Source organism: Sorangium sp. So ce834 (assembly GCF_051521425.1).
Taxonomy (GTDB): domain Bacteria; phylum Myxococcota_A; class Polyangia; order Polyangiales; family Polyangiaceae; genus Sorangium; species Sorangium cellulosum_D.
The window spans coordinates 10,934,492-11,165,177 of the sequence record NZ_CP150351.1 but is presented as its reverse complement, the minus strand read 5'-3'; the positions used below and the strand labels follow the sequence as shown (position 1 = coordinate 11,165,177).

At 71.7% G+C, this 230,686-nt stretch carries 156 protein-coding genes and 2 pseudogenes (2 of these 158 cut by a window edge); 72 read left to right on the top strand and 86 right to left on the bottom strand.

Annotated features, from left to right (window positions below; translation table 11 throughout):
- The 3 genes from WMF20_RS41020 to WMF20_RS41010 form a co-directional block, all read right to left on the bottom strand.
- A protein-coding gene (locus WMF20_RS41020; protein WP_437607142.1) for an alginate export family protein crosses the window boundary here: on the bottom strand, positions 1 to 1,218 show its 5' portion. The gene continues 252 nt to the left of window position 1, outside the view; the window shows 1,218 of its 1,470 coding nt (coding positions 1-1,218); the start codon lies at positions 1,216 to 1,218; its stop codon lies off the left edge, out of view.
- Between the two features lie 209 nt (positions 1,219 to 1,427).
- Positions 1,428 to 2,273, bottom strand: coding sequence for a hypothetical protein (locus WMF20_RS41015; protein ID WP_437607141.1), 846 nt, complete (start codon positions 2,271 to 2,273; stop codon positions 1,428 to 1,430).
- Positions 2,270 to 5,215, bottom strand: coding sequence for a GYF domain-containing protein (locus WMF20_RS41010; RefSeq protein ID WP_437607140.1), 2,946 nt, complete (start codon positions 5,213 to 5,215; stop codon positions 2,270 to 2,272). The genes WMF20_RS41015 and WMF20_RS41010 overlap by 4 nt, the downstream gene beginning before the upstream one ends.
- Positions 5,216 to 5,367: 152 nt before the next feature.
- On the opposite strand from WMF20_RS41010, the gene WMF20_RS41005 reads away from it, so the two are divergent.
- The 3 genes from WMF20_RS41005 to WMF20_RS40995 all read left to right on the top strand — a co-directional run bounded on the left by WMF20_RS41005 (position 5,368) and on the right by WMF20_RS40995 (position 9,173).
- On the top strand, positions 5,368 to 6,105 hold the full coding sequence (locus tag WMF20_RS41005; RefSeq protein ID WP_437607139.1) for a ComF family protein: 738 nt from the start codon (positions 5,368 to 5,370) through the stop codon (positions 6,103 to 6,105).
- Between the two features lie 1,097 nt (positions 6,106 to 7,202).
- Positions 7,203 to 8,228, top strand: a complete 1,026-nt coding sequence (locus WMF20_RS41000; RefSeq protein ID WP_129579348.1) for a polysaccharide deacetylase family protein — start codon at positions 7,203 to 7,205, stop codon at positions 8,226 to 8,228.
- Between the two features lie 210 nt (positions 8,229 to 8,438).
- Positions 8,439 to 9,173, top strand: a complete 735-nt coding sequence (locus WMF20_RS40995; protein ID WP_437607138.1) for a hypothetical protein — start codon at positions 8,439 to 8,441, stop codon at positions 9,171 to 9,173.
- A 43-nt stretch (positions 9,174 to 9,216) separates the two neighbouring features.
- Here WMF20_RS40995 and WMF20_RS40990 read toward each other — a convergent pair whose 3' ends face one another.
- A complete protein-coding gene (locus WMF20_RS40990; protein ID WP_129579347.1) occupies positions 9,217 to 10,281 on the bottom strand; it encodes an endonuclease/exonuclease/phosphatase family protein in 1,065 nt (354 codons plus the stop codon).
- Positions 10,282 to 10,295: 14 nt separating this feature from the next.
- On the opposite strand from WMF20_RS40990, the gene WMF20_RS40985 reads away from it, so the two are divergent.
- A complete protein-coding gene (locus WMF20_RS40985) occupies positions 10,296 to 10,757 on the top strand; it encodes a hypothetical protein (protein WP_437607137.1) in 462 nt (153 codons plus the stop codon).
- A gap of 73 nt (positions 10,758 to 10,830) precedes the next feature.
- Here WMF20_RS40985 and WMF20_RS40980 read toward each other — a convergent pair whose 3' ends face one another.
- Positions 10,831 to 12,246, bottom strand: a complete 1,416-nt coding sequence (locus WMF20_RS40980) for a hypothetical protein (RefSeq protein ID WP_437607136.1) — start codon at positions 12,244 to 12,246, stop codon at positions 10,831 to 10,833.
- A 179-nt stretch (positions 12,247 to 12,425) separates the two neighbouring features.
- Between WMF20_RS40980 and WMF20_RS40975 the strand changes: the two genes are divergently transcribed.
- Entirely contained in the window at positions 12,426 to 13,229 is an 804-nt protein-coding gene (locus WMF20_RS40975) for a hypothetical protein (RefSeq protein ID WP_272826765.1), read from the top strand.
- Positions 13,230 to 13,290: 61 nt separating this feature from the next.
- On the opposite strand, the gene WMF20_RS40970 is transcribed toward WMF20_RS40975, so the two are convergent.
- Together WMF20_RS40970 and WMF20_RS40965 are read right to left on the bottom strand one after the other, a co-directional pair.
- Entirely contained in the window at positions 13,291 to 14,703 is a 1,413-nt protein-coding gene (locus WMF20_RS40970) for a DUF4331 domain-containing protein (protein ID WP_437607135.1), read from the bottom strand.
- 32 nt (positions 14,704 to 14,735) lie between these two features.
- Complete coding sequence (locus WMF20_RS40965) at positions 14,736 to 15,815, bottom strand: hypothetical protein (protein WP_437607134.1); 1,080 nt, start codon at positions 15,813 to 15,815, stop codon at positions 14,736 to 14,738.
- A gap of 276 nt (positions 15,816 to 16,091) precedes the next feature.
- On the opposite strand from WMF20_RS40965, the gene kbl reads away from it, so the two are divergent.
- Positions 16,092 to 17,282 (top strand): glycine C-acetyltransferase, encoded by a 1,191-nt coding sequence (gene kbl, locus WMF20_RS40960; RefSeq protein WP_437607133.1) that lies wholly within the window; start codon positions 16,092 to 16,094, stop codon positions 17,280 to 17,282.
- A 5-nt stretch (positions 17,283 to 17,287) separates the two neighbouring features.
- Here the strand turns inward: kbl and WMF20_RS40955 are convergent, their stop codons facing one another.
- The 4 genes from WMF20_RS40955 to WMF20_RS40940 all read right to left on the bottom strand — a co-directional run bounded on the left by WMF20_RS40955 (position 17,288) and on the right by WMF20_RS40940 (position 22,138).
- On the bottom strand, positions 17,288 to 18,457 hold the full coding sequence (locus WMF20_RS40955) for a zinc-binding dehydrogenase (protein ID WP_437607132.1): 1,170 nt from the start codon (positions 18,455 to 18,457) through the stop codon (positions 17,288 to 17,290).
- Positions 18,458 to 18,594: 137 nt separating this feature from the next.
- Positions 18,595 to 19,260 (bottom strand): hypothetical protein, encoded by a 666-nt coding sequence (locus WMF20_RS40950; RefSeq protein WP_437607131.1) that lies wholly within the window; start codon positions 19,258 to 19,260, stop codon positions 18,595 to 18,597.
- 114 nt (positions 19,261 to 19,374) lie between these two features.
- Positions 19,375 to 20,829, bottom strand: coding sequence for a signal peptidase I (gene lepB / locus WMF20_RS40945; protein WP_437607130.1), 1,455 nt, complete (start codon positions 20,827 to 20,829; stop codon positions 19,375 to 19,377).
- 235 nt (positions 20,830 to 21,064) lie between these two features.
- The gene (locus WMF20_RS40940; RefSeq protein ID WP_165374448.1) at positions 21,065 to 22,138 is read right to left on the bottom strand and encodes a hypothetical protein; all 1,074 of its coding nucleotides are present in this window, start codon (positions 22,136 to 22,138) and stop codon (positions 21,065 to 21,067) included.
- Positions 22,139 to 22,256: 118 nt separating this feature from the next.
- Between WMF20_RS40940 and WMF20_RS40935 the strand changes: the two genes are divergently transcribed.
- The 4 genes from WMF20_RS40935 to WMF20_RS40920 all read left to right on the top strand — a co-directional run bounded on the left by WMF20_RS40935 (position 22,257) and on the right by WMF20_RS40920 (position 28,866).
- The gene (locus WMF20_RS40935; protein ID WP_437607129.1) at positions 22,257 to 23,255 is read left to right on the top strand and encodes an NAD(P)H-dependent glycerol-3-phosphate dehydrogenase; all 999 of its coding nucleotides are present in this window, start codon (positions 22,257 to 22,259) and stop codon (positions 23,253 to 23,255) included.
- A 93-nt stretch (positions 23,256 to 23,348) separates the two neighbouring features.
- Entirely contained in the window at positions 23,349 to 24,413 is a 1,065-nt protein-coding gene (locus WMF20_RS40930) for a hypothetical protein (RefSeq protein ID WP_437607128.1), read from the top strand.
- Between the two features lie 50 nt (positions 24,414 to 24,463).
- Complete coding sequence (locus WMF20_RS40925; RefSeq protein WP_437607127.1) at positions 24,464 to 26,407, top strand: sigma 54-interacting transcriptional regulator; 1,944 nt, start codon at positions 24,464 to 24,466, stop codon at positions 26,405 to 26,407.
- Complete coding sequence (locus tag WMF20_RS40920; protein WP_437607126.1) at positions 26,407 to 28,866, top strand: endonuclease MutS2; 2,460 nt, start codon at positions 26,407 to 26,409, stop codon at positions 28,864 to 28,866. Before WMF20_RS40925 ends, WMF20_RS40920 begins: the two co-directional genes overlap by 1 nt.
- Before the next feature lie 70 nt (positions 28,867 to 28,936).
- Here the strand turns inward: WMF20_RS40920 and nusB are convergent, their stop codons facing one another.
- The 8 genes from nusB to WMF20_RS40880 all read right to left on the bottom strand — a co-directional run bounded on the left by nusB (position 28,937) and on the right by WMF20_RS40880 (position 38,536).
- Positions 28,937 to 29,359 carry a transcription antitermination factor NusB gene (gene nusB, locus WMF20_RS40915; protein WP_020740334.1) on the bottom strand — a complete coding sequence of 141 codons (423 nt, stop codon included), beginning with the start codon at positions 29,357 to 29,359 and terminating at the stop codon, positions 28,937 to 28,939.
- 16 nt (positions 29,360 to 29,375) lie between these two features.
- Complete coding sequence (gene ribH / locus WMF20_RS40910; protein ID WP_129579335.1) at positions 29,376 to 29,885, bottom strand: 6,7-dimethyl-8-ribityllumazine synthase; 510 nt, start codon at positions 29,883 to 29,885, stop codon at positions 29,376 to 29,378.
- 109 nt (positions 29,886 to 29,994) lie between these two features.
- On the bottom strand, positions 29,995 to 31,182 hold the full coding sequence (ribB, locus tag WMF20_RS40905) for a 3,4-dihydroxy-2-butanone-4-phosphate synthase (RefSeq protein WP_437607125.1): 1,188 nt from the start codon (positions 31,180 to 31,182) through the stop codon (positions 29,995 to 29,997).
- Between the two features lie 37 nt (positions 31,183 to 31,219).
- On the bottom strand, positions 31,220 to 31,963 hold the full coding sequence (locus WMF20_RS40900; RefSeq protein ID WP_437607124.1) for a riboflavin synthase: 744 nt from the start codon (positions 31,961 to 31,963) through the stop codon (positions 31,220 to 31,222).
- 17 nt (positions 31,964 to 31,980) lie between these two features.
- Complete coding sequence (locus tag WMF20_RS40895) at positions 31,981 to 32,343, bottom strand: PilZ domain-containing protein (RefSeq protein ID WP_437315359.1); 363 nt, start codon at positions 32,341 to 32,343, stop codon at positions 31,981 to 31,983.
- A gap of 6 nt (positions 32,344 to 32,349) precedes the next feature.
- The gene (locus WMF20_RS40890; RefSeq protein WP_437607123.1) at positions 32,350 to 35,085 is read right to left on the bottom strand and encodes an Rne/Rng family ribonuclease; all 2,736 of its coding nucleotides are present in this window, start codon (positions 35,083 to 35,085) and stop codon (positions 32,350 to 32,352) included.
- A 1,015-nt stretch (positions 35,086 to 36,100) separates the two neighbouring features.
- Positions 36,101 to 36,649, bottom strand: coding sequence for a hypothetical protein (locus WMF20_RS40885; protein ID WP_437607122.1), 549 nt, complete (start codon positions 36,647 to 36,649; stop codon positions 36,101 to 36,103).
- A gap of 321 nt (positions 36,650 to 36,970) precedes the next feature.
- Positions 36,971 to 38,536, bottom strand: coding sequence for an acyl-CoA carboxylase subunit beta (locus WMF20_RS40880; RefSeq protein ID WP_437607121.1), 1,566 nt, complete (start codon positions 38,534 to 38,536; stop codon positions 36,971 to 36,973).
- A gap of 694 nt (positions 38,537 to 39,230) precedes the next feature.
- Between WMF20_RS40880 and WMF20_RS40875 the strand changes: the two genes are divergently transcribed.
- Positions 39,231 to 42,023, top strand: coding sequence for a protein kinase domain-containing protein (locus tag WMF20_RS40875; RefSeq protein WP_437607120.1), 2,793 nt, complete (start codon positions 39,231 to 39,233; stop codon positions 42,021 to 42,023).
- 9 nt (positions 42,024 to 42,032) lie between these two features.
- Here WMF20_RS40875 and WMF20_RS40870 read toward each other — a convergent pair whose 3' ends face one another.
- The 3 genes from WMF20_RS40870 to pyrH form a co-directional block, all read right to left on the bottom strand.
- A complete protein-coding gene (locus WMF20_RS40870) occupies positions 42,033 to 43,268 on the bottom strand; it encodes a KamA family radical SAM protein (RefSeq protein ID WP_437607119.1) in 1,236 nt (411 codons plus the stop codon).
- Complete coding sequence (locus WMF20_RS40865; protein WP_437607118.1) at positions 43,255 to 44,316, bottom strand: peptidylprolyl isomerase; 1,062 nt, start codon at positions 44,314 to 44,316, stop codon at positions 43,255 to 43,257. Before WMF20_RS40865 ends, WMF20_RS40870 begins: the two co-directional genes overlap by 14 nt.
- A 136-nt stretch (positions 44,317 to 44,452) precedes the next feature.
- Positions 44,453 to 45,214, bottom strand: a complete 762-nt coding sequence (gene pyrH / locus WMF20_RS40860) for a UMP kinase (RefSeq protein WP_237244569.1) — start codon at positions 45,212 to 45,214, stop codon at positions 44,453 to 44,455.
- Between the two features lie 167 nt (positions 45,215 to 45,381).
- Between pyrH and rpoZ the strand changes: the two genes are divergently transcribed.
- Together rpoZ and WMF20_RS40850 are read left to right on the top strand one after the other, a co-directional pair.
- On the top strand, positions 45,382 to 45,624 hold the full coding sequence (gene rpoZ, locus WMF20_RS40855) for a DNA-directed RNA polymerase subunit omega (RefSeq protein WP_044966694.1): 243 nt from the start codon (positions 45,382 to 45,384) through the stop codon (positions 45,622 to 45,624).
- A 141-nt stretch (positions 45,625 to 45,765) separates the two neighbouring features.
- On the top strand, positions 45,766 to 46,599 hold the full coding sequence (locus tag WMF20_RS40850) for a class I SAM-dependent methyltransferase (protein WP_437607117.1): 834 nt from the start codon (positions 45,766 to 45,768) through the stop codon (positions 46,597 to 46,599).
- Positions 46,600 to 46,787: 188 nt separating this feature from the next.
- Here the strand turns inward: WMF20_RS40850 and WMF20_RS40845 are convergent, their stop codons facing one another.
- The gene (locus WMF20_RS40845) at positions 46,788 to 47,525 is read right to left on the bottom strand and encodes a metallophosphoesterase family protein (protein ID WP_020740319.1); all 738 of its coding nucleotides are present in this window, start codon (positions 47,523 to 47,525) and stop codon (positions 46,788 to 46,790) included.
- A 376-nt stretch (positions 47,526 to 47,901) separates the two neighbouring features.
- Between WMF20_RS40845 and WMF20_RS40840 the strand changes: the two genes are divergently transcribed.
- Positions 47,902 to 48,585 (top strand): hypothetical protein, encoded by a 684-nt coding sequence (locus WMF20_RS40840; protein WP_237244568.1) that lies wholly within the window; start codon positions 47,902 to 47,904, stop codon positions 48,583 to 48,585.
- 96 nt (positions 48,586 to 48,681) lie between these two features.
- The gene (gene tssM, locus WMF20_RS40835) at positions 48,682 to 51,621 is read left to right on the top strand and encodes a type VI secretion system membrane subunit TssM (protein WP_437607116.1); all 2,940 of its coding nucleotides are present in this window, start codon (positions 48,682 to 48,684) and stop codon (positions 51,619 to 51,621) included.
- A 10-nt stretch (positions 51,622 to 51,631) separates the two neighbouring features.
- On the opposite strand, the gene rimI is transcribed toward tssM, so the two are convergent.
- The 6 genes from rimI to WMF20_RS40805 all read right to left on the bottom strand — a co-directional run bounded on the left by rimI (position 51,632) and on the right by WMF20_RS40805 (position 56,810).
- Entirely contained in the window at positions 51,632 to 52,156 is a 525-nt protein-coding gene (gene rimI / locus WMF20_RS40830) for a ribosomal protein S18-alanine N-acetyltransferase (protein WP_437607115.1), read from the bottom strand.
- Positions 52,153 to 53,346, bottom strand: a complete 1,194-nt coding sequence (locus WMF20_RS40825) for a vWA domain-containing protein (RefSeq protein WP_437607114.1) — start codon at positions 53,344 to 53,346, stop codon at positions 52,153 to 52,155. The genes rimI and WMF20_RS40825 overlap by 4 nt, the downstream gene beginning before the upstream one ends.
- A 64-nt stretch (positions 53,347 to 53,410) precedes the next feature.
- Entirely contained in the window at positions 53,411 to 54,691 is a 1,281-nt protein-coding gene (gene alr, locus WMF20_RS40820) for an alanine racemase (RefSeq protein WP_437607113.1), read from the bottom strand.
- A gap of 98 nt (positions 54,692 to 54,789) precedes the next feature.
- Positions 54,790 to 55,335 (bottom strand): hypothetical protein, encoded by a 546-nt coding sequence (locus tag WMF20_RS40815; protein ID WP_437607112.1) that lies wholly within the window; start codon positions 55,333 to 55,335, stop codon positions 54,790 to 54,792.
- A gap of 390 nt (positions 55,336 to 55,725) precedes the next feature.
- Complete coding sequence (locus tag WMF20_RS40810; RefSeq protein WP_020740311.1) at positions 55,726 to 56,316, bottom strand: GTP-binding protein; 591 nt, start codon at positions 56,314 to 56,316, stop codon at positions 55,726 to 55,728.
- Positions 56,317 to 56,327: 11 nt separating this feature from the next.
- Complete coding sequence (locus WMF20_RS40805) at positions 56,328 to 56,810, bottom strand: roadblock/LC7 domain-containing protein (RefSeq protein WP_012239856.1); 483 nt, start codon at positions 56,808 to 56,810, stop codon at positions 56,328 to 56,330.
- Positions 56,811 to 57,540: 730 nt separating this feature from the next.
- Here WMF20_RS40805 and WMF20_RS40800 point away from each other — a divergent pair.
- The 4 genes from WMF20_RS40800 (at position 57,541) to WMF20_RS40785 (ending at position 65,077) form a co-directional block, all read left to right on the top strand.
- Positions 57,541 to 61,389, top strand: coding sequence for a DUF3857 domain-containing protein (locus tag WMF20_RS40800; RefSeq protein ID WP_437607111.1), 3,849 nt, complete (start codon positions 57,541 to 57,543; stop codon positions 61,387 to 61,389).
- Between the two features lie 195 nt (positions 61,390 to 61,584).
- Positions 61,585 to 61,782 carry a 50S ribosomal protein L35 gene (gene rpmI, locus WMF20_RS40795; protein WP_020740309.1) on the top strand — a complete coding sequence of 66 codons (198 nt, stop codon included), beginning with the start codon at positions 61,585 to 61,587 and terminating at the stop codon, positions 61,780 to 61,782.
- 26 nt (positions 61,783 to 61,808) lie between these two features.
- Positions 61,809 to 62,168, top strand: coding sequence for a 50S ribosomal protein L20 (rplT, locus tag WMF20_RS40790; RefSeq protein ID WP_020740308.1), 360 nt, complete (start codon positions 61,809 to 61,811; stop codon positions 62,166 to 62,168).
- Between the two features lie 1,424 nt (positions 62,169 to 63,592).
- Positions 63,593 to 65,077: a sigma-70 family RNA polymerase sigma factor gene (locus WMF20_RS40785; RefSeq protein ID WP_437607110.1), complete on the top strand. Its 1,485-nt coding sequence runs from the start codon at positions 63,593 to 63,595 to the stop codon at positions 65,075 to 65,077.
- A 162-nt stretch (positions 65,078 to 65,239) separates the two neighbouring features.
- Here WMF20_RS40785 and dacB read toward each other — a convergent pair whose 3' ends face one another.
- On the bottom strand, positions 65,240 to 66,814 hold the full coding sequence (dacB, locus tag WMF20_RS40780) for a D-alanyl-D-alanine carboxypeptidase/D-alanyl-D-alanine endopeptidase (protein WP_437607109.1): 1,575 nt from the start codon (positions 66,812 to 66,814) through the stop codon (positions 65,240 to 65,242).
- Positions 66,815 to 66,972: 158 nt separating this feature from the next.
- On the opposite strand from dacB, the gene WMF20_RS40775 reads away from it, so the two are divergent.
- Both WMF20_RS40775 and WMF20_RS40770 read left to right on the top strand, forming a co-directional pair.
- Positions 66,973 to 67,488: a hypothetical protein gene (locus tag WMF20_RS40775; RefSeq protein WP_129579322.1), complete on the top strand. Its 516-nt coding sequence runs from the start codon at positions 66,973 to 66,975 to the stop codon at positions 67,486 to 67,488.
- Positions 67,485 to 67,958, top strand: coding sequence for a hypothetical protein (locus WMF20_RS40770; protein ID WP_437607108.1), 474 nt, complete (start codon positions 67,485 to 67,487; stop codon positions 67,956 to 67,958). Before WMF20_RS40775 ends, WMF20_RS40770 begins: the two co-directional genes overlap by 4 nt.
- A gap of 38 nt (positions 67,959 to 67,996) precedes the next feature.
- Here the strand turns inward: WMF20_RS40770 and WMF20_RS40765 are convergent, their stop codons facing one another.
- On the bottom strand, positions 67,997 to 68,896 hold the full coding sequence (locus tag WMF20_RS40765) for a fumarylacetoacetate hydrolase family protein (protein WP_437607107.1): 900 nt from the start codon (positions 68,894 to 68,896) through the stop codon (positions 67,997 to 67,999).
- Positions 68,897 to 69,341: 445 nt separating this feature from the next.
- On the opposite strand from WMF20_RS40765, the gene WMF20_RS40760 reads away from it, so the two are divergent.
- Positions 69,342 to 71,027 (top strand): CTP synthase, encoded by a 1,686-nt coding sequence (locus WMF20_RS40760; RefSeq protein ID WP_437607106.1) that lies wholly within the window; start codon positions 69,342 to 69,344, stop codon positions 71,025 to 71,027.
- 164 nt (positions 71,028 to 71,191) lie between these two features.
- Here the strand turns inward: WMF20_RS40760 and WMF20_RS40755 are convergent, their stop codons facing one another.
- Both WMF20_RS40755 and WMF20_RS40750 read right to left on the bottom strand, forming a co-directional pair.
- On the bottom strand, positions 71,192 to 72,076 hold the full coding sequence (locus tag WMF20_RS40755; RefSeq protein WP_129579319.1) for an acyl-CoA desaturase: 885 nt from the start codon (positions 72,074 to 72,076) through the stop codon (positions 71,192 to 71,194).
- A gap of 208 nt (positions 72,077 to 72,284) precedes the next feature.
- Complete coding sequence (locus WMF20_RS40750; protein WP_437607105.1) at positions 72,285 to 73,277, bottom strand: diacylglycerol/lipid kinase family protein; 993 nt, start codon at positions 73,275 to 73,277, stop codon at positions 72,285 to 72,287.
- Positions 73,278 to 73,372: 95 nt separating this feature from the next.
- Between WMF20_RS40750 and WMF20_RS40745 the strand changes: the two genes are divergently transcribed.
- Positions 73,373 to 74,695 carry a hypothetical protein gene (locus WMF20_RS40745; protein ID WP_437607104.1) on the top strand — a complete coding sequence of 441 codons (1,323 nt, stop codon included), beginning with the start codon at positions 73,373 to 73,375 and terminating at the stop codon, positions 74,693 to 74,695.
- Positions 74,696 to 74,731: 36 nt separating this feature from the next.
- Here WMF20_RS40745 and WMF20_RS40740 read toward each other — a convergent pair whose 3' ends face one another.
- From WMF20_RS40740 to WMF20_RS40730, 3 genes are all read right to left on the bottom strand, one after another.
- Positions 74,732 to 76,603: a hypothetical protein gene (locus WMF20_RS40740; RefSeq protein ID WP_437607103.1), complete on the bottom strand. Its 1,872-nt coding sequence runs from the start codon at positions 76,601 to 76,603 to the stop codon at positions 74,732 to 74,734.
- Positions 76,604 to 76,671: 68 nt separating this feature from the next.
- Entirely contained in the window at positions 76,672 to 77,199 is a 528-nt protein-coding gene (locus tag WMF20_RS40735) for a peroxiredoxin family protein (protein ID WP_020740296.1), read from the bottom strand.
- Positions 77,200 to 77,344: 145 nt separating this feature from the next.
- Positions 77,345 to 77,872: a TlpA family protein disulfide reductase gene (locus WMF20_RS40730; RefSeq protein WP_129579315.1), complete on the bottom strand. Its 528-nt coding sequence runs from the start codon at positions 77,870 to 77,872 to the stop codon at positions 77,345 to 77,347.
- Between the two features lie 350 nt (positions 77,873 to 78,222).
- Here WMF20_RS40730 and WMF20_RS40725 point away from each other — a divergent pair, with 350 nt between their 5' ends.
- The 3 genes from WMF20_RS40725 to WMF20_RS40715 all read left to right on the top strand — a co-directional run bounded on the left by WMF20_RS40725 (position 78,223) and on the right by WMF20_RS40715 (position 82,982).
- Entirely contained in the window at positions 78,223 to 79,530 is a 1,308-nt protein-coding gene (locus WMF20_RS40725; protein ID WP_437607102.1) for a hypothetical protein, read from the top strand.
- A gap of 144 nt (positions 79,531 to 79,674) precedes the next feature.
- Positions 79,675 to 80,775 (top strand): Mrp/NBP35 family ATP-binding protein, encoded by a 1,101-nt coding sequence (locus tag WMF20_RS40720; RefSeq protein ID WP_129579314.1) that lies wholly within the window; start codon positions 79,675 to 79,677, stop codon positions 80,773 to 80,775.
- A gap of 128 nt (positions 80,776 to 80,903) precedes the next feature.
- A complete protein-coding gene (locus tag WMF20_RS40715) occupies positions 80,904 to 82,982 on the top strand; it encodes a S1 RNA-binding domain-containing protein (RefSeq protein WP_437607101.1) in 2,079 nt (692 codons plus the stop codon).
- A 78-nt stretch (positions 82,983 to 83,060) separates the two neighbouring features.
- Here WMF20_RS40715 and WMF20_RS40710 read toward each other — a convergent pair whose 3' ends face one another.
- Genes WMF20_RS40710 through WMF20_RS40695 form a run of 4 tightly spaced genes read right to left on the bottom strand, consistent with a single transcriptional unit; the run spans position 83,061 to position 87,765 of the window.
- Complete coding sequence (locus tag WMF20_RS40710) at positions 83,061 to 84,293, bottom strand: ABC transporter permease (RefSeq protein ID WP_437607100.1); 1,233 nt, start codon at positions 84,291 to 84,293, stop codon at positions 83,061 to 83,063.
- On the bottom strand, positions 84,290 to 85,510 hold the full coding sequence (locus WMF20_RS40705) for an ABC transporter permease (RefSeq protein WP_437607099.1): 1,221 nt from the start codon (positions 85,508 to 85,510) through the stop codon (positions 84,290 to 84,292). Before WMF20_RS40705 ends, WMF20_RS40710 begins: the two co-directional genes overlap by 4 nt.
- Complete coding sequence (locus WMF20_RS40700; RefSeq protein ID WP_061628280.1) at positions 85,507 to 86,304, bottom strand: ABC transporter ATP-binding protein; 798 nt, start codon at positions 86,302 to 86,304, stop codon at positions 85,507 to 85,509. Before WMF20_RS40700 ends, WMF20_RS40705 begins: the two co-directional genes overlap by 4 nt.
- 6 nt (positions 86,305 to 86,310) lie before the next feature.
- Positions 86,311 to 87,765, bottom strand: a complete 1,455-nt coding sequence (locus WMF20_RS40695) for an efflux RND transporter periplasmic adaptor subunit (RefSeq protein WP_437607098.1) — start codon at positions 87,763 to 87,765, stop codon at positions 86,311 to 86,313.
- Between the two features lie 60 nt (positions 87,766 to 87,825).
- On the opposite strand from WMF20_RS40695, the gene WMF20_RS40690 reads away from it, so the two are divergent.
- From WMF20_RS40690 to WMF20_RS40660, 7 genes are all read left to right on the top strand, one after another.
- Complete coding sequence (locus tag WMF20_RS40690; protein WP_437607097.1) at positions 87,826 to 88,467, top strand: FKBP-type peptidyl-prolyl cis-trans isomerase; 642 nt, start codon at positions 87,826 to 87,828, stop codon at positions 88,465 to 88,467.
- A gap of 40 nt (positions 88,468 to 88,507) precedes the next feature.
- Positions 88,508 to 88,738 carry a hypothetical protein gene (locus tag WMF20_RS40685; protein ID WP_129579310.1) on the top strand — a complete coding sequence of 77 codons (231 nt, stop codon included), beginning with the start codon at positions 88,508 to 88,510 and terminating at the stop codon, positions 88,736 to 88,738.
- Positions 88,735 to 89,037 (top strand): DUF1844 domain-containing protein, encoded by a 303-nt coding sequence (locus WMF20_RS40680; protein WP_061628276.1) that lies wholly within the window; start codon positions 88,735 to 88,737, stop codon positions 89,035 to 89,037. The genes WMF20_RS40685 and WMF20_RS40680 overlap by 4 nt, the downstream gene beginning before the upstream one ends.
- A 185-nt stretch (positions 89,038 to 89,222) precedes the next feature.
- A complete protein-coding gene (locus tag WMF20_RS40675; RefSeq protein ID WP_129581902.1) occupies positions 89,223 to 90,185 on the top strand; it encodes a trypsin-like peptidase domain-containing protein in 963 nt (320 codons plus the stop codon).
- A 113-nt stretch (positions 90,186 to 90,298) separates the two neighbouring features.
- On the top strand, positions 90,299 to 91,105 hold the full coding sequence (locus WMF20_RS40670; protein WP_437607096.1) for a sigma-70 family RNA polymerase sigma factor: 807 nt from the start codon (positions 90,299 to 90,301) through the stop codon (positions 91,103 to 91,105).
- Positions 91,102 to 91,806 carry an anti-sigma factor family protein gene (locus tag WMF20_RS40665; protein WP_437607095.1) on the top strand — a complete coding sequence of 235 codons (705 nt, stop codon included), beginning with the start codon at positions 91,102 to 91,104 and terminating at the stop codon, positions 91,804 to 91,806. The genes WMF20_RS40670 and WMF20_RS40665 overlap by 4 nt, the downstream gene beginning before the upstream one ends.
- Positions 91,806 to 92,324 (top strand): hypothetical protein, encoded by a 519-nt coding sequence (locus WMF20_RS40660; RefSeq protein ID WP_237244559.1) that lies wholly within the window; start codon positions 91,806 to 91,808, stop codon positions 92,322 to 92,324. The genes WMF20_RS40665 and WMF20_RS40660 overlap by 1 nt, the downstream gene beginning before the upstream one ends.
- Before the next feature lie 22 nt (positions 92,325 to 92,346).
- Here the strand turns inward: WMF20_RS40660 and WMF20_RS40655 are convergent, their stop codons facing one another.
- The 7 genes from WMF20_RS40655 to WMF20_RS40625 form a co-directional block, all read right to left on the bottom strand.
- On the bottom strand, positions 92,347 to 93,507 hold the full coding sequence (locus WMF20_RS40655) for a sensor histidine kinase (protein WP_437607094.1): 1,161 nt from the start codon (positions 93,505 to 93,507) through the stop codon (positions 92,347 to 92,349).
- 35 nt (positions 93,508 to 93,542) lie between these two features.
- The gene (locus tag WMF20_RS40650; protein ID WP_237244557.1) at positions 93,543 to 95,570 is read right to left on the bottom strand and encodes a PAS domain S-box protein; all 2,028 of its coding nucleotides are present in this window, start codon (positions 95,568 to 95,570) and stop codon (positions 93,543 to 93,545) included.
- 134 nt (positions 95,571 to 95,704) lie between these two features.
- Positions 95,705 to 96,727 carry a Holliday junction branch migration DNA helicase RuvB gene (ruvB, locus tag WMF20_RS40645; RefSeq protein WP_437607093.1) on the bottom strand — a complete coding sequence of 341 codons (1,023 nt, stop codon included), beginning with the start codon at positions 96,725 to 96,727 and terminating at the stop codon, positions 95,705 to 95,707.
- 92 nt (positions 96,728 to 96,819) lie between these two features.
- Positions 96,820 to 98,739: a sensor histidine kinase gene (locus WMF20_RS40640; protein ID WP_129579306.1), complete on the bottom strand. Its 1,920-nt coding sequence runs from the start codon at positions 98,737 to 98,739 to the stop codon at positions 96,820 to 96,822.
- Positions 98,736 to 100,298 (bottom strand): sensor histidine kinase, encoded by a 1,563-nt coding sequence (locus tag WMF20_RS40635; RefSeq protein ID WP_237244556.1) that lies wholly within the window; start codon positions 100,296 to 100,298, stop codon positions 98,736 to 98,738. Before WMF20_RS40635 ends, WMF20_RS40640 begins: the two co-directional genes overlap by 4 nt.
- Before the next feature lie 80 nt (positions 100,299 to 100,378).
- Complete coding sequence (locus tag WMF20_RS40630; protein WP_129579305.1) at positions 100,379 to 100,954, bottom strand: GNAT family N-acetyltransferase; 576 nt, start codon at positions 100,952 to 100,954, stop codon at positions 100,379 to 100,381.
- Positions 100,955 to 100,958: 4 nt separating this feature from the next.
- On the bottom strand, positions 100,959 to 103,691 hold the full coding sequence (locus WMF20_RS40625) for a serine/threonine-protein kinase (protein WP_437607092.1): 2,733 nt from the start codon (positions 103,689 to 103,691) through the stop codon (positions 100,959 to 100,961).
- A gap of 664 nt (positions 103,692 to 104,355) precedes the next feature.
- Here WMF20_RS40625 and WMF20_RS40620 point away from each other — a divergent pair.
- The 3 genes from WMF20_RS40620 (at position 104,356) to WMF20_RS40610 (ending at position 107,674) form a co-directional block, all read left to right on the top strand.
- Positions 104,356 to 104,694 (top strand): P-II family nitrogen regulator, encoded by a 339-nt coding sequence (locus WMF20_RS40620; protein ID WP_129579303.1) that lies wholly within the window; start codon positions 104,356 to 104,358, stop codon positions 104,692 to 104,694.
- Positions 104,695 to 104,835: 141 nt separating this feature from the next.
- Positions 104,836 to 106,248: a type I glutamate--ammonia ligase gene (gene glnA, locus WMF20_RS40615; protein ID WP_437607091.1), complete on the top strand. Its 1,413-nt coding sequence runs from the start codon at positions 104,836 to 104,838 to the stop codon at positions 106,246 to 106,248.
- Between the two features lie 346 nt (positions 106,249 to 106,594).
- Positions 106,595 to 107,674: a serine/threonine-protein kinase gene (locus tag WMF20_RS40610; protein WP_437607090.1), complete on the top strand. Its 1,080-nt coding sequence runs from the start codon at positions 106,595 to 106,597 to the stop codon at positions 107,672 to 107,674.
- 132 nt (positions 107,675 to 107,806) lie between these two features.
- Here the strand turns inward: WMF20_RS40610 and WMF20_RS40605 are convergent, their stop codons facing one another.
- Both WMF20_RS40605 and WMF20_RS40600 read right to left on the bottom strand, forming a co-directional pair.
- On the bottom strand, positions 107,807 to 109,579 hold the full coding sequence (locus tag WMF20_RS40605) for a permease (protein WP_437607089.1): 1,773 nt from the start codon (positions 109,577 to 109,579) through the stop codon (positions 107,807 to 107,809).
- A 327-nt stretch (positions 109,580 to 109,906) separates the two neighbouring features.
- Positions 109,907 to 110,359 (bottom strand): Fur family transcriptional regulator, encoded by a 453-nt coding sequence (locus WMF20_RS40600; RefSeq protein ID WP_020740272.1) that lies wholly within the window; start codon positions 110,357 to 110,359, stop codon positions 109,907 to 109,909.
- 760 nt (positions 110,360 to 111,119) lie between these two features.
- Here WMF20_RS40600 and WMF20_RS40595 point away from each other — a divergent pair.
- Positions 111,120 to 112,037: a zinc metalloprotease gene (locus WMF20_RS40595; protein ID WP_437607088.1), complete on the top strand. Its 918-nt coding sequence runs from the start codon at positions 111,120 to 111,122 to the stop codon at positions 112,035 to 112,037.
- Between the two features lie 86 nt (positions 112,038 to 112,123).
- Here WMF20_RS40595 and WMF20_RS40590 read toward each other — a convergent pair whose 3' ends face one another.
- The 6 genes from WMF20_RS40590 to WMF20_RS40565 form a co-directional block, all read right to left on the bottom strand.
- The gene (locus WMF20_RS40590) at positions 112,124 to 112,885 is read right to left on the bottom strand and encodes a hypothetical protein (RefSeq protein ID WP_437607087.1); all 762 of its coding nucleotides are present in this window, start codon (positions 112,883 to 112,885) and stop codon (positions 112,124 to 112,126) included.
- 399 nt (positions 112,886 to 113,284) lie between these two features.
- Positions 113,285 to 114,121 (bottom strand): type II CAAX prenyl endopeptidase Rce1 family protein, encoded by an 837-nt coding sequence (locus WMF20_RS40585; protein WP_437607086.1) that lies wholly within the window; start codon positions 114,119 to 114,121, stop codon positions 113,285 to 113,287.
- Complete coding sequence (locus WMF20_RS40580) at positions 114,103 to 115,263, bottom strand: peptidase MA family metallohydrolase (RefSeq protein ID WP_437607085.1); 1,161 nt, start codon at positions 115,261 to 115,263, stop codon at positions 114,103 to 114,105. Before WMF20_RS40580 ends, WMF20_RS40585 begins: the two co-directional genes overlap by 19 nt.
- Entirely contained in the window at positions 115,260 to 116,189 is a 930-nt protein-coding gene (locus tag WMF20_RS40575) for a hypothetical protein (RefSeq protein WP_437607084.1), read from the bottom strand. The genes WMF20_RS40580 and WMF20_RS40575 overlap by 4 nt, the downstream gene beginning before the upstream one ends.
- 58 nt (positions 116,190 to 116,247) lie before the next feature.
- Positions 116,248 to 117,240, bottom strand: a complete 993-nt coding sequence (locus WMF20_RS40570; protein ID WP_129579297.1) for an NAD-dependent epimerase/dehydratase family protein — start codon at positions 117,238 to 117,240, stop codon at positions 116,248 to 116,250.
- Positions 117,241 to 117,268: 28 nt separating this feature from the next.
- Positions 117,269 to 118,405: a hypothetical protein gene (locus tag WMF20_RS40565; protein WP_129579296.1), complete on the bottom strand. Its 1,137-nt coding sequence runs from the start codon at positions 118,403 to 118,405 to the stop codon at positions 117,269 to 117,271.
- 153 nt (positions 118,406 to 118,558) lie between these two features.
- Between WMF20_RS40565 and WMF20_RS40560 the strand changes: the two genes are divergently transcribed.
- Complete coding sequence (locus WMF20_RS40560; protein ID WP_129579295.1) at positions 118,559 to 120,802, top strand: cyclic nucleotide-binding domain-containing protein; 2,244 nt, start codon at positions 118,559 to 118,561, stop codon at positions 120,800 to 120,802.
- A gap of 12 nt (positions 120,803 to 120,814) precedes the next feature.
- Here WMF20_RS40560 and WMF20_RS40555 read toward each other — a convergent pair whose 3' ends face one another.
- Together WMF20_RS40555 and WMF20_RS40550 are read right to left on the bottom strand one after the other, a co-directional pair.
- Complete coding sequence (locus tag WMF20_RS40555; RefSeq protein ID WP_437607083.1) at positions 120,815 to 122,416, bottom strand: serine/threonine-protein kinase; 1,602 nt, start codon at positions 122,414 to 122,416, stop codon at positions 120,815 to 120,817.
- 85 nt (positions 122,417 to 122,501) lie between these two features.
- Positions 122,502 to 123,536, bottom strand: coding sequence for a serine/threonine-protein kinase (locus tag WMF20_RS40550; protein WP_437607082.1), 1,035 nt, complete (start codon positions 123,534 to 123,536; stop codon positions 122,502 to 122,504).
- A gap of 353 nt (positions 123,537 to 123,889) precedes the next feature.
- Here WMF20_RS40550 and WMF20_RS40545 point away from each other — a divergent pair, with 353 nt between their 5' ends.
- Positions 123,890 to 124,600, top strand: a complete 711-nt coding sequence (locus WMF20_RS40545; RefSeq protein WP_129579292.1) for a helix-turn-helix domain-containing protein — start codon at positions 123,890 to 123,892, stop codon at positions 124,598 to 124,600.
- A 94-nt stretch (positions 124,601 to 124,694) separates the two neighbouring features.
- Here WMF20_RS40545 and WMF20_RS40540 read toward each other — a convergent pair whose 3' ends face one another.
- Complete coding sequence (locus tag WMF20_RS40540) at positions 124,695 to 125,195, bottom strand: hypothetical protein (protein WP_437607081.1); 501 nt, start codon at positions 125,193 to 125,195, stop codon at positions 124,695 to 124,697.
- 478 nt (positions 125,196 to 125,673) lie between these two features.
- Here WMF20_RS40540 and WMF20_RS40535 point away from each other — a divergent pair, with 478 nt between their 5' ends.
- Positions 125,674 to 127,194 (top strand): hypothetical protein, encoded by a 1,521-nt coding sequence (locus tag WMF20_RS40535; protein WP_437607080.1) that lies wholly within the window; start codon positions 125,674 to 125,676, stop codon positions 127,192 to 127,194.
- A 23-nt stretch (positions 127,195 to 127,217) separates the two neighbouring features.
- Here the strand turns inward: WMF20_RS40535 and WMF20_RS40530 are convergent, their stop codons facing one another.
- A complete protein-coding gene (locus tag WMF20_RS40530) occupies positions 127,218 to 128,975 on the bottom strand; it encodes a PE-PGRS family protein (protein WP_437607079.1) in 1,758 nt (585 codons plus the stop codon).
- Between the two features lie 286 nt (positions 128,976 to 129,261).
- On the opposite strand from WMF20_RS40530, the gene WMF20_RS40525 reads away from it, so the two are divergent.
- The 4 genes from WMF20_RS40525 to WMF20_RS40510 all read left to right on the top strand — a co-directional run bounded on the left by WMF20_RS40525 (position 129,262) and on the right by WMF20_RS40510 (position 138,117).
- On the top strand, positions 129,262 to 130,389 hold the full coding sequence (locus tag WMF20_RS40525) for a vWA domain-containing protein (protein ID WP_437607078.1): 1,128 nt from the start codon (positions 129,262 to 129,264) through the stop codon (positions 130,387 to 130,389).
- A gap of 447 nt (positions 130,390 to 130,836) precedes the next feature.
- On the top strand, positions 130,837 to 133,161 hold the full coding sequence (locus WMF20_RS40520; protein WP_437607077.1) for a hypothetical protein: 2,325 nt from the start codon (positions 130,837 to 130,839) through the stop codon (positions 133,159 to 133,161).
- An 88-nt stretch (positions 133,162 to 133,249) separates the two neighbouring features.
- Entirely contained in the window at positions 133,250 to 137,284 is a 4,035-nt protein-coding gene (locus WMF20_RS40515; RefSeq protein ID WP_437607076.1) for a hypothetical protein, read from the top strand.
- A gap of 92 nt (positions 137,285 to 137,376) precedes the next feature.
- Positions 137,377 to 138,117 carry a Crp/Fnr family transcriptional regulator gene (locus WMF20_RS40510; RefSeq protein ID WP_129579285.1) on the top strand — a complete coding sequence of 247 codons (741 nt, stop codon included), beginning with the start codon at positions 137,377 to 137,379 and terminating at the stop codon, positions 138,115 to 138,117.
- A 31-nt stretch (positions 138,118 to 138,148) separates the two neighbouring features.
- Here the strand turns inward: WMF20_RS40510 and WMF20_RS40505 are convergent, their stop codons facing one another.
- Positions 138,149 to 138,325, bottom strand: a complete 177-nt coding sequence (locus WMF20_RS40505; protein ID WP_437607075.1) for a hypothetical protein — start codon at positions 138,323 to 138,325, stop codon at positions 138,149 to 138,151.
- Between WMF20_RS40505 and WMF20_RS40500 the strand changes: the two genes are divergently transcribed.
- The 4 genes from WMF20_RS40500 (at position 138,324) to WMF20_RS40485 (ending at position 140,342) form a co-directional block, all read left to right on the top strand.
- Positions 138,324 to 138,632 (top strand): hypothetical protein, encoded by a 309-nt coding sequence (locus tag WMF20_RS40500; protein ID WP_129579284.1) that lies wholly within the window; start codon positions 138,324 to 138,326, stop codon positions 138,630 to 138,632. The genes WMF20_RS40505 and WMF20_RS40500 overlap by 2 nt on opposite strands.
- Before the next feature lie 138 nt (positions 138,633 to 138,770).
- Entirely contained in the window at positions 138,771 to 139,151 is a 381-nt protein-coding gene (locus WMF20_RS40495) for a dihydroneopterin aldolase (protein WP_437607074.1), read from the top strand.
- Between the two features lie 43 nt (positions 139,152 to 139,194).
- Positions 139,195 to 139,914, top strand: a complete 720-nt coding sequence (locus WMF20_RS40490; RefSeq protein ID WP_437607073.1) for a molybdopterin-dependent oxidoreductase — start codon at positions 139,195 to 139,197, stop codon at positions 139,912 to 139,914.
- A gap of 38 nt (positions 139,915 to 139,952) precedes the next feature.
- A complete protein-coding gene (locus WMF20_RS40485; RefSeq protein ID WP_129579281.1) occupies positions 139,953 to 140,342 on the top strand; it encodes a YidH family protein in 390 nt (129 codons plus the stop codon).
- Between the two features lie 588 nt (positions 140,343 to 140,930).
- On the opposite strand, the gene WMF20_RS40480 is transcribed toward WMF20_RS40485, so the two are convergent.
- The 6 genes from WMF20_RS40480 to WMF20_RS40455 form a co-directional block, all read right to left on the bottom strand.
- Positions 140,931 to 141,710, bottom strand: a complete 780-nt coding sequence (locus tag WMF20_RS40480; RefSeq protein WP_437607072.1) for a hypothetical protein — start codon at positions 141,708 to 141,710, stop codon at positions 140,931 to 140,933.
- Between the two features lie 781 nt (positions 141,711 to 142,491).
- Positions 142,492 to 146,337, bottom strand: coding sequence for an AAA family ATPase (locus tag WMF20_RS40475; protein WP_437607071.1), 3,846 nt, complete (start codon positions 146,335 to 146,337; stop codon positions 142,492 to 142,494).
- A gap of 168 nt (positions 146,338 to 146,505) precedes the next feature.
- Positions 146,506 to 147,537, bottom strand: coding sequence for an MvdD family ATP-grasp ribosomal peptide maturase (locus tag WMF20_RS40470; protein ID WP_129579279.1), 1,032 nt, complete (start codon positions 147,535 to 147,537; stop codon positions 146,506 to 146,508).
- The gene (locus WMF20_RS40465; protein ID WP_437607070.1) at positions 147,534 to 148,532 is read right to left on the bottom strand and encodes an MvdC family ATP-grasp ribosomal peptide maturase; all 999 of its coding nucleotides are present in this window, start codon (positions 148,530 to 148,532) and stop codon (positions 147,534 to 147,536) included. Before WMF20_RS40465 ends, WMF20_RS40470 begins: the two co-directional genes overlap by 4 nt.
- A 34-nt stretch (positions 148,533 to 148,566) precedes the next feature.
- Positions 148,567 to 148,794, bottom strand: a complete 228-nt coding sequence (locus WMF20_RS40460; RefSeq protein ID WP_129579277.1) for a microviridin/marinostatin family tricyclic proteinase inhibitor — start codon at positions 148,792 to 148,794, stop codon at positions 148,567 to 148,569.
- 282 nt (positions 148,795 to 149,076) lie between these two features.
- On the bottom strand, positions 149,077 to 149,289 hold the full coding sequence (locus WMF20_RS40455; RefSeq protein ID WP_129579276.1) for a microviridin/marinostatin family tricyclic proteinase inhibitor: 213 nt from the start codon (positions 149,287 to 149,289) through the stop codon (positions 149,077 to 149,079).
- Between the two features lie 168 nt (positions 149,290 to 149,457).
- On the opposite strand from WMF20_RS40455, the gene WMF20_RS40450 reads away from it, so the two are divergent.
- The 5 genes from WMF20_RS40450 (at position 149,458) to WMF20_RS40430 (ending at position 160,084) form a co-directional block, all read left to right on the top strand.
- Positions 149,458 to 150,624 (top strand): HlyD family secretion protein, encoded by a 1,167-nt coding sequence (locus WMF20_RS40450; RefSeq protein ID WP_437607069.1) that lies wholly within the window; start codon positions 149,458 to 149,460, stop codon positions 150,622 to 150,624.
- Entirely contained in the window at positions 150,621 to 153,509 is a 2,889-nt protein-coding gene (locus tag WMF20_RS40445; RefSeq protein ID WP_437607068.1) for an ATP-binding cassette domain-containing protein, read from the top strand. The genes WMF20_RS40450 and WMF20_RS40445 overlap by 4 nt, the downstream gene beginning before the upstream one ends.
- Entirely contained in the window at positions 153,506 to 155,761 is a 2,256-nt protein-coding gene (locus tag WMF20_RS40440; RefSeq protein ID WP_437607067.1) for an ATP-binding cassette domain-containing protein, read from the top strand. Before WMF20_RS40445 ends, WMF20_RS40440 begins: the two co-directional genes overlap by 4 nt.
- A 311-nt stretch (positions 155,762 to 156,072) precedes the next feature.
- A complete protein-coding gene (treZ, locus tag WMF20_RS40435; RefSeq protein WP_437607066.1) occupies positions 156,073 to 158,022 on the top strand; it encodes a malto-oligosyltrehalose trehalohydrolase in 1,950 nt (649 codons plus the stop codon).
- The gene (locus WMF20_RS40430; protein WP_437607065.1) at positions 158,012 to 160,084 is read left to right on the top strand and encodes an amylo-alpha-1,6-glucosidase; all 2,073 of its coding nucleotides are present in this window, start codon (positions 158,012 to 158,014) and stop codon (positions 160,082 to 160,084) included. The genes treZ and WMF20_RS40430 overlap by 11 nt, the downstream gene beginning before the upstream one ends.
- A gap of 61 nt (positions 160,085 to 160,145) precedes the next feature.
- Here WMF20_RS40430 and WMF20_RS40425 read toward each other — a convergent pair whose 3' ends face one another.
- Together WMF20_RS40425 and WMF20_RS40420 are read right to left on the bottom strand one after the other, a co-directional pair.
- The gene (locus tag WMF20_RS40425) at positions 160,146 to 161,378 is read right to left on the bottom strand and encodes a cytochrome P450 family protein (protein WP_437607064.1); all 1,233 of its coding nucleotides are present in this window, start codon (positions 161,376 to 161,378) and stop codon (positions 160,146 to 160,148) included.
- Positions 161,379 to 161,597: 219 nt separating this feature from the next.
- Positions 161,598 to 162,857, bottom strand: a complete 1,260-nt coding sequence (locus WMF20_RS40420; RefSeq protein WP_437607063.1) for a metallophosphoesterase family protein — start codon at positions 162,855 to 162,857, stop codon at positions 161,598 to 161,600.
- A gap of 202 nt (positions 162,858 to 163,059) precedes the next feature.
- Between WMF20_RS40420 and WMF20_RS40415 the strand changes: the two genes are divergently transcribed.
- Entirely contained in the window at positions 163,060 to 164,349 is a 1,290-nt protein-coding gene (locus WMF20_RS40415) for an NTP/NDP exchange transporter (protein ID WP_437607062.1), read from the top strand.
- Positions 164,350 to 165,459: 1,110 nt separating this feature from the next.
- On the opposite strand, the gene WMF20_RS40410 is transcribed toward WMF20_RS40415, so the two are convergent.
- Positions 165,460 to 166,794, bottom strand: coding sequence for a sigma 54-interacting transcriptional regulator (locus tag WMF20_RS40410; protein ID WP_437607061.1), 1,335 nt, complete (start codon positions 166,792 to 166,794; stop codon positions 165,460 to 165,462).
- Positions 166,795 to 167,074: 280 nt separating this feature from the next.
- Between WMF20_RS40410 and WMF20_RS40405 the strand changes: the two genes are divergently transcribed.
- Positions 167,075 to 170,029, top strand: coding sequence for a kelch repeat-containing protein (locus WMF20_RS40405; protein WP_437607060.1), 2,955 nt, complete (start codon positions 167,075 to 167,077; stop codon positions 170,027 to 170,029).
- A gap of 1,933 nt (positions 170,030 to 171,962) precedes the next feature.
- Here the strand turns inward: WMF20_RS40405 and tnpC are convergent.
- From tnpC to tnpA, 3 genes are read right to left on the bottom strand one after another with little or no spacing between them, the layout of a single operon-like run.
- Positions 171,963 to 173,630, bottom strand: a complete 1,668-nt coding sequence (gene tnpC / locus WMF20_RS40400) for an IS66 family transposase (RefSeq protein WP_437606308.1) — start codon at positions 173,628 to 173,630, stop codon at positions 171,963 to 171,965.
- Complete coding sequence (tnpB, locus tag WMF20_RS40395) at positions 173,572 to 174,048, bottom strand: IS66 family insertion sequence element accessory protein TnpB (protein ID WP_437605159.1); 477 nt, start codon at positions 174,046 to 174,048, stop codon at positions 173,572 to 173,574. The genes tnpC and tnpB overlap by 59 nt, the downstream gene beginning before the upstream one ends.
- Positions 174,042 to 174,377, bottom strand: coding sequence for an IS66 family insertion sequence element accessory protein TnpA (gene tnpA, locus WMF20_RS40390; RefSeq protein ID WP_437606002.1), 336 nt, complete (start codon positions 174,375 to 174,377; stop codon positions 174,042 to 174,044). The genes tnpB and tnpA overlap by 7 nt, the downstream gene beginning before the upstream one ends.
- Before the next feature lie 846 nt (positions 174,378 to 175,223).
- Here tnpA and WMF20_RS40385 point away from each other — a divergent pair.
- A complete protein-coding gene (locus WMF20_RS40385) occupies positions 175,224 to 175,592 on the top strand; it encodes a hypothetical protein (protein ID WP_437607059.1) in 369 nt (122 codons plus the stop codon).
- A 139-nt stretch (positions 175,593 to 175,731) separates the two neighbouring features.
- On the opposite strand, the gene WMF20_RS40380 is transcribed toward WMF20_RS40385, so the two are convergent.
- The 4 genes from WMF20_RS40380 to WMF20_RS40365 all read right to left on the bottom strand — a co-directional run bounded on the left by WMF20_RS40380 (position 175,732) and on the right by WMF20_RS40365 (position 179,872).
- Positions 175,732 to 176,445 (bottom strand): hypothetical protein, encoded by a 714-nt coding sequence (locus tag WMF20_RS40380; RefSeq protein ID WP_437607058.1) that lies wholly within the window; start codon positions 176,443 to 176,445, stop codon positions 175,732 to 175,734.
- A 956-nt stretch (positions 176,446 to 177,401) separates the two neighbouring features.
- Complete coding sequence (locus WMF20_RS40375; RefSeq protein WP_437607057.1) at positions 177,402 to 177,527, bottom strand: hypothetical protein; 126 nt, start codon at positions 177,525 to 177,527, stop codon at positions 177,402 to 177,404.
- A 198-nt stretch (positions 177,528 to 177,725) separates the two neighbouring features.
- Positions 177,726 to 178,643: a helix-turn-helix transcriptional regulator gene (locus WMF20_RS40370; RefSeq protein ID WP_437607056.1), complete on the bottom strand. Its 918-nt coding sequence runs from the start codon at positions 178,641 to 178,643 to the stop codon at positions 177,726 to 177,728.
- A gap of 119 nt (positions 178,644 to 178,762) precedes the next feature.
- Positions 178,763 to 179,872: a sigma-70 family RNA polymerase sigma factor gene (locus WMF20_RS40365; protein WP_437607055.1), complete on the bottom strand. Its 1,110-nt coding sequence runs from the start codon at positions 179,870 to 179,872 to the stop codon at positions 178,763 to 178,765.
- A 349-nt stretch (positions 179,873 to 180,221) separates the two neighbouring features.
- Between WMF20_RS40365 and WMF20_RS40360 the strand changes: the two genes are divergently transcribed.
- Genes WMF20_RS40360 through WMF20_RS40350 form a run of 3 tightly spaced genes read left to right on the top strand, consistent with a single transcriptional unit; the run spans position 180,222 to position 184,479 of the window.
- Positions 180,222 to 181,244, top strand: a complete 1,023-nt coding sequence (locus WMF20_RS40360; RefSeq protein ID WP_437607054.1) for a PEGA domain-containing protein — start codon at positions 180,222 to 180,224, stop codon at positions 181,242 to 181,244.
- A gap of 15 nt (positions 181,245 to 181,259) precedes the next feature.
- Positions 181,260 to 182,891, top strand: a complete 1,632-nt coding sequence (locus WMF20_RS40355; RefSeq protein ID WP_437607053.1) for a DUF1565 domain-containing protein — start codon at positions 181,260 to 181,262, stop codon at positions 182,889 to 182,891.
- Positions 182,892 to 182,928: 37 nt separating this feature from the next.
- Complete coding sequence (locus tag WMF20_RS40350; protein WP_437607052.1) at positions 182,929 to 184,479, top strand: hypothetical protein; 1,551 nt, start codon at positions 182,929 to 182,931, stop codon at positions 184,477 to 184,479.
- A gap of 187 nt (positions 184,480 to 184,666) precedes the next feature.
- Here WMF20_RS40350 and WMF20_RS40345 read toward each other — a convergent pair.
- Positions 184,667 to 185,544 (bottom strand): annotated as a pseudogene (locus WMF20_RS40345) (aldo/keto reductase family oxidoreductase).
- A 95-nt stretch (positions 185,545 to 185,639) separates the two neighbouring features.
- Between WMF20_RS40345 and WMF20_RS40340 the strand changes: the two are divergent.
- A pseudogene (locus WMF20_RS40340) lies at positions 185,640 to 185,858 on the top strand (LysR family transcriptional regulator); the annotation flags it as partial.
- A 203-nt stretch (positions 185,859 to 186,061) separates the two neighbouring features.
- On the opposite strand, the gene WMF20_RS40335 reads toward WMF20_RS40340, so the two are convergent.
- On the bottom strand, positions 186,062 to 203,869 hold the full coding sequence (locus WMF20_RS40335; RefSeq protein ID WP_437607051.1) for a hypothetical protein: 17,808 nt from the start codon (positions 203,867 to 203,869) through the stop codon (positions 186,062 to 186,064).
- Positions 203,870 to 205,544: 1,675 nt separating this feature from the next.
- On the opposite strand from WMF20_RS40335, the gene WMF20_RS40330 reads away from it, so the two are divergent.
- The 3 genes from WMF20_RS40330 (at position 205,545) to WMF20_RS40320 (ending at position 207,562) form a co-directional block, all read left to right on the top strand.
- Entirely contained in the window at positions 205,545 to 205,739 is a 195-nt protein-coding gene (locus WMF20_RS40330; protein WP_437607050.1) for a hypothetical protein, read from the top strand.
- Between the two features lie 12 nt (positions 205,740 to 205,751).
- Positions 205,752 to 206,030 carry a hypothetical protein gene (locus tag WMF20_RS40325; protein ID WP_437607049.1) on the top strand — a complete coding sequence of 93 codons (279 nt, stop codon included), beginning with the start codon at positions 205,752 to 205,754 and terminating at the stop codon, positions 206,028 to 206,030.
- 410 nt (positions 206,031 to 206,440) lie between these two features.
- Complete coding sequence (locus WMF20_RS40320; protein WP_437607048.1) at positions 206,441 to 207,562, top strand: DUF4419 domain-containing protein; 1,122 nt, start codon at positions 206,441 to 206,443, stop codon at positions 207,560 to 207,562.
- Positions 207,563 to 207,628: 66 nt separating this feature from the next.
- Here WMF20_RS40320 and WMF20_RS40315 read toward each other — a convergent pair whose 3' ends face one another.
- Positions 207,629 to 209,956 (bottom strand): AAA family ATPase, encoded by a 2,328-nt coding sequence (locus tag WMF20_RS40315; RefSeq protein ID WP_437607047.1) that lies wholly within the window; start codon positions 209,954 to 209,956, stop codon positions 207,629 to 207,631.
- Between the two features lie 393 nt (positions 209,957 to 210,349).
- Between WMF20_RS40315 and WMF20_RS40310 the strand changes: the two genes are divergently transcribed.
- Positions 210,350 to 212,044 carry an MYXO-CTERM sorting domain-containing protein gene (locus WMF20_RS40310; protein WP_437607046.1) on the top strand — a complete coding sequence of 565 codons (1,695 nt, stop codon included), beginning with the start codon at positions 210,350 to 210,352 and terminating at the stop codon, positions 212,042 to 212,044.
- 21 nt (positions 212,045 to 212,065) lie between these two features.
- Here WMF20_RS40310 and WMF20_RS40305 read toward each other — a convergent pair whose 3' ends face one another.
- A complete protein-coding gene (locus WMF20_RS40305) occupies positions 212,066 to 212,626 on the bottom strand; it encodes a hypothetical protein (RefSeq protein ID WP_437607045.1) in 561 nt (186 codons plus the stop codon).
- A gap of 272 nt (positions 212,627 to 212,898) precedes the next feature.
- Here WMF20_RS40305 and WMF20_RS40300 point away from each other — a divergent pair, with 272 nt between their 5' ends.
- Positions 212,899 to 215,379, top strand: coding sequence for a PAS domain-containing protein (locus WMF20_RS40300; protein ID WP_437607044.1), 2,481 nt, complete (start codon positions 212,899 to 212,901; stop codon positions 215,377 to 215,379).
- 55 nt (positions 215,380 to 215,434) lie between these two features.
- Here WMF20_RS40300 and WMF20_RS40295 read toward each other — a convergent pair whose 3' ends face one another.
- Complete coding sequence (locus WMF20_RS40295) at positions 215,435 to 216,580, bottom strand: BON domain-containing protein (protein ID WP_437607043.1); 1,146 nt, start codon at positions 216,578 to 216,580, stop codon at positions 215,435 to 215,437.
- Between the two features lie 304 nt (positions 216,581 to 216,884).
- Here WMF20_RS40295 and WMF20_RS40290 point away from each other — a divergent pair, with 304 nt between their 5' ends.
- Entirely contained in the window at positions 216,885 to 217,013 is a 129-nt protein-coding gene (locus WMF20_RS40290) for a hypothetical protein (protein ID WP_437607042.1), read from the top strand.
- Between the two features lie 187 nt (positions 217,014 to 217,200).
- Here WMF20_RS40290 and argF read toward each other — a convergent pair whose 3' ends face one another.
- The 3 genes from argF to WMF20_RS40275 all read right to left on the bottom strand — a co-directional run bounded on the left by argF (position 217,201) and on the right by WMF20_RS40275 (position 220,596).
- A complete protein-coding gene (argF, locus tag WMF20_RS40285; RefSeq protein WP_437607041.1) occupies positions 217,201 to 218,136 on the bottom strand; it encodes an ornithine carbamoyltransferase in 936 nt (311 codons plus the stop codon).
- Positions 218,137 to 218,300: 164 nt separating this feature from the next.
- Positions 218,301 to 219,320, bottom strand: coding sequence for an RNA 3'-terminal phosphate cyclase (gene rtcA, locus WMF20_RS40280; RefSeq protein WP_437607040.1), 1,020 nt, complete (start codon positions 219,318 to 219,320; stop codon positions 218,301 to 218,303).
- 49 nt (positions 219,321 to 219,369) lie between these two features.
- A complete protein-coding gene (locus WMF20_RS40275; RefSeq protein ID WP_437607039.1) occupies positions 219,370 to 220,596 on the bottom strand; it encodes an RtcB family protein in 1,227 nt (408 codons plus the stop codon).
- A 223-nt stretch (positions 220,597 to 220,819) separates the two neighbouring features.
- Here WMF20_RS40275 and rtcR point away from each other — a divergent pair, with 223 nt between their 5' ends.
- The 6 genes from rtcR (at position 220,820) to WMF20_RS40245 (ending at position 229,108) form a co-directional block, all read left to right on the top strand.
- Positions 220,820 to 222,448 carry an RNA repair transcriptional activator RtcR gene (gene rtcR / locus WMF20_RS40270; RefSeq protein ID WP_437607038.1) on the top strand — a complete coding sequence of 543 codons (1,629 nt, stop codon included), beginning with the start codon at positions 220,820 to 220,822 and terminating at the stop codon, positions 222,446 to 222,448.
- 49 nt (positions 222,449 to 222,497) lie between these two features.
- Entirely contained in the window at positions 222,498 to 223,565 is a 1,068-nt protein-coding gene (locus WMF20_RS40265) for a ChaN family lipoprotein (protein ID WP_437607037.1), read from the top strand.
- Positions 223,566 to 223,888: 323 nt separating this feature from the next.
- Positions 223,889 to 224,758: a hypothetical protein gene (locus WMF20_RS40260; protein ID WP_437607036.1), complete on the top strand. Its 870-nt coding sequence runs from the start codon at positions 223,889 to 223,891 to the stop codon at positions 224,756 to 224,758.
- A 380-nt stretch (positions 224,759 to 225,138) separates the two neighbouring features.
- Positions 225,139 to 226,419: a GDSL-type esterase/lipase family protein gene (locus WMF20_RS40255; RefSeq protein WP_437607035.1), complete on the top strand. Its 1,281-nt coding sequence runs from the start codon at positions 225,139 to 225,141 to the stop codon at positions 226,417 to 226,419.
- Positions 226,420 to 226,554: 135 nt separating this feature from the next.
- Positions 226,555 to 227,148: a TIGR00725 family protein gene (locus WMF20_RS40250; RefSeq protein WP_129579249.1), complete on the top strand. Its 594-nt coding sequence runs from the start codon at positions 226,555 to 226,557 to the stop codon at positions 227,146 to 227,148.
- A gap of 223 nt (positions 227,149 to 227,371) precedes the next feature.
- Positions 227,372 to 229,108 (top strand): serine/threonine protein kinase, encoded by a 1,737-nt coding sequence (locus WMF20_RS40245; protein WP_437607034.1) that lies wholly within the window; start codon positions 227,372 to 227,374, stop codon positions 229,106 to 229,108.
- Positions 229,109 to 229,162: 54 nt separating this feature from the next.
- Here WMF20_RS40245 and WMF20_RS40240 read toward each other — a convergent pair whose 3' ends face one another.
- Positions 229,163 to 229,942, bottom strand: coding sequence for a nucleotidyltransferase domain-containing protein (locus WMF20_RS40240; RefSeq protein WP_437607033.1), 780 nt, complete (start codon positions 229,940 to 229,942; stop codon positions 229,163 to 229,165).
- A protein-coding gene (locus WMF20_RS40235; RefSeq protein WP_437607032.1) for a DNA polymerase beta superfamily protein crosses the window boundary here: on the bottom strand, positions 229,939 to 230,686 show its 3' portion. It continues 554 nt past the right edge of the window; the window shows 748 of its 1,302 coding nt (coding positions 555-1,302); its start codon lies beyond the right edge, outside the window — the gene reads right to left on this strand; the stop codon is at positions 229,939 to 229,941. Before WMF20_RS40235 ends, WMF20_RS40240 begins: the two co-directional genes overlap by 4 nt.

The window sequence follows — 230,686 nt, the reverse complement described above, 5'->3', positions numbered from 1 at the left end:
CCTGCCCCCGGGCGAGGCGAGGCCGACGAACGTGTACCCGGCGGCGACGGTCATCGCGTCGAGGGGGGAGGCGCGGACGCCTCCGCCCGCCTCGATCACGTTGGACCACGCGTAGAGCCCCATCGGGCCGTGGTTGTCCTGCGCGTCGGGCAGGATCGGATCGAAGCGACGCTGCGTCTCGCCCTCTTCGAGCGCGCCGTCGTCGCCCGTCGCGTACGCGCCGCGGGCGCTGAAGGTGAGGCGGGCGGGGAGGGACGTCTCGAGCGCCGCCCGCGCGGCGGCCGCGAACGCGCCGAGCGGGCGATCGGCCGTGAAGGTGGCGACCCGACCGAGCTCGTAGGCCCCCTCGATCGCGTAGCGGAAACCGCGGCGGTCGCCGGAGATGCGCGCGTCGAGGACCACGGTGTCTCCGGGCGTGAGCCAGGTCGGCCGCGGCTCGCGGGCGATGCGCGCGAGCGCCGTGGCCTCGAGGTGGAGCAGGGGAGCGACGCGCCAGAGCGCGTTCAGGCCGTAGAGCTGCGTCCCCGTGCCGGCGGAGATGGGCTTGCGCGTCCCCGCCACCTCGGGCGGCGCGCCGCCCGGCGCCGCGAGGAGCACGGCCATCGCCTCGAGGTCGACGTTGCCGAGCTGCACCCCCGCGCGCACCCCGTCGAGCGAGCGCGCGGTGAGCGTCTCGTCGTCCGCCCCGATCAGGCGGCCGTCCCCCCACTCGATCCGCTGCCGGCCCAGCCGGACGAAGGCGCGGCGCCCCGAGCGCGTGTGCACGTCGACGTAGGCCTCGTAGGGCGCCGTCTCCGGGAGGGACGGCTCGCCCGCTCCGACGAAGATCGCGTCGTCGCTCCCCCAGAGCCGCGCGTCCTGCAGCGTGAGGACGCCCGTGACGGGCCCGCGATCGACGGCCAGGCCGAGGCGCGCGCGCTGGGCGAAGAACCACTGGGTCTTGACGACGTTGCCCGTGTCGAGGAGCGGTGGCAGCGCGCCCCCGAAGCCCTCGGCGAGCACCGCGTTCGAGCTGTAGACGTCGCCGCCCGTGTCCACGGGGTACCGGCGAAACTCGCCCCGGATCCGGAGCTCCGCCGACGGGCGGAAGACGAACCCGCCGAGGTGCACGCCCTCCGACTGCGGCAGCGCCTGGGCCGCCGCGGTCCGGGGCGCGAGCGCAAGCGCGAGGAGCGCCGATCCCAGAGCGATGGAGGCGAACGGCAGGGATCGGATCATCAGCGAGGAGGGCCGGAGCGCGGGGTCGTCGAACGGCGGATGCGCGGCCTGGCGCGCGGCGTTCTCGCGGGCCGCGCTCCTGGATCGCTCGCGGAGGATAGGCGTCCCGGCGCTCGTCGGACAAGTGGGGAAGCTGCCGAATGGGGCGCAGTGCCGCCCCTGTCCGGCGGCGCTGCCGCCGGGCAAGGCGAGCCGCCGCGCCGGCGGCGTCAGGGATCGAAATCGTCCTCGCCGCGTGGAGGCGGCGGCGGTTTCGGCGGCCTCGGCGCGGCTCCTGCGCCGCTCCCGCGCCGCGGCGGCGCCTTGGCGCTTCCGGCAGGCTGCCTCGGCGTGGGGCGCCTCGCCGCGCCTCGCCCCGCCGGCGCGACGCCCGCGTCGACGGCGAGCACCAGATCGAGCGCGAGCTTCGATGCCCTGCCGGCGTGCCGCTCGGCGGCCGCCCCCGCCTCGGCGAGCACGCGCTCGGCCGCCTCGAGCTCGCGCCTCGCCTCGCGGCGCTGCGGGTCGCCCGCCATGGTCTCGGCCCACGCGGCCGAAAGCGACGCCCGCTGCTTCTCGAGCTCCGCCGCGCGCTTCGACAGCTCGCCGAGCTGCTTCGCCGCCGCGAGGGAGCTCTTCAAGGACGCCTCGAGCGCCTCGACGGCGTCCCTGTCGTCCGCGTCGAGCGAGCGCCCGCCTCGGGCGCTGACGAGCCGCGCTTCCGGCACGAGCTCGACGTGGAGCGAGGCGCCCGACGCGCGGAGCTCCGCCGCGCGCGCGCGCGCCGCGTCGAGCGCCGCGTCGGCGGCCGACCTCGGATCGAGCCCGGCCGCGCGCGCGAGCTCGGCCCGCGCCGCGTCCGCGAGCGCCTCGGCCTTCAGCGACTCCTCGCGGAGCGCCCGCGCGGCCTCGAAGAACTCGTCGTAGGGCTGCTTGCCCGTGCGCAGGGCCCGGCCCTGCTCGAGCTGCGATGCCTGCGCGGCGCACGCGGCGAGCAGCGGCGCGTGCGCCGCGGCGAGCAGCAGCGCGAGCGCCGCCGCCCGGAGGCGGCGCGCGCCGTCCGGGGCCCTCGTCATCCACATTGGAGGATGACCCCCCAGAGCTCGTAGCTCGCGGCGGGCTTCGAGAGGAACACGACGCCCACGTAGCCCGATCGCGGCGCCACGCCGAGCACGCCCTGCCCGAAGTTCCCGGCCGGGGGTGAGAGCGCGATCGGATCGCCGATCGGGGAGAAATCGGGGGCCAGGGTCTGCGCGCGCATGGCGCGGCTCCCCGGAGGGCCTTCGGTCCACACGAGGAGCCAGCGTCCGTCGCCGAGCCCCGCGATGTCCGGCGCGAACGCGTCGCCGCCGGGGCCGCCGGAGGGGAGCGGGATCACCTGGGTCGACCCGGGGATGTCGCCCGGCGCGGCTTGCCCGGCGCGGATCTCCCATCGCCCGTCCGCGGGCCGGTCGGCGAAGACGACGGCGAGCGCGCGCTCGTTCCAGCCGAGCGAAGGCTTGCCGAGCGCGCCCCCGGAGCCGTTCACGCGGGTGAGCTCGCCGGCGGGCCTGCGCTCGGCGTCGAGCCAGCCGGCCCACACGGCCTTCTCGCGGCGGAACGCGACGGCGTACCCGCGGGACCCGGCCGCGAGGGCGCGCGGCGACTCGAGCGGCTCGTCGCCTTGCACCGGCCAGAGCCGCGCGGGCGCGGCGCCGGGGTCGTCGGCGGCGACCACGGCGCCGTCCGCCAGGCCGATGACGAACGGCCGGGGCCCCGGGACGCTGACCGGGGAGCGGATGGCGTGCTGCGCCGACGTGAGGACGGTGAAGGTGTCTTCGACCGGCGAGATGCTCACGATGTCGGCGGCCTCTCGGTTCGAGAACCTCTCGCTCCGCTCGCCGGTCGCGGGATCGATCTCGAGGCCGACGGCCTCCATGGCGCTCTTGGCGTAGCCCACCAGGAGCTTGCCGCCCTTCGTCGCCGTGACCTCGAAGGGGATGCTCTTCGCGACGAGCGGCGCCCATGGCTGCGGCTGGCGCGCCACCCAGCAGGGCTTCAGCGGCGCGGGGATCGTGGAGCGAGCGACGCCCTGCGCGGCGCCGAGCGCGGGGCGCGCCGTCGCGACCAGCGGCTGCCGCGCGGCTGCGACGGAGTGGCGGCCCGCGAAGAAGGCGGCGACGCTCATGAGCACGGCGGCCCCGCAGATGCCGATGAGCGACGAGATCGGCACGGGCACCGCCGTGGAGAGCGGATGGCCGTCGCCCCGCGCCGGCGCGCCCGCGAGGGGCGGTTGAGCGCGCCGCGCCGCGAGCGCGCGCGGATCGAGCGCGGGCGGGCCGTTGCTCGATCCCGGGGCGGAGCCGCGATCGGAGCGCGGGCCCGGCGCCGGCGGAGCCTCGGCGGACGTCGGGCGCAGCCCGGGCAGCAAGCCTGGCCACGAGCGCATGGCCGGGCGCCCCTGCGACGCGCCTGCGCCGACGCCGGCCGAAGGGATCGTCGCGTACTCGCGGCGCCCCATCGTCGCGTCGCCGACCAGGGGGGAGCGCTTCGTCTCGCCGGGCGTGGGCGCAGCGGAGTGCTCCTTGGCCTCGCGGTGCGGCGCCGTCGTGGTGGAGGGCTCGGGAACCTCGCTGACGGCGCTGAGCTCCGATGGAACCCGGCCATCGCCGGCCGGCGTGCTCTCGGCGCCGCGGAGCGGGGGACCGTCGCCGGACGGCGCGGGGCTGGCGAGGCGAGGTCCGATGGACGCGATCGCCGCCGCGGCGGCGGCGCTCGAGACGGGCGTCGCTTCGGCCGAGGGGATCGGGGCAGCCGGGGGCGAAGGGAGCGCTGCGGCCGGCTGCGAGGGCGACGGCGGCGCCGCCACGGGCGTCGCGCGGGGAGCCTCCGCGGGCGGGCGCGGCGGCGGCGCGGGGAGCGCTCCGAGGCGGACGAGGGCCTTCGCGCCTGCCGCGGTGTGATCCGGTGCATCGAGCGCCCGCGCGCCCGCGGGCCGCTTCGCGGCGAGCGCGGGGAACCGGACCGGCACCGGCGGCGGCGGCACGGAGCGTCCCTTGGTCGGCCGCTTCGTGCCGCGGCTGGGGCTCGCCTGCACGGGCGGCGTTGCCGGGAGGGGCTTGCCGGCGCCCTGATCCGGATCGGCGGCTGCGCCGCTGCGCCCGTCGTCCTGCGGCGCAGCGCCGGCCGGCGCCCCGTCGCGGCCTGAAGGGAGGGGCGGCGGCCGGGGCGGCCTCGCCGCGCGCGCGGTCGGGCCGCCCGCGGCCTTCGGCGTTGCGCCCGGCCTGCTGGGCGCGGCCGAGCCCGCCGCGCGCCTCGGCGCTGCGGGCTCGCCGCCTTCGGTCATCCCGCCGGCGCCGTCTGCGTCGCCGGCCGGACGCTGACCGGCCGACGTGTCCTCGGGTTCCTCGGACGCCGAGGGGAGCCTCGGCGCGCGCGGGATCGCGGGCGCTCCCTCGTCGCCTGCCGAGGAACCGTCGTAGCGGGGCAGCTGCGTGATCGCGCGGGCGACGCTGGCGTCGAACGCTCCGCCCGCCGAAGGCACGACGATCGGCGCGCTCTGTCCGCTGGCCGGCGCGCTCGCCGGGGCCTCGACCCCCGAGAGCGTCGCCATGGGCTCGCGCTTCCGGGGCGGCGGGGGTGGCGGCTGCGGTCGCGCGGTGGCCCGGCCCGGGGACGCCGTGGGTCGCCGCTCGTTCGCGGACCTGTCCGGGGGCGCTGGGCGCTGACCCGGGCGGGCGGGCGCCGGGCCCAGCTCCTCGACGAGCTCGAGCTCCAGCGTCGCGCCGCTGTCGCGCGCCGACGCCCGGGCATCGGCGGCGGGCTTGTCGGGCGGAGCGGCGCCCGCCTCCGGCTTGCGCCGGAGCTGCGCGGCGTCGGCGAGCTCCGGCTGCTTGGAAGCCGGGGCCCACGCTTCCATGCCCTGGCGCCACACGAGCGTGGAGCCCGGGATGACCCCGGCAGCCAGCGCGCTGCGCAGCTCGGCGGTGCTCACGAGCCGCTGGACGCCGCGCTCATCCGTCCATCGCCACGCGCTCAACGGCGGGCCCTCCTCCCCGTGCGAGAGCGCCGGAATTTCAGGACGCGATCCACGACGCGGGGATCGTACCGCGCGTCGTTTGCAAAGAGATCCTCTTTCGTCCGATCGCGCAACCGCGCGCCCGCTCCTGACGATGAACGCGCTGGCAGCCCATGAGCCCTTCCCGCGCCCTCGTCGCCGCAATCCGCTTCCTGGCCGCCGTCGCTGCGCGTGCGCTCAGCCCACCGGCCTGCGCCGCCTGTGACGCCGCCATCGCAGCTGGCGCGGTATTTTGCTCCGACTGCGCGCGGACCACCGTGCCGTACGCGGAGCGCCCGCCGCGGAGGGCGGTGGGGGCCAGCGCGGCGGGCGTCGATCTCGTCGCGTTCGCGCCGTTCGGCGGGGCGGTCGCGGAGGGGATCCGGCGCTTCAAGTACGGGGATCGGCCGGACCTCGCGCGCCCGCTAGGCCGGTTGCTGCTCGGCGCGGCGCGCGACGCCGAGGTGAGCGCCGACCTCGTGGTCCCGGTGCCGCTGCATCCGCGCCGTCTCGCCGAGCGGGGGTACAACCAGGCGGCCTTGCTGGCCGCGCACGTCGCCGACGGACTTCCGGCGTCGATGGCCCCGCGGGCGCTTTGCCGCGTCCGTCCCACGGCGCAGCAGGCGCAGCTCCCGCGGGATCTCCGCCTGCAGAACGTGGTGGGGGCGTTCCGGGTCCGCGCTCCGGAGCGCGTGCACGGCCGGCGGGTCGCGCTGGTCGATGACGTGGCCACGACCGGCGCCACGCTCGCGGCGTGCCGGGACGCGCTCCTCGGCGCGGGGGCTGCTTCGGTCACCTATCTCGTTCTCGCGACGACCGAGAGCGGCGGGGACGAGCTCAGAAGGCCGCCTCTGTCAGCGCACCGCACTTGATGCGGACCGTCCTGCCCTCGGCGAGCCATCGCGTACCGTTGCGCGTCGGCTCGCCGAGCCGCACGAAAAAGCGTCCGCAGCGCACCTCGATGGGCTGATTGCTGGGACCCACCGCCACGCCCGTGACGTACACGGTCGCGTTCTGGGAGGAGTTGAGCTTGAGGAAGCCGTAGCCGCGGCGCGGGCTCCGCGGAGCGCTCTCTTCGGCCTGGGAGGCCGGCGGGGGTGGAGGCGCGGGCGCTGCCTCGGGGCTGGGCTGGGGTGGGGGCGCGGCGGGAGGCGGCGGGGGTGGAGGCGCGGGCGCTGCCTCGGGGCTGGGCTGGGGTGGAGGCGCGGGGGGCGTGGCGGGAGGCGGCGGGGGTGCGGCCTGCGCAGCGGCGTCGGTCGCGCTCGTCGGGGGCTGGGCGGTCAGCTGCACGGGGGCGGCTGCTTGCTTTGAGGCTGCGGTGTTCGAGGCTGCGGTGACGACGCTGGCGGGATCGCTGGCCGCCATGTTCGCCGGGAGAGCCTCCCGGCTGCGCTCTGCGAGCCAGGGCAGGCTCGTCTCGACGGCGTAGACGCCCAGCGCAAACACGATCGCTGCCGTCGTGAGGGCAACGCCGATGGTGCCGAGGGGCGAGAGCGGCTTCGACGGATGGCCGTCAGCCGACCCAGGTTGGGGCCCGTCCCCAGCCGACCCAGGTTGGGGCCCGTCCCCAGCCGACCCAGGTTGGGGCGAGAGCGGCTTCGACGGATGGCCGTCAGCCGACCCAGGTTGGGGCCCGCCCCCAGCCGACCCAGGTTGGGGCGCCCCCTCGGTCGACCCAGGTTGGGGCCCGTCCCCAGCCGACCCAGGTTGATGCGCCCTCTCGCCAGCCGACCCAGGTTGGGGCGCATTCTCGGCCGACCGAGGTTGAGGCGCGTCCGTCGAGAACATCGCCGCCAGTCTAGCGGGATCGTCCGCCGCCGAACCGGACTCTCCCGCTCGGCGGCCCACCGTCCGGCGCGCAGGTGCGCTCCCTCGGAACAGCTCCGGAGAGCGAGCACGGACGCTGTTTGTGTGCTGGAATACATTCGTGTACGTCGTCGCACATCCACTGACGTGGGTTCGCAGGGGGATGCCACACGGCCGTCGCGCGCTGGCCGCCGGCGCGCTCGACACCCTCGGGCTCCTGGATCGCTTCCTGTGGCTGCGCGCGAAGCTCCGGCTGCCCGTGCTCTCCGTGTTCACCTACCACCGCATCGCCGAGCTCTCCGACGTCGACGAGCTCGATCCCGGCGTCGCCGAGGTGAGCGCGCGCGAGTTCGAGGAGCAGCTCGCGGTCATCAAGGCGCACTGCACGGTGGTGTCGCTCCGGGACGTGCGGCGCTTCGCCAAGGGCCGGAAGCTCCCGCCGAACCCCGTCATGGTCGCGTTCGACGACGGCTACCGCGACAACCACGACGTCGCCTTGCCCCTCCTCCAGCGCGCCGGCGTCACGGCCACGTTCTTCGTCGCCACCGAGTACCCCGGCAAGGGGCGCCTCTTCTGGTGGGACCGCGTCGCGCTCCTCATGCACCGGTGCCGGCGAGCGCGCGTCGAGCTCGCCTACCCAGCGACGCTCGTGCTCGAGCCGCAGCGCGATCCGGTCGCCGCGGCGACGCTCGTCTGCCAGACCATCAAGCGCACGTCCGGCGTCGACATCGGCCGCCTCTGGGACGAGGTCGAGCGCGCCACGGGCGTATCGATCGACCTCTGCGAGGAGCGCGCGATCGCGGCCAGGACGATCATGGACTGGCACCAGATCGCGGCGCTGCGGCGGGCGGGCATGGACGTGCAGTCGCACTCGCACAGCCACCGGGTCCTCCAGACGCTGTCGCCCGAGGAGGCCACGCGCGATCTCGCGCGCTCCCGCCGCGTCCTCTCCGACGCCTTGAACGAGGCCGTGCACGCGGTCGCGTACCCCGTCGGCTACAGCCTGTGCGGCGCGTTCCATCGCGCCGTGAGGGAGGCCGGGTTCGAGATCGGCTTCACCAACAACTCCGGCCTTTGCACGCTCTCGTCCTTCGATCCCCTGAACTTCCCGCGCATCGCCATGGACCGCGGGCAGATCGGCGCGCTCTTCAAGCTCAAGCTGCTCATCGGCCAGCGGCCCGGCCGCTGATCGGGCAAAGCCCCCGCGCCGCTCCGCCGCCGCGCTCTCCGGCCCGCCGCGCTCGCCCCCCGAGCGTCCCCGCTCGCTCGCGGCCGCCTCCGCCGGCGCGGCCGTGGCCTGCGCTGTGCACGTGCACCGTCGCTGGGCCGGTTCTGCACGCGCATGGCCTCGATGGCCAGGAAAGCTGCTTCGCAGCCTGTCCGACGAAGGGAGGCTCTCGTGAAACGCACAATCCGTGGTCGCAGCTCCCGCGCCGCCTTGTCCATGCTCGGCGCGGCCTCGCTGATCTCTGCAGCCCTGGCCTCGGGATGCGGCGGCTCACCGCCGCAGGCGGCTCCCGCCAAGTCGCCCGCGCGGCCCGCGCCCGAGGCGCGCGACGGGCGGGGGGAGCAGCGGAGGGGGACCGTCGAGCAACGCGCGCAAGGCGAGCAACGCGAGCAGCGCGAGGCGCAGCGCGCGTGGTGCGTGTACCTCGAGGCGCTCTACGAGCGGGCCACCGAGCAATCGAAGGGCTGGCCCAAGTTCGAGCAATGCACCCGGATGACCACGATGGCCTCGCCGAGGATGCTCCGCGCCACCTCGGAGTGCTCGCTGGCAGCGCTGAGGCGGTTCGAGGGCGATCCCTTCACCGCCGCCTACGCGGAGGAGGTGAGCCGCTGCGGCTCCGAGGCGATGACGGCCACCACGCTTCCGCGGTCGGATCTCGCGCCGTTCATGGCCGTCCTCTGCGGTCGAATCGCCGGGTGCGGAGACCTCGACTACGACACCTGCCGGCAGAGCCTCGAGGAGGGGCTCGGCCCGCAGCTCGAGCGGGCGATCGGCGCGATGAACAGCCGCGGCCGGCAGGAAGTCCGCGCCTGCTTCGGCAAGCTCGCGTGCGGCGGCGATCTCGGCCCGCAGATCTCCGCGTGCCTCGAGCCCATCATGGACGACCTGCTCTGGCTGCCGGGGTGAGCGCCCGGACGCGCCACGGCGGCAGCGCTGCGCGGCGCGGCGGTCAGCCGGAGGTGCCCGGCAGGCGGCAGCGCGCGATCAGCGGGACGTGATCGGAGAGGCCGGCGAAGGCGCCCTTGTGCCCGAACGGGTGCGTGCCCGCGAAGTCGAGCCACTCGAGGCGCTCGGACGAGTACACGTGATCGAGGTGCATGCGCAGGTTCATGAAGCCGGCCGTCGGGAAGGCGCGCGCCTCGGTCTCGGAGAGGCAGCGGACCTTGGCGAACGCGTCCACGAAGCCGATCTCCTCGCGCAGGAAGCGATCGACCGACGAGCCCGGCAGCGAGTTGAAGTCGCCGACCACGACGAAGTTGTCGCTCCGGCGCTCGCGGCGGACGAAGTCGGCGAGCACGCGCGCCTCCTCGAGCTGGTTCGGCCCGAACCCCATCCGCGCCTCGCCGGTCCAGAACTCCCTCGAGAACACGCTCGGCAGGCTGAGGTGGGTGTTGAACACATCGAACGTCTGGCCGCTCTCGTGCTCGAACGACACATGCGCGCAGATGCGCGTCTGCTTCAGGCGCTTGACCCTCCGCCGGTGGGTGATGTCGTGCGGGCGCTCTGCGTTGTGGTGTCCGATGCGGAACGTGTCGCGCGCGATCACCGCGAGCCCGGTCGTGTAGATGTTCGTCCGCGAGGTGAGCCTGTAGGCGTGCGCGGGGAAGTAGTAGGCGACGTAGCGCTCGGGCCGCTCTGCGTGCACCAGCGCCGCGTGCAGCTCGGTCATCAGGCGATCGAGCTGCGTCTCCTCCGGGTGCCAGCGCGGGTTCATCGTCGAGGAGCGCAGCGACTGCGTCTCCACTTCCTGGAGGCACACGAGATCGGGCAGCGGGGAGAGCCGCGCCAGCGTCGTCGCGATCCGGGTGATCGCGGCGCTGGTCGAGGCGATGCCCCGCGTGCCGTGCCCGAAGTAGCGGACGTTATACGTGATGATCCTGAGCGGCGTGGCGCCGTCGGCCGCCGCCGCGACGCCGCGGCGCGCGCCGCGCGCCTCGCCCGCGGAGCGGCCGTCAGGCGCCGAGTCCTCGGGGATTGTGCCGTTCGAACCAGGTGGGAGGCGCCGCTCGGTCATGTATCCTCTCGCCCATGGGCAAGAACATCATCGTTTCCGAGGATACCATTCGTGACCTGCTGGAAGCGCATGCCTCCCTCTCCGCCTGGTACTATGAGCTCTGGTCGGCGCTGCGGGTCGCGAAAGCGTCTGCGAGCGCCCCCGATGATGCGGCCCGTGCGGCGTTTGTCGAGCGGATGGCCACGAGCTTCCCGGAGGTCGCGTCGATCGCCCGTTCCATCCGGGTGCCGAGGATGTTCGTCCCACCTCCGCCCGCCGTGAGCATACCCCCGGTCGCGACCGCGGAGGGCGAGGCCGCGGAGGAGGCCCCGACAGCGGTCGAGCCCGCTCCCGCCCGGCTCCGCGAGCTCCACGGCCAACCACCCAAGAGCCAGCCGGGCTCTGGCTCCGCCGATGAGCCCGCTCGTGCGCCGTCGCAGCCCGCGATCGCTCCTCCACCGCTGGTGATCCCATCGACGGTGAAATACGACACCTGAGGTCGCTGGCGGCGAGATCGGACTCGGCCTGATGCGCGCCCAGCGCGCCGTCTGACGCGCGCTGGGCGCGCCGTCAGCGGGCTCGGCCGCCGCGGGAAGTCCGCCGCGCAAGGAGCTGCTCGGCCTCCGCGGCTCCCGTCAAATCGAACCTCGGGTTCAGATCGAGCGCAGCGCGCACGAGCCGCTCGCCGTGCTCCAGGTCTCCCAGCGCGATCCGGATCGCCCCCGCATGATAGAGCAGGCGCGCGTCCCTGGTGCCGAGGGCCAGCGCCCTGTCGCTCGCGGCGCGCGCTTCGGACAGCCTGCCGGCGCGGTACAGCGCCCAGGCGAGGGTGTCCTCGGTGTAGATGTCCCCGCGGGCGGCGCGCTCCGCGGCGGCGAGCCGCACGGCCTCGTCGCGCTCCAGGCCCTTGGTCGCGTAGTACAGCGCGAGCGTCCGGCGATCGGAGAGGCGCCCGGCGGCGACCGCGCTGTCGTAGGCCCGCGCCGCGCCGGCGCGGTCGCCAGCGGCCGCCCTCGCGTCGCCGAGCAGCCACGCGATCTCCGCCTCCGGGCTCTGCCGGTGGGCCCGCTCGAGCAGCTCGACGGCGCGGCTCCACGCGCCGCGGGCCAGCGCGACGCGCGCTCTGCCGGCGAGCGCCGGCGGATACTCGCCCTGCGCGGCCAGCGCCCGCTCGAAGCCCCGGTCCGCGGCCTCGTGGTCGCCCTCGTGCCAGAACATCGCGGCCGCCTGCGTCAGCGCCCACGCGAGCGCCTCGGGCTCGCGCGGATCGCCCGCGTCGATCGCGAGGCGCATGATCCGCTTCGCGGTCGCCGCGTCGCCCTGGAGCCAGCGGAGGTGCGCGGCCCGCGCGTAGGACGGCAGGCCCGGCCGCAGATCGACCATCCGCTGCGCCGCCGCGACCGCCGCCTCGAAGCGACCGAGCCCGAGCTCCGCGTCGCTGAGCGTCCCGAGCGCGAGCGTATCGCCCCCGTCCCGCGAGAGGGCCCGCTCGGCGGCGTCGCGCGCCTCGACGAACCTGCGGTCGTGGAGCAGCGCGAGGCCGAGCAGGGCGAGCGACGCGCGATCGCCCTCCGCCTGCGCGATCGCGATCTCCGCGCACGCGTGAGCGCGGCGGTAGAGCGACGGATCGCCCGAGGCGCGCGCCTTCTCGATCCACGCGAAGCCGAGCGCGCTCCAGAGATCCGCGCCGCCCGGCGCCTTCGCGAGCCGCCGCGCCAGCGCCTCGATCTCGCGATCCGCGGCGCTCGCGCCCGCCGGCGCCGCGAGCGCGAGCCTGCGCGCCGCGTCGAGGCTCGAGGGCGCCGGCGCCTCGTCAGGGCGCGCGATCAACGCTGGCGCGGCCGGCAAATCTGGCGCGGCCGGCAACGCTGGCGCTGCCGACGACGCCGGCGCGGCCGGGACGGCGTCGGCGCGCGAGCGCCCGGAGCAGCCGAGGCTCCCGCTCAGGACAACGCGGGCGAAGAGGCGAGCCGTTCGTCTCAGCATCGGAGCGCCGACCTCCTTTCGCGCAGGAGCTCCGCCCGGGGCGAGCCGCGCTTCTCACCGAGGCGTCGCGACCTCGATCCGATCGCGAAAGAGCTTGCCTCGCCGATCGGCGCCGGCAAGCTCGCCGCTCCAGCGCATCGCTCGATCGGCCAGCAGCGCGCAGCGCGGAGGAGATCGCATTGCCTGTCTCGACGGATCGCGACCGCCTGCGGCGGCTCTGCGCCGCGGCGCTGATCCTGCAACTCGGCGCCGCCTGCGCGCGCGCGCAGCGCAGCTCGCCGGACGCGGACGCGGGCGCGGCATCCCCGCCGGACACAGGCGAGACCCGGGCGCCCCCGCCGGACGCGGGCGCGACAGCAGCGTCCTCGCCGGACACGGGCTCCTCGCCGAGCGGTTCCTCGCCGAGCGGCTCCTCACCGACGCCGCCCGCCGACACCCCGGTCGGCGACGAGATCGCCCCCGTCTACCCGAAGGCCGAGGGCGCGCCGGATCCGCTCGCGGCGCGGCTGTGCGAGGCGCTGCACGCGCTCCCCGCGCGGCGCAAGGCGGCGTGCTGCGGCGGCGGTCCGGGCTTCCATGCCGGCGCGGAGTGCGCGCGCGCGCTGAGCTTCGCGCTCCGCGCGAAGGCCGTGACCCTGTCGACCGATGCGGTCGGCCGCTGCGTCGAGGCGATGGCGCGATCGCTCGAGGGGTGCGACTGGGTCGCTCCGGTCGCCGCCCCGGTTCCATCGGCGTGCGAGGGGATCGTCCGGGGCGCGCTCGGCGAGGGGGCGCGGTGCCGGTCGTCGCTCGAGTGCGCGGACGGGCTGCGTTGCGACGGCGTCGGACCCACCGACGCGGGCATCTGCCGCGCCCCGCGCGCCGCGGGCCCGTGCGGCCTCTCCGTCGACGCGCTGGCCGCGGTCACCCGCCAGACGCGCTACGCCGAGGCGCACCCCGAGTGCCGCGGCCGCTGCGCCGGGCGCGCGTGCGCGGCGCCGTGACACACGCGGCGCCGTGACGCGCGCGGCGCCGTGACGGGCGCGCGGCGCCGCGACGGCCGGCTCAGGGCCGGAAATGCCCCTGGGTCGCGCCTTCCCAGGCGGTCGCGAGGTACGGGAACGCCGGCAGGAACCGCGCGTCGTTCGCCGCGACCCCGTCGCCCGCCGTCGTCCCGGGCGCGCCGGTCAGGAGCAGCGTGAGCACGGCGTCGGTGACGTCGGTCTGCTCATGATCCGCGCCGGGCACCAGCGCGCGGCCGTTCGGAAAGGCCGACGGCATGCCCAGATCGATCCGGAGCACGTCGCCGACCGTCTCCAGGTTGTGCCCCCCGAGGCGCGCAGGCTTCAGGTTGAACAGATCGATGAGGTCGGTCCGGTTCTGCTTCAGCGCCTCGGGATCGAACCCCGCGAGCGGCTGGCCGGCCCGGTAAAGGCCGGCGAACTCGGCGTCGCGCACCAGGATCGGGTTCAGGAAGTACGCCCCGAAGTTGGCGAGGTCGTCGCGCGGGTGCGCGCGGTTGTACTTGTCCTTGTCCTGCAGGCCGATGATCCAGGTGTTGACGAGCGGCAGGCCGACCCGCGACACCTGCACCCACGGCCCCAGGCCATCCTCCTTGCCGTTCGCGCGCAGGATCCGCACCTTGCGGCGGCTCGCGGAGGCCCAGACGCCGAGCGTCTGCCGGTCGCTCGGCCCCGGCGTCGGCGCCGACCCGCCGTTGACCACCGCGAGCGGGATCTCGAGCGCGAGCGCGTGGACGTTGAAGCCGGCGAGGTTGTCGCGCCCGGCGCACGACGGGTTCGGCGCCGCGAGGAGCGGGCACAGCCCCGCGAGGTCGAACGCGCGGCCGAGGTCGGCGTAGAAGCCGTCGTCGCGCGGCCCGGCCCAGGCGCGCCCCTCGCCGCCGGCCATCTGCTTGAGGAACTTCGAGGACGTCGCGAAGGCAGGGTAGCCGCCGCCGGTGATCTGGTAGGCGAGCTGGTTCGTCCGCCTCCCGATGTTCGGCGGCGCGACCGGCGCGTCGGCCAGGATGACCTTCGACGCTCCGCCCTCGATCTTCGTGATGGTGTACGTCTGCTCCGCGCCGGCGAGCTGCGCGAAGAACTCGTTGCCGCCGCTCGGCGCCGGCGTGAGCCCCGCCGGATCGGCCGCCCGGTACGGCGTGGTCGAGAACCGGAACTGGTAGGTCAGCGCGTCCTCGAGGCTCGACGGCCCGCGGGCGATGTGCACCTCGTAGAGCACGTCGTCCGAGAAGCCGTGGAAATTCGGCCCGCCGGCGGGCTCCTCGAGCGGGATGTAGCTCGCGAGGATCACGAGGTTCGCGCCCTCGACCCACGCGTAGAGATCGGTGTTGTCGGCGGCCGGATCCCCGGCGATCGCCGGCGCCTCGCGGTGGCTCGACGCGGCGGCGAGGCCGGGTGCGCTGAGCGCGGCGCACGCCGCGATGGCGGCGGCGACGCGCGACGGTCGGTGGATCATGCGTGCGGGTCCTCCCATCGCTCCTCTGCAGCTCACGGCCCGAGCAGGAACACCGAGCCCTGCTCCTGGGCCCTGTGATCGACGAACGCGAAGACGTCGGCGCCCTTCGCCCGGTGCAGCCCGCCGGGCTCGTCGTGGCCCGGGGCGCCGGTGGGCGTCGCCGAGCGCGCCCCGGACGCCACCTCGATCCGCACGACCTCGTCGGCGCCTCGGGCCACGTCGCGCGCGAGCACGAGCAGCGCCGCGTCGTCGCGCGTCAGCGCGAGCCCGCACGGATAGCCGACGTGGAGCCCGGTCGCGAACGCGCTCACGAAGCCGTCCTCGATCCGGAAGATCGTCGCCGTCCGGTCGGGGCTCGCGAGGGTGTCGCACACGAACACGGCGCCCCCGCCGGCGACGGCGACCCCGCTCGGATCGACCAGCGGGCTCCCCGTGGCGATCGCGGAGGCCTCGCCGCCGCGCGCCGGCAGGGCGAACACGCCGGGCTGGCCGCCCTCGCGATCGCGCCCCGAGAACACGATCCGCTCCTCGCCGTCCGCGCCCCGGACGATCTCGAGGCCGCGCGCGCGCATCCCCTCGCCGCCGCGGACCGGCGCGACGGCGCCGCCGGGCATGTCGATCGCGAAGAGCGCGCCCGCGTCGAGCGCGCCCGCGTCGTCGAGCGCCGCGCTGCCCGCGCCCGGATCGGCCACGAAGAGCCGGCCGCCGTCCGCGCTCGCCGCGATCCCGAGCGGCGCGACGAAGGGCGGTCCGACCGCGATCTCGGTGGAGCCCGCGCCGCCGCGCGCGCTGGTCCTGAAGACGCCGGCCCTGCCGTCCGCGTCGATCCCGGTGAAGTACACGTACGCCGCGCCCGCGTCCGGCGTCGCGTCGAACGCGATCGCCGGGGCGAGCGTCGAGATCGCGTAGGGAGCATCGCCGCCTGCGCCCCCCCCGCCGCCCGCACCGCTCGTCGTGGTCGCGCCCACCGTGCCCGCGGCGGAGCCCGCGATGGTCCGTCCCGGCGCGTCCTCTGCGCGGCTGCAACCCGGGTTGCCCGCGGCGGCCGACAGCGACGCGACGGCGCACAGCACGCCGGCGCTCCGCCGGAAGTCCCCCCTGGCTTCCGTCATGCCTGCTCCTCCCGGCGGCGCTCGTGCGCCCGGCGCGTCGGCGCACGCACGCGCGCGCCGCGCGGCGATCGCGCGGCGCCGAACGCGGCCGTTCTGCCACGGCGCTCCGGGATCGAGTAGGCCTCTGCCGCGCCGCGCGCGACAAAGGCGCGCGCACCCTGCCTCTCGTGTCCGGGTCCGCCCGCCGGCGCTCAGGCCGGCGAGCAGCGCCGCGCGGCAGGACCGTACGGCGTTCCCCCGTCGACCCGCTGAGAGCCCCGTTTTATAAAGACATCCATGTTCGATGTCGCTCGGTCATTGTACGCACGGGCGTTGGAGGACATCCGTGCGGCGGGTCTCTACAAGGAAGAGCGGATCCTCGCGACGCCGCAGGGGCCGGCGATCCGGACCGAGGGGGGCGCCTCGGTCCTCAATTTCTGCGCGAACAACTACCTTGGCCTGTCGTCGCACCCGGCCGTGATCGGCGCGGCGAAGCAGGCGCTCGACTCGCACGGCTTCGGCCTCTCCAGCGTCCGCTTCATCTGCGGCACGCAGGACCTGCACCGCCGGCTGGAGTCAAGGATTGCCCGCTTCTTCGGCACCGAGGACGCGATCCTCTACTCGTCCTGCTTCGACGCGAACGGCGGCCTGTTCGAGACGCTCCTCGGCGAGGAGGACGCCGTCATCTCGGACGCGCTGAACCACGCCTCGATCATCGACGGCATCCGCCTCTGCAAGGCCGAGCGGCACCGCTACCCGAACGGGGACATGGCCGCCCTCGAGGACATCCTCCGCAAGACGAAGGGCAAGCGGCTCCGGCTCATCGCCACCGACGGCGTGTTCTCGATGGATGGATACCTGGCCAAGCTCGATACCATCTGCGATCTCGCCGACAAGTACCGCGCGATGGTGATGGTCGACGACTCGCACGCGACCGGGTTCATCGGGCAGACGGGGCGCGGGACCGCGGAGCTCTGCGGGGTCATGCACCGGGTCGACGTGATCACCTCCACCCTGGGCAAGGCGCTCGGCGGGGCGAGCGGCGGCTTCACCACCGGCCGGCAGGAGATCGTCGACCTGCTCCGGCAGCGCTCGCGGCCGTACCTGTTCTCCAACACGCTCGCGCCCGCGATCGCCGGCGCCTCGATCGCCGTGTTCGACCTCATCGACGCCGAGCCCTCGCTGCGCCAGCAGGTGATGGAGAATGCGCGCCGCTTCCGGCAGGGGATCACGCAGGCCGGGTTTACCGTCAAGCCGGGCATCCACCCGATCGTGCCCATCATGCTGGGCGAGGCGCGGCTCGCGAACGAGATGGCGAAGGCGCTCCTCGCCGAGGGCATCTACGTCATCGGCTTCTCCTACCCCGTCGTGCCGAAGGGCGAGGCCCGCATCCGGGTGCAGCTCTCCGCCGCGCACGAGCCCGCGCACATCGATCGGGCGATCGAGGCCTTCCGCGAGGTCGGCCGGCAGCTCGGCGTCGTCGGCTGACCGGCTCAGTACCGGAGGATCACCTTGGGGTGGTTCGAGATCGCCTCCTGGAAGGCCGCCGGGTCGTAGTCGTTGAAATCGAACACCGTCTCCTGGCCCCGGTTCAGGATGACCTCCCAGATGAGGTCGTGGATGTTCGGATCGCGCGACTCGAGCAGGTGGCGCGTGATGTGCCACGTCTCGAACATGCGGCGGCCGATCACGCTGTGGAGGCTGATGCCGTCGACGATGAGGCGATCGAAGTTCTCGATCACCGCGTCGCCGCTCTTCAGGCCGAAGAGGATCACGTCGCCCCCGCGCCTCGCCGCGTGGATCGCGTTGTTCACGCTGCTGTTCACGCCGCTCATCTCGAGCACGACGTCGACGCCGACCCCGTCCGTCAGCTTGCGCACCCGCTCCGTCAGCTCGGGATCGCTCGCGTGGGGACGCTCGGGGCTCGCCCGGTGCGGTCGCAGGACCACGTCGGCGCCCAGGCGGCGGGCCATCTCGGCGTTCCGCTCGAGCGGCTCGACGCCGATGATGTAGATGGCCCCCATCGCGCGCGCGATCGCGACCGCGAACAGGCCGATGGTGCCGCAGCCGAAGATGGCCACGCGCTTGCCGCGGAGGTTCACCTTGGTGCACGCGTGCACGGCGTTGCCGAACGGCTCCTGCACCGCGGCGACCTCCGGCCGGATCCTCGCGATGTCCGTGCGCCACAGGTTCTTCGCCGGCAGCTTGACGAGCTCGGCGAAGCAGCCATCCTCGCTGATCCCGATGATCTTGTCGTCGGCGCACACGTGGGTGTCGCCGATGCGGCACTGGTAGCAGGCGCCGCAGGCGATGTGGCTCTCGGTCGACACGATGTCGCCGACCTCCAGCCCGAAGGTCCGCCGCGCGTCGGTCCCGAGGTCGACGACCCGGCCGAGCAGCTCGTGGCCGATCGTGCGCGTCGCCTTCCGGTCGCGATCGAGCGATTTGAAGATCATGTCCTTGAAGGCGCCGCGGAACCAGATGCCGCGATCCGAGCCGCAGAAGCCCGTCATGATCGGCTTCACCAGGACGCTCGCGCGATCGTGGTAGTCCTTCGCCTCGTTGATCGCCGGGCGCTCGACCTCGTCCTTCGACAGCCCGACGGTGGACTCCCACGGCTGCTTCTCGCGGTTGTACGTCAGCGCCCACATCGTGTCGCTCATGCACCAGGCTCCTGTCTGGAGGTTCGAGGCGCACGCAGCTGGCGCTCGGGCGCCTCGGGCCTGTGTAGCGTGGCGCGCGAACGAGCGAGCGCCCATCAGAAAATTGCGCTCGGGCTGCTCACCCCGTCGGCACAATCCTACGGCTTCTTCAGGATGATCTTGCGCCGCGCGCCGCCGTCCGCCGCGCCCGCGTCGGGGGTGGTGCCGGAGCCGGTCGCCCCCGCGTCGCCGACGGCGGTCGTCCCTGCGTCGGGGGTGGTGCCGGAGCCGGTCGCCCCCGCGTCGGGGGTGGTACCGGAGCCGGTCGTCCCCGCGTCGGTGCCCGTGCCCCCGGCGGTCGGCGCGCCCGCGTCGGCCGTCTTGGGCGCAGCGGACGCGGACGCCGCCGCCGGGCGGGGCTCGGCGTCGGTCACGGCCGTCGCGCGGCTGTCGTTCACCTTGAGCTCGATCCACCCCAGCGTGGGCTGGCCCCCGCTCTGGAAGGCCACGAGCATCCAGTCCTGGTAGCTCGCCTTGAGGTCGACGACCGCGCCGCCGTCGAGCCGCGCGAGCTCCTTCGACGTGGCGTCCGCCGACTGGTACACGGCGAACTGCTGCGCCAGGCGCCGGCGCCCGGGCTGGGGCTCCATGGTCGGGTACGTGGCCACGTACCCGACGAGGTCCGTCGCCGCGGGCGCCACCGGGGGCGCCGAGGCCGCCGAGGTCGCTGCGCTCGTCGTCGAGGCCTCCTCCCTGCTGCACCCGGCTCCAGCGAGCAAGCTGCCCGCGAGCACCAGGCTCCACATCTCGACCGCACGTGCCATCGTCTCCTCCGTCGCCTCGGGCCGGGGGACGCGCTGCGTCGGCCCGAGGGCCGGGGCAACGTACACGACCGCCGCAGGGAGCGCAGCTCCCCACGCTCGCTCGTTTTGGCGGCCTCAGCGCTTGGATTGCCCGCGCGCGGGCGCGGGCGGCGGGGTCGTCTCGGAGACGGGCGGCCGCTCGCGCAGGCACTTGTCGAGGCCGTCCTGCAGCGTCGCCTCGTGCGCGCCGGGGAGCTTCGGGCGGCCCATCACGTTCACGAAGAGGCGATCCTGCGCGATGCCGCCGCCCGGCCCGAAGCTCATCCACACGAACATCGCGCGCCCCTTGATGTTCTCGAAGGGCACGCCCGCGCCGAGCCCGCCGCGCCAGCTGCGCGAGTCGTGGCTGTTGTTGCGGTTGTCGCCCATCACCCACGCCTCGTCGGCGGCCACCTTGAAGGGGCCCTGGAGCATGCCGCAGATGCCGCCCCGGCACGTGGAGCCCGGCGTGCAGTCGTCGTTCGCGACGCACATCGTCTCGTCGGGGTTCGTGTCGTAGAGCGTGAAGTACGACTTCTCCCCGAGGAACTCGACGAACAGCTCCGCCTGCCGGCCCTCGTAGCGGTAGGGGCCGACGTGGCAGTGGGGGACGAGCCAGCCGTTGAGGATGGGGCGGCCGTTGATGGCCTCCAGCGTGTCGCCCGGGATGGCGATCGTCCGCTTGATGAAGTCCTGCTCCTTGTTCTCCGGGAACTTGAACACCATCACGTCGCCCCGCGACGGCGGCAGGCGAGGGAAGAGGCGCTGGTCGGTCCAGGGGATGAGCGGGCCGTAGGTGAACTTGTTGACGAAGATGTGGTCGCCGACCATGAGGGTCGGGATCATCGAGCCGCTCGGGATCTTGAACGCCTCGACGACGAAGGCGCGCAGGATGAGCGCCACGGCGACGGCGATGCCGATCGACTCGGCGTACTCGCGCATCTCGCCCTTGCGCCAGCGGCCGAGGTGCTCGCCGACCGTGCGATCGGCGCGGCTGAGGGCGGCGTCGAACTCGTCGGCGTCGAACGTCTCGGCGCTCATCGCGCGCTCGAGGGCGGCGATCGCCTGCATCACCTGCTCGCGCTCGCCGCTCGTCAGCTCGCGCTCGACGTCGCGCTTCCGGCTGCGCAGGATCCGGTGCGCCTCCTCGAGGAGCGCCGCGGCGTCCTCGAAGCGGGCGCGCACCTTCGGCGGGATGTCCCGGCGGCCGCCGACGCCGATCGCCGACGCGAACGGCAGCTCGTAGCGGAACCGCCAGAGGATCATCGCGAAGATCGTGAAGAGCACGATACCCGCCGGGATCTGCTGCTCGGCGACGAAGACGCGGAGCGGCTGGGTGCTCCCGCTCTCGGACGACGGGGTGAGCAGCCAGACGTTCACGACCGCGAGCGCGAACGGCACGAGGCAGATCCACACGAGGTGGAACAGGAAGCGCAGCACCCGGCCGTCCCGGCCGCCCGGCGGAGGGGAGCCGCCGGCCCCACGCGCATCAGCGCCTCCGGTCGCCTTGGCCGCGCTGACGCGGGGCTCCGAGCTCGAGCTGCCCCTCATCGGGGATCGGAACTCCGAGCTTGCGGGCCGATTGGCCGCGACCGACGGGACGCTCTGGGGTTGTTCATCGGGGCGCGGCGGCAAGAGAGAGCTTATGTATACGCCGACCCTCGCCGCGGCAAGTGCGCAGGCGCGGCGGGCGGCGAGCGGTCCGTCGTCGCCGGCCGCGTTGCCGTCCGAGCCGCCGGCGCTGGCGTCCGCGCCGTCGGCGCTCCCGTCCGCGTCGCCGCCGCCGTCACGGCGCGTCCCCCGTCTCGACGGCGTAGCTCACCAGGGCGGCCCGGTCGTCGCGGGCGTACGTCGTCGGCTGCGTCCGCCCAGCGGTGTTCGTGTTGTCGATGACCAGGTAATACTGCCCCTGGGGCAGCGGCACCGTCCGCCGCCAGGGGGCGCCGGAGTACACCGGCTCGTCGAGCAGGGGCGCCGCGGAGAGCGGCGGCGGCGCGGCCTGCGTCAGGTACGCCTGGAGCCACTGTTCGCCGGCGGTCCGGGGCACGAGGATCACGTCCACGCCCGGCGCGCCGTCGACGGCGACCGTGAGCGTCATGGCCTCGCCGCTGTCCGTGATCTCCAGCGGGCCGATGTAATCGCGCTGGCCCTGGTGCACCTCGGTGCGCTCGTTCGCCAGGAGCAGCCGGCCGTTGTCGCGCCGCGCGTAGGGGGCCTGGGGCCGCTGCCCCTTCTCGATGATGCCGAGGCCGAACTGCACCGCGCCGTCGTCGTCGCGGATGACCGTGAACCCCCGGGCGATCTCGGTCTTCACGAGCTGGGCGCCGAGCGCGTTGGCGTACGCGCTGCCCTGGGCCAACGACACGCCGCCGAGCGAGATCGCGGCGGGCTGCTCGATGAGCTTGGTCGTGAAGCTCGCCGCCGTGGTCGACCGCTGACGGAAGTACACGTACATCGTGTCGCCATCCATCAGGAAGTCGTGATCGTACTCGACGGCCGCGCTCGCATCGAAGCTCATGCGCTTGGTCAGGTTCGTCCAGACCACGCCGCTGCCGCCGAACTGGAGGAAGAGGTTGCCGTTCGCGAGCTCCTGGGCGACGCAGGTGCCCGGGTAGAACCGGCCGGTCACCGGATCCTCGTCGCGGAGGCGCAGCGGCACGCTCCGCTTCCGCATCTCGCTGCAGAGCTGGCTCGTCGCGAAGGACAGGATCGCCCTGCGGAGCGACAGGTTCCCCGGATCGTTGACGACGCCCGGCATGACGCCGAGCGCGCCCTGGCCGCACGCGCCGCCCACCGTCCCGAGCACGGAGAGGCAGAGCGCGAGGCCGAGCGCGCGCAGCGCGGCGGTGCGGAAGAGCATGGGCGCAGCATAGTCGAAACGCCGGCGGATCGAGCGGCGCGCCGCGTGCGTCCGCTCAGCCGGGGGCGCGGGGCACGCCGCTTTCGGCCCGGCGCGCCGGTGGTGGTAGGGTCGCTCCATGGCGAACGTCGCAGTCATCGGGGCCGGCGCCTGGGGGACGGCGCTGGCGAAGTTGCTGGCGGACAAGGGCAACCCCACCGCGCTCTGGGCGCACCAGGGGGAGCTGGCCGAGCGCATCGAGCGCGAGCGCCAGAACCACCGCTACCTGCCCGGCGTGGAGCTGCCCGGGAGCCTGCGCGCGACGGGCGATCTCGATGGCGCGCTCCGCGGCGCGGAGCTCGTCGTCGTGGTCGTGCCGTCGCACGCGCTGCGGGAGGTGGTCCGCGAGGCCAGGCGCCACATCCCGGAGGGCGCGCTCGTCTGCAGCGCGACGAAGGGTATCGAGAACGACTCGCTGATGCTGATGAGCGAGGTGCTCGTCGACGAGCTCGGGCGCGAGGCCGAGCCGCGGCTGTCGTACCTGTCGGGCCCGAGCTTCGCGCGGGAGGTGGCGGCCGGCCAGCCCACCACCGTGGTGGTCGCGGGCAGGGGCCCGCGGGAGACGCACGCGGTGCAGCGCATGCTCGCGACGGATCGGTTCCGGGTCTACTCGTCCGATGACGTCGTGGGCGTCGAGGTCGGCGGCGCCCTCAAGAACGTCGTCGCCATCGCGGCCGGCATCTGCGACGGCCTCGGCCTCGGCCACAACGCGCGCGCCGGGCTCATCACGCGCGGCCTCGCGGAGATCGGCCGCATGGCGGCGGCGAAGGGGGCGAACCCGCTCACGCTGGCGGGGCTCTCCGGGATGGGCGACCTGGTGCTCACGTGCACGGGCGAGCTGTCGCGCAACCGCACCGTCGGGCTCGAGATGGGCAGGGGACGGAAGCTCGAGGAGATCCTCGAGGGCCTCGGGCACGTCGCCGAGGGGGTGAAGACGGCGAAGAGCGCGTACGACCTCGCGGACAAGCTGGGCGTGAGCGCGCCGATCACGGTCGAGGTGTACCGCATGCTCTACGAGGGAAAGCCGCCGCCGCAGGCCGTCGTCGACCTCATGACCCGCGCGCTGACGAAGGAGTGAGGAAGAGCGAGGCGCGGGGGCGGCTCGGGGGAAGGAGCTTTCTCGCGCCGCGCGCGCGCCTCGCCGTGCGCGAGCGTGTAAAGTGGCGGCGCGATGCACACGCGACCTCTCGTGAGTCTCCTCTCCGCGATCCTCATGTCGAGCGTCAGCTGGACGGCCTCTGCCCAGTACGGCGCGCCGCCCTACGGTCAGCAGGGCGGCGCGTACGGGGGCCAGTACGGCGCGCCGTATGGAGGTCAATACGGCGCGCCGTACGGCGGCTACGCCTATACGCCGCCGAAGAGCCAGCCCAAGTCGACGCCGCTCGAGGTCGGCTATCTCTACGCCACGTCCGTGGCCTACGGCGTGGGGACCGGCATCTGGTTCGACGCGCTCGTCGGCATCGACGATCCCGGGGTGCAGTTCATCGCGCCCGCGCTCCTCGGCGTCGCGGCGCCCGTCGGGGTCTACTTCCTCGACTCGCCGCCGATGCCGCGCGGCATGCCGTCCGCGATCGCCACCGGCATGGTGATCGGCGCGGGCGAGGGGCTCGGCGTCGCCTCCTACCAGTACGTCAGCGCGCGCAAGGGCGAGGAGTGGGGCTTCCTCGGGCTCGCCACCTCCGAGGTGATCGGCTCCACCGTCGGCGGCGCGCTGGGCTGGGGCTTTTACCATCTGCTCCGGCCCAAGCCGCAGACCAACATGCTCATCGCCTCGGGCGCGGTGTGGGGCTCCCTCGTCGGCAGCGCGTTCGGGGCCGCCGCCAGCAACGGCGGCTGGAGCGAGGCGAACGACAGCATCTCGCTCGGGGGGCTGATCGGGTTCAACGTCGCGACCGCGGGCGCCGTCGGCCTGTCGATCGCCTGGACGCCCTCGTGGAACCAGCTCGCGTGGATGTGGGGCGGCCTCGGCATCGGCACGGTGGTGTCGCTGCCCATCTACTTCGCGTACATCGGCAGCGATCACGACCCGCGCCGCGGCCTCATCGCCCAGGGCGCGGCGGGCACCCTCGGCATCGTGGCGGGCGCCTTGTTCCTCGGGAAGCCGGACCCGCGCGGCGAGGTCGCCCTGGACGAGCCGGAGGAGCGCGGCGATCCCCCGTTCGCGCGCGTGCTCGGCGGCGGCGTGGTGCCTTACCAGGGCGGCATGGGCGCCGTCGTCATCGGAGAGCTCTGGTAAGCCGCGGTGCGCAGGCCAACACGGCTGCATGGGGCCGCGGCGCGCCTGCTATGCTGCTGGCGATGCCGACCCTGAAGTATTTCGCCTCCGAGGGCGCGCCACGCCTGTACAGCGTCCACAAGCCGGTCACGACGATCGGCAAGGCGCTCGGAAACGACGTCGCGGTCGCGGGGGCCGGGGTGCTGGAGCATCACGCGCAGATCGTGTTCGACGGGCGCGACTTCGTGCTCGAGGAGTGCGAGCGCGACGGCGAGATCGCGATCAACGGCAAGAAGAAGCGGCGCGCGCGGCTGGTGCACGGCGACCGGCTCCAGCTCGGCTCGGTCGAGATCGGGTTCTCGATGTTCGCCGAGGCGCCGACGGTCCAGGAGCGGCTCCCCGCGTGCGACGGCGAGGCGGAGCGGCCCGCGCCCGCGCAGGGCTCGTCGGAGCTCGCGGGCGTCCGCAAGCTGTTCGCGTTCAGCGAGAAGCTCATCAACCGGCGCAGCGTCGACGAGCTCCTCGAGGCGATGCTCGACGACGTCATCGAGCTGACCCACGCCGACAAGGGCTTCCTGCTGCTCCTCGAGGGCGCGGAGGCGGCGGCCGACACGGCGGTCCGCGGCGGCGCCCCGGCCGCGGCCGCGGCCGGCGACCGCAAGCTCGCGGTGCGCGCGTCGCGCAACATCCGCAAGGAGGCCATCACCGACGCCGCCGGGGGGATCTCGGACAGCATCGTGCGGCAGGTCATCTCCTCGGGCCGCCCCGTGATCGTCTCCGACGCGCTCGCCGACACGCAGTTCGGCCGGAGCGACAGCGTCATCGCGATGAAGCTCTCGAGCGTGATGTGCGCGCCGCTCCTGTCGCAGGGCCAGATCATCGGCGCGCTCTACGTCGGCAACGACAAGATCAAGCACCTCTTCGATCGCGCCCAGCTCGACCTGCTCAGCATCTTCGCGTCCCAGGCCTCGCTCATCCTCCAGAACGCGATGCTCCTGAACGCCCTCCGGGCCGACAAGGCCAAGCTCGTCGCCGAGCTGCACGACAAGAAGTTCGGCGAGATCATCGGCGCCTGCCCGTCGATGCTCGAGGTGTTCCGCAAGCTCCAGAAGGTCGCGGCGACCGACATCAGCGTGCTCATCACGGGGGAGACGGGGACCGGGAAGGAGCTCATCGCGAGGGAGCTGCACCGGCGCAGCCCGCGCGAGGGCGGCCCCTTCGTCACCATCAACTGCGGCGCGATCCCCGAGAACCTCATCGAGAGCGAGCTCTTCGGCCACGTGAAGGGCGCCTTCACCGGCGCCATCGCCAGCCGCCCGGGCAAGTTCCAGGTCGCCGACAAGGGCACGCTGTTCCTCGACGAGATCGGCGAGCTCCCGCTGAACCTCCAGGTGAAGCTCCTCCGCGCCCTCCAGGAGCGGGTGGTCTTCCGCGTCGGCGACTCGAAGCCCGAGAAGGTCGACATCCGCATCGTCGCCGCCACGAACCGCAACCTCGAGGACGAGATCCGCGCCGGCAACTTCCGGGAGGATCTCTACTACCGGCTCAACGTCGTGAACCTGTGGCTCCCGCCGCTGCGCGAGCGGGGCGACGACGTGCTGATCATCGCCAAGGTCTTGCTCTCGAAGTACGCGGACGAGCTCGGCAGCCCCGTGCGCGGCTTCAGCCCGGCCGCCCTCGCCGCGATCAAGAAGTACTCCTGGCCGGGCAACATCCGGCAGCTCGAGAACCGCATCAAGAAGGCGCTGGTCCTCTGCGATCAGGCGCTCCTCGCCGTGGAGGACCTCGATCTCGGCCCCGGCGCCGAGACGGCGATCATGCCGCTCGAGAAGGCCAAGGAGGAGTTCCAACGGCGGTACGTGCTGGAGGCGCTCGAGCGCAACAACGGCAACCGCACGCAGACCGCCCGCGACCTCGGCGTCGACCCGCGCACCATCTTCCGCTACCTCGAGAAGGAGCAGAACCCGATGCCGAGCGGGGCCGGCGGCGTGGCCCGCGATCCGACCGAAGCGTGATGGAATACAACCCCGAAGGGCCCTTCGCAGATCCCTGTCCGACCAAGACCCGCGCCGATCTGGAGTGGGACCGCATCCTCGAGGCGCTCGCGGAGCGCTGCGCGTCGCGCGCCGGCAAGCGGCTCGCGCGGGCCCTGCCGTTCGCGTCGACGCGCGCCGAGGCGATGACGATGCTCGCGGAGGTGCGCGAGGCGGTCGAGCTCGCCCGGACCGGGGAGCCGGTGCCGGCGCGCGACGTCGCGGAGCTCGAGGACGCGCTCGACCGGGCGCGCATCGGCGCGTCGCTCGCCAACGAGGAGCTCCGCGCCGTGCTCGGCCTGCTCGAGGCCGCCCGGACCGCGCGGCAGTACCTGCAGGGCCGGCGCCAGATCGCGCCCGCGCTCTACGCGGCGTGCGCGACGAACCCGGAGCTCGACGCCGTGGCGCGCGAGCTCGCGTCGGCCTTCGATCCGGACGGCACGCTCTCGGATCGCGCCTCGCCCCGCCTGGAGGCGCTGCGCGCGGAGCGGCGCGCGGTGCGCGATCGGCTCGTCCGCCGCCTCGAGGACCTGATCAACAAGCACGAGGACATCCTCCAGGACCGCTACTGGACCGAGCGCGACGGGCGCTACGTGCTCCCGGTGCGGTCCGACGCGCACGAGCGCTTCCCCGGCATCGTCCACGCGACCAGCGCGAGCGGCGCCACCGTGTTCGTCGAGCCCCGGGTGCTCGTCGAGACCGGCAACCGGATGAAGATGGTCGACGCCGAGGTCGCGCGCGAGGAGCAGGCGATCTACGCGGCGCTCACCGCCCGCGTGGCCGAGGACATCGAGAGCGTCGCGGCCGCCGCCCGCGCGCTGGCCCACGCCGACGTGCGCGCCGCCGCCGCGCGGCTCGCGAAGGACCTCGACCTCACCTTCCCGGAGGTCCCCGAGGGCGCCTTCGCCGTGGATCGCGGCGCCTCCGAGGCCGCGGCGCGCCCGACCTCCATCGAGCTCGTCGGCGGCCGCCATCCGCTCCTCGCGCTCGACGGCGTGAAGGTGGTCCCGAGCGATCTCTCGATGAGCGCGGGCCGCGCGATGATCGTCTCCGGGCCGAACGCCGGCGGCAAGACGGTGGCCCTGAAGACGCTCGGCCTCGCGGCCCTGATGATCCGCGCGGGCCTGCCGGTCGCGGCGCGGGAGGGCTCGCGGGTCGCGCTCTTCGACGTCGTGCTGACCGACGTCGGCGACGACCAGAACCTCCACAAGAACCTGTCGACCTTCAGCGCCCACGTGAAGAACCTGGGGCGCATCCTCGGCGAGACGCGCCCCGGCGCGCTCGTCCTGCTCGACGAGCTCGCCGGCGGCACCGATCCGCGCGAGGGCGAGGCGCTCGCCGCGTCCGTGCTCGACTCGCTCTGCGCGCGCGGCGGCACCGTCGTCTGCACCACGCACTACGAGGGCCTCAAGGCGCTCGCGCTCGGCGATCAGCGCTTCGAGAACGCCTCGGTCGGCTTCGATCTCGCCACCATGAGCCCGACCTTCCGGCTCGTCGTCGGCGTGCCCGGCGCCTCGAGCGCGCTCGCCGTCGCGCGTCGGTTCGGCATCCCGGGCACCGTGCTCGAGCGGGCCGAGCGCTTCCTCACGAAGGAGGCGGTCACCTTCGAGCAGATGGTCGAGAAGCTCTCCGCCGAGCGCCGCGCGCTCGAGCTCGCGCGCGAGGACGCCGAGCGCGAGGCGGCCGCCTCGCGGGCGAAGCGGCGCGAGCTGGAGAGCGAGATCGAGCGGCTCCGGGACAAGGAGCGCGGCGTGCTCACGCGGGAGGGGGAGGCGCTGCTCGCCAGCCTGCGGCGCGCGCGCGAGGACCTCAAGGCGGCGCAGTCGCGGCTGCGCGGCAAGCCCACCGAGGAGGACCTGCGGGCGGCCGCGCGCGCCATGGATGCGGTGGGGCAGAAGACGTCGATCGGCGGCGAGCTCGAGCTCCGCCCGAAGGACGAGCCGCCGGCGCGGCCGGCGGTCGATCCGGCGGCCATCCGCGTCGGCGCGCGCGTCTACGTGCCCCGCCTGCGGGCCGAGGCCGAGGTGGTCGAGGTCCTCTCGGGCGGCCAGCTGCGGGTCGCCGCCGGCGCGCTCAAGCTCACGACCTCGATCGCCGAGCTGCGCGGCGCCGGCGCGCCGCCGGCGGCCCCGGCGCCGCCGCAGCGCCGCGTCGACCTGGACGCGGCGGCGGACCCCGACGTGCCGATCCAGACGGCGGACAACACCGTGGATCTCCGCGGCCTGCGCGCGCACGAGGCGGTCGCGATGGCCGAGCAGTTCCTCGACCGCTCGCTCGGCGCGGGCCGCCGGGTCACGTTCTTCGTCCACGGGCACGGCACGGGCGCCCTGCGCGACGCCGTCCGCGAGGCGCTGCGCGGGAGCCCCTACGTGGCGCGCATCCGCCCGGGCGGCCCCAGCGAGGGCGGCGACGGCGTGACGGTCGCGTGGCTGAAGTGGTGAGCGGCCGTCGCCGCGGCGCTCAGCGGGCCGCGGCGCTCAGCTGGCCGCGGCGCTCAGCTGGCCGCGGCGCTCAGCGATCCCGGTCGATGCGGCCGAGGTTCTCGGCGACCCGGTCGAGCACGCCGTTCACGAAGGCGCCGCTCTCCTCGCTGCCGTAGCGCTTCGCGAGCTCGACCGCCTCGTCGAGGATGACCGCGCGCGGCACCTCCGGGTGCTTCATGAGCTCCCACGCGCCGAGCCGGAGCACGTTGCGGTCGACCCGCGCCATCCGCTCGAGGCGCCAGTTCGTGCTCGCCTTGCGGATCGCCTCGTCCACGGCCGCGAGGTCCTTGGCGACGCCGTGCACCACCTCGTCCGCGTAGGCGCGCCCCTCTGGATCCCCCGGCGTCTCACGCCAGAAGGTCGCGACCACGCGGGACGCCGGGTTCCCGCCGGCCTCCAACGCGAACAGCATCTGCAAGGCCGCCTCGCGGCCTGTCGAACGCGCACCCATCGCTCAGAACCTTCGTCTACAGGCCGGCGGCGTCCAGCGACGCGCCGAGCGAGAGCATCTCGATCGCGCTGACCGCGGCCTCCCACCCCTTATTGCCATGCTTCGTGCCGGCGCGCTCGATCGCCTGCTCGATCGAGTCGGTCGTGAGGACCCCGAACGTGACCGGCACCCCGGTCTGGAGCGACACCGTCGCGATCCCCTTCGTGACCTCGGCCGCCACGTAGTCGAAATGCGGCGTCGAGCCCCGGATGACGGCGCCCAGGGTGATGATCGCGTCGACGCTCTTCTTGTGCGCGAGCCGCCCCACGATGGTGGGCATCTCCCACGCGCCCGGGACGCGCACGATGGAGGTCCGCTCGAGCGCGCCGCCGTGCCGCGCGATGGCGTCGAGCGCGCCCTCGACCAGGCGGTCGACGATGAAGTGGTTGAAGCGGCTCGCCACCACCGCGAAGCGCGCCCCCGGCGGGACCACCAGGTTGCCTTCGATCACCCTCGCCTGTGCCTGCCCGACCGCTTGATCTGCCATCCGCCGTTCCTCTCTCTCGCCGCGCTGGGTGCGCGGCCTTCGCGCTCGCGATCCTCGTCCGAGCGCCCTTGCTCTCCGCGCGACCCGGCGCGCCAGCGCACCTCGCGCGTCAGGCCTCGCCCTTCATCGACACGAGCGGCACCCGCTCGGTCACGGTGAGCCCGAACCCGGTGATCCCGACGATCTTCGGCTGGCTGTTCGTGAGGAGCCGGATCTGGTGCACCCCGAGGTCCGCCAGGACCTGCGCGCCGAGGCCGAACTCCCGCAGCGTCGACGGCTGCTGCGTCCGCACGACGGGGGCGCTCTCGTCGGGGCCGGGGCCCTTCAGCTGGTCCAGCTCGCGGCCCAGGTCCCCGCGCGACGGGATGTAGACGACCACCCCGACGCCGGCGCCCTCGATCGCGAGCAGCGCCTCGCGCAGGTTCGAGCCGCCGTCGAAGGGCGTCGAGCTGAAGAGGTCCGCGATGGTCGAGCCGGAATGCACGCGGCAGAGGATGGGCTCCTGCGTCGCGACCACGCCCTTCGTGAGGGCGAGGAACTGCCGCTGCTCGTTGATCACCTCGTAGACGTACGCGGTCCACTCGGTGCCCGTGAGGTCGAGCCGCAGCGTCCGGTCGCTCACGCGGCGGACCAGGCGCTCCGTCTGGAGCCGGTACTGGATGAGGTCCGCGACCGTCACGATCAGGAGGCCGTGCTTCGCGGCGAACACCTCGAGGTCCGGCATGCGGGCCATGCTGCCGTCGTCGTTCATGATCTCGCAGATCACGCCCGCCGGCCGCAGCCCGGCGAGCCGCGCGAGATCCACGGACCCCTCGGTCTGGCCCGTCCGCACGAGCACGCCCCCGCGGCGCGCCTTCAGCGGGAACACGTGCCCCGGCGTGACGAGATCCTCGGGCCTCGCGTCGCGCGCGCTCGCGACCCGGATCGTGTGCGCCCGATCGGCGGCGCTGATCCCGGTCGTCACCCCGGTGCGCGCCTCGATGCTCACGGTGAAGGCGGTGCCGAGCGGCGGCCCGTTGCGCCCGGGCGCCGACATCATCGGCAGCTCGAGGCGCGCGACCTGCTCCTCGTCGAGGGCGAGGCAGATGAGGCCGCGCCCGTGCATCGCCATGAAGTTGATCGCCTCGGGGGTCACCGCCTCCGCCGCCATGCAGAGGTCGCCCTCGTTCTCGCGGTCCTCGTCGTCGACCAGGATCACCATCTTGCCGGAGCGGATGTGGTCCAGCGCGGTGTTCACGCGGTCGAGGACCGCCTTGTCGATGGTCAGCCGGTGAGGCATCGGACCCCCGGAGGTCATGTCGTGGCCGAGCTTGCCGCTCGAGGCTGACAGGGCCTCACCAGAATCCCCCCGCGCGCAGCTTTGCGAGGAGTCGTTCGTCGTGATCCGCATTCTCTCCCGTATTTCCACGCTCTTCGCCGCGCTCGGCAGAGGCATCGCTGTCGCGCGCGTCCCTGCTCGAGAGGCTCTGCAAGCCGGCGATCGACGCGACCTGGAGCGTCCGCGCCACGTAGCGCGCGAGCACGTCAACTTCAAGGTTGACGGCCGCGCCGGGGCGGAGCTCGCCGAGGAGAGTCCGGCCGATGGTGTGCGGCACCAGCATCACATCGAACCACGTCTCCGCGGAGCCCGGCGCGGACACGGCGTTGAGCGTGAGGCTCGCGCCGTCGACGGCGATCGAGCCCTTGGGAGCGAGGAACGGCGCGAGATCGGTCGGCGCGCTCACCCGCATGCGGAGCGCGTCGCCGGCGCGCGATTGCTCGACGACGCGGCCGAGCCCGTCGACGTGGCCCAGCACCACGTGCCCGCCCATGCGGGCGCCGAGCGGCGTCGCCCGCTCGAGGTGGACGCGCGCGCCGACCGAGAGCGCGCCGAGCGTGGTGCGGGCGAGGGTCTCGGAGGACATGTCGCACTCGAACCCGCCGGGCGCGATGCGATCGACGGTGAGGCAGGCGCCGTTCACGCTCACCGACTCGCCGAGCGTCAGCGGCCCGAGGCTCGCCTCGATGAGGGCGCGGGCCACGGCGCCGCCGCTCCGGCGGCGGAGGACCCCGATCGTCTCGACAAGCCCGGTGAACATCGCCGCAGCCCCTCTGCCTATTCCTTCGAGGCGCGGTGCCCCTGGCTCGTCAGGAGCTTGTCGATGAGCCCCTGCGAGTAGCTCGACAGCTCGGTGAAGACGACCCCCATCCCCTGCGGATCGTCGTGCACGCGCACGACCTCGCCGACGCCCTCGATCGTCTCGATGTCGTCCATGATCACGGTGAACCGCAGGTTCACCTTCGTCCCGACGGCGAGCGGCGTCTTCGACCGCACGAACACGCCGGTGCGCGAGATGTTCGTCACGTACTCGTTGATGAACGCGTCATAGGACTCGAACTCCTTGTTGATGGTGACGCGCTCTTCCTTGCGTCCCGTCTTCGCGTCGATGCTCTCCGGAGAACCCTGATCGTCCGCCATGGCGCCTTACCTGCCTTGCAGATCGAACTGCTCGAGGTGGTACTCCTTTCGGGGCACGAGATCGATCCGGCGCTGGAACAGCCGCTCCGCCTCCTGCACGGCGATGCGCTCGTCGTTCTTCAGGAGGTCGATCACGGCCGGATGCGCGTTCACCACGACCGAGTAGCCGGGCAGGTTCATCCGCTCGCGCCGGATCTGCCGCAGGATCTCGTACGCGACGGTCTGCTTCGATTGCAGCTGGCCCGTCCCGTCGCAGTAGAAGCACGGCTCGAGGATCGTGCGCCCGAGGCTCTCGCGCGTCCGCTTCCGGGTCATCTCGATGAGGCCGAGATCGGAGATCCGGTTCAGCGTGGTCTTCGCCTTGTCCTTGGCGAGCAGCTCCTCGAGGCGGCGGCGCACCTTCTCGCGGTTCTGGGCGCGCTCCATGTCGATGAGGTCGAGGATGATCAGCCCGCCGATGTTGCGGAACCTGAGCTGATAGGCGATCTCCTCGACCGCCTCCAGGTTCGTGGTCAGGATCGTCTCCTCGAGGTCCTTCGACCCCTTGCCGACGAACCGCCCGGTGTTCACGTCGATCGCGGTGAGCGCCTCGGCCTGATCGATGATCAGGTGCCCGCCCGACGGGAGCGGGACCTTCCGCGACAGCGCGCGCTGGATCTCGTCCTCGATGCCGTACGCGTCGAAGATCGGCTCGGCCCCCTCGTAGAGCTCCACCGCGTCGGCGCGCTCGGGCATGAACATCTCGACGAAGCGCCGCAGCCGGATGTACTCCTCGCGGTCGTCGATCACGATCTTCTCGATGTCGTCGGTGAAGAGGTCGCGGGCGGTCTTCAGCACGAGGTCGAGCTCGGTGTAGAGCACCGCGGGCGCCCTCACGCCGCTCTCGCGCTTCTTCGCCACCTCGCCCCAGAGGCGCACGAGGTAGCCGACGTCGGCCTTGAGCTGCTTCTTCGTGAGGCCCTCGGCGAGCGTGCGCACGATGAGCCCACCCTGCGGCGGCTTCATCGCCTCGATGGCGTCGCGTAACCGGGAGCGTTCTTTCTCCGAGCCGATGCGCTTGGAGATCCCGATGTGATCGACCGTCGGCAGGTACACGACGTAGCGGCCGGGGAGGGAGATGTGGCTCGTGACCCTGGCGCCCTTCGTCCCGATGGGCTCCTTCGAGACCTGGACGATGACCTCCTGCCCTTCGCGGACGACCTCGCGGATGGGGGTCGATTTCGAGATGCGCGGCGGCTCGTTCTGCCAGCTGCGCGCGCTCTGCTGGCCGCGCGCGGCGCTCTTGCCCTTGCCGTCCCGCGCCTGCTCGCGCCCGCGCTCTCGCGTCCGCTGCTCGCCGCGCCCGCGCTGCTCGCGATCGCGTCCGTCGCGTCCGCCCTGCTGTCCACGTCCGCCCCGGTCGCGGGTTTCGCGTCCCTCGCGGGTTTCACGTCCCTCGCGGGTTTCACGTCCCTCGCGGGTTTCGCGTCCCTCGCGGGTTTCGCGTCCCTCGCGGGTTTCGCGTCCCTCGCGGGTTTCACGTCCCTCGCGGGTTTCGCGTCCCTCGCGGGGCGCCTCGCGCGCTTCCGTGGCGACGGCCCCCTCGGGCGCGGCGCTGATCCCCTCGATGTTGGCGCGCCGGTCGCGCGTTCGTCCCGAGCGGCGCACGCGCGCCTCGCGCCGCCCGCGCGCGCGCCCGTTGCGCGCCCGCGCTGCCGGCGGCACCTCGTCGCCCGGCGCTTCGGGCGCTGCTTTCGCGACGGCGCCCTCGGCGGCTGGCGACGCGCCCGCCTCCTGCCCGGACGGCCACTCGCCGGAGGCGCGCGCAGCGGGCTCCGCGGACGCGGTCTCTGCGGCGGCTTCCGTCTCCCCGCGATCCGCGGCGTCGCTCCTCGCCTCTTGGCGCTCCTCGGCCGCGCTCCACACGTCGGCGGCGTCCTCCGGCGGCGGCGAGGCCGGCTCGACGTCGTAGGCGGGCGTGTCGAGCTCGTCGTCGTCCTCGGCCTCGGCTTCCTCCGGCCCGGCGTCGTCGGGCCCTGACTCCTCCGGACCGGCCTCGTCGACGTCGCTGCCGCTGCCTGCCGCGACCAGCTCCTCGTCGTCGTCGTCGTCCGCGCCGTCGTGCTCGTGTCCGCCGTCGAGCCCCGGCACCGGCTCGTCGTCGGCCTCGTCGAGGGTCACCATCGAGCCCACGCCGGCGAACGCCTGGCCGGAGGGGCTTCCGAGCACGTCGAGCGCCGTGGGCAACTCGATCGGCACGTCGCTCGTTTCGTCGAGCGGGCTGTCCGCCTCGAGCGGGCTCTCGGCCTCGAACCCTTCATCGGCCCCGAAATCCGCCCCTTCGTGGGGCTCGTGGTGTTCGGCTGCCGCGTCGGGGCCTTCGGGCGCGGCCTCCTCTGCGCCGGATAGCTCGTGAACCTCGCTTTCTTCAGGCCCGGGCGCCTCGCTGGCGCGCGCGGCGCGGCCTCGGGAGGAGGCGCGCTCCTCTTCGGCAGGACGGCGGTGCCCAGCCAGGTATGCCTCGAAGTCGTCGGGCCGGATGAGGTCCTCGACGTGCAGGAAGGCGGCTCGCTCGAGCCCCACGTCGATGAACGCGGCCTGCATCCCGGGCAATACGCGGCTGACCTTGCCGAGGTAGATGTTTCCGAGCGTCCCCTTGGAGCTCTCCCGCTCGAGATGCAGCTCAGCGATGATCCCATTTTCGATCAGCGCGACGCGTGTCTCGCGGATGTCCACATTGATGACGAGAAGGTTCTTTCCCATGTCGGATGCCGCACATCGGCGGCGCCGCCAAGCGTTACCACGGGTTGCCCGAGCCATGAAGGCGCAACCCGGCGCGCGCTGCGCGATTGAGGGCGTCGGGGGGTCGCAGGTCGCCGAGGTGGTCCGGCCGCCAGCACGTGAGCTACCTCGCGTATCCGCGGCGACGCCCCGAGGCGCGGCGGTTGCTGCTGCCGGCCCCGGGGCGCGGCGGCGCCTGGGGCCGGACCAGCCCTGGCCGGGGGGCGCCGGACCGCGTAGCGGCGCCGGCTGAGGCGCCGGCGGCGGTGGGACGGGGCCCCAACCTGGGACGGGGCCCCGACGGGGCCCCAACCTGGGACGGGCGCCCCCGGGCGCCCCAACCTGGGACGGGCGCCCCCGGGCGCCCCAACCTGGGACGGCGGTGCCCCAACCCCGGACGGTGCCCCAACCCCGGACGGGCGCCCCCGGGCGCCCCAACCCGGGACGGGGCCCCAACCTGGGACGGCGATGCCCCAACCTGGGACGGTGCCCCAACCCCGGACGGGCGCCCCAACCCCGGACGGGCGCCCCAACCCGGGACGGCGGTGCCCCAACCCGGGACGGGCGCCCCGCAACCTGGGACGGCGAGGCCCCAACCTGGGACGGCGAGGCCCCAACCCGGGACGGGCGCCCCAACCCCGGACGGCGGCGCCCCAACCCCGGACGGGCGCCCCCGCCCCAACCCCGGACGGGTATTCCCAGCCGCGAGCGGCCGGCTCTTGCGCGGCCTCCGACCGCCCCCGTCCTCTCGTCCCCCCCGGGCATCCTGCCGCCGTCGCCTGCCGTGCTGCCTCGCGCACCGCCCCCCGCGCCGCATGGTCCCGGCCGGCCCAGGCGAGCCCGCGCCGAGCGCGCCTGTCTCGCGAATGCAGCCACAGCAGATTCCACGCAGGCTGCAGAGCCCGGGCGACGCCCGCCGTGCCGGCGGCCATACAAAAGCCGAAGGGGGCGGCCATCGGACGCCCCCTTCGGAGATGACCTGCTGCTGGTCAGCGCCTCACATCGCGCACAGCGGCTCTTCGGATGCACCGCAGCTATCGGCGCACTCCTGGCAGATCGTGCATTGGATCAGGGCGTCGAAGGCCTCCACGCCGTTCGCGTGATCCGTCCGGCACCCCTCGATGCACGTCTCCGGCTCTGCCTCGTCGCTGCACTTATCGACACACTGCGCGAGCTTCAAACAACCGCCTTGTTCTCTGTCGCTCACGCAGCTGTCGAGGGCCTCTTTGCACGGCCCATCCGTGGCGCACTTGTAGCAGCCCGAATTGTCGCTGCGGCCGCACTCGTCCGTCGTGTCATCACACGTCGGGATCCCTGTCGAGGAAGAGCTCGCGGCGCCCGCGCCTCCATCGCCGCCCGAACCGCCGCCGCCGGCCTCGCCGCCGTTGCCGCCGTTGCCGCCGTTGCCGCCGCTGGTGCCGGAGCCGCCGCTCCCGTTGCTGCTGCTGGTGGTGGTGCCGGTGTTCGGCGGGTCGGTGTTGTCGTCACCGCACGCCACGAGGGCGCAACCGGAAATCAAAAACGCAGCGAATACCCAAGATTTCATGCTCAATACCTCCACAGAACCCAGCCGACCCCTCATTCGTATACTCGGCGACCCCCCAACGCTCGGTATGCCCGCCAAACCACCCGTCCTCCTGCAACCGGCCCCCGGGTGCGCTTGTGCAGATCGTTGGTCAGAGAGAAGCATCGCGCGTGGAGAGCAAAGAAAAACAGCCACGCAAGTTGTTTTTACACGCTTGGGATCGGCCGCGCAACGGCGTCGCTCGATCCGGCTCCCTCCTTCCAAGGCGTTCTAAGCGGTTTTGCAGGCCGATCTCTCGCTGAGCCGGGCTCTCGTGGGGCTCCCCGTGGCCCCAAAATTCTACTAAAGCGGGATGTTTCCGTGTTTCTTCGCTGGGTTCTTGTCCCGCTTGTCGCGCAGGAGGTCGAGGGCCCGCGCCAGCCGAATGCGGAGCATGCGAGGGTAGATCACCTCGTCTATGAAGCCGAGCTCGGCCGCCTTGTACGGGCTCGCGACGTTCGTCTTGTAGTCCTCGACGAAGCGTGCGCGGGCGGCGGCCGGGTCCGCCGCCTGCTGGATCTCCCTGCCGTAGACGATGTTCACCGCGCCCTCGGGGCCCATGAGCGCGATCTCGGCCGTCGGGAAGGCGAGGTTGTAATCGGCCCGGATGTGCTTGGACGCCATCACGTCGTAGGCGCCGCCGTAGGCCTTGCGCGCGATCACCGTGATCTTGGGCACCGTGGCCTCGGCGAACGCATAGAGCAGCTTCGCTCCATGCGCGATGATCCCCCCATATTCCTGGTCGAGCCCCGGGAGGAAGCCGGGGACGTCCACGAGCGTGACGAGCGGGACATTGAAGCAGTCGCAGAACCGGACGAAGCGCGCCGCCTTGATGCTGGCCTTGATGTCCAGGCAGCCGGCGAGCACCTGGGGCTGGTTCGCGACCACCCCGACGGGCGCGCCCCCGATCCGGGCGAGCCCGACCACGATGTTCTGCGCATAGCGCGCGTGGATCTCGAGGAAGCGGCCGTCGTCGACCACGGCGCGCACGAGCCGCTTGACGTCGTACGGCCCGGGCGGCTCGATCGGGATCATCGTGTCGAGCTCCGGCACCTCTCGGTCGACGGGATCGACCGCGGCGCGTCGCGGCGGAGCCTCGGTGTTGTTCGAGGGCAGGAACGAGAGCAGCTCGCGGACCTGCGCGAGCGCCGCCCGGTCGTCGGGAGCGGTGAGGTGGCATAGGCCGCTCCTGGCGGCGTGGGCGGCGGCGCCGCCGAGGTCTTCCGCGGTGACGTCCTCGTTGGTCACCGCCTTGATGATCTCGGGGCCGTTGACGAACATGGTGCTCGTCCGCTCGGTCATCAGGATGAGGTCGGTGATGGCGGGCGAGTAGACGGCGCCGCCGGCGCACGGCCCGAGGATCGCGCTGATCTGGGGGACGACCCCGCTCGCGAGCGTGTTGCGGAGGAAGATGTCGGCGTACCCGGCGAGCGACTCGAGCCCCTCCTGAACCCGCGCGCCGCCCGAGTCGTTCAGCGCGATGACGGGGGCGCCCACCTTCATCGCGAGGTCCATCACCTTGCAGATCTTCGAGGCGTACGCGCCGGAGAGCGAGCCGTCGAACACGGTGAAGTCCTGCGCGAACACCACGACCTTGCGCCCGTCGACGAGGCCCCAGCCGGTCACGACGCCGTCGCCGAGGACCTTCCGCTCGTCCATGCCGAAGTCGGCGCACCGGTGGACCACGAACCGGTCGATCTCGACGAACGATCCCGGATCGAGGAGCAGGTCGATGCGTTCCCGCGCGGAGAGCTTGCCGGCCTCGTGCTGCTCGGCGACGCGATCGCTCCCGCCCCCCTCGAGCGCGCGGCGGTTCATCTCGTCGAGACGAGCGAGCGCCGGACGCCCCAGGGCCGCCGAATCAGCCATGCCGCGCCCTACCACGGCTCCCCCCGGGGATCGAAACACCGTCGCGCGACAGCGGGCCAGCGCGGCGGCGGGCGGGCATGAGGGCGGAGCGGCGGAACGGCGCGACCGCGGCGGCGGACGGCGCCGCGGGGGACGGGCCCACCCGCTGGTACGACAACGACGACAATGGGCGAGGTCGTCGGAAATGTGCCCGATGTGCGGGAGGCGCGAGCCGGCGGCAAGCACGCGAGGGGCGGCGAGGGGCGGGGCACGAGGCGCGAACCGCGGAGACGCGCGGGACATGCGACGAAAAATGACCGGGCCCGGACGCCATCCGCCCTACTCTCTTGCACAGGCGAGGGGACACCACGTAACCTGGGCAGCGCCCATTTATCGCTGGTAAATGCAGGAATTTCCGACACATAGAGTCTGTGAGGACCGGGGCGCGCGGGCGGCCTTCGCCGCTCCGGCCCTGCCGCGTCGCGACTTCCAACGGGGCAGCTCAGGCCGGCGTGGCAGCAGAGCGGTCGCCTGCCACGGCGGCTGACGTGCGCCGCCTCGTGGGACGCGCACCGAGCGGCGGCACCGGCAGCCCTGCATCCGCCGCGGGAGCGCTGCGCCCTCGCAGCGCGCGCCGCCTTGCGCTCAGCGGTCCCAGCGTGGCCTTCCGCCTCGCGTCGCGCGGTGAGATCGTTTCGGACGAGAGGTCGCTCGAGTGAAGCTCGCTCAGACTCGCGAGGCTCGTGCCCTGGCCGTCGCCGCCGTGGCGCGAGGGCTCATCGAGCCCAACGCCCTTTGGGACATGGCCTGCCGATGGACCCTCGGCGGCGCGTCGACGCCCCAGGAGCTCTTCGAGGGGATCCTCACGCCGGAGCAGCTGGCAACGCTGCCGGAGCTGCTCGCGCAGGAGGGGCGCAGCCCGTCGGCCGCGCGCGCCCTCGCGCCGCAGCAGGAGGGGCGCAGCCCGTCGGCCGCGCGCGCCCTCGCGCCGCAGTTCGAGGATCCGGACGCGCTGCGCTTCGACACGCAGCGGGAGATCGATCTGCCCGGAGAGGAGGTGGTGGCCGATTTCCCGACGCTCGCGACCTCCGCCACGCGCGCCGTGAACGCCGGCGGCAGCCGCTACGAGGTCGGCGAGGCGCTCGGGGCCGGGGGCGCCGGGAAGGTGGTGAAGGCGCGCGACCGGGAGATCGGGCGCGTGGTGGCGCTGAAGACGCTGAAGCCCGGGGCCGAGGCGGACTCCGCGGTGGGCAACCGCTTCCTGACCGAGGCGCGCATCACGGCCCAGCTCGAGCACCCGAACATCATCCCGGTCTACGACCTGGGCACGCTGCCGAACGGCCAGCCCTACTACTCGATGCGGGTCGTCAAGCGGCAGAGCCTGCAAAACGTGCTGACGAACCCCGAGCTCCGCAAGCAGTGGCCGCTCGTCCGGCTCATCGGCGCGTTCGTGCAGATCTCGCGGGCGCTCGCCTACGCGCACCGGCGAGGCGTCGCGCACCGCGACATCAAGCCGGAGAACGTGCTGCTCGGCGACTACGGCGAGGTGTACCTCGGCGACTGGGGCAACGCGAAGCTGCTCTCGAGGGCGGAGGTGAGCGAGCCGATCAGCATCGACCCGGGCGGGCAGGACTTCGGCCGGAAGCGGCACGAGGCGGTCGCGAGCGCGCTCTCGGGCACGCCCGGGTACATCGCGCCGGAGCAGATCCGCGGGGATCAGAAGCGGATCGATCACCGCGCGGACATCTTCGCGCTCGGCGTGGTGCTCTACGAGATCCTCACCGGCGAGCACCCGTTCGACGCGCCGACCGTGCTCGCCGTGATCCTCGCGACGCAGACGCGCGACCCCAAGCCGCCGCGCTCGATCTCGCCGAGCTGCCCGCTCTTGCTCGAGGACCTCTGCCTGGCGATGCTCGCGAAGGATCCCGATCAGCGGCCGCCGACCGCCGACCGCGTCGCGGCGGAGGCCGAGGCGTTCCTCGAGGGCGCCAAGGAGCGGATGCGCCGCCGCGAGGAGGCGATCAAGCTCTGCGAGCTCGCCAAGGCCCCGCTCGAGCGCGACCGGCGGCTCGACGGCGAGCGCGAGCGGCTCGTCGAGGAGGCGCGGCGGCTGCTCAAGGACGTGAAGGAGTACGAGCCGATCGAGCGCAAGCGGGCCGGCTGGCAGCTCGAGGACAGGGCGGCCGGGGTCGAGCGCGAGCAGGCGCGCGCCGCGGCCGAGGCGATCGATCTCTACACGAAGGCGCTGGCGTACGATCCGGACCTGGTCGAGGCGCGCGCCGGGCTCGCGGACCTCTACTGGTCGCGCGCGGTGCGGGCGGACCAGGAGCACCAGCACGCGGCGCGCATCTACCACGAGGCGCTCGTCGCGGAGTTCGACGTGGGCCGCTACGCCGCGCTGCTCACCGCCGACGCGGTCCTCTCGGTCGACTCGTCGCCGCCGGGCGCCAGCGTCCTCGCGTACCGGTACGTCGAGAAGGACCGCATCCTCGTGGCGAGCGACGAGCGCGCCCTCGGCCGCACCCCGCTCCGCGAGGTGCACCTCAAGCCGGGCAGCTACCTCTTCGTCCTGAAGCGCGCCGGCTACCGGGACGTGCGCTACCCGCTGCTGCTCAAGCGGGGCACCCATCACCGCGTCGAGGTGAACCTCTACACCGACGCGGAGATCGGCGAGGGGTTCGTCTACATCCCCGGCGGGACGTTCATCGCCGGCGGCGACGCGCAGGCCTATGATCCGCTCCGCCGCGCCGAGCTCCACGTCCCCGACGTCGCGATCGCCAAGTTCCCCGTCACCTTCCGCGAGTACTGCGAGTTCTTGAACGAGCTCGAGACGCGCGATCTCGATCTCGCGCTCAAGCGCGCGCCGCACGGGACGCGCGGCTCCGAGGGCTACGTCGCGCGGCCGGCCAGCGGCGGCGGGTGGGAGCCGCTGCCCACCGTCGTCGAGGGCGACGCGCAGAAGCGGTTCCCGGCCGAGGAGGGGCACCTCTGGAACCTGCCCGTCATCCTCATCGACTGGTTCGACGCCGTGGCCTACTGCCGCTTCCGGAGCGAGCGCGACGGGATCGAGGTCCGGCTCCCCACCGAGCTCGAGTGGGAGAAGGCGGCGCGCGGGACCGACGGCCGGTTCTACCCGTGGGGGGATCATTTCGATCCCACGTTCTGCCTGATGCGCTCGTCGCGGCCTTTCCTCGCGCAGCCGGAGCCGGTCGGGACGTTCCCCATCGACACCTCGCCCTACGGCGTGCGCGACATGGCGGGCGGCGTGCGCGAGTGGGTCGCCGACGTGAACGGCGAGAAATCGTGGACGGAGACGTCGCGCGAGATCGAGTCGACCGCCGACGCCGGCAGCGACGCGCCCCCGTGGCGCATCGCCCGCTCGGGGAGCTGGGCCGCGGACTCGCAGCAGTGCAGGAGCGCGTCGCGCACCCGCTTCTTCGGGGTCACGCGGGCCCTGAACCTGTCGTTCCGGATCGCGAAGCCGCTCTCGCGCGGCCCGGGCCGCTGAGCGGGCCGCTCAGCCGCCGGGCTGCGGCGGGGGGTCGACGTACTCGACCTCGACGCCGCGGTGGGTGCGGAGCACGGTGCGCCCGGGCCGGCGATCGACGACGTAGTCGGGGCCGACGGGCACCTTGCCCATCCCGCCCGGGGTGTCGACGATCAGCTTCGGCAGCGCGATGCCGGTGAGCCGTCCCTGGAGCTGCTCCATGAGGGAGATGCCGGCCGCGAGCGGCGTGCGCAGGTGCGCCGTGCCGCGCACGGGGTCCATCTGGAGCAGGTAGTACGGGCGCACGCGCCAGCGCACGAGCCCCCGGAAGAGCGCGGCCAGCGTCGTCGCGTCGTCGTTGATGCCGCGCAGCAGCACGGTCTGGTTCATCACGGGGAAGCCGTTGTCCACCAGCCGCTTGCAGGCGCGCTCGGCGGCGGGCGTGAGCTCCTTCGGGTGGTTGAAGTGCGTCATCACCCAGAGCGGATGGTGCGGCCTGAGCGCGCGCACGAGCTCCGCGGTGATGCGCTGCGGCAGCGTGACCGGCACGCGCGTGGCGATGCGGATCGTCTCGACGCTCGGGATCTGCCGCAGCCGGGCGATCAGCCGCACGATGCGGTCCGTCGAGACGGCCAGCGGATCGCCGCCGCTCACGATGACGTCGCGCACCTCCGGGTGCGCGTCGAGGTAGGCCATGGCCGGCGCGAGGCGCTCGAGCGCCACCGCGCCGCCGCCGTCGCCGACCATGCGCGAGCGGGTGCAGAACCGGCAGTACACCGCGCAGCGATCGGTCGCGAGCAGCAGCGCGCGATCCGGGTACCGCTGCACGAGGTGGGGCGCGACCTCGTGCGCGACCTCGCCGAGCGGATCGACCAGATCCCCGGGCACCTCGGCGGCCTCGTCGGCGAGCGGCACGCACTGACGGCGGATCGGGCACGCGGGGTCGCTCTTGTCGCAGAGGCTCAGGTAATACGGGGTGACGCGGATGGGCAGCCCGGCGTTCTCGGCGCGCCGCGCGCCCGCGAGCTCGTCCGGCGTGAGCGACAGCGCCCCGTGCAGCTCGTCGGCGCTCGAGAGCGCGTGGCGCAGCTGCCATGTCCAGTCGCTCTGCCGCGCCCTCGCGCGGGCCGGTCGCGCGCCCTGCTGATCGCCCGCGGCGGGCGCCGCGGGGCGCTCCGGCGGCGCGACGGCGCGGGCGTCAGCGCCGTCGTCGCTGGGCCGCCGGGTCAGCTGCGCCGGGGCGACGAGCGCGCTACTTGCCCGCATCGCTCGACGGGGGCGCGGCGCCGCCGGCCTGCTCCGGCTGCGGCGCGCTGGGCTTCGCGAGATCGGGCTGCGGCGCGCTCCCGGGCTGCGTGAGCTGTTGCGGCAGCTTCACCGAGGAGAGCGCCGCGTCGTTGATCTCGACGGGGAACTTCTTCCGCAGCTCGTCCTCGAGGGCGCGCTCCTGCTCCTGCATCTTCTGCTGGAGGAGCGCGACGCGGATCGAGCGCTCGGCCTCCGCGAGCGCGCGCCGGTGCCCGCCCGTGAGCCCGCTCAGGCGGACGACGTAGAACCGGCCGTCGGCCTCGACGAGCTCGTCGCTGATGCCCCCCACGCTGGCGATCCGGAAGACGGCCGCGCGGACCGGCTCCGGGACCTGCGGGTGAGCGCCGCGCGGATCGCCGGGCGGGCTGACGATGCCGAGCTCGCCCGCGAGATCGAGCGGCGGCGCCTTGCTCCTGTCCTTCGGCGCGCTGAGCGAGTGCTTGAGGAAGAGCTCTCCCCACGCGCTGCTGCTCCCGGCCTTCTGCGCCTCCTTGAGGACCTTCTCCCCGAGCGCCCTGTCGCCGACCACGATGGCGGAGACGCGCCTTCGCTCGGGCTCGCTGAACTTGTCGGCGTTCGCCTCGTAGTACGCGCGCACCTCGGACGCCGGGATGTCGGCCGGCGCGGGCAGGCCCTTGCGCGCCTGGGCGATCATCGCCTCGCGGAGGATCTGCCGGATCGCGTCCTCGACCGCGGCCTCCTTGTCGAGGCCGCGGCGCTTCGCTTCCAGCGCGAGCAGCTCCGCGTCGATGATCTCGCTGAGCAGCTCGCGGCGCCGCTCCTTCGTCTGGTAGCGGAGCCGATCGAACTGGTCCATTCGCTCGAGCGTCCTGCCGAAGTCGCCGAGGGTGATCACCCGATCGCCGATCTTCGCGAGCACGCGCGCCGACTGCTCGGCGCTGAGCCCGAGGACCGGCTCCCCCGCGTCCGCCGGGACCTGGAGGGCGGGCTCATCGCAGCTCGCGACGAGCGCGGCGAGCGAGATGGCGAGCAGGGGTCGGCGCACCGGAGCTCGGATCATTGCTGGCTCGGGGTCTAGCACGGTTTCCTCGCGGCTCGAGGGCGCGCCGGCCTGGCTCGCGCCGGCGGGCGCCTCGGTTCGTCGCCCGCGGCGAGGCGCTGCGGGCCGATCGAGCGCGCGCTCAGTCGACGATCGTGCCGATCTCCTCGCCCCTGCACACGCGGAGGATGTTGCCGCGGGTCATGAGCTTGAACACCCGGATGGGCATCTTGTTCTCGCGGCAGAGGGTGACCGCGGTCGAGTCCATGACCCCGATCCTATCGGCGAGGAAGCGGTCGTAGCTCAGGTGCGCGAACATCTGCGCGCCCTCGTGGCGCACGGGATCGCGGTCGTAGATGCCCTCGACCTTGGTCGCCTTGAACAGCGCCTGCGCCTGGATCTCCATCGCCCGCAGCGCCGCCGCCGTGTCGGTCGAGAAGAACGGGTTGCCCGTGCCCGCGGCGAAGATGACGATGCTGCCCTTCTCCAGGTGACGCATCGCCCTGCGGCGGATGTACGGCTCGGCGACCTGCCGGATCTCGATCGCGGTCATGACGCGCGTCGGCACGCCCGTCTTCTCGAGCGCGTCCTGCAGGGCGAGCGCGTTGATGACGGTGGCGAGCATGCCCATGTAGTCGCTCTGGGAGCGGTCCATGCCCGCGCTCGCGCCCTTCAGCCCGCGGAAGATGTTGCCTCCGCCCACGACGATCCCGATCTGCACCCCCATCCGCTGGAGCTCGGCGATCTCGCCGGCCACGTGGTGGAGCGTCTCGGGGCGTATGCCGAACCCCCCTTCTTGGCCGCAGAGCGCCTCGCCGCTCAGCTTGAGGACGATGCGACGGTATTTCAGCCCTGGGGCCGGACGGGGGGGAGGGGGAAGGAGGGAATCCTGCTCAGCGGCCACGGGGGCACCTCGTAGCCGGGACCTGCGTCGAGGGCAACGAGCAACGTGCGCCGCCGACGGGCGAGCGGAGCGATGCGGCAGCGCGCCGCGGCGCCGCAGAGCCGCGGAGCCGCCGAGCGGCATGTACCTTGCGCTGGCCGGAGCAGGGCGCTACTCTCGGCCCCCCTATGGCGCGTGTGACTGTGGAAGACTGCCTCGAGCGCGAGGAAAACCGTTTCGCTCTCGTCGTGCTTGCGGCCAACCGGACGCGGCAGCTCATGAAGGGCTCGGACGCCCTCGTGAAGACGAAGAACAAGCCTGCCGTGACCAGCCTTCGGGAGATCGCGGCGGGCAAGGTGCACTTCCACCGGAGCTCCCACGAGGTCGTGTCCGAGTGGCTCCAGCAGATGAACGCTGGCGGCCAGCGCTGAGGGCGCATCGGGCGAGCGTGCTCTCATGACGCACGCCTCCGTCGGCCCGGCTTCTCGGGGCGCTCCCGCCCGAGTGCCAGCGCTGCGCTCGATCCGTTGCTTCCCATGAAAGGTGCGGCCACGCCCAGGTCGAAGCGGCCTTTGCGCTCCGGCCAGCGTCGCGATCCGGAGCTCGAGGCCGGGACGTCGGCCCACTACGAGGACCCGGCGTACTACGCGAAGACGTACGCGCGCCGGCAGGACGACGTCCGCTACTACGTCGATCTCGCCGTGGCGTCCGGTGGGCCGGTGCTCGAGTACGGCTGCGGCAACGGGCGGATCACGCTGCCCGTCGCGAGGGCGGGGGTCCGGATCACGGGCGTGGATCTGTCGGCGCCGATGCTCGGCGATCTGCGCGCACAGCTCGGGCGGGAGCCGCGCGGCGTCTCGTCTCGCGTGAGCGTCCGGCGAGGGGACATGCGGGCGCTGCGGCTCGGGCGCCGCTTTCCGCTCGTGATCTGCCCCTTCAACGCGTTCCTGCACCTGTACACGCGCCCGGACGTCGAGCGCTTCCTCGCGCGGGCGCGCGAGCACCTGACGCCGCGGGGCGAGCTCGTCTTCGATGTGTCCATGCCCGAGCCGGCCGAGCTCGCGCGCGATCCGGATCGCGCCTACGCCACGCCGCGCTTCCGGTATCCCGACAAGGACGGCCCTGGCACGGTCGTCCGGTACACGGAGCGGTTCGACTACGACAAGGTCCGGCAGCTCCTGTTCGTGTCCATGGAGTTTTCGCCCGTCGACGGCGGCGAGCGCTGGATGACGCCGCTCGCCCATCGTCAGTTCTACCCGCAGGAGCTCGAGGCCTTGCTCCACTACAACGGCTTCGAGATCACGGCGCTCCGCAGCGACTTCTCCGCAGCGCCGCCCGACAACCAGACGAGCATGCTGCTCTATCACTGCCGGCCCCGGCGCTCTGTTCGCCCCGGCCGCGCTTGAGCGCCGAGCGGCCGCGACGCGGACGGGCGTCCGAGGGAAGACCAGGACCGCAGGTCAGCGCCAGAGCCATGCGCGATCCCGCCTCGCGGCGGCGGGTCGCCGTCGCACGAGCACGCGCCGGACGTGGCAGCCGCGCGCGTCTACCAGATCGAGGGCCGCGCGCGTCGCGCGCGGATCGCGCGTCGCTCTCAGACGCCGATGTAGAGCCGGTGGGCGAAGTTGCGCTCGAGCTTGGCGCGCAGCACCTTCTCCGCCGCCGTCTCGATGTCGTACTCGACGCGCTTGAACTCGAAGCGCTTCGTCTCGCTGTCGTAGATCGTGTAGCTCGCGCGGTTGTCGTAGTCCCGCGGCTGTCCGACCGACCCGACGCTCACGATGTACTTGCGCCCCTGCTCGAGCTGGAAGTCCACCGCCGGGAGCTCCTCGACGCTGTTCGGCGTGAGCGCGAACACCTTGCAGAGGTGGGAGTGGCCGATCAGCGTGATGTGACCGAGCTCGTTCCACATGGGGAGGCACTCGCGCGCCTGCTCGGGGGCGAAGATGTACTCGAACTCCTCGAGCCGGACGGGCGACCCGTGGCAGAGGTCGACGTTGATGTCCGTCAACTTCTCCTGGTACGTCAGGCTCCGGAGCCACGCGGCGTTCTCGGAGGAGAGCATCGCTGCGTGCGTGTCGAGCGCCTGCCGGGCAGCCTCGTAGTAGTACGAGTAGTCCATCCGACCTGCGACGGCCGCATCGTGGTTGCCGAGGATCGTCTTCTTGGCCACCTTCCGGACGAGGTCGGCGCACTCATTCGGCGAGCCGCCGTAACCGACCGTGTCCCCGAGGCAGTAATAGACGTCGATGCGTTCGTGGCGGTAGGACTCGAGCACAGCGCTGAGCGCCTCGTAGTTGGCGTGCGTATCGCTGAAGATCCCGAGTCTCATTTCGACGCGAGGGCGGAGCTTAGCACGATGGCCTCGACTTCCGTTAGGAATTCAAACCCGAATCCACGGCCGGGCTGGTCAGGGCGGGGCTCAGGGCGACCGGCTTTCCGGAGCAGCTTCGGCGGCCCATGCTTCCGCTGCGCCGGCACCCCCTTCGAGCTGGAGTGAGGGCCGGCGGCGTTCCCGTTCCATCCCAACGATCCGAACGATCCGACCCGACGACCCCGGCCGGACGACCCCGACAATCCTGAAGAAGTCACAGGAGCTGTCTGGATCGTTGCGACCACCGAGCCTGCGGAGGCGCTTGCTGAGTCGCTCCCAGCACGACCACGTTGACGAGCGGCCACCCGCACCGGAGAAGGATAGCGTGGAGCCCATGGATACCAAACAGAACGGTGCAGGGTCCTCTCCGATTTCTCCGGAGCGGCCGGCCGAGCCCGCTCCGTCCGCTGCAGCTGTCGCGCCGCCGCCGCCCGCCGTGGAGGATCTCGCCGAGGGGTGCGTGCGGTTCGTGGAGCGCGCTCTGGGTGTACGGCTTGACTATCGGCCGGAGACCCTGCCCGTGCTCGACCACTACCTGGAGCAGGCGCGTGGGGCGACGTCGGAGAGGGTCGAGGCGTTGCCGGTGGTCGCTCACATGGCGGGCGTGTACTTCGGCGAGGTCATCCGGCGCCGGCACGCGTCGTGGTGGCGCATGGACGGCGAGGACCCGACCTACTGGCAGCTGGAGTTCGAGTCCGTCTACCTCGCGTTCAGCCCGGTGCTCTTCATCCGGGAGGCGCTCACGCGCGGCCGCGCCGGCGAGGCCGCGCGCGACCTGGCCGAGGACTCGCTGAGCGGCGATCCGGCGGCGCTCGAGCTGGAGGAGGAGGACCGCGAGGCGGTCGCCGCCAGGCTCGCGGAGCTGCCGCAGGTCTCCGAGGACGAGTACTACGCCCCGTCGACGCGGCTCGAGGTGATCGACATCGCCATGGACGCGATCCGCTCGCGCCGGCTCGCGGCCGGCGAGGAGACGGACGCCGCGCTCGAGCCGGGCGACTACGAGCGCGGCGACGGCTGATCCCGGTGTCGCCGCGCGCGAGCGGCGCTCCCGCGCGCGGCGGCGTCACGAGGCGCGCCGCCGATCGCCGCGCGGCGCGTGGGACGTGCTCAGGAGGTGGCGACCGGTGATATCGTCGCCGTCGTGTTGTGGGTCCTCTTCGGGCTGTTGCTCCTCATCTCGTGGGCGGCGTACTTCACCTTCGGGCTGTCCACCGCGGTCCCGATCGCGACGAGCGTCGTCATCGCGCTCTCCGCGGTCGCGCTCTTCGTGTTCCGCCGCGTCAAGGCGGGCCGCGCCGCGTCTGCCCTGGAGCGGGCGATCGTCCAGCAGGGGGCGCAGCAGGCGCTCAACGCGCGGCCCGAGCGGCGCGCCGAGATCCAGGAGCTCCAGCGGCAGGTCCAGGGCGGCATCAGCGCGCTGAAGACCTCGAAGCTCGGCAAGGGCAAGAAGCACGGCAGCGCCGCGCTCTACTCGCTGCCCTGGTACGTCATCATCGGCCCGCCGGGGGCGGGGAAGACGACGGCGCTGAAGCACTCCGGCCTGGTCTTCCCCTACGCGCACCCGAGCAACGGCGGCGGCGTACGCGGCGTCGGCGGGACGCGGAACTGCGACTGGTGGTTCACCAACGAGGCGATCCTCCTCGACACCGCGGGGCGCTACACGACCGAGCAGGACGACCACGACGAGTGGATCGCGTTCCTGCAGATGCTCCTCAAGCACCGCGCCCGCCGTCCGCTCAACGGCATCCTCGTCGCCGTGAGCGTGACGGACGTCATCGACGCGAGCGAGCAGCACATCGAGCAGATGGGGAAGAAGCTCCGGGCGCGCATCGACGAGGTCATGACGCAGCTCCACATGGTGCTGCCCGTCTACCTCCTGTTCACCAAGTGCGATCTCATCGCGGGCTTCTCGGAGTTCTTCGGCGACATGCGCAAGAGCGACCGCGCCCAGGCGTGGGGGGCGACGTTCAAGCTGAGCGCGGACAAGGCCGACCCGGGGAGGCTCTTCGACGCCGAGTTCGACGCCCTGGCGAAGCAGATCCACGGCCGCGCGCTGAAGCGGCTCGTCATGGAGCGCAGCCGGGAGGTGCGCGAGCGCGTCTACCAGTTCCCGCTCGAGTTCTCGGGCATCCGCCGGAACCTCTCCGATCTGGTCTCGACCGTCTTCATGGTCAACGCGTTCCAGGGCACGCCCATCTTCCGCGGCTTCTACTTCACGAGCGGCACGCAAGAGGGCAGGCCGCTCGACCGTGTGCTCCAGCGCATGGGCCAGGCCATGGGCATCCGCACGCACGAGGCGGCGGCTCAGCAGAACGTGGAGTCGAAGAGCTACTTCCTCCACGACGTGTTCATGAACGTCGTCTTCCCGGACGGCGACATCGCCGCGAGGAGCGCGAGCGAGATCCGGCGCCAGCGCATCGTGCGCGGCGCGATCAGCGCGGCGGCCGCGACCCTCGGGGTCATCCTCGCGATCCCGAGCGTGGTGTCGTTTGGCAACAACCGCGAGTTCCTGCGCGCGGTCGAGGCCGACGCGCGCGCCGTGAGCGCGCTCCGGTGGGAGGACACGCGGCCGCTCTCGGACAAGCTCGCCGCGCTCAGGCCCGCGCTGGATCGGCTGCAAGAGATCGACAGGGCGCGCGACGAGGGGCCGCCGGACGGGATGGGCTGGACGATGTTCCAGGGCGAGACGGTCTACCCCCCGCTCTTGCACGTCTACGTCGCGAGCCTCCAGAACGGCTTCGTGATCCCGTGCAAGCAGCGGCTCGAGGACCGCCTCAAGCTCGCGAAGGGAGACCACTACCTGCGCGAGCGGAACGACCTCAAGCTGTACCTGATGCTGAGCGACGTCGAGCACCTCGACGTCAACTGGGCCAAGGACAGGCTCACCTCGCTCTGGGCCGAGGTGCTCCGGTCGACGTCGAACCTCAACGAGAGCGACCTGAAGAAGCAGATCGAGCCGCACGTCAGGTACTACCTGTCGCTCATCAAGCAGAAGAGGGTCACGCCTGTCGCGCCCAAGGCGGAGCTGGTCGCCAGCGTGCGCGCGACGCTGCAGGCCGTGCCGGTGCGGAAGCGCTACTACGACTTCTTCGTCAACTCGATCATCGAGGAGAAGTACGACGAGACGGGCGACAACAGCCGCGCGAACCGCAAGTACCCGCCGCTCACGCTGGCCGACATGTTCGCCGACCGCGCCGACGTGCTGAAGGTCATCAGCAGCAAGCAATTCGCCAAGGAGAAGCGCTGGAAAGAGGTCGACGGTCCGTACACCGAGAGGGGGCACTTCGAGGTGCTCGACAAGATCAGCCAAGGCGCCGATCTCTTGAGGGCAGAGGAGTGGGTCGTGCCGCTCGCGCCCGGAGAGAGCGCCGCGATCGACAAGGACCTGGACGGCCTCGCGGCCGACTACGACGCCCGGTACATCGCGCAGTGGACCGACTGGATGGCGGACCTGACCGTGCGGATGCCGGCCAACCTCAAGGAGGCGAAGGAGCTCTACATGGAGCTCGCCAAGCCGGACTACCCGTACCTCCGCATCCTCCGCGCGCTCGAGGACAACACGCAGTGGAAGCGGGATCGCAGCGCGATCGAGGACTCGGGCTTGCTCAAGCTAGGGAAGCAGCGCGTCGAGAGGAAGATCGAGCAGAAGACGAGGTTCAAGGTCCCCATCGACGTAAAGCTCATCCGGAACCGCCCGAGCCCGGTCCCGGACGAGTTCAAGCGGACCGTCGAGTTCGGCGTTCCCACTGCGCCGAGCGGCTCCGCGCCCATCACGGACACGCCGCTGGCGCGGTACATCTCGCTGCTCAGCTCCCTCCGCGACGAGATCCAGCGGCTCGAGGACGTGAACCCCAACGTCGACGCGCGCCTCATGGCCGAGCGGCTGGTCGAGGCGATACGGCAGGCGGACGCCCTCCTCCAGCCCTTCGACGAGCGGGCCAAGACGCTGCTCCGGCCGCTCTTGCTGACCCCGCTTCAGGTGGTGGCCGCGCGGCTGCCGCCGCTCTCGGCTACCTCCCGCTTTCCCACGGCGCCTTCGGCCGCGCCGCGCTGAGCGGCGCCGCTCAGACCTCGATGCGGATCTCGTCGCGGCCTGGCTCCACCGCGCCGGTCGCGGGGTCGAACGTGAGGACCATCTCGACCGCGTCCTCGCCGTTGTCGCTGTAGTACCGGGGGCGCACGCCCATCGCCGTGAAGCCGAGCTTCCGGTAGAGCCGGATCGCCGCCCGATTGGACCGGCGCACCTCGAGCAGGACCAGCCGCACGCGCTGCTCCTGCGCGTACTCGAGCGAGCGGCGCATCAGCGCCGTCGCGAGCCCGCGCCGCCGCGCGGTCGGGCAGGTGGCGACGTTGAGCACGTGCAGCTCGTCGGCCACGTGCCACGCGATCAGGAAGGCGAGCGCGCGCCGCTCCTCGCGCGCGATCCAGCACCGCGTCCAAGGGCGGCGCAGCTCCTCTCGCGCGGAGAACTGCGGCACGTCGAAGGCCGCGGACGCGACCGCGTCGATCTCGTCGAGCGCGGCGTCGTCGGCGGACTCGGCCGTCAGCTGGCTCAGCGAGGGCGCGCTCTTCGCCGCGTCGCGCCTCACCTCGCCACCTCCGTGGGGCAGCCGGAGACGATCTGCACCTGCCCGACCCGCCCGCTCTTGAGCTTCTGGCACGCGTCCCCGAGGAGCTCGACGACCGCGGGGGACTTCCAGCGCCAGCCGTCCTCCGGGTCGTACGGGACCAGCTCTTCGTCCAGGTAGACGTTGGTCTGCCCGTCCTCGGGCGGCGGGTCGACGAGGTCGAACTCGCAGGAGACGACGATGCTGGCGATCTTCGAGAGGACGTTGCCGAGAGTGTCGAGGTCGTCCACCTTGAAATAGAAGGGGCTCACGAACTGCGCCGTGCCGCCCGCGAGCGCCATCTGGTCGAGGACGTCGCCGTAGAACTCGCTCCCCGGGATGCCGACGACGTAGACCTCGATCCCGCTCGCCGCGAGCCGCTCGATCGCGGCGACCGTATCGTCGCGGTCGAGGCACCCTCCTGGCCCCGAGAGGCCTGACGGCGTGCAGCAGTTCTCCTGCGGGCATTGTTGCTCGATGTTGGCGATGCACTCCTCGGCGCCGCACGTCGCGGCGCTGTTGCAGTTCGGGCCGCCGTCGGTCGCGAGCACGACGATCGTCTTGCCCGGGAGCTCCACGAGGCTCGGCGTGAGCGCCGCGAGCGTCGCCGCGGTAGGCGTACCGCCGAGCGGATCGACGCGCGTCGCCGAGCGGAACCTCGACGTCGTGGCGCCTTCCTGCGAGGCGGCGAAGGGATCCCCCGGCGTGACGGGGAACACCTCGCCGCCGGGCCTGCACGGCGCATCGGCGGTCGCGTCCAGCGGGAACACGGCGGCGCCGACGTTGATCAGCGGGCCCAGGTTGCGCACGAGGTCGACCGCCGATTCGCGCACCCTGTCGTAGCGGGTCGCGCGCGACGAGGCAGGGCTGAGCATGCTGCCCGACGCGTCGAGGACGAAGTAGAGGTTCGGCGCCTCGGCGATCGTCACCTCGTGGATCTGGTTGCCGCAGAGCCCACCCGCGTCCACGGGCGGCGGCCCGCTCGAGCCCCCGGGTCCGGGGTCGAACTCGTCCTCCGGCTCCTGCGCGCCCTGGCCGCCGCCGTTGCGTGGACGCTGCTCCTGGCCTTCATCTTCGCAGGCGGACAGCGCTGCGCCGCCGAGCGCGAACACGGCCGCGAGGCCGCAGAGCATGCCGTGGACGCCGGCGCGCTGCTTCACGGCCGTCTTCATGGAGAGCAGCGTACCACGCCCGTTCGCACCGGCAGCGCCGGCGCGGGCGGCGCCGCGCGCGAGCTCAGGGCTCTCGGTAGAACCTGGGCACGCGGCGAGAGATGCTCGTCAGCACCTCCCAGGCGATCGTCCCCGTCAGACCGGCGATCTCTTCCGCGCTGATCGTGGCGCGCCCGAGCGGGCCGTCCTGTGTCCCGAGGAACACCACCTCGTCGCCCACCCGGGCTCCCGGCACGTCCGTCACGTCGAGCATCGTGAGATCCATCGACACGGCGCCCGCGATCGGCGCGCGCTGACCGCGCACGAGGGCCGCCCCGCGGTTCGACAGCTGGCGGCTCAGACCGTCGGCGTACCCCATCGGCACGGTCGCCACGACGCTCTCCCGCGGCGCCTGCCAGGTGTGGCCGTAGCCGATCCTGTCGCCCTTCGCGATCGTGCGGAGCGCGACGATCTCGCTGCGCACCCGGATCACCGGCTTGAGATCGGGCGCGAGCCCCGGGCACGGCGAGATGCCGAACAGCGCGACCCCGGGTCGAACGACGTCGAGCCACGCGGCGGGGAGGCGCAGCATGGCCGCGCTGTTCGACGCGTGCCGGACCCGCGGCGCGAGGCCGAAGCTCTTCGCCCGCTGCTCGATCTCCTCGAAGCGCCTCATCTGCTCGATCGTCACACCCAGGTCGTCGGCGTCCGCGCAGGCGAGGTGGGTCATGAGCCCGTCGAGCCTCACCTCCGGGTGCTTGGCGAGCATCGCGAACACCGCCTCGATCTCCGAGCTCGCGGCGCCGAGCCGACCCATGCCGGTGTCCACCTTCAGGTGCACGCCGACGCGGCCGCGTTGCTCGAGCCGCACCACGTTCGCGAGGCGCTCGATCTGCCCGGCGTCGTAGACGACGGGCACGAGATCGCGCGCCATGATCTCCTCGAACCCCTCGCGGCGGGGGCCGTAGTAGCCGCCCATGACGAGGATGGGCAGCCGGATGCCGGCGTCCCGCAGCTCGATGGCCTCCTCCAGGAGCGCGACGCACAGACCGGGGATCCCGGTGCGCTCGAGCGTCCTCGCGACGGCCGGCGCGCCGTGCCCGTAGGCGTCGGCCTTCAGCACGCCCCAGATCTGCGGCCGCTTCGCGCCGGTCAGCGCGCGCTCCAGGACCCGGAGATTGTGCCGCAGGTGGGCGAGGTTCACCTCCGCGCGGGTCGGCCGCACCGCGTCCGCTGGCGCCGCCCGGCGCGGCCGCAGGACCCGCACCGGGCCGGGGCTCGATCCGAGCCCTTCGGCGGGCGACGCCGTGCCGTTGCGATCGGGAGTCGTGCTGCTGAGCTCTGTGGGCGCGTGCGAAGCGGACATCGTGTACGCGGATAGCCCTACGCTCGATCGAGGGTCAAGATTCCAGGCCATCTTGGTGCGACAAGGTGAGGCATGTTCGCAGAGCGCAGCGCCGCCGGTCAGAAGCAGCCGCGCATGCACCGCGTGTACTTGCCGGAGCACCCCTTCTCGCAGCCGGCGGTCCTGCAGTCCTGCAGGCACCCCTTCCAGCTCGCCTCGCACGCCGCGCTGCACTCCGCCCCCGGCGGCGCTGCGTCTTTGGCGGAGCTCGGCGCCGCGTCGGAGGCGCCGGCGTCCGCCTCCTCCGCGGGCGCGGCCACGTCGGTGGTCAGGAGCCTGGGCGGCGGGGCGAGCGCGCTCGTCGGCTCCGGCACGGCGGGAGCCCGGCTGCTGGGCGGGCTCCACTCGCCTTCGTCGAAGTCGCTGGCGTGGCTCAGCTGCCTCGCGCGGCGCGCGGCGTACTCGACGCGATCGCGCGTCTGCCCGAACGTATAGAACTGGAGCCACTCGTCCCAGCACGCGCGCCGCAGCGTCGGCTTGACGTCGGCCAGCGAGTCGAGCGCCATGCAGTGCTCGAAGCGTACGTCCCCCTCGTAGACCGCGTTGATGCTCGCGCCGCACGCGGTCACCGAGGCGGCGAGGCAGAGGAGGGTCCTGAACCGCACGAGCTACGAACACCGATAGCAGAAAAGCTCGGCCCCGGTGTGACCCCTGGCTCGCCGCCTCTGGTACCGCGCGGGTCGTCGGGCCGAGGTGCTCTCCGGTTGAACTTTGCCCTGCGATGCCGTACCTTGCCGCCCCTTCGCACCGGCGGCGGCGGCACGACGCCTCCGCGCCGGGCGCCTCAACGGAGCCTGTCCATGTTCCTCATGCTGTCGAAAGGTCCTCGGAAGACCACGCGCTCCAAGTCGAAGCGCTACCGGTCCAAGCTGAAGGCGAAGAACCGCAACCGGCGGAACCGCATCTACCAGCGCGCCTGATGGTTGCAGCGAGCGCGAGCGGGCCTTCACGCCTCGCTCGCCGCGCTGTGCTTCGCTCGTGGGGCTGCCCCTTGCTTAGGGGCCGCCCTTTTTCAGCTCGGTCAGCACCAGCTTCGCGACCGCCTTGAGCGTGTCGAACACCCCGACGCCGGTCCGCGCGACGCCCTCGAAGTCGGGGACGTTGGTCGGGTTGAGCAGCGCCCGGAGCTCCTCGACGGTGCCGATCTCCGGCAGGTCCCGCTTGTTGTACTGGATGACGTACGGGATCTTGTCGAGCGAGTAGCCCTGCTCGGCCAGGTTCGTGCGGAGGTTCTCCACCGACTCCTGGTTCGCCTCGATGCGACCGAGCTGCGAGTCCGCCACGAAGACCACGCCGTCGACGCCCTTCAGGATGAGCTTGCGGCTCGCGTCGTAGAAGACCTGCCCCGGCACCGTGTACAGGTGGAACCGCGTCTTGAAGCCGCGGATCTCGCCCAGCGCGAGCGGGAGGAAGTCGAAGAAGAGTGTCCGGTCGGTCTCGGTGGCGAGGGAGATCATCTTCCCCTTCGCGTCCGGGTTGGTGCGCTCATAGATGTACTGCAGGTTCGTCGTCTTGCCGCAGAGACCCGGGCCGTAATAGACGATCTTGCAGTTGATCTCGCGCGCCATGTAATTGATGAAGCTCATCGACCGCGCTCCTAGTCGTTGAAGAGGTTGTCGATGTCCTCGTCGGTGATCTCGGCGAACGGCGAGTCGGCGCCCGGCTCCTGCACCTTCTTGAGCAGCGCTTCGAAGATGTGGTTGAGCTCCTCGCTCGCCTTTCGCACCCGGAGCCTCACCAACCCGAGGCTCGACTTTGAGTCGAAGATCACCACGAGGATGACGCGGTTCCCGACCAGCTGGATGTGGATGTTCGCCTTCTCACCCTCGTGGAACTGAGTGGCGAACTCGTTCTCCTTGAGGAGCTTCGCCATGCCGCCCGTGGCGGCGATGTTCCCCGCCGTCAGCGAGGCGAGCGACGTGGTGTCGAGGTTGTCGACGTCCCCGCTCGCGGCGATCAGTTGCCCGTTCTTGTCAACGATGAAGACGACCTTCGCATTGGCGTCCTTGACGAGGCGATCCACCACGCTCTGGATCTGATTGAATTCCTCCTCGTACATCACCATCTGAGGGTTGACCATCGTTCCTCCGCCAGCGCTCTCGCGATGGGGCCCTGGGCATTGCGGGCTCTGTAGCCCTTGTCATCACCGGGCGCCGCACGTGCGGTCCCCGACCATCGTCATCCAACCGGCTTCCCGCTGTGCGGGTCTGCCTTACCACCGGTACCACGTTCGCGGCGCCACGCTCGCTGCCTGGGGCTTGCATGATCGGTTCGCGGCGCGCAGTGCCGCTGCTCCTCGACCGTGCGCCCGTACATCTTGGGACGTTTCTATCCGAAGCAGGTGCGGCGGAGCAAGGCGGCCCTTTCTGGAAGTTGGAGGATCGCGCAGCGGGGCCCCTCCGAGCGCTGCTCGAGGTCGACGGACCTCGCTCCCACCCCTGCCCCCGTCGGCCCCGGTTCCGGTGCTTTCCAGGCGCCGCTCCGCGGCTGCAGGCCGGGCGATCTTCTCGTCTAAATATATGAATTAAAAGACTTTTTTGAGGATCGAGGGGCGCGGCGGGCCGACGGCCGGACCGCCGCTGCGCCCTGGTCCGGGCCTGCTGGCCGCGGGCGCGCCGACCAGCGCTCCTGTGTGCTGGGCAGAAGGTCCGGAAAATTCCTGGGATCAGCGCGGGCGGCGCGGCGGGCTCATGAACGCGCTCCTCGACGTGCGAGATCCCGGGATCGCGGCCTGCCGGCGCGCTTTGCTGGTCGTGAGCGTCAGCGCTTGACCTGGGCCGCTTCGTCGCCTGTGCGGGCGAGGCTTGCGCTTGACCGATGGCTTCGGCCACGGGATAGCGCCGTGGATGCGTGACGTGCTCAACCGGACCGAGCCCCGTGGAGTCGAGCTCGACGCGGGGACGACGAGGAAGCGCTTCTCCTGCGCGCTCGCCGCGGGGGCGGCGGCCCTGGCGTGCGCCGCGTCGATCGGCTCGGATGCTCGCGCGGAGCTCGGCGCGGTCCACCCCGAGGTGCTCGCCGCGCACGCGGCCGTCCGCGCCGCGAGGGGTCCGGAGGTCTACGGCGCGCTGCGCGAGCTCTGGCGCACGTGGGACCGCGCCGATCCGACGCAGGTCGAGGAGGCGATCGCGTCGATCGCGGAGAGCGGCGCGACCAGCGCGCCTGCCCGCGTCTACGCGGAGCTCCTCTCGGCGTACGCGCGCAGGCGGCGGGGCGATCTCGACGGCGCGGTCACGAAGGTCCAACGGCTCGGGTTCATCGGTCGCTGGGCGACGATCGGCCCGTTCGACAACGAGAACAAGGGGGGCTTCGATCGCGCGTTCGGGCCCGAGGAAGAGCTCGATCAGCCGATCGTGGCGGGCAGGACCTACGACGGCAAGGCGCGGGCGGTCCGCTGGCGCGTGCCGCCCGAGGCGCCGCAATACGGGTGGTTCGATTTCGGCGATTTCATCCGGCCGGTGGAGGGCGTCTGCGGCTACGCGACGACGTTCGTGCGCGCGAAGCCAGGGACGCGCGCGCCTCGGCCGATCTCGGTCTGGGTCGGCGCGGACGGCGCCTTCAAGCTGTTCTGGAACGGCGAGAAGGTCCTCGCCGATCCGGGGTACCGCGAGCTCGACATCGATCGGTTCGCCGCGCTGGTGTCGTTGAAGCCGGGCTACAACCGCCTGACGATCAAGGTCTGCGGAGGTGCGTCGGCGCCCAAGTTCGCGCTCCGCATCGGCGACGAGAAGGGGGCTCCGGATCTCGATCTGGAGGTGACCTCCGACGTCGGGACGCAGGTGACGGCGCCTCAGGGGCAAGCGGGCGGCGCCAGGCGGCCGGGCGACGCGCGGGCGCAGGCTGGAGCGCCGGCCTCGGGCGCGACGCTCGCCGCGCGTGCGCTCGCCGTCGAGGGGCCCATGCAGGCGTTCGAGCGCGCAGCGGGCGCCGCCCGGCCGTCGCCTGCGCTGCTGGAGGCGTTCGCGCGCTACCTGATGCTCACCGGAGGCGACGCCGAGGGCGAGCACAGGGCGCGCGATCTCGCGCGCCGCTCCGCCGAGGCCGAGCCGAGCGTGCGCCGCTACCTGCTCGCGGGCCAGCTCTCGGAGGACAGGAACCAGCAGCGCGCGTGGATCGAGCGCGCCGCTCTGCTCGCGGGCCGCGGGCGCGAGGACGTCGACGTCCTGCTCGCCCAGGCGCGGCTCGCGCAGACGAGCCCGAACTGGCGGGAAGCGGCCCCCATCTACGAGCGCATCCTGGCCGCAGACCCCGACCACGTCATCGCTACCCTCGGGCTCGTCGACCTCTACGTGGAGGCGGGGCTGAAGCGCACCGCCCTCGCCACGCTGGAGCGAGCGCTGTCGCGCCAGCCGAGCAGCGTCTCGTTGCTCCGCGCGTCGGCGGCGCAGCTCCGCGCCCTCGGCCGCGACACGGAGGCCGCCGAGATGGAGGCGCGCTACGCGGCGCTGCGCTTCGACGACTCGAGCTTCTTGCACCAGCAGGTCGAGCTCGCGGTGGCGCGGCGCGATCCTGCCGGCGCAGAGCGCTGGATCGAGCGCTTCCTCCGCAGCGAGCCCGACTCGGTCTGGGCCCGGTCGGTCGCGGCGCGCACGTACCGGGCGCTCGGTCAGGGCGATCGCGCCCTCGCCGCCCATCAGCGCGCGCTCGCCATGGCGCCGGAGGACATCGGCACGCTGCGCGCGCTCTCGGATCTCTACGGCGAGGAGGGCAACCGGGAAGCGCAGCTCGAGATGCTGCAGCAGATCCTGGCGATCAGCCCTCAGGCGAAGGACGTGCGCGAGTACATCGAGCACATCGAGCCGCCGAAGCCGCGCGCCGACGAGGCCTACGCCTGGGCGCCGGACCGCTTCCTCCCGATGCGGCGCAGCGCTGACCGACAGTATCCCAAGCGCACGCTCCGCAGCCTGACGGTCACCACCGTCTTCCCGAACGGCCTCGCCAGCCGCTTCCGTCAGGTGGTCTTCCAGCCGCTCACGGACGAGGCCGCGGCGAGCGCCCGGCAGTACGCGTTCGAGTACCAGGCCGATCGCCAGACCGTGAGCCTCCGGGCCGCGAAGGTCTACCGGGCCGACGGCAAGGTCGACGGGGCGATCGAGAGCGGCGAGGCGGGCGCGAACAACCCGGCGCTCGCGATGTACACCTCGGGGCGCACGTTCTACGTCAGCTTCCCGCGGCTCAACGCCGGCGACGTCGTCGAGCTGCGCTACCGCATCGACGACGTCAGCCCTCGCAACGAGATCGCCGATCACTTCGGCGAGATCGAGTACCTCCAGAGCGACGAGCCGATCGCCAGCAGCGAGTACGTGCTGATCACGCCGAAGGCGAAGCCGTTCCACGTCTTCGCGTCCCCGCTGCCAGGCCTCGTGCGTGAGACCAAGGAAGACGCCGAACGGCGCATCTTCCGCTTCTCCGCCGCCTCGGTCCCTGCGGTCGCCCCCGAGCCGGCGATGCCCGCGTGGTCCGAGATCCTCGCGCATGTCCACGTCTCGACGTTCAGGAGCTGGGACGAGGTCGGCTCCTGGTACTGGGGCCTCGCGCGGGAGCAGTTCGATGTGGACGACGAGGTGCGCAAGCGGGTGCGCGAGATCACGAAGGGCCTCAGCGACGATCTGAGCAAGGTCCGCGCGATCTACAAGTACGCGACCGAGACGCGCTACGTGGCGCTCGAGTTCGGCATCGAAGGCATCCGCCCGAGGAGGTGCGCCCAGACGCTCGCTCGCGGCTGGGGTGACTGCAAGGACAAGGCGACGCTGATCGTGACGATGCTCCGCGAGGTCGGCATCCCGGCGACGATCGTGCTCGTACGCACCCGCATGCGAGGCGGCATCGAGCCGGAGCCCGCGAGCCTCGCGCCGTTCGACCACGCGATCGCGTACGTGCCCTCGCTCGACCTCTACCTCGACGGAACGGCGGAGCACTCCGGCTCGACCGAGCTGCCGATCATGGATCGCGGCGCGATCGCGCTTCAGATCAACGAGGGCAAGCCGAAGCTCGTTCGCCTCCCGGAGCCCCCGCCGGAAGCTTCCGTCGTGCAGCGGAACGTCGACATCGCGCTCGGGGCTGACGGGTCAGCCCAGCTCGGGGTCGACGTCCAGGTGGCCGGCGCGTTCGCGCCGGAGTGGAGGACCCGCTACATGGCCGAGGGGACGCGCCGCGATCGAGCAGGTCGGGACCTCGCCGTGGACTTCGGGACGGTCGAGCTGGCTCCCGGCAAGGCGGGCGTCGAGGTGAACGACCTCGAGGACATCGAGCAACCGGTGAGGCTGCGGGCGAGGGGAAAGGCCGTCGCGCTCGCTCGCCGGGAGGGCGACAGCCTGTCGATTCCCGCCGTCCCCGCCCAGCGCCTCGCCACGGAGTTCGCCTCCCTGTCGGTACGCACCCGCGACGTGATCATCCCTGCGCTCACCACGCGCCGGGATGAGTGGTCGATCCGCCTCCCTGCGGGGTGGCGCGTCACCAGGGCGCCGCTGCCCCAGGACGTGGACACCCCCTTCGGCAAGTTCTCCATCTCGGTCGAGCAGTCCGCGGGGAAGGTCGTCGTTCGCAGCCAGATCTCCCTCACCAAGTCCCGGATCAAGCCTTCCGAGTACATGGAGTTCAGGATGTTCTGCGAGACCGCCGACCGTGCGTTCGGCCAGCGGGTCGTGCTCGGCAAGTGAGCGACCGCCCGGACCCCATGCCCGAGCCCTGGCAGTTCGTCGACGGCCGGCTCCGGCCCCCGCCTTGGCCTTGACAATCTTGCGGCGGGTCGCCATAAAGCGCCCCCTCTACGCATCCCTGCGGCACAGAACAGCCGCTCCGGTGGTTCGGAGCGGTGGCCGCTGGGAGCGATAGGCACTCGGATCGAGGGCGTCATGCCGAAGATGAAGACGAACCGCGCCGCGGCCAAGCGGTTCAAGGTGACCGGCTCCGGCCGGATTCGCCGCAGCAAGAGCGGCCTCAACCACTGCATGCAGGAGAAGAGCAAGAAGCGCCTGCGTCGTCTCCGCAAGAACGACATGGTCGATTCGGCGATGGAGAAGCGCGTCAAGCTGCTTCTTCCCTACGGCTGACCCTGGATCAGTGAGGTAGAGCTCCGATGCCGCGTGTAAAAAGAGGGTTCAAGGCCCGTCGCCGTCGCAACCGCGTCCTCAATCAGACCGAGGGCTACTTCCTCGGCCGGAAGAACCGCTTCCGCCAGGCGGTCGAGGTCCTGCGTCACGCCTGGGAGTACGGCTACATCAGCCGCAAGCTCAAGAAGCGGGATTTTCGTCGTCTCTGGATTACTCGGATCAACGCCGCCGCGCGCCTGAATGGCACGACCTACTCCCGCCTCGTCAGCGGGCTCAAGAAGGCGGGCATCGCGCTCGATCGGAAGATCCTGTCGGAGATCGCGATCCACGATCCCGCGTCGTTCGGTGCCGTGGCGAAGCTCGCCGCGCCCTCGTCGGCCAGGTGACGGTTCCGGGCGGTCTGCACGCTCATCCGGCCGCACCTGCCTGAGTCGGTAGAGCCTGCCAGAGCGCCCCATCTGGCGCCGTGAATCTCAAAAGTGTGACATTTTTCACATCGAGCTGCCTGGTGGAGCAGGCTGCCCTGGCCACCGCCCCTGTGGGCTGGAGGTCCAGATCCGCCTTCATGGTGAAGGCAAGCCGCTGCCCGTCCGTGGTACGAACAGCTCTGCCGTTCTTGGCCGGTGAGGCCCATCGGCACCGAACGGATGCGCAGTGTGCACATCCTGCACGCCGGCTACGCATCTTTGATGGCACTCTATGACCCTGCTGCCAGGGTCATCCGAGACCCAGCTCGCAGATCTTCGACGGCTCCAGCGCTGGACGCCCGTTCTCGCGACGGGCGCTTCGCACCTTTGAGGCCGGAGGAGCCTAAGGCTGTTCCCGGCCCTTCTCCCTGGGGTCATACGTAGCTGCGAATTCCGCTGCGCCTGATCTGCCGCCTGGAAATACTAACTTTCCAGGCGATCTGTCGGGAAAAATAACCTTCTCCGCCTTCGGCTGTCGGGTGAGGGCTCGACATTGGCATCGGGAGGCCCAGGTTCAGGAAACATCGAAGCTCACTGACAGGACGGCCTCAACGGTCGGGGTCCGGCCCTCTAAGGGCCGGAAAGGATAGCATATTCCCTTGCCCGTGCCGCGAGGTCGACCCTGCCACGCCCATGCGAGGCCGGCGAGCTCGATGTGTCCCCAAGGAGACAGGTTGCCGATGTTGTTGCGTCCCCGAAAGCGTACCCAGCCATGCAGTTCGGCTCGGTCGCAGCGAAATGTTTCGCTCGACACGACACGGACGGCACCTTCCACTCTACATACCGCACCCAGGGCGAGCTCTCAAACGGGAGAACACGGAACGCACGCTAAAAAAGGCACTGTTCTTGCTTCTGGAGTTGGGCTGCCATCGGGAGCCGGCTCGAGAGCATCACTCTGCAAGAGCAGGTCTGCCTCAGGCGAGAAGAGTTCGACCGGAATCAAAAGAAAGCACCAGCGGTTGCCGGTTTCAACAGGGGCTCCTTCGGTCAGCTCCTGCTCCCTGTTTGGCACGAAATCGTCTCGCTCGCCGTCGAAAGGTGGCGAGGCATTTCAATCTCGCAAGGTCAGCCGTTTAGAAGTGAACGCCGACACAAAGACCAAGATGAGCACGTCGACCGCCCGCCGTCCAGAAACTGCGCGGAGAAACGCCAAGTCCTCTGCTGTAGGTACCTCTGCGCGGCTCGCGGCATCCAAGAGCTCGCAGGGAGCCGAGACCGCATCGGCTCCCCGGCGGGCGGCATCGCAGACCACCGATCCGGGGGTCTCCGATGTCGAAGAATTCGGGGACAGCCAGTCGCCGCGCTCGCACTTTCAAGGAGCTACCACCGTGGAGGGAGCCGCCATGAGGTCGACCAAGAGCAACGCCACTGTAGTGAAGGGCGACCCGCTCGCTCAGGGTGGGACGGCCACGCCGGAAATCGCGGCCCTCAGCCTTCTGGAAGACGACCAGACGGAGGAGACCGTCGTGCGACCCCGCCCGGCGGAGATCCTCGACGAGGATCGGTCGGCTGACTTCATGGATCTGGACCTCGGACCGCTCGATCGGCTGCCGCAGCCCGAGCGGGCGAGGAACCAGGATCGGGAGCTGAAGGATGTCGAGGACGGCGGGGGCGACTCGATGCTCGCCCGCTACTTCCGCGACATGGCGCTGCACCCCGTGATGGGGCCGGACGAGGAGCTCGACACCGCGCGCGCGGTCGAGCGCACCGAGGTGGACCACTGGGTGGCCCTCCTCTCGTACCTGCCAGCGGCCGAGCACATCCTCACCGCGCTCGAGGAGGACGTCGCCAAGGCTGGCGAGGACGAGGTGAAGGCTCCGCAGATCGCGGAGATGCAGAAGCTCGTCCGCCTGGCGAAGAAGCAGAAGGGGAAGCTCCTGCCCGAGCAGGAGAAGCCGTGGACCCAGCTGTCCGAGGAGCTCGCTGCGGCCGTCCGGCTGCCGGACTCGGATCGCCTCTGGATGGCGCGTGCCTTCACCATCGCGCGCGATCTCGTGCGCGAGCCGGACTTCGAGGACGACGTGAGCGACCCCGAGGAGACGCGTCCCACGCGGCCGAGGCTCCCGATGTCCAGCTCCTACCGCCGGTACCTCGATCGGGTCGAGCGGACGTTCCAGGCGCAGCACGACGCGAAGAACCGCTTCGTGAAGGCCAACCTGCGGCTCGTCGTGTCGATCGCGCGCCGCTACAACCGCGGGCGTCTGCCGCTCATCGACCTGATCCAGGAGGGCAACATCGGGCTGATGAAGGCGGTCGAGCGCTTCGACCACAGCCGCGGCTACCGCTTCTCGACCTACGCGTCCTGGTGGATCAGGCATGCGATCAGCCGCGCGCTGGCCGACAAGGGCCGCGCGGTCCGCATCCCGGTCCACATGCTCGACACGTACAACCGCGTGGCGCGGGCGACGCAGGCGATCATCGCGCGCACGGGGCACGAGCCGACGATCGAGGAGCTCGAGAAGGAGACGGGGGTCCCGCGCGAGAAGCTCGACAAGGTGAAGGACTTCTACGCGGAGACGCCGTTCTCTCTCGACCGCCCGGTCGGCGACGAGGACGGGCGGAAGTTCATCGACTTCCTCCAGGAGGAGAACGCGCTGTCGCCGTTCGATCACCTGGCGAACAGGAAGTGGAGCGACGAGGTCCGACGGCTCCTGACCACCCTCACGCCGATCGAGTCGCGGATCATCCGCTGGCGCTTCGGTCTCGACGATGAGGATGAGCTCACGCTCAAGGAGATCGGCGACAAGTACAACCTGTCGCGCGAGCGCATCCGCCAGCTCCAGGAGCAGGCGCTCGGTAAGATCCGGAAGCAGATGCGCGACTACTGAGCGACGAGCTCAGCAGGTGAGACGATGCGGCCGCGCAGCGCAATGCTGCGCGGCCGCGCTGCTTGAGCCGCCGGATCCCGACCGTCCGTGCGGCGCGTCGAGGCGAGCGGGGCTCGGGAGCTCGCCTCGGCAGCGACGTGACGGCAGCGGCGGGCCGCGACCTCACGGCGCGCGTGCATCCCGCCAGAGCTCGTCGGCGAGCGCTCCGACGAAGTCATCGATGGCCCTCCGCACCGGATCGATCTTCCCCGGGACTTCCGCGACCAGAACGGCGAAGGCGATCGGGGATCGGCCGGGCGGCGGGAGGATGTAGCCGGAGAGGGCCACGACCGAGGCGAGCGTCCCCGTCTTGGCCCGGATGGCGCGCTCCTTCGACCACCCGCGGAAGCGGCCGCGCAAGGTCCCGTCCACGCCGCCGATCGCGAGCTGCGCGGTGAAGTCCGCGCCGAGCGCCGGATCGAGGAAAGCGGCGCGGAGCAGCCGGACGATGGCCTCTGGCGACGCGCGGGCCGCGTCGAACAAGCCGGAGCCGTTCCGCAGGACGACGCCCTCTGTGAAGGCGTCGAGCTCGCCGAGCGTCTCGCCGACCAGCGTCGCCGCAGCCTCGGCCGTGCCGGGGCGCCCGCGCTTCTCGGCGGCGAGCGTCTTGAAGATCGTCTCTGCGTAGAAGTTGTCGCTGTCCTTCCCGAGGGCAGCGAGGAGCTCGCCGAGAGGCGCCGAGCGGTGAGCCACGAGGAGCCGCTTCTGACGCTCGCCGCCGAGCCGCACCTCTCCGGAGACCTCGACGCCCACTTCCTGCAGCATCTCCTTGAGCGTGTACGCCACGAGGAGGCGCGGATCATCGACGCGCCTCGCCACGCTCACCGCGCGGCCGCCCTCCGGGACGTGCCCGCTGAGGTGCGCGACGAGGCGCTGTCCGCTCGGCTCGAGCCGGACGCCGATCCGCTCTGGTGTGTCGCGCTTCGCGGTGGTCACGGCGCCACGGAGCACCACGAAGCCCGGGGGATCGATCGCCACGGAAGCGGGCTGGCCTGCCTTGGATGGCCGCACCGTGAAGAGCAGGGCGTTCGCGTTCAGCGACGCCGCCGCGACGGGGGCGCGGAAAGCCGCCCACTCGTCCGGCTGCTGCTCGAACGCTGGAGGCACGAAGCGCGCGTCGAAGTAGCCCTGATCGATCGCGATCGCCGCGACCTTGCGGACGCCGGCCGCGCGCAGATCGCGCGCCATCTCCCAGAGATCGCGCGTCCTGAGCGACGGATCTCCCGAACCCCGGAGCACGAGCTCGGCGACGCTTCCGTTCGACGCGTCCCCGTAAAGGCCGGTCAGGTAGCGGTAGCCCGGGCCGAGCAGGCGCAGCGCAGCGGCCGCGGTGAAGAGCTTCGCGTTGGACGCAGGGTTGTACAGGCCGCGCTCGTCGACGGCGGCGAGGGTCGCTCCGCTCGCGACGTCGAGCGCGAGCACGCCGACCCGCCCCCCCGCGCGGCGCACGTCGGCGGCGAGCTTCTCGACCTGCTCCCGAGCACGGCCAGGGTCGAATTTTCGAGGCCCAAGCGCGCCGAGCGTCGAGCGGGGGGCGCTCGGGTCCTCGGGTACGTCGAGCGTGGGCTTCGCGGTGCGGGTCGAGCGCTCCGCGGGAGCCGCGCCGCCGTCGAGCGGCTGCGAGCCGCCGGGGCGGGCGAGGATCGACGAGAGCACGAGCGCGACCACGGAGAGGGCGCGGTGGGGGTGTCGAGGCATGACGGCTCTCCGGCTCTACAATGTCTCCGCCGCGGGCGCCTCCTCCGGTCGACCGCTCGGCGCGGGGGGGCGATGCTTCTCGGAGTTGTCCTCGCAAAGGAGAGCTTGCTAGGGTGCGCGCAGGCACTCCTTCACGCTCTGTTCGAAGGGAGGACACCGTGTCCCAGCAGCATTCGACCCGCGCGCTCTTGCCGCTCATCATCGTCGCGGCGGCGGCATGCTCCGGCGCCAAGCCCAAGCAGGCAGGGGAAGACTACAACTTCGACCAGGCATATACCGGCGAGGCCGCACCGGCCGAGACGGGCAGCTCCGACGCCGCCGAGGCGAGCGCGCCCTCGGACAGCGGCGGCGGGCTCAACGCCGACCAGAAGAAGCAGATGGAGATCGCGCTGCGGCGCGGCGGCGACAAGGCGGCGAACTGCGCCGAGGTCGTGCCCAACGCGCCGACCGGCGAGGGCGAGGTCAAGGTCGTGTTCGACGGCCAGAAGGGGCGCGTGACCGACGTGCTGGTCGGACCGCCGTTCGCAGGGACGCCCGCCGAAGCGTGCGTCAAGCGCGCCTTCGTCGGAGAGATCGTGCTGCCGTTCGAAGGCGAGCCGCTCGAGGTCCCCTACACGGTGAAGCTGCCGTCGAAGAAGTCCGGCTCCGCGTCCTCCGGCACGAAGGCCCCATGAAGAGCGTCGCCCTCGCCATCGCCGCTGCGCTCGCGCTCTCCGCGGCTTCCGCCGGCGCGGAGGAGCCAGCGGCGCCTCCGCGGTACCCGCCGTCGTCGGCGCGCGCGAAGGTCATCGTCGGCGGGGTGGCCGTGACGGCGCTCTCCTATGGTGCGGCGTTCCTGGCCGCGACCTCGTGGCCGGAGGTGCCCGGGTCGAGCGAGCTGAAGATCCCCGTCGCGGGCCCCTGGATGGCGCTCGCCAAGAACGGCTGCGCCCCGGATGATCCGGACTGCGGGGCGAAGCTGTATCTGCGCGGGGCGCTCACCGTCGTCGGCGGGCTCGCGCAGCTCGCTGGCCTCGGCCTCGTCGCCGAGGGCATCTTCATGACCACGGAGGCGCGCTCTGTGCAGCCCGCAGCGGTCACGGTGCGGCCGGCCCCGGTGATCACCGCGACCGGCATGGGCGTCGGCGTCGTCGGCACGTTCTGATCCACGGAGGACCACGCCTCGGCGATGCGCCGGCGCGCTCACCCGCGGCGCCACGGCAACGGGGCAGGGCCGCGGACCGGCTTCCCGCTCAGTCGTCCGATGCGCTCGATCATCAGCTCCACGCTGGCTCCGTAAGGCACGGGCTGGCCGGCGCTCCCGCCGAAGACCCGTCCTGCTCCGACCACGTCGCCCGCGCGCAGCTCGACGTGGTTGCTGATGTACGCGACGGATTCGACCAGCGAGAAGGCCCACTCGCCGATGCGAGAGCAGGGGCGCGACTCGGCGCCGACGCGGACCTTGGTCCGCAGGACCTCGACCGGGCCGAGCTCGTCGGGCGTGACCAGCACCGGACCGAGCTGCGTCGCGAAGTCCCTCGCTTCCGACGGCGGAAGCCCGCACGCCAGCGAGCGCGCTTCCAGGCCGCGCGCGGTCCAGTCGTTCAGCACGGTGTACCCCGCGATCGCGCGCTCCACATCGTCCGGCGTGGCGCGCCGCAGATCCTCGCCGAGGAGCGCCGCCAGGTTCAGCTCGTAGTCGGGCTCGTCCTCGAGCGCGGGGAAGGGGATCGCTGCCTCATGCCCGAGCAGCGCGCGGCTGTTGCCGAACCGGTACCAGGGGCGCTCCGCGCCGTGCGCATAAGGGCCGAGCTGGATGTACGCCGCGCGATCCGTGGCGCAGGGCGGCAGCCAGAGGACGGTGGACGGGTGCAGCTCCGTCGAGGAGGGGCGATCTCCGCTGAGGAGCCGATCGTCCAGCGCGTGGAGGCCGGCGCAGCGGAGCGCCACCACGCGCGTGTGAAAGTCGGACACGCCGCGGATCTCCGCGAGCTTCGTCCCGAAGTGGCGCTCGAGCTCCGCGACGTCGTAGAGCGCGCCGTCCCGTTCCAGCGCGACGATCGGGGTGGACGTCGCGAGCTGGAGCACGTGGGCGATTCTCATGGCGTGGCCAGGTCGCGGAGAGCCGGCGGAGCGTATCATCCCGGTCCGCCGAAGCCCCGGGCCGACGGAGCCCCCGCGCCCGCGGCCGCGGTCGGGCCGATCCGGAGGGGTCCGGCCCCTTCTTGGGAGATCGGATTGCCCTTTGCATTGACGAGCTGAGAGAGCGGCCTAGAATGCCGGCGGATTCAGAGCGGCATCACGTCGCGCAGGCTTGCCTCGAGCTCATCCGGTTGCAGACGGGCTCGCACGGCAGGTCAGGTTCTGTTGCCGGCGCGGGCTCCCCCTTCGCGGGGATTCCTCCGGCTTCGGTCCTGTTGACGGGGCCGTGCGGCTTGTAAGCCGGGCAAGGTATTTGCCGTGGACAGCCGAACCTCGCGGCGCTCACCTTTGAGCGCCGCCGAGGAACTGGTTACAGGCGCGCACACGGCGCAGCGGAGCGATGGTCATGAGCAAGCGGACCAAATTCGTCTTCGTCACAGGCGGAGTCGTATCGTCGATCGGCAAGGGACTGGCCGCGGCCTCGATCGGGGCGCTGATGGAGTCCCGTGGGTTGAAGGTCACCCACCTCAAGCTGGACCCGTACATCAATGTCGATCCCGGCACGATGTCGCCCTACCAGCACGGCGAGGTCTTCGTCACGGACGACGGCGCCGAGACCGACCTGGATCTGGGGCACTACGAGCGCTTCACGCTCGCCCGGATGACGAGGCAGAACAACTTCACCACGGGCCGCGTCTACGAGGCGGTCATCTCGAAAGAGCGCCGCGGCGAGTATCTCGGGGCGACGGTGCAGGTGATCCCGCACGTCACGGACGAGATCAAGCTCCGCATCCGCTCCGCGGCGGATGGGGCCGACGTGGCGATCGTGGAGGTCGGCGGAACCGTGGGCGACATCGAGTCGCTCCCGTTCATCGAGGCGATCCGCCAGCTCAAGGTGGAGTCGGGCGCGCAGAACGCCATCTCGGTGCACGTCACGCTCGTGCCGTTCATCGCGACGGCGGGCGAGCTGAAGACGAAGCCCACCCAGCACTCGGTCAAGGAGATGCGCGAGATCGGCATCCAGCCGGACATCCTGCTCTGCCGCTGCGATCGGCCGCTCCCGCGCAGCATGAAGGAGAAGATCTCCCTCTTCTCGAACGTCGCCGTCGATTGCGTGATCGCGGCCGTCGACGTCGACTGCATCTACGAGCTCCCGCTGGTCCTCCACGCCGAGGGGATCGACGAGAAGATCACGGAGCTGCTCAACATCTGGGCGAGGCAGCCAGACCTGTCGTCCTGGCAACGCATCGTCGAGCGGTTCAAGAAGCCGTCTCGCGGCATCGTGAAGATCGGCGTCGTCGGCAAGTACGTGCACCTGCGCGACTCCTACAAGTCGCTCCACGAGGCGCTCGTCCACGGCGGGCTCCACAACGACGTGCGGGTCGAGCTCGAGTACATCGACTCCGAGCAGATCGAGGCGCGCGGCGCGCCCGAGCTGCTGTCGAACCTCGACGCGATCCTCGTGCCCGGCGGCTTCGGGGATCGTGGGACCGAGGGGAAGATCGAGGCCATCCGGTACGCGCGCGAGGAGAAGATCCCGTTCTTCGGGATCTGTCTCGGCATGCAGCTCGCGGTCGTCGAGTTCGCGCGGCACGTCTGCGGCATGGCGGGAGCGAACTCCGTGGAGTTCGATCGGAACGCTCCCTACCCGGTGATCGATCTGATGCCCGACCAGAAGGGGGTCGTCGAGAAGGGCGGGACGATGCGCCTCGGCGCGTACCCGTGCGTGCTGGACAAGGGCTCGGTCGCCGCGGAGGCGTACGGGCAGACGAGCATCAGCGAGCGGCACCGCCACCGGTACGAGGTGGCCAACAAGTACCGCGAGGCGATGGTACAGAAGGGGCTCGTGCTCTCCGGAACGTCGCCCGATCAGCGGCTCGTCGAAATGATCGAGCTGCGCGAACACCCGTACTTCGTGGGCTGTCAGTTCCACCCCGAGTTCAAGAGCCGCCCCCACAGCGCGCACCCGCTCTTCGCTCGGTTCGTCCGCGCCGGTCTGGAGCGCCAGCGCGAGCGCAGCAAGGCCGAGAAGCCGAAGCCCGGTGATTCCGCCACCGCTCACAGCCAGCAAGCTGCCTCGTCGGTGAATTAGTCAGCGTCCCACGCCGGAGATCCGCGGCGGATCTCCGGTCGCCGCATCTCCGCAGATGCGCGGGGATGGCGCTGGTGATCGAGCGGGCTGTCGCGAGCGCTCCCGGCGAAGGCTGACCAAGAGCCTCCGACCGGGAGAGGTTCGATGCCGAGCGGTGTGGGCGGTCAGACGTCGCCGAGGCTCGGCCGGCCCAGCGGCGGGGCGTCGAGCGGCTCGACCGGCGCGGCCTGAGGGGCGAGGAGCGGCGAGCGCTCGCCGACCTCCTTGATCAGGTTCCGCTGCAGCACGTGCGCCGGCGCCGTCCTGAGGTCCCAGATCAGGCCGAGCTTCTCCATCCCGCGCAGGATGTAGAAGCTGACGTCGATCTCCCACCAGAAGAAGCCCTGGTTCGCGCTGCTCATGTAGTGGTGGTGGTTGTTGTGCCAGCCCTCGCCGAGCGTGATCAGCGCGAGCCAGAAGTTGTTGCGGCTCGTGTCGGTCGTCGCGTAGCGCCGCGAGCCGAACACGTGCGCGAGCGAGTTGATCGTGAACGTGCCGTGCATGAGGGCGCACGTCGACACGACGTAGCCCCACAGGAAAGCATCGTAACCGCCCAGCGCGAAGAGCAGCGCGATCATGCCGAGCGGCCCGACCACGTGGTAGCGATCCAGCCAGCGGAGCTCAGGGAAGCCCGCGAAGTCAGGGATCCGCTTCAGGTCCAGCTCCTCGTGCTCGCGGCCGAGCCACCAGCCGATGTGCGCGTACCAGAACCCCCGACGGAGCGGGCTGTGAACGTCGCGCTCCGTGTCCGAGTACTTGTGATGGACGCGGTGCGTGCCCCCCCACCACAGCGGGCCCTTCTGCGTCGCCGTGGTCCCGAGCAGCGCGAGGAGGAACTGGAGGCCACGGCTCGTCCTGTAGCTCCGGTGCGAGAAGTACCGGTGGTAGACCGCCGTGATCGCGAACATCCGGACGAAGTACGTCGCCGCAGCGAGCGCCGCGAGCTTCCACGTGGCGCCTCGGACGATGGCGACCACGGTGCCCACGTGGATCGCGACGATCCCCAGCACGTTGAAGACCTGACCTAAGCCCGGGCCAGGCTTCGGTACGACGACTCGTGTGGGGCTCGATGCAGGGGCTTGCGTGATGGTTTCCAAGGTGCATGGAGCATCGAGCACGCCCGTCACTGGGGTTCACGACGCCGGTCATGATTCCGTCACGCAACGCTCCGCCCGGCACCCGGTGGATCGAGCGCACATCGCCGGCGAGCGCGCGGGCTCAGGGATGCAGGGTCAGGACGTCGATGGCCGGACCGGCGGAGATCCGGATCTCGCTCGCCCGGAGGGGATCTCCGTCGAGGATATAGGGGCCGTCGCCGGGGGCTGGCGCGCCGGGCACAGCGTCGAACCGGACCGTGAAATCGCGGACGAGATCGTCGAAGTGATCCCGACCGCCGATCCGCCGCCCCGCGAGGACGAGCGGGGCGCGCGGGCCCAGCTCCCGGGGGGGAAGCGCGCTGGCGACGAGGTGCGGGCGCTCGAGATCCTCACCGGCCCGGTAGGTGACCCGCATGTGGATGCCGAGATCGCGCACCACGGACGAGCAGACGAGCGACCAGGCGCGCGGGGCGAGCCGCCGCCCCTCCACCTCGATCGTGCAGGGCAGCGGTTCGAGCACGCGCCGCGCGTAAGAGCCGCCGTAGAACGACTCGATGAAGACCCGCGACACGATGCGCGCGGCGGCGCCGTATCCGTCTCCTCCGCGCTCGTAGTAGACATCGAAGAAGCTGGCCACGAGCCCGGTGCCGAAGATGAAGCCGATGCGCTCCTCGACGCCACCGCCGCGCGCCGTCGCTCGCGCGCGCAAGGTGGGCCGACGGACAATCCCAGGGAGGGTGGCGCCACCGCGAAGGCTGCGAGCTTCGTGGATGATCCGCTCGAGGAGCACGGCCGGATCGCCCGTCATGCCCCAGTTGCGCGCGACGGTCGCCACGGTCCCGCCGGGCAGCAGGACGAGGGGCGGCAAGGAGCGCTCGCCGAAGGCGCGGGCGAGCGCCGTGACGCCCGCCATGAAGCTGCCGTCTCCGCCGGAGAGCGCGACCAGATCCGTGCCACGCCGCGCGATCCGGTCGCAGACCTCCGCGAGCTCCGCGACGTTCGAGGTCGGATGGAGCTCCGCAGCGCCAGCGCAGGCGGCCGACATGCGGTCGATGAGCGAAGGCTTCGCCCGGTACCGGCGCGCTGTGGTGTTGACGATGACGTCGATACGCATGGTGCCGGGGCGTGTGCGCCGTATAGAACGGATTCCCCAGGTGGTCGAGCCGAAGGGGCTTCGAGCGCGAACTTCGGCGCGGTAAGAGTCGCCTCATGCACCGCGCGCTCCCCGGGTCGATCCTCGCCGGCCTCCTGTCGCTCGCCGCGGTCGTCGGCTGCGCGAGCTCGGCCTCGATGCGCGCGGCCGAGGCGGGCAGGTTCGACGAGCTGCGCCGCGCGCTCCACGACGAGCTGCGCCGCGGTGCGCTCGACAGCGACGACGCGCGCGCGATCGCCCGAGCGGTCGCGGAGGGGGAGATCGCGCGCGCGACGCCGCCGTCCGGGGTCGATCTCCTGCGCGAGCTCCGGACCTGCGCGCGTCCGCTGGAGGACGCGCTCGCCGAGCGCGCCGCGGGCTCGGACGCGGTCGCGACAGCCGCAGCGATGATCCTCCTCGAGGCAGGGCTCACCGAGCCAGAGCGCGCGAAGCTGTACGCAAACGACGCGGGGGCGGGGAGGTCCCCTGACAAGAACGCGGCGCTCCGCGCGCTGGAGGCGCGGGCCCTCGTCGCAGCCGAGGACGGCGCGGCGCGGCGCGCGCGGATGCTCGACGGAGATCAGGACGTGCGCGTCTCGGCGCTCCGCGCCGCGATCGCGGCGGCGGACCCGAGCGACCGAGGCGCGCTGCTCGAAGCGGCGCGCCTCGACCCGTACCCGCTCGCGCGGACGCTCGCGATCCGCGCCGCCGGCGCGCTCGGCGGTCGAGAGGTCGTGCTGGCGTTGCGCGATCTCTGGACCCTCTCGGATGAACCCGGGCGTGAAGCGATCGCCGAGGCGTGGGCCGCGCCGCGCGCGATCGACGCCGGCGGGCGCGCGCAGCTCCTCTGGGCGATCTCCACCCAGCGCGGCGCGCCCGCGATCGCCGCCGCGCGCGGGCTGGTGCGCGCCGGCGGCGACGGCGCCGGGGAAGCCGTCGCCGTCCTTGTCAGCGCGATCCGCACCAGCCAGACGAGGGACCGCGTCTACGCCATCCTCTCCGCGCCGCTCGAGGATCCCACGGTGCGATCCGCGCTCCTCGAGGCGCGGGAGGATCCGGATGACGCCGTCGCCTTCGCCGTCCATGCCCGCCATGTCGCTGCCCCGCCGCTCCTCATCGCCGCGCGCGAGCGCGCCGCCGCGAGCGCGTGGCTGACGAAGCTCGCCACGGGCACGTCGACCCGCGCGGTGCTCGCGCGGGGCGTCCTCGCCCGCGCGGGCGTCAGGTCCGTCGTGCCGCTCCTGGAGCGCGATCTCCAGTCCCGGGAGATCCCGGTCCGCGAGGCGGCCGGCGTCGGCCTGGTCGATCTCGGCGAGATCCCGCGCGCTGCCCCGCTGGTCGCCGACGCCGATCCCCGGGTCAGGAGCGCGGTGGCCTGCGCGATCCTCAGCGCGTCCTGACCGCCGCCGGTGGCCGCGCGCGGCGCGCTCGTCCGCTCAGAACCTCGAGACGAGCTCGAGCCGCGCGCCCTCGAACGGCGGGAAGGTCCGGCACACGCCGGAGACGCAGCGCAGTCCCCCGCGCCGCTGGCCGACGAAGAGCTGCGCCGTGTCGACGATCTGATCGAGCGCCGTCCTCCTCGAGCCGGATTTCCATTGCAGCCCCCCGCTGAAGAAGTGGCAGAGCTCGCCGTCCTTGCCGGGCGCGCAACCAGGTTGAGACGTGTACTCGTAGCCGAAAATTGCTGCCAGGTGGGGCGACCACTGGAGCGCGAGGTAGTTGTCCCCTTCGACCCAGGACGACTCGAAATTCTCTGGCCTGTAGCGGCGGCGGCTGTTGCCCTGCACCTGGACAGAGAACGCGCCGGCGAGGTGCTTCACGATGTCGTAGCGGACGTAGCCCTCGCTGTAGAAGGTGCGTTCCGGCTCGGCCTCGTCGGAGTGTCGAGCACCGGCCCACGCGCGCACGTGCGAGCGGCTGCGGTCGAAGTGGAGCTCGGTGCCCGCCGCGACGTCCCACGTGTCGGTGCGGTTCGCGTCGTCCTCGATGCAGCCCTCGCTCGCCTTCTCCGTGAAGCTCACGTAACGACCGACCCAGGCGTACACGGCCAGGCTCCGATCGAAGCGGTAGTCGACCCGCCCGCGCCCGCCCGTCACGCAGACGTTCGGCGAGCCGATCGGCTCGACGTAGACGGGCTCCGCCGTGGGAGGTTGGTTGTACGCGAGGCCCTTGTACTCGGGCGCGCTGAAGCCGGGGTTCAGCGGGTCGACATCGATGTTGGCCAAGAGCGACGCGAAGCGGCGATAGTGCTTCCCCTCGAGCGACACGGCGACCGGCCCGCTGCGGGCGTTCGCCGCCGCGTAGATCGCGTAGCCTGGCCGGACGCGCTGGCCCTCTTCCGTTCGGCCCGGCTGGCCGGCCACCTCGACGTACACGTCCCCGTGCTCCGCGATGGAGGGGACGCCGATCGAGCCGCTGAACGTGCCTAGTTCGCCGCGGAGGAGCGCTCCGTTCGCGGCGAGGTGCACGCCCTTCACGGCCGCCTCCAGGCTTCCGCCGAGCACGGTGTCCTCGACGTAGCTCGGCTGCGCCTCCGCGACGTTCCTGACCGGGCGCGGATTCCCTTGCGGGTCCACGGTCGACTCGTGCGTGATCAGGTCGCCCGCGCTGTCCGCGTCGGGGAACCCGAAGAAGAGCGGTGACCCGGAACCGTGCAGCCGCCTGCCGCTCGCGCTGTCGATGCGCAGCGGGTTCAGCTGCCCGGCGAAGGCCGTGGCCTTGAGCCGGAGCAGCGTGAAATCGTGCTCGAGCGCGAGCCTGCCGCCTCGGACCGTCGTGTCGATGGCCAGCTCGTCCATCTTGCGCACGCTGAAGACCAGGCCGCGCCCGAGCTGGGCGTAGAAATCACCCGCCGTCGCCTCGATGCCTGGCTGCGTGTAGGTCACCCAGAGCTTCGCCGGATAGACCGTGTTCCGGTACCGCGAGTGGAGCTCCCGCCTGGCGTCGTTGAGCTCGAACAAGACCTCATCGTGCAGGATCTTCTGCTGCAGGTCGAAGCTGGTCGCCGACGGCGTGCCGACATAGAAGGCGGCGTCGATCCGGGCGCCGAGCTGAAGACGCCACCAGCTGATCTGCGCGTCCAGCCGGTCGAGGATCTCGCCGTAGTGGTCGTCGAGGTAGCGCGACGCGTAGCGAGGATCGTCGTTTCGGTTGTCGAAGTGGTACACCGCGGCCGCGGTGTTCACGACGTCGACGGCCATCGGCTGGCCGCCGACGTCCTGGAAATCGACCGCCGCCGCGGAGCCGGCGGCGAGGAGGAGGGACGCTGCGGGCAGACCGGCGACGGCGGCGTGGAGCAGGGAACGCACCTCGGTTTCCTACCACGGACCTACCGCCCGTGGAGCCCAGCGCGGCGCCGGGCGCGAGCCCTCCGCGCCTACGGCTGGCCGAGCGCCTTCTCGACGTGCTCGGCGAGCAGCGCCTCGTCGCCGGGCTGGTACCCGCCGCGCTTGTGAAGAATCGAGCCGTCTCGGCCGATGAGCACGGAGAACGGGAGCTCGCGCTTCGGGTTGTACTTGGCGGCCACGGTCGTCTCCTCGTCGAGGAGCACGGGGAAAATCATCTCTCTGTCGTGCGCCGTGCTGCTCACCTGCGCGCGGGACTCCGGTCCATCGAGGGATACGGCGAGCACGACGAACCCCTTGTCCTTGTGCTTCTTGTAGAGCTCGACGATGTGGGGCATCTCCGCCAAGCACGGATCGCAGGTGGTCGACCAGAAGTCGATCAATACGACGCTCTTGCCGGCGTAGTCCGAGAGCCTGACGGTCTTGCCGTCCAGGGCGGGGAGCGAGAAGTCCGGCGCAGGGCTCGCCGCCGGGCCGCCAGAGGCGGCGCCGCACGAAGTGGTCGCGAGGCCGAGGACAGTGAACGCCAGCGAGAGCGCGCAGCGGGTAATTCGGTTCATCGAGGGCTTCCGTCGCGGAGGGCCGGCCTGAGCGGCCGACCGGCTTGAGGTCTCAACGTTGCGGACGCCGCGAGAGGCGCCCTGACAGGTTCTCCCGCGGGCGCGCCGAACGGTGGCTCGGCGGCGCGCCCGCGCGGCGGTTCGTTCAGAGCTCGCCGTTCATGATCTTCTCGAACTTCCGCCAGAAACTGCTGTCCTCCGCGGGCACGCCGGAGACGACCTCGATGATGGTCATGTCCTTCGTCCTGACCAGCATGTTCGCCGGGAACGCATCGGCCTGGAAGAGCGCGCCGAGCTTGTACGAAGGGTCGATCGCCGACGGGTACTGCACGTCGTACGTGGTCGTCCAGCGGTACAGGTCGCGCGGCACCGCGGGCTCACCCGGGTTCCTCCCGTCGGCGAGCTGGACCAGGAACTCGCCGCCGAGCGGTTGATACTTCTCGTAAAGCCTGGGCAGGACGGACTCCGCCTCGATCTTGCAGGGGCCGCACCACACGGACGAGACGTCGATCAGCAGCACCTTCGGCTTCGGCTCGCCGGCGCCGTAGGGCGAGCCCTCGGGAAAGACATCCTCCCCGGTCGGGTTGTAGAAGTCGGCGAGCTGAATGGGCTGCATCGTGTCTTTGTGTTCGGCGGCGTTGGCGTACCCGACGAACTGATAATTCGCGATCACCCGGCCGGGGCTGATCCCATACGGCCCAGCCGGATATTGAGCAGCGTTGGCCGCAGGCTGACCCGTCCCTTCGGGAAAAGGAGGAGCCGGGATGGGATCCTCTTCTCCCCCGCAGCCGACGAGCCCCAGGGCTGCGACGACGCCAAGGCCCATCCAAACGAGAACTGCGTCCATTCGCATGATGCCACCGCCTGAAGTATGGTGTAGGAGTGCTCATTCTTCTGGGCGGCACGGGGGGCGTCAAGGGCAACCTTGTCGCCGCCGCTTCGCTCGGGGGCTCGTTTCCGCAATCTCCGGCCAGGCCCGCCGTGCCTGCCCCGATCCGCGGGTGTTTCCCGCGCTGAGGTCCTATGCAGCAGGTTGTCGCCTCTCACAGCGCCCGTCGGCCCCGTCTCCGTCGTATCCACGCCTTCCTGACGCTGGGCTTCCTGGCGAGCGGGGCGGCCCTCGCGATCGGCGCCTGCTCGTCGTCGGACGCGCCGCGGGACGAATGCTTCGGAGGCGTCGTCGTCAACGGCGTCTGTGAGGGCAAGTGCAGGCCGGAGCTCTGCCTGGCGGGCAACACCTGCGTCGGAAACCGCTGCGTGCTCGAGTGCGGCAGCCACCTCGAGTGCACCCCGGGTCTCCAGGACTGTGTGCCCGCCGTGGAAGACGACACAGAAGCCAAGATTTCCGTTTGTAGGCCGAACGGGAAAATGGTGGGTTTTGGGGCACCGTGTCCGTTCGGTTTCGAATGCGGGCACTTCGGGCGCTGCCCCGACGACACGCCGTGCAACCCGATGCAGTGCAACGGTAATCCCGGCGAGTGCCAGCGCGACGCCGTGGCGTGCGGCGACAACCCCGCCTGCACCGCCGGCAAGTGCGGCGACGGTAGCTACTGTTTCATCCCGACCTGCGCTCCCGACCAGTGCACCCCGCTCGGCCTGGAGTGCCTCGGCAAGGGAGAGGGCGACGCCGAGGCGTACTGCACGCAGCCGCATTGCGAGAGCGACGCCGACTGCCCCGGCGGCTTCGAGTGCGCCGTGACCCGCGACGCTCACGCGATCTGCGGCACCGACAAGGGGAATAGCAGCTTCTGCGGCGAGACCGACGAGGAGTGCATCGACCCCTCCACGTTCGGCGAAGGCAACACCTATGAGGAGGGCTCGCTCTGCCTGCTGCGCAAGACCTGCGTCAAGCGCACGCAGTGCGCGCCGTGCAGCTCCGATCTCGACTGCTCGCTCGTCCTGGGGCAGCGCTGCGTCACGATCGGCGGCGAGAGCCGGTGCGCCAGGTCGTGCAGCGAGGACTCCGACTGCGACCTCGACTACAGGTGCGACGGCGACGTGTGCAAGCCGCGGTTCGACCGCTGCGTCGGCGATCCCGGCGGCTTCTGCCATCCGTGCCGCAACGACACCGACTGCGGCGACGCGGACTCCACGATGGAGTGCGCCACCACGCTGCGCGGCCAGCGCGTTTGCCTCGACGCGGCGCTCCCCATCCGGTGCACCCAGGAGAACGCGGACGAGGTCTGCCCGAAGTCGCCCAGCGGGCTCCCCGGCGCGTGCGTGTGCGTCGAAACGAACGCGAGCAGGGAGTGCGTGGACTCGCGGTGCTACCTGCCGTCGCGCCAGCTCGACCCGAGCGACCCGCAGTCCGTGGTCACGTCCTGCTGGTGACGGGGCCGGCCGGACGCGGGGTGGCCGGTGCGCCGCCCGCGGCGAGGCGAAGGCGAGGCGAAGGCGAGGCGAAATCGAGCGGCCGCGAGCGTGGCGCGCTCGCCGGTTGACGGGAATCCGGAGCGGTCCTAACTCCTTCGCCCCATGCCCATCACGAAGGATGCCGCGCTCGCCGCGCTGGCAAAGGTCATCGCGCCGGATCTCCAGCGCCCGCTCACAGACCTCGGGCGCGTCCGGGAGCTCTCGATCGAGGGCGAGGCCGTCTCGCTCACCGTCGAGCTGACCAGCTACTTCAAGCAGCGGCTCGCCGCGGACATCGAGGCGGCGCTGAAGGGCGCCGGCGCGAAGGACGTCCGGATCGCGTGGGACGTCGCCGTCCCGAAGCGCACCATCCTCCCGGACGACCCGTCGCCGGGCGTGCGCAACATCGTCCTCGTGATGAGCGGCAAGGGCGGCGTCGGCAAGAGCACGGTCGCCGCCAACCTGACGCTGGCGCTGAGCCGCGAGGGGGCCAAGGTCGGCCTGCTCGACGCGGACATGTACGGGCCGAGCGTCCCGACCATGCTCGGGGTGATGGGCCGCCCGACCTCCGCCGACGGCCAGAAATTCCTGCCGCTCGAGCGCTTCGGCGTGAAGCTCATGTCGATCGGCTTCCTGCTGGAGGATCCGAGGTCAGCCGTCGTCTGGCGCGGCCCGATGCTCCAGAACGCGCTGCTCCAGTTCATGCGCGATGTGGAGTGGGGTGAGCTCGACTACCTGGTGCTGGATCTGCCGCCCGGGACCGGTGACATCGCGCTGACGATCTCCCAGAAAATGAGGACCACGGGCGCGATCGTCGTGACGACGCCGCAGGAGGTGGCCCTCCAGGATGTGTACAAATCGGTCTCCATGGCCCAGAAGGTCGGGATCGCCCTGCTCGGCGTGGTCGAGAACGAGAGCTACTTCGTGTGCGACGGGTGCAGCAAGCGGCACGAGCTCTTCGGGGCCGGCGGCGGGCAGAAGATCGCCGAGTTCGCCGAGGCGCCGCTGCTCGGCCAGATCCCGATGGACCCCGCCATCCGGGAGTGGGGCGACGCCGGCACGCCGGTCGTTCAGGCTGCCCCGGCCAGCCCGATCGCGCGCGCGTTCCTGGATGTGGCGGAGCGGCTGGCAGGCCAGATCAGCGCCCACAACCTCGCGAGCGGGGGCGGCCTGCGCATCGACCGGAGCGGGGGGACGAACAAGCACCTGCCCATCATGCGGTAGGCTCTCGCGTAAACGTCCCGGGTACGTTATGGTTCCGGCCCCTTCCCCCCAATTGAACCGAGGGGGCCGCTGGAGAGAACGCGAGCACGTTTCGCCCCCATCGGCATGCGTTGTCGCGCGAGGCGCGGATGAATACCCACGAAAATACCACCACGCCGGCGGACGCGCCGGCAGCTCCGGCCGACCAGGGCGGCGCGCTCGAGGCGTCGAACGCGGCGTCCGAGCAAGCAGCCCAGGCTCATGAAGCGGGGTCCACCGCCCCGCACGAGGCGAGCGGCGCGTCCGGCGGAGAAACCCCGCCGCAGGCGAGCTCGACCCAGCCCGAGGCAGAACCGGCCGCAGCGGCACCCGCCGCCCCGGTGAGCGCTGCCGACGACGACGACTGGGAAGAGCAGCCCGGCGACGACATCGGCAACCGCGTCCCCGGCCTGCCGCGGGATGACATCGGCAACCGCAAGCCGGGGGCCCCCCAGGGCCAGGGCAGGCGGGGCGCTCCGGCGGGCGGGAAGCCCGCGCAGGGCGCGAAGCCAGCCCAAGGCGGGAAGCCCGCGCAAGGCGCGAGGCCCGCGCCGGCGGGAGAAGCGGGCGCGGCCGCAGAGGCGGAAGGGGGCGCTGGAAAGAAGCGCCGCCGTCGCCGCCGCCGCAAGGGCGCGGAGGAGGCCGGTCAGCCGGGCGCCGAGGCGGCCGACGCCGCGGCCGAGGCCAGCGACGCCGAGGCGCCCGATGCTGGCGACGAGGAAGGCGAGGAGGAGCAGGCGGCCGACGAGGCGGGGGGACAGCCCCAGCCCGGAGGCGAGAAGCGCAAGCGACGCAAGGGGCAGGGAGCGCCGCCGCCGCGCGAGCGCCCGGCCTTCAGCATCGGCGAAGAGGTGTTCGGCAAGGTCAGCAAGATCACTGACCACGCCATCTGGATCGACATCGCCGGGAAGGCCACGGGGCTCTTCGACCGCCGCGAGATCCTCGATGAAGAGCCGCCCGTCGAGGGCGATCAGTTCATCGCGACGGTGGCGAGCACCGGCGTGCGCGGGGGCATGCTCCTCCTGTCGAGGGCGCCGGTGCAGCTCGATCAGGCGCGTGCGCGCGCCGAGGCCGCGCTCCAGAGCGGCGAGCCGATCGAAGGGTTCGTGACCGGGGCGGTGAAGGGCGGGCTCGAGGTCGACCTCGGCGGCCTCCGCGCCTTCGCGCCGGCGTCGCACGTCGATCTGCGCCACGGCGCCGACCTCAACTACCTCGTGGGGCAGCGGCTCGATTTCATCGTGACGCAGTTCGCGAAGAAGGGGCGCGACATCGTCGTGTCCCGCCGCAAGATGCTCGAGGAGGAGACCCGGAAGGCGCGCACCGAGGCGCTCACGTCGATCGAGCCCGGCTCGCTGCACAAGGGCGTGGTGCGCAAGGTCGTCGCGTGGGGCGTGTTCGTCGCGCTCCCCGACGCCGGCGGCGTCGAGGGGCTGGTCCACATGAGCGAGGCGAGCCACGACCGTGGCGCCAAGCTGGCCGACCTGTTCAAGCCGGGCGCGGAGATCGACGTGAAGGTCCTGCGCGTCGACGACAAGGGCAAGCTCTGGCTGAGCCGCAAGGCCGCCACGGTCGATCCTTGGGACGCGGTGAAGGACAAGTACGCGGTGGGCTCGCGCCACAAGGGCAAGATCGCCCGCCTGCAGCCGTTCGGTGCGTTCGTCGAGCTCGAGCCCGGCATCGATGGGCTCATCCACACGGCCGACCTCTCGATGAAGCCGATCCAGCACCCGAGCGAGGTGGTGAAGGTCGACGACGAGGTCGACGTGGTCGTCGCGAGCTGCGACCCGGCGGGCCGGCGGATCGGGCTCCACCCCGCCCCGCCCGAGGGCGAGGAGAGCGAGCCGCGACAGCGCGTGCAGCAGGGCAGGGCGGTGAAGGTGGCCGTCACGCAGGTGACCGAAGGGGGGCTCGTCGTCCGGGTGCTCGGCACGACGGGGCGAGCGGCCCGCGGCTTCATCCCGGCCGGCCACACCGGCACGCAGCGCGGCACCGACCTGCGCAAGGAGTTCCCCATCGGGACCCAGTTCGACGCGAAGGTCATCGAGGTGGATCCGCGCCGGGGAGAGGCCAAGCTGTCGATCCGCGCCCTCAAGGAAGACGCCGAGAAGCAGGCGTACCAGCAGTACCGCGCGGGCGTCGCGCGCGAGGCCAAGTTCGGCACCTTCGCCGACCTCATGAAGAAGAGCTGATCCCGGGAGGCGCGCGCCGCCTTCGCGGCCGCGCCCCCGCCTCCCTCCGGCCGCCGAGGCGGTCCGCAGGGGTTCGCGCTACTCGCGCCCGAGCGCGTTCACGGGATCCATGCGCGCGGCCCGTCGTGCCGGGAAGAACCCAAAGACGATCCCGATCGCCGTGCTGACCCCGAGCGCGACGCCGAGCGCCGTCGGCTCGAGCCTCATCGGCCAGCCGAGGGCGGTCGAGAACCCGAGGATGACGCCGTACCCGAGCGCGCTGCCGACGATGCCGCCCAGCGTGGCGAGCACGAGCGCCTCGAGCAGGAACTGAAGCAGGATGTCGATCTCCCGGGCGCCGATGGCCATCCGGATGCCGATCTCGCGGGTGCGCTCGGTGACCGACACCAGCATGATGTTCATGACGCCGATGCCGCCGACGACGAGCGACACCGCCGCGATGCTGACGAGCAGCGCCGAGAGCGCCGCGAAGATCGCGTCCTGCATGGCCTGGAACTCCGCCTGGCTCCGGACGGCGAAGTCGTCCTCCTCGCCCTCGTCGATGCGGTGCCGCTGGCGGAGGATCGCCTCGGCCTGCTGCTTGGCGCGCTCGGACGTCTCCGCGGACGTCGAGCTCAGGAGGATCGCGTGCACTTCCCCGGGCCGCGTGGCGACGACGTGCGATCGCATCGTGGTGATGGGCATCAGCACGATGTCGTCCTGGCTCTGCCCGAAGGGCGACGCCCCCTTCTCCTCCAGGACCCCGAGCACGCGGTAGGTCTGTCGGCCGATCCGCACCATCCGGCCGATCGGATCGAGCGACCCGAACAGGTCGCGCGCGGTCTGGGCGCCGATGACGACGACCTTCTCGGAGAGGTTCTCCGAGGCGGGGCTCCACGGCTCTCCCCGCGCCACCTTCCAGCTCCGGATCTCGAAGTAGTTGAGGCGGGTGCCGACGAGCGTCGGGCTCGAGTTCTGGCCCTCGTAGATGACCTGGGCGCTCGACCTGAGGAACGGCGCCGCGATCCGGATGCTCGTCGACTCGCGCACGAGCGCCTGGCTGTCGAGCTCCGAGAGCCGGGCGCCCGTGGTGCTGCGGACGCCCGAGGCGCGCGCGGAGCGCGCGAAGACGATGAGCGAGTTGGAGCCGAGGTTCGAGATCTGCGCGTTCACGTTGGCGCGCGCGCCGCTCGCCAGCGCGGTGACCGTGACCACGGCCGCGACGCCGATCGTGATCCCCAGGATCGTGAGCCCCGCGCGGAGCTTGTTCCGGCGGACGGCGCGCAGCGCGATCACGATCGCCGACAGGACGCGGGTGAGCGTCGACCTCATTCGTGCCTCAGGGCGGTGATCGGGTCCTGGCGCGCGGCGCGGCGCGCCGGGAAGAACCCGAAGACGACCCCGATCGTCGCACTCGTCCCCACCGCGACGACGACCGCGCTGGCCGGCAACGTCATGCTCCAGCCGAGCGCCGCGGCGAAGAGCTGGATGACGACGAGCCCCGCGCCGAGCCCCATCACGCCGCCGATGAGCGACAGCGTGATGGCCTCGACCAGGAACTGGACCAGGATGTCGCCCTCGGAGGCGCCGATCGCCATGCGGATGCCGATCTCGCGCGTCCGCTCGGTGACGCTGACCAGCATGATGTTCATGACGCCGATCCCGCCGACGAGGAGCGACACCGCGGCGATCGACGACAGGAGCATCGTCAGGGTGTCCAGGATCCGCTCCTGCGACGCCCGGAACTCCGCCTGCGTGCGGATCACGAAATCCGGCTCGCCCTCGGGGTCGATCTCGTGGCGCTGCCGGAGGATCCTGTCGATCTGCTCGACCGCGCGATCGACGGTCCGCTCGCTGGTCGCGGCCGCGACGAGCATCTGCACCCTGCCCGGCGCGCTCGGCACGACGCGCGACCGGAAGCTGCCGATCGGCATGAGCAGCCGGTCGTCCTGGTCCTCGCCGAACGGCGATTGCCCCTTCTTCTCGAGCACCCCGATGACCCGGAACGGGTGCTTGCCGATCCGGATGTACTGCCCCACGGCCTCGCCGGAGCCGAACAGGTTCTCCCGGACGGTCTCGCCGATCACGCAGACCTTCGTCTTGAGCTGCTCGTCCGACTCGGTCCAGCCGTCGCCCTTGGCGACGCGGTAGGAGAGGATCGTGAGGTAGCTCCGCGTCACGCCCATGACCTGGGTCGCGACGTTGGCCTCTCCGGCCACGATCTGCGTCGACGTGGAGCTGAACGGGCTCAGCGCGGTGACGCTGGTCGACTCCTTCAGGATCGCGAGCCCGTCGGCCTCCGACATCCGCACGACCTCGCGGCGCTTCAGCCCGGAGGCCTGCGTCGACTGCGGGAAGATGTAGATCGAGCTCGCGCCCAGGCCCGAGATCTCGCCCAGGACGCGGTTGCGTACGCCCGTCCCGAGCGCCACCACGATCACCACGGCCGCGACCCCGATCAGGATGCCGAGCACCGTGAGGGCGGCGCGGAGCTTCGAGCGGACGATGGCGCGCAGGGCGATGCGGATGGCGGCAAGGTAGCCCCTCACGGCGCCTGCTCGTCGAGCTCCGCCCCGGAGGGCGGCAGCGCGGCCAGGGCCACCGCCGCGTCGACGGGGCGCTCGTTCCTGAGATCGCTGCGGACCTCGCCGTCGCGCATCGTGATCACGCGGCTCGCGCAGGCGGCGATGTCCGGCTCGTGGGTCACGAGGACGATGGTGATCCCTTCCAGGTTGAGCCGCTGCAGGAGCCCGAGCACCTCGTAGCTCGTGCGGGTGTCGAGGTTGCCCGTGGGCTCGTCGGCGAGGAGCAGCGGCGGGGAGGTGACGAGCGCTCGCGCGATGGCGACGCGCTGCTGCTGGCCGCCCGAGAGCTGGTTCGGGGTGTGGTGCAGGCGCTCGGCCAGCCCCACCGCGCTGAGCGCCTCGAGCGCGCGCCCGCGCCGCTCCGCCGCGCCGACGCCCCGGTAGACGAGCGGCAGCTCCACGTTCTCGAGCGCCGTGGTGCGCGGCAGCAGGTTGAAGCCCTGGAAGACGAACCCGATGAGGCGATTCCTCACGATCGCGCGCGCGTCGTTGCTGCGCCGGGTCACGTCGAGCCCGTCCAGCCGGTACGTGCCTCGGGTCGGCCGATCGAGGCACCCGATGATGTTCATCAGGGTGCTCTTGCCCGAGCCGCTCTGCCCGACGATGGCGACGAAGTCGCCGTGCTGGATGGTCAGATCCACGTGGCGGAGCGCCCTCACGACGACCGCCTCGGTCGTGTAGTCCTTGCCGACGCTCGAGAGCTCGATGAGCGGCTCGTCTCGGAGCACCGCGGCGACGGCCTGGCTCTGGGGCAGCATCGCGCCTCAGAACAGCCGGGGGCCGCGCCCCCTGCCGCCCGTGGATGGACCGTCGTTCTCGTCGATGACGAGCTTGACCGGCCCGAGATCGGTGAGCAGCGCGGTGAAGATGCCGTCGGTGATCCCGACGTCGACGACGCGCGGCTCGATCTTCTCCGCGCCCGGCGTGGCGTCGGTCAGCACGTAGACGCGGCCCTTCTTCGGCGGGAGCGGCTCGAGGGGCGGCGCCTTGATCTCCTTGCCGTCCTTGTCCCGCTCCGGGGCCGGCTTGAACCGCAGCGCCGCGTTCGGCAGCCGCCGCACCCCCTTGGCCTCGGAGGACCGGATGCTGACCGTGGCCGTCATGCCCGGCCGCAGCTTGACGTCCGGGTTGTCGACCTCGACGACCGCCGCGTACGTCACAACGCCGGACTGGTTGAGCGGGCTGTAACGCACCTGGCTCACCGTCCCCCGGAACGTCTCGCCCGGAAAGGCGTCGACGCTGACGTCCGCCTCGATGCCCTCGCGGAGCCGCCCCACGTCCGCCTCGTCGATGTCGGCGAGCACGCGCATCTTGCGCAGATCCTGGGCGATCACGAAGAGCGTGGGCGCCTGGAAGCTCGCCGCCACGGTCTGCCCGGGATCGATCGCGCGGCTGATGACGACCCCGTCGATGGGCGAAAAGATGCGCGTGTACTGGAGGTTCGTCGTGGAGGAGCGGAGCACCGCCCTGAGCTGCGCCACCTGCGCCTTCGCGGCCGCGAGGTCGGCGAGCGCCACGTCGTAGGCGCCCTGCGCCGTGTCGAGATCGGCCTGTGAGCCCACCCCCTCCGCGACCATCTTCTTCGCGCGTTCGAGCCGCTGCTTGGCGGTCCCCAGCGAGGCCTCGGAGCGCACGACGCTCGCGTTGGCCGCCTCGAGCTGCGCCTGGTTGGAGTCGATCTGCGCCCCGAAGAGCGTCGGATCGATCTCGGCCAGCACGTCGCCGGCCTTCACGATGCTGTTGAAGTCCACGTAAACCTTGGTGATTCGCCCCGAGACCTGCGCGCCGACCTGCACCTCGGTGAGCGGTTTGACCTGCCCCGTCGACTGCACCACCTCGATCACGTCGCCCGTCGTGATGTCGCCCGTGACGTAGCGGGGCGGCGGCGGTGGGCTCGTCCGGATCCTCCACACGACGATCCCTGCGACGAGCGCGGCGACGATCGCCAAGACGCCGAGCCGCCCGAGCCAGCGCCTCGTCCCCACCCGCGCGAGCTCCTGCTCCAGGCTCTCCCGCCCGCGGCCGGGAGGCGGTCCACCCGCGCGTGGGCCCTGGGCCGACGCGCCGCCGCGCGGGGGAGGCGCTGCCGAGGCCGGTCGGGTCCCGCCCGGCTGCGCCTCCTCGGGGCGGACGCGCTCCGCTTCCGGGGTGGCCTGCGTCGCAGGGGCCGACGCGTCGAGAGGGTCGCGACCGGTCGCCCGAGCCATGGAATCGGCCATCGGACGTCCTCATAGCATGCCGCTGCGCGGGCGCGGCTCGCTTGAAACCGCGGAAGCGCCATGGCAGACCAACCGCCGCCTATGGAGTCGCTGCCCATCGCAACGGACACGGTCGTCACGCTGTCCTACGTCCTGTTCAACGAAAACGGTGAGGCGGTGGACCAGGCGTCGACCGCGGAGCCGCTCATCTACGTGCACGGCTATGCCCAGATCGTGCCTGGCCTGGAGCGCGCCCTGGAGGGCCTGCGCGCCGGCGAGCAGCGCGAGATCACCGTCGAGCCGGCAGAGGCGTTCGGCGAGCGCGAGGACTCCGGCGTCTTCGAGGTCGACAAGGCCGATTTCCCCGACGCGGGCGAGGTCGAGGTCGGCGACGAGTTCGTCGCCCAGGGGCCGGACGGAGAGCCGGTCGCGCTCCGGGTTGTCGACATCCTCCCCGACGGTTTCCGGGTCGACACGAACCACCCGCTGGCAGGCCAGAAGGTGCGCTTCCAGGTCCAGGTGAGCGATGTGCGCGCCGCCAGCGAGGAGGAGATCGCGCAGGCTCAAGCCGAGCTGGAGGAGCGCATCGAGGAGTCCGAGAGCGGGTGCTGCGGCCACGATCACGACCATGACCACGATCACGGCCATGACCACGAGCACGGCCATGACCACGAGCACGGCCATGGAGAGGTGCTCGTGACGCTCTCGAAGAAGTCGTCCTAAGCCCGCCGCGAACGGGCGGGTTGTCCGAGGAGATCACATCATGACCGTAGGTGAGAAGGGCAAGCTGACGGAGCTGCAGCTCGACCGCCGGGTGCGCGAGCGCCTCCTGGCGAGCGGTACGCTCAGCGCTGCGACCATCGAGACGCACCTCGCGAGCTTGCCGGACGTGGAAGAGCAGGCCGAGACGATCGCGGTCGATCAGCCGGCGCTCGGCGGAGCAGCGCACGCGCCGCGGGTCGAGCCTGAGCTCGACGACGAAGGGTCCGAGTGAGCGACGCGAAGGAACAGGAGGATCTCCCTCCGGCCGGGGGCCCCCCGGAGCTGCCGACGCTCGACTTCTCGACGTTCGTGCTGTCGATCATCGGCTCCGCGTACGTGCACCTGGGCGACGCGCCCAGCCCTGACGGCAGGGAAGAGCAGAACTTGGTCCTCGCGCATCAGGACATCGATCTGCTCTCCCTGCTCCAGGAGAAGACCAAGGGGAACCTCACGGGTGACGAGGAACGCCTGCTCGAGCAGGCGCTCTACGATCTGCGGATGCGCTACCTCGAGGTCTCGAAACGCTCGTGACCGCCGGCGTCAGGGCTCTTTCGTGGGTCCTCCTCGCCTGGCTGGTCGCCGCGTGCAGCAAGGCCTCTCCCGGCCACTCTTCCGGCGCGAGCAGCTCCGCCGTCCCTCCGGGCGCCGTGCCGGTGGTCAGCCTCCCCCCGTCTCCTCCTACGCCGTCGCCTCCTCCGATCGTCCGCTCCGAGGGCATGCCCGGCTCCTTCGCGCCGCTCGCGCGCAGGGCCGACCCAGCCGTCGCCACGGTCAAGGCCCGCGTCGAGCGGCAGCAGCACCCGGGCGGCCGCCGCCGCACGGTCGCCGAGGGGCTCGGGACGGCCTTCGTCTACGACCCCGAGGGCTTCCTGCTGACGAACAACCACGTCATCGAGGGCGCGACGGACATCCTCGTGAGCTTCGTCGACGGACGCGACATCAAGGCGACCGTCGTCGGCCGCGACAAGCACACGGACGTCGCCGTGCTGAAGGTCGAGGAGAAGGGGCTCCCGTCGCTGCCGCTGGGCGACTCGGACACCATCGAGGTCGGCGACTGGGTGGTCGCGATCGGCAACCCTTTCGGCCTCTCCCACACGGTCTCGGCGGGCATCCTCTCGGCCAAGGGCCGCACCCGGGACGACGTGAAGGGGCTCGACCCGAGCGGCTATTTCAACTTCCTCCAGACGGACGCGAGCATCAACCCGGGCAACTCCGGCGGCCCGCTCCTGAACCTCAAGGGCGAGGTGGTCGGCATCAACGCGGCCGTGCGCGCCAACGCGAACAACATCGGGTTCGCGATCCCGATCAACATGGTGCGGCAGCTCCTGCCGATGCTGCTGCGCGACGGGAAGATCCGCCGGAGCCAGGTCGGGGTGATCGTCGATGTCCTCAACTCGATCGAGGCGGGGCGGCTCAAGCGGCCGGATCGGAAGGGGGCGTGGGTGAAGACCGTGGTGGCTGGGGGGCCCGCGGACCGGGCCGGCATCGCGCCGGACGACGTGATCATCGGCTTCGAGGGAAAGCCGATTTCCGACCCGAACGAGCTCAGGTGGATGGCCAGCATCGCCGGCGTGAACAAGGTCGTTACGCTCCGCGTCGCGCGGCTCGAGCGGGTCTTCGATGTGCGCCTCACGCTTGGCGAGCTCCCCGAGCTCAACGAGGAGACCGATGAGCCGTGAGCCGGGCGACCCCGACCTTGTGCCCGGCACGCCCGCCGGCCGCCGCGCGCCCGGCCGGGGCATCCGCCGCGCGACGTTCCTCGTCCCCCAGCCCCCTCAGGTAAGCTGATCCCGTGGCCTCTCTACCTTCCTCCCCGGACGAGCTCGAGCCGGTCGCTCCTCCCGGCCATCCCGGCGACGCGCCGCGCGACATCGAGGGCGACGTCCTGCCCGCAGGGGGCGACCACCGCGGAGCGCAGCAGCTCCACGCGCGCCTGAATAGCGCTTCCGCCCGTGCGTCCAATCGCGAGGCGCGACGGCGGGAAGCGGAGGAAGATCGTGAGCTCATCGAGCGGGCGCAGAAGGGGGACCAGGCGGCGTTCCGCTCGCTCGTGGAGCGGCACCAGCGCCGGGCGTTCGCGATCGCGATGGGGCTCGTCCGCGACGAGAACGACGCGCGCGAGCTCGTGCAGGACGCGTTTCTCCGCGTCTACAAGGGGCTCGGCTCCTTTCAGGGCGGCTCCTCGTTTTTTACCTGGCTTTACCGGATCGTCACCAACCTGGCGATCGACCTCATGCGCAAGCCGGGGCGCCGCGACGTCGAGCTCCAGGAAAACCAGGCAGCTGAAGAGCAGTCCGACTTTCCGCTCGTCGCCCGGATCGACGGCGCGGACCCCCTCAACGTCGTCCGCCGCCGGGAGATCGCCGGGCGCATCCAGGCCGCGCTCGATGCGCTGCCGCCTTACCACCGAGGCGTGATCCTGATGCGGGAGGTCGAGGGCATGTCCTACGAGGAGATGGCGCAGGCGATGGGGGTCTCGAAGGGGACGATCATGAGCCGCCTGTTCCACGCCCGTCAGAAGCTTCAGCGCGCCCTCGCTGACTGCTACGCGGAGGAAGAGGGCAAGGGAGCCGCAGAGGACCCGGAGGAGATCGCGTGAGCACCGCCAACAGCAGCAAGGCGAATCACGGGGATGCGAGCGCCCCGCCGACGGATCTGGAGCTGATGCTCTATGTCGACGGTGAGCTCGATGAGGCGCGCCACCGGCAGGTGGAGGAGTATGTACTCCACGATCCGCGCTGCCGAGCGAAGGTCGCAGGGCTCGTCACCGCAGCCGACATGATTCGGGACAGCGCGCTCGCCTCCAGCGCGGCCGACGGCATCGCCGACGGGGTCATGGCGAAGATCCTCGAAGGGCAGGGGGCGGCCGCGAAGGCCAACGGAGGCGCTGTCGTGCAGCCGCTCGCGGCGCCGCCGCCGGCCGCTCCGCCGCGCGCGCGGGCGCGGCTTCAGGGATCGCCGGCCAACGACAACGCGCGCGGGATCTTCGCGCTGACGGCGCTCGCCGTGGCCGCGGCCGCCGCGATGATGGTCTGGGGCCGGACCGACGTGGAGGCGCCCAGCGCGGCGCTGACCGCGACGGCGCCCTCCGCGGAGCTCGCCCCGCCGCCCGCCGCACCGACGCACGAGCCCGTCGCCGCGCCCACCGCCGAGGGCGAGATCGAGCCGGGCGTCGAGATCGCCGCGGTCGACTTCGGGGCGCGCATGGGATCGATCTTCTACGTTCCGCGGGAGGCCGCGGCCTCAGGCCCGACGACCACGGTGGTTTGGCTCTCCGATGAGGGTCCGGGAGGACAGTGATGAGATTTCTTGCGAGTGCGATCACCGCGATCATGGTCCTGGCGCTCGGCGTGAGCCCTTCCCCCGCCGTCGCGCAAGGCAAGGCGCCGACCCCCGCCCCGGCGGCGCCGTCCGACGCCGCGATCACGACCGAGGTCGTGGTCCTCCACGCGACGAACGACGGGTCGGGCATCGATCCGAAGATCGGCAAGATGCCCGAGCTCGGGAAGCCGCCGTTCTCGGCGTACAACAGCTACAAGCTCCTCGATCGGCTGAAGATCAGCCTGCAGAAGGGCAAGCCGACCACCACGAAGCTGCCGAACGGCAGCGTCCTCATGGTGTCGCTGAAGGACGTGGTGGCCGCGAAGAAGCAGGACGAGCCGAAGCGCTTCGTCGTCAGCGCGAGCATCCAGAAGCCAGGCGGCAACACGTTCCTGCCGCTGCTCGAGGTGAACGCAAAGGCGGGCGAGAATTTCTTCGTGGCGGGTCAGCAGCACCAGGGCGGCGTGCTCGTGCTCGGCATCAAGGTCGCGCCCTGAGCCGAGGGCGCTCGGCTCCCGCTCAGCGGCGGCCCGAGGACGGCAGCGCGACGGGCAGGTCGAGGTAGAAGGCCGTCCCGCGCGGGGCACACGCCTCCGCGCGGATGCTGCCGCCGTGCGAGGCGACGATGTTCCTGACGATGCTCAGGCCGAGCCCGGTGCCGCTCCCGTCGGTCTTGGTCGTGAAGAAGGGGTCGAAGATCCTCGGCAGGTGCTCGACGTCGATCCCGTGCCCCTCGTCCTGGATGGTCACCGTGATGTAGCCGTCCTCCGGCGACATCGCGGTGGTGATGCCGAGACAGCCGCCGTGCTCGTGCATCGCGTGCGCGGCGTTCGTGAACAGGTTGACGAACACCTGCGTCAGCGGGTCGATGACGCCCCGCACGGGAGGTATCTCGCCGAAGCATCGCTCGACGGTGACGCCGGTCTGGTCGAGCAGGTGCTCGCAGAAGACCAGCGCGCGCTCGATGATGTCGTGGAGGGAGACGGCGCCCGGCTTCTCCGTGGACGGCCGCGCGTAGGTGATGAGGTCGCGCGAGAAGCGGAGGATGCGGTCCGCCGCCTCGTTGATCCGCGCGAGCCGCTCGATGTCCGAGGGATCGAAGCCGCTGCGCTCGCCCTTGCGGCGCAGGTACTCGGAGTAGGCGAGGATCGAGGTGAGCGGGTTGTTGAGCTCGTGCACCACGCCGGCGGCCATCTTCCCGAGGGAGGCCAGCTTCTCGGCCTGGATGACCTGGGCGCGCAGCGACTCGTGCGCGCGCGCCTCGCGGAGCGAGGCGCCCAGGGTGAGCACGAGCCGGTCGACCAGCGCCTGGATCGGCGCGCTGTCGAGGTGCCCGGCGTCGTCGGCCGCGATGTGCATCGTTGAGCGCCCTTCGGGCTCGATGGCCGCGACGCGCTCGAAGGCGAACTCCGGGAGGAGCCGCGCCGGATCGCGGCCGTCGTCGCGGCGCGGGCGCGGCGATACCCGGACGACCACCTGCGCGCACGTCGCGCCCGGGATGTACACGCCGAGACCGCAGTCGGGGAGCATCTTCGCGGCTGCGCCGAGCAGCGCCGAGGCGCGCTGCTCGGCGGAAGCGGACGGATCCAGCTCGCTCGACGCGATCAGCAGGTTGTCGATCCACTCGAGCGGGAGGTCCCGGGTGAGGGGCTTTCGAAGCGTGACGGGAGCGTCGGACAACGGCCGCTTCCCCAGGCGCTCCGCGCTCCTCCCGCTCACCCGATCACCCTGTTCGGGTCGTCGCCGCTCGATCTGTCGAGATCGATGATCTTCGCGGCGCCGACGTAGGATTTCGTCTCATAGCGGGTGATCTTGCCGATCTTGCGGACGATCTCCGCCATCCGCTCGGCCTCGCTGCGGATCGTGGCCGCCGCCCCCTTGATGGGGGACGCGTCGTCGATCCGGCGGCAGATCAGCTCGGCGTAGCCGAGCACGCTGGTGAGGGGCTGGTTCAGCTCGTGCGCGGCCGCGCCCGCGAGCTCCGCGATGATGGCCTGCTTCTCGCGAGCGCGGAGCTCCTCCTGCGCCTCGGTGAGGCGGGCCTCCATCCGCATCCGCTCGCGCAGGTCGGTGAAGATGCCGACGGAGCCGACCGGGACGCCGTTCTCGAAGATCAACGCCGCGGAGAGGTGCACCGGGATGCGCGACCCGTCCTTGGCGAGGACCTCGGTCCGGTAGCCCTCGAGCCGGCCGGGGCCGCCGTGCTCCTTCGCGTGGATGAGCCTCATGATCTGCTCGGCGTTGTGGTCGGGGTAGAGCGCGCGGACGTTCATCGCGCCGACGACCTCCTTCGCGTCATAGCCGTAGATCCGCTCGGCGGCGCGGTTGAAGAGCAGGACGACGCCCTCCATGTTGGCCGACACGATCGCGTCGACGGAGCTCTCGATGACCCGCTCCAAGAACTCCTTTGTCTTGGTGAGCTCCGCCTCGGTGGCGCGCTCCGTGGTGACGTCGCGGAAGCTGACCAGGACGGCGCCGCTCTCCTCCCGGAGGACGCTGCTGAAGCTGAAGCTCAGGATGAGCTTCTCGTGCTCGGGCTCGCCCCGCCTCACGGTGAAGTCCACCATGTGCGGGAACGACCCCTTGGCGAAGCCGGCCCGGATCTCCTCGAGGAGCGGGTGCTCGCGAGGGTCGACGAGGTCGGCCAGGTTCGCCTTCTCGAGGTCCTCCGCCGTGCGCCCGGTGATCGCCTGGGCGCGCGGGTTGGAGAAGAGGATGTGGCCGTCGGGATCGACGACGATGATGCCGTCCGCCGTCGAGTGGAAGAAGTCGGCGTAGCGCTGGAGCGCCTTGAGCCGGCGCTCCGCCTCGAACCGGGCGAAGGTGCTCTGCTGCGTCTGATCGCGGAGCGACTGCAGGATGCGCGCGTTGCGCAGGGCGATCGCCGTGGCGCTCGCGACCGTGCGCGCGAGCGAGAGCTCGTGCGCGTGGGGGGCCACCGGCTGCCGCCCGCGCAGGAAGAGCACGCCGAGCGGCTTGTCCTCGAACAGGATCGGCAGGAGGGCGAGCGAGCGGAACGCGTTCTCCGGGAGCTCGGCGCGCACGATGTCGAACAGCGGGTGCGCCTTGGCGTCGTCGATCACGAGCACGTCGCCCGTGCGCATGACGCGCTGGATCTCCGGGTACTTCCCGAGATCGATCGGCAGATCGCGGAGCTCCTTGTCGTCGCTCGCGGCGACCACGTAGCCGACGTCGCCCGAGTCGCGCACGAGCACGATGCTGCAGCGGTCGACGCGCGCCACCTCGGCGATGCGGCGCACGACCGTGAAGAGGATGTTCCGGAAGTCGAGCGTCGAGGAGAGCGCCTGCGTCAGCTCGAGGACGACCTTCGCGTCGTGCTCCTTGCGCGCGAGCGCGTCGACGTAGTCGCGGATCCGGAGCTGCCCGCGGATGCGGGCGATGAGCTCGGCCGGGCGAAACGGCTTGCGGATGAAGTCGTCCGCGCCGAGCTCGAAGGCGCGGGCGACCTCCTCGTCCGCGTCGAGCGCCGTCAGCACGACGACCGGGACGTCCTGCGTGCGGCGATCGTCCCGTACGGCGCTGAGGACCACGTAGCCGTCCGGAGGCGGCATCACCAGATCGAGCAGCACGAGCGCGGGCACGCTCGCCTTGAGCCAGGCGAGCGCCTCCGCGCCCGAGGTGACGGCGACGGTCTCGATGCCCGCGTCGGCCAGCGCGTGCAGCAGCATCTGCCGGCTGACGGCGTCGTCATCCACGACGAGCACAGGATCACGGCGAGACACACCGCAAGCTTATCGATTCCACGCTGGAGCGATGAGAGAATTCCGGATCACGGCGCAACGCCGGCGCGCTCACCAAGCGCGGCGGACGACGCGTGGCGGCGCGGCGCATCGGGGCGCCGCGCGCGCGGCGCGGGTCACGAGAAGAGATCCCCCTGCTTCGACGCGGGAGCCGCGACGCCCAGGTGCTCGTACGCGCGGCGGGTCGCGATCCTGCCCCGGGGCGTGCGGCCGAGGAAGCCCTGCTGCAGCAGGAACGGTTCGTACACGTCCTCGATGGTGTCGCGCGGCTCACTGAGCGCCGCGGCCAGGGTGTCGACGCCCACCGGGCCGCCGTCGTAGTGATCCATGATGACGCGCAGCAGCCTGCGGTCCATCTCGTCGAGGCCGGCCGCGTCGATCTCGAGCCGCTCCGCCGTCTTGCGCGCGATCGCCATGGTGATCGCGCCGTCGCCGAGCACCTCGGCGAAGTCGCGCACCCGGCGCAGGAGGCGGTTGGCGACGCGAGGGGTGCCCCGCGAACGCGCGGCGATCTCGCGCGCTCCCCCGGCGTCGATCGGCACGTCGAGCAGGCCGGCGCTGCGCTGCACGATGCGCTCGAGCTCCTCGACGGGGTAGAAATCGAGGCGGACGACGTGGCCGAACCGCGACAGCAGCGGCGCGGTGAGCAGCCCGGTGCGGGTGGTGGCGCCGACGAGCGTGAACGGCTTCAGCGCGAGCTGGATCGTCGTCGCGTAGGGGCCGTCGCCGGTCATGATGTCGATCTTGAACGACTCGATCGCGGGGTAGAGGCTCTCCTCGACCGCCGGCGTGAGCCGGTGGATCTCGTCGATGAAGAGCACGTCGTTGCGCTCCAGCTTGGTGAGCAGCCCGGCCAGCGCGCCCTTGTGCTCGATCGCCGGCCCGCTCGTGACGTGGAGGGTGACGCCCATCTCGCGGGCGAGGATGTGGGCGAGCGTCGTCTTGCCGAGCCCGGGCGGACCGCAGAAGAGCATGTGGTCCAGCGGCTCGTGCCGGCGGCGCGCGGCCTCGACGAAGACCTTCAGGTTCTCCGTGTGCTTGGCCTGGCCGACGTACTCGGCGAGCGAGGCAGGCCGGAAGAGGCGGTCGAAGCGATCGTCGTCGCCTGTCTCGGCAGGAGAGAGCGCCCGTTCAGGCATGCCCCGGGAGTACCGCGGGCGGAGGGCGAAGGGAAGCGATCCCGCGCGCGGAAGGAGCGTGGATCGCGCGCCGCCGGCGGCCGCGGGCGAGGTCAGCCGAGCGCGGGGACCGATGACAGGCGAGGGCGGCGCGGCGGCGGGACGCGCGGCAGACGCGCGCGGCAGAGCGGGCGGCCGTCCGGGGCGCCGTCCACCTCGAGCGAGCCGCCGTGGAGCTCGATCACCGAGCGCGCATGGCTGAGGCCGAGGGTCAGGCCGCGCCCGCGCGCCGTGGTCTGCCGGCTGAACAGCGCCTCCAGCTCGTCGGGCGGCACGTCGCGGCTGCCGTACTCGATGTCGATGCGGACCTCGCTGTTGAACTCGCCGGCCATCGTCGCGGTGAGGCGCACGAGGCGCGCGGACGGGTCGGCCGCGCCGGTCCTGAGCGCGTGCGCCACGATGACGGCGATCGCGCGCGTCGCGTACGCCTGATCGACCGGGATCAGCGGCAGCGTGTCGCCGACCTCCACGACGACCTCCCCGTCGGCGTCGCTCGCGAGCTCGCGCGCCTTGCGGATCGCGCCCGCGATGAGCGCGCCGACGGACGTCGGCTGAGGCTCGAGCGTGAGCTGGCCGGCCTCGACGCGCGCGGCGTCGAGGATCGACTCGATGAGGCCGAGGAGCTCGCGGCCGCGCGTCGAGATGAGCTCCAGGCTCTCGCGCTGGGCGGCGGTCAGGTCCTCCTGGCCCACGAGCTCGGCGAAGCCGAGGATCGCGTTCAGCGGGCTCTTGAGGTCGTGGCTCACGCTCGCGAACAGGAGGCCGCGCATGCGCTGCGCCGCCTCGCGGGCCTCGAGCGCGCGCTCCTGCGCCGCGGCGAAGACGCGGAAGCGCTCGGCGAGATCCTCGATCGCGTGCCCGAGCCGGGCGACGACGGCGAACCGGGCGGGGCGGGCGATCTGCGTGGCGCCGCGGAGCACGCTGTCCGTGCCGAGCAGGCGCACCTGCTTCGTGGCGTGCACGAGATCGGCGGCGAGGACGCGGCCGAACAGGTTGCCGAGCACGCCGGCGACCAGCACCGCGAGCAGCGCGACGAGCGCGCCCCAGATCGCGGCGGAGGGCTCGAGGTCGGCCGAGAACCGGATGTTGGCGCAGCCGCCGTCGAGCGGCGTGATCACGGCGATCTGACCGTCGGCCTCGCGGCCGAAGGAGGGCTCCGCGCTCACGCAGTCGTGCTGCACGCGCGCGAGGAACCCGTACTCCGCCGCGGCGGCCACGACGTCGTTGCGATCGGCCTCCGCGATGGCCCCGAGCGACGGATCGAGCGCCGTCCGCGCGATGAGCCCCGCGGTCGTGCGCCGGCTCCGCTCGATGAACGTCTGGAGGTGCGCGTTCGCGATCAGCACCGCCCCGACGCCGACGAGCAGCACCGGCGCGGCGACGGCGAGGAGCAGCTTGTAGGTGACCCGCCGGCGCGGCGTCTGGTAAAATTCGGCCGTCTCGAGCAAGGCGCCGATCGCCTCGACCGGGCTGATCTCGAAGAGGCTGAACGTCGTGGCGCGCGTCAACACGTAGTGCGGGATCGCGGACGCGCAGAGGATCGTGATCGCGAGGATGAGCAGGCTGACCGCCCGGCCGTCGTCGAGCTTCTCCGGCCTGATCCCCGGGATCATCGTGAGGCTCGAGATCGTCGAGCTCGCCAGCACGAACCGCAGCGCCAAGGACGGCGGCAGCTCGGCGAACCGCTCGAGCTCCTCGTGATCGATGTCGCGCGAGCCGATCATGAGCGACCGCAGCAGGTTCCGGTGCGTGCGCAGCCGGAGCAGCGTCAGCAGCGTGGTCGCGACGATCGCGGCGAGCGCGATCTTGGCGCCGACCGAGAGCACGCTCGCGGCGACGTCCTGCTCCAGGATGAGCAGCTTCGGCGCGAGCGCCGCGATCGCCCCGAACGCGGCGACGCCGACGAGCGCCTGGCGGACGAGCACGCGCCGCGCGAAGTGGATCGCGTCGTCCCTCATGCGCTCTTCGTTCATGCGATCCTCCCTCCTGGCCGGCCGCTGCCCGGCTCGCTCACGGGCGTCACCGCCGCGTCCGGCGCGGGCGGCTGGACCTGCGCGGGCTGGGGGGGCGGGGCGACCCAGAGCGGCAGGGTGATCGTGAAGGTCGAGCCCCGCCCGAGCTCGCTCTCCAGCTGGATCGTCCCGCCGTGCATCATCACGAGGCGCCGCGCGATCGAGAGCCCGAGCCCCGTCCCGGCCCGGCGAGAGCGCACGTCGCCGGTCTGCCGGTACTCCTCGAAGACCGCCGACGTCTCCTCCGGCGGGATGCCGGGGCCGGTGTCCTGGACGGCGATGGTCGCGTAGCGGCCGCGCGCCGCGATGTGGACCGCCACCGAGCCGCGCGCCGTGAACTTGACGGCGTTCGAGACGAGGTTCGTCAGGATCTGCCGCACCCTCCGCGGATCGGCGTGCGCGAGGAGGCCGTGGTCCCCGGTGACGCGCAGCTGGATGGGCTTGTCGCGCGCCGCGGCGGACGCCTCCCGCATGACCTGATCGACGAGCACGCGGAGGTTGACGGCGCGGCGGGAGAGCTGGAGCTTGCCCGTCTCGAGCGCCGACAGATCGAGGATGTCGTCGATGAGCGTGCGCAGGTGCTCGCCGCTCTGCCGGATGACGGACAGCGCCTCGCGCGCGTCCTGGCTGAGCGGCCCGTCGACCTCGCTCTCGAGCACGTGCGCGAACCCGAGGATGGCGTTGAGCGGCGTGCGCAGCTCGTGGCTGAGCCCCGCGAGGAACGCCGAGCGCTCGCGGTCCATCGCGGACGCCTGCTGGAGATCCGCCCGGTAGGAGCGCTCCGCCGCCGCGAAGCGGGTGATCAGCAGGTTGAAGGCCGCCGTCAGGAGGCCCACCTGGTCGAGCGACCTGATCGGCACCGGCTCGGTCTGGATGAGGTCGGTGCTCGACGCGCTCCGGCCGTGGCCGTGCGCCATCGCGGTGATGCGCTCGCGCAGGTAGTCGACGTCATCGCGCGCCGCCTTGGTGAACGAGAGCGCGACCGCGACCGCCACGCCGAGCAGCAGCGTCGTGAGCGCCGCGACCGCGTTGCCGAGGGCGAGCGAGTCGGGCGGCGGGCTCGGCGCCGAGACGAAGGTGATCACCGAGAGGTGGGACAGCGGCGGGCGGAGCGGGCGCGCCGCGAACCGGACGCGGCCGAGCGAGGTCGTCTCCTCGCCCTTGCCCCGCGTGAGCATCTGGAAGATGTCGGCCTTGGCCGGCGCGCCGAAGCTCTCGTTCACCAGCACATGGCCGTTCTGCTCGACGAGCAGGATCTCCGACCCGGTCCGCCGCGCCGCCTGCCCGAGGACCTCGGTCCGCTCGGCGTCGGCGGTCCCATGGAGCCGCGCCGCGAGCGTCGCGGCCAGCACCTCCGCGCGCAGGCTCGCGGCCTGATCGCTCATCCTGGCGAGCTGGCGGATGCCGATCAGCGCGATCGCCACCGCCGTGGCGATCCCCACGACGATCACGATCGCGGGCGCGAGCGGCACGAGCGGCATCGTGCCGCGAGGCCAGCGGAGGAGGCGACGGCGAGCCACGGCGAGGGCAGGATGCTAGCGCGCTTCGGGGGGCGGACGGGCCGCCTCGGGCGCCCCGAGCGCGATGGGGCTGACCCGCCTCACCTGGGGTCGGTCGCCAGGAGCGCGAAGACGGAGTGGTCGAGCCAGCGGCCGTCGCACCACTCGGCCTGCCGGGCGATGCCCTCGAAGCGAAAGCCGAGCCGACCGATGACCGCGAGGGAGGCGTGGTTGTCCGTGGCGGCCGCGACCCGCACCCGGTGCGCGCCCATGTGGCCGAACGCGAACGCGAGCGCGGCCTTCGCCGCCTCGGTCATCAGGCCGCGCCCGGTCGCTTCCTTGCGCAGCCAGTACCCGAGCTCGCAGGAGCGGTGCAGGTGCACGCACGACTCGAGCCCGACCACCCCGGCGAGCGTGCGGTGCGCGCGCTCGCGGATGACGAAGCGCAGCGCCCTGCCGTGATCCCAGTCGGCGGCGCACGCCTCGGCGAAGCGCACGCTCGCGGCCGGATCCGTGTGGAACTGCACCCACGGCAGCCAGCGCTGGAGCGTCGCGCGCGAGCCGCTGACCGCGAGCCAGAGCTCCGGTCCGTCCGACGGATCGATCGGCACGAGGAGCAGCCGCTCGGTCTCGATGGGACGGGCGCGGACCTCGCTTCGAGGTGGGAGGATGAGCATGGGGTCACCGGCACTGGATGCGAGCGGCGTAGGGCTCGAGATGACCCGCCTCGTAGTCGAGCCAGGCGACATACCACTCTCCGGGCTTCGCGCCGGGGCTGATCGATGGCGCCGGCTGATCGCCGCTGACGCGGGCGAACTTCGTGGGCGCGCCGATGCCGTCGCGGTTGATCGATGCGGTCAGCATGCGGCCCTGCTCGAACCAGACGAGCTGGGCCTGACCGCTCGGCGCGATCGCGACCGACGGGCGCGCGCCGGTCTTCGAGAACCTCTTGCGCCAGAGCGGCTGCCCCTTGGCCGGATCGATGTACGCAGCCGACGCGCCCCCGATCGGCGCCTCGCCGTGCCAGACGACGAAGCAGCCGGCCGCGCCGCAGGCGAGCGAAGGGCTGTCGCTGCGGGCCCGGTCGCTGTTCACGAGCGACAGCTCGCCGAGCGCGCGATCGGCCCGCTTGCCGGGCGCGGCCGGCGGGAGCCCCTTGTCGGCGCTCGCGAGCGGCAGGCGCATGTACTGGATGACCCGCATCGGATCGCGATCGAAGCGGAAGGCGAGGTGCATCACGTCGCTCGTCACCGCGATCGAGGGCAAGCGGACGCGCGGCTTCGACGGGCCCGTCGGCGTCACGTCCGTGAGCCGGATGATCTCGCCGACCGGATCGAGGTTCGGCGAGAGGCGGCGCATGAAGAGGTCCTCGGAGGAGGCGTTGTCCCCGTCGTCCGACCACGCGATCACGAAGCCCTCGGAGGCGCGCGCGAGCGAGGGCCAGGAGTTCCCCCCGCGAGGGAAGCGGGCGACCATCATCGCGGGGCCGTCGATCCGGCCGCTGGCGTCGAGCCAGCGCACGTACACGCCGGCCTCCGGCCCCTTGCCGTCCCAGTACGTGAGCACCAGCCGATCGCCGGCGGTGGTCAGCTCGGGGCGCCCGATGGCTCGGCCCTCGGGCGTCACGTCGAGCGCGGGGGACGACGGGCGCATCGCGCTGTCGAGCGCCGCCGTGTACGCGTGCTCGGTGCCCTCGTGCGAGTCCGTCCAGGTGATCACCGCGCCGCGCGGCCCGAGCGCGAGCGAGGGCCGGCTGGCGCCGATGGCGCGGCCGCCCTCGCGCACGAGATCGTGCGTGCGCGGCCGGGCGAGCCCGGTGAGCTGGCAGGGCGCCTTGCCGCTCGCGTCCTTCAGGGCGACCTGCACGTGCTCGATCAACGTCCGAGGCACGGGGTGGTTGCCCTTCTCCTGAGCGTCCCTCAGCAACCGGAGCGCGGCCTTGAGATCGCCGGCGGCGATCGACTCCTGCGCCTGCGCGACGAGCGGCGGCCACTGCAGGCCCGGCGGCTCGGGCTGGGCGTCGGCGCGCGCCGGCACGGCGGCGGCCGCCGACGCGGAGGACGAAGGCGCGCTGACGACCGGCGGCGGCGCGGCGCTCGACGAGACGGGCGGCAGCGCCGTCGGCTTGAGGAACTGGCGGTAGCCCGCGTACGCGGCGCCCGCGGCGAGCACGAGCACGCCGAAGACGACGAGCGCGCGACCGGCGCCGCCGCGCCTCGGCGGCGAGCGCTGCGCGAGCGGATCGGACACCGAGGCCTCGCCCGAGCCCCCGGAGAACGTGATCTGCTGCCCCGCGCCCTGGCTCACGCGCCCGGCCGGCGTGCCGCCCGGTGAGCTCGAGAAGTCCAGCCCGGCGAACGGATCCATCCCGCGCTCCGCCGGGCCCGAGGGGACGGTGCGCCGCGCTTCGTTGGGGGTCACACGGACGACCCCCGGCGGATCGAACGTCACGTCGGCCGGCGGGTCGCCGCCGGTCGGCAGGAGCCCCGCCTGCGACGGCTCCGCGCCGCGGGGGGGCGTCGGCTGCGCGACGCCGAGCGCGATCGAGAGCTCGTCGGCGAACTCCTTCGCGGTCTGGAAGCGGCGATCGATCGAGCGGTCGAGCGCCTTCTCGAACCACGCGGTGAAGCTCGGCGGCAGATCCGGGCGGAGCGCCGAGGGCTGCGGCAGCGGCGCGTTCGCGATCTGCGCGAACGTCATCGCGACGCCCTGCTCGGTCTGCCAGACGGTGCGGCCGGTGAGGCACTCGTAGGTGATGCAGCCGAGCGCCCAGAGGTCGGCGCGATGATCGACCGCTCCCTGTCCGCGCACCTGCTCCGGGCTCATGTACGCCGGCGTTCCGAAGACCGCGCCCTCGCGGGTGAGGCGCGCCTGCGCGTCGCCGCCGTCGACGGGCGCGTAGAACTTCGCGAGCCCGAAATCGAGGATCTTCGCGCAGAGCCGGCCCTCCTCGTCCTTCGTGAGGAAGATGTTCTCCGGCTTGAGGTCGCGGTGGACGATCGAGGCGGCGTGCGCCTTGGTGAGCCCTCGACACACCTGGGAGACCACCGTGACGGTGGTCTCCGGATCGAGGTACCTGACCACGGTCATGCGCTCGTAGAGCGACTCGCCTTCCAGGAGCTCGAGCACGAGGAAGGGCCGCCCGTCGTCGAGCTTGCCGGAGTCGTAGACGTCGCAGATGAACGGGCTGCGGATCGACGCGGCGGCCCGGGCCTCGCGGAGGAAGCGCTCGACCACAACGGCGGAGGTCGTCAGCTCCTGTGCGAGCACCTTGATCGCGACGCGCTTGCCGATGTCGATGTGCTCGGCCTCGTACACGGCAGCCATGCCGCCGCGCCCGATCTCGCGTGTGATGCGGTATTTTCCGGCGAGGACCGTGCCTACCGGGATCTTCGCTTTGTTCGGCAAAGCCATCAGGCAGGGCTATCCCGCGACTGGATTCGCCAGCGGAGACTATTCGAGCCGCGTCGCAAGAACAAGGCGAGCGCGGGGGGACTCGTCCGGGAGGGGGGAGCCACCCCTCGGGGGCGCCGTGGAGGCGGGCTCTGCCATCCCCGGACGGCGCCGGGGGGGGTGGGTCCACGCCGGCCTGGGCAAGGAGGAGGGGGCGGACCCCCCACCTCCGGCACCTCGGCGAGGGGAGCGGGCGCGCTCCCGCCCCGGGGCCCTCCTCGGGCGCCCCGGGGCGGGTCCCGGGAGCGCTGAAAAAAGTAAGCGGGCTTTGATTTCCGGAGGCCGGAACCACTTTTCTCACGCACGCGCAGTGCGCGAAACATTCCGGAAACATGAGCTTGAGTACACCAGCCTGGACCTCGGGTTGCTGCGCCAGCGCCCGGGGTGAAGGGTCGCCGATCCAGCTCTGCTGGATGGGCCCCTGAGTCGTTGACAAGCGTCGGGGCAATGCTCGGCAGGCCGGGCGGACCCCGTCACGGATCGGAGGCCGGGCGGCGCCCGGCACATCGACGGGAGGCCGCCGGCGGAGGCGTCCCCCCTTTACCGGCTCTGCTCCGGCGGGGCTTTTCGGGTGAGCGTCCGGGATTTTACCCCGGCGGGCGCCCGGTCACCACAGGCGTGCGCAATGAAAAAGGTCGAGGCGATCATCAAGCCGTTCAAGCTCGACGAGGTCAAGGACGCCCTCGCCGAGGTCGGGATTCAGGGCATGACGGTGACCGAGGTAAAGGGCTTCGGTCGGACCGGCGGCAAGAAGGAGGTCTATCGAGGGTCGGCGTATGTCGTCGACTTCGTCCCGAAGGTGAAGGTCGACATCGTCGTGCCGGACAGCCTGGTCGGCGACGTGATCGACGCCATCGAGAAGAGCGCCAAGACGGGTCGGATCGGCGACGGCAAGATCTTCGTCGTCCCCGTCGAGGAGGCCGTGCGGATCCGCACGGGGGAGCGCGGCGAGGACGCCATCTAGGCGAGCCGCGGGCAGAGCGTCACAGGGCATTCGCGGCGGGTCGCAGGCTCGACAACCCAGGCAGCTAGCAGCCAGCAGGAGCCCGCGCGCCGTAGAATCACATCCAGCGAGAGCAGCGAGTCAGCGAGGAAAGAGAAGATCATGAAGGCCAAAGATGTCGTCGCGTTTGCGAAGGAAAACGACGTAAAATTTGTCGATCTCAAGTTCATCGATCTGCCCGGCATCTGGCAGCACACGACCGTCCCGGTGTCCCGTCTGAACGAGGACATCTTCGAGGAGGGGCTCGGCTTCGACGGCTCCTCGGTGCGCGGGTGGCAGCCGATCAACGCGAGCGACATGCTGATGACGCCCGATCCGGCGACGGCGAAGCTCGACCCCTTCCACGCCCAGAAGACGCTCAGCCTGATCTGCAAGATCAGCGACCCCGTCACCGGCCAGCCCTACGGCCGCGACCCCCGTTACATCGCCCAGAAGGCGGAGAACCACCTCCGCCAGAGCGGCATCGCTGACACGACCTACTTCGGGCCCGAGGCCGAGTTCTTCATCTTCGACTCGATCCGCTACGAGAGCTCGCCGCGCGGCGCCTTCTACGAGATCGACAGCGAGGAGGCGGTCTGGAACACCGGCAAGGCCGGCGTGAACCTCGGCCACAAGATCCGGTCGAAGGAGGGCTACTTCCCCGTTCCGCCGACCGACACGCTCGCGGATCTGCGCGCCGACATGATGACCACGCTGATCGAGACCGGCATCGCGGTCGAGGTCGGCCACCACGAGGTGGCGTCGGCCGGGCAGTGCGAGATCGGCATCAAGTTCTCGACGCTGACCTCGATGGCCGACAACCTCATGTGGTTCAAGTACGTCATCAAGAACGTCGGCCGCAAGCACGGCAAGTCGGTGACGTTCATGCCGAAGCCGCTCTTCGGCGACAACGGCAGCGGCATGCACTGCCACCAGTCGCTCTGGAAGGAGGGCAAGCCGCTCTTCGCCGGCGACGGCTACGCCGGGCTGTCCGACACGGGCCTCTGGTACATCGGCGGCATCCTGAAGCACGCGAAGTCGATCGCCGCGCTCACCAACCCGACGACGAACAGCTACCGCCGGCTCGTCCCGGGCTACGAGGCGCCCGTGAACCTCGCGTACTCGAGCCGCAACCGCTCGGCCTCGATCCGCATCCCGCTGCCGCCCGGCAACAGCCCGAAGGGCCGCCGCATCGAGGTCCGCTTCCCGGACGCGAGCTGCAATCCGTACCTCGCCTTCGCGGCGATGATGATGGCCGGCCTCGACGGCATCCAGAACCGGATCGACCCGGGCGACCCGCTCGACAAGGACATCTACGCGCTCTCGCCCGAGGAGCTCAAGGAAGTGCCGCACATGCCGGGCTCGCTCGACGAGGCGCTCAGCGCCCTCGAGCGCGACCACGAGTTCCTCCTCCGCGGCGACGTCTTCACCCGCGACATCATCAAGACCTGGATCGACTACAAGCGCGAGCGCGAGGTCGACGCGATCCGGCTCCGCCCGGTCCCGCACGAGTTCTTCCTCTACTACGACGTCTGATCGCCCCCGCCCGAGGGGCAGCGCAGGGTCCGGCGCACGGAAGACCGCGCTGTGACCCTCGCTGCCCGCGCTCTTCATCGCTCGCCGCCCCGTTCGTCGAGCGCCGGTGACGCCGAGGAGAGGCGCCGCGGCGCCTCGAAGTACTGTTCCGTCCATCGCTGCGGCCCCTCGGGGCGCGAAGCCGGCTGCCGTCTCCGCGCCTCGCGAACTTTTGCTTCCTGCTGGACCGAGCGGCCCGCGGTACCGCTCGCCCATGCGCCGGGTTATCCTCCGACCCGTCTCTGATGTAGGTCGGGGGTAAGGCATCCCCCTCCCGGAGCTTCCCCGGAGACACCTCGGCGCAGCAGTGAACCCCGGCGATCTCATCCAGTCTCGCTACCGGCTCGTGAAGCTCCTGGGCCGAGGCGCCAGCGGGTCGGTGTGGGCCGCGAAGAACGAGCTCATCGATCGTGACGTGGCGCTCAAGGTGATGCGCCCCGAGGTGGCCGAGGACGCCGTCGCGCTCCAGCGCTTCTTCAACGAGGCGAAGGCGAGCGGGCGCGTGCGGAGCCCCAGCATCGTCGAGATCCTCGACCTCGGTCAGGCCGAGGACGGCTCGCCGTTCCTCGTGTTCGAGCTGCTCATCGGCGAGGGGCTCGACGAGTGGCTGCGCCGCGAGCACACGATCGAGCCGGAGACGCTCGTCGAGATCTTCATCGGCCTCGCGCGGGCGCTCGACATGGCGCACCAGCAGGGGATCATCCACCGCGATCTCAAGCCCGCGAACATCTACGTGCACAGGAACCACCTGGGCGAGCTCGTGGGGAAGATCCTCGACTTCGGGATCAGCAAGGTGCTGGAGAGAGAGCACAACTTCGCGCTGACCCACACGGGCTGCGTCGTCGGCTCGCCGGCCTACATGTCGCCGGAGCAGGCCGCGGGGCGCGAGGACCTCGACGGCCGCGCCGACATCTGGTCGCTGGGCGTCGTCATGTACGAGGCGCTGACCGGGACGCTCCCGCACCAGGCGCCGAATTACAACGCGCTCATGGTCCGCATCCTGAGCAAGGACTGCGATCCGATCGCCTCGCGCAGGCCTGGGCTCCCGCCGCGCCTCTGCCGCATCGTCGACGCCTGCCTCCGGCGCGAGCGCGACGATCGGAGCGCCTCGGCGGGCGTGCTCGCGAAGGAGCTCGAGGCCGTGCTCCGCGAGCTGCGCGCCGCGCGCTTCCGGGGGCAGCGGGGGCGGCGCGCCTCGGACGTCGTGCTGGGCGACACCCTCGCGCCGGAGAGCGCCGCGATGCGCGGCGGCGGCGCGGCCGGGACGCTGGGGCGGCTCGTGCAGCACGGCAGGCGCCTTCCGCCGGCCATGCTCGTCGCGGCGGGGCTCGTCGTCGTGTTCTGGGCGATGGTGCTCGTGCTCCTCGGCAGGTACTGGACCCGCTGAGCGGCGCCCCTCGGCCGCGGTCCCCTGCCACCGCGAGCGGCGCTCCCGCGCCGGCCAGCGGCGGGCTGCGCGCGGGCCGGCCGCGGGCTGCGCGCGGCGTTTCGTGGAACGAAGGGTCGCGCGCGCTCGGCGTCAGATGCGCGGCGCGCTGGTGCTCGCGGCGGGCGCGTGCGCGCGGCGGTCGCCCGGCGCGCCGTGCGCGTCGCAGCGATGCGCGTGCGCGTGCGCGTCGGGCGCGTGCGGCTCCGCCGGCCCGGGCGCAGGCGCGTCGCCCTCGCCGAGCATGCCGGCGAACCACGCGCGAGGCCCGAGCCGCGCGAAGCTCGAGAGCAGGAGCGCGCCGAGCGCCGCCGCGCACATCCACGCGATCGGGGCGTGCTCGCGGGCGGCGAGGCCGTGGAGCTCAGGGACCGCGGCGGCGGGGACGAGCGCGTTCGCGACGAGGCCGATCGCGACGGCGAGGGCGACGCTGGAGAGCGCGAAGGCGGCGGCGGCGCGCGCGCCGAGCGACCGCTTCAGCGCGGCGAGCGCCGCGGCGCTGGTCGAGGGCCCCGCCACGAGGAGCGCGACCGCCGCGCCGACCGAGAGCCCCTTGTGGACCATCACGGCGGCGAGCGGCGCCGCGCCATGCGCGCACACGTAGACGGGCGCCGCGACGAGGGCGCTCACCACGACGCCGGCCGGCGCGCCGAGCGCGCGCGCGGCGGCCGGATCGAGCGTCGCCTCGAGGACGGCGGCGAGCACGAGGCCGACGAGGTACCACGCGGCCACGCGGTCGAGCGCCGGACCGGCGGCCTCGGCGGCGGCGGAGCGGAGTCGCGCGCCCAGCGACGCGGCAGCGCCCGCGACGCCGGCCGGCGCGCTGCTGCGCGGCGCCGCGCCGGGAGCCCCGGACGCCCTGGCGACGAGGAGCGCGAGCAGCACGGCGAGGAGGGCGCTGCCCGCGACGCGCGCCGCGGTGAGCGGCAGGCCGAGCAGCCGCAGCGACAGCAGCGCGCCGCCCACGTCGAGCGCCGGCGCGAACGCGGCGAGGGAGACCATCGCGGCGACCGGAGCGCCGCCGCGCGGCCGTCTGGTCGCGCGACGCGGGAGGAACGCGCGCAGGAGCCCCGCCGCGGCGAGCCCTGCGAGCATCGCGGGCGCCGTCGCGACGAACAGCGAGCCCAGCGACTCGGCGATCGACAGCTCGGACCCGTGGGAGTGCCCGAAGACGCTCTCCTCGCCGGGGAGCGCGAGCGCGGCGCAGAGCCCCGAGACGAAGGCGACGGCGCTCGCGGCACGCGCCGTCTGGCTCCGGGGCGGCGCCTCGTGCGTGTGGACGACGAGCCGCAGGAGGACGCCGAGGCCGAGCGCGATGAACACCTCGAGCGACGCGTGCGGGAGACTGTCCATGAGGCGCTGCCCGAGGAGGGCGCCGAGGAGCGTGAGCACCCCGAGCAGACCGAGGCGCAGGGCGAGCTGCCGCCACCCCCAGGCTGGCAGGAAGCGCGCCGCGAGCGACAGCCCCTCGGGGAGCCGATGCACGAGCACGGCGCTCGCGATGAGCAGCCCGTCTGCGCCGCCGTCGACCGCGGCCGCGGCCAGCGCGAGCCCGGCGCCGTCGAGCAGCCCGTGGACGGCGAGCGCCGAGAACGCGATCTCCCGGCCCAGGACCTCGCCGGTGTCGCGCCGCCGGTGCTCCGTGAGCGAGAGCGCGACGTACCCGAGCGCCGTCCAGAGGACCGCCTGCGGCCCGATCTCCTCGACCGCGTGCGGGAGGTGGCGCGCGAGGACCAGGGTGGGGACGAGCCCGAGCGTCAGCCCGTCGAGCGCCGACATCGGCAGCGCCCTTCGCCGGCCGAGCGCCACGAGGAGCGGCCCCGTGGCGAGGCCGACGATCGACAGGGCGACGGCGAGCGCGAGCATGGACGCGGGGGCTATGCCCGAGCCACGGACCCCAATCAACATCAAATTGATGTTGCAATCGAGCTGCAATGAGCCGTCGCGTCCCCGCAGGCGGCGCGTTTCGCGCGCCTCGGGCTCGCCACGCTGCTCCGGCAGGCCTGAGCTCAGGGCTGGCGCGCGGCGCCGCAGGCTCCGGCTAGGACCGGCGCGCGGCTCAGCCCGGCGCGCGGCTAGGACCGGCGCGCGGCTAGGAGCGGCGCGCGGCTCAGCCCGGCGCGCGGCTAGGACCGGCGCGCGGCTCAGCCCGGCGCGCGGCTCAGGGCTGCCGCGCGACCCCGCGCGCCCGGCTCAGGGCTGCACGCACCGGTCGCAGCGGCCCTTGATCTGGATCTGGAGACCCTTGCGGCGCAGCGCACGGGGCGCGCCGCGCGCCGCCTTGATCTCGATGCTCTCGTCGGGGAGGCAGAGCACATCTCCGCACGTATCGCACATGAAGTGCGGGTGCTCGTCCTTCGCGTGCTCACCGCTGCCCTCCCGCAGCTCGAACCGCCACAGGTGGTCGCCCATGTCGGTGCGGCGCACGAGCCCCGCATTCGTGAGATCGATCAGGTTCCGGTAGATGGTGGCGCGATCCCACCCCTTGGGGGCGAGCTCGGCCGCGAGCTCGGCGTGGCTGACGGGCGTGCGCGAGCGGCCCAGGCTCTGCAGCACGGCGATGCGCGGCGAGGTGGCTCGTAGGCCGGTCGCCCGGATCTGCTCGCGGAGCTGCTCCGCGGACTGACCTGCTTTTGTACGCGCCATGCGAGACATCTACCGTCGCCAGGACAGTACTGCAATCGGGATGCACGGAGCTCGCCGGACGCGCGCCCCCGGCAGCCGCGGGGGCGAGCGAGATCGCCCGATCACCGCGCGGCTCGCCCGCCGCGCCCGCGCTGGGCGAGGCCGCCGCCGAGGGACCTCCAGGCCGGCGAGCGCGCCGTCTCCCGCCGCGGCCGCGGGCGCGCGTGCGCCACGCAGCCCGGAGCGAGCCGGCACAGCGAGCGCGGCCGTGGGTCCGAGGTCGAGAAGATGGCAGATGGCGAGTTGGACAACCTCGTGGGGTCTCGATTCGAGCGTGGCTCAAACTGCACAGGCCAGGCGGATGAGCCGCGGCGCGGTGTCCTCAGAAGGCTTTTCGAAACCTGGGTGAGCTCCCCGAGCCTGCTGCTGAATACGCAGAGGACATGGAACGGGCGGAACCGCCATCGTCCCGGTCGTTGCGTCTGGTCTCGACTCGAGGGCCACTCCTGGAAAGCGCCGGTCTCGCCGCGTGCTCCATAATGGAGCGATCGCTCCATGTTGGAGCATCCGAGGTGTCGCTCCGCGCGCGTCGTTGCGCCGCGTCATCGGGGCGCGCGCTCGAGGGACCCGCTGGCGTTCGTCGAGATGACGCAAGATGACCAAGACGTGGAATCTCACCATGTCGTCGTGCGTGAAATCAGCCCTTTTGGAATTGAACTGATTGTCATCGCGGATATATATTCCTGCTTCCTTTGCGGGGCCTGAACCAAGGAGAATGTCCATGCGAGCTCGGACGTGTGCGGAAGTACTTGCCTTAGTCTTGATCGCTGGCTTGAGCGCCGCCGCGTGCAACGGCGAACCCTCGGCCCCGGCGGAGCAGGAAGCGCCGGCCGTCGTCGACGCCGAGCCCGAGCAGGTGGAGGCCGCGCCGGCTCCCCTCCGGCGCAGCTGCGCGACCGTCGAGCTGAGTGAGGCTGAGAGGGATGCGGTCGACCAGTTCGTCCGCAGCCGGGTGGCGGCCGGATTCACCGCGGATGCGCAGGTCGAGATCCCCGTGCACTTCCACGTCATCAACAAGGGAACGGGTATACGGAACGGCGACGTGCCCCAGTCCATGATCGACGCCCAGATCGCGGTGCTCAACGACGCTTACGCGACCACGCGCTTCAGCTTCGTTCTGGCCTCGGTCGACCGGACCACGAACGCGACCTGGTACACCATGTCGCTCGGCTCCGTGGCCGAACGGCAGGCCAAGACGGCGCTCCGCAAGGGGGGGCCCGACCACCTCAACCTCTACACCGCCAACCTGGGCGGCGGTCTACTCGGCTGGGCGACGTTCCCCAAGGACTACGCGGCGAAGCCGAGCGACGACGGCGTCGTCATCCTGTACTCCTCGTTGCCGGGCGGCAGCGCGGCGCCGTACAACCTGGGAGATACCGGGACGCATGAGGTCGGTCACTGGCTCGGCCTCTACCACACCTTCCAGGGCGGCTGCAGCGCCAAGGGCGGTGACGGGATCGACGACACCGAACCTGAGCGCAGCGCCGCGTATGGCTGCCCGATGAACCGCGACACCTGCAGGGGCGGCGGGCTCGACCCGATCACGAACTTCATGGATTACACCGACGATGCGTGCATGGACTCGTTCACCGCGGGCCAGACTGCTCGCATGTCGGCGCTCTGGGACGCGTATCGTTGAACAGGAGATGATGTGGGAGCGCAGCCGGCGAGCGGCGGAGGGCTCCGCAGCTCGCCGGCTGGCGAGGCGCGATCGTCAGAGGACGATCACGCCGACTTGATCGGCGTCCGGCCCTCGAAGCGCTGGCTCTCGGGGAGGATGCGGGGCGCGGGCTTGGGCTGCGCCGCGCTCGCGCCGTCGTCGCCCTGCGCGAGGCGCTGCTGGCGGCGGGTGCCGGCCTGGACACCGAAGTAGACGCCGAGGAACGTCACGAGACCCCAGCCGAGCAGGCCGGCGGCGATGAGGCCGGTCTGGCGCGAGGCGTCGCTCCCGAGCTGGCTCATCTCCTCCATCGGCGCCGACAGCTTGCTCACCTCCTGCATCGGCTCGCGCAGCGTCGCGACCTGCTCCATCGGCTGCCTCAGCCCGGCGACGTCGCGCATCGGAGCGTTCAGGGCGGCGACGTCGCGCATCGGCGCGTTCAGGGCGGCGACGTCCTCGAGCGGGGCGCGGATGCCCGCGAGGCTCTCGTTCATCGCCGCGATCGTCGCCTTCATCTCGCTCAGCCGGTCCATCGACTGCTCGAGGCTCGCGGTCGCCTGCAGGCTCTGCTGCATCGCGTCCATCGACCCCTTGAGCTCGGCCAGCCGCTCCATCGCCTCCTGCATCTCGGCGACCTTCTCCATCGGCTGGCGCAGCTCGGCCAGCCGATCGAGGCTCTGCTGCGAGTCCCGCAGCGTCCGATTCGAATCCTCGATCGTCGACCGCGTGCGCCTCATCTCCTCGGTGGTCGCCTGGATGGAGCGCGTGTTCGTGTCGACCATCGTCGCCATGCCGCAGCCCGTCGACGCGAGAACGAGCAGCGTCACCGGCGCAATCTGACGGATTCCCTTCCAATGCATATCCGATCGTTGATGCCGCGAAGGCGTCGCGTCAACGTGCATTTGACGCGGTGCGCTGAAATATGACATAGCCGTGTCCGGGTGGTGAGGCGCTGTGCGATGGTGCGCAGGGCGTTACACGGGTTTCGCAGCGGCGCGGCCCGTCCTCGCACGGTGCTGTGAACTGTCGGTGTCGGTTCGGCGGACGTTGGCGCGCCGAGCGCCGGAAGTTGGATGAGGGAGATGAGGGAGAGGTCGAGCGCGCGGCCGCGGTGCGCGCGGCGCCGCGAGCGCCGCTGTCCGGGGCTTCAACGCGGGCGAGGGGCGTCTCATGCCGGCGCGGCGAGCGTCAGGGAGGGCCCGGCGGCGGCCGCGGGGCGGGGGCGCTCACGGCGCCGGGCGGCGAGGGCGGGGTGCGCCGGCGCGCAGGACGAACGCGGCCAGGACCGCGAGCGCGGCCGCGGCGAGCCAGGCAGGCCGGCCGAAGGCCCGCGCCCCCGCCGCGAGGGCGCCGTCGACCCACGTGACGTCGAGCAGGGAGCCGCGCAGGCCCGCGCCCGCGAGCGCGGTGAAGCTCGCGTGGGCGGCGACCGGCGCGAACGCGCCGCGGCAGCGCAGGAAGAGCGCCGCGGCGAGCGCGCCGAGCGCCGCGGCGAGGGCGAAGCTCGACGCGGTCGCGCCCGGCGCGAGCCCGAGGGCGGCGCCGTGCGCGAGGGCGGAGAAGGCGATCGCGTAGCGGCTCGAGATGCCGGCGCGCGCCGCGGTGGCGAACGGAATGCCGGTGAGCAGGAGCTCGTCGCGGGCGGCGAGGGCGACCGCGCGCGCCACGGCGAAGCCGAAGCTCGCCGAGGGCGCGCCAGCGTCGACGGTCGCCCAGCCGAGGAGCGCGGAGACGCCGAGCGTCAGCAGCACGGCGAGGGCGCCCAGCGCCGCGCCGAGCCCGACGCGGCGGGCGAGGCGCGCGCGGCGGCCCGGGCCCTCCGGCTCCAGCGGGTCGATCCACTGCACGCCCGCCCGCGACGCGACAAGGTCCGCGACGACGGCGCCGGCGAGCGCCGCGGCGAGCGGGCTGGACGACAGGAGCGCGGAGACGATCTGCAAGGCGGCGGCGAGGCCGACGAGCCAGGCCGCGCCGAGCGCGAGCTCGACCAGGCGGCGCCGCGGCTGGGCGCGGCCGGGCCCGGGGCGGCCTTCTTCCGCGGCGTTCAGTGGAGCGTGTGCCACTGGCCGTTGTGCTCCACCTTCGGGACGTCCGTGTCGCCGTCCCCGTCGCTGCGATGCCGGGCGCCCAGGGTGGCCACGAGCTGGGCCGTGGACGGGCGCGAGGACCGGTGGCGAATCTCCACTGCCTCGCGCGCCGCGCGGAGCCGCCGGCGCGGCGCCGGCGGCGGCAGCGACCTGCGGGCGCGGAGCCGCTGCACGGCCAGCTTGCCCGCCACGACCAGCGCGACCAGCAGCAGCGAGCCGGCCAGCACCGGGACGAAGCCGTAGCGGCGCGCGACGTCGGCGCGCCACGCGAGCTCGAGCTCGCGGCCGGTGGAGGCGTACGCGGCCTCGAGCGCGGCCTCGAGCGGGATCCCGGCGCGCACATCCTCGAGGGCGCGCGTGAAGCGCTGCCGGCGCTCGACCTCGACGAGGTAGCGGACGACGTCGGCCGCCTGCGCGTGAGCCAGGGAGCCGGCCGTGTCCTCGGCGTCCGAGAGGCTCGCCTCGAGCTCGTCGAGCGGGAGGAGGCGCCCCCGGAGCGCGGCGATGGAGAGCCGCTGCGCGCGGCGGGCGACGCCGTCGCCGGCGGCGTGGGCGGCGAACCCCTCGTGGAACCAGCGCGGGATCGGGGCGCCGCCCGTCGTCTCGTCGAGGGCCAGGTGCGCGAGCGCGTGGCGGAAGGCGCTCTCGAGATCGGGCGCGTCGACGCCGAGCCGCGGGGCGTCGCTCAGGACGGCGAGCCGCAGCGCGCCGAAGGAGACGGCGGTCGCCGGGCCCGCGACGCTGCCGGGGACGAGCCGGTCGAGCTCGGCCGGGGAGGCGGCGATCCGGACCTTCACCGGGGCGACGAGCGCCTCGCGGCCGAGCAGGGCGCCGAGCTCGGCGCGGACGGCGTCGGCTCGGGAGAACAAGGGGCGGACGCGATCGCGGGTCGACGGGTGGTAGGCGAGCTCGATCCAGCCGAGATCCTGGGTGAGGTACTCCGGCGGGGGCGGCGGGACGGAGGGAGCGGCAGCGCCGCTCTCCGCCGCAGCGGGCGCGTCGTAGACGCGGGGCGCGGCGCTGGCGGCGCGCGAGGGCGCGGCGGCGAGCGCGAGGCAAAGGAGCGCGGTGAGCCGCAGCCCCAACGCCACCGAGCTGCGCCGGCCGGAGCGCGTCATGGAGCGATCCGACCCCGGAGGTGCACGGTGTCGCCGTCGCCGTCGCTCGTCTGGGCGAGCACGAGCACCACGATGCCGGTCGCGACCACGCCCGCGAGCGGACCCCAGAACCAGGGCGAGCTCCACATCGAGCGCTGCGCCGGCGCGCCCTGGTCGCCCGCCGGCGCCTTCGACGCCGTCAGGTCGACGCCCGCGCGAGGGCCCACGGGGCCGCGCTGCGGCGCTGCGTGGGCGGACGCGGGCGGCGCTGCGGCGCGATCGGTCGCGCCTGCCGCGCGGGCGTCGCCGGCGAGCAGCGCGCGGACGGCCGCGCCCGCGCCGGGCCAGTCGAACGTCGCAGCGGCGGGGGCGGCCGCGCCGCCCGCAGCGCGCTGGACCGTCGCGCCGAGCTCGAGCGGCGCGTAGCTCGCGCCCGCGACCCGGAGCACGCGGGCCACGGGGTGGCCGTGCGCCGTGGTCACCGCCACGACGAGCGCCGCGCCCGCGCCCGCGCCGAGCGACGCGAGCAGGCTGCGCGCGACCGGCTCGGACTCGGCGCGACCGGCGGAGCGGCGCACCTCGGCGAGCTCCTTCACGGCGGCCGGCGCGTCGGGTCGCGGCGGATCGCCGGTGAGCACCTGCGCGGCCGCCTCGTCGATGGGCGGGCGCAGCGCGGGGTCGCGGTAGAGCGCGCGCGCGAGCGCTCGAGCGGCCTCGGCGCTCGCATCGTCCACCGCCACGACGACGGCGCCGCGCAGGGCCGACCGGGGCGCCGCGGCGCTCGTCGCGGCGCCCGATGCGGCCTCCGCCGCCGCGGCGCCGCCGTCGCGCGGCGCGTGCGGCGCGGCGGCGCCGCCGCCAGGCGGATCGTCGGCCAGCGCCGGCGCGGCCGCCAGGCCGAGCGCCATCGCGACGAGGCCCGGGGCAGCCGGCGGACAGCGGGACATGCGTTTACCGTACGGAGGCCGCGGGCGAGCGTCAAACGGCGCGCGGCGCGGCGTCACGTCACAGCCAGCCGTGCTCGCGGTACCAGGCGACCGCCCTGCGCGTCCCCTCGGCCCATCCCACCTGCGGCTCCCAGCCGAGCTCGCGGCGGGCGTCGCCCGAGTCGCAGACCCAGTGCGACGCGGCGAGCTCGTTCAGCTTGTCGCGCGTCAGCATCACGGGCTTGCCGGTGAGGCGGCCGATCCCCTCGCTCGCGAGCGCCGCGCCCCGCATGAGCGGGAACGGCACGCCGAAGCGGACGAGCGCCCGCGCGCCGAGCGCCGCCTCGACGTGCGCCAGCATGTCGCGCCACACGTACACGCTGCCGTCGTCGATGAAGTAGGCCCGGCCGCTCGGCACGTCGGCCTCGAGCGCGCGGATGCACGCGGCGGCAGCGTCCGAGGCGTAGATGACGCTGAGCGTGTTCGTGCCGTCGCCGAGCATCGGGAGGAAGCGGCGCGCGACGCTCTGGAAGAACGCGAACGACTCCTGATCGCGCGGGCCGTAGATCATCGGGGGGCGCAGGACGACGACGGGCAACGCGTCCTTCTCCGCGAGGACCAGCCGCTCGGCCTCGAGCTTCGAGCGCCCATAGCGCGTCACCGGGGACGGGCGCGCGTCGGCGAGGACGGGGCGCCCGTCGAGGCTCGGGCCGATGGCGGCGAGGCTCGAGACGAACACGAACCGCTTCATGGACGGCGCGGCCTTCGCGGCGTCGAGCATGTTCCGCGTGCCGCCGACGTTGACCCGGAAGAACTCCGCCTCGTCGCGCGCCTTGACCAGCCCGGCCGAGTGCACGATCGCGTCGACGCCCGGCGCGCCCATGACCGCGCGGCGGACGCTCTCCGCGTCCTCGATGGCGCCGTACGCGAGCTCGACGCCGCGCAGCGACGACAGGAATTTCGTGCTCGACGAGCGCCGCACGAGGGCCACCACGCTGTGCCCCTTCTGCACGAGCTGCTCGGCGACGTGCGAGCCGAGGAACCCGCTCGCGCCCGTGACCAGCACCCTCATCGATCCGCTCCTCCCGCGCCCCTGTCGATCAGAGCGCCCGCTCGTAGACCCGGTACTTCTTGTAGAGCCGGCCGCCCATCAGCCGGATGCCCGCGTTGATGGCGGCGTTGTCCTCCAGCGTCCACCCGAGCTCCCCGCCCGTCATGCCGAGCAGTTGCGCCGCGCGGTTCATCTCGACGTAGAGGAAGGCGCTGAGCCCGGCGTAGCGCCGCACGTGGCGCCACTTCTTGCGGATGCCGAGCACGACGAGGCGCCCTCTCTTGGGGCCGCGCACGCGCAGCCGCCATAGCAGCTTGAAGATCCCGGTCGGGAGGAGCTTGCCGTGGAAGTCCTTGATCAGGTCGTTGAGGTCGGGCAGCCCGAGCGACACGGCGGCCGGCTCGCCGTCGATGAACGTGAGCCTCGTGAGCTCGGGCAGCAGGATGAGCCGCACGTCGTCCGCCCACTTGACGAGCTCCTTCTCGGTCATCGGGACGAAGCCCCAGTTGTCGCTCCAGGCGTCGTTGAAGACATCCATGAGGATGCGGATGTCGCGGAGCAGGTTCTTCGGATCGCCGCAGCGCGTGTGCACCTCGGGCATCTCCAGGATCTCGGCGTGGGCCTTCTGCGCCCGGGCGGGGATGTCGCCGACCTCGTAGCGCCACGCGTAGAGGTCCTTCACCTTCTCGAGCCCCGCGGCCTCGATGAGCCGGCCCTGGTGCGGCCGGTGGTAGGGCATCATCAGCACCGCCGGGTGCTCGAAGCCCTCGATGAGGCAGCCGATCTCCTCGTTGATCGAGAGCGAGTAGGGCCCCCGCATGCGCTTCATCCCGCGCGCGCGCAGCCAGCCCGCGGCCTCGGCGAGCAGCGCCTGCGCCGTCTCGGCGTCGTCGATGGAATCGAAGAAGCCGAACATGCCCGTCTCGTCGCGGTGGACCCGGAGGTGCTCGTGGTCGACCTGCGCGGTGATCCGCCCCGCCGGCCGTCCGTCCTTGTACGCCACCCAGGCCGTGCCCTCGGCGTGCTCGAAGAACGGGTTCTTCTTCTTGTCGAGCCGATCGGAGATGTCCAAGTCGAGCGGCCGGATATAGTTGGGCTCACCCTCGTAGACCGTGTCGACCACGTTGATGAAGTCCTTGAGGACCTTCTTGTCGCCCTTCCGAAGCTCGCGGATCTCGATGGCCATACGGCGCAAGCCCGTACCTTCCGGGGCGCGGCGCCGCAAGGGGATCGCGCGGGCGCAGGCCGGCGCTGATCGCAGCGCGCGGCGCGCGCGGAGCCGGTAAGCTCTCGCGGAGGGCGGCTGTCCGGCCTCCCCGGCAACTCAGGTGGACGCACCATGATGACCCCGAAGGAGTTCCAGAGGCAGTTCAAGCGGCTGCTGATGAGCCGCGTTGAAGGCATGGATTGGGAGGACAAGCTCGCCCGGGTCCGCCAGTACCTGCGGCAGCTCGAGGCGCGCCAGAGCCCGGAGGAAGAGTCGGCCGAGCTCTCGCCGTCGCTGGAGCTCATCCCGTTCGAGCCGGGCAAGCGGCCGGTCGACGAGGCGCTCTACCCGGGGCACGGGTGCAGCGAGCGCGTCGGCTGCATCAACACCTCGGGCGACCCGTCGGAGCTCGGCGATGAGGTGTGGCTGCTCTACCGGCTGCGCGACCTCTACGCGTTCGTCGCGCCCTTCGAGCGATCGTTCGAGGTGACCCTGTCGGCGTGGTTCCTCCCGGCGAGCCCCGGCGAAGGCGAGCCGTGCCCGGTGCCCGGCATCTTCGACCTGCCGCTCAGCCCGCAGATGGTCTCGACGTCGTCCTACCCGGTCCCGATGCTCGAGCCCGCGCCGTGGAACTCGTTCCACCAGACGGTCTACGTCGCCACCATCGCCCCGGCGCGGCAGCTCGTGCCGCACCCCCCGGGCGAGGACACCGGCGGCGGCTATCACTGGATCGACCTGCCCGAGTCGTTCCGGCGGCGCATCACCGACGGCGCCGATCCGTTCACCTTCGCGAGCCTGTTCCGGCAGCAGCTCCGGGTCGAGATCAAGCTCAGCGAGGCGGGCAGGACGGTCTCCTCCGAGTCGACGGACATCGAGATCTTCGACACCGGCCGCTTCGGCTCGCTCTACGCGCGCCTGCTCGACCGGCTCGTCAAGGCGGACACCGAGCTCCAGCAGCAGGCGCTCGGGATCGACGAGCTCCACGTCGGCTACCACCCGTGGTTCCCCGTGCTCACCATCGGCATGGACAAGGCCCTCCTGTACCTCCGGGCCATCCATCAGGACCTCGAGCAGCACCGGCGCAACCTCCCGGACCCCCGGTGGCTCCTCCGCGTGGGGCTCTACCTCGAGCTGCTCACGTGCCTCGGCATCTTCGAGGCGGTGAAGGATCAGTACCCGGACATGCTCTCTCCGGGGGAGCGCGAGGCCTTCGAGCGCGGCGAGGCGTTCGCGCCCATCCGCGCCGCGGTCGACGTCGGGGCGTGGAAGCAGGTCTGGGAGCTGCGGCACATCGCGCCGCGCGCCGCCGGCTTCTTCGCGGCGGGTCCGGTGAGCCTGACGAACCTGATGCGCAAGCAGAAGGCCACGCTCGCCTTCCTGCACGCCCACCACGCCGACCTGCAGAAGGCGATCGAGCTCGCCGGCCCCAACCTGTGGAACGCGCAGGAGACGTGGCACCGGGTGTTCCGCGACGCGGAGCGGGCGGTGCTCAAGAACAGCGTGCTCGCGTTCCCGGAGCTCGCGCACCTCGACCCGCGGTGGCGCGACTTCGCGCTCTGGCACCAGCGCGGCGACGTGCGGCTGTTCGGGCTCAGCCTCATGCCCGAGGCGCTGACCGCGCTCTTCGGCGATCAGGACGGCATCTTCCCCGCCGCGTGCCGGCAGTACCGCAGGTCGATGAACGACGTGGCCCGCTGGGCCGCCGAGCGGCACCTCATGGACTACACGGGCGACGAGTGCATCCCGCGGAACGCGAGCCTGCTCGAGGCGTACATGGAGAAGAACCCGTCGCTGCTCGCCGCGCTGCAGCGGCGCGACGGCTACGGGGCCGCGGCGTCGATCGAGCTCGACGAGCCGAGCAAGGCGCCGCGGGAGGCGAGCGCCGAGGACATCATGACGCTGCTCCGGAGGACGCCGGTCTTCAAGCCGCTGCTCGATCGCGAGCTCCGCAAGCTCGCCACGAAGGTGCGCCGGGTCGAGTACGGCCCGCTCGACCGGATCGTGCTGCAGGGGCAGCGGGACTCGTCGATGTTCGTGGTCGCGTCCGGCGCGGTCGAGGTCCTGGTGCGGCACCCGGACGGGCAGGACTCGACGGTGGCGGCGCTCGAGAAGGGCGCCGTCTTCGGGGAGTTCGCGCTGCTCACGGGCGAGGAGCGCACCGCGACGGTGCGCGCCGTCGACGAGGTGGTGCTCTATCAGATCACGAAGGAGGCGCTGCAGCCGATCATCGAGGCGCGCCCGCAGCTCGTGATCGAGCTCAGCCTGCTCATGGCCTCGCGCCAGGCCCACCTGCGCGACGCGGCCGAGCGCTACAACGAGGCCGAGGAGAAGGTGCGGAGCCTCGCCGGGCGCATCCGGCGGTTCGTCCTCGGCTGAGCGCGGGGCCGCTCAGCCCTTCAGGAGCCACGCGAGGGCGTCGGCCTCCGCGGTGAAGAACGAGTACTCGGGCAGCCCCATGGCGGCCGACAGGCGGGAGATCTGCATCTTCGAGAGCGCGCTGTTCACGAGGTTCGCCGCCTTGCGCATGCCGTGCTCGACCGCGTACGCCATGGTCTGCTCGACATAGGGGCTCACGTCGGGCTTCTGCGGCGGGAAGTCCGCGATGTCGGCGAGCACGTACCAGGGCTTCCCGAGCTTGAGCAGCGTCGCGGCCTTCTGGCGGAAGTCGTCGAGGTACGCCTTGCCCTCCTCGACGTCCCAGAACCCCCACACCTTCACGTGGAGGACCCCCGTCGTCGTGTCGGCCCGGACGTGGAACCGCCGCTGCCCGGCGCGCTCGCGCCGCGACGTGGGATCGGACTTCCTCGACGGCTCGCCGGTGGAGGAGCTCGTCCGGCCCGGCGCCTCCGACGGCCGGGACCGGGGCTCCGGGGCCCTCGACGCGGGCGGCGGCGAGGGGGGCGAGAGCGGGGTGCGGCGCGACGGCGGCGTCTTGGACAGCTCGGGCACGGTGACGGTCGGCACGTCGGCGAAGCCCGCCGACTTGCCGGGCCGCGAGGGCTGCGTCGGGTCGGTGGGGCTCGGGTTCACGCTCGGGCTCGGGCGCGGCGACGGCGGATCGGGCAGGAGCACGACGCGCGACGCCCGCGGGAGCGGCACCTCGAGCGCGGCGGCGAGCGCGCCCACCGCGGTGGACGCGCGGTCGAAGCGGTCCTCGGGCTTGAGCGCCGTGGCCTTGAAGAACCAGCCGTCGAACGCGCTCGGCAGCGTGATGGAGCGCCGGCGCGCCGCGCGAACGCTGGGCGACTCCATCGCCCCGCGCAGCAGCTCGGCCGCGAGCAGGTACGGCGACGGGATCGCCTCGGCCTCCTGGGACCAGTACGACTCGCCGACGAGGAGCGCGTACGCGACGTGCCCGAGCGCGTACATGTCGGCGCGCGGGCCGACGTTGCGCTCGGCCCGGATCTGCTCGGGCGCCATGTACACGGGCGTGCCGAGCATCTGCCGGGTCAGCGTGGAGGCGTGGTGCTGCTCGATGACCTTGGCGATCCCGAAGTCGAGGATCTTCACGCACGGCGAGCCGTCGTCGCGGACCGTGACGAACAGGTTGTCCGGCTTGAGGTCGCGGTGGACGATGTTCGCCGCGTGCGTCTTGTCGAGCGCGAGCGCGGCCTGGAACAGGTAGATCGCGACGTCCTCGGGGGGGAGGGAGCCGCGCTTCTTGAGGAGGCTGCCGAGCTCCTCGCCGCGGAGCAGCTCCATGACGATGAACGGCGTGCCTGTCTCGTCGTCGACGCCGGCGTCCGAGGTCCGGACGATGTGGTCGCTCTCGATGATGCCGGTGATGCGGGCCTCGAGGGCGAAGCGGGCGCGCAGCTCCTCGCTGTCGAGGAGGCTGGGCAGCATCACCTTGAGCGCGCGGCGCGCCGCGGTGACGTCGTCCATCACCTCGTAGACGGCGCCCATGCCGCCCGCCTTGATGACGCGCAGCACCTGATAGCGATCGCGAAACCGCGTATTCGGCTGCAGCAGACCGGGCGAGGAGCTCATCCTGCGGCCCTCGATTGAGACATGGTCCGGAACACGCTACCAGCGCGGCTTCCTGCGTCGCAAGGCGCACGGGTAGGGAACGTGCTCACCGCGGGATCGCGCCGCCGTCCGTCTCGGCCTCGGCCCGAGCGGCGCGGTCGAGGAGCGGCTCCAGCGCGCTCCAGAGGGCGCGGACGTCCTGGAAGCGCTCCTCCGGGACGACGGCGAGCGCCCGGGCCACCCAGGCGTCCACCTCGGGCGGCAGATCCGGCCGGAAGGCGTGCAGGCTCGGGCGTGGGCCGCGCGCGGCCGCGAGCAGGATGTCGACCCGGCTCGCCCCGGCGAACGGGACGCGGCCCGCGAGCGCGCGGAAGAGCACCGCGCCGAGCGAGTAGATGTCGATCCGGTGGTCGATCTCCTGGGGCCGGCCCTTCCAGACCTCGGGCGCGATGTAGCTGGGCGAGCCCGGGATCGCCCCCTCGCGGGTGAGGGGGTCGGCCTGCATCACCTTGACAAGCCCGAAATCAAGCAAACGCACGCATCCCCGGGTCGCTGCCCCACGATCGGCCGGCGCGCCGTCGCCCGCAGCACGGGTCGGGTCGCCGGCCGGGGGGCTGTCGTGAATCGCGTGTCCTGGATTACTTTCATGGCGAGGCGAGGGTGAAGAGGGCGGGCCGCTTGCGTCGCTGTCGAGGACGAAGATGTTCGCGGGCTTCAGGTCGCGGTGGACGATGCCGCGGGCGTGCGCGGCGTCGAGCGTGTCGATGATCGGACGGAAGAGCTCGCGGAGCCGGGCGAGGGGGAGCCGCTGCTTCTGCGCCTCGAGCCGGCGCAGCGTCGTCTCGAGGTCGCTGCCCTTCAGGAACTCCATCACGATGTAGAGCGTGCCGTCGGGGGCCTCGCTGAAGGCGAAGACCTGCGTCGCGCTGGTGTCGGAGAGCGTGCCCATGGCGCTGGCCTCGCGCCGCATGCGGGCTTTCAGGGAGGGATCGCTGGAGAACTCGGGCTTCAGGTACTTGACCGCCACGTGCGTGCCGGTCTCTTGGTCCAGGGCGCGGTAGACGACGCCATGGCCTCCCTGGCCGACCACCTCGAGCAGCCTGTACCGGCCGTCGATCACGTCGTCGATGTCGTGGTCCATCGGCAAGTCCTCGCTGTTCCGAGCGCGCTGCGCCAGCATGCCCGCGGAACGAGCTCAGGTTGTAGCCGCTCCGGCGCCCTGGCGGTAGGGACGGTTGGACGGCGGCCCGGGCCGGCGGCCCGGGCCGGCGGCCGGGCGCGGGGCGGGAGGGCGCGCGGGGGAGGGAGGGCGAGCCAGCTGGGGAGGCGAGCGCACCCGAGAGGAAATGCGACAGGGACATTGCGTGCGGCCTCAGGCATCATCCTAGGAGTCACGGAAATCACCTGATGACGCTTACAGTCGTTGCGCCGAAGTGACGAACTTGGCTGTGTTGCTGGCTTTGTGTTTCCGTGTAGAGTGGCGCCCATATCGATATGAGATCCGTCCGACAGAACAGCGATCTTCCCCCGGTGAGCGGCGCGCTGCCGGTCGCGCTCGACGTGCAGCAGGCCAAGCCTGGCGCGCGCGATCCGGAGCTGGACGAGTCGTGGACGTATGAGGTCGCCCACCCCGACTCGCCGGCCGATCTCACGGCTGTGGTCGGGGAGAACCTCCGGCGGCTCCGCACGCGGCGCGGGCTCTCTCTGGAGCGGCTCTCCAGGGTCTCGGGCGTCAGCCGTGCCATGCTGGGACAGGTCGAGCTCGGCCGCAGCGCGCCCACGATCAACGTCGTGTGGAAGATCGCCCGTGCGCTCGGCGTGCCGTTCTCGGCGCTCGTCAGCAATCGCTCGTCCAGCGGGCCGATGCTGCTGCGCGGGGATCGCGCGAAGCGGCTGACGTCTCACGACGGAAAGTTCACGTCGCGCGCGCTCTTCCCATTCGATGCGCCGAGAACGGTCGAGTTCTACGAGCTGCACCTGGCCCCGCTGGGCATCGAGAACGCCGATCCCCACCCGCCCGGCACGATGGAAAACATCGTGGTGAGCCAGGGGACGGTCGAGATCAGCGTCGACGGACAGCGGTTCCTGCTCGCGACCGGCGATGCGCTCGTGTTCCAGGCGGACGTCCCGCACGTCTACCGCAACCCGGCGAACGTCGACTCGCTGATGTACCTGGTGATGACCTACTCGCTGTCGGCGCCCTGAGGGCGGGCCTCCCCGGGGGGATGGAGGGGAGAATAAAAACGCCGGCGGTCGCCGGCGTTCTTTTGATTCAAGAAAGAAAGGCCTGGTGGCGGTGCTACTTGGTCATGGCGGACATTCCCATCATCATGGGCATCCCGCCGCACATCATCATCATGGGCATCCCGGCCGACATCATCCTCGTCATGGCCTCGCAGCGCTCCTTGAGCATGTCCATGGACATGCCCTCGGCCGGCATCAACTTGCAGGTCATCCCGTCCTTCGTCATCTCACAGGACATCTTGCACATCATCGGCGTGCCCATGCCCATCATGTTGGGCATCATGCCCATTCCCATCATGCTGGGCATCATCGGCATGCCCATGCCCATCATGCTGGGCATCATGCCCATGCCCATCATGCTGGGCATCATGCCCATGCCCATCATGTTGGACATCATCGGCATGCCCATCATGGGCATCATCGGCATGCCCATCATGCTGGGCATCATGCCCATACCCATGCCGGGCATCATTGATGCGCCAGCGGTCATCTCCGGCGTCGACATCATCGGGGTCATCGTCTGCGGCATCATGGGCATCTGCATCGCGGTGGTCATGGGGGGGGCCTTCCTGTCTTCGGCGCTGGTCGCAGCCGGGGAGCCGTTCTAGCCGGCCTTCGTGCGCGAGCAACGCGTTCACATGGGCCGCCCGTCACTTTGCTCCAGTCTAGCGGAGGCGCCTCCACGGCCTTGGAGGCGCGGGCGTCCCGAACGGACGAGCGTCCGCTATGACGACGGGCTGCTCCTCCTGGGCTGCGCTCTCGAGGTGCGTCCTGGCAAGACAGGGATCGTACGGCGGACACGACGGCTCGACAGGGGTCGAGCGGGACCATGTGGGCGCGAGCTGGGCCGGGTCGGCCTGCTCCGGCGCCGGTGTCCCCCCACCTCCGCTTCGCCCGTCGCTGCGGCGGACACGGCGGCGACATGACGGCATCCACTGCGCGCACCGGGTGAGCGACGGCGCGAGTCAGCGGGGCTCGTGTGCGGCTTGCTTCACCCTTGACGGGCGTTGGAACTTGGGGCCTCATGCGTCATCATGCGCGACGCTTCGCCTCCCCTCGTCCGCGCCCTCGGCGTGCTCGGTCTGGGGGGCCTCCTAGGCACCGCTTCGTGTGCTCAGGTCCTGGGCCTCGACGAGTTCGAGGACTGCGACGAAGATTCCTGCTCAGGAGTGCTCTGGGCGAAGGGCTTCGGTAGCCATGAGTTCGTCGTTCCAGAGAGCGCTCGGCTCGACTCGAAGGGGAACATCCTCTTCTCAGGATTCTTTCGAGGTACCACGGATTTCGGCGGCCCGCCGCTGATGTCGTCTCATAACTCTTTCTTTCTCGCCAAGCTGAAGCCGGACGGTACCCATGCCTTCAGTCGAGGGCTGTCGGTGACTACCTCCGATGGCGCCATTATGTCGCGCATTTCGGTGCTGCCTGATGATAGCATCGTCTTGTCGGGCTCATATGAGGGGGGCATCGACTTCGGCTCCGGTGATACGCTTGCGGCGCCGACGCCGGATCAGGATGGTTGCTTCGTGGCCAGATTCTCGTCCGACAGCGAGCTGATCTGGCGGCACAACTTGTTCACGGGGCCGGGGGGCCTCTTCGCCGTGGATTCATCGGCTACGCCCGACGGTGACGTGATCTTGGTCGGCTATTTCGGACGAGAGGTGAGCCTCGGTTCGTCGACCCTGACGACCGCATCGACGGACGCCTTCATTGTGAAGCTGGACGGCGAGACGGGTAACGTGCGATGGAGCCTTCAGCTGGGAGATCCGAATGCCACGACGACGACCATCAAGGCAACCGCGGTGGCCGTGGATCCCGACGGGAATATCGTCGTGGGGGGCCGCTTCACGGGATTCACCGAGGTCAGCTTCGACGAGATCTCGGCCCTGAGCCCGTCGGGGATTGGCTCCTTCCTCCTCAAGCTCACGCCCACCGGGAAGAGGGATTGGTCCGTTGTCATCCAAGGAGAGGGCGATGCCTGGGTGTCTGACATCGATGTCGATCCGCGAGGGGATCTCGTTGCGGCTGCGGCGTTCACAGGAGCGATCGATGTAGCCACGCAAGGAGTTCGAGGCGCCCTGCAGACCAGCGGACTGGCAGATTCGGACCTCCTGCTCGTGAAGCTGTCTTCCGCGGGAACCCACCTATGGTCGTTGAAATTCGGAGATGCTTTGCCCCAGTTCGATGTCGATGCGACCTTCCCTTTCGTGTCACCTTTCGGGATTCACGTCGCCGCCGACACCGCCGGAGACATCGTGCTTGGCGCTGGGCTTGCAGGCGCTATCGACTTTGGGGGCGGGCTGCTCGGCGGGAGGCAGGATCGGGACTGGACGATCGCAAAGCTGAGCGCTGGCGGGGAGCACATCTGGAGTAGGCGTTTCGGCGATGCTGCGACAGGCCAAGGGATCGCCGGCATCGATACCCATCCGGCGACGAATGCGCTTGTAGCCGTTGGCATCAACGACGGGACGATGGACTTTGGGAACGGGATCAAGATCGCGGCTGCCGGCGGGCTCAGCTCCGTTGTGGCGAAGGTCGACCTTCGGCGAGTCGGGAGATAGGTCCCCGAAAGGCGCGGCACTGATCAGTTGATCTGCAGATTCGGCTCCGCCGTGCCGTTCTGGCCTGCGCCCGCGGCGCCGCCGCTCGGGTTTGTGCCGCCAGCGCCGCCGAACCCGGCGGTGCCGGTCGTGCAGCTGTTGTCGTCGAATGTGGCGATGACGCTCCCGGATCGCGCCAGGCAGGCGCTCGGACCGCCCCCGCCGCCCGCGCCCGGGCCGCCGTCGCCGCCGTTGCCCCCTCGGCCGCCGGTGCCGCCGTTGGCGGCGTCATCAGGACCGGCGCCGCCATTACCGCCGTTCCCCCCGAGCTGTCGCGCTCCGCCGTTGCCGCCGCGGCCCCCATTACCGCCCTTTCCGCTCGTGATCTTGTTGTCGGTGACGACCACCCGTCCGGCCGCCGCGAAGACGCCAAAGCTCCCGCCGCCACCTCGGCCGGCCTGGCCGGCGCGGCCGCCGAGCCCGCCGCATCCGCCGCTGCCGCCGCCACCACCGCGATCGTTATAGCCGATCAAGCACGTGCCGCCGCCGCCGCCGCCGGCGCCGCCGCCGCCGCCGCCGTTCGTTCCCGGTAACCCATTGGTGCCGCTCGCAGGCTGGTAGACGCCCGATGCGATGCTGCCGAGCGTCGCGCCCCCCGTCCCCGGCGTCCCCTGCGCCCCGGCCATGCCCGGCGCGCCATTCTGTCCTGAATATTTGGGATCCCCGCAGTCGTGCGAGGGGCCGCCCGCACCGCCGGCCGCGCCCTGGCTGCCCGGATGGCCCGCCGCTCCGGTCGCAGAGCCATGTCCGCCATACCCGCCTCTCCCGCCAGGCTCGTCGCACACGGGCGCTGGGCCGGCATTCCCAAGGCCGCTGCAGTCGTTGCAGCCCACCTCTCCCGCGTTTCCCCCCGGCGCCGTCCCCGCCGTGTGCGCCGCCCCGTTCGTTCCCGCGGCGCCGTCCTGCCCGTCCTGCACGCGGATGATGTTGTACCGCACGAAGAGCTGCGCGAGCCCGCCGCCCAGGCGCACTCCATAGGTGCTCGCGCCGGGCGACGTCGCCTTCAACGTCTCGATCGTGATGCCCTCGATGTGCGTCGGCTGCGCGATCGACGGCGCGTGGAACACCGTGCCTGGCGCGCGCACCGTCGTCGTCACCGCGGAGGTCCTGCGGAACTTGAAGTCAGGGTCGTTGTGGTCGAACCCGCCATAGATGCTGATGCCGGACACGACCGTGACGGCCTCCTCGTACAGCTCGCCGGAGAGACAGACCGCCGGCACCGCGCTCTCCCGCGCCACCTGGATCGCCGTGGCGATCGTCTGCACCGGGGCCGTGCGCGTCCCGCTGTTGGCGTCGTCCCCGATGCTGGCCGAGACGTAGACGCACCGCTCCACCAGCCCGTCGCCGCCATCGCAGTTGGCGTCCACGAAATCACCGTCGATCGGATCCTCGGTCGTCGAGGTCGGCGTACACGCGTATTCACAGCCGCACTCGCCGGTGAGCGGGTTGCCGTCGATATCGTGCGTGCCCGGGAGGCACCCCATCGCGCAAGGGTCGGTGACCTCGCCCCCGCCGCCCCCGTCTCCGCTGCCCGCCTCCCCGCCCGCGCCACCTTCGCCCCCGCCCGCGCCGCCGTCACCGCCCGAGCCGCTCGTGACAGCCGCGCTGCTGCTCGATGACGTCGTCGTTGCGCTGCTCGCGGTCGGCGCTCCGCCCGATCCGGAACCGCCGCCGGTGCCCGAGACCGGCCCGATGGGACCGTCGATCGAGCTGCTCTCGGCGCAGCCGAGCGCGGAGAGCATCGCAAGCACAGAAGCCGTTCCGAGGAGGGAGCGCACGCGCATGCTTAATTCTGCACCTTCGCGCGCTTTTCGGAAAGACTTTGTCACGCTGGCGGTAATCACCCCACGCGCCCCATGACCCCATCGCGCCGTGCCGCACGCACCGACACCGCCGTGCCGCGCTGCGCCGCCGCGAGCCAGCTCACGATCCCGCGATTCGCCCCTCGCGCCCGCCACCGACTCCGGTAGTCTGGGTCTGCGCTCCTGCGCCGCCTCCGCGCCGTCCCTGCCGTACGCCAGCACGCCCATGCGCCTCGAACCGCTCCACCGACTCTCGCTCGCCTCCCTGCTCGGGCTCGCTGCAGCCGCCGGGCTCCACGGCGCCTGCGCCCCGGATTCGGGGATCGGCGCGGCGTCGTCCTCGTCGGAAGGGGCCGGCTCGGGCGGAGACCTCGATCCGGATGGAGGGCTGTTGAGCGACGCGCCCATCGATACCCGCCCCGACCCGGACGCCGCCTGCGGGCTCGTCACCGAGGAGGCGATCGCCGTCCCCCTCAATCTCTACATCATGATGGACAAATCCTCCTCCATGGAGGGAGGCAAGTGGGATAGCGCGAAGGTCGGCCTGACCGCGTTCGTCAACAACGCGCGGTTCGCCGGCGTGCGCGTGGCGCTGCGCTTCTTCCCGCGCGCCGCGGACGCCGTGCCGGCGTGTGACCAAAACGCCTACAAAACGCCGCTCGTCCCGTTCGGTCCGCTCCCGGACAATGCGGGCGCGATCGTGGACGCCATCGAGGACGAGTCGCCGGACGGACTGAGCACGCCCATCTACCCGGCGCTGGGCGGCGCGCTGCTCCAGGGCATCGAGATGGCGCAGAACCACCCCGGAGAGGCCTCCGCGGTGCTGCTCGTCACCGACGGGAAGCCGCAGGGGCCCGCGGCCCAGTGCGGCGGCGCGAACCCGGAGGACCCGGCCGCCATCGCGGCCCTCGCGGCGGCGGGCGCGCGCTATCGACCGCCGGTGCGCACCTTCGTGATCGGGCTGCCGGGCGTCGACCAGAGCATCGCCAACCAGATCGCGGCTGCAGGCGGCACCGACGCCGCGGTCCTCGTCGGGTCGACGAACATCGCCGTCGAGTTCCAGAGCGCGCTCGCGAAGGTGACGGGGCAGGCGCTCCCGTGCGAGTACGAGGTCCCGTCCGAGGTGGCTGGCGGGCAGATCGCATTCAACGACGTCAACGTCCTGTTCGGGCTCGACGGCGCGCCGCAGGAGATCCTGCCGCAGAGCCCCGGCTGCGACGGTCCAGGCTGGCGCTACGACAACCCGAGCTCGCCCACGGCGCTCGTGCTGTGCCCCGATACCTGCGGCGCCGCGAGGAACGCGTCCGTCGCGAAGATCCAGATCCTCCTCGGCTGCGAGACCGTGCTCCGCTGATCGCCTGGCCGCCTGACCGCCATCGGTCGAGCCCGCTCGGCGTCGGAGCGATGCTGGTCACGAGATGCTCGTGATGCTGGTCACCAGATGCTCGTCACGTGATCGAGATGAGGAACGTTGAGCCGCCGAGGCGACGAGGCGCCAAGAAGTCGACTTCCCGGGTCCTTTCGGTGCATGGGCAATGTCGAGCCCGGTCGTTTGCAAGCGGACATCGCAGCGCCGCCCACGACGCGCGCGTGTCATGACGCGCGCGTGTCATGGAGATTACAACGGGAGCGACGAACGAGGTTGGGGAACACGGGGTCGGGGAAGACGCAGAGCGTCATGGGCGACGGCCGCCGAGCTTCGAGGCGGGGGGGGCGCGGGGCCGGGCGCCAGGCGCCTCCTTGCAACTCTGCACGGCGCTTTGTGGACTCCCGGCCCCCAGCGCCGTAAGAGGACGGGACCATGACGACGGAGTCCCCCCTCGCCGCCGCCGGCTCGCCGCGGCACGCCGCCCCCGCTGCGCTCCACCCCGCGCTGGTGCTGAGCGCATACCTCGAGCCGCTCGTGCGCGGCCGGCGGGTCGCGGTCCTGGGTGACGCCACCATCGGCCTCGCCGACCGGCTGCTCCAGCGCGGCGCGCGCCTCGTCCACGCCTACGATCCGGACGCCGCGCGCGTCGCGGAGAAGCTCGCGCGATCGGCGCCCGGCCGGCAGCCGCACCCGAGCTTCGCCGTATTCGACGGCGATCTCGGCGTGCGCGACGGCGCCTTCGACACCCTCGTCATCCCCGACCTCTCGATCTTCGCCGACCCGGCCGAGACCCTCCGGCGCGCCCGCCGCCTCACCGCCGCGAGCGGTACCGCCGTGATCGCGTCGCCGAACCCGGACGTCGCCCGCGGCCTGCTCCCCGCGGGCGCGCGGCGCGGCGCGGCGCCCGGCTACTACGCGCTCTACGACCTCGTGGCGCTCCAGTTCAAGCAGGTGCGGATGGTCGGCCAGGCGCCGTTCGTCGGCTACACGGTCGCGGAGTTCGCGCCGAAGGGCGAGCCCGAGGTGAGCGTGGACACGTCGATCCTCGACGGCTCGGAGGAGCCGGAGTGGTTCATCGCCGTGGCCGGCGAGCGCCTGCCGCGGCTCGACGCGTTCGCCGTCATCGAGCTGCCGTTCGCCGACTTCCCGGTCGCGGCCGCGGGCCCCTCGGCCGAGGCGCTCACCGAGGCCGAGGGCCGCGCGGAGCGGCTCGGGGGCGAGCTCGCCGCGCTGCGCACCCGGCACCAGCGCGACCGCGAGGACGCGGGGGCCCGCGCCGAGAGCGCGATCGCCACGGCCGCGCGCCTCGCCGAGGCGGAGGCCGAGATCGAGGCGCGGGGGGCGCGCCTTCGGGACGTCGAGGCGAGGGCGGGCGACGCCCACGTCCGGGCCGAGCGCCTGGCGCACCAGATCCGCGACATGGAGGAGGAGCTCCGCAGCCAGCGCGACCGCGCGACCCGGCTCGCCAAGCAGCTCGACGACGAGAAGCGGGTGCGGACCAAGGTCGAGCTGGAGCTCGGCATGATCCGCAACAAGCCGGAGATCGCCGGCGCCCGCGACCGCCTCGACGCCGCGACGGCCGAGCTCGAGGGCGCGCGCGCCAGGATCGCCGAGCTCGAGGCGAGGCCCGCCGTCGCGGCGCCGGACCCGGCGCTCGCGGCGCGCGTGGAGGAGCTCGAGGCGGCCGCGGCGGGGGCGCGGCGGGAGCTCTCGAAGATCACGGCGGACCGGGACGCCGCGCGCAGGCGCGCGCAGGAGAGCGAGCGCGCGCTGGAGGAGGCGCGGCGCGCGGCGGCGAAGCACGAGGAGCTCGAGGCCGCCCGGGCCGAGCTCGCGCGCGAGCGCGACCGGCTCAAGGAGCGCGTGGATCGGCTCGAGCGGGAGAACCGCGCGCTGGAGGAGCAGCGGAGCGCCCTCGACGCCCGCCGGCAGCTGCTGGAGGCGCGGATCGTCGAGCTCGAGCAGCGCGTCGTCACCCTGGAGCAGCGGGCCGCGGAGCTGGAGAAGCGCGACGCCGGCGAGGCGGCCGCCGCCGAGATCGCGAGCCTCGAGGCGGCGCTCCGCGACCGGGGCCACGTCATCGCGTCGCTCAAGGCGCAGCTGCTCGAGAGCGAGCGCGTGGGTAAGGAGCTCGTCGACGAGCTCGGGACGGTCTTCACGTCGGGCACGGCCGAGCCCGGCGGGCCGGGCCAGACCACGGGCGGCGGGCCGGGCGGGGCGCCCCCGGGGAACGGCGGGCAGGGCGACGCCGTGGAGGCGCTGCGGCAGCAGCTCGACGCGCTGGCGCGGAGCGCCGCCGCGAGCGAGGCCGACCTGCGCGCCGCGAGCTGGAAGATCGCGCAGCTCGAGCGCGAGCTGTCCGAGTCGCGCGATACGGCCGGCGCGCCCCAGGCGCTCCACGAGGAGCTCGAGCAGGCGCTCGTCGCCGCGCAGGCGGAGATCGCGTCGCTGCGCCGGGCGGCGGAGCGCGAGGAGGCCGCCGCGGCGCGCCAGGATGTGGGTGTGGGCGCGGCGGGCGAGGCGCGCCAGGATGCGAGCGCGGCGCCCGAGGACGCCGGCGAGGCGCGCCACGATGGGAGCGCGGCGCGCGAAGAGGCGGGCGCGGCGCACGACGACGTGGCCGGGGCGCGCCAGGATGCGAGCGCGGCGCGCGACGACGTGGCCGGGGCGCGCGAGGAGCTGGGCGTGCCGCCCGAGGTGATCGAGCAGGCGGTGCTCCTTCAGCAAGTTGCCAGCGCTGTCGAAGCGGGGGTGTGAGCGCGGACGCAGCGGGCCGCGGCCCGCCCGACCCGCGTGACGCGGGGCACCTGTGCGCACGCAGTCGGTCGCGCTAAGGACCGAGCTGATGCGCGCACCTCGCCCCCTCTCCTCGCTCCTCCGGCTCGCCGGCGCCGCCACCCTGGCCCTCGCGCTCGGCGCCTGCAGCGCGGCCACCGCGCCCCGCGCGCCGGACCCCATCGCCTCGCTCCGCGACGCGGGCGCGCGCTCGACCGACGGCGAGGTCGTCGGCCGCTGGCTGCTCGGGGAGCTCCTCGTCCCGGGCGGCACGCCCGCGGGCGTCGCGGCGGCGCGCAAGCGCCTCGACGGGATCGGGGCGAAGTCCATGCTCGCGTCGCTCGGGCGCGCGATCGACGACGAGGCGCACGGCCGCAACGCGCGCGCAGCGGCGGCCTACCTCGAGGCGCTCGACGCGGCGAGGGTGAGCGCGCACCCCGACGCCCCCCTCGTGGGCTGGTTCGCCGCCAACCACCTCCTCGGGCTGCGCTCCAGCGTCGTCGGCCTCTGGAAGAAGTCGCGCGAGGTCGTCCTGCGCGCGATCGACCGCCCCGGCAACCTCGGCTGGCGCGCGCGGGGCGAGCTCGTCGAGTGGTGGAGCATCGAGGGGCTGCCCGAGGAGGCGGCCGCCGCGGCGCGCTCGGACGGCGCCGGCGGCCCCGGGGCCGCGCCCGCCGCGCCGCTCATCGATGTCGCCGCGCGCCGCTACGGGTGCATCGAGAGCGCCCGCTTCGCCGGCCCGTTCGGCCACCTCGCCGAGAGCGACCACCGCGTGCGCTACGAGGCGGAGCGCGCCGGCCCCTGGCCGCCCGTGTTCCCGCGCGATCCCCGCCGCGCCGACCCGCCGCGCGTGCTCGGCGCCGAGCGCCGCGGCTGCCAGCTCTCCGCGGTCGCGCCCGACGCGCGCGGCCAGGGCAGGGCCAGGGGCATCTTCTACGTCGAGACCTTCGTCGACCTGCCCGCCGAGCGCGAGATGATCATCGCGGTCCAGGGCGCCTTCGCCATCCTCGTGGACGACGTCGAGGTGCTGACGCGCGACATGAAGCAGTGGGGGATCTGGCCCAGGTTCGGCGCGCGCCTGCGCCTCGGCCCGGGCCGCCACCGCATCCTCGCCCGCGTCGGGAGCGGCGAGACCTCCATCCGGCTGCTCGCGCCGGACGGCACGCCCCTCGGCGTGGCCACGTCCGCCGATCCGACGCCCCCGTACTCGCTCTTCCCGCCCGAGGTCCTCCCGGATCCCAACCCCATCGAGCCGTTCCTCGACGCGCTCGGGGTGCCGCCGCAGCCCGCGCCGAAGGTGGCGCGCGCGCTCGGGCTCCGCGGCGCGCCGCGCCCCGAGCGCGACGTGAACGACCCGATCTCCCGCTACCTCGCCGCGACGATCGCGCACCTCGAGGGCCAGGACGACGTGAGCGCGGTGCTGATCGAGCCGCTCGTGGCCGATCCGGCGCGCGCCACCGGCCCCGCGCTCGCGGCGCAGGCCGTCTTCCTCGAGAAGGACCCGATCTTCCCGCCGTCCGACGGGCGCGACCTCGTGAAGGACGTACGCGCCCGCGCCGCGGCGAAGGACCCGGAGCTCTGGTACCCCCGCTTCTGGCTCGCGCTCGAGGAGGCCGACAAGGTGGGCCTGTCCGAGGTGACCCGCACGGTCGAGGCGCTGGCCGACCGGTTCCGCGAGGTGCCCGACCTCCTGAAGACGCTCGCCGCGATGTACTCGCGGCTCGGCTGGCGCGTCGAGCAGGTCCGCACCGTGAAGGAGGCCGCCGCGCGCTTCCCGGACGACGTCGAGGTGCTGGGCGCGCTCCTCCGCATCCACGACGCCGACGGGCACGTCGCGCAGGCGGACGAGCTCGCCGCCCGCATCCGGGGGCTCGACCCCGACGCGGAGATCGAGCTGGAGCGGGCGATCGATCGGCGCGACTACGCGGCGGCCATCCAGGAGCTCCAGCGCCTCGGCGCCGTCCGCCGGGACCGCAAGGACATCGCGCTGCGCATCGCCGACCTCCTGACCCGCGCCGGCAAGCGCGCCGAGTCGTTCGAGCAGCTCGAGCGCGCGCTCGCGAGGTCGCCGGACGACGCGGACGCGCGCCTCGCGCTCGCCGACGCGCGCTTCGCCCGGGGGGAGCGCGACGCGCTCCAGAAGGCGCTCATCGAGGCGATCCGGACGGGCTCCGACACCTCGAGCCTGCGCGACGCGATCGAGCTGCTCGACGGCACGACGGAGCTCAGCCCCTACCGGCTCGACGGGAGGCGGGTGATCGCCGAGCACGAGGCCTCGGGCGAGGTCATGCCGGGCACGGCGGCGCGCGTGCTCGACTACGCGGCCCTGTGGATCCACGAGGACGGCTCGGCGCGGATGCTCCAGCACGAGATCATCCGGATCCAGTCGCGCGAGGCGATCCAGGAGCACGCCGAGCAGCGCGTGCCCGACGGGCTCGTGCTCAAGCTGCGCACGGTCAAGCGCGACGGGTCGATCCACGAGCCGGAGTTCATCCAGGACAAGCCGACCGTGACGATGCCGCACCTCGAGGTCGGTGATTACATCGAGGTGGAGAACCTGTTCGTCCTGCGCGGCGACGGCCAGGGCGGCCTCACGTTCCAGGGCCCGCGCTGGTTCTTCCGCGAGGAGAAGGTCCCCTACTGGCGGAGCGAGTTCATCATCGTGTCGCCGAAGAGCCGGCCCCTCGACGTGGAGGTCTCCGGCCCGGTGCCCGCCCCGGAGATCGTCGAGTCCGGCGCGCTCGTCACCCGCCGCTACCGCGTCGACAAGAGCCCCGCGCTCCCCGAGGAGCCGGCGAGCGCGCCGATGGCGGAGTTCCTGCCGAACGTCCGCGTCGGCTGGGGCATCACCGTGGCGGACACGATCGCGCGCATGGTCGACGCGGCCGCCGACGAGACGCCGCGCGACCCGCGGCTCGTGCGCATCGCGCGGTCGATCGCGCGGACGCCGATCGCGCCGGGCGCCTCGGGCGCGGCCGCCGGCGGCGGCGCGGCGGGGAAGGCCGCCGCCCGCGGCGGCGCGGCGGGCGGCGAGGCCGGCGCGGCGGCGCCGTCGAAGGACGAGCAGGCGCGCCGGATCTACCGGTGGGTGCTCGCCAACGTGGAGGCGGGGCGCGAGAACGACGGCCGCCGCGTGGTCATCGGCAAGAGCGGCAACCGGACCGAGGCGTTCCTCTACCTGTGCCGCCTGGTCGGGATCGACGCCGGCTACGGCGTCGTGAGCGACCGGCTCGCGCCGCCGCCGCGCGGCCCCATGAGCGAGGCCGAGACGTGGAGCGCGCTCGCGGTGCGCGTCGACACCGGCGAGAAGCCCGGCGCGAGCGCGGCCCGCTGGATGTTCGTGCGCGACAAGTTCGCGCCGTACGGCTACCTGCCGAGCTCCCTCCGCGGGCAGCCGGCGATCGTGCTGCGGCCCGGGGCGCCGCGCGAGGTGACGCCCTCGTCCGGCGCGCACGACGGCGTGGTCACCGAGGGCGTCGCCGAGGTGGCCCGGGACGGCTCGGCGTCGCTGTCGATCGAGCAGCGCTACGAGGGCAAACTCGCGATCGCGCTGCGCTCGGCGCTGGAGTCGCTCCCCGACGCGCAGCTCAGGGACGCGGTCGAGTCGCGGCTCCTGCCGCAGATGGTGCCGGGGGCGCGGCTCCAGGAGATCCAGGTGAAGGAGCTGACCGAGATCGACCGGCCGCTCACCTTGAAGATGAAGATCTCGGCCGCGAGCTTCGCGCGCGCGCAGGGCCCGGAGCTCGTGCTCTCGCCGCCCTTCGGCGTGCGCGTGGCCAGCCTCGCCAGCCTGCCGGTCCGGGAGACGCCGCTCTACCTGTCCGAGCAGATCGCGACCCGATCGGAGGTGCGGCTCCGCGTCAAGCTGCCCCAGGGCGCGCGCGTGGCCACGCGGCTCGCTCCGTTTGCGGCGGACGACGACGGGCGCACCGTGCGGGTGAACGATCGCCTCGACGGCGGCGCGCTGCTCCTCGATCGCTTCCTGGAGCTGCCCGCGGGCCGCGTGCAACCGGACGCCTACCCGCGCTTTCAGCAGTTCGCCCGCGCGGCGGACGGCGCGCTCGACCGGGACATCGTCGTGCTGCTCGACCGCGACGGACGCTGATCCCGGCGCCCGCGCGCCCACCTCGATCGCCCCGGTCCCGGGGATTCCTGTGTGCCAACGTACGCAGTATGGATTACGCTTTTGCTCTACCCGTGAGCGATCTGGATTCCCAGTACGCGCCGGATACCGGGCGCCAGCCGACCGATCCCGTGAAGGCGCGGGTGGCGCGCGCCTTCCGGCTCTCCTCGCTCTTCGCGCACGTCGACCGCGCGGTGCGCGACGCGGTCACCGACGCCGCCGTGCTCGAGGTGGTGGCGTCCGACGCGGCGATCTTCGAGCAGGGCGCCCCTGCGGACACGCTCGTGGTGCTCGGCCGGGGCCGGGCGCGCGTCGAGCGCATCAACGAGGCGGGCGCCGCGTTCCCGCTCAGCTACCGCGGCACGGGCGACGTGCTCGGCGAGTCGTGCCTCGGCGGGCTGGAGACGCGGACGGAGCGCGCCGTCGCGATGGACGAGGCCGAGGTGGTCCGCGTGCCGCTCGCGCTCATCCGCGAGCTCTGCGCCCAGCACCCGGGGTTCGGGGGGGCGGTGTTCGCGCTCCTTGTCGCGCGGCAGCGCGAGACCGAGGACCGGATCGAGTCGATGCTGTTCAAGAACGTGGGCGGGAGGCTGGCCGAGTTCCTCCTGCACGCGGCGGAGCGCTGGGGCGTGCCGACGCCGCGGGGGATGCTGATCTCGGCGCCGATCACGCACGCGGAGATCGCGCAGGTGATCGGCTCGACGCGGGAGACGGTGACGCTGACGCTGGGCGCGCTGCGGAAGGAGGGGGTGCTCGACGTGGCCGGGCGGCGGCTCATCGTGAAGGATCGCGAGGCGCTCGCCCGGAAGCGGTAGGGGACGCGGCTCGCGCCGGCGCGCGGCGCCGCTATGCGCGGATGGCGTCGGAGGTGGCGCGAGCGGCGAGATGTTCGGCCATGTCGCGCTGGACATGCGCGCTGGCGCGCGGCTGCTCGCGCCCTCGCGCGCGCCGTTCCCTGTTGACGTGGCGCACGAAGCGCCGATACGCCTTCGCGAGTCGACCTCGCAGGAAAGGATTGCTCATGCCGAAGCTCAGCTCCGGAACAGCCATCGCCGTCGCGTTTCTCTTCGGTTGCTCCGCGTCGTACGTGGCGCCGCGCTTCCTGGTGCCGCCGGTGCACGCGGGGAGCGATCCGCCCCGGTGGGAGGTGCGGTGCGTGGACGCCGAGACGGCGCAGGTCAGCGACGCCCAGGTCCTCGAGGTGACGAGCGCGTCCGGGTGGAACCCGGTCCTCAAGCGGTTCGGGCAGGAGGGCTGGGAGCCGGTGCAGTTCCTGCGCAGCGAGCTCGCCGCGAAGATCGACGCCGTGTGCTTCAAGCGGCCTCTCTGACCGGGCCCGGGGCGCGCGCGCGGCCGCCGCGCGCGCCTACGTCGAGCGGCGCGCCGGGAGGGCCGCCGCGAGCGGGCGAGCCCGCGGCCGCGCAACCTTCGGCGGAAGCCGGCCGGAAGGCGTGCTAGGGGGGCGCGGATGGAGTCTGCGATCCAGACGTACCGGATCCGCCTCGACGGCATCCGCTTTCGCGCCAAGCACGGCGTGTCCCGCGCCGAGCGCGACTTGCCCCAGGATTTCGTGGTGTGCCTGGAGGTGGAGCTCCCGGTCGCCTTGTTGCCCCGCGCCGACGCGCGAGCGCGGGTGTTCGATTACGACAAGCTGGCGAACCTGGTCGTCGAGGCGGGCACGAGCGCCTCGTACAAGCTGCTCGAGACGCTCGCCCAGCGGATCATCGAGCGCGTGCTCGACGACACGCCGGCCCTCGGGGTCACCGTTCAGGTGAAGAAGTTCGGCCCCCCGACGTCGGTGTCGGTGGACGCCGCCTCGGTGGAGCTCTCGGGGCGCAAGGGCGGCTGAGCGCGGGCTTGCGGGCGCGTCGGGCGGTCGCCATGGTCAAGCCATGGAGGACGACGCTGGGCGGCGGACGAGGTCGTTGATCGAGCGCAAGCAGGCGTTCGCCGAGCGGCAGGCGGCGCGCGGCAAGGGCGTCTTCGCCGGGGTGGCGCCGATGGGCAGCGGGCCGCCGAACCGGCACGGGATGCCGAGGCTGCCGGTGGGGCAGCGCGAGGTGAAGAAATGGCCGGTGCTCGATCTCGGCGACACGCCGGACATCCCGACCGAGCGCTGGCAGCTCCGGGTCGACGGGCTGTGCGAGGCGCCGCGGACCTACTCCTGGGACGAGTTCATGGAGCTGCCGCAGACGCTCGACGTCTCGGACTTTCACTGCGTGACCACCTGGAGCCGCATGGACAACCGCTGGGTCGGCGTCCGGTTCGCCGATCTCGCCGAGCGCGCGCGCCCGCTCCCGGAGGCGCGCTTCGTGCTGATCGAGGCGAGCGATATCGCGCCCGGCACGCAGACCCCTTACACGACGAACCTCGCGCTCGAGGAGGCGATGCTGCCGGACGCCCTGCTCGTGCACACCTGGGAGGGCAAGCCGCTGCCGCGCGAGCACGGCGGCCCGGTGCGGATGATCACGCCTCAGCTCTACGCCTGGAAGGGCGCGAAGTGGATCAAGCGGATCACGTTCAGCGCGGTGGATCGGCCTGGGTTCTGGGAGGTCCGCGGCTATTCGAACACGGCGTATCCGTGGTTCGACGACCGGTACAGCCGGGAGTGAGCGGCTGTCGCGCGGTGCGGTGAGGAGGGCGGTCGGCCATGCCCGGTGAGGAGAGCGCGAAGCGGACGGAGGCCTATGCGCGGGAGCACCTGGCCAATGAGCGCACGCACCTCGCCTATGTGCGCACGGCGATCGCGCTGCTCAGCTTCGGCATCACGCTCAACAGGTTCAGCCTGTACTTCCTGGAGGCGGCGCCTGGGGCCGCGCAGGTGGGATCGCGGTCGATGCTGCGGGAGGTCGTCGGCCTCGGCGCTGGGATGGTCCTGCTCGGGATGGCGCTGATGGCGTGGGCCGCGGTGCGGTACCTGCGGGCGTACAGCGATATCGAGCGCGGGGCTTACCGGCCCGACAGGACGGCGATCCTGATCTTCACGGCCGCGATCTTCCTGATCGGCGCGGCGAGCATCGCCTGGCTGTTCACGTCGTGACGCAGGAGGGGCGGAGCCTCTCCGCGCGATCTGAACAAGGGCGCACGCTCGGGGGTATGGCGCGCGGGAGATGGCCTGTCGGCGGCGTCCAGGGCTTCCACCGACAGGCTCGTGCTGGTGCGGGGACCCATCGCCCGGACGTGGGGTTCCGGAGTGCTCCTTCAGGTCCGTCGCTCGCCGAGGAAATCCGCACCTGTGCGAAGCAACATCCGTTATCGTATGACCTCGCCCGCCGGCCCGCAGGGCCTGCCCGCAGCCCCCCGTGTTGCCCGCCGGCCCTCGCGCCGCGCCCCTGAGCCCCGCGCCTCCTCGCCCCGGGCCGCGGCCGGCTCTCGTCGCCGGCGGCCTCGGCTGGCCGCCACCCTGGCGGCGATCGGCGGCGTGATGCTCGTTGGTGCAGAGAAGAAGGACGATGCGGGCACTCCGCCGCGCTCGCCGCAGGGCCGAACCTCCGCTTCCGGCTGAGGCGGCCGCAGTGCCAAGGAGTCGGCCGCGGCCCATGAGCTCCACGTCATCCGACGCGCGATGTACGAGCCTCCCGAAGGTCGCGCTCGGCGCGGCGTGGGCGGTCTCTCTCCGGCGACCATTTCATTCGCTCATCAGGTCATCTGGATCTGGAACGTCGATCCTGCTTGCCACGTCTTTCGGAAGGCTCCCGTAGACGGCCTCCGAGAGAGGAGAGTTCAGAATCTCGTCGAGCGCGCCCTTCCGCTTTGCAGCGAGGAGCTTGTCGTATGAGTAGTCGGCCATTAGACCTTCGGACAGCTCCCGGTTCCATGCCCAGAGAAAGCGTGAGCCCACCATGCGCACGAATCCGATCTCGAGGAGTGTCGCGATGTGGCTGCGTCCGCTGAGTTTCCCTTTCGCACCGCGCCGCTCGTCTGCCATGGGCCAGGGATCGACGAGCATCAGAACTGGCGCATCCATCATGGCCAAGGATGCGGCAGCGGCTTGCATGAGCTGCGTCGAGTCAACGCCTCTTACTGCCTCGACATGGCGCAAGATCGTGATGCGCTGCGCAGTCGTGAGGGACGGAGCAGAGTCGAAAACCTGTTCGCACGAACGCACTTCGCGAATGAGAGCCTCGACGTACCGCACGACGTCGCCATCGAGGGCATCTGCTTCGTCCCAAATCTGCAAATCGCTCTCGACCGCCCAATCCTGAGTAATCCTGTATCCGTCCGCCTCGCCGAGGGTCTTGAGTCGATCGCCATCTTCCTCGTCGGTCGCCAGTTTGTAGTGGAACGTCGCAATGTGCGGCCAATCTTCATCGTACCTCCAGGCCTCACCTTGACTCAGAAATTGAAGCCCGGACTCGAGAACGACTGTTTCTACATCTCGCAGCATCGGATCCCTCTTCTTCCACAAGCGCCGCCCTGCTCAGAGCTCCCTAGTCGAGAGCGCCCGATCGAGCCAGGTCGGGATGGCGTCCAGCCGAAGCATTCCCGCAAGTTCCGTTAAGCTGTGGTGCCATTCGGCTCGGTCGTCGTCACGATCGAGGTCGAGATCATCAATCCCATCTCTGTTCCCTTGCGCCCCTTGCGCCCTTGCGGTCTCTCTTTTTGCTGCATGCCGTGCCCTTCCGGCTTGCTCCTCGACGGCTCCGGCGGGGGCCGCAACCTGGCTAACTTTCAACCTGTCCGTTGTTCTAGCCGAAACCCGAATGCCTGTAATCGGTCGAGTTCGTGACCGACGCGGTCAAGGAACGTCCGCTTCTTGGCGACCAGATGGCACCAACTGCGGCGGCCCGGATTGACGCGGCGGTGCGCGTCGAGGGGACCGATCCGCAGGAACTCGCCCTGGCCTCCGCGAAGGCCGAGGTCACCACCCGCGCCCGAGGAGATCGTGCGGACCGCGCGAGATCCTCGCGGTGCACGGCATGCCCGGCACCGACGAGGAGTAGGATCGATGGGACGGAGGGAGCGACGAGGAGTCGGCGCCCGCGCTCGTCGTCGAGGTGCACTCCCCGCGCGGGCCCGACCGACTGAGGGCCCAGCACGACAAGTTCGAGGAGTGCGAGCGCTTCGGTGTGCGTCGGCACTGGATGGTATGCTCCGAGATGGAGATGATCGACCATTTCCTCCTGGGACCGGACGACCGCCGGGCGCCTCTAAGCAACGACGGCTGGCGCACCGATCCGAGTGGCCCCTCACCGCAGCCGGTGCTCGCGCAGCGCCTCGGCCGGCACCGCCTCGCGCGCGAGCTCGCAGAGACGCGCGTGGTGCGTGAAGAACAGCACCTGCGTCGTCGCCGTCAGCTCGCCGAGCACCGCGAGGGCCGCCCGGGCGCGGTCGTCGTCGAAATGGATCAGGAGGTCGTCCAGGATGAGCGGCATCGGCTCGCCCGTCCGGGCGTGGTGCTCCAGGCTCGCGAGGCGCAGCGCGAGGTAGAGCTGGTCGCGCGTGCCGTCGCTCAGGCCGGTCACGTCCACCTCGCGCTGCACCGGCGCCTTCGCGGGCTCCGCCGCCGCGTCCGCCGCCGCCGGTGCCGGCGGGGCCGCGCGGACGCAGCGGAGGATCGCCTGCTCGCTCTCGTCGTAACCCACCCGCAGGCCGGCGAAGGCGCCCAGCGTCAGGCGATGGAAGAGCGCGCTCGCGCGCGCCAGGATCGGCCCCTGGTTGCGCTCGCGGTAGCGCTCGATCTCCCGCTCGAGCAGCACCGCCGCGAGGCGCGCCCGCACGTAGCGGCGCACCTCGCCGCGCAGGTGCGAGAGGCAGATCTGCGCCTCCACCGCGGCCTCCGCTGCGCCCACCGTCGCCCGGAGCTGCTCGCGCTCCTGCTCCAGGCTCCCGAGCGCCCGATCGATCCGGCGCCGCTCGTCCTCCAGCGCCGCGAGCCGCTGCTCCGCGCGGTCGAGCTCGAGCGCGAGCGCGTCCCGCTCCGCCCCCGCGGTCTCCTGCTCCAGCGCCGCGACGCCCGCGCCCTCGCCCGCCTCGAGGAGCTTGCCCTCGTTCTCGACGAGCTCGCGGTCGAGCCGGCGCGCCTCGCGCGAGCGCTCCTCCGCCAGCGACAGCGCCGCGAGGTCGGCGGCGACGTCGCCCCTGCGCGCCACGCCCGCCGCCTCGAACAGCTTCGCGAGGCGCGCCTCGGCGGCCGCGCGCCGCGCCTCCTGCTGGTCCCGCTCGCGGCGCTTCTCGGCCAGGCGCTCCTCGATTTCGCCGCGCTCGCGGAGGTCGGCGCGCGCCTTGTGGTGGCGCTTGATCAGCTGATCGGCGGCCTGATCCGCGGGCAGCTCGGCCAGGTCCGGCGCGTGCCGGGCCGCGAGCGCGGCGACGTCGGCCGCGAACGCCCGGGCGTCGCGCTCCATCCCGAGCACCCGGCGGCGCTCGTGGGCCGCGCTGTCCACCTTGCGGAACAGCGCGCCGAGCTCGTCGAGGATCGCCGTGGCCTCGTCCGCGGACGCGTCGCCGGGCAGCCCGAGCGCCCGCACCCGCTCCGCCCAGTCGGCCCGCCACGCCTCGAGCGCGCGCGCGTGCTCCGCCCGCTCCCGCTCGAGGTCCTCGAGCTCGCGCTCGAGCTCCTTGCGCTCCCGCGCGAGCTCGCGGCGCTCGCGGGCCGCGCCCTCGATGGCCGCCAGCTCCTGCTCCGCCGCCTCGACGAGCGCCGGGAGGCGCGCGGCCGCGCCCTCCAGCGGCCCGGCGGGGCCGGCGCCCGCGCCGCCAGCGTCCCCGCGCGCGCCGCCCGACGCGGCGCGCGCGCCCTGGATCGTTGCGTGGAGCTCGGCCGCGTGGGCCTGCATCCGCGCCCGCAGCGCCTCGGCCTCCGCCTCCGCCGCGCGCAGCCGGTCGATCGTGGCGGTCAGGCCCGCGTAGCGGCCGAGCCAGCCGCGCATCTCCTCGGGCGAGCGCGGCGCGACGCCCGCCGGCCGCCACAGCTCGACCCACGCGGCCTCGGCCTCCTCCGCGCGGCGCGCCAGCGCGGCGCGCTCCGCGGCGAGCTGCGCCTGATCCGCCTCGGCCCGCGCCTTGTCCGCGAGCAGCCGCGCCAGGCGGGCGACCCGGTCGGCCTCGCGGCGCAGCCGATCGGCCAGGGCGTCCGCGACGCGGACCAGCTCGGCATACTCGTCGGCCTTGCCGCGCGCGGCCGCGTCGCCCGACGCGCCGAGCGCCGGCCTGCGCCCCGCGCCGGGCGAGGCGGCCACGTCCGCGCCGAGGTCGAACAGCGTGGCGGTGTGGATCGCCGCCGCCGCGCGGGCGCTCCCCTTGGCCTGGAGGGCGCGCAGCAGCGCCTTGAAGGCGGCATCGCGGCGCTCGCGCGCCTCGGAGAGGTCGGCCTCCGTGGGCACCGCGCCGGCGCGCTGGAGGGCGTCGATCTCGCGCGCGCTCTCGCGCAGGCGCGCCTCGACCTCGGCCGCGCGCTCGGCGAGCCGCTCTCGCTCGCGCGCGATGGCGCCCCACTGCGCCGCCGCCTGGTCGACCGTCTCGGGGAGCGGGACGGGCAGGGCGCTCGCCTCGGCGGCGGAGAGCGGGCGCTTCGCCGCCGAGGCGGGGGCGTCGCCGATCGCGCCGTCATCGTTGAGGTGCGCCCGCTGCGCAGGCGCGCCGTCATCGTTGAGGCGCGCCTGCTGCGCAGGCGCGCCGAGGCCGAGCCGGTGGCGCTGCGCGTCGGCCTCGCGGGCGAGCTGCGCCGCCGCGGCGGCGGCCTCGCGGAGGCGGTGCTCGAGGTCGCCCTGCTTCTGCGCGCGCGAGAGCGCGCCCCGGAGCGGGGCGGGGTCCTCGCTCGGCGGCAGCTCGGCGAGCCGGCGCGCGCACGCGTCGCGCCGCGCGCGGTTCGCCGCGAGCAGCCGCTCCACCTCGCGCGGCTTGGCCTCCACCGCGCCGCGCTCGCGGGCGAGCTTCTTGATGCGCGCCTCGGTGGCGACGTCGACGCGCATCGCCTCGAGCCGCTCGGGCTCGGCGCCGCCGACGAGCGAGGCGTCCCGCCCGAGCCTGCGGAGGATCGCGCGCGTCTCCTCCTCGACGCCGTGGAGCTCCGCCCGGACCCGCGGCAGGTCGACGGCGGCCTTGCGGTGGCTCCCGAGCCGGGTCACGAGGCCGTCGATCGCGCCCGGATCGAGCTCGGCGAGCGACGCGGGGACGTGCAGCGCGGCGTGGCGGGCCTCGAGCTCCTCGATGTCGGCGCGGAGCCGCGCCGCCTGCTCGGCCGCGTCGGCGGCGCGCTCCTGCGCATCCTCGCGATCCCGCTGCGCGCCCTCGGGCAGGAGGACGACGTCGCCGAGGGCGGCGCGCCGGCCGAGGATCGCGCGCCGCGCCTCGAGCAGCGGGAGCACCCGGAGCGCGCGCCGGAGCCGCTTGTCGGTCGCCCGGAGCGCGCGGAGCTCCGCGTCGACGCGCTCCTGCTCGGCCTTGGCCTCGTCGATCTCCTGCCGCTTGCGCGTCCAGTCCGCGGGCGGCCGCGCGGCGGCCTTGGCGCGGCTCCTGGACTCCTCGAACGCCTTGATCGCCTCGTTGAGCGGGCGGGTCCTCGCCTGGGGCGTGAAGATCTCGTCCGCCTCCTGGCGCAGCGTGGCGAGCAGCTGCTGCAGCCCCGGCCCGCCGAGCCCCGCGCCGAACAGGCTCTGGCCGACGTCGCCCTTGCCCTGGAGCAGCGCCTCGGCGCCCTGCCGGAGCGTGTCGTGATCCAGCCCGAAGGAGGTGCGGAAGAGCTCCTCCGTCACGCCGCCGAGCAGCGGCGCGAGCGCCCCGTCGTCGAGGGGGTTGTCGTCCGGGTCGCGGAGCGTCTTCACGCGCCCCTTGCGGCGGACGAACGCGAGCGCCGCGTCCCCCCTGCCCGCGAGCCGCCCGCCGACGCGGAGATCGGTGTTGTGGTGCAGGTGGGCGTCGGGCGTGATGTGCGGGATGCCGTAGAGCAGGCCGCGGATCGCCCGGAGCGCGGTGCTCTTGCCGGCCTCGTTGGGGCCGTAGATGACGTGCAGGCCCGGCGACGGCGAGGAGAGGTCGAGCCGGAGATCCGTGAAGGGGCCGAACGCGAGGAGGTGGAGCTCTAGGATCTTCACGAGGTCGCCGGCCAGGGGGCGGTGCCCTCCCCTGAACGGATAGCAAGTGCGAAACCTCCGCGCGATGTCAAGGCGCTCCTCGCGGCGCGGCCGTCGGAGCCGCCGGAGAGGGCAGGCGGATTCTGCTGGAGAGGACAGGCGGTCGGCGCTTTACGCTGTACGTCCGGCTCAGCGGGGCTGCGTCACGGGGGCGTGCAGGAAGGCGCTCCACGAGCCGCGGCGCGGCGCCTTGCCGAGCAGCACCTCGGCGAGCGCCTCGCTGATCGGGAGGCCGGGGCTCCGCTCCAGCCAGAAGAACTCGCCGACGGGGTTGACCTCGAGGAAGACGTGCCGTCCGTCCGGCGTGCGGAGGATGTCGAGGGCGCCGTAGTTGAGGCCGAGCTGATCCATCAGCCGGAGCACCCCGGTCTCGACGTCGGGCGGGAGCGCGTCCTTGCGCCACGCGTCGATGAGCTCGAGCCCCTGCCGCCGCCAGTCGACCTCGGCGCCGGGCGCCGCCTCCGGATCGATCGAGGCCGCGAACACGCGCTCGCCCACGACCGTCACCCGCAGCTCGCGCGCCTTCGGGATCCTCTCCTGGAACGTCATCGGGCAGAGCGAGAGCCCCCGCATGTCCGCGAGATCCTCGTCCCGGAGGGCGTTCGTGAAGACCACGTGCTCCTCGCCGCCGCGGTAGACGGCGAACGACGAGAGCATCTTGGCGACCACCCCGCCCGGGCAGGTCGCGGCGAAGGCCCGCGCCGCCTCGGCGTCGTTGGTGGTGAGCGTGCGCGGCGTGTCGAGGCCGACCTCGCGGGCGATGTCGAGCTGCACCTGCTTGTTCGACGCGAAGCGCACCGCCGGCAGGGGGTCGACCTGCGGCACGCGGAGCGCCGACAGCAGGCCCTCCACGGTCTGCTTGGCCTCCTGGACCGACGCGCTCCGGAGCTGCGGGTCCATCGACGCGGGCAGCCCGCGGCCGAAGGCGACCCGGCGGTACCAGACGGCGGTCACGTCGCCGAGATCGAGCTCGCCGCCGCCGGCGCCCGTGCGCAGCGTGGAGCGGCCCGCCCCGGGCCCCGCGGCGAGCGCGAGCCGCGCCCCCTGCGGGAAAGCGTCGGTGTCGAAGCGGAAGGCCCGGCCCCCCAGCCGCTCGATCGCGGCGGCGACGCGGGCGATGCACTCGTTGTCTTCGCTGTGCGTGATGATGAGGACGGTCACGGGTTCTCCGTCGGAGCGAGCAGCGCCTCCGCCAGCGCGTCGGCGATCGGCAGGCCGAGGTCCCGCTCCAGCATGCCCCACTCGCCGGCGGGGTTGATCTCGAGAAAGACGTGCTCCCCCTCGGGCGTCCGGATGATGTCGACGGCCCCGAAGGCGAGCCCGAGGGCGCCGAGGAGCGCGCCGAGCCGCGCCTCGACGTCGCGCGGGAGCGCGTCCTGCTCCCACGCGATCCCGGCGGCGCTGACGTCCGGGTGGCGCCAGTCGACGGCGATCGACTCGTAGCGGGAGGCGTCGAGCGCGCCGGGGAAGCACCGGCCGCCGACGCAGGCGACGCGCAGCTCGCGCGCCTTGGGGATGCGCTCCTGGAAGACCATCGGGCTCTGGCGCAGGCCGGAGAGGGCGTCGAGGTCGGCCGCCGTGACGGCGTGCGTGAAGACGAACGGCCCGCCGCCCGAGAGGCTCGTCGAGAAGGGCGTGAGCATCTTGGCGACCACGTTCCCGCCGAGGCGCGCGAAGAAGGCGCGGGCCTCGGCCGCGTCGTTCGTCACCAGCGTCTCGGGGATGCGCAGGCCGACCGACGCGGCCGCCGCGAGCTGGCGCAGCTTGTCCTGGGCGCGCTCCTCGGCCGCCGGCTCGTTGATCCACCGCCGCGCGGGGAGCCCGCGCAGCCAGCCGGCCAGCGCCGCCATCGACTCGCGCACGCAGGCGGCGCGGTACGCCTCGGGGACGCCCTCGCCGAGGTTCGGCGCCCAGACGCGCCGGAGCCAGACCGCGGCGATCTCGTCCCCGCCGAGCGCGGCCCCGGCGCCCTCCAGGCGGCGGCGCACGCCGCCGGCCCCGAGCGCCGTCGAGAGGGCGATGTCGCGAGGGAACCGGTCGACGTTCAGGCGAACGGGGCGGGCGCCGCGCCGTCGCAGCGCCTCCGCCACGCGCTCGACCCCGAAGTCGTCCTGTGAATGCGAGACCAGGAGGACGCGCTCGCCCGCGGTCGTCACGTCGGGTTGCCTCTCTCTCGCGGGCCCGGGCGGCTCATACGCCGGAGTCGTCGCCGTCCGACGGGTACTTCAGCGTGGTGTAGATGGGCGGCCCGCAGTCTTCATCGCTGTCCGAGGGGTACTTCTTCGTCGCGGCGCCCCCGCCGGCTTTGACGCCGGTCCGGACGCGCTTCTGATCCTCCAGGAAACGGGCGAAGAAGGGCACCGCCTCGGCGGCCTCCTGCTCCTGCTGCTCGGGCTCACGGAGATCGACATCAGCCATGGGATACCTCCAGATCGGGACGGCGGCGCCGTCGAGGATAAGAGAGCCAATTAAACGAGCAACCAGGCGGGTAGGCAAGCCCGCGGGCACCCTGATAACGATGGCTGCGACCGATTCCGCTGCTGCGGTCGTCTTTCAGTCGCGGGGTGCTCGGCTGTGTTGAATATTGTTAAAGTTCGTTGCGCTGGGGTGCGTGTCGTCGAGCCTGGTCGCGTGTCGTCGAGCCTGGTTACGCGGCGCCTCGATCGCGTGATCTGCGGCGCGCGGCACGCGGCGCGCGGATCACTTCACGCCCAGATCTTCGTCGTTGTCGGAGGGGAACTTGAGGGTGACGGCCTCGCCGCCGCCAATATCCTCACCGTCCGAGGGGAACTTCAGCGTCGTAACACACCCGCCGGCTTTGACGCCGGTCCGGACGCGCTTCTGATCTTCCAGGAAGCGAGCGAAGAAGGGCACCTGCTCGGTCTGCTCGGGATCACGATCGATATCAGCCATGGGAAACCTCCAGAGTGGATGTACTGCCACGCGGCGGAGCCGCCGTGGACAGGATGGAGTCGACCGGCCCGCTGCGCACGTTAAGTTTTGCGATGCTCATCGCCTCGCCCGGGCGATGAGCGTGACTTCCTGACCCTGCTTCGCTCGTGTACCTTTGCAGAGCCACCCATGCCCGCCGGGTTCTCACGCTCGATTCACGCGATCGCCACCGACGGCCACCGCGGCTCGATCGCCGGCGTCGCGATCGGCGCGGTCCTGCTCTCCGCCTGGCTCGCGTGGTTCTTCCTCGCGCGCGTCGGGCGGTACGAGACAAGCGTGAGCGCCCGCCTCGAGGTGGGCCAGGCGGCGCACCGCGTCGAGGCGCCGCTCGGCGGGAAGGTGGCCGCGGTCCACCTCGCCCTCGGGGCCGAGGTCGCCGCGGGAGACGTCCTCATCGAGCTCGACGTGGAGCCGCTCCGCCGCGAGATCGACGACAAGCAGGCCCGGCTCGCGGCGATCGCGGGGCAGATGGGGCCGCTCCGGGCCGAGATCGCGGCGCGGGGGCGGGCGCTGCGCGACGGGGAGGAGGCGGCGCGCGCGCACGTCGACGAGGCGAAGGCGCGGCTGCGGGAGGCCGAGGCAGGCGCGCGGTTCCAGGAGATCGAGGCGGAGCGGGCCGTGCGCCTGCGCCAGGACGGGCTCGTGTCCGAGGCCGAGGCGGCGCGGCTCGCGGCCGACGCGCAGTCGAGGCGCTCGGCGACCGAGGCGCTCGACCGCGCCGCCGCGCGCGCCTACGTCGAGCGGCGCGCCGGGCAGAGCGAGCAGCAGGCCGAGCTCGCGCGGCTCGACCGCGAGGCCGCCACCCTCGAGGGGGAGCGGCTCGTGCTGGGGGCGGCGATCAAGGGGCTGCTCGCCGAGATCGACCGGCGCAAGATCCGCTCGCCGATCGACGGGCGGGTCGGCGAGATCGCGGTGCTGCGGGCCGGGTCCTTCGTGCGCGAAGGGGACGTCGTGGCCGCCGTCGTGCCGCCCGGCGAGCTCCGGGTGATCGCGGAGTTCCCGCCCGCCTCCGTCGGGCGGATCCGCGCGGGGCAGGAGGGGCGCCTGCGCCTCGACGCGTTCCCGTGGACCGAGTACGGCACCCTGTCCACCACCGTCGACCGCGTCGCCAGCGAGGCGCAGGAGGGCCGCATCCGCGTGGAGCTCGGCGTGCGGCCCGATCCGGCGTCGCCGATCCCGATGCAGCACGGGCTCCCCGGGAGCGTCGTCATCGAGACCGAGCGCGTCTCGCCGGCCTCGCTCGTGCTGCGCGCCGCGGGGCAGATCGTGAGGGTCCGCGGCGGAGCGGGCGGGTGAAGGAGGGGACGACGAGCGCCGATCCCCGATCCGCGCCGGAGCGATCAGCGAACCCCCGTCGCCGCGCCTCGAGCCCGGAGCGGCGGCTCCTCGCGCCGGAGGTCGTGCAGACCTCGGCGATGGATTGCGGGCCGGCCACGCTCAAGTGCGTGCTCGAGGGCTTCGGCATCGGCGTGAGCTACGGCCGCCTGCGCGAGGCCTGCCAGACCGACGTCGACGGCACCTCCATCGACACCCTGGAGGATCTCGCGGGGCAGCTCGGGCTCGTGGCCCAGCAGATCCTCGTCCCGGCCGAGCACGTGCTGCTCGACGAGGCGCAGGCGCTGCCCGCCCTGGCGATCGTTCGGCAGTCGGCCGGGCCGCTCCACGTGGTCGTGCTCTGGCGACGGCACGGCGGCCTCGTGCAGGTGATGGACCCGGCCACGGGGCGTCGCTGGCTCACGCGACGGCAGCTCGAGGGCGAGCTCTACCAGCACGAGCTGCCCCTGTCCGCGGCGGACTTCCGCGACTGGGCGGCGAGCGACGGCTTCACGCGGCCGCTCGGGCGCCGGCTCGCCTGGCTCGGCGCGGGGGCGCAGCCGCTCGAGGCGGCGCTCTCGGAGCCGGGGTGGCGCGCGATCGCGGCGCTCGACGCCGGCGCGCGCCTGGTCACGTCGCTCGTGCGCTCCGGCGGCCTGGGCCGCGGTCGCGAGGCCGCGCGCGTGCTGGGCGCGCTGCTCGAGCAGGGGCCCGAGGCCGCGCGGGAGCAGATGATCCCGCCCACCTTCTGGACGGCGCACCCCATGCCGGCCGGCCCGCGCGGCGAGGATCGGGTCGTCGCGCGGGGCGCGGTGCTCGTGCGGATCCGCGGGCGGCGCCCGACGAGCCACGCCCGCGCCGCCGCTGCGCGCGGCGGCGCGCCGCGGGCCGCCGCGGCCGCGCCGTCGCCCCCCGGCGAGGCGAGCCCGAGCGTCGAGGCGCGCCTCCCCCCCGACGTCGCCGCCGCCCTCGCGGAGCGCCCGACAAGGCCCGCGCGCGAGCTGCTCCGGATGATCCGCGAGGACGGGCTGCTGGCCCCCGCCGTGCTCGCCGGCGCGCTCGCGCTCAGCGTCGCGACGGTGGTGCTGGAGAGCCTCCTCTTCCGCGGGCTGCTCCAGATCTCGAACGATCTCGCGCTGTTCGAGCAGCGCCTCGCCGCCATCGGCGCCCTCGCCATGTTCCTCGCGGTGGAGCTCGCCATCGATCTCTCGCTGACCACCGGGGTGATCCGGCTCGGGCGGCACCTCGAGGTGCGGCTGCGGATGGCGTTCCTCGCGAAGATCCCGCGCATCGGCGATCGCTACTTCCACAGCCGCCCGGCCTCCGACATGGCGCAGCGCGGCCACAGCCTGCACGTGCTCCGCGCCCTGCCGGCGTTCGGCGGGCAGATCGCGCGCTCTGCGCTCGATCTCGCGGTCACCACGGCCGCGATCGTCTGGATCGATCCCGCGAGCGCGCGCCTCGCCGTGCCGTGCGCCGCGCTCGCGCTGGCGCTGCCGTTCGCGGGCAACCGCGTCCTCGTCGAGCGGGACCTGCGCGTCCGCACCCACGCCGGCGCGCTCACGAGCTTCTACCTCGACGCGCTCCTCGGCCTCGTGCCGATCCGGGCGCACGCGGCGGAGCGGGCCGTGCGGCGGCAGCACGCGGGCCTGCTCGGGGAGTGGGCGCTCGCCGGCCGCGCGCTGCTCCGCGCGGCCCTCGCCGTCGACGGGGCGCAGGCGCTGCTCGGCTTCGCGCTCGCCGCGTGGATCCTCGGCGACTTCCTCGCCCGCGGGGGCGCGCTCTCGCGGGCGCTCCTGCTCTTCTACTGGGCGCTCGCGCTGCCGGCGATCGGGCAGGCGCTCGCGGGCGCGCTGCTCCAGTACCCGGCGCAGCGCAACACGGCGCTGCGCCTGCTCGAGCCGCTCGGCGCGCCGGAGGAGCCGCGCGCCCGCGGCGCGTCCGCCGCGGCGCCGCCGGCGCGCGGCTCCTCCGGCGCCGAGGGCGCGGGCTGCGCGATCGCCTTCGAGCGGGTGCGCATCCAGGCCGCCGGCCACGTGATCCTCGACGGGGTCGATCTCCGGATCGCGGCGGGCAGCCACGTGGCGATCGTGGGGGCCTCGGGCGCGGGCAAGTCGAGCCTCGTCGGGGTGCTGCTCGGGTGGCACCGGGCGAGCGAGGGCAGGGTGCTCGTCGACGGCCGCCCGCTCGACGGCGAGCGGCTCCACGCCCTGCGCGAGGAGACCGCGTGGGTCGACCCGGCGGTGCAGATCTGGAACCGCTCGTTCCTCGACAACCTCCGCTATGGCGCGCCCGACGACGCGGCCGACTTCGGCGCCGTCGTCGAGGAGGCCGAGCTGCGCGAGGTGCTGGAGCGGCTGCCCGAAGGGCAGAAGACCCTGCTCGGCGAGGGCGGAGGGCTCGTCTCCGGCGGCGAGGGGCAGCGCGTGCGCTTCGGCCGGGCGATGCTGCGGAGCGAGGCGCGGCTCGCGATCCTCGACGAGCCGTTCCGCGGCCTCGACCGGGAGCGCCGCCGCGCCCTGCTCGCCCGGGCGCGGCGGCGCTTTCGTCGCGCGACGCTCCTCTGCGTCACCCACGACGTCGGCGAGACGCGCGCGTTCGAGCGCGTGCTCGTCGTGGACGGCGGGCGCGTGGTCGAGGACGGGGCGCCCGCCGAGCTCGCGGCGCGCCCCGGCTCGCGCTACCGCGCGCTGCTGGACGCCGAGGCGGCCGTGCAGCGAGGGCTCTGGTCGAGCGGCGGGTGGCGCCGGCTGAAGGTCGTGCGCGGGCGCATCGCCGGAGCGGCGGCGGAGGGCGCGGCGGCGCCGGCGGAGGGCGCGGCGGCGCCGGCGGAGGGCGCGGCAGCGCCGGAGGGCGAGCGGAGGTGACGGCGGAGGCGCAACCCGGGTGGGGAGCCCCGCCGGACGGAGCGCAGGCGCGACGCGGCTGGGGCGCTCGGCCGGGCGAGGCGGCCGACGCGCTCGGCGCCCTCGAGTGGCCGGCGGAGCGCCTCGGCGACGCGCTCGAGGCGCTCGCGCTGCAAGGCGGCCTCCGCCCGCGCGCGGTCGCGGCGCCCATCCCCACCGCAGGGCACCTCCGCAGCGCGGACGCGCTCGGCGCGTGGATCGATCAGGCCGCGGGCTACCTCGGCGTCGAGGCGGAGCCGATCGCGGCGCGCTACGACGAGGTCGGCGACGCGCTCCTGCGCGTCGCGCCCGCGCTCGTGTGGCTGCGCGGCGGCGAGGCGCAGCGCTTCCTCGCCGTCGTGGGGCGCAGCGGGCAGGCCCTCTCGGTGCTCCGCGCCGACCGCTCCACCGCGCGCGTGCCGGTCGAGGCGATCCTCCGCCGCGTCGCCCGCCCGCTCGAGGCGCAGGTGCTCCCGGAGGTCGATCGCGTCCTCGAGCGCGCGGGCGTGCGGCCGCGGCGGCGCGCCCGCGCGCGGCAGGCCCTGCTCCGCGAGCGGCTCGGGCCCGTGGTCCTCGACGGCATCTGGAGCCTGCGCCCGCCGCCCGGCGCCTCGTTCGGGCGGCAGCTCGCGGCCGCGCGGATCCCGCGCCGCCTCCTCGGCCTGCTGGCCGCCCACGCGTCGGCCTACACGCTCTGGATCCTGGTGTGGACGACCGTGGGGCGCAGCATCCTCGACGACCACCTCGACGAGGGGTGGCTCTACGCCGGGGCGCTGCTGCTCGCGACGGTGGTCCCGCTGCGCCAGCTCATGGCGTGGCTGTCCGGCGTGGTCGCGATCGACGCCAGCGCGCTGATCAAGCAGCGCCTGCTCGCGGGAGCGCTCGCGCTCGACGCCGAGGAGGTGCGCAGCGAGGGCGCGGGCCGCTTCCTCGGGCGCGTGATCGAGTCCGAGGCGATCGAGGCGCTCGCGATGGGCGGCGGCGTCGGGGCCGTCGCGTCGGCGTTCGAGCTCGCGGCGGCGGCGGTCGTGCTCGCCCAGGGCGCGGCGGGCGCGCTCCACGCGCTCCTGCTCGTCGCCTGGGCGGCGCTGGTCGTCGCGCTCTGCGCGCGGTTCTACCGGCGCCGCGCGCGCTGGACCGCCGCGCGGCTCGCGATGACCCACGACCTCATCGAGCGCCTGGTCGGCCACCGGACCCGCCTCGCCCAGGAGCGGAGCGGCCGCTGGCACCACGGCGAGGACGAGGCGCTCTCCCAGTACCTCGCGCGCTCGCTCGAGCTCGACCGGAGCCAGATCGAGATCGGCGCGCTGATGCCGCGCGGCTGGCTCATCGCGGGGATCGCCGGCCTCCTGCCGCCGTTCCTCGCGGGCTCCGGCTCGACCGCGGCGTACGCGGTTGCGCTCGGCGGCGTCCTGCTCGCGAGCCGCGCGCTCCAGGGCCTGTCGGCCGGCCTGTCGAGCCTCGCCAGCGCGGCGATCGCGTGGGAGCAGGTCTCCACGCTCTTCATGGCGGCCGCCCGCGGCGGGGCGCCGCCGCCGCCGCTGCCGCCCGACGCGGGGCGCACGCCGCCCGGCGCGCAGGAGGGCGCGGGCAGCGCGGGGGACGCCGAGCGCCGCGCGCCCGCGCCGGTCCTGGAGGCGCACGAGCTGTCGTTCCGGCACAAGGGCAGGCCTCGCCCCGCGGTGGTCGACGCCTCGCTGCGGATCGCCGCGGGCGACCGCATCCTGCTCGAGGGGCCCTCGGGGGGAGGGAAGTCGACGCTGAGCGCGCTGCTCTCGGGGCTGCGCGCGCCCGACGCCGGGCTGCTCCTCTTGAACGGGCTCGACCGCCACATGCTGGGCCCCGCCGCGTGGCGCCGCCGCGTGGCCGCCGCGCCGCAGTTCCACGAGAACTACGTCCTCGGCGGGACGTTCGCGTACAACCTGCTGATGGGCAGGCGCTGGCCGCCGAGGCCCGACGATCTCGCCGAGGCCGAGGAGGTCTGCCGCGAGCTCGGCCTCGGCGAGCTGCTCGGCCGGATGCCCGCCGGGCTGGAGCAGGTGGTGGGCGAGACGGGCTGGCAGCTCTCGCACGGCGAGCGGAGCCGGCTCTACATCGCGCGCGCGCTGCTCCAGGGCGCCGAGGTGGTCGTGCTCGACGAGAGCTTCGCGGCGCTCGACCCCGAGACGCTGGAGCAGGCGCTGCGCTGCGTGCTCCGGCGCGCGCGCACGCTCGTGGTCATCGCTCACCCGTGACCGCGGAGGCGTCGCGGGCGAAGTCCGCTCCTGTCGGCGCTCGCTCGATGAGGCGAATCGAAAATGCCCTCCTCATCGGAGCCCGCCAGCATGGGTGAGGCACGCGCGCGCTCCAGGACCGCTCGATCATGCAATGCAGGCCAGTTCGTCTGTGCCGTCTCTCATCGTCGGTCGATCCCCGATTCCTTTCAGGTGACTCCGTAAGGCGCTATCGCTCGTCAGGTGAGCCAGGTAAACAGGACCGCTGCAAAGGGGACCGTCGAGCCTATCGGTGCTGGACGTCACGTGTGTTGCGCTTAGAATGTAACTCAATGCCGGAGAAGACGGAAAGACGGTTGCCTGTCGGCGCAGAGGTGCTCGCCGGGCCCGGAAAAGGAGCGCACTTCCGCGTCTGGGCGCCCGCCCGGCGCCGGGTCGAGGTCGTCCTGGAGGCCGGGCCGGGGAGCGGCGAGACCGCCCTGCTGCGGCCCGAGGAGGGCGGTTACTTCGCGGCGCTCGTCCCGGCCGCGGCGGGCGGCACCCGCTACCGGTTCCGGCTCGACGACGACGAGAAGCTCTATCCCGATCCGGCTTCGCGCTCGCAGCCGGAGGGGCCGCACGGGCCCTCCGAGGTGATCGACCCCGCCGCGTTCGCGTGGAGCGACGCGGGCTTCCGGGGCGCCCCGCTCAAGGGGCAAGTCGTCTACGAGATGCACGTCGGCACCTTCACCCGGGAGGGCACCTGGGAGTCCGCCGCGCGCGAGCTGCCCGAGCTCGCCCGGATCGGCATCTCCTTGATCGAGCTGCTCCCGGTGAACGAGGTCCCCGGCCGGTTCAACTGGGGGTACGACGGCGTGGACCTCTTCGCGCCGACGCGCCTCTACGGCAGCCCCGACGATTTCCGCCGCTTCGTCGACGCGGCGCACCGCGTCGGGATCGGGGTGATCCTCGATGTCGTCTACAACCACCTCGGCCCGGACGGCAACTACCTCGGCCAGTTCTCCAAGGACTACTTCACCGATCGCCACAAGACCGACTGGGGTGCGGCCATCAACTTCGACGGCCCGCGATCCGAGGCGGTGAGGGAGTTCTTCCTCGCGAACGCCGGCTACTGGATCGACGAGTACCACCTCGACGGCCTGCGGCTCGACGCGACCCAGAACATCTACGACGGCTCGAAGGACCACATCCTCGCCGCGATCGCGCGCCGCGTCCGGGAGGCCGCGAAGGGCAAGGAGACGTTCATCGTGGCCGAGAACGAGTCCCAGGAAGAGTGGCTGATCCGCGCGCCGGAGCGGGGCGGCTACGGGCTCGACGCCATCTGGAACGACGATTTCCACCACAGCGCCAAGGTGGCGCTCACCGGCCACAGCGAGGCGTACTACACGGATCACGAGGGCTCCCCTCAGGAGCTCATCTCCGCCGTCAAGCGGGGGTTCCTCTTCCAGGGGCAGCGCTACAAGTGGCAGAAGCAGCGGCGAGGGACCCCTGCGCTCGACGTGGATCCGGCCCGCTTCGTCCTCTTCCTGGAGAACCACGATCAGGTCGCCAACACGGCGAAGGGCGAGCGGCTCTATCACCTCACCTGCCCGGGGAAGTTCCGGGCGATGTCGGCGCTCCTCCTGCTCGCCCCGGGGACGCCCATGCTCTTTCAAGGGCAGGAGTTCGGGTCGTCGGCGCCGTTCCTCTTCTTCGCGGACCACAACCGCGATCTGGCGCCGCTCGTGCGCAAGGGCAGGGCGGAGTTCCTGGCGCAGTTCCCCTCCTGCGCCGCGCCCGAGGTCGTCTCGCGGCTCGACGCCCCCGACGACCCGCGGACCTTCGAGCGCTGCAAGCTCGACTTCTCCGAGCGCCAGCGCAACGCCGGCATCTACGCCCTCCATGAGGACCTGATCGCGCTCCGCCGGCGCGACCCCGTGATCCGGGCCCAGCGCCCGCGCGGCGTCGACGGGGCCGTCCTCTCGGGCCACGCGTTCCTCCTCCGCTACTTCGGCGACGACGGCGACGACCGTCTGCTCCTCGTCAACCTCGGGCGGGACATCCATCGAGGGTCCTTGCCGGAGCCGCTCTTCGCCCCGCCGCCGGGGCGCCGCTGGGAGACGTTGTGGTCCAGCGAATCCCCTCGTTACGGGGGACAAGGCAGTCCACCTGTCATCACCGAGGATGGCGTCCACATCCTGGGCGACGCGGCGATCCTCCTGCACCCCGTGGTCGGGACGCCGGTGCCCGAGAAGACGAGCGCCAACCCTCGCCCAGAGGAGCCCAAAAAGCATGTACGCTGACGAGATCTGCCGGATGATGGTCTGGTCCCGGGGCACCGGCCCCGCCTCGCACGACGACGCCGAGCACGGGGCGGACCCGCTCACGCGGGAATGGCTCGTCACGAACGGCCTCGGCGGCTACGCGTCAGGCACCATCTCCGGCGCGGTGACCCGTCGCTTCCACGGACTCTTGATCTCCGCGCTGCCGGCCCCCCTCGGCCGCACCATGATGCTCAGCGACCTGTCGACCCGGGTCATCACCTCGGACGGCAAGGTGGTTCAGGTGGGCGGCCAGGAGCCGTGGCTCGACGACAGCGCCGCGCAGGTCATCGACCTCGCCGAGTTCCGCCTGGAGGCCGGGCTCCCGGTGTGGCGCTACGAGGGCGCCGGGATGGCGTTCGAGCGGCGCCTCCTCCTGCCCCACGGGCAGAACACGGTCCACGTCACGTACACGCTCCTCGAGGGCGAAGGGCCGGTCCAGATCGAGCTCCAGCCGTGGGTGAACTTCCGCCCGCACGAGGGCGCGCTCGACCGGCCGGTCGCGGGCCCTTACGCGCTCACCGTGATCGAGGATCGCTACGAGCTCGCCTCGCCGAGCGACCTGCCGCCGCTCCGGCTCAAGGTCCAGGGCGCCCGGGCCGAGTTCAGGATCGACAGCGCCCGCCTGCGCAACGTGCGCTACCGGATCGAGCAGAGCCGCGGGTACGACGCGGTCGGCGAGTTCTACAGCCCCGGCCGCTTCGGCCTCGAGCTCCCCGTCTCCGGCAGCGTGACCCTCGTCGCGTCGACCGAGCCCTGGGAGACGATCAACGCGCTCTCCACGGAGGAGGTGCAGCGCGCCGAGCGCAAGCGCCGCACCCGGCTCCTGCTCGCCGCGGCGCCCGAGGTCCGCTCCGGGCCGCCGGCGGAGCTCATCCTCGGGGCGGATCAGTTCCTCATCACCCCCGCGGGCCGCGTCGAGGACGCCGCCCGCGCGCGGGCCGCCGGGGACGAGGTGCGCACCGTCATCGCGGGCTATCACTGGTTCACCGACTGGGGGCGGGACACCATGATCAGCCTCGAGGGGCTGACGCTCGTCACCGGGCGTCACACCGAGGCGGGCTACATCCTGCGAACGTTCGCCCATTACGTGAAGGACGGGCTCATCCCCAACATGTTCCCGGAGGGCAAGAATGACGGGCTCTACCACACCGCCGACGCCACCCTCTGGTTCTTCCACGCGCTCGATCGCTACCTGGCCTACACCGGCGATCGCGAGACGCTCCGGCTCGTGCTCCCGACGTTGATCGATATCGTCGAGCACCACACCCGCGGGACGCGCTTCGGGATCGGCGTCGACCCGAAGGACGGCCTCGTCCGTCAAGGGGAAGAGGGCTATCAGCTGACCTGGATGGACGCCAAGGTCGGCGATTACGTGGTCACCCCCCGCCGCGGGAAGGCGGTGGAGATCAACGCGCTCTGGTACAACGCCCTGCGCCTCATCGAGCGCTGGGTGCGCGAGTCCGAGGGCGACGGTGCGGCGCGGCGCTACGGCGGGGCCGCCGAGCAGGTCAAGGCCTCGTTCAACCGGCGCTTCTGGTCCGACGAGCTGGGCTATCTCTACGACGTGCTCGACGGCGAGCAGGGGGACGACGACGCCTTCCGGCCCAACCAGATCTTCGCGATCTCGCTGCCGCACCCGGTCCTCGACGCCTCCCGCTGGAAGGGGATCGTCGATCAGGTGAAGGCGCGGCTCTGGACGCCCGTGGGCCTCAGGTCGCTCGCCCCGGGGCACCCCGATTACAAGCCGAAGTACTTCGGCGATCTCCGCGCGCGGGACATGGCCTATCACCAGGGCACCGTGTGGGGGTGGCTCATGGGCCCCTTCATCGATGCCTGGCTGAAAGTGTATCCCGCCGATCTCGCCGGGGCGCGGAGCCTGCTCGAGGGCTTCACCCCGCACCTCGACGAGGCCTGCGCCGGTTCGATCAGCGAGATCTTCGACGCCGAGCCGCCGTTCACGCCCCGCGGGTGCGTCGCCCAGGCGTGGAGCGTGGCCGAGGTGCTCCGGGCCTACGCCCGGACGGCCCGCTCGGCGGGCTGAGCGCCGGCCCCCCGGGGCCGAGAGGTCCCGGGGCGGTGGAGCGCTGTTCGTTCGCCGCCCCTCAGAACATCACGGGCACCGCCGCCGGGCCGCGGATCAGGGACCACTCGCTCCATTCGATCTCGTCCGGCGAGGTGTCGAGCTCGAGCCTCGGGAGCCTCCGGAAGAGCGTCGAGAGGGCGATAGCGGCCTCGATCCGCGCGAGCGTCGCGCCCAGGCAGAAGTGGATCCCGCTCCCGAAGGCGAGGTGCCGGTTCGGCGAGCGGCCGATGTCGAAGCGATCCGGCTCCGGAAAGTGCGCCGGATCCCGGTTCGCGGCCAGGAGCCCCGCCACGACCCCTTCTCCCGCTGGCACGCGCACGCCGAGCAGCTCGATGTCCTCGAGCGGCCAGCGGACCGTCGAGAGCTCGGCCGGGCCCTCGCAGCGCAGCGTCTCCTCGACCGCGGAGCCGATGAGCCCGGGATCCTGCTCGAGCCGCCGTCGCTCCTCGGGGTGCGAGAACAGGAGGAGCGCGCCGCTGGCGATGAGGTGCACCGTGGTCTCGTGGCCGGCGACGAGCAGCAGGAACACCGTGCTCGAGACCTCTTCTGGGCTGAGCTTGTGCTCCTGCTCCTCGGCGAGCAGGAGCTCGCTGATCAGGTCGTCGCCCGGAGCCTTGCGGCGCTCCGCGAAGAGCGCCTGGAGGTACGCCGCCAGCTCCTCCGTCGTGCGCTGCGCGCGCTCCAGGAGCACGCGATCGATCGAGGGGGCGAGGAGGATCTTGGTCCACCGGCGGAACTGGTCGCGATCCTCGAGGGGGAGGCCGAGGAGCTCGGCGATGACCGCGATGGGGAGCAGAAACGCGAAATCGGCCACGAGCTCCATGCGACGCCGGTCTACCGCCGCGTCGATGAGCTCGCCCGTGATCGCCTGGATGCGCGGGCGGAGACCCTCCATCGCCCTCGCCGAGAAGGCCCGCTGGAGGAGACCCCTGAGCCGTGTGTGATCCGGCGGATCGGCGTCGAGCATGTGCCGATCCAGCATGATCGAGCGCTGGCCGAGCGGGCGGTAACGATCGCGCACCTCGACGGGGAGCTTGCGGAAATCCCGGATCAAGCGAGGATCCTTGAGGAGCTCCACGCAGTCGTCGTAGCGCGTGGCCGTCCAGATAGGCACGTCGAGGCGAGGGTGGATGAGGCGATGCATGCGCCCCGCGGCCCGCATGCGCGCGTAGATGGAGTGCGGCTCGGCGCGGCCCCTCGGACGGAACAGCTCCGAAAAAGCGCTCTGGTCGATCGTGACTCCCCCGTCCATGACTCCCCCGTCCCGTCGCGTCCGGCTGTCCGAGGCGATGCTCGCGTGCGCGGGGCGCGTCAGGAGGAGTGCATGGTGGAGATCGGTGTGCCGTCAAGCCGCGCGGGCCGTGGTCACGCCCGGCCGGGCGGCGAGCGAGAAGAAACGCGATAAGTTGCGTAAATTATTGAACTATTCTGCCTTCGCGGCCGGCTCCGACCCAGGCCGCCGCGCCGGCGCTCACGGCGCGTCGCCGGCGCCGAGCAGCCGCGAGATCAGCGTGTGCTCCACGTCGTCGAGCGCCTCGCGCAGGTACGCCGGGTCGTCGAGGCGGATGGCGTCGTCGCCCTCGCGCGCCTCGGCGGGGAGCTTGTTCTTGAGGCTCGCGAACTCGCGCAGCAGCGAGGAGAGGCCCGCCTCGTCGTCGCGCAGCCCGCGCAGCGACCGCGTGAGCTGGCCGATGGCGTCGTCCCGCTCCTCGAGCGCGCCCACCTCGAGCGGGGCCAGCGTCCGGGAGAGCACGCGCTCGATCCAGAGCCCGCCGCCGAGGTCGTTGGCGATCGCGCGGATCTGCCCCGTCCAGCGCTCGAAGTCGGCGCGGAGCGCGGCGTGGGCCGGCGTCGCGCCGCACAGGATCACCCGCGCGGCCAGCGTGCGCCCGTCCGCCTCGGCGAGGCGCTGCTCGAGCTGCTCGCGCGTCAGATCCACGATGTCGTCGGCGCTCGCGGCCGGGGAGAGATCGACCTTGCAGGCGCACCAGCGGACCACGTCGAGGGGGCGGTGCTCGACCGAGGCGATGCGGCCCTCGTCCACCGTGACGAGGAGGGCGCCCTTCTCGCCGGTCTCGCGGGCGTGGCGGCCCTGGAGGTTGCCGGAAAAGGCGATGTACGGATCCTCCGAGAGCACCTCCCGCGTGTGCACGTGGCCGAGCGCCCAGTAGTCGTATCGCTTGCCGACGAGGGTGTTCAGGCTGCAAGGAGCGTAGTTGTCGTGGCCCTCGCGGCCGCCCAGGCAGGTGTGGAGCAGCCCGATGTTGAACAGGCCCGCCAGCGCGTCCGGGTAGCCGGCGGCGAGATCGTCGGTGACCGCCTTTGTCGCGAAGCTCTGCCCGTGGACCGCGACCCCGAGCCGCTCGAACACGACCGTCTCGGGGCTCTTCGGGTCGAGCCGGCGGGCGTTCTCGGGGAGCTCCAGGTGACGGGTGATGTGGCTCTCGGCGTCGTGGTTGCCGCTCAGGAGCACCACGTCCACCCGGGCGGCGCGCAGCCGGGAGAGCTGCGCGGCGAAGAACAGGCCCGTGCTGTAGTCCTTCCAGTCGCCGTCGTAGATGTCGCCGGCGAGGAGCAGGAGGTCGACCTCCTCGGTGAGGCAGAGGCTCACGAGGTTCTCGAGCGCGCGGCGGGTGGCCCCGCGGATCTGCTCGACCGGGGCGCCGGGGTAACGGTCGAGGCCGCGGAGGGGGCTGTCGATGTGGAGGTCGGCGGCGTGGACGAACTTCATGGGCTGCGCGGCCCGAGCTTAGCCGCTCCGCGCCGGGAGCGCTGCTCATCCGATGAGGTTCGCGCCCGCGGGCGGCCGGCGCCGGCGGGCGCCTTGACGCGCGGGGCGGGCTGTCGTGCAGTGGTCGTCCGATGCCGCGCCCGCCGCCACGCCTCACGCCGACCGCGGAGCGACGCCTCGCCGGGGGGAGGGCGTCGAACCGTTGAGCACGGCGGCCGCGCTGCTCCGGCGGGTCTGCGACGTGAAGGAAGGCGAGGTCTCCGCGCTGCTCTGGAGCTTCGCGTACTTCTTCTGCGTCCTCTGCAGCTATTATATCCTGCGGCCCGTCCGCGAGGAGATGGGCATCTCGGGCGGCATGGACAAGCTGCCCTGGCTGTTCACGGCGGTGTTCGCGACGATGCTCGCGGCCGTGCCGGCCTTCTCCGCGCTCGTGGCGCGGCTGCCGCGGCGGCGGTTCATCCCGATCGTCTATCGCTTCTTCGCGTCGAACCTCCTCGTCTTCTTCGGGCTGCTCGCGCTCGGCGCGCCGCGCGTCCCGGTGGGGAAGGTGTTCTATGTCTGGCTGAGCGTCTTCAACCTGTTCGTCGTGTCGGTGTTCTGGGGGTTCATGGCGGACGTCTGGCGCAGCGAGCAAGGCAAGCGCCTCTTCGGCGTCATCGCCGCCGGCGGCAGCGCCGGCGCGCTGGTCGGCTCGCTCGTCACGGCCGCGCAGGCGCGGCAGATCGGGACCGCGAACCTCCTCCTCCTGTCGGCGGCGCTGCTCGAGCTCGCCGTGCTCTGCGTGACGCGGCTGAACCGCCTCGCCGGCCGGCTCGCCGGCGCCGCGGCGCCGCCCGAGGCGAGCGCCGCGGAGGAGCGCATCGGCGGGGGCGCGCTCCGCGGGGTGACGCTCGTCCTCGGGTCGCCGTACCTCCTCGGGATCTGCGCGCAGACGCTCTTTTTATCGATCACCGCGACGGTGCTCTACTTCGAGCAGGCGCGGATCGTCGCCGCGGAATCGATGGATCCCGCGCGGCGGACCGCGATGTTCGCCTCCATCGATCTCACCGTGAACGTGATCACCATCGTCGTGCAGGTGCTCGTGACCGGCAGGCTCATGACGCGGGTGGGCCTCGGGGTCGCGCTCGCGGTGGTGCCGGTGGTCACGGGCGTCGGGTTCCTCGCGCTGGCGGCGCGGCCGACCCTCTCGATGATCGCCGGCTTCCAGGGGCTCCGGCGGGCGATCCACTACGCGGTGGACCGGCCGGCGCGGGAGATCCTGTTCACGGTGGTCGCGCGAGAGGAGAAGTACAAGGCGAAGAGCTTCATCGACACCGTGGCGTTCCGGGGCGGGGACGCCGCGAGCGCGTGGGCGCTGTCGGGGCTGTCGGCGCTCGGGGTGAAGGCGGCGGGGCTGTCGCTCCTGATGGTGCCGGTCGCGGGGGGGTGGGTCCTGCTGAGCCGCTACCTGGCGAGGCGGCAGGCGGAGCGCGCGCGAGGGGAGGGGGGCTGAGGGGGCGCTGGGTCCGTGCGTCGGAAATCCCGCCAGGACTCTTCTGCGGCACCGAACCGTCGCGATCCGTCACATTCGTCGGTGTTTTTGAGAGACGGGAACCCGGATCGCGCCGGTTGGAAGGGCATGGACCCAACCCGGGCCCAACCGGCGACGCTTGAGCTTGGCGAGCTCGCGCCAGCCGACCCGTCGCCTCGGGCCGCCGTGGTCGCCTCGCTCGCCAGCACCCTGAGCCGGGCCGTCGCCCTCGGCGATGAGGGCGCGGCTCGTGTCGTCCACGAGGCGCTCGGTCGGATTCTCGGCCTCACGCCGGGACCGGAGGGCTTCACAGGCAGGCGCCGGTAGCAAGACTCACGGCCGCCGGAAGGTGGCACTCACGGCCCCTCACCGCATGGCCACGCAGCAGGCGCCATCCCGCCCACGGGCCCGTCACCGCGCGCGAGCATAGGCGACGAGTTTGCCGTAGCGAACGGTCGCGATCCGTCAGATGCTCCGGAGGCTGGGGAGAGTGTGACGACGGATCGCACGCCCTCGGGAGGCATGGGCCCAACCCGGGCCAAACGGTCAAGCCCCGGACCTGGAGAGCTCGCGATGGTCTATCCGTCGTCGCGGGCGGCCGTCATCGCCTCGCCCGGTGGCACTCTGAGCCGCGCCGTCGCCCTCGGGGATGAGGTGGGACCCGCGTCGTTCACGAGGCGATTGGTCGGCTGCTCGGGCTGCCGTAGGCCACGGATGGGCGCGCAGGGTAGCGCTGGTACTCGAGCCCGCACCGTCGCGACGTCCAATTCAGGGCTCCGCCGCGGGCGGCGACGCCTCGCCGCCGTGCTCAAGTGCTGGAGTCGCTCGCGCAAGACTCCATGGCGATCCGTGGAGGTCACGCCTCTCGATCTAGACCACCCACCACCACCACCCGGCCCGCCAGGTCGTGGCGAACAGTCCGCCGTCGTAGGCGAGCTCCAGCACGAGCCCCTAGGCCACGGGCAGGGAGAGGGGCTCGTCCTTCTCCGCGATGATCAACCAGCTATCCAAGATTTAAGGGGCCTCCCTCACCAACCACCCTGATGCCCTGCACAAAGCGTAGGCCGTCTCGGCCCACGAGACCGGATTCGACTACCTGCGGCCCCGCAATCCGTGGCGTCTCATCGCCTTCTGGATAAAGCGCCGCCCGACACCGGCGAGCTCCGCGGCGCGCGAGACATTGCCGCCCACCTCCTCCAATGCCAGCTCGAGGTAGGCTTTCTCGTAGGCATCTGCCACGTGCTCTCGGCCGACGAGGAGCGGAAGGCCGAGGGTCACGCCACTCACCGTCGGTCCAGGCGCCGGCGCTTCACCTTCGCCCGAATGCTCTTCGCCGCCTAGGAAAAGGGCGTTGTCGACCTGATGCTTTAGCTCCCGAACATTGCCTGGCCACGCCCGATTGACGAGGTCTTGTATAACCGATTCGGACAGCGGCGTGGCGGGACGCGCGGCGCGCGTGTGCTCCCGCTCGAAGTGCCGGACCAGCAGCGGGATGTCATCGGGCCGCTCTCGGAGCGGCGGGATCCGAACGTTGACGACGGCGAGCCGGTAATAGAGGTCGTCACGGAAACGGCCTCGGTCGACCTCGTGCGCAAGGGCGCGCTGGGTGGCGGCGATGATGCGGACGTTGACAGGCCGCGGGGGCCTGTCATCGCCGACGCGGCGAATGCATCGGGTCTCGATCGCACGGAGGAGCTTGGGCTGCACGTCGACGGGGAGCTCGCCGATCTCGTCGAGGAACAACGTCCCGCCATCGGCTTGCTCGAACCGCCCAACGCGGAGGGCGGCGCCATTGTAAGCGCCGCGGACTTGGCCGAAGAGCTCGCCCTCGATGGCGCCTTCCGGGACGGCGGAGCAGTCAAACACGACGAAGGGACGATCGGCTCGCGGACTCGCGCGGTGGACGGCCTCGGCGGCAAGCTCCTTGCCCGTTCCGGTTTCTCCCTCGATGAGGAGGGTGGCGTCTGTCGGAGCGACGCGCTCGAGCAGTGCAAACAGCCGCCGCATCGCCACGCTCCGGCCGAGGAGCCGGCCGAAGCGGTCGCGGGCGGAGAGCGGTAGCTCAACCACGTCGCTCAGCATCCTCATGCGGAGGGTGGTTCCGCCGATCACGATCGCGGAGTCCGGACGCGCGTAGGCGTCATGAATCATCGTTCCGTCGATAGCGGTACCGTTGCGACTAACACGGTCGGTGACACGGAGGAGATGGTTATGGATACGGATGGTCAGGTGAAAGCGGCTTACCGTCGGGTCCTTCACGACCAGGTCGCAATCCGCGCCGCTGCCAATGCGCGCCTCAGGGCCCGAGAGCTCAACGATAGTGCCAGCATCGGGGCCCTGGACCACCTCGATTCGGATCTTGTTCGAGCGCAGCTTGATGGTGCGTGGTGCGCGGTCGATCGGCAATGTTCCTTCGTCGTCGTTCACATCCCGGAGTGTAGCCGATCGCGGGGAGCTGTGCCGCCGCGCGGCACGGGAGCACTGCTGCCAAGGAGCGTCCGGACGGCAGGACACGGTACGCTGCGGCGGTCATCGAATGATCTCGGGAGCAGACAACCGGAATTGAAGAGCACCCTTTCGCGAGCGGAACGGAAACTCATCACCACGAACGGCTTCGCTGCCTATGCCCTCGCCTGAGCAGAAACACGACAGAACACTTCCCGCGCCTGCGTCCGCGACAGTCTGCCCGGTCGCCGTCGGCGACGTCATGGACAAGCGTTACCGGGTCGAGCGACTGATCGGAGAAGGAACCTACGCATGGGTCTTCTCTGCACACGATACGACGGCGGATCCGCTGCGCCGAGTTGCCGTCAAGGTATTGCGCCCGGAGCACGCGGATGCGCCCGAGACTATCCAGCGCTTCCATGATCGAGAGCTCACTCTCCTGCGACGGGTCGAGCAGGTCGGCCCTAGCCCTAACGTCGTGCAGTTGCTCGAGCACGAGCTCTGTATGCATCGGGGACTCCTCTTCATTGTCCTTGAGCACATCGATGGTCCGTCGCTGCGCGAGCGGCTCAGCGAGAAGAAGCCCTTCGGGTCCGACGAGGCCGCGAAGATCGGTCGCGGCATCGCGCTCGGGCTGGCCGCGCTGCACGCCGCCGGTGTCGTTCACCGTGACCTCAAGCCGGGCAACATTATCCTGCGAAACGGTAACGTCCCGGTCATTATCGATCTCGGGATTGCCGCGTGTCCTGAGGCCGCGTCGGACCTCACCGCCACTGGAAAGACGCCGATGACGCCGCGGTATGCAGCTCCAGAGCAGCAGGCCGGCAAGCAAGTCGACGCTTCCTGCGACATCTACGCACTGGGCGTCATCCTCGAAGAGATGGCGGTGGCTGGTAAGCTCCTCGCGATTGCCCGGCGTTGCATGGCGTGGGAGCCGTCGCGGAGGCCCGGCGCCATGGAGGTTGCTGACCATCTTCATCGCTGCCTGGAGCGGGAGCCGTCGCGGAGGCCTGGCGCCATGGAGGTCCCTGCCCTGCGCGACGGGCTCCTGCGCGCACTTCAAGGCTGGCGTAACCTGGCCTCCGCTGCGGGCCGAGCGCTCGCCGCCGTTGGCGCAGCGGCGTCAAGCCCCATCTCGGATCATTCGCTCTCGATCGCCGAGACCCCGCGCTGGACACCCGCGGCATCCATGCAGTGGGGTCGCGAGGGGCACACCTCCACGCGGCTGACGAACGGAGAGGTCTTGGTGGTGGGCGGATACGATGCGAGCGCTCGAGCGTTCGTCGACTGCGCCGAGCGCTACGATCCGGTGCACGATCGATGGATCAAGGCCGGCGCGTTCGGGCCGCGGACATTGCATGCAGCGACCCTCCTCCCGGGCGGAGATGTGCTGGTGGTTGGCGGTGTCAGTCGCGGAGACTGGCTTGCCGTTGCGGCACGGTACATTCCGGAGGCCGATACATGGAGGAGCGCTGCGCCGATGAGCGCCGCACGTGCAGCGTTGACCGCGACGTGGCTTCCTGGCGTCAACCGTGTGCTCGTCGCCGGAGGACACGACGCGCGCGGTGTTCACTCGACGAGCGAGGTCTACGACCCGGCGACCGATCGCTGGACCTCCTCGGCGCGGATGAGCATCGCCCGCGCCGCGCACGCTGCGCTATGGATCCCGGGCGTGGATCGGGCGCTGGTCCTCGGCGGGATCGACGCGCGCGGATTCTCCGCGCCGAGCGTCGAACTCTACGATCCAGTGGCGAACGAGTGGGCCCACGCAGCGCCGATGTCCACCGGCCGCGATCGCTTCACGGCCACACTTCTGGCCGACGGGCGAGTGCTGGTGGCCGGCGGGATGAGCAACGGGGCGCCGCTGGCGAGCGTCGAGGTCTACGACCCGGCGGCGGAGCGGTGGACGGAGGCTGCGCCGATGCACACGGCGAGAGCCCATCACGCCGCGATGCTGCTCCTCGACGGGCGGCTTCTCGTGATGGGCGGCGCCGCGTCCGCGGACGCGGAGATCTACGACCCGGCTCAGGATCGCTGGACGGCCGTCGGCGCGCCGGCACGGCGCCGAGCGGGCCCCAGCATGACGCTGCTGGTCGACGGCCGGGCCCTCGTGGCCGGCGGCAGCGGGGCCGAAGCCTCCGCATGCGATCTGTTCGACCCTGGGTCGAGCGGGATGCAACTGCGCGCGGCCGTCGGTCCGAGGTGGACGCCTGCTGCGCCCATGTACGCCGGCCGGGCCGCTCACGCGATGACGCTGCTGTCGGACGGCCGCGTGCTCGTCGTGGGAGCTCCGCGCGACACCTCCATCAACGTTGCGGAGATCTATGAGCCAAGGGCCAACTCTTGGGCGGCTCCGGTCCTGATGACGGCGGCGCCTCCGGGCCGCGCTATGGCCAGCGTCACGCTGCTGCCGGGCACCGGTGAGGCGCTGATCGCCGGCGGCGGTCACCCGGACGGCGTCCATCGCTCGACCGAGCGCTATGACCCGGCGCGGAACGCCTTCGCGCCCGCGGCGCCGATGCGCAGCTACCGAAAGGCCCATACGGCGACTCTCCTACCGGGCGGCGAGGTGCTCGCCGTTGGCGGTTACGGCGCGGGGCTGCACGCGGACACCGAACGCTACGACCCGGTAAGAGACGTGTGGAGGGCCGCAGCGCAGATGCAGACACCGCGTCAGTTCCACGTCGCGGCCCTGCTGCCGGACGGGCGCGTGCTCGTCGCCGGCGGGATGAACGGCGCTCATACGCTGGAGCGCTCCTGCGAGTTCTACGACTCGACGGCCGATACCTGGACACCGGGTGCGCCGCTCACCTTCCCCCGCCGCGGGGGCGTAGCGATGTCGCTGCGCGACGGCCGGATCATGGTCGCGGGGGGCTATGGCGAGGCGACCGGCGAAATCGGCGCCGAGATCTACGATCCGAAGGTCGGGCGGTGGCAAACCGCGGCACCTATGCGCGCGCCGCGCTGCGGTTCCGCGGCGCTCGCGCTCACAGATGGCAAGGTGGTCGTCGCCGGCGGGCGTCGCGGCGCGTCCACCTGCCTGGACAGCGTGGAAATTTACGACCCGGACAGAGACGCCTGGATCGACGTCGCGCCGATGCGAACCAAGCGGTGCGAGGCCGCCGCGGTCCTGCTCACAGATGGTCGGATCCTCGTCACCGGCGGCTTTGACGAGGGCCGGGCGTTGTCGAGCGCCGAAATTTACGTGGTGGAGTGAGCCGCGGCTGACGGGCGCGAAATCGAAGGGAACCACGGCGCGGTGCCAGAGAGAGCCTCGCGCGGACCGGTGGAGCTTCGTGCCGACGCGCGCGTGCACGACCGTGCGTTCGTCGTTCGTCGCTAGCAGCCCGCGGTGCTGCAGTTATTGATCTTGCAGCCAGGGGGAGCTTTGACGCGGCGTCTCCTCGCGCTCTCCGACATGTCTTCTTGCAGCCGCCGAGGCCCGTGATTTCGCCGTATCCGCCCATCGTGCTCGGAGACGACTTTCTGCCCATTTTGACCACCGTGCAGTCGGCCCAAAGCTGCTTGCCGAGATTTCCAGTTTCGACCCCAATCTCTTCGCAGAACTCATCTTCCGTTCAAGCGCTGCTCTCCGAAGCAATGTCGCTCGTGTTCAGCACGCCGGTGCCTCCGGTCGTGTCCACCTCAGCCGCAGCTGCCGTGTCCGTACCGGGAGCATCGGCTCCGCAACCAATAGGCACAAGAGCGAAAATGAGACATCAAAGTGCTGATATAAACGCTTTACGATAAACCTCCTCGACGCTGGAGTGGAGCACCGTACGTGCCCCTCGCTAGTGACGAGATCCGTTGCGCCGCAGGCCCGCGCGCTGCCCCCCCGGGCATCACAGTGCGTCCATGAGGATCCAGCGTCCCGCGTGCGCGTGTGACACCGCGTCCATCAAGCCGCAGCCGCGCCAGGCAGGCCGTGGTCGCCGAGTTGAGAGGGTAAGCGCGCACTAGGATAGCGCCACACTGTGTGGACGCGACCGGGATGCCCGCGCTCTTCACGATCTCAACGTTCGCTCTTGAGCAGCGCTCCGCTGCAGCCTCGCAGCTGCGATCTGCGTAGCAGATGACGCGTCCCCGGAGCTCCGCCAGCGTCTCGATGAACGCAGTCTGGTGCGCTCGAACTCAGTTCTGCGTCCGACCAAACGCAGTGAGCGCTCCGTCCAAGCCCTTGTGTCGTGCCGTGGCACTTCGAGTGACGGCATACTGGCACAAGGTCTGCCTTATAGGCCGCCAGTTGGCCAAGACATGCCACTCATTCTCAAAGAGCGAGGCCAGGCGGTGACCGGCTGGACTCGCGGCAATTACGGGGAGTAACCATGAGTATTGAACGAACTGTCGGAGTTGCGATGTTTGCTGCTTGGGCGCTGGTGGCGGGGGCCGCAATCGGCGCAGAAGAAGTAGGGGAGCTAGAGCCAGGCGCCTCCCAGGAAATGCTGTATGTGGGCATCGATGCAGAGAGAATTCGCTATTCCTGCTCCTGCAGCGATCACGCTGGGACCTGGACGGGGACTTATGCATCTCAGGCCGAGGCGGATGCGAGCCTCAAGGTATACTGTCGCGATGAAAACAGAGACGGCGTTTACGGCAGCTGCAAGCCTTTAGGTGGTGGGCCGACCTAACACAGCGTTCCCCAAGAGCGAATTAGCGATGGCGAACCGGTGCGGTCTGGTGCGTGCGGATCGTGGACGATTTTGTATGCGTGTCTTGTGTCGTCCCTCTGGCCCCGGATCTCACAAATCGCTGCCAAAACCACATCTGCCAGTTTGGGGCCTCATGGGGCCAGCTCGGGACGCCGGGATCGGGATTGAGACGGGCTCCTTCCGATGACGGCGCGGGTCGCCGTCGTCGGCTCGCGGTCGTGCGGCAGCGTCGCTGCTCGAGCCGCCAGCGGAGCGCCCGTAACCGCCCGACAGGCGCCATCTTGTGCCGTCGCGCTCCCGCGAGCACGCTCCGCCGTTTCGCCGCTGCGAGCCGTGCGCGCGCGTTCGCAGGCGGCGAGGCCCGCGCGGAGCGGCGCCCGGCGCAGCCGCGGCCGTCCGCGGCCATACGCGACCGCGCCGCCGCAGCGCACCAGGCGGCGGCTCTCGCGCTCCCCGCGATCTGTTCGATCAGCCGCCGCCCCCCCCGGGGGGGGCCTCGGCTCACGCGTCGGTCGCCGGCGACTTGCCCCAGGCGTCGGGCAGCAGCTCGTCCAGGCGCGACAGCGGCCAGCCGGCTTGCAGCTTGCCGATGACGTCCGTGGCCCACGCCAGCGGGTCGATGCCGTTCAGCTGGCAGGAGCCGAAGACGGTATACGCACGGGCGAGGCGCTCTGCTCCCTTGTCCGAGCCGGCAAACAGGTAGTTCTTCCGGCCGATCGAGATACGCCGCAGGCTTCGCTCGGCCTCACCGTTGTCGATCTCGAATCGACCGTCGGTGAAGCAGCGCCGCCACGCCGCCTCTTGACCGAGCGCGTAGCGGGTCGCTTCGTAGAGCGGTGTCTTCGGTACGAGCCGCGGGTGCAGCTCGCGAATCCACCGATACAGCTCATCGACCGCACCGAGCGACTGCTCGTCGCGTCGCTCTTTGCGCGCATCGGGCCCCAGTCCTTCGGCCTTGCAGGCGGCCTCCACCCGGTAGATCGTCTTGAAGTACGACAGCGCGATGGCGGCGCGCGCATCGCCGCTCTTCGCCGCCTTCTCGAACTTGGCGCGGATGTGCATGCCGCAGCTGAGACGGCGCTCGTCAGGCACCACGGGGGCGCCGTCCTCGTCCTCCATCGCGTCATAGCCGGCGTAGCCGTCGCCCTGCATGTACCCGCAGAAGCCGGCGAGCATCACGGCCGGCCGCTTCGAGCTCCAGTCCGGGGCATAACGAAACGCAACCAGCTTGGTGCCATCATCGACCTGGGCCGCGAACGACCAGACATGCCCGCGCTTGACCCCGTTGGGATGATCGCGATCGAGCACGCGCAGGCCCGTGTCGTCCACATGCAGGTAGAACGCCTCGACCACCCGCTCGAAGATGCGGTCGGCGACCGGGGTGAGCACGTCGACCCCGAACGCCGCCCAGTCGCCGAGGGTCGAGGGCGACAGCGACACGCCGCTGCGCTCGTACTGCTGCGTTTGCCGGTAGAGCGGCGTCGAATCGTGGTACTTGTGCACGAGGATGTGCGCGAGCAGGCCCGGTCCCGGTCGGCCCCGATCCATGACCTTCTCGCTCGCCGCGGTGACGACGCCCTCCTCGGGGCAGGCGGGGCAGGCCAGCTTCTCGCGCTTCTCCTCGATGATCCGGAACTGGGCCGGCACGAACTCGAGGACCTCGCTGGTGCGATAGCCGATGCACTGTTTCGTCTCCCCGCACTGCTCGCAGGCGCGCTCGGCCTCAGGGACCTGGATGACGCGCTCCTCGCGCGGCAGGTCCTTGGGCAGCGGCGCGCGGCCACCGCGGCCGCGCGGAGGCTTCGGAGGATCAGGCGGCTGCGGTACGGGGCCGTCGCCCGGCTCTGTCGCTGCCGCCTCGTTCGAGGGAGCGGGCGCGGGCTCGCCGCCCTTCTGCTCCGCGTCGCCGAGCGCCGCGAGCATGAGCGACAGCTGCTCGGAGCTGACCTTCTGGCTCTTGCGGCCGTACAGCTCACGAAGCGCGTTGGCCAGCCGGACGCTCAGCGCGGTGTTGGTGTCTCGCTGCCCGACGAGCAGCTGGACGACCAGCTCGATGAGGTCCGCGATGCGCCCCTCGGCTGCCAGCTGCTCGAGCTTGCGCCGGACATCCTCAATGTCGACGGGTAGCTTGGCGGGCGGTGCGGGCGGCTCGGTCATCGGGCGCGCCATGTATCCACGGCGCGCCGGACAAACAAGGCGTTCCGTTTTCAGACGGAGTTTTCTCCGTCTCGGCCCTCGTCGGGCGCCAGCGCTTGCGCCGTGTCGCGGTCGACAGGTCCAGCCCTTCGAGCATCAGCGACAGCTCCGCGGACTCGACCTCGACGTGCGTCGCCCCTTGCGGCACGTCGCGCGCCAAGTGGAACCTTCCGCACGCCAGCTTCTTCGCCACAAGCATGTACCCAGTGCGATCCCAGAACAAAATCCGGATCTGGTCGCCTCGCCGATTCCTGAACACGAACAGATGCCCGCAGAGCGGATCGGCTCCGAAGCACTGCGCGACCAGCGCCGAAAGGCCATCGAAGCTCTTCCGCAGGTCGGTCGGCTCGGCCGCGACGTACACGCGCACCGACGGCGGCAGCGTCAGCACGGCACCTCCTCGGCAGCGAGCGCCAGCACTCGCTCGAGCGTGGCCGGGTCGAAGCCCGGCCGAACACGGACCACCCGGCCGTTGGGCAGCGCGATCTCGATCGGCTCTGCCGCCGCCGGCGATGTGTCGGCCACCACGTGCACCGGCAGAAAGCGCGGCGCCTCCACCGACGGAGGCGACGGCTGGGAGGCCACTTCAGCCCGCAGCTTCCAGCGCCACCAGTACAGCTGCTTGGCCTTGTACCCCTCGCGCCGTGCGAACTGCTCGGCGCTCAGTCCGCTCCGCTCCCATCGCTGCACCCGCTCGGCCCACTCCACTCTCGTCGCCATCGCTTCCTCCTTCGTCGCGATGGGAACAGCTAACCGGCGCCGCACGGGCGGTCACGATGGCGTTGGTCGGGCGCTTACGAGCGCCCCTCCGACGTCGCCCACGCCGCCCTGCAGCCATCACGCGCAGCGCGCGCCGAGCCCGCCGAAGGCGTCCACGCAGCGGGGCGAAGCGCCTGAAGGCGCGTAATCACGGTGCCACCCGCGCCAGGCGGCGGCGGAACTCCTCCGACGTGTCCGGTTGCGCGGCCACGGCCGGTGGGAATGGGAACCAGCAGAGTCAACGTTGCGGACGTCACGTCCCCATAACGCCTTGTACCCGGGCCGCCTCGGAGTAGCGGACCGCGCGCTAGAAATGCGACGAGCGGCGCGACGGCAGCTCGACTTGAGCGTAGTCTCGGAACGTGAGGTATGCCCGCGGGTCTTTTGAGCACAATCTCCGAGAACCGAATTGGACCATCCGTCGCGGATCTCGTGCCTTAATCTGCTCTGTGTCTCTCGACGACGCCGAGGCGCGGATCGACCGGGCGGCTCTCAGCAATTTCACGTCGCCTGCCCGCGTGCCAGCGAATTGCCGAACTTGACCTTCTCGAGATGTAGACGAGGGTGAGCACATCGCTCGTTCCGATTCTCGTCTGTCGCGCTCTGCTTGTATGCGAGTGGAATCCGAAGACGGAAGTAGTGCGCAGCTCCCCGTGCGCGCTCGGGATGTGCACCAGGCTCCCAGGGCGGCTGGTATCATCTCTGCATGATACGTTGCAAGCCGAATGATCCAGCGAGGAGAGCATGAGCGCACGCCATGCTGCTGAGCGGGCAGCGGCGATACCACAATCGCAGGGGAGTGAAGACATGCAAAACACGAATATGCTGGCTCGATTCTTTTTCGGGGTTGCGCTCGCGCTGAGTGGCTGCGTCGCCGCAGTCGACCCGGGCGCGGAGCCGGAGCGGACCTCCACTGTCTCCGACGAGATTGGCCACGAGGAAACCGTCGATCATCAGAGCGCCAGGCTGGGAAGCTCCCGGCAGCCGAGCGGCTACGTATGGTGCGCATCCGAGGGCGACTACTGTAGCTTTTCCGGAACACGTACAGTGGCCTATGGTAGGGGCGGCGTGTGGATCTACAAGTCGGCCACGGGGGGAATCGCCTGTACGAACGTGGCATTCGGCAGCGATCCGGTGTGGGGCCGAAGAAAGGACTGCTACGTGACCGCGGGCTGATCCACAGGAGGTCTGCTGCGTGCCGGCAGCGGCTTCCGCTCTGCGGGCGGAGCCGCTCGCCGGCGCTCCTCAGCGACTCATCTGGCTGGATGGGTAATTGATTCCTCACTCGCACCTGAAACCGTTCGGAAGCTTTTGGCTAGCTCCTTTTCTTTGCCTTCTTTTTGTTCTTCTCGGAGCGCTCGCGCTTAGCTCGATATTCGCTCACGAGCGAGCGAGAGTCAGCGGCGTAAAAAGTTGCAGGCTTCAAGGGGTCCACATCTTGAACCCACTTGTCGACCATGCTCATGGTCTTTGCGAGATCCGACGTTCTATCTTGTTCTTCACTAGGCGAACCTGCGTCTGGTTTGGCGAGAGTGTTGTTCTCCAAGTCCTTTGCCGCATTACTCTCGACTGCGCGCTCGATGAGCCAGCTCGTAAGCTGCGTTGTGTACAGCAGAAATTTGTGAAAAGAGTTAAACTCCGCCGACGTCATGGTGCCGAGTTTTACATGACCAACGTCGACTGAGTTTCGTAGCACCGCCAATGACGCAAAGAGCTCAACAAGCTCTTTCTTTAGACCTTGCTCCGCCAAGCTTACGCGTAGATTGTCGATGCTCCCAGAGTAAGGGTAGAGGACTTCGATGGCTTTGTGAAGATTGAGTAATCGTTCGCCGGCAAATTGCTGCGGATGCCGCGCTGCGTACCCGAGCCAGAGGGCCTGATGCAGGTATCGTTGCGCAGCGAATACACGCTCCGTGGCACCTGGGTCGATTTTTGATATGGATGTAAGAAATTGTCCGATCCGTTGGCTGCGATCGTCCGTAGCGAGCACACGGTAGAACGTACCTACAGCCTCGACTTCAAACGGCACCGCGCCAACCTCTCCAAATATGCGGTCGACGTCGACAGGCACAAGTAGGGCATTCGACAGAAAGCCAGGAAGAGAGAACGCGCAAAGGCGAACCGCGGTCGTAAGTGCGTCCTCGTCCGTCAGGGTTCCGTGTACGGTTGCGACTCGTCCACGTAGCTGGAAGCCTAGGTCAAAGAAAGGGGCAGCGGCTTCGCATGAGCTGAGTCGTCCTTGGGTGACCGACCGAATCCCCCCGTGGAGAGGGTGGCGCGTCAGTTCGATGGTAGCCCCTGGAGGTGACACGGATAATCGGCCGCTCAGGTCGTCTTCTCCGAAGAGCTCTGCAGGAGTCAATTCGGCATGCAGCTCGACGGAGGCGGGAAAATCTGGCCTTCTACGGCCGGCATATTTGACAACCAGGGGAGGAAGCTGATGGATGGGCATAACTACAGGGCTCGGGTGGATCCGTGGACACTTCGTCGGCGTAGGCCTTGCAACTCATGGGTTCGAAGGTCAGGGCGGCGTGCGATACGGTATCGTTGACCGAACAGAAGTCGTTTCAAAGACGGCGACGTGGGTATCTGACAACGAGACGACCGTCTCGTTGTCAGATACCCGAGCGGCGCGTTTGGGTCGTCGCCAAGCATGGGTATCGATTGCCATTCCCATGCTGACCACGTAAGCTCGCCGGACAAGCGAACTGACGCCGGCGGGTGCTGGTAACACCACGGGCGGCGTGGCCGAACCCCGATAACCTAGGTCCGACATGTCCGTTGTATACTTACGACCTCTGATGGGCCAAGGAACCGACCCGCCTTCAGGACGGGCCCCCCGCCCGCCCGCTTCCCCATTCTGCAGACGGGCCCGCCGGCCTACTGCAAGACGCGCAGGTGAAGCGCCCGCGGAAGGGCGCCAGGGGCGAGGCCTGGGCCGAGCCGGCATCGGTGCGCTCGCGGACCCAACGACACGGGCGGCCCTCAGCGCAGCCGCTCCCGCTCCCACCGCACCTGGTCCGCGATCGCGTCGTCCGCAGCGCGTACACCCTCGACGAACAGCTCTGCGTGGGCGGGGTTGTCTAAGTCGAGGCCGAGCCAGAGCAGCATGGCTCGGTCGCGCGGCGGCACGGAACGGAGGATCGCGGCGGCGGAGCGGGGGTAGCGGGCGGGACGCACGCTGCGAGCATACCAGACGCCGCGGGCAGGCCGTGTCGCCGCGCAGCTGGCTCGTGCCTCGCGCAAGCGTGTCCAGGCAAACGTGGTGCACCGTGGCTCGAACGCGCCACCGTCGGCAAGCGACGCGGCTCAGTCGGCTTGGATTCCTTCGGCGTAGACGCTTCCTACGCCCGGCAGAGTCGTGTTCAGGGGCGACCCCTCCATGTCCTCCCAATCGGCACCGTGAGCAGTGCTGGACCCGCCTTCATCGCGCTGTACGGGGAAGCTCGTCAGCCTGGCAGCACGCCGCTCGGGCTCGGCCCCCGAGCTTGCGCGGGCCGAGAGCGGAGACCGAAGCCGCGGCTGTGGAGGCGACGGGAGCTTGGCCCGCGGGCTCCTGGCGACCAGATCGGGGATCGCCACCACAGGCGGAGGGACATCGGGCGCGCGTTCGGGAACCACAGCTGGACCCGGCCGTGCGGAGGTCGGCGCCGGCGCGGCCGGCGCACGCGCCGAGTTCTCGCGCTTGGTGGCGGGCTCGCTGAGCTGGATCAGCTGCGTCTCCTCCGCGTCTGTTTGATAGTCGTCATGCAGACACCAGAGGAATTCCCAGTACCGAGCAGGCGTGCCCGTGAAGGCCTCCAGCTGCCTCGCGAGGACGGGCGTGATCGGGAGGTCGCTCTTCAGAAGCCGCTCCAGGTCCCTCGGAACCAGCCCGGTGCTCTCGGCCAGCTTTCGTTGCCAGCCGGGGATGGTGGCGCAGAACGTCTCGAGGACGCGGCCTGGCAACGGCACCGGGCGCGCGCGTGGGCTGGTTATCGCCGCGATGAGCGCATCCACGTGGCAGTCCAGCAGGCGCTGGTGTCGCCGCAGCTCGCGCTCGGCGTCCTCCTTCGTGTCGGCGAGGGCCGACTCCTCGTCCTCGTGCCTCTGCTCGCCGGCCGCGCGCAGCCCGCGCTCTCGGCCTAGCGCTTCGCGCGCCGTGACAGCGAAGCCGAGCGCCACACAGGCCGTCATCGCGAGGCCGAGCGGTGAAGCGAGCCACATCGCACCGAGAATGTCCTCCATTGTACGTTGCCTCCTCGTCGTGAGCGTTCGTGTCCGACGCAAGGCGGATCTCGGCCTTATGCTGCCCGAAGGCATCACCAGCGCCGCCGCCTGCTAGCTGTCGAGCGACAGCCGATGAGTCAGCGAATCCGCTTGAGCAGCGCTTCGCGCTCCAAGGCCAGCCACCCTTGCGGGAACTCCTGCTTGTGCATCTCGAGCAGCTGGCGCGCCTCGAGGTCGGCGAGGGCGGTGTGGGCGTCCAGCGCGCGGCGGGCGTCGCGGATCAGGCGCCGCTCGCGCTCGCTGACGGCGGGGTGCACGGCGCTCCTGGGCGCCGCGCTTCGGCGCACGACACGCCCGGGCACCTCGCCACGGGGGGGAGCCTTGGCCGACGCCGCGGGCCTATCCACGGCGGCCACGGCGCTAGCGTCGCCTTGCTGCCCGGATGGCTCCACCTCGCGCGCGGTTGGCGCACCGATCTCGGCGGTGGCGCTCGCGCCGCCCTCTCGGGCAGACGCGGTGACCTCCTGCGCGGCTGGCGCGGAGCCGGGCGCGCGAGCCACCGCGGGCAACAGCCAGGGTTCCAAGCTGTGCGACAGCCCGGAGATCAGCGCGCCCGTCAGGACGACGAGCGCGCCCTGTGCCAAGATCCTGAAGACCAGGCGCCGCAGCGTGGCCAGCCACGACTCGCGACGGTAGAGGCCGAGCGCCGCGGGGACGCACGCCTCTGCGTCCCGTCCCCGTGCATGCTGCTCGGCCGTATAGCGGCGCTTCTCCTCGGCGAGCTGCTCGAGCGCCCGCCGGTGCTGCGTCTTCACCGCCTCCGTCGTGAGGCCGAGCTCGCCGGCGATCTCGGCGAGCGGGATCTCCTCGAGGTCATGCTTGATCAGGAGGTGTCGATACTTCGGGTCGACCCGGTTGATCAGACGGCGCGTGAGCGCGTGCCGCTGGCTCCCGCGTACCAGCTCCTCTGAATTCGGGCACGGGGCTCGGAGCTCGCTCTCGTCGAACGATGTCAGGACCTCTCCGCGACGGCGCGCGGTCCGCACATGGTCGCGCGCCTGGTTGATGGCGATCGTGACGCGGTACGCCGCCGCGTCGCCGCCCGGCGCAATCCGCTGGTCCGCTTCCAACCCGCGCAGGAGCGCGTCTTGCGCCACGTCCTCGGCGTGGCGTGCCGGAACGCCGAGGCGCCTCGCGAGGCGCCGGAAGAGCTCGAAACTGCTGGAGATGCTCGACGGGTTGCCCACGCCGGTAGCACGTCTGAGCGATCCCCTCGGGGTCAGCAAAATGCACGGCCGCGATCACTTTGGTCGGACAATGTAGCGCAAGGTGCTACATCTCACCCGGGTCGGCTGGAAGATCGCCGACACATGGGACGGATGATTCGATTCCGCCGTGCTCCTGTGAATTCTCTCCTAAAGCGCTGCTTCCAGCATTTTCTCCCGGTTGACGTCGCGTGCTCGGCGTAAGTACCGTCGTTACATGCGTTGCGGTGCGCACCTGTTGTCCATTTGGCTTACGCTTGGCGCTTCAACGGGGTTGGTCAGATCGGCCGATGCTCAGCAGCGGTCTCCGGCCTCGGAGAGAAGCGACGGGTTGAACGGCTTGACGGTGAAGGAGCTTGTTCGCCGTGCTCGGAAAGCGCGCGATCGCGGCAGCTGGACGCAGGCCTGCGAAGCCTACAAGGCGGCCCTTGATGCCGCAACCGTGCCGCCCGGCATGAAGCTCGACCGCGCGGACGTCGACCGCGGGGCGTTCGATCCCGCCGAGATCGCCGGCGAACTAGGCCTCTGCGAGCTCGAGCTGCGCAAGTACCGTGACGCGGCGGAGCACCTGACCTGGAGTCTTGAGCGGGACTGGGCGCTGCCGAGTCAGCTTCAGGAACGATTCCTGACCGGCCAGCGGAAGGCCGCGTTTTACGTCGTTGAGCTCGTGCTCTCCGTCGACCCGCCGGACGCTGAGATCCTCATCGACGGCCAGAAGATCGGTCGGACCGCGCGGACCTACAAGCTGTTCCTCGAGCCCGGGCGACACATGGTGCGGGCCCGGGCGCCGGGTCGCGAGGACGGCTTTCACGCGTTCAACGGCGAGCCAGGCGATAGGCAGGAGATCTCGATGAAGCTTTCGGGCCCGGCGGTGAGCAGCGCCAAGGAGGCCCCGGCCGTGCCGAAGACCGCGAGCGCTTCGCCCGCTGTGCGCCCGAAGGAACCCGGACCGTGGGCGTCCTGGCCGGGGACGCTGCGCATCGGCGGCATCGGCTTGACCGCGGCAACCGCATCGCTCGGCGCCGTGTTTATGGTACGCGCGAGCACAGCGGACGGGGACCTCGACGAGCGGAACAAGAAGCTCGATGCCGCGGGGGTCTCGCGAGGCGTGTGTCGGGAACAACCGAAACCGGCGACGTGCTCCGAGCTGACGCGTCTCCGACGAGACCGCGACCTCTTCGCCGGGCTCGGCACGGCGATGGTGGTGACAAGCGGTGTCGTGGGCGCTGCGACGGTGGCGTCGTTCTTCACGGACTTCTCTTTTCTCCGGACTGAACCCACGAAAGCTCGGCTCGCGCTGATCCCGACGGTCGCGCCGGCACAGGTCAGCCTCGTGGCACACGGCGCGTGGTAATCAGGGAGCACGGACATGCCCTTTCCTGATCTTCGACAAAAGCGGCTGCTGTGGGCGCTGGGTGCCCTCTCCACGGTCAGCGCTGGCGGCCTCTCCGGGTGCTACTACGGCGATAGCTGCGATGACGAACGCATCTGCCTATCAACGCCCAAGTCGCTCTGTGATGGCCACCCAGCGACGGCGCCGGCGCTCGACATGTGCGGGGTGTTCGTCAGTGAGCTGCTGGGCGACGACAACAACCCCGGCACGAAGAGCGCGCCGGTCAAGACACTTCAGCATGCGATCGGGCTGGCCGCGAGCGGTCGACGCAATGGCGAGGCGCTGACGCGGCGCGTGTATGCGTGCGGCGGCTTGTTCGAGGAGGCGATCTCGCTGCCATCAGGGGTCGACCTCTGGGGCAGCCGCCTTTGCGACGGCGGCGGCGATTGGTCGTATGAATGGTCGGGCATCGGGCCGAATGCGTCGACCATCATCGCACCGCCTGCGGGGATCCCGGTGCGGGTCCTCGGGGTGGAGCATGCGGCGCTCGCGGGGGACAGCGCGACGTCGGGGATCGTCGGCGTACGAATTGTCGCGGCGGACGCCTCGGCGCCCGATGGCAAGTCATCGATCGCGGTGATTTTGAGCACAGGGGCCAGGGCGATCGTGCAGGACAGCGTGATCGTCGCGGGGAACGGCAAAGACGGGGAGCCGGGCGAGGACGCGCACACCGAGCGGGCGACGGACGGCGTGGAGGGGAACGACGGCGCGTCCGCCTGTACGGCGGATCTTGTGACGGGCGCCCTCCCGGTCGTCACCGTGTGCGACGATGGCACAGAGTCGACGGGAGGCTACGGTGGCGACGGCGGGCGTGACGTCGGCGGCGATGGCGCAGCTGGACAGCCGGCGCCCGCGGAGGTTTCGGAGCGCGACGGCCGCGGAGGGGCCGGCGCGGATCTCACGCGATGCAGCATGGGGCGAGATGGCGCATACGGCGTCGACGCCGTTCGCGCGGATGGCGCAGTGGGGGTGGGCCACCTCGGCAAAGATGGATGGATCGGCGTCTGGGGCAAGGACGGGATGCGAGGCGGCACCGGCCAGGGAGGCGGCGGCGGTGGCGGCAGCAAGTCGCGTGGCCACATGGTCGCGTGTCGGGCAGGCGGCCCCCAGGCGGGTGCCGCCGGCGGTTCGGGAGGAAGCGGCGGCTGTGGCGGTCGGGGTGGCTATGGCGGCGGCTATGGCGGGGCGAGCATCGGAATCGTTGCGCTGGACGGCACGGAGCTCACGGTCGCGGCCAGCGACGTGTTCGCGGGCAAAGGCGGCCGTGGCGGGGCGGGCGGGAGGGGCCAACCAGGCGGCGTCGGGCAGCCTGGTGGCTCAGGGGGCCATCCGTTCGGCCCTGACATGTGGCCTGCGTGCAGCGGCGGCTACGGGGGCAACGGCGGTCGCGGAGGCGATGCCGGCGGCGGGCTCGGCGGCGCATCCGTCGGCATCGCCTACGTCGTGCCCAATTTCGCCATTCGACCCGGAACCAACATTGTTGCCGGAGACGCCGGAGAGGGCGGTCCCGCGGGAAACACGAGTCCAGGCGACGACGTGGGCAAAGGCGCGCCCGGCCCGTGGGGGGAGCTATATCGTTTCGGTCCGGCAAGCGAGCCGCCCCAATGATTCGCGCTTCGCGAGACGCTGCCAGCGAGGGATGCCCATGCGACTGAGTTCTGCGCTCCTCTTGGTCTTTCTTCTGCCGCTCGCCGCCGGTTGCGGCACGGCGCCGGGGGCGAACGACCCTGACGGCGCGCCGCCGTGTGACGGTTCATCGACGTGTGCAGGGGATCCGATCCCCGATTCGGTCTGCCTGGAGCATCTCGCGGCGGGGCGGGCAAAGGACGGCTGCGGCGTCTTTGTCAACCATCCGGTTCTCGGCGGTGACGACGCGAACCCCGGCACGAAGGACAGGCCGGTTGCTACCCTCCCACGCGCCATCGCGCTGGCGCGCACCGGGCGCGGTCGCGTGTTCCTCACCGGCCATGCTTTCGTGGAGTCCATCACGCTGCCCTCCGGGGTGGATATCTATGGAGGCTTCGACTTGTTGGAATGGGAACGGCGGCCGGAGCCTAAACTTCCGGAGCACGCCATGGCCAAGCTCGGGTCCCCGCTCGGGCACATCGCGCTAACCATCGCGCCGGCGCGGGCCGACGACACCGGGGCTGCGGACGGGGTCTCGATCATCGACCATGTCTACATCGCCAGCGGGACGGGCATCGCGGTGCTCGTTCGGTCGCACACCGCGGTGGAGATCGTCGGAAGCTGGATTCGCCCCGACGGCGGACGGGGGGGCGACCCCGGCGAGCCACGGCGGAGCCGGGCAGCGACGGGACCTGACGGACAATATGGGGCAGACGCGTGCTCCGCAGCGACGGTCCCGGGCGGGGCTCGGGCGGTGAATTCCTGCGAGGGAGGGATCCCGAGCGTCGGTGGCAAGGGAGGCGACGGGCTCGCCGACGACGCTGGAGATGGGGAGGACGGCGAGCCCGTACCCCAGCCGAACCCAACCCACGATGGGGAAGGAGGACGTGGCAACCGGGCAGACGGTGGTTGCAGCAACGGTGTCCCCGGGCAAAGCGGCATGTGGGGCGCCGCCGGTGTATCGGGCGAGGGCCGCGGGCGGATCGATGAGACCGGATGGCACGGCGACTGGGCCGGCGACGGCATCCGGGGGATGCCGGGCCAAGGCGGCGGCGGGGGCGGCGGGCGGCGCGGCGGGCTCGCGGTGTGCGGCGTGGCCACCAAGGGAGGCGCTGGCGGCGGCTCTGGAGGCGCGGGCGGCTGTGGGGGGCGCGGCGGCCGAGGGGGCGGGAACGGCTACCCGAGCATCGGGATCCTGGCGCTCCACGCCAAGGTGACGGTGCGCAACAGCGTCATCGAAAGTGACGAGGGGGGACGAGGCGGCGACGGCGGGGAGCCGGAGGAAGGCGGCTACGGCGGCCGAGGCGCGCCAGGCGGCGCCGTGGGGGACGGCACGTGGTCATGCCAGGGTGGCAGCGGCGGCCGAGGCGGGGACGGCGGCTATGGCGGCCCCGGGCGCGGCGGCGACTCGATCGGCATCGCCTACCTCGACGAGGACCAGCTCACGCTCGAGGGCGTCAAGTTCGAGCTCGGTCCGCCCGGCAACGGCGGCATCAGCTGGAACCACGATGGCAGCATGGTAACGGGGGAGGACGGCACGCGGATCGAGACGCTTCGGTTTCCTGAGTAGGAGACCGGCTCGTCCTATCGGCCAAAGCGGCCCGCGTGCGCCTCGTCACCGCCTGGATCCGTGCCTCGACCGCCGCCTGCACATGGCCCGTGCGGGCGCGAGCGCCGAGGGGCGCGCGAGCGCGCGTGTGCCCAGGCTCGCTCTGCACCACGTCGAGCTGCTGCGGGCCTGCGCCCGGCGGCGGGCTTCAGGCCGCGCCCGCGCTCGCTCCCACGCCGTCCAGGGCCGCCATCGCCTCGTCGGCCAGCTCCAGCGCGGCGGCGGCGAGGTTCTCGCGCAGGTGAGCCACCGACGAGGTGCCGGGGATCAGCTGTTGGGCGCGCGCCGCAGCAGCCACGCGAGGGCGACCTGCATGGGCGTGGCGCCCAGGCCGCGGGCCACGTCGGAGAGCAAGGACGACTGCAGCGGCGTGAAGCCGCCGAGCGGGAAGAAAGGAACATAGGCGATGCCCTCCCTGGCGAGGTCGTCGATCAGGGCGTCGTCGGCCCGGTGCGCCAGGTTGTACTGGTTCTGCACGCAGACGATGTCGCAGATCCGCCGCCCCTCCGCGACCTGGGCGGGCGTTACGTTGCTGAGCCCGATGTGGCGCACGAGCCCCCGACGCTGGAGCTCGGCCAGGGCGCTGAGCGGCGCCTCGATCGAGCCCTCGGCCGGACCGTGCACGCTGAACATGACGCGCAGGTTCACGACCTCCAGCGCCTCGAGCCCGAGGTTGCGCAGGTTGTCGTGCACCGCTTCGGTCAGCGCTTCGGGCGAGGAGGCCGGGAGCCAGGCGCCGGCCTCGTCGCGGCGGGCGCCGATCTTGGTGACGATGACCAGATCGTCCGGATAAGGCGCCAGGGCCTCGCGGATGAGCTGGTTGGTGACGTGCGGGCCGTAGAAGTCGCTGGTGTCGATGTGGTCGACCCCCGCGGCGACCGCCTCGCGCAGCACCGCGAGCGCGGCGTCGCGGTCCTTCGGGGGGCCGAACACGCCGGGCCCGGCGAGCTGCATCGCACCGTAACCGAGCCGCTTCACGTGGCGGTGGCCGAGCCTCGCGGTCCCGGTGGCGTTGTTCTTCGACATATCAAGGTCTCCTTGGTAGGCCCGGCCAAGGTACGCCCTGGCGAGGGGCGCGATAATGGCGCACAATCCGCACGGGCTGTGCGGGATACCGAACAATGAACCTGGACCTCGGCGACCTCGACGTCTTTGTCGCAGTCGCTCGCGCCAGGAGCTTCCGGGACGCGGCGCGGGCGACCGGCCGCAGCGCCTCGGCGGTCAGCGAGGCGGTGCGCCGCCTCGAGGAGCAGCTCGGCGTCCGGCTGCTCCACCGCACGACGCGCAGCGTCGCGCCCACGGAAGCCGGGGCGCGGCTGCTCGACCGCCTGGTGCCGGCGCGCTGGAGCCGGTGCTCGAGCCTTGGTGGCAGAGCTTCTCGGGGCCGTTCCTCTATTATCCGGGACGCCGGCTCGTCCCCGCGCCGCTGCGCGCCTTCATCGAATTCGTGAGGACATCCGCGAACCGGTGATCCAAGCGGACTTCATGGCCATCAGTGAGCTGGCTCGGTAACAGCGCCAAGGCTCCCGCTTAAACGGGCGAGCTAACGGACGCACGTGCAGGTGGAGTGCTCGGAATCGGGCGAGTCCTTGCCTTGCTCGCCGCCCCTGTCGACGACCTTCGCGTCCATGCCGAGCTGCTGCAAGAGCTCGGTCACGAGCGCGATCGCCTCCTGCTTGTCGGCCTGCGTGCGCGGGGAGGACCACGCGCCGCTCTTCGCGACGAGCGTCCGCACCAGGGCGTCGATCGGCGCGGGGATGGTCACCGCGTCGAGCGCAGCCGGCGCGTCCGTCGCCTGCGGGGCTCGCGGGCCCTGTGTCGCATCCGAGGCTCCGTTCCACGGGCTGAACGAGCCGAGCTGGTCGGCCGGATCCTCGCCCTCGGGCCGGGTAGCACCGTTGGTCGCGGCGGAGCTGGACGGGGTGCTCGGGAGAGGCGCCAGCGCCGTGCCGACGATCCTCGCGGCCGTGGCCTCGGCCGCCGCGTCCGGCCCGTCGGCCGCGTCGTCGACGCGCTCGAAGGTGAACAGGTAGCCGCGGTTCCGGCGCTGGGCGGCCGCGCGCGGGTCGGCGTCGGAGACCCTGCGGTCGTCGCGTACCTGCCACTGCCCCGTCGCTGCGTTGCGCGTCGTCGCGGTGTAGTGCCCCGCGTCCCTCGTCGGCCCGTGGTGATTGACGACCACGTTCAGTCGGTACCATCGGTCATTGACCCTGAGCCACTCGGGGACGTCGATCTCGCTCTCGTTCTCCCCGTCCCCGCGTTGCAGCGCGATCGTGATCGCCCGAGGCGTGTTGTTGGTCGAATCGACGAGGAGCTGCCTCGATGGACTGCCCGTCACCGCTCGGCCCTGGCGCACGGCGGCCACGTCGTCCATGGTGCTCGCGCCGAAATGGGCGTCGAGCGCCTGCTGCAGGGTGCGGCTGCCGTTGACCAGCGGGCTGAGCACGACGTCGGGCTGCGTCGAGTCCCATACGAGGTTGTCGTCGAGCGAGGTGCGATCTCCCAGCGCTTCACCCGTCTCGCTCAGCTTGACCTCCCTCCAGTCGGTCCGCTGCCTCTGGGCCAGGGTCACGCCGGCGGTGTCGAGGCTCGCTCTCTCGAAGAGGCGTCTGAAGAGGACCTCGCTGGGGTCCTGCTGCGTCGTTCTGGACGACGCACCGAGCACGCCAGTGTCGCGCAGGACCTCGTCGAGCGCCTGCATCGTCTCCGCTCCGACGAGCGTGCCGGCCCGGATCTGCTCGAGGATCGGGCGCACCGCGGCGCGGAGCCGGGGGCCTGCGGCGTCGAGGTCCTCGCCGTCGCGCGGCGCGAACAGATCGTAGTAGGCGTCGGTGAGCGCGAGCATCGTGAGGCCGGCCGACAGGAAGCAGCTGTTGCCGATGTTGTGGACGCCGGTCTCCGCCGGCGGGGGGGACACCGCCGCTGGCGCGATGTTGCGGCGGTCGTGGGCGTAGCTGGTGAGGAGGTGCGCCGTGCCGTCCGGCCTGACCCGCGCGATGGCCTTGTTCGCGCCGTGCCAGAGCACGACGTTTGTCGCGCCGGTCTCGTCGGTGCGCGTCTCGATGGCGGTGGCGTTGCGGACCACGTCGCGCGCGGCATCGAGGTAACGCCGCACGACGTCCGCCTGTGACACGGCCTCCAGCTCCGCCGGCGCCAGGAAGTCGGCGGCGTGCTTGGCGGAGTGGTAGGCGGCGGTGCTCGTCGACTCGAATTGCAGCTGGTCGGCCGCCGCCGCGAGCCTCTCCTGCAGATTGCCACCCTCGCCGAGCGTGGTGTCGCCCACGGCGCCGGCCTCCTGCGCCGCCTGCAGCTGCGCCTGCCAGAGAGCATCGACGTCGGCGCCGCTCAGGTTGTCCTGCATCGAGGCGACGTAGAACTCAAAGCGCTCGACGAACTCGTTGAAGCTCTTGGCGCCGTCCAGCGCGAATTCGGCCGCCGGGCGGCGCAGATCCGGTCGCGCTTCGCCGCTCACCAGGTCATAGAGCCGCAGCAGCGCGTCGTGCCGCATCTGGCCGTTCTCGGCGAAGAGCTCGACCGAGCTGGGGTCTTTGATGCCGGCGTCGATGAGGAAGGGCACGACCAGGTCGAGCTGCGGCCGGAAGCGCAGCCGCTCCTGGCCGCGCTGCGAGCCGGACAGGTCGACGGTGGCCTGGTCCTTGGAAGACCAGGGGATCCCGTCGTTCAGGTTCTTGACGAGCATGAGCAGCTTGCCGAGCTGCCCGCGGCCATGGAGCTCTCGCAGCCGCTCGCGGTGCAGCTTGACCTGCCCGCCGAGCTCGATCTGGTCGCCGGTCATCGTGAACTCGATGCCTGCGTCCTCGATGAGCTTCTCGGCGGCCGGGACGAAGTCGCTGCTGTTGCTGTGGAGCTCCTCGTCGAACCGCCACGGCTGCGGGCCGCGGTAGTAGTCGCCGTCGATCGGCGGATAGCCCGGCTGGCCGGTGTCCGAGAAGCCGTTCTTCTTCTTGTCCCACGTGGCCTTTCCGCCGCGGTCGCGCCAGCGGTAGACGTGGTAGTGCGGCGCGTTGTGGCCTGCCTGATTGTGGTCGCTCAGGTCCACGTCGATGATGACGCGCTCCTCCGCGTGCCCCGGCTGCTGCGGCGGCAGCAGGGCGTGGAAGCGGTATTGATAGATCCGGCCGGTCGCGATATCGATCTTCATCTCCGGCGCCCCCAGCGGGTAATCCCTGGCGTCGTCGTCGGGGGTGTCGCGCCAGCGCGGCAGGATGTCATGCTCGTAGGCGAGGCTCTCGTCGTCGAAGCGGCCGGCCACCTCGTCGGGGATGAGCTCGCGGATCGCGCCCGGGGAGAAGCCGAGCACCTCCATGGTCTCGATCAGCTGATCCGGCGACTTCACGCGCATCTGGTGCAGGAGCAGCGACTTGTCGCGCAGCGGCGCCTCGCGCTCCTTCATCGACGCGAGGATGCTCTCGGCGTTGTCGAGCAGGGCGTGGAGGATCTCGGGATCGAGCGCGTAGCCGCGCTGGTAGAACTTGAGCGCGCGGCCGAGGTTCCACGGCGCCTGGCGCAGGTGCTCGACGACCGCGCTCTGCCGGTCCTCGACCGACGCCGGGGGGCCGGGATCGGCGACGAAGCGCAGCCTGCCGAGGAGCTGATCCTCGATGCCGCCGATCGGGTCGACCACGAAGCCGTTCTCGTCGACGTAGATCGCGTTCATGCGGAAGTCGCGCTTCTGCGCGTCGGCCATGACGTCGAACGGGACCAGCGCGCTGGCGCTGTCGCCGGCGGTGATGTCCACCACGTTATCGCCGCTCCCGACCTGGAGCAGGCGCAGATTGGGGACGGTGCTGACCGAGAGGAACCTCAACGAGGGGTGGCTCTGCAGCGCCTCCTCGAGCATCCACATGGGCATGTTCGTCTTGAGATCGACGTCCCTGGGCTCGATGCCGCTGAGGGCGTCGCGCACCGCGCCTCCGACGATGTAGACGTCGAAGCCGTAGGTATTGATGAGCGCGATCAGGTCATGGACATGGTGGGTGGCTCCGACCGGGGTGTCGAGGAGGGACGCGCCGATGGGCGGGCTCGGGTCGGGCGCGGCGCCGTCGGTCGTCGTGTTCGGTGACCTCTTCTGGGCGAGGATCGCATGAGTCTTGAGCTCACGGTCCATGAGCCGCGGGCGGAAATAAGAAGTTCCTCCGGAGTTCTCCTCCACGAATTTGTCGAACGGCTTCTCGCCGCGCTTCGCCGCGTCAATCCCGGCGAAGTCCAGGAGCGGCGTCAGGATGCCGTTGTCGTTGGTGGCGAAATGAGGCACCGCGGTCGCGCCGCCCTCGCTGGCGCGCTCGGAGAAGAAGGCGTCGGCGAGCATGCTGCGATCGGCGCTTCCCTTCTTCTCCCCGACCGACTTCTTCGTCAGCTCATCGAACCCCTGGTCGTACTCGTCTATGTCGCCGCGCTGGCCGCGGTCGCGCCGGATGCCGTACCAGGGGATCGTCGTTGTCCCATCGGACGTGGTGAACGTGCTCCCGAGGATGTCGTCGTGCTGGAACAGCTCTCCGATATTGATGTTGGCGAGGCGCAGGTCCGTGATCTTCTCCTTGCGGATCAACGACTCCAGCTGATCGCGGATGTCCCTCCTGGCGGGCGACAGCTGGTCGCGCGGCGTCAAGAGATCTTCGACCAGGTTGGAGTCGACCACCAGCGAGGTCGACGTGAGCGGCGGCGACAGCGCCGGGTCCGAGAGGCGCTCGGCGTGGCGGACCAGGTGCTCGATGATCCCGCGGGTGTTGGCGACCTTGCCCTTGTCCATGGCGCGCGCGAGCATGCCGGCGAACGCGCGCTGGCCGATCGATCGCTCGACGATCTTGAGCTCGTCGCTGGTGACCCAGCGTCCCTCCTTGCCCCGCTTGGCGACCGCCTGCGGTGCCTCCTCGTCGCGCGTCGGCGGTGGCGGAGGGTCGCGCAGGGCCGGGAGATCGACGCCCGGCATCTTCTCGAGCGAGTCGAGGGCGCCAAGCGCCTTGGCGACGTCGAAGGCCAGCCTGCGCTTCTCGCCTGTGTACGGCTCAAGCACCTTCTTGAACCACTTCAGCGCGTTCTTGCTCTCGCGGGAGCTGTCCTTCGCGCTCAGGAACAGCGCGAACGAATTCAAGCTCAACGACTCCTGTGCCAGGAGCTCGCTGAGCGCGCGCTGCACCGTGTCATCGGTGAAGCGCTCTAGCAGCTTATCCTGCAGCCCCTTGTACTGCGGCATACCCCAGATCCAATCGGGGATGGACTGCTCCGCAGGCGTGTTGCGAGCGGGCTTCTTGAAATTGCCCTGCTTCTGCGGTTTGCGCTGCTTCTTCTCGTGCTTCTGCGGATCTGGAGGGGGGGCGTGCTGTGGGGCTCTCGGCTCCGCCGCGGCGGGAGGCGCCTTGCCGTCCTTGTCGGCGTCGTTGCCTCGGCTGATCGTACGGCGGCCCTGGTCCCGCTTGAGCGTGCGCACGACGAGCTTGACGTGCGCTGCGAGCTGCTGCTGCAGCTCGCCGGGGGGCAGGCGGCCCACGCCGGGGTGGAACAGCAGCCACTTCTCGACGATCTCCTCGGCGAGCCGCTTGGCGGCGGGCAGCTCGATGGGCAGGATGTCCAGGAGCTGCGGGAGGAGCCTCGCTCCGATGGTGTCGTCCACGAGGCGCTCCACCTCGTTCAGGTGCTGCTGTGGGACGCGCTCCTGGAGGGCTCGGTACAGCCCTGACGAGTTGCGCTGGACGCTCCCGGGATCGAGGCTGGCCCCGTCCTGCTTCACGGGAGCTCCCGCGAGCAGGTCGGCCGTGTCCGCGCCGTCGTGCGCGGTCCCGGACGGTTCGCGCGATGCGCGGTGCGCCGGAGCTCTCTGCTCGGCGGAGGTGCCCGGGGCCGGGGCGCGCGGCGGGGGGTAGGTTCCGAGGGTGACCACCTCGAAGAGCCTCGGCATGTCGGCCTTGGGCACCCGGATGGGGAACGACTGCCCCCACGACTGGACGGGCACGATGAAGGCGTCGCCGTCGACCGTGATCTCGCCGTCGATCGCGAAATGGTGCCGGCTCTCGGCTTCGCCCTTGCGGAGCGGCGCGACGGTCGCGGGAGCGTGAGGCTTCGCGTCGCCGCCGTCGCGGTGCCGCTTCGCCGCTTCCCAGAGCGCCTTGCCGTTCGCGATGGTCGCCACGGCGAACCCTGATCGATCCGTGCGCCCGAGCGTCTCGTTGATGCGCGTGACGTCGCCCTCGGAGAGCCCGCCGCTCTTGACCGTGACCTCCGCCCCGAGCGCGTCGCTCATGAGGGATGCGATCGAGCTCGCCGAGAGGAGCATATCGCCCTGCGCCGCCGCGACGCCGGGCTGTTTGGCGCCGTCGGTTCGCTCCCCGTGCTGCGCGACGGCGTCCTGTCCGAGGAGCTCGACCAGGCCTCGGGAGAGCAGGTGATCGAGGAGGTGGCGATCCAGCTGTTGCCGGTCCGTCGCTTTGGTCAGGCCGCCGCGCTTCGCCCCGGCCGTCTTGAGCCCGTTGACGAGCGGCCGTGTCGGAGCCGGGCCGAGGGCGCGCGGGATCTCTCCGGTCATCACGCGCCGGAGGATGTCGAGGTCTTCGCTGAGCACCGCCCTGCCCGGATCCGGCTGCGCGCCGAGCTCGCGGGCCCCGGGCGCCTGCGCGAGCCGGCCGAGCAGCCGGCCGGTGAACAGCGCGACGACCAGGTGCGAGGTGGTGGCGAGATCGCCCTTCAGCATCGTGTAGAGGGCGCTGCTCAGGCCGCAGCTGCTGAAGGCGGATTGCGACAGCGACGCGGGGTTCTCGATGAGCTCGCGCAGCCTGTTCACGATCGCGCGGTCGACGTTCAGCGACTCGAGCAGGCCTGCCAGGCTGTTCGCGGCCTGCTGTCTGACTTTGTCGTTCGCCGGGCCGGACCACGCGCGGCTCTGCTCTTCGAGCGAGCTGACCAGCTCGTCGAGCGTCCTGCCTTGGCGCTGTGAGCTCGGCTCGACCTGCGCGCTGTCGGCGTGCGGCCGCGCATCGGCGGCGACGTTCTCGCCGTCCAAGGTGGGGTTATAGCCTGCCAGCACGCTCGCCGGCGCTTTGGGGCGCTGCGCGGTGTCCGTCGGGGCATCACCGGGCTCGTTGTCCGAGCGCTGCTGGCCATCCTGGAGCTCTTGAGGCGGCTGGGTGCGGGGGCCGAGGAGCTCGTGGAGCGCGTCTTTCCCTCGTTGCTTCAGGTCCTGCTCGAAGCTGTCGGCGCGGTCCTTGAGGGTCTTTGCCCAGTCGCCTCCGAGCTTGCCGAGGTCGACGGTGCGGGCGTTCTTGGTGCTCTCGTCGCCGATCTTGTCCTGCTTGAGGCCGCCGACGCTGGAGATGGGATTGGCGGTCTTCTCGGTGGAGCGCCAGTTGTGGACGTAGCCGACGGTGCTGGGCGCGCCTGGGCCTGTGGTCTCCATGCCGATCTGGAGCGCGCCGGGCCTGCCCGGCTTGGGCGGTCGGTAGCCGATGAACATGTGGCCGTGGGCGCCGTCGGGCAGGATGACGTCGCCGTTGAAGTCCTTGAGGCCGAGTCCGCCGACGGCGAGGTTGATGCCGTAGAGCTCGGTGTCATCGAGCTTGGCGAGGAGGGCGGCGCCCTGGCCGCCCTGCTCCTTGAACTTGCCATCTCCGAGCGCGACGTGGTGGGTGCCGACGAAGCGCTTGAACACGCCGGGTTTGGGCTTGCCGTTCTTGTCGGTGATGCCGAGGTGCTCCGTGAGCGCGTACGGCGCGCTGCCCGCAGGGATCTGGACGTTGACGCGGCCGCCGTGCGACAGGAGCTTGGCGACGGGCGTGTCGTCGACCGGGACATAGCTCTTGGAGGTGCCGTCGTAGATCTCGGCGCCTTCCTGGAGCAGGTGGAAGACGTTCTTGAGCACCTCGAGCGACTGCCCGTGCCGCTCGACGACCTCGTCCTTCGAGAGCTGCTTGCCCTTGGTGAAGGTCAGGGAGTTGACGAGCGTCTTCGGGGCCAGCACGGCGCCCTTGCCGATGGCCTCGGTGGCCGCGTCGTTGGGCTCGGTGTACTCGAGGGTCTTCGACCATTCCTCCACGATGCCCTGGTCGATGAGCCTCTTGAGCTCCTCTCGCCTGGCCGCATCGGTCGTGTGCCTCGCCTCCATGGACAGGGCCACTGCCGCCGGAGGCGTGCCCTCGAAGCGCTTGCCGGCCTCGCCGCCGTTCATCTGGCGCGAGACGTAGCTGGCGAGCACGACCTTGCTCGCCTTGTGGAGCTTGTGGAAGCCGCGGAACCGCTCGGGGTTCTTGCTCGGATCGTCCGACAGGTACTGCTCGATCTGCTCGTGCGTGAGCATGCCCGAGGCGTTGAGCCAGCTCTGCCCCTGGGGGGTGGAGGAGAGCTGCTCGAAGGCGCTCCACTCGGCGTCGCTGAGCAGCGGCCCCTTGGGGAAGCGCCCTCCGAGCCGCTCCTTGGCCGTCGCGGGGTCGGGGGGGAAGCCGCTGCTGCCCAGCGGGCCCTGGATGGCGAAGAGGCCGTGCTTGGCCCGATCACGGCTCATCATGCCGGTGTCGGTGCGCCAGAGGGTGTTCTTGACGGCCTTGTCGACGATCCAGGTCACCTCCTCGACGGGCGTGGAGGTCTCCGGATCCGGCGCTCTCTCCGACGGCGGCTCTTCCTCGATCTCGTCGAGCTGCGATTGCGGGTCGGCCGCCGCATCTCCGCTGCTCGAAGCGGGGTTGTACCCGGCCAGCATGTCCGCCGGGGCATCACCGGGCTCGTTGTCCGAGCGTTGCCGGCTGTCCTGGAGCTCTTGGGGCGGCTGGGTGCGGGGGCCGAGGAGCTCGTGGAGCGCGTCTTTTCCTCGCTGCTTCAGGTCCTGCTCGAAGCTGTCGGCGCGGGCCTTGAGGGTCGTGGCCCAGTCGCCGCCGAGCTTGCCGAGGTCTACGGTGCGCGCGTTCTTGGTGCTCTCGTCGCCGATCTTGTCCTGCTTGAGGCCGCCGACGCTGGAAATGGGATTGGCGGTCTTCTCGGTGGAGCGCCAGTTGTGGACGTAGCCGACGGTGCTGGGCGCGCCCGGGCCGGTGGTCTCGAGCCCGATCTGGAGCGCGCCGGGCCTGCCCGGCTTGGGCGGGCGGTAGCCGATGAACAGGTGGCCGTGGGCGCCGTCGGGCAGGATGACATCGCCGTTGAAGTCCTTGAGGCCGAGGCCGCCGACGGCGAGGTTGATGCCGTAGAGCTCGGTGTCGTCGAGCTTGGCGAGGATGGCGGCGCCCTGGCCGCCCTGCTCCTTGAACTTGCCCTTGCCGAGCGCGACGTGGTGTGTCCCGAAGGCGCGCTTGAACACGCCGGGCGCGGGGTTGCCGTGCTCGTCGGTGATGCCGAGGTGCTCTGTGAGCGCGTACGGAGCGCTGCCGGGGGGGATCTGGATGTTGACGCGGCCGCCGTGCGACAGGAGCTTGGCGACGGGCACGTCGTCGACCGGGACATGGCTCTTGGAGGTGCCGTCGTAGATCTCGGCGCCTGCCTGGAGCAGGTGGAAGACGTTCTTGAGCACCTCGAGCGACTGTCCGTGCCTGTCGACGACCTCGTCCTTCGAGAGCTTCTTGCCCTCCTTCGGGTCGAGCACGGCGCCCTTGTCGATGGCGGTGCTCGCATCGTCGTTGGGCTCGGTGTGCTCGAGGGTCTTCGACCATTCTTCCACGATGCCTCGGTCGATGAGCCTCTTGAGCTCTTCTCGCCTGGCCGCATCGGTCGTGTGCCTCGCCTCCATGGACAGGGCCACTGCCGCCGGAGGCGTGCCCTCGAAGCGCTTGCCGTGCTCGCCGCCGTTCATCTGGCGCGAGACGTAGCTGGCGAGCACGACCTTGCTCGCCTTGTGGAGCTGGTGGAAGCCGCGGAACCGCTCGGGGTTGTCGCTCGGGTCGCTCGACAGGTACTGCTCGACCTCATCGTGCGTGAGCATGCCGGAGGCGTTGAGCCAGCTCCGTCCTTCGGGGGTGGAGGAGAGCTGCTCGAAGGCGCTCCACTCGGCGTCGCTGAGCAGCGGCCCCTTGGGGAAGCGCCCTCCGATCTGCGTCTTGGCCTCCCCGGGATCGCGCGGGAGGCCGCCGCTGGTCAGCTGGGCGGCGAGCTTGGGGAGACCGCGCTTGGCCAGCTCGCGCTTCACGATGCCCGTATCGGGCCGCCAGAGGGTGTTCTTGACGGCCTTGTCGACGATCCAGGTCACCTCCTCGACGGGGGTGGAGGTCTCCGGATCCGGCGCTCTCTCCGACGGCGGCTCCGGCTCCTCCTCGATCTCGTCGAACTGCGCTTGCGGGTCGGCCGCCGCATCCCCGCTGCTCGAAGCGGGGTTGTACCCGGCCAGCATGTCCGCCGGGTCATCACCGGGCTCGTTGTCCGAGCGCTGCTGGCTGTCCTGGAGCTCCTGGGGCGGCTGGGTGCGGGGGCCGAGGAGCTCGTGGAGCGCGTCTTTGCCCTTCTCCGCCAGCTCTTGCTCGAACCGCTCGGCGCGGTCCTTGAGGGTCTTTGCCCAGTCGCCGCCGAGCTTGCCGAGGTCGACGGTGCGCGCGTTCTTGGTGCTCTCGTCGCCGATCTTGTCCTGCTTGAGCCCACCGACGCTGGAGATGGGGTTGGCGGTCTTCTCGGTGGAGCGCCAGTTGTGGACGTAGCCGACGGTGCTGGGCGCGCCCGGGCCGGTGGTCTCCATGCCGATCTGGAGCGCGCCGGGCCTGCCCGGCTTGGGCGGTCGGTAGCCGATGAACATGTGGCCGTGGGCGCCGTCGGGCAGGATGACGTCGCCGTTGAAGTCCTTGAGGCCGAGTCCGCCGACGGCGAGGTTGATGCCGTAGAGCTCGGTGTCATCGAGCTTGGCGAGGAGGGCGGCGCCCTGGCCGCCCTGCTCCTTGAACTTGCCATCTCCGAGCGCGACGTGGTGGGTGCCGACGAAGCGCTTGAACACGCCGGGTTTGGGCTTGCCGTTCTTGTCGGTGATGCCGAGGTGCTCCGTGAGCGCGTACGGCGCGCTGCCGGCGGGGATCTGGACGTTGACGCGGCCGCCGTGCGACAGGAGCTTGGCGACGGGCGTGTCGTCGACCGGGACATAGCTCTTGGAGGTGCCGTCGTAGATCTCGGCGCCTTCCTGGAGCAGGTGGAAGACGTTCTTGAGCACCTCGAGCGACTGCCCGTGCCGCTCGACGACCTCGTCCTTCGAGAGCTGCTTGCCCTTGGTGAAGGTCAGGGAGTTGACGAGCGTCTTCGGGGCCAGCACGGCGCCCTTGTCGATGGCCTCGGTGGCCGCGTCGTTGGGCTCGGTGTACTCGAGGGTCTTCGACCATTCTTCCACGATGCCCTGGTCGATGAGCCTCTTGAGCTCCTCTCGCCTGGCCGCATCGGTCGTGTGCCTCGCCTCCATGGACAGGGCCACCGCCGCGGGCGGGGTGCCCTCGAAGCGCTTGCCGTCCTCGCCGCCGTTCATCTGGCGCGAGACGTAGCTGGCGAGCACGACCTTGCTCGCCTTGTGGAGCTTGTGGAAGCCGCGGAACCGCTCGGGGTTCTTGCTTGGATCGTCCGACAGGTACTGCTCGATCTGCTCGTGCGTGAGCATGCCCGAGGCGTTGAGCCAGCTCTGCCCCTGGGGGGTGGAGGAGAGCTGCTCGAAGGCGCTCCACTCGGCGTCGCTGAGCAGCGGCCCCTTGGGGAAGCGCCCTCCGAGCCGCTCCTTGGCCGTCGCGGGATCGGGGGGGAAGCCGCTGCTGCTCAGCGGGCCCTGGATCGCGAAGAGGCCGTGCTTGGCCCGATCACGGCTCATCATGCCGGTGTCGGTGCGCCAGAGGGTGTTCTTGACGGCCTTGTCGACGATCCAGGTGACCTCCTCGACGGGAGTGGAGGTCTCCGGATCCGGCGCTCTCTCCGACGGCGGCTCCGGCTCTTCCTCGAGCTCGTCGAGCTGCGCTTGCGGGTCGGCCGCCGCATCCCCGCTGCTCGAAGCGGGGTTGTACCCGGCCTGCAGCTCCGCCAGAGCTTGCACTTGAGCGGAGGTGGTCGGGGACGGCGCTCGCGGCGGGAGAGCGGTGCCGTAGGTGATGGCCGCGAAGACCTTCGGCATGTCCTCCTTGTTCACCCGCAGGGGGAAGGTGCGGCCCCAGGACTGGAGCGGCACCAGGAAGGAGTCGCCTTGGTCGATGATCGGCCCGTCGATCGGGGCATGGTGGAGCGCGATCGTGGCGGGCTCGCCGCGCTGCGCGACGTCGCCGGGAGCGTGAGGAGCCGTGGAGCTGGCCTCATGCTGCTTCGCTGTGCTCCAGAGCGCCTTGCCGTCGTTTACAGTGGCGATCGCAAACCCTGCCTTGTCTGTCTGCTGCAGGGCCTCATTGATGCGCGCGACGTCGTAGTCCCCGGGGGATCTGCCGGTGGCGACGGTGGCGTTCGCACCGAGCGCCGAGTTGAAGAGTCTCGCGACGGAGTTCGCCGAGGCCAGCAGATCGCCCTGCGCCGCGGCGACGCCGGGCTGACGGGCGCCGTCGGTCTGCTGCTCGAGCTCCGCGAGGGCGTCGGGGCCGAGCATCTCGACGAGGCCGCGGGCGAGCAGATGGTCGAGGAGGTGGCTCTCCAGCGCCGCTCGGTCCGTGTCCTTCTTCAGCCTGTCGCGCTTGGCCTTGGCGGTCCGGAGGCCGTTGACGAGCGGCCTTGTCGGAGCCGGGCCGAGCGCTTGCGGGACATCTCCTGTCATCACGCGCCGGACGAGGTCCAGGCTGTCGCTGAGCGCCCCCGTGCCCGAGCCCTGCGGTCGCGAGGAGCCGGCCGCAGGGGAATCCGCGAACTTGCCGAGCGGCTTGCCGGTGAAGAGCGCCGCGACCAGGTGGGAGGTGGTGGCGAGATCGTTCTTCAGCGTCGGGTAGAGGATGCCGGTGAGCGCGCAGTTGGTGAAGGCAGACTGCGAGAGCGAGGCGGGATTCTGGATGAGCTCGCGCAGCCTGTCGATGACCGAAGGGCGCACGTTCTGTCGCTGGAGCAGCCCGGTCAGGAGCCGTATGGCGTCCTTCTTGTTCTCGTCGGTGGCCGGTTGCGACCATGCGCGGCTCTGCTTGTCCAGCTCGTCGAGCAGCTCGTCGAGCGTTTTGCCTGAGTTCTGGGCGCTTGGCTCGACCTTGGCAGTGCCTCCGGCGCTGGCCGGCGTGGGGGAGGGGGTCGCGCCCGGCGCTGCGGCTCCGGCGAGCGCATCGCCCGAGCGGCCCACGCCGTCGTCCTGGAGCTCCTGAGGCGGCTGGGTGCGGGGGCCGAGGAGCTCGTGGAGCGCGTCTTTGCCCTTTTCTGCCAGCTCTTGCTCGAACTGGTCGGCGCGGTCCTTGAGGGTCGTGGCCCAGTCGTTGCCGAGCTTGTTCAGGTCGACGGTGCGAGCGTTCTTGGTGCTCTCGTCGCCGATCTTGTCCTGCTTGAGGCCGCCGACGCTGGAAATGGGATTGGCGGTCTTCTCGGTGGAGCGCCAGTTGTGGACGTAGCCGACGGTGCTGGGCGCGCCCGGGCCGGTGGTCTCGAGCCCGATCTGGAGCGCGCCGGGCCTGCCCGGCTTGGGCGGGCGGTAGCCGATGAACAGGTGGCCGTGGGCGCCGTCGGGCAGGATGACGTCACCGTTGAAGTCCTTGAGGCCGAGGCCGCCGACGGCGAGGTTGATGCCGTAGAGCTCGGTGTCGTCGAGCTTGGCGAGGATGGCGGCGCCCTGGCCGCCCTGCTCCTTGAACTTGCCCTTGCCGAGCGCGACGTGGTGTGTCCCGAAGGCGCGTTTGAACACGCCGGGCGCGGGGTTGCCGTGCTCGTCGGTGATGCCGAGGTGCTCCGTGAGCGCGTACGGAGCGCTGCCGGGGGGGATCTGGATGTTGACGCGGCCGCCGTGCGACAGGAGCTTGGCGACGGGCACGTCGTCGACCGGGACATGGCTCTTGGAGGTGCCGTCGTAGATCTCGGCGCCTGCCTGGAGCAGGTGGAAGACGTTCTTGAGCACCTCGAGCGACTGTCCGTGCCTGTCGACGACCTCGTCCTTCGAGAGCTTCTTGCCCTTCTTCGGGTCGAGCACGGCGCCCTTGTCGATGGCCTCGGTGGCCGCGTCGTTGGGCTCGGTGTGCTCGAGGGTCTTCGACCATTCCTCCACGATGCCTCGGTCGATGAGCCTCTTGAGCTCTTCTCGCCTGGTCGAGTCGGTCGTGTGCCTGGCCTCCATGGACAGGGCGACTGCCGCCGGAGGCGTGCCCTCGAAGCGCTTGCCGTGCTCGCCGCCGTTCATCTGGCGCGAGACGTAGCTGGCGAGCACGACCTTGCTCGCCTTGTGGAGCTGGTGGAAGCCGCGGAACCGCTCGGGGTTGTCGCTCGGGTCGCTCGACAGGTACTGCTCGATCTCATCGTGCGTGAGCATGCCGGAGGCGTTGAGCCAGCTCTGCCCCTGCGGTGTGGAAGAGAGCTGCTCGAAGGCGCTCCACTCGGCGTCGCTGAGCAGCGGCCCCTTGGGGAAGCGCCCTCCGATCTGCGTCTTGGCCTCCCCGGGATCGCGCGGGAGGCCGCCGCTGGTCAGCTGGGCGGCGATCGTGGGGAGGCCGCGCTTCGCCTTCTCGCGGCTCATGAGCCCCGTGTCGGGCCGCCAGAGGGTGTTCTTGACGGCCTTGTCGACGATCCAGGTCACCTCCTCGACGGGGGTGGACGTCTCCGGATCCGGCGCTCTCTCCGACGGCGGCTCCGGCTCTTCCTCGATCTCGTCGAACTGCGCTTCTGGGTCGGCCGTCGCATCGCCGCTGCTCGCAGCGGGGTTGTACCCGGCCAGCATGTTCACCGACGCATCACCGGGCGGCTCGCGTCGCTCGCTGTTCCGCGGTTCCTGCTCGGGTCCTCCCGACCGCTGCTGGGCGTCCTGGAGCTCTTGAGGCGGCTGGGTGCGGGGACCGAGGAGCTCGTGGAGCGCGTCTTTGCCCTTTTCCGCCAGCTCTTGCTCGAACCGCTCGGCGCGGTCCTTGAGGGTCTTTGCCCAGTCGCCGCCGAGCTTGCCGAGGTCGACGGTGCGGGCGTTCTTGGTGCTCTCGTCGCCGATCTTGTCCTGCTTGAGGCCGCCGACGCTGGAGATGGGATTGGCGGTCTTCTCGGTGGAGCGCCAGTTGTGGACGTAGCCGACGGTGCTGGGCGCGCCCGGGCCGGTGGTCTCCATGCCGATCTGGAGCGCGCCGGGCCTGCCCGGCTTGGGCGGTCGGTAGCCGATGAACATGTGGCCGTGGGCGCCGTCGGGCAGGATGACGTCGCCGTTGAAGTCCTTGAGGCCGAGTCCGCCGACGGCGAGGTTGATGCCGTAGAGCTCGGTGTCATCGAGCTTGGCGAGGAGGGCGGCGCCCTGGCCGCCCTGCTCCTTGAACTTGCCATCTCCGAGCGCGACGTGGTGGGTGCCGACGAAGCGCTTGAACACGCCGGGCTTGGGCTTGCCGTTCTTGTCGGTGATGCCGAGGTGCTCCGTGAGCGCGTACGGCGCGCTGCCGGCGGGGATCTGGACGTTGACGCGGCCGCCGTGCGACAGGAGCTTGGCGACGGGCGTGTCGTCGACCGGGACATAGCTCTTGGAGGTGCCGTCGTAGATCTCGGCGCCTTCCTGGAGCAGGTGGAAGATGTTCTTGAGCACCTCGAGCGACTGCCCGTGCCGCTCGACGACCTCGTCCTTCGAGAGCTGCTTGCCCTTGGTGAAGGTCAGGGAGTTGACGAGCGTCTTCGGGGCCAGCACGGCGCCCTTGTCGATGGCCTCGGTGGCCGCGTCGTTGGGCTCGGTGTACTCGAGGGTCTTCGACCATTCCTCCACGATGCCCTGGTCGATGAGCCTTTTGAGCTCCTCTCGCCTGGCCGCATCGGTCGTGTGCCTCGCCTCCATGGACAGGGCCACTGCCGCCGGAGGCGTGCCCTCGAAGCGCTTGCCGGCCTCGCCGCCGTTCATCTGGCGCGAGACGTAGCTGGCGAGCACGACCTTGCTCGCCTTGTGGAGCTTGTGGAAGCCGCGGAACCGCTCGGGGTTCTTGCTCGGATCGTCCGACAGGTACTGCTCGATCTGCTCGTGCGTGAGCATGCCCGAGGCGTTGAGCCAGCTCTGCCCCTGAGGTGTGGAGGAGAGCTGCTCGAAGGCGCTCCACTCGGCGTCGCTGAGCAGCGGCCCCTTGGGGAAGCGCCGTCCGAGCCGCTCCTTGGCCGTCGCGGGATCGGGGGGGAAGCCGCTGCTGCCCAGCGGGCCCTGGATCGCGAAGAGGCCGTGCTTGGCCCGATCACGGCTCATCATGCCGGTGTCGGTGCGCCAGAGGGTGTTCTTGACGGCCTTGTCGACGATCCAGGTGACCTCCTCGACGGGGGTGGAGGTCTCCGGATCCGGCGCTCTCTCCGACGGCGGCTCCGGTTCTTCTTCGATCTCGTCGAGCTGCGCTTGCGGGTCGGCCGCTGCATCCCCGCTGCTCGCAGCGGGGTTGTACCCGGCCAGCATGTCCGCGGGGTCGCTGGTCTTGCCCTCACCGAGCTGTTTCGGGTCGTCCGCGCTCGCCGCTTTCTCCGAGGAGAGGTCGCGGACGATCGTTCGCTCCGGCCGGGGCTGGCCAGGTCTCTCCGGCGCCTTCCCTGGAGCGCTTTGCGTCGTTCCAGCTTCCGGGCGAGGACTCGAGGCCTCCGGCGTCTTGGCCGTCATCTGCTCCGGTGCGTCACCGGGCATCTCGCGGGGCTCGTTGCCCTTGGGGGCTTGCTCGGCCCCGCGCTGCCGCTGATCCGAGCGGCTCTGCCCGGGGTCCTCCGCGCCTCGCTTCGGGTCGGACGCGGCGTCGCCCGGCGGATCGCGGCGATCGCCGGCACGCGAGCCTCGCTCGGATCGATCCGACCCGTCGGACGACTCGTCGTCGGCCCCGTCGGACGACTCGTCGTCGGACCCGTCGGACGACGCGTCGGGGGCGCGCGGCGCGGTATCCTCGGTGTCCGGCGGCGGAATGTCGCGCGGGCCGACGAGATTCTTGATCGCCTCTGTCGGGTTTTCCTTCGCGTCTTGCTCGAACTGGTCCGCTCGGTCCTCGAGGGTCCCTCTCCAATCGTCCCCGAGCTTGCGCAGGTCCACGGTGCGGGCGTTCTTGCCCTTCTCGTCGCCGATCTTGTCCTGCTTGAGGCCGCCGACGCTGGAGATGGGGTTGGCGGTCTTCTCGGTGGAGAGCCAGTTGTGGACGTAGCCGACGGTGCTGGGCGCGCCCGGGCCGGTGGTCTCGAGGCCGATCTGGAGCGCGCCAGGCCTGCCCGGCTTGGGCGGGCGGTAGCCGATGAACAGGTGGCCGTGAGCGCCGTCGGGCAGGATGACGTCGCCGTTGAAGTCCTTGAGGCCGAGCCCGCCGATGGCGAGGTTCATGCCGTAGAGCTCGGTGTCGTCGAGCTTGGACTTCACCATGGCGACGCGTCCGCCCTCCTCCTTGAATTTGCGCTTGCCGAGCGCGACGTGGTGCGTCCCGTAGTCGCGCTTGAACACGCCGGTCTTGGGGTTGCCCTTCTCGTCGGTGATGCCGATGAACTCCGTCAGCGCGTAGGGCGGGCTGCCCGCGGGGATCTGGATGTTGACGCGGCCGCCGTGCGACAGGAGCTTGGCGACCGGCACGTCCTGGAGCGGGACATGGCTCTTCGAGCCGGCGTCGTAGATCTCGGCGCCGGCCTGGAGCAGGTGGAAGGTGTTCTTGAGCACCTCGATCGACTGCCGGTGCCGGTCGAGCGCCTCGTCCTTCGAGAGCGACTTGGGCTCTGCGCGCGTCAAGGTGTCCTTGACCGTCTTCGGAGCCAGCACGGCGCCCTTGTCCATGGCCGTGTTCGCGTCGTCGTTGGGCTCGGTATGCTCGAACGTCTTGGCCCATTCCTTGGCGATGCCCTGATCGATCTGCTTCTTGAGCTCGTCCCTCCTCGCCGGGTCGGTGGTGTGCCTCGCCTCCATGGACAGGGCCACCGCCGCCGGAGGCGTGCCCTCGAAGCGCTTGCCGTCCTCGCCGCCGTTCATCTGGCGCGAGACGTAGCTCGCCATGACGACCTTGCTCGGCTTGTGGAGCTTGTGGAAGCCGCGGAACTTCTCGGGGTTGTCGTTCGACAGGTACTCCTCGATTTGGTCGTGCGGGAGCATGCCCGAGGCTTTGAGCCAGGTCTGTCCCTCCGGGGTCGAGGAGAGCTGCTTGAAGGCGTCCCACTCGGCGTCGCTGAACAGCGTTCCCTTGGGAAAGCGCTTCCCGATCTCCTTCTTCGCGTTCACGGGGTTGGCGGGGAAGCCGCCGTGGCTCAGCGCGTCGCCGAGCTTCGGGAGGGCTCGCTTCGCCTCTCTGCGGCTTCGTTTCCCCGTGGGAGTCCTCCACTTGCTATCCTTGACGGCCTTGGCCGCGATCCACGTCACCTCACCGTCCTTCGCTGGGGCAGTCGTGGTGGACGAGCTTCCCGGCTGCGGTCCCGGGCGATCGCGCCCCGGCTGCTGGGAGCCCTGCCCCGCGGGCGGTGACTTCGAGCCCGAGGGGCTGGTGGGTGTCTTCTGCGCGGCGGAAGCGGGCTTTTGCGTGGGGGAGCTCTTGCCGCCGGTCTCGGTGGCCTTGGGGGAGGTCTGAGCTGACGTGCTGTCCTTGGGGGCGACCTCCTTGGGGGCGACCTCCTTGGGGGCGACCTCCTTGGGGGCGACCTCCTTGGGGGCGACCTCCTTGGGGGCGACCTCCTTGGGGGCGACCTCCTTCGGTGGCGCCGTTGGGGACGTCTCGCCGGGCTTGGGGGGTGAGCCTCCCTGCGTGGTAGCGGGCGTGCCCTGGGCGGCGGAAGCGGGCTTTTGCGTGGGGGAGCTCTTGCCGCCGGTCTCGGTGGCCTTGGGGGAGGTCTGAGCTGACGTGCTGTCCTTGGGGACGACCTCCTTGGGGGCGACCTCCTTGGGGGCGACCTCCTTGGGGGCGACCTCCTTCGGTGGCGCCGTTGGGGACGTCTCGCCGGGCTTGGGGGGTGAGCCTCCCTGCGTGGTAGCGGGCGTGCCCTGGGCGACGGAAGCGGGCTTTTGCGTGGGGGAGCTCTTGCCGCCGGTCTCGGTGGCCTTGGGGGAGGTCTGCGCTGACGTGCTGTCCTTGGGGGCGACCTCCTTGGGGGCGACCTCCTTGGGGGCGACCTCCTTCGGTGGCGCCGTTGGGGACGTCTCGCCGGGCTTGGGGGGTGAGCCTCCCTGCGTGGTAGCGGGCGTGCCCTGGGCGGCGGAAGCGGGCTTTTGCGTGGGGGAGCTCTTGCCGCCGGTCTCGGTGGCCTTGGGGGAGGTCTGCGCTGACGTGCTGTCCTTGGGGACGACCTCCTTGGGGGCGACCTCCTTCGGTGGCGCCGTTGGGGACGTCTCGCCGGGCTTGGGGGGTGAGCCTCCCTGCGTGGTAGCGGGCGTGCCCTGGGCGGCGGAAGCGGGCTTTTGCGTGGGGGAGCTCTTGCCGCCGGTCTCGGTGGCCTTGGGGGAGGTCTGAGCTGACGTGCTGTCCTTGGGGGCGACCTCCTTCGGTGGCGCCGTTGGGGACGTCTCGCCGGCCTTGGGCGACGTACCTCCCTGCGTCGTCGCGCTGGTGTTCCCCTGGGAAGCATTGCCCGGGAGCTGTGATGATGGGTTTGCGGGTGACGTGGAGCCCTGAGGAAGGCCGCTGTTGTTGGAGGGAGCGGATTGAGGCCTGACCGGGGGGGTCTGGGTGGCCTGAGGCGGATTGGCCGAGCTGCCGAGATTCGGAGGTGGCGTGTTGGGGCGTGGCGTGGAGCCCTGGGGAATGCCGCCGCCGGCAGGCGAGGATTGAGGCCTGACCGGGGGGGTCTGGGTGGCCTGAGGCAGATTGGCCGAGCTGCCGAGATTCGGAGGTGGCGTGTTGGGGCGTGGCGTGGAGCCCTGGGGAATGCCGCCGCCGGCAGGCGAGGATTGAGGCCTGACCGGGGGGGTCTGGGTGGCCAGAGGCGGATTGGCCGAGCTGCCGAGATTCGGAGGTGGCGTGTTGGGGCGTGGCGTGGAGCCCTGGGGAATGCCGCCGCCGGCAGGCGAGGATTGAGGCCTGACGGGGGGCTGCGGAGCTCCAGCGGTGGCAGGGGGCGTTCTGGAGCCGGGGAGCTCAGGGGACTGCGACCCGCCGCTGCCCGGCATCACGCTCTGGTTCGGAGGCACGTTGACCGGAGAGGCCGGCGGCCTGGGTGCTGCCGTGGGCGAGCTCGGCGCGGTGGTGGGCGCCTGGCCGACATGGGAGCCATTGTTCCCGCCCGTCGTGCTCCCGAACTGACTTCCCGAAGCCGTGGTCGTCGTGGTCGTCGGGCCGGGCGAGCTCGTTTGGCTCACGGTCTTGCGCGTGACGGGATCCCAGCCGGAGAAGGCGCCCGGCTTCGGGGTCGGCTTCGGGGCCGCGGCCTGGTTCACGGCGTCGGGCACGGCCGTGCTGCTGGACGGGGTGCTGCTGCTGGTCGAGGGGTGGGTGAAACGGCCTGAGCCCTTGATCTGGTTGCCCAGCCCCGACCGGACCCCGGTGGCTGGCGACGTCGAACGGCTCCGCGAGGACCTCATGAGCCATGATTGACGCGAAAATCATGCGTTGCCAAGCGCCTCGCCCCCGCGCCTCGCGGCGGGATACCCCGCGCCATGGCATCCTGCTCCGCCCGCTGCGCACCGCTTCGGCGCCGCGCCTGGATCGGCGAGCCCCGCGCCTCGGATCCGCAACGGCTCGCCCCATTGCGGCGCTCGCCCGTCGAAACGCCGCCGCGGATCCCGGCATGCGTTCAGGCGACGCGCGACAGGCCCCTCGATTGCGGTCACCCCGCCGACCAGGTAATCTACCTCTCGAATGCATCCGCCGGCGCGACGATTGTGCTGTAATATTCCGCGCTCGTGGGCGAGGCGAGTTGTTTCGCGCGGCGCTCTTGTGTACGAGGTTGGAGCGGCAGCGCTGGCCCATGAAGCCGTCGCGCAGGGCCAGGAGAGCGAGGATCCATGAGCATCACGACCATCGCCGTCACCGACTTCGGGCCTGCGACGGCGCCGCTGCCCGCGTTCGACGAGGAATCGACGGTGCAGAGCCTGCTCGTCTCTCCCGTCGAGGCCGCCTACCGCCATCGCCTGCCCCTCGTCGGGCGCACGGACGTGCACCCGCTCGTCCAGGCGGCGTACATGGCCTTCACCCAGCGCTACCCCCTCGTGCTCTCGCCCGACGTGATCTGGTTCTGCCTGGCCCGGGGGTTCACGCTCCACGTCGCCGCGAACGAGGAGCAGCGGCGCCAGGTCCTCCTCGAGGACGGCGACTTCGAGCTGAGGATCGACCGGCCGGATTTCACGCTCGGTCAGGTGAACCCGTGGCCCGTCGCGTTCTCGGATTTCTCCGCCCAGATCGCCGCGCGGGTCGGCAAGCTGCGGGAGCTCGTGACAGCCAGCTTCTCGACCACGGGACCGGTGGAGCGCGTGGCGTCGGAGCTCACGGTCATGACGCCGTTCGTGCCGCACTTCGAGTGGCAGCCGCCCTTCCCCGCGGACATGAGCTTTCCGAACCCCGGAATCCCGCGCATCTACCTGCTCGGCACGGCGGACGACTGGCGCTGGGTGCGCCACCGCGCGGCGGCGTTCGCCCCGTTCGGCGCGGAGCGCTGGACTCACGTCCTCCTGCCGGTGCTCGACCAGATCGTCGCCGCGGCGGAGGGCCGTCAGGATCCGGCGTTCTGGCGCGCCTTCTTCCGCTACGAGAACGCCGCGGACGAGCTCACCGGGTGGATCCACGTGCTCTTCCCCTACCTGCGCGCCTGGCCCGCCGACCACTTCGTCCCGAACACGGTCCTCGACGGCTGGCTCGAGCGGTGGCGGGCCGCGGAGGCCCGGCGCAACCCGCTCGCCGCGCTGGCGAAGCCGGAGGGGCCCGGGTTCGCTCGGCTCCCGCCCGGGCTGACCAGCGCGCCCTTGCGGTTCATCGACGAGCAGCGCCAGGAGCACGCCCTGGAGTTCGTCAGCGGTCTCATCGGCGTCACGCAGGACCAGCACTCCCTCGCGCTCATCCCGGAGTTCGTGTGGGCCGTCGTGCACGGAGAGCCCGAGCCCGCGGCCGAACCGCCCGCCGAAGCGCGCTGAGCGGGGCGGCGGCCGCTCGGCGAGCGCCGCGCCCGCCCCGTCGCAGCCGCACCCCGAACCTCCGCGCTACGCGAACCGCAGCGCGAGCCCGGCCGTCCCGCCCTCGACCACGATCTCCCGGTCCCTGCACCCCGGATCTTCCGCCATGCGCGCCGCGATCGGCGTGATCACCCGCTCCTCGATCACCCGCTTGAGCGGCCGCGCCCCGCGCCTCGGATCGAACCCCGCGTCGGCCAGCCAGGCCCGCGCCTCGGGCAGGACGCGGAGCCTCAGGTTGCGCCGCACGAGCCCGGTGCGCGCCTCGGCCTTGGCCAGCTCGAGATCCACGATCCTGAGCACGCTGTCCCGCCCGAGGCTCCGGAACTGCACCACGTGGTCGATGCGGTTCACGAGCTCCGGCCGGAAGTGCTCGCGCACGCTCGCCGGCGCCGCGCGCCGCGGGCCGGCCGCCGCCGGCGCGCCGCGCTCGCCGTCGTCGAAGCCGACCGGCGGCCGATCGGCGACGCCGAGGTTCGAGGTCATCACGATGAGCGCCATCCGGAAATCGACGTGGCGCCCGTCCTCGTCCGTCAGCCGGCCCTCGCCCAGGATCCCGAGCAAGAGGTCGAACACCTCGCGGTGGGCCTTCTCGATCTCGTCGAGGAGCACGAGCGACAGCGGCTCCTGCCGCACGCGCTGCGCGAGCGTCGTCGCGCCCGGCCCCGCCTCGAGCAGCCGCGCCGACGAGCCGGGGAGCCGGTACTCGCTCATGTCGAGCCGGATCATCCGCCCCTCGTCGCCGAACATCGACCGCGTGAGCTCCTTCGCGAGCTCCGTCTTGCCCACGCCCGTCGGGCCGACGAAGAGCAGCGTGCCGCACGGGCGCTCGGGGTCGTTCATGCCCGCCTTGAAGCGCGCGAGCACCCGCGCCGCGGTGTCGCACGCCTCGTCCTGCCCGATCACGCGCCGCTTGAGCCCGCGCGCGATGGCCTCGGCGCTCGCGGGGATCTCGTCGGCGATGAGCTCGATCGGCAGCCCCGAGTGGCGCGCGTAGGCCTCGGACACGTCCCGCGGGTAGAGCACGCGGCCAGCGTCCGCGCCCGCCCGCGCCTCCGCGCCCGCCCGCGCGCCGGCCTCCTGCGTGAGCCAGTCGAAGAAGCGGAACGCCTTGCCGGGGAAGAGCACGTCGCGCCGGAACATCGCGAGGTGCTGGACCAGCCGCTTCTTGCCCGCCGGGTGCAGCCGGACGCGCGCGTCCTTCCGCGCCTCGTACTCCGCGAGCAGCGCCGGCACCGCGGCCGGATCGGGCTCGCGCAGCCGGACGACCTGGAGGCACGCGACGAGCGAGGCCGCGCGGCGCTGGCACGCCTCGAGCTCCGGCTCGGTGCACTCCGCGATGAGGCTCACCTCGCCGCCCCGGAGCGCCGGCAGGAGCACGTCGCCGATCGACGCGCCGTCCGGCTGCGGGCGGAGCAGCGGCAAGAGCGCGCCGACGTGCAGGAGATCCCCCTCGTGCGACAGCTCGTCCACGAGCTTCAGACACCGCGCCTGCCACATGCCGAGATACGTCGTCCCGGCGAGCAGCCGGTCGGCCGAGGTGCTGAACAGGCCCGGCGACCGCGCGCGCGCCTTGTCCCTGCGCCACGCCGCGAACCGCCGCGCCAGCCGGTAAACCCAGGTCGTCTTGCCGACCCCCGGGCCGCCCACCAGCAGGATCGACGGCAGCGGCGCGCCCTTCGCGGCGTCGAGCCCCGGGAGCGCCTGCTCCAGCTCGTCCGAGTCGCCCACGGCGAGCGGGAGCCGCTGGCGCGCGGCCTTCTCGACCAGATCCTCGGCGACCGCGCGCAGCGTGGGGCGCTCGTCCGCCGCGCGCCGGCTGGAGCCCTCGGCGCGCGATGGCAGGCGCGGCGACCAGGGGCGCACGGTCTCGTCTCCCTCGCGGCGGAAATCGAAGAGCGACCGCGGCGACTCGCCGAGCAGCGCGCTCGTGACGAGCTGGCGGAGCACGTCGGGCGCAATCGAGAGATCCTCCAGGACCACGGACCAGCCGAAGCGCGGGAGCATCACCCGATATCCGCCCTCGGCGAGCTTGCTCGCGAGGTAGGTGAGCCGCAGCGGGATGCGGCGCCGGCCGACGACGGCCGCGCGCTTGACGGTGGTCTGCGGGTGAACGTCGACGCCGAGCGTGCGCACCTCGAACGGCTCGTCCCACAGATAGCGATCGAGATCGTCCTCGCCCGTCGCCACCCGCGCGTGCAGCTCTACCTCGAGCTTGCGCAGCACGTCCTCCTCGGAGGCGCCATAAGCGGACGGCGCCGGCCGGTCGAAGACGAATGCCCACGTTCGCAGGAGGATGCCGGTGAAGCGGCCGTCGTGGTGGGCGATGAGATAGACGCGGAGCGATTTCTTGGTCATACGGCGGCAGCGCTCAGGCGCAGCCGGAGCTCGCCAGCCTACCACACCCCGCCCCCGCGCCGGCGAGACGCCGAGACGACGCTGTCCGCGCTCCGCCGCAACTCCCCCCCGCCGCGCCGCGGGAGGGCGTCAAGATGGCTATTGCCTTCCAGGCCAGGCGAGGCCGCCGAAACACGCCTGACAGCCAGCTCAACTGCGTGCACCGTAGTGACAGCATGCGTCAAAACAGGCGCGCGCGACGATGCGGGAACAACTGGGCTGCAACATTCCGATGGTGCGGAGCTATGGAATCATCTACCCCCAGCGCTCACGAGGGGGTGTACAGTGACGCACATGCCGCAAAAGCCTTATCTCATGGTATCTCGCCGACGCGCGGTTCGAGCCGCGCTCTCTTTGTCCCTCTCGCTCGCGCCGCTCGCGGGGGCTGTACCCGCGAGCGCCGCGGTGCGGCAGCTGGACGGCACGCAGCTCCCCACGCCCGTCAGAGAGGCCGAGCTCGGCCTCGTGCGGGGCCGCGGGTTCCCGGAGAACGCCGTCACGCTCGACGGGCTCTTCATGTACCGGGGGGAGGACATCGATCCCGTGGCGGACGCGAGCACGGAGCCGGGCGTCTTCTCGCCGCTCTGCGGGTTCACGGGAGAGCTGGTGCTGCGCGGGGGCGGGTGCAAGGTCGCGTTCGGCTGGTACAACGCGACGGCGAGCGGCGTGCGCCCGCCGGACAACCAGATCTACGAGCTGATCCCCGCGGACACGTCGGTGGCGTTCCGGTGCGAGGACAACGACTTCTGCCCGCTGGCCACGATGATGACGACCCAGGCGGGGCAGCACGACTGGACGCCGACCCAGTTCTCGGCGGCCGACATCCGCAACGACCGGCGGTACCAGGGCGGCCTGGTCGGCTTCGCGCTCATCGGCAAGGCCGGCACCTACTGCACGCAGACGAAGTTCTCGCAGCGCGAGCTGAACACCGTCTGCACGAGCTGCACGCCGAACGAGCCGTGGGTGACGACGCTGATCTACACGTCGACCGCCTCACCCGATGCGTTCTATGTCGCCTTCGAGGACCTGCCCGTGACCCCGACGAGCTGGAAGGGGAGCCAGGGCGGGTACGAGAACGACGGCGACTTCAACGACTTCGTCTATTACATCACGGGAGTGACCTGCCAGGGCGGCGGCCAGATCTGCGACACGGGGCTGCAGGGCGCCTGCGCCGTGGGCAGGACGGGGTGCGCGACCGAGGGCGAGACCGAGTGCCTGAGGGTCCTCGAGCCCGGCGAGCAGAGCGAGCGCTGCGACAACATCGACAACGACTGCGACGGCCAGGTCGACAACGGCGAGGGGCTCTGCGCGGACGGCCTCGTGTGCAACCGCGGCTCGTGCGTGCCGTACTGCGGCCGCGGCGAGGTCGTCTGCGACCAGGGCTTCGTCTGCGAGGAGGGCCTCTGCGTGGAGCAGGCGTGCGTGGGCGTGGCATGCGAGGGCGGCCAGGTCTGTATCGGCGGCACCTGCGTGGGCGGGTGCGACGGCGTCATCTGCCCGGCGAACCAGGAGTGCCAGCTCGGGCGGTGCGTGGATCTCTGCGCCCAGATCGAGTGCGAGGACGGCGCGGTCTGCGAGCGCGGCATCTGCCAGTCGAACTGCGGCTGCCGCACCTGCCCCACCGGCAAGACGTGCGCGGCGGACGGCCGCTGCGTCGATGCCGGCTGCGAGGGCGTGACCTGCGCTGAAGGGCAGCTCTGCATCGGCGGGAGCTGCACCGACGCGTGCGCGGGCGTCGTCTGCCCCGGCAACGCGCCGTGCGTCCGCGGGGTCTGCGGCGATCCGCCGGTCAACGGCGGCGTCACGGCCTCGAGCGGGGGCCAGGACGGAGGCGGCCTGTTCCTGGACGATCCGCCGGATCTGACCTCCGGCGCGGGCGCTGGCGCGGGCGCGGGCGGCGGGGACGGCGGCTTCGTTCCCAAGCCCGACTCGTCCTGCGCCTGCCGCGCGGGCGCGACGTCCGAGGGCTCGCCGGCCCGGGTCGGCCTCCTCGGCCTCGGTCTCCTGCTCCTCGCCGGCCGCCGGCGCCGTTCGCGCGCCGCGCTGTAGAGGCCGCGCGGCGCGCCCCCGTCACCAGGCGGCGCGCGCCGCCATCGCGGCGACGAGGCCCGCCACGACCGCTGCCAGGAACCACGCGAGGCGCGCGCCGGGGGGCTCGCGCCCCGCGGCGCCGGCGGGCAGCGGGAACACCACCGACCGCACCCGCCGGGACTCCGCGTCGACCAGGAGCACGCCGTCGATGTCGAACGCGAGCCGGTACTCGAGCAGCTGCCGCCGCGTCGCGGGCGTATCGATGCGCGGCGCGAGCCGGCCTGTCTTCACCTCGGCGACATACCGCCTCTGGCCGTGCGCCACGAGGTAGTCGGCGCGGAGCCCGACGGTGATCGGCTCGCCGTCGATCTGGACTCCATAGGAGACCGCGACCTGCCGGCCAACGATGGTGTACCCGAGCTCGCGGAGGAGCGCCTCGGCGCGCGCCTCCCCCGCGGCGCCCTGCTCCCGGCAGCGCTCGATCCGGCGCCGCTGCCGGGCGCTCCGCCACGCGAGCCGGAGCGTCTGGACCAGCCCGAAGAAGAGCGCCGCGCCGGCCACGGCCAGGAGGAGCTCCGGCGGTATGTGGCGGAATTCCACGCAGCGTGCGTTTGCGCAGGAATCCGGATCTCGGGCCAAGTTTTGTGCGCACGGTTGTCCTCGGCCCGGCTGGCGCGCATGTCCGCACGCTCCTATTACAGTTTCACAAGAGGTATACCGCCTGCTCGCGCTCTGCCGTGGCTGCGCCGTGCGCCGAGCGTGCCCGGCTGGTCCGGTCAGGGATGCACATCCACCATTGGCGAGAGTTCCCGTATTATCCGGCCGAGGCCCGTTCCTCCGTGATCGATCTCGAGAGCAGACCTCGGTCGCAAGTGCGTGTGCTGACCGAGGTCGGCCGCGCGCTCGCGGTGGCGCGCTCCGCGCGCGAGATCCAGGAGACCGTCCTCTCGGCGGCGCGGCAGCTGAGCGGCGCCGGCAGGGCCGTGTTGATCCTGAACGACGACGAGGAGCGGCCGGTCGTCCGGTCCTCGCTGGGGCTCGACCCGGCGCTGTTCGCCGAGCTCCGCGGCCGCCCGCTGCCGAGCTTCGACGAGGGGGTCACGCGCGCGTTGCACGGCTCGGCCCATGTCGTCGCCGCTCCCTTGATCCTCCGCGACCGCGTCTCTGGCGTGCTCGCGGTCGAGCGCTTCCGCCAGGCCTCGGACGAGGATGCCTGGGTGCTCGCGGCGCTCGCCGATCAGGCCGCGGTGGCGCTCGCCAGCGCGGGCGGGCAGGCGCCTCCCGTGCCCTCGCCCGCGGCCCGGGGCGCGGCGGGCGAGGGCGCTGGCGAGGCCGCCGCGGGCGAGCTCGACGCGCGCGTGGAGGTGGACATACAGCGCGAGCGCTATCGCCTCCTCGCGCGAGCGGTCAAGGACCCGATCTGGGACTGGGATCTCCGGACGGACCAGGTCGAACGCAACGATACGTTTCATGAGGTCTTCCGCTACGCTCCCGAGCAGACGGCGCCCACGGGCGCCTGGTGGTTCAGCCGCCTGCTGCCCGAGGATCGCGATCGCGTGGCGCGCGGCTTCGAGGAGCTCCTCCGCGGCAGCGGCGACAGCTGGTCGGACCAATACCGCATCTACCGCGGCGACGGCTCCGTCGCCCACGTGTTCGATCGCGGGTCCGTGCTCCGCGACGCGCGCGGCGAGGCGATCCGCATGGTCGGGTTGACGGTCGACCTGAGCGAGCAGTTCCGGATCGAGAGCGCGCTCCAGGATCGAGAGGAGCGGCTCCGGCTCGCCACGTGGGCGGCGGACGTGGGCACGTGGAGGATCGACCTCACGACCCTCTTCGATACGAGGGACGCGAGCCTGAACCGCATCCTCGGCCTGGAAGAGCGCGAGACGACGCAGCCGATGGACGACTGGCTGAGCCGCGTGCACCCGGAGGACCGCGACGCGGTGGTCGCGGCGCACGGGCGGGCCCTCCGGGAGCAGCACGTCTACGACATCATCCATCGCATCATCCGCCCCGACGGGGCGATCCGGTGGGTCCACGACCGCGGACGGCTCATCAGCGATCGGGGCGGCTCCCCGCTGTTCTTGACGGGCGCCGTCGTCGACATCACCGAGCTGAAGCAGCTCGAGCGAGAGCGCGCGGACCTGCTCCGCCGCGAGCAGCAGGCGCTCGCCCAGTCGGAGGAGGATCGCCTCCGGGCCGAGGACGCGAACCGCATGAAGGACGAGTTCCTCGCGACGGTCTCGCACGAGCTGCGGACGCCGCTCACCGCGATCCTGGGCTGGGCGCGGCTGATCAAGGAGCGGGAGCTCGGCCCGGACCGCGTCAAGCAAGGCATGGCGGCGATCGAGCGGAACGCCCACGCGCAGGCGCAGATCGTCGATGACATCCTCACGGTCTCCCGGATCATCACCGGCAAGCTGCGGCTGAACACGGTCGCGGTCGATCTCGCGGCCGTCGTCGAGGCCGCCGTGGACACCCTCACGCCCACGGCGAGGGCGAAGGACATCGAGATCTGCGTCGAGCTCGACGACGCGCCCGGCGCGATGAGCGGCGACCCGGATCGCCTCCAGCAGGTCATGTGGAATCTGCTCTCCAACGCGGTCAAGTTCACCCCGAAGCGAGGTCGGGTGACGGTCCGGGTGGGCCGGAGCGACGCGCAGCAGGTCGTGATTGCGGTCACCGACAACGGCAAGGGCATCGCCGGGTCGTTCCTGCCGTATGTCTTCGACCGCTTTCGCCAGGGCGACTCCTCGCCGACGAGGGCGCACGGCGGCCTCGGCCTGGGGCTCGCCATCGTCCGTCACCTCGTCGAGCTGCACGGGGGCACGGTGGAAGCGGAGAGCCAGGGCGAGGGCCGCGGCGCCACGTTCACGGTGACGCTCCCCCTGAACGCGGCGCCCTCCAGCGCGCGCGAGGAGCCGCCGCCCGCGCCGTGGCGCGTCGCGCTCGAGGAGGGGGAGCGGGCGGCGCTCTCCGGCCTCCACGTCCTCCTCGTCGACGACGAGCCGGACGCCCGCGAGATGGTCGCGTTCCTGCTGGAGGGGGCGGGCGCGCAGGTCACCACGGCGGGCTCGATGGGCGAGGCCATGGGCGTCCTGGAGCGGCTGAGGCCCGATGTGCTGGTGAGCGACATCGGCATGCCGGGGGAGAGCGGCTACACGCTGATACGGCAGGTGCGCGCGGCGGGCCGGGACGAGATCCGGGGGATCCCCGCGGTGGCCCTGACCGCCTATGCGCGGATCGAGGACCAGAGGAGGGCGCTCTCGGCCGGTTTCCAGAAGCACGTCGCGAAGCCGATCGACCCCGCCGGCCTGGTGAAGGTGGTCGCGGAGCTCGCCGGCCGGCCGTGAGCCGGCGAGGCCCTGCGCCCCGCGCTGGCCCTGCCGTCGCGGCTGCCGGGCGGGGTCAGCGATGGGCGACGTCGTTCGCCATGGGGCGAGACGCGCTCTGCTGCGCGCCCGTCGAGGCCGTCGAGCCGGCCATGCCGGTCGTCGCGGTCATCGCGGTCGTCGTCTCGGTGGCCCGCTTGACGCGGATCTGGTTGTGCACGTCCTCCACGCCGCGGACGTTCTCGGCGATCTGCTCGATGAGGCGCCTGTGGTGGCGCTCGCTCACCGTGCCCTCCAGCGTGACCTCGTTGTTCTGCACACGGACGGTGACCTCGCTGACATCGATATCGTCGCGATCCGAGAGCAGCTCGCAGACGTCCTCGCGGATGCGCTCGTCGGACCGCTTGTAGCCCTTGGGCCCGCGGCCGAGGGCGCTGCGCACGCGCTCTCCGATGTTGCTCAGCGCGCCGCTGACGTTCTGCATCGCGGAGCGGCCCGCGTCGCGGACCGTGCGAACGAAGTCCTGGCCGTACTCGTGGTCCTGGTCGCGGCCCCAGCCGCGGCTCTCGTCGCGGCCGTAGGGGCCGCCGAAGCTGCGGTTGTAGTCGCCGCGGTAGTCGCGGCCGTACCCGCCGCCGAAGCTGCCCTCGTGCTCGCCGCGGTAGTCGCGGCCATAGCCGCCGCCGAAGCTGCGGTTGTAATCGCCGCCGAAGCTGCGGTTGTAGTCGCCGCCGACGCCGCGGTTGTAGTCGCCGCCGAAGCTGCCCTCGTGCTCGCCGCGGTAGTCGCGGCCAGCTCCGCCGCCGAAGCTCCTGTTGTGGTCGCCGCCGGAGCCGCGGCTATACTCGCCGCGGTAGTCGCGGCCGTACCCGCCGCCGAAGCTCCTGTTGTAATCGCGGTCGAAGCCGCGGTCGCGACCGGAGAAGCGGCCCTGGTCGTAGGTGTGCTCGCCGCCATAGCCGCGCTGCATCGCGCGCCCGTAGTCGCGGTCCTGGTCGTAGCCCGAGGTGCGGTGCTCGTCACGCGACCAGCTGCGCTCCGGGAAGCTGCCCCGGGGATGGCCGTAGCGCTCGTCCCAGCCTCCGCCCTGCCCCTGGCGCTCGTCCCACCTGCTGCCTTGTGCCTGGCGCTCGTCCCAGCTCCCGCTGCCCTGTCCGTAGCGCTCGTCCCAGCCGCGCTCGTCTCGGCCGTAATCCATGTCCCTGTCGAATCGATTTCGCATGGTGCTAACTCCTTCGTTGCGTTGTGAAACAACGTCAAATGTGGCTCGACCACGCGTCGCGACGCTGCTCACAGCGACCCTGGCACAGCTCATCGCGTGGACCACCACAGTGGAGCGCACCGGCCACAGTGGAGCGCACCGGCCCGAGTCGCAATCGGGGAGAACCCTTCGTTGTTCCCCGGGGCGATCCCGAAACGAGCGATGTGGTCTCAAGCACAGATGAGATCGCCCATCGCGGGTACATCGTGCGGTATCGGGTGAGACCACATGGCCGCTGCGAGATTGCCCACCAGAGTCCGGCGGCGTGTTCACCACGAACGAACTCACCGCGTGCACCATCGAACCATCGAACGAGCAGATCATTCCGCGCACGCCGCCCGGCTGGGGGCAGCGCGTCGATCGCAGCAGCGCGTCGATCGCAGCAGCGCGTTAAAGCGCCGCGTCGGAGGGGCTGCGCACGAGCTCGCCTGTCGCGTGCGTCGAACCTAGGGCTGTTCCTGACTGCTTATTGCGCCGGCGCCCCGATCATGATCGAGAGGGGGAGGGCTAGAGTGCATTCCGGCGCTCTCTTCGTCTGAGGCACCGTCTGAGGGCGGTCTGATTCCCGCCTGGTCCGAGCCTCAGGCCAGCTCGACCCCGAGCAGCCAGACCATCAGCGCCTTCTGCACGTGCAGCCGGTTCTCGGCCTGGTCCCACACGCGCGAGCGCGGCCCTTCCAGCGTCTCGTCGTCGATCTCCTCGCCCCGGTGCGCCGGCAGGCAGTGGAGCGCGATCGCGTGCGGCGCGGCCTTGCCCATCACCCCCGCATCCACGGTCCAGCCGGCGAACGCGGCGCGGCGCCGCTCCGCCTCGCCCTCCTGGCCCATGCTCGCCCACACGTCCGTGTTCACCACGTCCGCCCCCGTCGCGCCCTCGCGCGGGTCGTTCACGAGGGTGACGTGGCCTGTCGCCCGCGCCCGCGCGACCTCGTCCGCGGGCGGCATGTACCCCTCGGGCCCGGCGAGCACGAGGTGGAAATCGAAGAGCGGCGCCGCCTCGAGCCACGAGCGCGCCATGTTGCTCGAGCAGTCGCCGAGGAACGCGATGCGCCGGCCGGCGATACCGCTCCTGTCGCCGCCCGCCGCGAGCGCCTCCTCGATCGTGAAGATGTCGCTGAGCACCTGCACCGGGTGCCCGTCGTCCGAGAGCGCGTTGATCACCGGCACGCTCGCCTCCGCCATCTCGAGCAGGCGCGCGGTCGACGACGTGCGGAACGCGATCGCGTCGCAGTACCGGGCGAGCACGCGGGCCGTGTCGCGGATCGGCTCGCCGCGCGCGAGCTGGCTGCCCTGGGTGCTCAGCACGACCGGCTGGGCGCCGAGCTGCGCGATCCCGACCTCGAACGACACGCGCGTGCGCGTGCTCGCCTTCTCCAGCACGACCGCGATCGACCTGCCGGCGAGCAGCGTCGCGCGCCGCCCCTTCGGCTCCTCCTTCAGGCGCGCGGCGAGCCTGAGCACGCGGTGCGCTTCGGCCAGGGTCATGTCCGTGATCTTGAGGTAGTCGCGCTTCGCCATCGTCTCGCCTTCCGCGTCGCCGCCGTCCGGGCGCGCGCCCTCCCGCCGCGGAGGAGCCCGCGACGAGCGCGCCGCGCGCCCGCCGTGATGTGGCACGACCGGGACGCCGCCGTCAATCGCGCCCGGGCGCGGCGACCGATGTCGTCTGTCGAGCCGCCCGGCGCTCAACGCCCGATTTCGAGTTGCCACGCATGCTCGGAGATCTGCTCCACCGACGCGCGGATCCCGAGGAGATCTCGCAGCAGCCCGAGGTGGGTCGTCGTGTGCGACGACGGGCGGACGGTCCGGAAGGCGCCGCGCCCCGCGAGCGCGATGGGCAAGAGCAGCTGATCGGCCAGGTGCTCGCCCACCGGCACGCCGGCCGCGAGGTAATCGCGCGCCTCCTCGGCGGCCTTCGTGGCGACCGACTCCGCGCGCACGCCCTTCTCGCCGAACCCGGTGAACACCTCGGTCACGTGCTCGCTCTCGACGGCGATCGCGATCACGTTGCCCGGGCCGTGGCCGCCCGTCAGCACGCTCGGCTTGAAGCAGGCCGGCTCCCAGCCGAGCACCGCCGCCGCCGCGTCGAGCTCGCGCATCGCGACGGAGCTCGGGAGGTTCGACACCGTCGCCACCGCCCTCCGGCCGCGGATCTCCCCGCGCGAGAGCAGCTCGAGCGGCGCGAGCGCGGGCGAGGGCGCGATCGAGACGCGGGCGAGCCCGCCGCCCGCCGGATAGAAGCCGGGCGTCACCAGCGTGGCGGTGACGTCCGGCCCCATCCGCCGCACGAGCGGCAGGTAGGCGAGGTCCAGGAAATCGAACGGCGGCGCCATGGGGTTGTGCGTGCCGCCCTCGAGCGTGAGCGTCGACGGCGCGGGCGCGCGGAGCAGCGCCGGCAGGACGGTCTGCAGCACGAGCGTCGTGCTCCCCGCGCTGCCGACGCGGAACGTGTGCTCGCCGGGCACGATCGCCGTCGGCCGGAAGACGATCTCCTGCGAGCCGAGCGCGGCGCCCGACACCTCGGCGCGGCCGACCTGGGCGGCGGCCTGCACCGAGGTGAGGTGCTGCCGCATCAGCCCCGGGCGCGCGCGGCCCTTGCGGATCGAGGTGATCCGGACAGGCGTCTGCGTGATCAGCGAGAGGCAGAGCGTCGTGCGGAGGATCTGGCCGCCTCCCTCTCCGACGGATCCATCGATGGTCAGCATGGCAGTCGACTCTCCCTGGACGAGCGATACCACGGCCCCGGGCCGCGGCTCACCCCTTCACGCACACGACCTGCCGCAGCCTGTGGACGATCTCGACGAGGTCCCGCTGCGCCCGCATCACGTCGTCGATCGGCTTGTACGCGGCCGGCGTCTCGTCGATCACGGCCTCGTCCTTGCGGCACTCGACGCCGGCGGTCGCGGCCTCGTGCTCGGCGACGGTGACGCGGCGGCGCGCCTCGGTCCGCGACATCACGCGGCCCGCGCCGTGGCTCGAGCTGCAGAAGCTCTCCGGGTTGCCGAGCCCGCGGACGATGAACGAGCGCGCGCCCATGCTGCCCGGGATGATCCCGAGATCGCCCGCCCGCGCGCGCACGGCGCCCTTGCGCGTCACGAGGACGTCCTTTCCGTAGTGGTGCTCGCGCGCCACGTAGTTGTGGTGGCAGTTCACCGCCTCGACGGCCGCGTCGAAGGGCGGCAGCTCGCCCGACGCGCGGAGCGCGCCCACCACCTGCGCCATCATCAGCTCCCGGTTCACGGCCGCGAAGTCCTGCGCCCACGACACCGCCTGCATGTAGTCGTGGTAATGCCTCGTCCCCTCCGGCAGGTAGGCGAGGTTCGCGTCGGGCAGGTTCACGAAGAAGCGCCTCATCTCCTGCTTGGCGAGCTCGATGAAGTAGCTCCCGACGCGGTTGCCGACCCCGCGCGACCCGCTGTGCAGCATCACCCAGACGCGGTCGTCCTCGTCGAGGCAGAGCTCGATGAAGTGGTTGCCGGTCCCGAGCGTGCCGAGGTGCTCGACGGCCGAGCCGCGCCCGAGGCGCGGGTGCTTCTCGACGATCTGCCGGTATCGCGGCTCGAGCGCGGCCCACGCCTCGAGCTGGGCCGGCGGGGGCGAGCGCCACGCGCCGCGGTCGTTCTTCCCGCCGTTGTCGGTGCGGCCGTGCGGCACCGCCCCCTCGATGGCGGTCCGGAGCCCGCGCAGCGAGTCCGGCAGGTCCGACGCGCGGAGGCTCGTGCGCGCCGCCATCATCCCGCAGCCGATGTCGACGCCGACGGCCGCCGGGACGACCGCGCCGTGCGTCGCGACGACGCTCCCCACCGTCGCGCCGATGCCCTGGTGGGCGTCTGGCATCACGGCGATCCACTTGTGGATGAACGGCAGCGCGGCGATGTTCTTGAGCTGCGCCTCGGCGGCGGGCTCGAACGGCACGCCGACCGTCCACGCCTTGATGGGCACGCCCGAGTCCGTGGGGATGACGTTGTAGCTTCGCTCCATGGCAAGATCTCCGGGAAGGGGGCGAGCCGTCCGGCGCGCGCCCCGGGGTTCGGTGACGTTGGGTCACGCCTGGGTGGTTCGGTTCAGGCGTTCCGGTCCTCTGGTGTTCCGGCGTCCCCGTGTTCCCGCATATCGCACGGCGCGTGCCACCCGGAATCCCGGCGATCGCGGGGCGCTGGCCGCGGCGCTTATCTGCATGTATAAATCGTCTAGAGAACCTTCTATGACGCGCAAATCCACGGTGGTCCTCGGCATGCTCGGCCCGACGCTGGACACCGGCAAGACGCCGGAGCGCTGGTCGCGGTGGCGTCCGAGCGTGGCGCTCTGCCAGCACGAGGACCTGATCGTCGACCGGTTCGAGCTGCTCTACCAGCGCCGGTTCGACGGCCTGGCCGGGACGGTGATGGGCGACGTGCGGCACGTCTCGCCGGAGACGGACATCCGCGGTCACGTGATCGAGGTGGACGACCCGTGGGACTTCGAGGCGGTGTACGGCGCGCTGCACGACTTCGCGCGGGCGTACCCGTTCGCGCCGGACCGGGAGGAGTACCTCATCCACATCACGACGGGCACGCACGTCGCGCAGATCTGCCTGTTTCTGCTCACGGAGTCGCGTTACCTCCCCGGCCGGCTCATCCAGACGTCGCCGCCGAAGCGCGACCGGGCGGAGCTCGCGGCCGGGTCGTTCACGATCATCGATCTCGATCTCTCGAAGTACGACCGCATCGCCTCGCGCTTCCAGAAGGAGCAGCGCGAGGGGGTGTCGTTCTTGAAGAGCGGTATCGACACGCGCAACGCGGGGTACAACCGGCTGATCGAGCGGATCGAGCACGTGGCGATCGCGTCGCGCGCGCCGATCTTGCTCATGGGCCCGACGGGGGCGGGCAAATCGCAGCTCGCGCGGAAGATCTACGATCTCAAGAAGGGTCGCCGGCAGGTGAGCGGCGATTTCGTGGATCTGAACTGCGCGACGATCCGCGGCGACGGGGCGATGTCGTCGCTGTTCGGGCACACGAAGGGCGCGTTCACGGGCGCGCTCAAGGATCGCCCGGGCCTGCTCCGCAAGGCGCACGACGGGGTGCTGTTCCTCGACGAGATCGGCGAGCTCGGCGCGGACGAGCAGGCGATGCTGCTGCGCGCGATCGAGGAGAAGGCGTTCTTGCCGGTCGGCTCGGACCGCGAGGTGCGGAGCGAGTTCCAGCTCCTCGCCGGCACGAACCGCGATCTGTCGCTGGAGGTCGCGGCGGGGCGCTTCCGGGAGGATCTCCTGGCGCGGATCAACCTGTGGACCTTCCGGCTGCCGGGGCTCAGGGAGCGGGTCGAGGACATCGCGCCGAACCTCGATTACGAGCTCGACGCGTCGGCGCGGCTGCTCGGCGTGAGGATCACGATGAGCCGCGACGCGCGCGAGCGGTTCCTCCGGTTCGCGACGTCGCGGGAGGCGCTGTGGCCCGGCAACTTCCGCGACTTCAACGCGGCCGTGACGCGGATGGCGACGCTCGCGCCCGGGGGGCGCATCGGGCTGCCGATCGTGGAGGAGGAGATCGCGCGGCTGGCCGAGGCGTGGCGGCCGGCGTCGGCGGCGGGCGCGGGAGCGGGGGAGGGCGGGGAGGACGTGGTGGTCGCGGCGCTCGGCGCGCGGCGGGCGGCGGCGCTCGATCCGTTCGACCGGGTGCAGCTCGCCGAGGTGCTGCGGGTATTGAAGAGCGCGCGGTCGCTGTCGGAGGCGGGGCGGGTGCTGTTCGCCGCGTCGCGGGCGAAGAAGAAGAGCGTCAACGACGCGGACCGGCTGCGGAAGTACCTGGCGCGGTTCGAGATCGACTGGAGCGAGGTGGTGGCGGAGGGCGGGTAGGGGAAGCGCGCGATCGAGCTGCTACGCTGGCGCGGCCACAGGAACGACCATGCCGACAACGAAGCTGATGTGCTCGCTCGACGCCGCCCCACGCTTTCCGCTGTCGCGCGCGCGCCGTCTCGCAAGCGTCGCTTGCGCGGCGACGCTGCTCGCTTGTTCGCCCTCGCCGCCCGCGCGCGCTCCGGCCGCGCCGAGCGGCGGCGCTGCGCCAGCAAAGGCGCCGCCGGGCGAAGCGGAGCCGTGGCGGTCGACGCTCGATCGCGATCACGCGCTCGTCGGCAAGCTGTGGGACGTGAAGGCCGGCGCGTTCGTCGACGTCGCGGCGCTCTCGCCGCGGCTCGCCGCCGCGCGGTTCGTGCTGCTCGGCGAGCGGCACGACAACCCGGACCACCACCGGCTCCAGGCGCGCGTGCTGGAGCAGGTGGCGGCAGGAGGGCGGCGCCCGCGGGTGGTGTTCGAGATGCTCGAGGCGGAGCAGCAGCCGGCGATCGAGGGCTACGCGGCGGCGCGGCGAGACGCCGCCGGCTTCGGCGCGTGGATCGGCTGGGAGAAGACGAGCTGGCCTCCCTATTCGGAGTACCTGCCGATCTTCGACGTCGCCTTTCGCTTCGGGTTGCCGATCGTGGGCGGCAACGTGGCGCAGGACGAGGCGCGCGCGCTCGCGCGGCAAGGCCTTCAGGGCGTCCCGCCCGAGCGGGCGGCCGCGCTGCGGCTCGAGCAGCCGCTCCCGGCCGCCGAGCAGGCGTCGCTGGAGCAGGAGCTCCGCGACTCGCACTGCGGGCACCTGCCCGAGCGGCTGATCCCGACGATGGCGCTCGCGCAACGCGCGCGCGACGCGCAGCTGGCGCAGGCCATGGCTAGCGCGGATGCCGGCGGCGCCGTGCTGATCGCCGGCGCGGGGCACGCGCGGCGCGACCGCGGCGTGCCGTACTGGCTATCGCTCGAGGCGCCTGGAGCGGAGGTGCTGAGCCTGGCGTTCGTGCAGGTGCAGCGCGGCATGCAGGAGCCGGCCCGGTACGCCGCGCAGCTCTCGACGGCGACGCTGCCGTTCGATTTCGTGTGGTTCACGCCGCGCGTGTCGGACGGCGATCCGTGCGCCGCCTTCCGGGCGCGCTGAGGGCGCCTTCCGCCGCGACGGAGCCTGGCACGAGAGGGCCGCGCGGCGGCAGCCCGTGATCCGTGCAGCCTCCGGCTGGCGACGGCTCTCTACCGGTCACATGTCCCGGCGCATCGGTCACGCGGCGCGTGCCCCGCGCAGCATCGAGGCCTGGCTGCAGGCCTGGGGCGAGGCGCCGTCGGACACGCGGCGTGACGGATTTGCGAGGGGGCCCGGAATTGATGGGGTGGGAGGCGGCTGCGCGGCTCGTGCGGGATCCACTGCGCGAGCCAGGCAAGCCGCTTGAACAACCATCATGACCGCAACTGCCCGAGAGTCTATCGATGCCCTCAATTGCCCATGAAGCCCTGGTAGAGCTGTTCAAAAATCGGCCGACGCTCGCTGCCGAGATGCTGCAAAGCGCGCTCGGCCAGCGGATCCCCACCTTCCAGGAAGCGCGTGTCGAGTCCTCGGATCTGACCGAGATCGTTCCCTCGGACCGCCGTGCAGATCTCGTCGTCGTGCTCGTGGGGGCGCAGCAGCGGCCCGCGCTGGGGATCGTCATCGAGGTCCAGCTCGGCGTGGATCCGAACAAGCCCTACGTGTGGCCGGTGTACATGACGCAGACACGAGCCCAGCATCGCTGCCCGACCCGGCTGCTGGTCGTGACCACCGATCCTGCGATGGTGAGGTGGTGCTCGCGGCCCATCCGCACGGGCCACCCTGGCTGGACGCTGAGGCCGCTCGTGCTCGGGCCTGAGGGCGTCCCGGTCGTCACCGACGCCGCGCAGGCCAAGGCCGCGCCCGAGGTGGTCGTGCTCTCGGCGATGGCGCACGGGCACAGCGGCGTGGGGGAGGCGATCGGCGTGGCGTTCCTGGCGGCGGCTGCCGGGCTCGACGAGGAGCGACGCGCTGTCTACGGAGATCTGGTGCTATCCTCGATGAACGAGGCGGCGAGGCGGACATTGGAGGCGATGATGAAGAGCGGATACGTGTTCCAGAGTGAATTCGCGCGCAGTTACGTGGCGAAGGGAAAGATCGAGGCCAAGGCGCAGGCCGTGCTCGCCGTGCTGGAGTCCCGCGGCGTCGACATCCCCGCGGAGGTGCGAGAGCGCGTCCTCGCGAGCACCGATCTGGCCGAGCTGGACCGGTGGATCCGCCGGGCGGCGGTCGTCGGTGACGCCAGGGAGTTGCTCGTCACGACCGGCGCCTGAGCACGCGCCGCAGGCCTCCGCCAGCTGCCGGGTCATTTGGACCCGGCGCCGAAGGGGGTTGCGCTTCAAGCTCGCTCCCCGCCCGCTCCACGGCTCACCCGCCACCCCGCGCGCATCGCCGCCCATCAAGCCGTGCCAACCTCGCGACGAGCGTTGTTGTTGTAGCTTTACCGCTACGGTGGATAGTTGCGCCCCGCGGGCACCGATCGGGGTCCCCGGCCACAGTCTCACGACCCGCCACGCTTTACCGGTTCATCTTATTGATGGCGATGGTCGCGTCCGCTGTTGATCGTGGCGCCACGATGTCCCAGAGTGCCCGGCCCTGGAGGTCAGCTTCGATGGCTTTGCGTTCATTCCAACAGTCAGCCTTCCTGGTTCTTGTGCTTGGGACGGCCGCGCTCCTGCCGGCCTGCTCGGACGATGACGGCGGCGCGTCCGCGAGCTCCGGGGGGACGGGGGGCGCGTCCGCGAGCTCCGGGAGCTCGGGGAGCACCTCCGCCCAGGGAAGCGGCGGCGCTGGAGGCGGCACCGGCGGCTCCGGGAGCACGGGTGACGGCGGCAGCGGCGGCAGCGGCGGCGACGGCGGCGGCAGCGGCGACGGCGGCGGCCCCGATGCGCCGGGGATCACGCCCAACCCCATCATCTCGCGCGGCAAGCCCGCCTTCGCCTCGAGGGGAACGGCGTCGGTCATCAACGACGGCAAGTACAGGTCGGCGGGAACCTGGATCGCGGGCAAGCCCACCGCAGGCGCGCCGGCCTGGATCGCCATCCAGGTCGGCGACGGGTACGAGCGGCTGCTCCTGAGCTGGACGGCCTCGTACAACTACAACTACACGGACGTGCAATACGGGGCGCCGGGCGCCTACCGCGTGGAGACGTCGAGCGACTCCACGAACGGCTCGGACGGCACCTGGAAGAGCGTCGCCGAGGTGACCGACAACCCGGTCCGCACGCGCGCTCACAGCTTCGATTTCAGCGGCCAGAGCTGGGTCCGGCTCGTCGTGACCGCGGCCCCCGCGACGTCCGACGACACCGGCGTCCAGCTCGACGAGATCGACGTGCACGACATCTCGAACGGCGCGGAGGACACGTGGTTCTTCCTCGGCGACAGCATCACGGCGTTCGCCTACGACCGCGACACGCCGGCCACGCAGCCGAGCTTCGCGGAGAACGTGCACGCAGCGCACGAGTCCAACTACCCCGCGATGATCAACGGCGGCATCGGCGGTGAGCTCACGAGGAGCACGGACCGCCCCAGCGCGCTCGATCGCATCGATGACGTCCTGGAGATGAACCCCGATTACCACTTCTTCGCCATCGGCTACGGCACCAACGACTCGTGGGACCAGACCGACCCGAGCACCTTCAAGTCGAACCTGCAGGAGCTCATCGACAAGATCCAGGCGGCGGGCCGCGTCCCGGTGCTCGCGCGCATCCCGTTCTCGCCCGACGGCCACCACGACGCGGTCGGCGCGTTCAACCAGGCGATCGACGAGCTCACGGCCGAAAACGCCCTCACTCCAGGGCCGGATCTGTATGCGTGGTTCGAGGACCACCCCGAGCAGCTGACCGATAAGGTGCACCCGGATCCCGCCGGGCGCGTCGCCATGAACAAGCTCTGGGCCGAGGCCGTGGACGGCCTCTACTCCGGCCAGCAGTAGGGCGCGGCGCCGGCACGGCCGGCGCGCCGAGGCGAGCGCTCTTGCCACGCTGCGCGGGAAGCGACAGGATGCGCTTCGCGACCGGGCCGAGCGCCACGTGACGCGTCGGCCCGCGGGCGTCGGAGCGGAGCCGTGATGGACGACGATCGGGAAGAGGAGGACACGAAGCGGGACATCGCTCCCTACGTGCCGCGCCGCCCCGTGATGGCGGTGATCGGCAACGGCCTCGCGCTGGACGCGGCGACCGAGGCCGTGTGCGTCGAGCTCGGTCGCCGCGCCGTCGAGGCGGGGTTCCGGCTGGTGACCGGCGGGCTCGGGGGCGTGATGGCCGCCGTCTCGCGCGGCGGGCGCGAGGCGGCGACCTGGCGCGACGGCGACATCGTGGGGCTCCTGCCCGGGTACGAGGCGTCCGCGGCCAACCCGTACGTGGACATCGTCATTCCGACCGGAATGCAGATCGGGCGCAACATCCTGGTCGTCGCGGCGGCGGACGTCGTCGTGGTGGTCGGCGGGGGCGCGGGCACGCTGAGCGAGATCGCCGTCGCCTGGCAGCTCGGCAAGCCGATGCTCGCGCTCGCGACGAGCGGCGGCTGGGCGAGGCAGCTCGCCGGAGGACGCGTGGACGACCGGCGCTCGGATCGCATCGCGTCGGTCGCGACCGCGGAAGAGGCGGTCGCGGCGGCGTGGGACGTCGCGGGCCGCGGCCGCGCCGGCGGCGGCCGGGCCTGAGCCACCTCCGCGGGAGCGCGCGCCGAGCGCAGGTGACGGCGAGCACCCTGGCGGCACCGCGCACGAGGTGATCTCGCTGGAGCGCGGGGCGCGCGTCTCCTGCGATCGGGGAGCGGGCCGCGATCCGCGAGCGTCGATGAGCGGAGAGGGCCAGTGACTCCGGGCCATCGCGGCGCTGGCGGTCGAGCCGGCCGCGAGGCGGCCCGTGCTAGGCTCGGCGCCGATGTCGGAAGCGGAAGAGGAAGAGATCCGGCGGCTGAGCGCCCGCGTCGGGACGACCCTCCACGGCAAGTGGCGGCTCGACGCGCTGATCGGGGCGGGCGGAATGGCGGCCGTCTACGCGGCCACCCATCACGTGGGGCACCGCGTTGCCATCAAGATCCTGCACCCGGAGGGCGCCGTGTCCCGCGAGCTCCGCGCCCGCTTCGAGCAGGAGGCGCTCGCCGCCACGCGGCTCGGCCACCCGGCCGCGGTGCAGGTCCTCGACATCGACGTGACCGAGCAGGGAGAGCCGTTCCTGGTGATGGAGCTGCTCGAGGGCGAGAGCCTGCGCGAGCGCGCGTTGCGGCTCGGCAGCGTCCCGATGCCCGAGATCCTCGCCCACGTGGACACGCTGCTCGAGGTCCTCCGGGCCGCGCACGACGCCGGGATCGTCCACCGGGACATCAAGCCGGACAACCTCTTCGTGACGCGCGACGGGCGGCTCAAGGTGCTCGATTTCGGGATCGCGCGCATGAAGCAGGGCGGCGCCGGCCTGAAGACGCGGACGGGCGCGGTGCTGGGCACGACGAGCTACATGGCGCCGGAGCAGATCCTGGGGAGGGACGTGGACGGGCGGGCCGACCTCTATGCGGTGGGCGCGACGATGTTCACGCTGCTCGCGAACCGGCGGCTCCACGACGCGGACGGGCTCACCGAGGGAGAGCTCCTCATCAAGATGAGCACGACGCCGGCGCCGCCGCTCTCGACCGTGGCGCCGGGCGTGGATCCGCGGGTCGCGCGGGTCGTGGACCGCGCGCTCGCCTTCCAGGTCGAGCGGCGCTACCCGAACGCGCAAACGATGCTCGCCGACGTGCGCGCCGTGCGCCGGGGCGAGGAGCCCCCCTTCGCGACGGCGGGGGCGGCCGAGGCCGACGCGCGCACGCGCGCGCACGGCAGGGGCATCCCGGGCGGACCGCCGGTGGGTGCGGCTTCGCTGGGCGCGAGCTCGCCGGCGCTGTATCCCGGGGCGGGCCCGGCTTCGCTGGGCGCGAGCTCGCCGGGGATGGTTCCGGGTGTAGGCGCGCCGCGTGCGCCGCAGCTCGCCGTCGTCGGCGCGGTCGCGGTGCTCCTCTTCTGCGTGGGCATCGGGGCGGTGCTGCTGCTCTGGCCCTCCCGCGACGAGGGCGCCCGGGAAGGCGCGGCGCCGGCCTCCGTGTCCCTGAAGGACATCCCGCAGGCCCAGAGCTCGGTGGCGCCCGCGGTCAGCGCCGCCAGCTGCGCGCCGGGCATGCCGTGCACCTGCGGGGGCGGCAGCCCGGGAAACGCGCCGAAGAGGTGCGAGCTCACGTGCGGTGAGGCGTCCGGCTGCAGGCCGAGCTGCTCCGACCGCGACGTCTGCGAGAGCCGCTGCGCCGGAGACTGCCAGTCCTCCTGCGCGAAGAGCAAGGCGTGCGACACGAGGTGCGCGGACAACTGCTCTGTCGACTGCCGCAACGCGGACACCTGCCAGGCCACCTGCGGCGCACGCTGCTCGTATACCTGCGAGGACGTGGGCAAGTGTTTTCCGGTCGTGGGAGACGGGAGCGTCGTGAGGTGCAACCGGGTCGGAGGGTGCGAGGTGACCTGCACGGGCTCGTGCGCCGTGTCGTGCTCGAATACCGGGGGATCATGCCCGGTGACGTGCCAGGGGCAGGGGCCCGCGGTGAAGTGCCGCGACGGGCGCAAGGCGTGCGGCGACGGCTGCTCGCTGCCGCGGTGAGGCGGCGCTCGCCGGGCGACCTCCGCGACGGATCCTGGGGTGTCCCGCCGCGCCTCAGAGCCGCGCCCTGCGCAGCGCGAGCAGCCAGTCGTTGAGCTCGTCCTGGTTGGGCGGCTCCTCCGGCAGCACGGCGCGATCGTGGGCCGCCTCCAGGGTCGTGAAGGCCCGGGAGATCTGCTCTGCCCAGCGCGCGGCGGTGTCGGGGGCGAGCGCCGCCTTCTCGCCGGCGCGCTTCTGGTCGACCAGCTCGCGCGCGGCGCTGAAGCCATAGAGGTCGAGGAGCGCGGTCACGTCGGTGACGATCTCGCCTGTCCGGAGCGCGTGGGCGCCGGTCAACGTGGTCCTGAGGACGTAGAGGAGCTTCTTCGCCGAGGTGCGGCCGCCCGACTCCCAGGCGCGGAGCTGGCTCGTGGCGAAGCCGACGTAATGGCGGAAGATCCGGCGCGACAGCGCGGCGGCGACGAGCGGGCGGAGCGAGGCGAGGTCGGGGGCGACGTGGAGCTGGAGGGGGCCGAGGATCCGCTCGATGTAGTTGCCGTTGCCCTGGAGGACGCCGAGGAGGACGGGGTGGATCTCATTCGATGTGTAGTCGATCTCGACGCCCTCGATGACCTCCATCCGCGCGGGGCTCGCGCTGCTGCGGAGCAGGCCGAGCAGCTTCTCGGTGGGCTCGACGTGCACCGCCTTGAGATCGAGGTCGCTGTCGGGCGAGGGGAAGCCATAGGCGTGCGCGCCGCTCAAGGCGATGACGAGGTGCGGCCGCTTGGCCTCCTCCTCGGCGATGACGCGCGCCGCGACCTCCTGCTGCTTTGCCTCGAGCACCGGTGTGTTCATCCCTCGTCCTTTCCTTCGGCGCTGCCGCGCGCCGGGCCGGGGTCTCCCGCGTCCCAGACCGCGACCGGCGCGGGGGGAGCGTCCTTGCCGAGCGGGCCCGGCTCCGCCGAGAGGTGCCGCCGGGCGACCTCCTCGCGGACGCGCCGGAGGAGCGCGTCGGCGCGGGGCACGTCGGGGTGCGGCGGCAGCTTCGTGGCGAGCCGCGCGGCCTCCAGCTCGGGGGTCATCGACTCGGCGAGCTCGATGGTCCGGTCGAGGGGCCAGGCGCCGGTCTTGATGGCGAGGAGCGCCTCGCGGAGGTCGCCTTGCACGACCAGGTCGACCTCGCCGTCGCGCAGCCAGCGGATCGCGGTGGCGATGAGGCGAACCAGGTTGTAGGCGTTCTTGGGGCGGAGGTCGCGGGCGGGGTCGATCGCGGTCCGGCCCTCGCGGGCGAAGGCGGCGAGCGAGGCGAAGTCGCGGGCGGGCAGGAGTCCCTGGTCGTGGAGCGAGCGGTAGAGCTGCTTGACGTACTCCTTCGCCTGGAGCTCCCGGTCCGCCTCGGTCGGCGCGGCGCGGGGGCTGATGGCGGCGAGCTTCCGGGCGACGTCGTCGAGGGAGAGCGAGGGCTCGTCGGCGAGCCAGTCGAGCACCCGTTCCCGGTGCTCGGCGAGCCGGTGCGCTTGCGAGAGCCGCTTGAGCTGCGAGAGGGCGTAGCGGCCGAAGCTGCCGTAGATGGCGGAGGAGACGAACGACTCGCGCGCG

What these genes read in the sequence shown, in the direction of transcription:
- WMF20_RS41015 (WP_437607141.1), bottom strand. Translation starts at nt 2,273, where the DNA reads ATGACGAGGGCCCCGGACGGCGCGCGCCGCCTCCGGGCGGCGGCGCTC.
- WMF20_RS41005 (WP_437607139.1), top strand. Translation starts at nt 5,368, where the DNA reads ATGAGCCCTTCCCGCGCCCTCGTCGCCGCAATCCGCTTCCTGGCCGCC.
- WMF20_RS41000 (WP_129579348.1), top strand. Translation starts at nt 7,203, where the DNA reads ATGCCACACGGCCGTCGCGCGCTGGCCGCCGGCGCGCTCGACACCCTC.
- WMF20_RS40990 (WP_129579347.1), bottom strand. Translation starts at nt 10,281, where the DNA reads ATGACCGAGCGGCGCCTCCCACCTGGTTCGAACGGCACAATCCCCGAG.
- WMF20_RS40985 (WP_437607137.1), top strand. Translation starts at nt 10,296, where the DNA reads ATGGGCAAGAACATCATCGTTTCCGAGGATACCATTCGTGACCTGCTG.
- WMF20_RS40980 (WP_437607136.1), bottom strand. Translation starts at nt 12,246, where the DNA reads ATGCTGAGACGAACGGCTCGCCTCTTCGCCCGCGTTGTCCTGAGCGGG.
- WMF20_RS40970 (WP_437607135.1), bottom strand. Translation starts at nt 14,703, where the DNA reads ATGATCCACCGACCGTCGCGCGTCGCCGCCGCCATCGCGGCGTGCGCC.
- WMF20_RS40965 (WP_437607134.1), bottom strand. Translation starts at nt 15,815, where the DNA reads ATGACGGAAGCCAGGGGGGACTTCCGGCGGAGCGCCGGCGTGCTGTGC.
- kbl (WP_437607133.1), top strand. Translation starts at nt 16,092, where the DNA reads ATGTTCGATGTCGCTCGGTCATTGTACGCACGGGCGTTGGAGGACATC.
- WMF20_RS40955 (WP_437607132.1), bottom strand. Translation starts at nt 18,457, where the DNA reads ATGAGCGACACGATGTGGGCGCTGACGTACAACCGCGAGAAGCAGCCG.
- WMF20_RS40950 (WP_437607131.1), bottom strand. Translation starts at nt 19,260, where the DNA reads ATGGCACGTGCGGTCGAGATGTGGAGCCTGGTGCTCGCGGGCAGCTTG.
- lepB (WP_437607130.1), bottom strand. Translation starts at nt 20,829, where the DNA reads ATGAGGGGCAGCTCGAGCTCGGAGCCCCGCGTCAGCGCGGCCAAGGCG.
- WMF20_RS40940 (WP_165374448.1), bottom strand. Translation starts at nt 22,138, where the DNA reads ATGCTCTTCCGCACCGCCGCGCTGCGCGCGCTCGGCCTCGCGCTCTGC.
- WMF20_RS40935 (WP_437607129.1), top strand. Translation starts at nt 22,257, where the DNA reads ATGGCGAACGTCGCAGTCATCGGGGCCGGCGCCTGGGGGACGGCGCTG.
- WMF20_RS40930 (WP_437607128.1), top strand. Translation starts at nt 23,349, where the DNA reads ATGCACACGCGACCTCTCGTGAGTCTCCTCTCCGCGATCCTCATGTCG.
- WMF20_RS40925 (WP_437607127.1), top strand. Translation starts at nt 24,464, where the DNA reads ATGCTGCTGGCGATGCCGACCCTGAAGTATTTCGCCTCCGAGGGCGCG.
- WMF20_RS40920 (WP_437607126.1), top strand. Translation starts at nt 26,407, where the DNA reads ATGGAATACAACCCCGAAGGGCCCTTCGCAGATCCCTGTCCGACCAAG.
- nusB (WP_020740334.1), bottom strand. Translation starts at nt 29,359, where the DNA reads ATGGGTGCGCGTTCGACAGGCCGCGAGGCGGCCTTGCAGATGCTGTTC.
- ribH (WP_129579335.1), bottom strand. Translation starts at nt 29,885, where the DNA reads ATGGCAGATCAAGCGGTCGGGCAGGCACAGGCGAGGGTGATCGAAGGC.
- ribB (WP_437607125.1), bottom strand. Translation starts at nt 31,182, where the DNA reads ATGACCTCCGGGGGTCCGATGCCTCACCGGCTGACCATCGACAAGGCG.
- WMF20_RS40900 (WP_437607124.1), bottom strand. Translation starts at nt 31,963, where the DNA reads ATGTTCACCGGGCTTGTCGAGACGATCGGGGTCCTCCGCCGCCGGAGC.
- WMF20_RS40895 (WP_437315359.1), bottom strand. Translation starts at nt 32,343, where the DNA reads ATGGCGGACGATCAGGGTTCTCCGGAGAGCATCGACGCGAAGACGGGA.
- WMF20_RS40890 (WP_437607123.1), bottom strand. Translation starts at nt 35,085, where the DNA reads ATGGGAAAGAACCTTCTCGTCATCAATGTGGACATCCGCGAGACACGC.
- WMF20_RS40885 (WP_437607122.1), bottom strand. Translation starts at nt 36,649, where the DNA reads ATGAAATCTTGGGTATTCGCTGCGTTTTTGATTTCCGGTTGCGCCCTC.
- WMF20_RS40880 (WP_437607121.1), bottom strand. Translation starts at nt 38,536, where the DNA reads ATGGCTGATTCGGCGGCCCTGGGGCGTCCGGCGCTCGCTCGTCTCGAC.
- WMF20_RS40870 (WP_437607119.1), bottom strand. Translation starts at nt 43,268, where the DNA reads ATGCGGGCAAGTAGCGCGCTCGTCGCCCCGGCGCAGCTGACCCGGCGG.
- rpoZ (WP_044966694.1), top strand. Translation starts at nt 45,382, where the DNA reads ATGGCGCGTGTGACTGTGGAAGACTGCCTCGAGCGCGAGGAAAACCGT.
- WMF20_RS40845 (WP_020740319.1), bottom strand. Translation starts at nt 47,525, where the DNA reads ATGAGACTCGGGATCTTCAGCGATACGCACGCCAACTACGAGGCGCTC.
- WMF20_RS40840 (WP_237244568.1), top strand. Translation starts at nt 47,902, where the DNA reads ATGGATACCAAACAGAACGGTGCAGGGTCCTCTCCGATTTCTCCGGAG.
- WMF20_RS40825 (WP_437607114.1), bottom strand. Translation starts at nt 53,346, where the DNA reads ATGAAGACGGCCGTGAAGCAGCGCGCCGGCGTCCACGGCATGCTCTGC.
- alr (WP_437607113.1), bottom strand. Translation starts at nt 54,691, where the DNA reads ATGTCCGCTTCGCACGCGCCCACAGAGCTCAGCAGCACGACTCCCGAT.
- WMF20_RS40810 (WP_020740311.1), bottom strand. Translation starts at nt 56,316, where the DNA reads ATGAGCTTCATCAATTACATGGCGCGCGAGATCAACTGCAAGATCGTC.
- WMF20_RS40805 (WP_012239856.1), bottom strand. Translation starts at nt 56,810, where the DNA reads ATGGTCAACCCTCAGATGGTGATGTACGAGGAGGAATTCAATCAGATC.
- rpmI (WP_020740309.1), top strand. Translation starts at nt 61,585, where the DNA reads ATGCCGAAGATGAAGACGAACCGCGCCGCGGCCAAGCGGTTCAAGGTG.
- rplT (WP_020740308.1), top strand. Translation starts at nt 61,809, where the DNA reads ATGCCGCGTGTAAAAAGAGGGTTCAAGGCCCGTCGCCGTCGCAACCGC.
- WMF20_RS40785 (WP_437607110.1), top strand. Translation starts at nt 63,593, where the DNA reads ATGAGGTCGACCAAGAGCAACGCCACTGTAGTGAAGGGCGACCCGCTC.
- dacB (WP_437607109.1), bottom strand. Translation starts at nt 66,814, where the DNA reads ATGCCTCGACACCCCCACCGCGCCCTCTCCGTGGTCGCGCTCGTGCTC.
- WMF20_RS40770 (WP_437607108.1), top strand. Translation starts at nt 67,485, where the DNA reads ATGAAGAGCGTCGCCCTCGCCATCGCCGCTGCGCTCGCGCTCTCCGCG.
- WMF20_RS40765 (WP_437607107.1), bottom strand. Translation starts at nt 68,896, where the DNA reads ATGAGAATCGCCCACGTGCTCCAGCTCGCGACGTCCACCCCGATCGTC.
- WMF20_RS40760 (WP_437607106.1), top strand. Translation starts at nt 69,342, where the DNA reads ATGAGCAAGCGGACCAAATTCGTCTTCGTCACAGGCGGAGTCGTATCG.
- WMF20_RS40750 (WP_437607105.1), bottom strand. Translation starts at nt 73,277, where the DNA reads ATGCGTATCGACGTCATCGTCAACACCACAGCGCGCCGGTACCGGGCG.
- WMF20_RS40745 (WP_437607104.1), top strand. Translation starts at nt 73,373, where the DNA reads ATGCACCGCGCGCTCCCCGGGTCGATCCTCGCCGGCCTCCTGTCGCTC.
- WMF20_RS40735 (WP_020740296.1), bottom strand. Translation starts at nt 77,199, where the DNA reads ATGAACCGAATTACCCGCTGCGCGCTCTCGCTGGCGTTCACTGTCCTC.
- WMF20_RS40725 (WP_437607102.1), top strand. Translation starts at nt 78,223, where the DNA reads ATGCAGCAGGTTGTCGCCTCTCACAGCGCCCGTCGGCCCCGTCTCCGT.
- WMF20_RS40720 (WP_129579314.1), top strand. Translation starts at nt 79,675, where the DNA reads ATGCCCATCACGAAGGATGCCGCGCTCGCCGCGCTGGCAAAGGTCATC.
- WMF20_RS40715 (WP_437607101.1), top strand. Translation starts at nt 80,904, where the DNA reads ATGAATACCCACGAAAATACCACCACGCCGGCGGACGCGCCGGCAGCT.
- WMF20_RS40710 (WP_437607100.1), bottom strand. Translation starts at nt 84,293, where the DNA reads ATGAGGTCGACGCTCACCCGCGTCCTGTCGGCGATCGTGATCGCGCTG.
- WMF20_RS40700 (WP_061628280.1), bottom strand. Translation starts at nt 86,304, where the DNA reads ATGCTGCCCCAGAGCCAGGCCGTCGCCGCGGTGCTCCGAGACGAGCCG.
- WMF20_RS40695 (WP_437607098.1), bottom strand. Translation starts at nt 87,765, where the DNA reads ATGGCCGATTCCATGGCTCGGGCGACCGGTCGCGACCCTCTCGACGCG.
- WMF20_RS40690 (WP_437607097.1), top strand. Translation starts at nt 87,826, where the DNA reads ATGGCAGACCAACCGCCGCCTATGGAGTCGCTGCCCATCGCAACGGAC.
- WMF20_RS40685 (WP_129579310.1), top strand. Translation starts at nt 88,508, where the DNA reads ATGACCGTAGGTGAGAAGGGCAAGCTGACGGAGCTGCAGCTCGACCGC.
- WMF20_RS40675 (WP_129581902.1), top strand. Translation starts at nt 89,223, where the DNA reads ATGCCCGGCTCCTTCGCGCCGCTCGCGCGCAGGGCCGACCCAGCCGTC.
- WMF20_RS40660 (WP_237244559.1), top strand. Translation starts at nt 91,806, where the DNA reads ATGAGATTTCTTGCGAGTGCGATCACCGCGATCATGGTCCTGGCGCTC.
- ruvB (WP_437607093.1), bottom strand. Translation starts at nt 96,727, where the DNA reads ATGCCTGAACGGGCGCTCTCTCCTGCCGAGACAGGCGACGACGATCGC.
- WMF20_RS40640 (WP_129579306.1), bottom strand. Translation starts at nt 98,739, where the DNA reads ATGAACGAAGAGCGCATGAGGGACGACGCGATCCACTTCGCGCGGCGC.
- WMF20_RS40630 (WP_129579305.1), bottom strand. Translation starts at nt 100,954, where the DNA reads ATGCTCATCCTCCCACCTCGAAGCGAGGTCCGCGCCCGTCCCATCGAG.
- WMF20_RS40625 (WP_437607092.1), bottom strand. Translation starts at nt 103,691, where the DNA reads ATGGCTTTGCCGAACAAAGCGAAGATCCCGGTAGGCACGGTCCTCGCC.
- WMF20_RS40620 (WP_129579303.1), top strand. Translation starts at nt 104,356, where the DNA reads ATGAAAAAGGTCGAGGCGATCATCAAGCCGTTCAAGCTCGACGAGGTC.
- glnA (WP_437607091.1), top strand. Translation starts at nt 104,836, where the DNA reads ATGAAGGCCAAAGATGTCGTCGCGTTTGCGAAGGAAAACGACGTAAAA.
- WMF20_RS40605 (WP_437607089.1), bottom strand. Translation starts at nt 109,579, where the DNA reads ATGCTCGCGCTCGCCGTCGCCCTGTCGATCGTCGGCCTCGCCACGGGG.
- WMF20_RS40600 (WP_020740272.1), bottom strand. Translation starts at nt 110,359, where the DNA reads ATGGCGCGTACAAAAGCAGGTCAGTCCGCGGAGCAGCTCCGCGAGCAG.
- WMF20_RS40595 (WP_437607088.1), top strand. Translation starts at nt 111,120, where the DNA reads ATGCGAGCTCGGACGTGTGCGGAAGTACTTGCCTTAGTCTTGATCGCT.
- WMF20_RS40580 (WP_437607085.1), bottom strand. Translation starts at nt 115,263, where the DNA reads ATGACGCGCTCCGGCCGGCGCAGCTCGGTGGCGTTGGGGCTGCGGCTC.
- WMF20_RS40575 (WP_437607084.1), bottom strand. Translation starts at nt 116,189, where the DNA reads ATGTCCCGCTGTCCGCCGGCTGCCCCGGGCCTCGTCGCGATGGCGCTC.
- WMF20_RS40570 (WP_129579297.1), bottom strand. Translation starts at nt 117,240, where the DNA reads ATGAGGGTGCTGGTCACGGGCGCGAGCGGGTTCCTCGGCTCGCACGTC.
- WMF20_RS40565 (WP_129579296.1), bottom strand. Translation starts at nt 118,405, where the DNA reads ATGGCCATCGAGATCCGCGAGCTTCGGAAGGGCGACAAGAAGGTCCTC.
- WMF20_RS40560 (WP_129579295.1), top strand. Translation starts at nt 118,559, where the DNA reads ATGATGACCCCGAAGGAGTTCCAGAGGCAGTTCAAGCGGCTGCTGATG.
- WMF20_RS40555 (WP_437607083.1), bottom strand. Translation starts at nt 122,416, where the DNA reads ATGAGCTCCTCGCCCGGTCTGCTGCAGCCGAATACGCGGTTTCGCGAT.
- WMF20_RS40550 (WP_437607082.1), bottom strand. Translation starts at nt 123,536, where the DNA reads ATGGACCACGACATCGACGACGTGATCGACGGCCGGTACAGGCTGCTC.
- WMF20_RS40545 (WP_129579292.1), top strand. Translation starts at nt 123,890, where the DNA reads ATGAGATCCGTCCGACAGAACAGCGATCTTCCCCCGGTGAGCGGCGCG.
- WMF20_RS40540 (WP_437607081.1), bottom strand. Translation starts at nt 125,195, where the DNA reads ATGACCACCGCGATGCAGATGCCCATGATGCCGCAGACGATGACCCCG.
- WMF20_RS40535 (WP_437607080.1), top strand. Translation starts at nt 125,674, where the DNA reads ATGCGCGACGCTTCGCCTCCCCTCGTCCGCGCCCTCGGCGTGCTCGGT.
- WMF20_RS40530 (WP_437607079.1), bottom strand. Translation starts at nt 128,975, where the DNA reads ATGCTCTCCGCGCTCGGCTGCGCCGAGAGCAGCTCGATCGACGGTCCC.
- WMF20_RS40525 (WP_437607078.1), top strand. Translation starts at nt 129,262, where the DNA reads ATGCGCCTCGAACCGCTCCACCGACTCTCGCTCGCCTCCCTGCTCGGG.
- WMF20_RS40520 (WP_437607077.1), top strand. Translation starts at nt 130,837, where the DNA reads ATGACGACGGAGTCCCCCCTCGCCGCCGCCGGCTCGCCGCGGCACGCC.
- WMF20_RS40515 (WP_437607076.1), top strand. Translation starts at nt 133,250, where the DNA reads ATGCGCGCACCTCGCCCCCTCTCCTCGCTCCTCCGGCTCGCCGGCGCC.
- WMF20_RS40500 (WP_129579284.1), top strand. Translation starts at nt 138,324, where the DNA reads ATGCCGAAGCTCAGCTCCGGAACAGCCATCGCCGTCGCGTTTCTCTTC.
- WMF20_RS40505 (WP_437607075.1), bottom strand. Translation starts at nt 138,325, where the DNA reads ATGAGCAATCCTTTCCTGCGAGGTCGACTCGCGAAGGCGTATCGGCGC.
- WMF20_RS40495 (WP_437607074.1), top strand. Translation starts at nt 138,771, where the DNA reads ATGGAGTCTGCGATCCAGACGTACCGGATCCGCCTCGACGGCATCCGC.
- WMF20_RS40490 (WP_437607073.1), top strand. Translation starts at nt 139,195, where the DNA reads ATGGAGGACGACGCTGGGCGGCGGACGAGGTCGTTGATCGAGCGCAAG.
- WMF20_RS40485 (WP_129579281.1), top strand. Translation starts at nt 139,953, where the DNA reads ATGCCCGGTGAGGAGAGCGCGAAGCGGACGGAGGCCTATGCGCGGGAG.
- WMF20_RS40460 (WP_129579277.1), bottom strand. Translation starts at nt 148,794, where the DNA reads ATGGCTGATGTCGATCTCCGTGAGCCCGAGCAGCAGGAGCAGGAGGCC.
- WMF20_RS40455 (WP_129579276.1), bottom strand. Translation starts at nt 149,289, where the DNA reads ATGGCTGATATCGATCGTGATCCCGAGCAGACCGAGCAGGTGCCCTTC.
- WMF20_RS40450 (WP_437607069.1), top strand. Translation starts at nt 149,458, where the DNA reads ATGCCCGCCGGGTTCTCACGCTCGATTCACGCGATCGCCACCGACGGC.
- treZ (WP_437607066.1), top strand. Translation starts at nt 156,073, where the DNA reads ATGCCGGAGAAGACGGAAAGACGGTTGCCTGTCGGCGCAGAGGTGCTC.
- WMF20_RS40430 (WP_437607065.1), top strand. Translation starts at nt 158,012, where the DNA reads ATGTACGCTGACGAGATCTGCCGGATGATGGTCTGGTCCCGGGGCACC.
- WMF20_RS40425 (WP_437607064.1), bottom strand. Translation starts at nt 161,378, where the DNA reads ATGGACGGGGGAGTCACGATCGACCAGAGCGCTTTTTCGGAGCTGTTC.
- WMF20_RS40420 (WP_437607063.1), bottom strand. Translation starts at nt 162,857, where the DNA reads ATGAAGTTCGTCCACGCCGCCGACCTCCACATCGACAGCCCCCTCCGC.
- WMF20_RS40405 (WP_437607060.1), top strand. Translation starts at nt 167,075, where the DNA reads ATGGACAAGCGTTACCGGGTCGAGCGACTGATCGGAGAAGGAACCTAC.
- tnpC (WP_437606308.1), bottom strand. Translation starts at nt 173,630, where the DNA reads ATGGCGCGCCCGATGACCGAGCCGCCCGCACCGCCCGCCAAGCTACCC.
- tnpA (WP_437606002.1), bottom strand. Translation starts at nt 174,377, where the DNA reads ATGGCGACGAGAGTGGAGTGGGCCGAGCGGGTGCAGCGATGGGAGCGG.
- WMF20_RS40385 (WP_437607059.1), top strand. Translation starts at nt 175,224, where the DNA reads ATGCAAAACACGAATATGCTGGCTCGATTCTTTTTCGGGGTTGCGCTC.
- WMF20_RS40375 (WP_437607057.1), bottom strand. Translation starts at nt 177,527, where the DNA reads ATGCTGCTCTGGCTCGGCCTCGACTTAGACAACCCCGCCCACGCAGAG.
- WMF20_RS40370 (WP_437607056.1), bottom strand. Translation starts at nt 178,643, where the DNA reads ATGGAGGACATTCTCGGTGCGATGTGGCTCGCTTCACCGCTCGGCCTC.
- WMF20_RS40355 (WP_437607053.1), top strand. Translation starts at nt 181,260, where the DNA reads ATGCCCTTTCCTGATCTTCGACAAAAGCGGCTGCTGTGGGCGCTGGGT.
- WMF20_RS40350 (WP_437607052.1), top strand. Translation starts at nt 182,929, where the DNA reads ATGCGACTGAGTTCTGCGCTCCTCTTGGTCTTTCTTCTGCCGCTCGCC.
- WMF20_RS40320 (WP_437607048.1), top strand. Translation starts at nt 206,441, where the DNA reads ATGAGCATCACGACCATCGCCGTCACCGACTTCGGGCCTGCGACGGCG.
- WMF20_RS40315 (WP_437607047.1), bottom strand. Translation starts at nt 209,956, where the DNA reads ATGACCAAGAAATCGCTCCGCGTCTATCTCATCGCCCACCACGACGGC.
- WMF20_RS40295 (WP_437607043.1), bottom strand. Translation starts at nt 216,580, where the DNA reads ATGCGAAATCGATTCGACAGGGACATGGATTACGGCCGAGACGAGCGC.
- argF (WP_437607041.1), bottom strand. Translation starts at nt 218,136, where the DNA reads ATGGCGAAGCGCGACTACCTCAAGATCACGGACATGACCCTGGCCGAA.
- rtcA (WP_437607040.1), bottom strand. Translation starts at nt 219,320, where the DNA reads ATGCTGACCATCGATGGATCCGTCGGAGAGGGAGGCGGCCAGATCCTC.
- WMF20_RS40275 (WP_437607039.1), bottom strand. Translation starts at nt 220,596, where the DNA reads ATGGAGCGAAGCTACAACGTCATCCCCACGGACTCGGGCGTGCCCATC.
- rtcR (WP_437607038.1), top strand. Translation starts at nt 220,820, where the DNA reads ATGACGCGCAAATCCACGGTGGTCCTCGGCATGCTCGGCCCGACGCTG.
- WMF20_RS40265 (WP_437607037.1), top strand. Translation starts at nt 222,498, where the DNA reads ATGCCGACAACGAAGCTGATGTGCTCGCTCGACGCCGCCCCACGCTTT.
- WMF20_RS40260 (WP_437607036.1), top strand. Translation starts at nt 223,889, where the DNA reads ATGCCCTCAATTGCCCATGAAGCCCTGGTAGAGCTGTTCAAAAATCGG.
- WMF20_RS40250 (WP_129579249.1), top strand. Translation starts at nt 226,555, where the DNA reads ATGGACGACGATCGGGAAGAGGAGGACACGAAGCGGGACATCGCTCCC.
- WMF20_RS40245 (WP_437607034.1), top strand. Translation starts at nt 227,372, where the DNA reads ATGTCGGAAGCGGAAGAGGAAGAGATCCGGCGGCTGAGCGCCCGCGTC.
- WMF20_RS40240 (WP_437607033.1), bottom strand. Translation starts at nt 229,942, where the DNA reads ATGAACACACCGGTGCTCGAGGCAAAGCAGCAGGAGGTCGCGGCGCGC.